Source organism: Porphyromonas vaginalis, assembly GCF_958301595.1.
Taxonomy (GTDB): Bacteria; Bacteroidota; Bacteroidia; order Bacteroidales; family Porphyromonadaceae; genus Porphyromonas; species Porphyromonas vaginalis.
Genome location: NZ_CATQJU010000001.1, coordinates 1 through 230686 on the forward strand (window position 1 = coordinate 1; position 230686 = coordinate 230686).

The window sequence follows — 230686 nt, forward strand, 5'->3', positions numbered from 1 at the left end:
ATGACTGACAGAGAAGCAGCCCTGCGGGCGTGGTCTGAGTGTACAGTCCTCCTCCAAGCGATGATCCAACCAGAGGTCTACAACGCTTGGTTTCCACACATCAAGCCAGTCTCACTCATCGGAGTGGAGATGACGCTCGGTGTGCCTAGTCAGTTCTTCTGTGAGTACATCGAGACACACTTCATCAATGAACTCAAGCAGGTACTACAGCGCATCGTCGGTCCCAACGTAGTCCTCAAGTACAAAGCACTTGTCGACAGCGCAGCCTCGCATCGCAAGAACTCGTCCGTCACGCTACCCACACAGAGCTATGCGAGCAATGCTTATGGTGCTGCCAGCACCTATACGATCAATGCCAATGGAGCTGCAGCCGCGCTTAAGACAGAGCCACGCCAGCTGCCAGACTTTGACTCGCAGCTCAAACCTCAGCTGAGCTTTGACACCTACTATCAGGGAGAGTCCAATCGTACCGCCAGCTCCATCGCACGCTCTATCGCTGAGAAGCCTGGACAAGGTGCCCTCAACCCTTGCTTTATCTATGGTCCTTCGGGAGTCGGTAAGACGCACCTATGCCATGCCATCGGACTACGGATCAGAGAGCTTTACCCTGAGTTCAAGGTGCTCTACGTCTCCTCTCACATGTTTGAGATGCAGTACGTCGCTGCTACAAGAGCCAATACGACCAACGACTTTATCAACTTCTACCAGCAGATAGACGTTCTCCTCATCGATGACATACAGGGGCTGATCGCCAAAAAGAAGACGCAGCTCACCTTCTTCCAAGTCTTCAACCACCTCTACATGCTAGGCAAGCAGATCGTCCTGACGAGTGATACGGCACCGGTCAACCTCGCTGGGCTTGAGGAGCGCCTCATCTCGCGCATCGCAGGTAGCCTGACGATAGAGGTAGAGCGTCCAGACTACGACCTCCGCAGGGAGTACCTCCGCCACAAGAGCGAGGAGAGCGGGAGCATACTGCCCCGAGAGATGATCGACTACATAGCCCGCACGGTCACCAGTAGCATCCGCGGCTTGCAGGGAGTCTTTTTTTCGCTCATCACTCGTGCAGCTGTCGAGGGCTGCGACATCACCTCCTCTTTTGTCAAGAAGATCGTCAGCCAGACGGTCAAGCAGGAGAAGAAAGAGATCACGGTCTCTATGATTGAGAAAATAGTGTGCGAATACTTTCACGTGCCGATAGAGCTGGTGCGCAGTCGCTCGAGAAAGGCTGACGTAGCTCAGGCACGGCAGATGATTATGTACTTTGCGAAGCGCTACACAGATCAGTCGCTCAGTGCTATCGGCGAACTGCTCGGCGGTCGCTCGCACGCTACTGTGCTGCACAGTTGCAAGGTGGTAGAGGATCAAGCAGAGGTCTCCACGGCTTTTCGATCAGACCTCAACGCTATCGAGTCGCTGATCAAGTAATTGCCAAGCCTTATGCCCCACCCCTCCCGAGCTACCGAGACTGGCTACATAGACCCCACGACGATCATTGACGAGGGGGCGCACATTGGTGCTGGCACAACTATCTGGCACTTCTGCCACATCATGCACGATGCCGTCATCGGGGAGCAGTGCCATCTAGGACAAAACGTAGTCGTCCAGCCACATGTCCATCTAGGCGACCGCTGCCGTGTCCTGAACAATGTCACGCTCTTCACAGGAGTTTACTGCGAAGAGGAGGTTTTCTTAGGACCTTCGTGCGTTTTCACCAACGTGATCAACCCGCGTGCAGCAGTCTCACGGAAGGAGGAGTTTCGTCCCACACATATAGGCCGAGGCGCCTCTATCGGAGCCAATGCGACGATCCTCTGTGGCGTCAAGATTGGCGCTTATGCGATGATTGGCGCCGGTACGGTCGTGATCCGCGATGTGGCTCCCTACGCTCTGGTCGTAGGCAACCCAGCTCGACAGATCGGCTGGGTAAGCCAAGAGGGACACAAGCTAGACTTTTCCGAAGGTCCTTCCTGCTACGTGGCGGAGGAGCAGCGCACCTACCACCTAAGCCCCGACGGCAACACGATAACTTGTGACAACCAATAATCGATATATGAATATGGAAAGCAAACCAACCACTCTAACCAAGCAATACACCATCGAGCCTAAGCATAGTGCCGCAGAGATGGGCTCAGGCGATATGCCTGTCCTCGCCACACCTGCACTGATCGCTTTTATGGAGAATGCAGCTATGCTCCTCGCCCGCAACTATACCGAGGAGGGCTCGACGACCGTCGGCACGATGATCACCACCGACCACCAGCATGCGACACCCATCGGAGAGACGATCACAGTCACAGCACAGCTCTCCTCGATAGAGGGGCGCAAGCTCACCTTTGCCATTGAGGCCACTGACCAAGCTGGCGTCGTGGCTCAAGCTACGCATGAGCGTTTCATCGTATCGCGTCAACGATTCCTGGAGCGTTTGGGCATCAAGGAGTGATTGTCTGGCTAAATTCTATCTCGAGGTGCTGGGAGCAGATCACTCTAGGGATAGGATGTCTTAGTCAAACGCGATAAAACTCAATATCCACGTGGAGATTTACGAATCCCCGCGTGGCTATTTTTTTGTTCTCCACGTAGACGAGAAACATTTCCTCCGAAGTTTCATTTGATTCTTCCGAAATTTTATTTCATTCCTCCGAAGAATTTTTCCACACCCACATGGAGGTTTGAGATTTCCTACGTAGAGATCAGTTTTTTTTATGCAGCAAAAGCGTATCAAGCTCCCAGAGATCCTATTTTACAATGTAGCTGCTATAAATTTCCCAGCACCTCAAAAATAGAAATTAGCCTGAGATTTCAGTACCTTTGTACCAAATATCACGACAGACTATAAGCAATGCAAGACGATTCTATCACTTCTCAGATAACTAGTGTCTACGATCCTGCGGGTGTCGAGACTAAGTGGTACCAGTATTGGCTAGACCACAAGCTCTTTGAGGCACATGTGGATCACAGCAAGAAGCCCTACACGATCATCATGCCCCCGCCCAATGTGACAGGCGTACTGCACATGGGGCACATGCTCAATAACACGATCCAGGACATACTCATCCGTCGTGCTCGCATATCGGGTTACAACGCTTGCTGGGTGCCAGGCACCGATCACGCCTCAATTGCTACGGAGGCTAAGGTGGTAGAGCAGCTTGCCAAGCAAGGGATTCAGAAGAATCAGCTCACACGAGAGGACTTCCTCAAGCATGCTTGGGAGTGGACCGACAAGTATGGCGGCATCATCCTCAGCCAGCTACGCAGACTAGGCGTATCGTGCGACTGGAGTCGTACAGCCTTTACCCTAGATGAGGAGCGCTCGGAGTCGGTCATCAATGTCTTCTGCAAGCTCTACGAGGAGGGACTCATCTACCGTGGGGTACGCGTGGTCAACTGGGATCCCAAGGCACAGACGGCACTCTCGGACGAGGAGGTTATCTTCAAGGAGCATCAGGGCAAGCTCTACTATCTCCGCTACTTCATCGAGGGTACTGAGGATTACATCATCGTAGCGACGACGCGTCCCGAGACAATCATGGGCGATACGGCCGTCTGCATCAATCCGACAGATCCTCGCTACCATCATCTGCGTGGTAAGCGGGTCATCGTCCCGCTCGTGGGTCGCTCTGTCCCGATCATCGAGGATGAATACGTAGACCTAGAGTTCGGTACTGGCTGCCTGAAGGTCACCCCTGCCCACGATATCAATGACTACCAGCTCGGCATCACGCACCAGCTGGAGACGATAGACATCTTCAACAACGACGGCACACTCAACGAGCACGGCGGTAAATATGCGAGCAAAGATCGCTTCGTAGTCCGCAAGGAGATCGTCGCAGACCTCAAAGAGGCTGGTTTGCTTGATCACGAGGAGGACTACACCAACCGCGTCGGCTACAGCGAGCGCACCGATGTAGCTATCGAGCCAAAGCTGTCGATGCAGTGGTTCCTAAAGATGTCTGAACTGGCCAAGCCCGCTCTACAGGCAGTCCTTGAGGATACCGTACAGCTTGTACCCAAGAAGTTTGTCAACACCTACCGCTATTGGCTGGAGAACATCAAGGACTGGTGCATCAGCCGTCAGCTCTGGTGGGGACATCGCATACCAGCCTACTACCTATCCAACGGACAGTTTGTCGTAGCCGCTACCGCTGAGGAGGCTTTGGCAAAAGCAAAGCAAGAGACAGGCGACAACAGCCTAACCCTCGAACAGCTCAACCAAGAGTCAGACTGTCTCGACACATGGTTCTCCTCCTGGCTATGGCCTATCAGCCTCTTTGGCAAGATTGACGGCTCCGAGCCTACAGAAGACCTCAAATACTTCTACCCCACCTCCGTCCTAGTCACGGGACCTGACATTCTCTTCTTCTGGGTAGCCCGTATGATCATGGCGGGGTACCACTTTATGGGGGATCGACCCTTTGACAAGGTCTACCTAACCGGTATCGTCCGTGACGACAAGGGGCGCAAGATGTCTAAGTCACTCGGCAACTCGCCCGACCCCATCGACCTCATGGATAAGTACGGTGCCGATGGCGTGCGCCTAGGGCTTATGATGGCGACCTCTGCCGGCAATGACCTCCTCTACGATGAGAGCCTTGTGGAGCAGGGACGCAACTTCTGCAATAAGATCTGGAATAGCTACCGCTTCCTCAAGACGCAGAGTGTCTCCGACGAAGTCGAGCCAGACGCAGCTAGCCTGATAGCTATGGAGTGGTTTGAGTCACTACTCGCCTCGACAATGAGCGAGCTGGACGACCTCTTCGACAAGTACCGCATCAGCGATGCCGTCACGCTCCTCTACAAGCTTGTCAGAGACGACTTCTCCGGCCTTTATCTAGAGGCTATCAAGCCCGCCTACGGCACCAGCATGAGTCGTGACGTCTACGAGCGAACGATCCACTACTTCGAGCAGATCTTCATCTTGCTACACCCCTTCATGCCGTTCATCACGGAGGAGCTTTGGCAAGATGTAGCACCTCGCCAGGAGGGTGACTCCATCATGTACGCACATCTAGACGATACGCTACAGGCTGACAAGCAGCTCCTCGCCGACATGGAGCATGCCGTGGAGCTGATTACCAAGATACGTAGTATACGCAGTGCGCATCAGATAGCAACGAAGCAGTCGCTCGCGCTCACCACCAGTGGCAAGCACCCCGAGCGTATGAGCGAGCTAGTCATCAAGTTGGCCAACCTCTCTGCCCTCACGAAGTCGGAGACGCATCAGTCGGAAGAGCATACGGCCGAGCACTTCATCATCGGCACAGTCCCCTACTCCGTCGAGCTGGCGGGTGCCATCGATGTGGAGAAGACCGTAGAGCGTCTGCGTGGCGAGCTAGAGCATCAGGAGAAGTTCCTCGCAGGAGTTCGCAAGAAGCTCTCCAACGAGAAGTTTGTCGCCAACGCCAAGCCCGAAGTTGTCGCCCTCGAGCGCAAGAAAGAGAGCGATGCTCTGCTACGCATTGATGAGGTCCAGCAGCAGCTCAAGCAGCTCGGTGCCACCCTCTAAGTGACACTTTGGTCAACCTAGTAACCTGTGGAAATCCCTCTCAGGCACTTCGAAGAGTATATCGACGAACCCATCTTAAAGCGAGGACTCTCGTACTTTAAGAAAGGGTTCGTTCACGAGCCTGCAGAGATTCGCCCAGGCGATTACGAAGCAGTCGTAGAGGGATCTGAAGAGTACACCGTAAAGCTCTCCATCAGAAATGGTGTTATCACAGAGCATTCGTGCGACTGCCCTTACGACATGGGGGCCGTCTGCAAGCATGTCGCTGCGGTAATCTTTTATCTAGAGCAAGAGAAGCTAGGACTTACTCAGAGCACAAAAAAGGGAAGCTCTAAAAAGGCGAAGGCCTCATCTTCTAAGCCCTCCAAGCGCAAGACTATCGCTCAGCAAGTTGACAATCTGCTCGACAAAGTGACTCATGACGAGCTGACCCTATTCGTCCGCGAGCATGCCGCCAAGAATGCTCAATTTAGAGACTTACTGCTTGCCTCCTTTGCTCAGTACAACCCCGACGAGTCAAAGGCGCTATACGCCAAGCAGGTCAAGGCACTGATCAAGATCGCCCGCGGTAAATACGGACTTATAGATTCGTCTGGATCTAAGTATATCAGCAAAGAGATAAGCCCTATGCTAAGCTTGGCTGAGCGTTATCTAAGCCAGGGCAACCACAAGAGTGCCTTCTTCATTTGCACCGCCATAATGGATGAATTGATCTCAGCCTTGCTATGTGCGGACGACAGAGAGGGCATCCTAGGAAATACTATTTACGCAGCCTACAACACACTCTCCGCTATTGCATCTGAAGAGCCATCTGAAGATATAAGGAAACTAATCATCAAGTATTGCTTTACCTCTTTTGACAAGCGTACCTTCGCGGGATGGGATTGGCATATTGGGCTCTTACAGCTTGCGGCTTGCATCCTAGATACAGAGGGCGAAGTGGAGGAGATCTTTAAGCGAATAAATAGCATACCTGAGTCCGATGAATATGAGATAAAGGAGGTTCAAAAGATCAAGTACTGCATCCTATTAGAGAAGAAGGGAACTGAAGTCGCTCAGAAGTACCTCGAGCAAAACCTAGACAACCCAAGCTTCAGAGCGCAAGCTATCCAAGACGCTTTGGATCAAAAAGATTACGAGAAGGCTACCGCCTTAGCCAATGAAGGCATAGATCAGAGCTCTGGGTACCCTGGACTAATTATCGACTGGTATGACTGGCTCTTGAAGATTGCCGAAAGCCAAAACGACACCGAGCGAATTATACTTTATGCTCGAGACCTCTTACTGGAAAGCCTCAACCCCAAGCGAGACTACTATCAGATACTCAAAGAGATAGTACCGCCCGAAGAGTGGACCGGGTTCGTTGAGACAATCGTCCAAGAGGCTATGGAGCGAAAGCCATACTATGGTGTAAACTTCGTAGCCGCCATTTTCGTGCGAGAGGAGTGGTGGAGCAGGCTCTTTGAATTAGTAAAGACAGAGTGCTCCTTAGACCAGCTAGCGAAGTACGAAAAGCTCCTCGCACAGCATTTCCCCAGCGAGCTAGCAGATCTCTACGCAGAGCGCATCATAGAGTACGTTGAGGATCGAGTAGGGCGAGACTACTATCGCACAGCTTGCAGATATATCCGTAGGATGATCAAGCTCGGAGCTAGAGATAAGGCCGATGAAGTGATTAGTCAGCTGAGACAGACTCACTATAGGAAGAAAGCTCTCATGGAGGAGCTAGACAACGTGTAAGTCTGAGCAGACAAACCCGTCGGGCTACGCTTATCAAGGAGCCTCATACCCTCTCACAAGACTAAACTTCTACATAAAAGGGAGTAGCCCCCAAACGGCTAACAGACCGCTGTCCATAACAAGAGGCCTCAATCGCTGCGCAAAAGCGGTTGAGTCCTCTTCTTTTTGAGTCCAGCTCTTCGCAGTCAAATGAGTTGCATAGAGGCTAGCGGGCGGTACGGTAGGAGTCGCGGAGCTTTTGCTCGTACATACGGAGTAGCGTGGCGTCTGTGATCTCTGTGCGAATGGCACCGACGAGGGAGGCGTCGCCTGTGAGCGTTATCTCGGCAAGTAGCCACGCTATCGCCATCTGGACGTAGTACGCATCATCGTGTTGCAATGGGGCGATATGGTCTAGTGCTGCTCTAGGGGTGCCTAGGTCGTGACGTATGAGGTCGAGCCACGCGACGATGGTGAGCCGACGTGCGTAGGGATTGGCGTCGTGAGCATGCGCAGCCACCGAGCGGAGGACTATCTGTCGCTCCGCCTCTCCCCTACTGGCCCAGCTTGCGAGGAGTTCTTTGTAGTAGTCAGGCACCGCCCAGCCGTCACAAAGTGGATAGAGGAGGGGCAGCCCTTCACTAGCGGAGGCTAGACGAGCGATGACACCTCCGAAGATGATTTTGTACTCATACCATGCGACTGCTCTCTCGTGGAGCAGGTTGACGGCTTCATCTAGTGTAAGCAAGCGACTGAGCTGCTTTACGGCATATCGTAGCCACTTCATGCGAATGCCGAGGACGCTCTCGGGTCGTGAGGAGACTTTGGTGCGTAGTGCCATAAAGGCGGCATAGTCAGGCTCACGACGCTGCTCTAGCTGTGCGAGCAGTGCGGAGGCTTCTTCAAGAGGAGACTGTTGCATAAAGGCGAATCGCTGTGTTGCTTTCGGGACTCGGCTTCGGTCACATACGGAGGTATGCTCCCTTCAGACCTCACCCTCAGCGCCTTGCGCTTCATCCTTTCTGCAAAGTCTAGACAATCTTGCAAGCAAGATTGTGAGACTGTTGACTTTTGCAACAGTCTCAAGAGGTGTGGGTGTCATAAGGCGGGTGTGTAGCAAGTTTCTCCAAATAGCACAGTCCCCCATATACGATCCGTGTATATGGGGGACTGATTACATGATGCCACCGTGAGCATGTGGAGAGCCTCCACAGTCACTTAGTGATATGTGCTTGAGACTACTTCTCGTCCTCTTCTGGAGTGTAGAGAGGGTCGCCAGCGAGAGCCTTCTCCATGTGGCTTACCCAGACGTTGACGATAGCGGGATAGTCAGCTAGTCCGTTCATCGTGCAGCCATCAAGGGTGCACTTATAGCCAGCCTTGTTCATCTCATAGCGCCAGCTTCCCTCCTCAGGATTCTGCGGATCGACACCACCCTTGAGGTCGTTGTTAGCGTGATCACCAGCGATAGACATGAGCGGGTGTAGGAGCATCGTGCCTTCGGTCTTGCCAGCCTTCTTAGCGCGAGCGATCAGGTCATCTACAAGGTTGCCCTCCATATCGACAGTAGCAACGAAGTAGTTGGGGCTGAGCTTCTGGAGCTCCTCCTCAATCTTGAGGTAGCGAGCATTACCGCGTCCGTAGTTCATGTTCTCAGGATTACCGTGTCCCATGAAGCTGACGAGCTTGTTTTCAGCAACAGCCGTGCCATAGATCTTGTGAAGCTCAGCAGCAACGGCCTTGCAGTCATCATCGCTCTCTAGTAGTGGACCAGCAAGGTAGACGGTTGTCTTAGCGAACTCGGGGTGATCACCATCGTTGCGGAAGTCCTTGATGCAGTTCTGGATACGTAGGAACTCCTCACCAGGTACGATGTGTAGAGACTGAACTGCTATGTCCTTGTATCCAGCAACTCCAAGAGCCTCTAGATAGAATTTGGGTGCGTAGTAGTTCCACCCCTTCTGAGCGCAACGTGTCATGCAGATCTCAGAGGTAAAGGCGAAGTAGAGGTCTCTGTCGGGGAACTTCTTCTTGAAGGCCTCCTGTACCTTCTTAAAGGTCTGCTGAGGCTTATCCCAGGTACTACCGAAAGAGACGAGGAGTAGAGCCTTGTCTGTGGTCTTCTTTGCCTTCACCTCCTGGGTTACAGCCTGCAGCTTCTTGTCGTGATTTGAGAGAGCTAGGTTGTTGTCCTCCGTGCAGCCTACGCATGTTAGGAGTGTCAGTCCTAGAGCGCAGAGTGATAAGATTGTCAATAGCTTCTTCATTGTTGATAGGGGTTATAAGTTATTTTATATTTGTTTGTGTGTGTGTTGGCTTGATAAAGTGTAGTGCGTTAGGGGGGAAACGATGATTTGACTAATCCTCCTCATCCTCCTGAGCGTGCCGAGAGGTGCGCTTAGTCGGCGTGATCTGCTTGGCTCGCCCGAAGTGTACGCTCAGCGTCATGTAGAGCGTACGTCCCGGTGTCGATGTGCCGTAGTGCAGACCGTGTGGTGTGGTCTCGTAGTAGTTGAGCAGGTTATCGACACCGACATTCAGGTCGATAGACCAGTTTTCATTAGGTATGATCGTCTGCTGCGTATTGAGACGCCATAGATGGTAGGGTTTGCCATTGCCATCATCCTGATAGTAGCGGGTACTCTGCATACGTCCGTAGAGGCCCACGGCGAGCTTGTAGCGCTGCTGGTGGAAGGCTTCGCTCCACGATAGTCCTACGGTAGCACGGTGATGCGCCATACCGTCGATCGTGACCTGACGCATCTCGCCCTTCTCGTCATCGTAGAGGAGTGCATCCGTGTCGAGGTAGCTATAGCTGGTCATCAGCGTCCACTGCTTGTAGATGCGCCACTTGGCAGTGACATCAGCACCAAACGTCTTCGCCGTATCCATATTCTTGTATTGGCGAATGCGGTTAGGATTGTACGACACGAGGAGGTCACTAGGTGCCTCCGAGCGTGGTATCGTCACCAGCGTGATCATGTTGTTGAGGAAGTTGGCGTACCCCGTGACACTCACATTGACAATAGGACTATGGTACTCGACGCTACCCGAGATGTAACGGCTCGTCTCTGCCTTCAGATGCGGATTGCCTAGATGAAGCACGATCATCGCCATCTGGCGAATGTATCGGTAGTGGAGCTCCTTGATCGTTGGGGTCTTAAAGCCCTCGGAGTAGGTAGCCCGCAGATTGACAGGGCCTAGCTTGTAGAGGAGAGAGACCTTGGGAGTAAACTTTGCCCCAAAAGCTGGGTGATAGGTTAGTCTAGCACCCGCTGTCAGGTTAAAGCTCCGCGTAGGTGTCCACTCATCCTGTAGGTATAGCCCCGCACGGAAGTCATCGACACGATTCTCATCTAGTCGATGCGGTGCTATGAGCCAGTTGTGATGCAGGTCTACACCCGCACTGAGCCGCTGATCAAAGGGCAGTGCGAAGACTCCCTTGAGCTGTGTCGTGATGCGCTGCTGATTGCTCTGCAGTCCCACATCTCCAGGGAAGTATGGGAAGCTTAGCTCCTTGCCTCCAGGCAGGAACTCCTTCGCCCAGGTCTCACCTGTGTAGACGTAGTAGTAAGCGTGCATGTAGTACTGCATCTGAGCCGTCAAGACTGCTCCCTGTGGGGTCTGCCAGCGCATACCAGCACCTGCCGAGGTGTTGTGATAGCGGAAGTCGTAGGTCTTGTAGTCAGGCACACCCATTGGGCGGTGGATATCCTTGCGATAGTAGTTACCCTCGACATAAGCCGAGAGCGGCTCGCCCTGTCGCCAGTAGAGATGCTGCCCTATCTGCCAGTCTAGGAAGGGGTTGGAGGTGTTATTGACCGAGTTCGTGATAGGATACTCGTATCGATTTGGATCCTCGCAGGTAGTGTTTTGCCAGCCGTCCGAGTGCTTTAGATTAAAGTCGGTCAGCGTCGTCCAGTCGCCCACCTTGTACTGAAAAGCGTTGGACTGATTGACCACACCATAAGAGGCTACGCGCGTACTATTGTCTATGGATAGATTGTCACGACTCTTCTTGGTAATGATGTTGATAACACCTGCGATAGCGTCACTACCATAGAGTGCTGAGGCTGCTCCCTTAACCACTTCGATGCGCTCGATACGGGTCGGGTCGATCATGTCGAGATTCGTCTGCCCACCCAGATCACTCATAAGTCGCTTACCATCCACGAGAATGAGGATGTACTGGCTCCCTAGACCGCCCAACTGCATAGCGGTACCCATATCGCTATGGCTGAAGTCTATCGATGGGATCAGACCCGAGAGTATCTCCGTGAGCGTCGCAGATCCGTAGCTCTCTAGCGTCTTGGCATTGATGATCTCGGTCTGTACGGGCGCATTCTTGAGGAGGTAGTTCGTACCGGTACCCGTCACGACCACCTCGTCTAGATTAAGGACTGAGAGCGAGTCTACCGCTGCCCATGCGAGCGAATCTGTCGGCGTCGATGCGCTGGTCTGCGCCATCAGCGTAGCTGGGAGTAGCAGAGCTAAGAGCTGTACAACGATTGCAGGATATCTATTCATACACCAATAGGGGAAAATCAATAGAAGCAGGCAACCTAACCTCAACCCCAACAGATTCGGTTAGAGTAGCTTTTATACACCACAAAGGTAGTAAAAAAAAAGCATTGCCGAGCAACGGATTGCGCTAGCTAGATCTGAAGAAAATCTCACGAACAACGATGTGTAAGGACACACAGTTGGTATCTAGCGAAAGTGCGTCCGTTGTGGCTGTTAGCTGTTAGCCGTTAGCGATTGGCTGGTGTTACTGAGTCCTGTAGGGACGCACGATCTGTGCGTCCGTTGTAGAACGGCAAGACAAGTATTGATACCGTCTCCTTTAACGGGGACGGACGCACAGATCGTGCGTCCCTACAGGGTATCGTCACGGCTAGTGGTGTCCGTTAGCTGTTAGCTGTTGGCTGGGAAAAGTTGATGTTGGCTCGCTACAATAATTTAGAACTGACTACATATCAAAACGGTGCCGTGTCGGTGAAAAGTGATTTCCACGTGGATATTTCGAAATCTCCACGTGGAGAATAAAAAATTCTTCGGAGGAATCAAATGAAACTTCGGAGGAATGAAATGAAACTTCGGAGGAATCAAAACGCCCCCACGTGGAAAATAAAAGATATCCACGTGGAGATTTGAGATTCCCCACGTGGATATTCGAGAAAGGAGGGAATCGGACGAATTTTCCCGTAAAGATATGTAAATAGAGACTAGAGGTTAGAGGGCTAGTGGCACTCGTGCTCCTAGTAGGCCTAGTGCTTCTGGAGCCTGCAGAAGGGTTACTCGTAAGAGCTGCGGTATCGCAAGAAGTGACTTAGTGAGAGCTGCTTCGGTGGGGACGTATGATGATGAGCGAGAAGTAAGGGATAGGCTGACGAGCGAGGAGCGCCTCTCGATCACTGGTGAGTAGCTCTAGAGCTGGATTGCCGAGATGCTCGGCATAGATGAAGCCGTTGTGGTCCTCGGCGATCACCTCACGAACGATGTCGGCACAGCGCGAGAGCTTCATCACTACCACCGTATGTCCCTGCGCCAGTGCTTCGCGAAGCTGAGACTCACTGTCGACTTTGCTCAGCACGAGGAGCGAGTCATCTTGGCGCACCAGTCCCTCGCCGACGGCTGCCGCTGCGGCTATATAATAAGGTATCCCTGGCACAACCTCCATCTCGGCACCAGCCTGACGTAAGAGGTCTGCGAGATACTGCACCGTGGCATAGGTGCCGGCATCGCCGATGGTGACGACGCTGCAGGCGAGTCCCCTACCCTGCTGATCTAGCAGTCGAGTGGCCAGCTGCTCGTAGTAGCGGATCGCCTCTGTGCGGTCACTGCTCATCGGTATCTCTAGGATTTGACACCGCTGAGCGAGGGCGGTACCTTCGGGTAGCGCAGCGACAATTCGGTGAGCTGCCTCGCCTAGGCAATAGATCTCGTCTGCCGTCTGGAGCTTGCCATAGGCCCGCATGGAGATATCTTCAGGCGTGGCAGCACCGAGAGAGACAATCGCTATCGGGTGTGGCGCTTTCATCGACGGAAGAGGTGCTTGAAGTTGTCATTGTAGAGCTTAGAGAGTCCTGCACGGTTGTCGATGGCATCCCCGACGACCATCAGCGTGGTAAGCGTGAGGTGGTGCTCACGAACTATCTGCGCCAGCTCGGAGAGTTGACCGCGGTAGATGCGTTGCTCAGGCCAAGTGAGCTTGTAGCAGACCGCCACGGGTGTCGTGGGTGGGTAGTGAACGAGTAGCTCCCGCTGCACCTCCTCGGCGAGGGTGGCACTGAGGTAGATGCACATCGTGCTCTGCGAGGCAGCTAGCTTGTGCAGTTGCTCTCGCTCGGGCATTGGCGTACGACCGCCGCCTCGGGTTAGGATGATGGTCTGCACACGCTCGGGGATGGTAAACTGAGACCTAAGCTCTGCGGCGGCTGCTAGGAAGGAGGAGATGCCGGGCGTGATGTGGTAACTCATACCCGCCTCATCAAAGAGTGCCATCTGCTCCTGTATGGCACCAAAGATGGCGGGGTCTCCCGTGTGTAGCCGCACGATAAGCGCATGCTTGTCGTAAAACTCCCGCATCAAGGCAAACTGCTCCTCGAGATTCATATCGGCAGAACTTCTCACCATGGCACCCTCCTTAGCATAGTAGGTTAGTTCGATAGGGACTAAGCTACCAGCATAGAGGATTAGGTCGGCACGCTCGAGGAAGTGCTTACCACGCACAGAGATTAGCTCAGGGTCTCCTGGCCCCGCCCCGACAATCTCTATATGTCCGTGGGGCAACCCCTCGGGAGCTACGGCAAGACTATAGGTGAAGTCGCTCTGCGGCGTGAGACAACCCTTTTGCTTCTCTATAATAAGTAGTCCGCCCTGACTGGCTGCGAGGGCGGAGGCTTCGCTGACGCTCGTCGAGCCCGTGGCTGTGGCGACACGCTCTGAGGGGTTGGGTACCTCGATGCCCGCTAGCTCGTCGCTACTGTAGAAGTGGCAAGGCTTGCCTAAGTGCTGGGAGAGTTCGTCGAGGATTGGTTCGCCACGCTTGAGCTCGATGCTATTGATCGTGGCGATGGCACTAGGGGCGTACCCTTTGGCACGAATGTCGGAGAGGATATGCGCCACGACGCCTTCGGGATTTGCCTGATGGCGACACCCCACGCCAAGGTGCAGGAGTGGCGGACGGAAGTAGAGACAAGGGATGGTCAAGCCCTCCAATAGGCGATAGCTCACCGCTATGAGCAGGTCGTAGCGGCTCTGGTCGACATCCTCGTAGCGGTAGTAGAGATCCACATGCTCTGGGCGGGTGCGCTCTAGGTAAGCGGTACCCTCGGTGCGCATCTCTAGGAGCAGAGCTACGGGGCGTTTATTGACAAAGGTGGTGATGGCGGCGTTCATACTACAGCCTGCGGTCTCGCGACTCCACCCGATCTCTGCGCCCAAGGTGTCTAGCGCCCACAGCCCCTGCCGGTCGCTCTGAGTGGTGATGACCGGCTCGGCACCTAGTATGTGTGCGATGCGCTCGGTCCACTCGTTGGCGCCGCCGATGTGTCCCGAAGCGACGGAGATGACATACCGCCCCGTGGTGTCTACGCAGAGGACCGCAGGATCGTGATGCTTGTCTCTGAGCAGTGGGGCAATGGTGCGAACGCAGATCCCCATAGCGGAGACAAAGAGTAAGACATCGCTCTCGGCAAAGAGGCACTTAGCCCCCTCGGCAAGGCTGGGTAGCAGGGTGAATGAGTCGCTTGCCTTCTCCTGGTGTGTCGTATAGAGCTTTACGTCGGGCAGTTGGCTTGCTATCTGTAGTGCGATCTTTTGACCATCAGGAGAGATGGCTAGGATCGCTATGCGTGGTTTTGAGTTCATACAAATTAGTGTGTGCTTTTGGTCGCTTGTAAGACAGCTATCGGGTTGTAGTCATCGATCTGCATACGGGTCGTGGAGGCGATGGAACCACCGACGGCAGCAATGGCTCGTCTGAAGGCCTCCTGGCTCTCGCTCGAGACGGAGTTAAAGACGATACGCCCGCCTATGGCGAGACGACGCCACGCCTCCTCGACGATCTCCTGCAGGTGCCCGCCATGCCCTCCGATGAAGACTGCATCGGGCTGAGGAAGTGGGTCGAGGTCGGCGCAGAGGAAGTCGCCCCCGCAGAAGGTGATGCCCGGGGTGTGATGACGACGCGCATTGGCGTCGAGAAGCTCGGCGCCCTCGGGACGTATCTCGAAGGCAACCACCTGCAGGCTCGGCTGCTGTAGACGCGCCTCGATAGAGACGGAACCAGTGCAGGAGCCGATGTCCCACAGGACATGCGTCTGGTGCAGGTCTAGCTGCGAGAGAGTCTCGAGACGTATCGCCCGCTTGGTAATCATCCGCTCACGTCCATTGAGCGGGATGAAGTCCGCATCGGGGATGCCAAAAGGACGAGGCAAGGGCTTCGTCTGAATGAGGATTAAGTTGTTGGGATAGGCGAAGGTGCGCTCAGCCATTTCCGCAAGAGAGAGGCGAGAGAGCTGCTGTCGCTCCCTATTACCCAGATGCTCCCCGACGAGGGCTCGGTAGTTATCGTAGCCGTAGTCGATCATGCGCTGGGCGATGCGCTGAGGGGTGTGCTCCTTGCGGTCGGTCAGGATGCCGATCATGCGCTCGCCAGAGATTAGTGCTGCGTCAAAGGCTTGCCACGGTCTCCCCGTGAGTGACACGACGTGCATATCTTGGTAAGGTAGCAGAGCCGCATGGGCGAGGAGCTGCAGGGAGTGGAAGTAAGGGTGCAGCTCGATCTCCGCCTCGGGGAGAAGCTGCATGATACGCTGCCCGATGCCGTTGAAGATGGGGTCGCACGAGGCAAAGACAACGACTGTGTCGTACGCCTTGTACTGCTCGATCACATCGTCTATCGGTGGGGTTATGTCTATCCAGTGGTACTCCGTCGGCAAGATCTCACGAACTATCTCGTGGTGCCGTGCGCCACCTGAGAAGATGCGCTCACCAGCGAGTCGCTCCAGTAGCTCTGGGTTCCACCGCTGCTCTCGGTCATCGCTGATTCCTATGAGGATGATTTTCATAAGTCACGACCAGGCTTGAGCGTCTCGGCATCGCCATAGCTAAGGGTCGCGTTGACCAGCGTTGCCGCAAGATTGCTGCCTCCTTTGCGTCCCTCGATGATGAGCTTAGGGATGTCGTGAAAGGGCTTGACCATGTGCTTTGACTCGCACACATGGACGAAGCCTACGGGTGCTGCGACAATTCCAGCGGGGTGAGCCTTGCCCTGGCGAATGAGGTGCGCCAGCTCCATGAGAGCCGTCGGAGCGTTGCCAAAAGCGTAGAGCGCATCGGGATGCTCCTCGACGGCGAGCCGTATGCCCGCCTGCGTACGGGTAATGTCCAGACGCTCTGCCATCTCAGCCACACGTGGGTCGTGCAGGTAGCAGAGCACCTCGATACCGTAGCGTGCCAAGGCACCTTTGCGGATGCCCGAAGCGACCATCGTCACGTCGGTCACGATGGTGCGTATCTTGCCATCGACATAGCCTTGGTAAATGCGAGAGACTGCATTGGGATCGCTGTAGAGTAGCTCCTCCATCTCAAAGTCCGCCGTCGTATGGACAGCGTGTAGCATCGCCCATAGATGGTCGAGCGGATAGCTCTCGGGATGCTTGAGTAGCGAGAGGATCGTGCGAAAGCTTTCGCTCATGATGCGCTGCCCCACCTTCTCTTCGTCACTACCTTTGTCACGATAGTAACCTCGTGGTGTGACGATCTTGCCCTTTGAGAGGAAGCTCTGACTATTGCCGATGATGAGGACGGTAAACATATCGACATCTTGCGTATCCAGCTCTCGTAGGGTCGTCGTCCAGACACGCTGGTCGGGACGCCCCGCCTGTTGCACTAGTCCTACGGGCGTATCGGGTGAGCGGTGCTTGAGAAACAGCTCGCGCACACGCTCCAACTGCCAGTACCGCTTGATGCTCTTAGGGTTGTATAGTGCCGTGACGAAGTCAGCCTCCGCAGCCGCTATGGCGCGTCGCTCGATGATTGCCCACGGAGTCATCAGATCACTCAGCGAGATGATGCAGAGGTCATGACCAATGGGTGCCCCGAGGAGGGCAGCTGCTTTCTGAAAGGCGGAGATCCCAGGTAGGACCTCTAGCTCTACATCACTGCCCCGCTCATCGCACATCTCATAGAGGAGCGGAGCCATCCCATAGATGCCCGCATCGCCAGAGCTAATGACACAGACGGTCTGCCCAGCCTCAGCTCGCTCGATAGCTAGCCTGGCTCGCTCACGCTCTTGGCGCATACCAGTGTCAATGCACTCAGCACCCTCGTGTAGGTACTCTTGGATAAACTGAAAGTAGTAAGCATACCCGACCACCACATCAGCCTCTCTGAGGGCTTGATGCACAGCGGGCGTTATATCTTCAGGACTGCCGGGACCGATGCCGGCGATATAAATCTTTTTCATAGTCTCTCTTTGCTATTGTTGGACGGGCTTGGCACACCTCTTATTTGTTGCGGCGAGACTTAGCCCGATGAATTACTCTGCGAAGATAACGAAAACCGAGTATTACACCACTCACCGAAACGACCAAACCACCTAGCACCAGCACCAACATACAGATGACGCGTAGCGTGGGATGCTCTGCAAAGAAGCCGATGCGGAGGTTGTGACAGAAGGGGTAAAGCCACTTCTTGACCCGCCCATTGAGACTGTAATAGCGTGTCTCCCCTGTCGTCGGACTGATGTAGAGACGACTCGACTCCTTGTCCTGTGCCGAGATGCGGTAGATCGGTAGCTCGTAGAGGTTGTTTAGACTGACATAGTAGTTGTCGTAGCTTTCCATCAGCTCAATCTGCATGTCGGAGGTTCCCAGCACAGGCGTGAGCTTAGCTTTGATATCCTCTTCGGTCAGACGCAACGGCTGTGGAGCTTCGCCCAGCGCATCCCAGCTCTCTAGCTGTCCGTGGCGCTGCACCTCGTAGTAAGGGTGTCCGCCATAGCTGCGCCAAGTGATCTGCTGCACGCCGCCTAGGTCGAGCAGCAGGCGGTAGTCATAAATGTCCGAGCGGCCCAGCTGGGGAGCCTCTACGACCTGCACCTCCTTGCGCTTCGCCTTCGTGTCGTGCTGAGGCACGATCCACGACGGCAAGTCGTAGAGCGACATGACCCCGCTGAGGGCGAAGAGCGTCAGCGAGAGTCCGAAGATGACGCCCCCGACGAGGTGCCAGTGCAAAACTTTATTGCGCTTGTAGGGACTGCGCAACCGCTTCGTCCGTCTCCACATACGGACGTAGAGACGTATCCCGAGGTAAAGGCCGGTAAATGCAGCAATGACAGCGAGCGAGGCGAAGATTGAGATGACCCAGAGCCAGGCGGTGCGGTTTTGCCTTAGCCACCAATAGTAAAACATGTGGGGAATCGTACCACACGACGCCCCGATACGCTCAGAGCGGGTGCATAGCTGGACCGCCTCGCCCGTTTGACTAGAGAGATAAAGGTAAGTTCCCTCTGAATCGTCAAAGCGGTATCGGTAGAGAGGCAGATCCTTCTTGATCCTCGGGTAAGGTGTCCACGTGTCTATGTGCCGTATCGTATCAACCGCCACGATGGGTGCAGAGCTAAAGCGCATTGCATACTGCTCGTACCAAGAGTCAGGCACCGACTCCTCTGCTGTCGTCAGGAGCGAGTCCGCATGCCACAGATACCCCCCCTCGCTTGTCTCCACACGCCACACCGGCTTGCCACAATGCGTAGTGAGTGCGAGTGCCGTCAGCTCTTCGCCAGGCTGTAGCTTCGCCTGCAGTGTAGCCTCCGAGGGAAGAGTCGCAGAGGATGCAAGGGTGTCTTGTAGTGGTAAGTCCTTGTCCCCTAAGCGGGGGAAGGAGCAGAAGATCATCACCCCTCCAGAGATCAACCATAAGAGGAAGAGCGGAGCACAGATGGTGCCTAGTACTTTGTGAAGCCAGCGCATAGTTGGTATGTAATAGGATTATAGGGTTGTCATTGTTTATAAGAGAGGTCTCCTAAGCTGTGAAGTCTCCCATAAGAAGCAACGGTGCGACCGCTAGCAAACGCAGCAGCCGCACCGTGTGGTGAGTCTCTCACGAAAGAGAGCTCCGTATTAGTAGCTCAGCCACTAGTGTAGCCGTACTAGAGGTTTACTCCTTGACGATTGGAGTGATGCGATCTATCTCGAAGCCGTCAGCCAGCGTAGCGCCCTTAGTCACCTTGCGGGTGTTGACGTTGTACTGGTAGATGGTCGTAGGAGCGCCCTCCACATTGGCACCGATGCTAACCAAGTCACCATTGCGTACGACCAACTGACCGAAGTTGCCATTGCTGAATGGGATATCCTTGATATGCTCGACCTGCTGCGTCTTCATGTTGCAGCGTAGCCAGTAGTAGATATAGCGGTTCTTCTTGCTGCTCCATTCGGTATTACCCTTCTCCTTGAAGTCAGGGTCCTGCATATAGAGGAGTACCTCGTCATCATTGAGCGGGAAGACCGTGATGATCTTACCACGAGGCTGTGCATAGCCGTCGAAGCTCTTGTCCGTCTCCATAGAGCCAGCATTGACACGGAAGAGGAAGCTGCGTTGCTTCGTACCGCTCTTTTTCTTAGCATTCTCGGGGATATTGCAGGTAGCTGCAGCGAAGTAGAAGTTGCCCTTGGAGTCAAAGAAAGTCTTCTGACTGCGTGTCTCTCCAAAAGAGGTAGAGCTTAGGTGCTCGCAGCGTGTGTCCTTGTCGATCTTCTTCACCTGCATCGTACTCGCATCGATGAAGGCGATGTAGATCTCATTACGCTTGGGAGGTAGTGCCATAGAGGTCTTCTTAGACTTCTCCATATAAACGTGTGGGTAGATAAGCATATTGTCAGCCTTGCGGTAACCAAGCAGACCGCTAGAGTTGAAGATTTCACCCTCTGCGGGCTTAGGTAGGTCAAGCTTGCCCTCAGCAGTGATGACCATCTTGTTGACATCGACCTTGACCCAAGAAACCTCTTGCTTGTCACCTACGGAGCTAACCATGACGAGTGTGTTGTCGTCTAGCCAAGCGTGTGAGAAGCGACGGTCAAGGATCTGTGGCATAGGAAACTCCTTGATTGTCTCGACGCCCGTGTTGGAGACGCGGAACCTGCCGAAGCGACCTTCACGAGAGACACTGTAGTAGTAGCCCTGGTGATATAATACGTTAGGCGTTATGGTAGATGCTGAAGTCTCTACACCCTGTCCCTTGATACTCAGGACACCCGTGGTCAGGTCAGCGACACGTGCGATGATGTGCGGGTCAGTGTTAGCGGTTGACTGACCAGTGGCTCCATCTATAGGTACCCATAGGTCATAGCCCATGGTTATCTCCTTCTCAGGATTGGGCGTATCTGATTCACACGACGTGAACGAGAGTGTGACGAGGGCGACTACGAGAGCCGCCAGCAAGCGATAAGCTTTAGTCATAGTTATCTTAGTTTGTATTATTAGTATATAAGTATGTCTCTAGTTCAGAAATATGCGGAGCTTGCAGTAGAAGGCGCGTCCGGGCTTCTGTAACATATAGTTGTCGTAGAGCGGACGGTCTAGCAGGTTGCTACTCTGCAGTGATATGGAGTAGCGGTCGTGAGCAAAGCTCCAGGTGACACCAGCCGAGAGATCGTAGCTGGTCGGTATGATAGCCTTAGTGTCCTTGCGACCGAAGGCTGCCCAGGTGAGGTAAAACCAGTGGATATAGCCCAGTCCAGCGTTGAAGTGTATAGCACTCGCCTGTATGCCAAACGGCTTGCGCCAGTTAGCCCCTAGGAGCAGGTTGCCGTAGAGAAAGGGGTCGTTCGGGATCCGATAGCCATAGGTCGGATTCGGCTTACCATAGATGTTGATGCGCGTGCGGTCCCGCTCATCGGTGTAAGTGCCATTGAGCGTAAGGTCTAGGAGGTTGGCGTAGTTGTACTTGACCTCCATCTCGCCACCGAGGACGAGCGATGAGCCGACATTATCGTACTGGCTCTCGACATCACCCATCACCACACGGTGGATGTAGTTAGAGACGTCTCGGTAGAAGGCGGTCGCCTCGTAGTTGAGGAAGTGTAGGTCGCCCCACTGCGCCTGACCATAGAGCGTCAAGTTCAGGTTGTAAGCTTGCTCAGGGTGGAGCTTGAAGTTGGGGTAGATGTTGGCACCATTACCCATCAGCTCGCGAGCTGTCGGCAAACGGGTGGCTCGCTCGAAGGAACCTTTGATGGCTAGCTCGTCAACAATCGTATAGCGCAGCCCAAGGCCGTAGCCTAGCTCGTTCTTCGTCTGCTGCGCTGGCACCTTGTCAGAGCCTGTCAACCAATACATATCAGCCTGCTCGATGGCAACGTGGTAGAGATAGTCCTTGACAAAGAGCATCCCACGCAAGCGACCGTTGAGAAGCGACGTCCCATAGGACAGTCCCAAGATGTGCCTTCCCATACGATCCCTTGAGGCCTCAAAGTTCGGATCGTAGGTATCGTACCGCTCATTGGCGACGGCGGTCATCTGATAGTTAAGGTTGAGATGTCCGCCCCGTGGTAGCACGTAGGCAAGGTTAGCCCGAGCCGTCCAGGTAGGGCGCACCGTGTGGCGTATCATACGTGTGCGACGCATCACCTCGCTATAGTGAGTCTCTACGAAGGTCCCGTCCCAGCTGTACTTGCGGTAGGCGGTATCTGTGATGATAATATGGTTGCGAGCGAATGATGCATCTACCGTAGCCGATAGTCCGGGGGTGAATAGATTGCGCTTGGCGTAGTGTGCCGAGAAGCTCAAGTCGTCACGGTCCCGCATCGCCTCGCCGATGACTAGCGACTGGCGAAAGCCGGTCTGTATCTCGCTCGCGCTCTTCGTATAGCCCACTCCGAACAGGGCTGCGTCGGCCCATGGCTTCTTAGTCACGCCCAGCTGCAGACGGCCCAGGAGCGACTGGTAACCATCGTGAAAGCGTCTGAAGTCTCGCTGCTCGTACTCTTGGGACTCAGCATTCCACACCTCCACACCGCGCATGATGTAGTCGTTCTTCGAGTATTGATAGCGTAGCGTAGGACGCACTGTAAAGCCGCTCCGCTGCTCTCTATACTGCCCCGTCAGGTCTAAGGCAAAGGTGTGAAAGGAGCCACCTCGCAGCGAACAGTCCAGATAGCTCTCCCCACGCGTGTTCGTTACTATGTTGACCGCTCCTCCGAGAGCGTCCATCCCTAGCTCAGGAGGTACCACCCCTTTGTAGATTTCGACGCGGTCGATGAGGTTCACCGGTAGCGTAGCAAGCGAAGCCCCCTCACCCATCGAGGAGAGCGGCACACCATTGATAAAGTAGCGGACAGCATGCCCCGACATACCATTGATCGATAGCTCATTGCTCGAGCCTACGCCACCAGACTCTCTGAGCCGTACGCCCGAACTCTGAGCGACCAACTCGTTGAGACTACCCATAGAGGCGATGAGCGGCTTGACGTCTAGGCTGATCGCCGAGAGCGCCTGCTGCTGCATAATACGTCTATGAGTAGGAGCCACTACGACCACTTCGCCGAGACGCTTGTAGTCTATTGTGTCGCGATGATTCCTGAGCGTATCCCGCTGCGCTGCGAGCGGGAGGACACAGCTAGCTAGTAGCAGGAATAGGTAAAAGTAGCTACGTCTCATCGAATTACCGAGCTATGGAGTCGGACTTGTGCAACTTCTCGCCTGTTTCCTCGTAGATTGCCTTCTTGTCCATGATGGAGAGGCGATGATGTGTCATGAAGAAGTCGACCTTTCTCAAGATCATCTCCTGTATCTCAGGTAGCTCGCCCAAGCCACGCACCACGCTCTCGACCTCATATCCGAGAGCCTCTAGCTGGGGTTGCCACTCTTGGAGCATATCCTCCTTAGCGTGCTCGCCTGCTACGATCATCAGCGGCTGTAGACAGACTCGCTTGAGGCCCGTAGCGCGCAGACGCTCCAGAGCCTCCTCGTAGTAAGGGTAGCCCTCCACGCAGCCCACAATCACTTGACCATAGCCGTGACGCTGCAGATAGTGATCCAGCATCGCATACTGAGCCGTAGCACTGTCGTAAGTGCCATGCCCCACCCAGATGTAAGCCACCTCTGGATCGAGGTGAGCCGTCATGATGGCGGTCAAATCCTTGTAATCACTCTCGTAGAAGAGGAGTGGCGTCACCAGTCTGATCTTCTTAAAGAGGCTCTGCTGATGCGCCACCTCATAGGATAGCGACTCCATCTCTACCCCATCGACGATGGTCGTCGAGACAACCAGCAGATGGGTAAAGCCCTCACGGGCTAGCTCTTTGAGCGCTTCGCCTGGCGTGGGGATCTCTATGCCACGCGCAGCTAGACGCTTGCGTACGATACGCGAACTATAAGCTTGACGAACCTCTAATTCAGGATGGGCGGTAGCTATGCGCTCATTGATCGCATCGAGCGTGACCCGACGGGTGTCGTCATGCGTTGTGCCAAAGTGAACCACGAGGATAGCTCCTTTGTCATTAGGTCCCATACCTGCAAAGAGCGAGTCAGTCTCAAAGATCTTATTGCCCGCCTGTAGCGATAGCCCACCGAGGAGTAGTGTCATATATAATAATAGGAGTCGTTGCATCATACGATTGTTGCTTTTATCTGCTAGGTCAAGTCGATCAACCACCAGCGTAGCATAGCTTGAGGCATAGCGCAGCTATAGCCCCACGCCCATAGGCGCAGCACCTCTTGAGAGATATGCTTCTGATCGACTGACATAGCATTAAGGTACACTTGCCACCGAGCGTACACAATTATATACTAAGTTGCGAGTAGTGGCAGGTCTCCTGACTTACCCCAGCCTATCAGCGCCTTCCCATCTGACCTCAGTCAGACAGTGGCTTGTATTCATCTTGTGATAGGCTCTGTGAAATAGGGGGGATCACAGTAGCGGGCACTGTACCAGATTCTCACTGGACTTCCCTCTTGCATCACTCGCCTCACGAGCAGATGCACCACCACTCAAGGATGTTGTTCCACAAAGGTACGAAAAAAGTTAAGGAGCAAAGGAATGTAGAGGTTAGCGTAGATTCAACTATCAAATGCATCAGTCCTGACAGGGCGAATCCAACGCTGACTCGCCACAAAAATTTAGAGTCGATTACACATCGATACGACGCCGTGTCGGGGAAAACGGATTTCCACGTGGATATTTCGAAATCTCCACGTGGAGAATAAAAAATTCTTCGGAGGAATGAAATGAAACTTCGGAAGAATCAAATGAAACTTCGGAAGAAATGAATCACGCCCACGTGGAGAATAAAAAATATCCACGTGGAGATTTGAGATTCCCCACGTGGATATTCAATAAAGGAGGGAATCGAACGAATTTCCCTGTAAAGATATGTAATTAGAGGTTCGAAGGCAGGACTGACACATTGTATATAATACCTCAGCCCTGTTGGAAGCTCGCTTCTAATAGCTCCAAGGTCAGGTGCTACTTTGGGAGTGCTAGGGAAAATCTCGGGGTGGGCATTCTAATCAAATGAGCATACAAAACGATAGGCACGTGGAGATTAGTCTTTTCTGAAGCAACAATGCCACGAGGATTCAATGACTCCATATTATGGTGTAATGCTCGAACCTCCTTCCCCACTTCACTCAAGTAGAAATTCTCCAGTCCATGCAACTGAAATCACCTCTTGTTTTTTCATTTTAGATTAGCTATCTTTGTAATCGTAACCTAGCAGAAAAATAGATATTAATTATGAAACGACTGCTTCTCTCTCTTTTTCTCCTCTTAGGAGGAGTAGCTATTAGTACAGCTCAGACATTTTATGACATAGCCACTGGCGGTCTCTTTTACAAGATAATCAACGAAGAGTCGCGAGAAGTAGAGGTGTGTCGTGAGCTTGAGGAGCCTAAGACGGAAAATGGGCCTCTGTACGAGCACATCCCTGAGGGGGATATCCATATCCCAGCAGAGATCACTGCCGATGGTGAGACCTATCGCGTTGTACGTATTGGCGACAGTGCTTTTGGAGCTTGCTTCAAAATCACTTCGCTGTCGATACCAGCGTCTGTCCGTGAGATGGGCGAGTTGCCTTTTTTGTCTCTATCGGGGCTCAAGAGTTTTGTCGTAGATAAGGCAAATCCTCTTTATTGCTCAGTGGATGGTGTACTCTATAGTAAGGATCAGAAGACATTGCTGTGCTATCCCAATGCTCATGGCAAGACTTTTAGTGTGCCTGAAGGTACTCAAAAGATCTTGTCTGGAGCGTTCTTTAACTGCTTCGAGCTAGAGTCTATCACTCTGCCCGAGTCTCTGGACTCAATAGGATTCATCGCCTTCACCTCTTGTATCAATCTCCGAGAGGTGACGATCCCCCAGGGCGTTAGAGATCTACAAATCTACGCTTTTGCGAAGTGTGCTTCACTACAAAAAGTGGACTTTAAGGCACCATTAGAGAAGCTCCCGATGTACACCTTCGATAGTTGCTCAGCACTATCTGACATCTCCCTCCCTGAGGGAATGAAGAGCCTTGGAGACTGGGCTTTTGGATACTGTACCTCTCTAGAGCAGATCAAATTGCCGAGTACCCTAGAGGCTATTGAGGGTGCTGTGTTTAGTAATTGCTCGAAGCTTGCTGCAATAGAACTCCCTCAGGGGTTAAAACGGCTTGGCAATTTCGCCTTTGGAGATGACACCGCACTCAAGACGGTCAAGTGCCAGATGGTCGACCCTATAGAAGGTGAAGCTATGGGAGAGTCTGTTTTTTCAAATGTTTGGGTTGACAAGTGTAAGCTGATTGTTCCCGAGGGAAGCAAGGAGCGCTATGCTAAGGCTTCTCAATGGCAAGAATTCCTACAGATTGAAGAGACCACGGGCCTAGACGATATAACAAGAGACCTCTCAAAGGGTCGCAAACCAGCAATATTTACCATCCAGGGTGAGCAACTAGTCAATAGAGAGGATCTCCCCGCTGGCATCTATATCATTGACGGCGTCAAGACCCTGCTTCGATAACACCTTCGAGCGACTTGGCTAAAGCATCAAAACTAAATCATCATCACATATCAAACAAATACTTATGCAGAAAAAACTACTCGTTTATGCGTTCATCGTAACGCTCTTGTCTAGCTACACACTCTTTGGGCAAGATAAGAATCAGCTCACTATCATCACCGACAGGGTGGAGTGTGTCGTAGGGCATCAATACAAGATGCTTATGACCAACTACTCTGACAAGGTCTACGAATACCTCAAGGATCACCCTCGTATTGTCGTAGACTACAAGCCTGCAGACCCCTCACTAATCCAAAATGGTGGTACTTGGTTCAAAGCCATCAAGGAGGGAGAGACAGACGTGACCCTTATGATTTATGGGGAGGAAGATGGCGTCTTAGGGGCTCCAGACTACAACAACCTATTGGATAAGGCGACCTTTCATGTGGTCAACAAGTCGGCTGTCGACCTCCAAATACCAGAGTGGTACACAACCTGGGGTACCAAGCGCCAAGAGGTAGACAAAGAGCTGGTGAATAAGCTCCACTACACCAATATAACTGAGCGTTATACAGAGATGACACCTTCACTGACTCCAGAGTTGATGAAGCCTATAGAGGTCTACAAGAATGGCTCCTTTGAGACCCCATTTGTCTTAAACTACTACAATGACAATGACGAGCTATATGGCTCAGCTCTAGTCCTCATCAACTTCAGTCGAGTTATCCCCGCTGACAAATCCCCCATCCGAGCTATGCTAGAGTCTAAAGGCTTCGTGCAGACAGGAACGGATGAAGCCGGTTGCTTTGAAATGCTAAACGAGCAGACCAAAACACAAGTCACCTGTGAGTTCTTCTCACTACAAGGTGTCCATGTGATGGCTGTGACACAGATGAATCGAAACTATATGCCCAATAGTGTGGCAGATGTAACTCGTGCTGAGCAGAGCTTAAGAGCCTACTATCAGGGGAATACACTATATATAGAGACTGAGCAAGCATCTGGAGAGCAAATCTCCATCTACTCCATAGGAGGTTCACTCCTATTCCAAAAGGCCCTCGTCAGAGGTGTACAAACGATCGAGATGCCAACAGCCATCCCTGTAATCGTACGAGCTGGTGAGGCACCTGCTGTCAAGGTTTTGCCCTAGCACCGGCACATGAATCATATCAGCATACAACACTATCACTAAACAATAACAGCTATGAAACAATTCTACTTCTTACTATGCTTGCTAGGATTGCTGTCTCTATCGACACAGCTACAAGCAGACACCTGGACCTACGACTTCGAGGACTTTGCAAAGCAAAGCAAAGGAGATGGAGCAACAACGCAGATGAACATGACCCTCAATGGTCTGGACTGGCACATGTGTGGCGTCACCAACTCAGGAGGGCACTGGAGTGACTGGAAGAATGGCGAGTCTTCGCTCAAAGTGTTCGGCCAGGTCTATAGCTCTGCCAAAGAGATGACCAACATCACACTAGTCACCAAGCGCGACCTCGGGACCTTAAAGTTTTGGATCCGCAGCAATGAGCGCTGGTTTGGAGACGGACGTCAAGTCTCATGGATCATCCAGTGGAGTGCAGATGGTGAGACTTGGGTCACGGTCGGTGATCCATTTGTCCCTGCAGATGAGCCCTCAGAGGTAGTTCGAGAGATCAACCAAAGGAATGCTCAGCTACGCATCGTGCGAGAGGACTACCAGACATTTGACTATACGAAGCCGACGGAGCCCTTTGCCAACGTCTTTCACCTAGATGATATGACCATCACTGACATGGGCGGAGCTACGCCAGCTCCGACGCTCACGACGTCGATAGGCTCTGAAATTGACTTCGGAGAGATCACGCTAGGAGCGTCTGTCGAGAAGCGCTTTACCATCTCCTACGCAGGACTGCCAGTAAAGCCTACGTTGACCCTAACGGGAGATCAAGCAACCTCGTTTACGATTGCTCAGCAAGAGACAAAGGCTGAAGGCGAGGACGAAGTGAAGATCGTATGCAAAGCAATGCAACGTGGTAATCTGAATGCTGCTGTCGAGATTACATATGGATCTCTAAAGATCTCTGTCCAGCTCAAAGCTGTAGGGAAGAAAGAGAATACGGGCAAACTATATAGTGGTGGAAATGGTACAGAGCAAGATCCTTATCTCATATCGAGTGTAGAGGATCTCTTCGAGTTGTCTAATGAAGTCGAAATGAACCAAAATGCTTATGAAGGAACATACTTCAAGATGACAGCAGATATTAGCTTAGCAGACGCCAAGAGCTATCGCCCTATCGGTAACGATTGGGGACGAGATAAAGATGATCCTACTCGTATTAGACCATTCTCAGGAGTCTTCGATGGCAATGGTCATACGATTACTGATCTCAATGTCGAGTGGGCAGACAAGATGTTTAGCGGACTATTTGGGATCGTCAAGAATGCTACAATCAGAAATCTTACACTCTCTAAAAGTAAGATCTATGGATCTGCATGCTTAGGAGGTCTCGTCGGAGTCGTTACGGGATCCATATCAATGACAAACTGCCATACGACTTCAGACGTTACCATATGGACGAATAAGTTTTACGCTGGAGGTCTAATCGGAGGATTACTTTTCCCAGATAATACCAAGACAAGTCACATCTTCTTTTGCACTAACTCAGCTACCGTCAAGGGCGAATTAGGAGGCATCGGAGGGCTCATCGGGTCTGCAAGTCTGAACAATCTACTCATAACGCGTTGTGGCAACTATGGTAATATATCAGATAGAAACTCCTCTGTAGGAGGGATCGTGGCACAGGTTACAAAGGGAACTACCATCATAGACTGCTTTAATGTCGGCTCTATAGAAGCTCTTGATGCTCAGAACGCAGAGAATACACACTCAGGTGGTATTATTGGTACTGCAAAGCTAGATGAGGGGCGTATCACTATATCGAATTGTTATAGTATAGGGACATCTAATAAACGGAGTCCTATATTTCATCCTATATTTGATATGAGATCTCTCTTCGGACAGGTTGAGATGGTCAACAACTACTACGCGAGTGAAGTTTATGGCGAGACATATGATCAGGATCTCACAGGAGATAATGCTAAGTATGCGGCTATCGATGTCTCTCTAGAGGAAATGAAGACCGAGGCTTTTCTCAAAAAGTTGAATGCAGGTCGAGACGCTTGGTGCTTCATGTCAGGTGTAAATAATGGCTATCCAGTACCTAATGATAGTCATGCAGAGGCCGTTGATGATCCCTCAAAGGCTCTTAGCAATCTTACAGTTAAGATTGTAGATGGTTATCTAGTCGTAGAGGGTGACTATAATGACATCGACCTGTACAACATCCATGGTGTACAGCTAGATCCAACGGCTCTCCTAGAGCGTGGTGTCTATGTAGTCAGAGTCACCGTCGATGGTCAGAGTGCCGCCTACAAGCTGGTATATTGATAGCACCTGTGCTACCATCAATATGAATAGATGATATAGTGTCCCGAAGGAGCGACTCTTGTCTTCTCTCTTCGGGACACTTTCTTTTTGCTTAGCAATACTAGGAGTACTCCTTGCTTGCTTATCTCCAAAACAAACTAATTATGAACTCATACAAGACCTTCTCCCCCTACTTGAGGAATTGTCTACTCTTCGCTCTACTGCTACTCTCAGGAGTAATCCAAGTAGTGCTACCAGCACCTCGCACAGAGCAAGTCGCTAGGCAGATTGCTGAGAGTTTTTTTGCTACATCGACCCAACCCTTGAGGAGCTGGAGCTCCCCTCAAATGATAAGCTTAGAGCTTGCGGAGCTACGTGTAGCCACCCACGGGAGAGCCAGTTACAGTACGACAGATCTAGTCTCTAGTCATTACTATTATATTTACAACAGAGGAGTGCAAGGAGGATTTGTCATCGTCTCTGGTGATGATCGCTATCCTGAACTCATAGGGTATGCCTACGAGGGGCATATCAATGGAGAGAATATGCCCGAGAGCTTGCGCAGCTTCCTAAGAGCTTGTCAAGAGACGATGGATGCAGCTGATGCTGATCCATCGCTAGCCAAAGAGCTACGAGCCGAGGTAACAACCCTTAGGGAGGCTAAGAGTGAGGTGGCACCCCTCTTAGGAGATATCTGCTGGGATCAAGGAGCTCCTTGGAATGATCAGACTCCGCGACATCAAGGGTCTACGACTGCTGTAGGGTGTGTGGCGACGGCTTACACTCAGGTGATGAGATACTGGAAGTGGCCCGACAGAGGCGTGGGGACACACACCTACACTTATGGCTACGACTACGAAGACAATGAGGGCAATTCGCGTGTTGCCTATAACACCCTGACGGCAAACTTTGACAAGGAGTATCGCTGGGATTTGATGCCCGCTAGAGCCTCCGTGTATGCTTCGACTGAAGAGCGCAACGCTTTGAGCACGCTAGCCTCGGATGCTGGCATCGCAGTGGATATGATGTATGGTGATGAGAGTGGTACGCATACCCCCCTTGTGATACGAGCTTTGCGAGATCACTTTCGCTACAAGCGAGATCTATACATGCCTAAGCGGAGAGACTATACGGCTCAAGACTGGAGCGACCTCCTCAAGGTAGAGCTCTCACAGGGTAGACCCATCGTTTATGAGGGAGGAGGCTTTGGCGGTCTTCATTGCTTCGTCTGTGATGGATATGATACGAGAGGATTCTTTCACTTCAACTGGGGATGGTCTGGACGTGGCAACGGATACTTCAACTTGAACTACCTTACCCCCAATACCACTGGTATCGGAGGTGGTGCCGGTGGTGGGTATAGTCAGGGACAAGGTGCTATAATCGGTATAGAGCCAGATCGTGAGGGTACGTCGACACCCGTTTATAATGCGTGGCTCGGTACGGTCGTATTTGAGGCAGAGGTCTCTGGGGGTAAGAGCATCACACTAGAGAGTGCCTCCTTTACCTCTCGTCTCGAAGATGCCCCTGCTTACCAGGGTCGAGTAGCTATAGGCATTGTTTCCTTACAGACACAGGAGATCATTCCAATAGTAGAGCAGGTGGAGCCATTTAATGCTGACCTCTACCTGATGGAGGCAAAGTTTACCCTAACCAAGCCTCTAGACCTAACAAAATACATCTCCGAGGGTGACTACATACTCTGCCCCATACATGAGGTACAAGACGGCAAGGGAGGCACTTACTGGAGAGCTAACTCCATACTCTATGAAGGCGATCAAAACCGTTTTGCCATCTATCACATATCACACGCTACTGATGGCAACTACATAGTAGCTCGTGACTACCTACGCGCTCTCTGGGAGCTAGAGCTGCTGCCCGATGACCTCAAGCTCATAGCCTCTAATAATACGCAAGCAACTGTCACACTGCAGCTACACAATCGCGGATCAAAGGAGTACACCAATAGGCTCTTCGTGCGTGGTAGACCTAAGGGCTCTCAGGAGGAGACTGCCTGGCGACAGCTGAGTGATGATATGACCACGGTAGAGACGGGCAAGACTGGTAACTACACCTTCAAGCTAAAAGATAAGAAAGGTCTCTTCTCAGCAAAGGAGATCGAGTTACAAGTCGCTTACTATGACATACATGGCTCTCTAGACTACCTTCAGACTGACACATACCTTGTTCCTGTCAGAGCCGACTACCAAGCTGGTGCAGACATGCCCCCAGTGCTGGTACCCACCACTCCTAGATATGATGTACTTGTAGCTAAGATAGGATCAGGCATGGTCAAGGTCTCTAACGCAGATAGCTCTGATGCCGTAGACCTCTCGAAAGTTCCTGAGGGTACGACGCTGCTTGTCGAGGCTACACCTAGTGATGGTTCCTCTCTCACGGCACTTACAGTAGATGGTGTAGACATACTTAAGGAAAAGCGTTTTACCGTGCGTCAGAATAGTCTGATTGTGGCGACCTTTGGCACCTCCTCTCCCAAGCCTCTTTACAAAGTGTCTGTACGCTGTACACCTGCAGAGGGTGGTACGGTACAGCTCTTAGGGGCTAAGGATCTGGAGAAAGTCCCAGAGGGGACAACGCTACAAGTAGTAGTTACTCCCGCAGAGCACTTTGAGCTAGACGCTCTTACTGCAAATGAGGACGACATCCTCACCTCCAAGCAGTTTGTTGTCATGAGCGATACAGAGGTGCACGCTTCCTTTGTAGACCATACGGGAGTAGCAGGTATTGACTCTAAACAGCAGAGCATTTACCCCAATCCTGCGACAGATCACATTACGATTCGTACGGCTGAGAGGGCTGTTATCGAGCTTTTCGCCAGTGATGGACTACTCGTAGCTACTACTCAGGCTACTCGACATGAGACCACCATCAATGTCGCACAGCTCCCCGCAGGACGCTATATAGTACGCATCACGCCACTGGAGGGTAGTCCTAGCTTCCATCCACTTATCATACAGTAACCCTGTCTTGTGAGTCGCTAAGCTCTCTTATTGCGACTCGCTGGTACGAAGCAAGCGAATAAGCAAACCGTCGGGACGAATCTCGTGTTTGTCTCGACGGTTTACACATAAGGAGGCTGTTGCAAAAATCAACAGTCTCACAATCTTGCTAGCAAGATTGTCCAGACTTTGCAGAAAGGATGAAGCGCAAGGCGCTGAGGGTAAGGTCTGAAGGGAGCATACCTACGTATGTGACCGAAGCCGAATCCCGAAAGCAACACAGCGATTCGCCTTTATGCAACAGTCTCATAAGACGTAGTCACTGGACGTCATAGACATACCAGCGACTACAAGTTGTGTTTATTGCTATGCTCACTCTAACTTTTATCGGACAGCAATAATAATGTAACGCTCTGACCTGCTCCCCCACTCCACCCAAATAGGAAACTAGCTAAGGGCTAACAGCCAACAGCTACAGTAGCTGGGCCAAGAGCTCTTCGGTAAGGGCTAAGTGCGTATAGGTGGCGTAGCAGCGGCTCGTCTGCCACAGTGCGGTCGCTACGGGGTCGCCCCACGCATTGTACTGCTGCGCTGTCGAGGGTAGCGGATCGATGATACGGGAGTAGTGAAACTCGTGTCCACGCACTGCCACACCCGCTATCTCGAGCTGTCGGTAGCCGAGCGCTAGCCCGCGCTGCTGCATCGTGGCGGTCTGCTGTAGCGCACCCACGAGCGGATAGCTGGTTCCCTTCTCATCGACAATCGCCTCGCAGAGGAGGAGCATGCCCCCGCCCTCGGCAAGCATCGCACCGCCCCCACGGATGTAGTCGCGGAGGCTGTCGAGCATTGACTTATTGGCTGAAAGTTGCTCCAGATGTAGCTCGGGATAGCCCCCTGGGAGATAGACGAAGTCACTCGGTGGTAGTGAGCTATCGGAGAGCGGGCTGAAGTAGGTTATCTCGCCCCACTGCTCTAGCTGGCGCACATTCTCCTGATAGAGGAAGTTGAAAGCGTCGTCACGAGCCACCGCTATGCGACGAGGAGCTGACGAAGAGTGCTTTTGCAGAAAAGATGTCTCGTGAGGCAGCTTCTTTCGCTCAGATGAGATGGCTAGGAGGCGATCAATGTCTAGATGTTGCTCTAAGAGGTCGGCCACCTGATCGGCATAGCGGTCTATCTGCGCCAAGTCGTCGACGTCCAGCCCTAGATAGCGACTGGGGATGGCGATGTCATCGACACGAGGTAGCGAGCCCAGCACTGGCACGCCCGCATCTGCGGCAGCTTGCGTGAGATAGGTCAGGTGACGCTCCGAGGAGACTTTGTTAAAGATGACACCCGCTATTCGAACCCTTGGGTCAAAGCGCTGCAATCCGTAGAGTAGCGGAGCCACCGTGTAAGCCATCGAGCGCGGGGTCACGACCAGCACGATGGGCAGGTCTAGGAGGCGAGCAATGTCGGCTGCGGAACCTTTGTCCCGATCGTAACCGTCGAAGAGACCCATCACCCCCTCCACGATGACTGCCTGAGCGTCCTGACTATAATGGCCATAGAGCGCCTGCACCCGCTCGGCTCCGTACATGAAGAGGTCCAGATTGACCGCTGGGCGACCCGTTGCCACGCTGTGCAGCTTAGGATCTACGTAGTCGGGTCCACACTTGAAAGCTTGGGTGGCCAGACCACGACGTGTGTAAGCACGGAGGAGGCCCATGGTGAGCGTGCTTTTGCCACTCTCAGAGAGGGGCGCAGCGATGAGGAGGGAGGGAAGAGTTGACATAAGGGGTTGACTAAAGTTGTGAGTCAGGGATGAGGAGTACCTCGAGCTGAGCTGAGGGAACGAGGGGTTTGCAGACTTGATAGCAATGATCGACGATGCTCTGGTAGAGCGGGTGTGTGCCATCGGGGAAGATCTGCCATAGTTCGCGGGCTAGGGTCATCTCGCGGATCTGCTTCTTCTGCGCTTCACTCGCACCAGAGGCAGATGCGAGAGCAGTGATGAAAGCTTTGTCCATCACCACCTTCTTGCTATGTGTGTCCAGTTCGCCAGCTGCCAGCTTGACCGCCTTACCGATCATGATGCCGAGGGTGATCTGCGGGAAACCCAGTTCGTTGGCGAGGCTGAGCGTCTCCCCGATGAAGTTGCCATACTGAACGAAAGCATTGGCGGGAAGGTCAGGGAAGCGCCCCTTGAGGTACCGCTCGCTGCGTCCGCCAGAGTTAAGCACGAGCTGCTTGCCGTAGACCGATTTGCTCACCTCCAGCTCACGACGTATCGACTCAACAAAAGCTTCACTCGAGTAGGGTCGCACGACGCCTGTGGTGCCGAGGATAGAAATGCCGTCTAGGATGCCGAGCCGTGGATTGAAGGTGCTGTGGGCGAGCCGTCGTCCCTCGGGCACGGAGATGGTTAGGTCGATGCCCACTTGTGAAAGGTCGACCAAGGCACCGAGTGCTTGGCGCATCATCTGACGCGGTACAGGGTTGACGGCAGGCTCTCCGACCTCTAGTCCGATGCCTGGGAGGGTAACACGACCTATCCCTTCGCCCTGTAGGAAGGCGACCCCACTATGAGCCTGCGTGAGTGATAGGTCAGCAACGATCTCTGCGCCGTCGGTTACGTCGGGATCGCTACCGGCATCCTTGATAGCGACCGCTCGAGCGCCTTGCGCCGTAAGCTCCGTATGCTGGATCGGAAAAGGAACCCGTTCGCCCTGAGGAAGGGTTACGGTCACCTCGCTATAAGACTCCTCGTTGAGCAGTGTGAGCAGGGCTGCCGTAGCAGCAGCTGTGGCGGTGGTGCCTGTCGTCAAGCCGATGCGCTGCGGAAAGAAGTTGTCTCCCAATAGTTTCTCGATGGAGCGGCGAAGACCTACGGGTCCCTCAACGGTGACGGTAGCGGGATAAGGGATCTGAGGCCTTCGGATGACCAGCACGGTGATGCCGAGTGCGAGTGCCTCCTCCACTTTTGCCGCAAAGCCACTCGTGTCGCCACTCTCCTTGAGTAGGATCATGTCTGGTCGTAGCGTGGCGAAGAGCTCTCGGTCACACTGCTCCTTGTCATAGTAAACCACCCGCTCTGGCGGAAAGTCGCTCTGCCGTAATCGCTCCTCAGTCTCTGCGATGGGCATCACCCGCAGATAGGTCTCGTGCTGGGTCCAGTAGGCTCTCAGTCGCTCAATCGAGTTGACGCCCGTCAGAGCGAGCAGTCGCCGAGGTTGATGCTTGAGGAGATAGGTCAATGCAGCGTCAAAGGAGTCCAGCGACACGACCGAGGCGGGCAAAGCGGGGAAGGTGCGCTCGTAGCGTATCACGGGGAGCTGCAGGCGGGATACGCAGTCGGCAACGCTCTGATGAACGCCCATAGCGAAGGGGTGCGCCGCATCTACGATGAGGGCTATCGCTCGCTCTGTGCAGAAATGCGCCATCTCCTCGCCATTCATTCCGCCCTCTAGACGGATCCCGTGGTGCATCGTGAGCTCTTGCGAAGCGCCTCGTGTGGAGTAGTAAAAGGGTTTGCCCGCTTCCTCACACACCTCGAGTGCTTTACGTCCTTCTGTGGTTCCTCCGATGATTAAGATCATACCTTTGAGGTGTGGATGGAGAAGTGTAATGTGTCGGGGTCGAAGTCGATCCCTTTTGCCGCAAAGTAGCTCGGCAAGGTGCCGTCACTGGCGAGCGTCCTCGGCGGACCCATGTGTAGCACGTGATCATCATCGAGGAGCCACACCTGATCAGCTATCTGGAGAGCCAGCTCTAGGTCGTGCGTGGAGAGGAAGATCGTCTTGTGCGTCTCACGAGACAAGCGAAGAAGGAGCTGTAGCATATCAACCTTCGAGGGGAAGTCTAGGAAGGCGGTTGGCTCGTCTAGTAATATGATAGGTGTCTCCTGAGCCAGAGCCTTGGCAATCATCACCTTCTGACGCTCGCCGTCACTGAGTGAGTCGATCATCCGTTTGGTTAGAGGTTGGATGCCGACCAACTCTATCGCCTCGTTGACCGCCTGCCGGTTGCTCTCGTCCATCTGCCCCCAGAAGCCTGTGTAGAGGCTCCGCCCAATGGCGATCATCTCGTAGGCAGTCGTATTGCTCATGATGAGCCGCTCCGTTAGCACGACGCTGATACGACGCGCCAGCTCTTTGGCACTGTATTGCTGTATCTCCTTACCCTCGACTAGGAGCGCCCCTCCGAGCTTCGGCTGGAAGGCGGCGATGGTCCTGAGCAGTGTCGACTTGCCCACACCATTTGACCCGATGAGGCAGGTGAGCTGTCCCGACCAGATGGTAGCGTTGAGCTGGCTCGCTACAACGCGCGTGCGCTTCATCTGGTGATACCCTATTGATAGGTCACAAAGCTCTATCGTTGCGTGGCTAGTCATACGATTATAGTTCCTCTCTACGTCGTTTGTCAAATAGTACCCAGATCACAATCGGAGCACCGATGAGCGCCGTCACCGAGTTGATCGGTAGTGCCCCCTCCATGCCTGGCATGCGGGCGATTAGGTTACAGCAGAGTGCTAGGAGCGCCCCAACGAGCGTCACGGCGGGCATCAGCGTCAGATGATTGGAGGTGGCAAAGATGGTGCGACAGAGATGCGGCACCGCCAGTCCGATGAAGACGATGGGGCCGCAGTATGCGGTCACGATAGCGGTCAGCAGACAGGCCGAGAAGATGACCAGATGGCGCGCCCGTCCGTAGTTTAGCCCGAGGCTGCGGGCGTAGTTCTCCCCGAGGAGCATCAGGTTCAGCGCCTTGATCAGCAAGAAGGAGAGCGGTATCAGCACCAGCATGATGATGACAAAGGTGGTCACCTGGTCGCCACTCACCTTGGCAAAGCTTCCCAAGCCCCAGATGACATAGCTCCGCACATCCTCATCATTGCTAAAGAACTTCAGCACACCGATGATCGCATTCGCTATGTAGCCGATCATCACACCCATGATCAGTAGCACCACATTGCCACGGACGCGCTGCGCCATCGTCATAATGATCGACATCACCAGCATCGCCCCGATGAGTGCTGCCACCGAGACCGCCATCTCCCCCACGAAGCCCATTCGCACGAGGGCTCGCTGGCTAATGCTACCCGAGAGGAGGATAAAGGTCGCCACGCCTAGGCTAGCTCCCGAGCTAATACCCAACTCCGAAGGCCCCGCAAGTGGATTGCGAAAGACCGTCTGCATCTGCAGACCGCTGATCGAGAGGCCCGCACCCGCTACCAGTGCCGTAATCGTCTGCGGGTAGCGACTCTTCCAGATGATATTTCGCCAGATCTCATCGCCACTAGCATCTGCCCCAAAGAGTATGCGCACCACCTCATCAAAGGGGATAGCGATCGTCCCCAGCGACAGGTTGAGGACGAAGAACACTATAATAAGGAGTGCTATAAGTGTAAAGGCTATAACTGGACGTCGCATAGCTTTTCCCCCTTACTAGGTTAATATCGAGTAAAAGACCGGCTCATGGTCAGGCAGTAGCTGCGGGTGAAAGGCGTGGATCAAGTCCGCCAAGACCACCTCCGGCTCCACGGGCGAAAGCTCATAGAAAGGCCTCTCCCGCAGATTGCAGTACAGTACCTGCTTATCCCGATAAGCTTTGAAGTCTCGGTAGCGTGCATCCGTCTTGCCCAGCACATCGTAAGAGAAAGCACCGTCGTAGCTATTCGCAATGCGCCAGTAGTCCGCATCGGCAGCCTGAGCATAGACCGTCTCGAAGTCTACATAGAAGCCACCCGACTCCTTATCGTCTGCCATAAAGTAGTCCGCACCTGCATCCTCAAAGAGGTGTGCCAAGTAGCTCGCACCACCTACCACATACCAGTTGCCGCCATGCAGTTCACCGCTAAGCACCTTCGGACGGGGCAAGTCATCGGTGATCAATGCTTGTAGCTCGTGGTAGCGCTGCTCTATCGTGGTGAAGATTGTCTCCGCACGCTCCTCCATACCCAGCAGGAGCGCCGTAAACTTAAGCCACTCAGCCTGCCCCAGTGGCGAAGTCTCCTTGTAGCCTAGGAAGGTAATCAGCGGTATGTCTAGCTGCTTGATCACATCATAGCCACCCCGCTTGAAGGGGCTTACTAATATAATGTCTGGTTGCAGCGCCATGATCAGCTCGCTGTCGAAGTTACCCTCGATGCCGATCCGCTTAGCTGCGCCCGAAGCCAGCCGTGACTGCATCTCCTCGTTGAAGAGGAAGCGCGTACTCGGCATACCCACGATCCGATCCACCGCATCAAGCTTAATAAAGTTAGAGAGTTGTAGCGTCGTCATCACGATGACACGACGCACTGGCGTCTCTATTTTGGTGTAGCCCTCTGGCACCTCAGCAGCCAGCTCCTGCGCCTGCTCACGAGGCACCAAAGCGTAGCGATACACCTCGTTACTGTCATGCGTCGGGTCTGATATGGTGACCAGCGTCACCGCGCCCGCATGCTCTATCTGTAGCCCCTCGGCATAGCGTATCGTAGCAGTGCTATCGACCTCTGCGCCCCCCGTAGAGCCCTCGTCAGAGTGCCCCTTGCCACACGAGATCAGCAGCAGGGAGAGGACCCAGCAGCTCAGCAAATATCTCACACAGCGTAATCTATCCATCTTGTTATCGATCTGTTGCACTGCAAAGATACAGAAACGATTCGTCTCGGCATCACACCTCAGAGAGAAAGAAACTGCTCAACCGTTCGTCCTAACGCTACAGCCCATTAGCAGCAATCACTCTACGACCATTTCTCGGGCATTGAGTTAAAAAAGGATTACCATCCGACTTGCTATGAACTTTTTGCCTATATTTGCGGATACGTTGATACCAGTCGCACTTGACACCAGCATGTGCACTAGCCAGTAACACTCAAGACACTAATCAATAATACAATATCATCTATGAGAAGACTTTCCGTCATCCTATCCAGCCTCTTACTACTCGTAGGGCTTGGATCTTGTCAGCGAGAGTGCTCTGAGGTAGTCCCCGAGGCTACCGACTTGACACTATCTCCCAAGACAGTCACACTGCAGGTCGGAGGCACCCAGCAGCTTACCGCTACCGTCCTGCCAGCAGACCAAACCTTTACCGTCACCTTTACCAGTGACAAGCCTGATGTAGCCACGGTCGATGCCAAGGGACTCATCACAGCGGTCGCTGAGGGCACAGCTCACATCACCGCTCAGGTAGGCAAACTCACACGGCAGTGCATCGTCACCGTCTCTAAGCAAGCTCCCGCAGTGAAGCTAGTGGTCGAGACCACCGCCCTATCTATCAAGAAGGGTGACAACGCTCAGATCAAGTATACAGTTACACCTACCGACACGCCCGTCACCTTCACAAGCGACAAGACCGATATAGCTACTGTCGATGCGCAGGGACTCGTCACAGCAGTCGCTGCTGGTAGTGCGACCGTGACAGTCGCTGCTGCTGGTCAGCAGGCTCTAGTCGCTGTCACCGTCACCGAGGACAATGGCGGCGGTAATACGACTGTCGATAACGAGCTTCCGCTACTCAAATTTGTCATAGAGCAAGACTCTAAGGGTGTCCCAGTCGATGCGGAGGTCATCAAGCATGAGCAGGCCGTGGGGCGCACGATGAAGCCTATCAACATCGGCAAGGGTCCCGATGGCGGTGATCTTATTTTCCCAGGCTTTAGCAATCCCGCTCTGACCATTACGGCTGCCGTCTATAGTCTCAAAACTCAGGCTCGCGAAAATGTGATCATAGCCTTCAGCAAGGAGAGCCTTGCTGAGTGTCCTAGGACGCAAGCTATGCTTACTGACTATGGCTTTGAGAGTCTAAAGAAAGGCCAGCTCGCCAATGGCACCCCCTGCATGGTCGGCACTCTGAGTGATAACTCCAACATCCAAGTAACGATCTATGACAAGCCAAACAGAGACCTGCAGTCTACCCTTCTCATCGAGTTCCTTGAGAAGAGAGAGCTACCCACAGCGCATCCTATCCTCCCGAAGGTCAAGGACTTCCCCGACTATGCTACATTCATAACAGGCGATGTGGCCAAGATCAAGGAGTATGAGAGCACTCTCGGCTTCCGCAACTTTGACACCCAAAAGTCCAATATGGATTATAAGAACCTATACTTCGAGACAAAGCAGGAGTCTATCCCAGAGTCAAACTTCCAGTTCGTATATTATGTCTCCACAAACGATAAGGGGATTAAGTTCATAAACGGCGTCGTAAACGTCATCAAGGGGCCAAAAGACCTAGCGGACCCCAAGCTCAAGGAGTGGTTTACGACGAACGGGTACAGCAAGGACTTTGAGTCACATGCCGACAAAGGCTTTGCCCGTGGTTGGGATGCCTCAGGCAAGATCGTCTGTCAGATCTTTATCAGAGAGGGTATCACATTCCTCCAGATCTTTGAGAAGCAGAAGTCCACGTCAGCTAGCCAGATGCGTCGTCTAGCCTTCGAGCAGTACAAGGCGACATTGGCTCATCCCAAGACAACTCAGTACTACAGGTCCCAGCGCAGTCGCTAAGCTATGGCAGTATATGCCTCATAAGATGACATAGCTGCGATGTCGGGGCTCTTCGTCTGAGCGACCCCACCCGCAGACTAGACGTCTAACAAGCGTTGCAAATCTCCACTGAGGGAATTTCCTCGGTGGAGATTTTTTATGCTCCACATAGGCGCGAATTATTCTTCCGAAGTTTCATTTCATTCTTCCGAAGAGTTTTTCTACACCCACGTGGCTATTTCGAGATTCCTACGTGGGGAGTTGCGATTTTCTACATAGGAATCGAAAAGTTCCTTCCTTGGAACTAAAAAGTTCCAAGAGGGGAACTATTATTGGAACTCGTATCTATACCAAATACAGGACGATACAGCCAGCTCCTCTGTGACGGGTCGTTTCCTCAGAGTACAGAAACAGCACGAGGGTGCGTCAGCTCTCTGACACACCCTCGCGTGAGTCTGCCGTATCTCTATCAGCAGTCTACTCTGTTACGTCTCTATCGCTGAGTTTCTAGGACTGATTGGAAGGTCTGATAGAGTCCCTTCTGCTTGGTCAGTATGCGCTGATTCAAGATCTTGCGGATATCCTGTGAGACAGACTCTCTGAAAGCCTTGCGAGCAGTAGCCGTCTTTAAAGCATGGGTAGCATCTACGATCTGCATCCAGCAGAAAGTCCCATCATAGTCTGTCGGCTGAGCATAGATGAAGCACTGATCGCCATTAGCATTAAAGGCCTCAACGCCCTTATGCTCTGCCACATATCCCTTGTAGTCGGTGAAGCCGTTGGCTGCAAGCCAGTTCTTGACCGCCTCGGAGCGGATCTCTAGCTCGTTGGGGATAGCAAAAACCTGACAGTTGATGTACTGTAGGTCGCCCTGCGAACTGGATTTGCGGATGTAGAAGACCCACTGTAGGTTGGTCTTAGCTATCTGCTCGGGAGTCGTGTCGTAGCTACGGTTGTCGTCAGAAGACTGCTCCCCGTTGAACTTACGGAATCCAAGCTTGTCCTCAAAGGCCTGCAGCGCATCATTGTCTGCCCCCTTGAAGAAGTCTAGCGTCGGGAAGTCCTTAGCCGTCTCGACGACCGGGTGCTCAGTCTTGAACTCTGGGTATCTCTTTTGGTTGATCTGGATGTACATCTTGGTACCTAGATCCTCGTTGACCTCATTGTACATAAAGACTGTCACATCAGGATCGTCCTCCTTGTGGCTCTTGAGGATAATCTTCTCAGCTCCATCACCAGCGACCTCTTTTTCCTCTGTAAAGGGTACAAAGCCCAGCTTGTGAAACATCTCCTTCGTACGATCACACTGCTCCACCGTCTCCTTGCCATAGGCTAGGATGAAGTACTCCTTAGCAGACTGGATACCATAGATGACGCCAGGGATCGTAGGTAGAGCCTTATTGACAAACCCTAGATAGTAGAGGCCCTCAGAGTAGCAGATGTTGCGTGCGACACGACCCAGAGCGTGCTCGTATTGCAAGACCTCCTCATCAATCAGATTGCGAGCCATATCGTATTTGGGATTAAATGCCAACATCGGTAGCTCCTGCTCTGTATTGATCTTTGCTTTTTCTACGGTAACGAGCACAGAGGCCTGCATACCTCCTCCGTGTACCGTTATCTTGGTCGTGCCCTCATGGATAGCTCGCACGAGTCCCTTTGCATTGACAGTGGCGATCTCGGGGTTATCGTTTGAGTAGACGAAGTCTACCTTGAGCTCTTTAGGCTCTTGTAGCACCTCTAGCTGGTAAGTCTGTCCCTCAGCCACAGTGATAGTCTCTGAGGCAAAGGAAAGCTTCGTGAGCTGCCCTCCTGAGACTGGGTCGTCGTCACAAGAGGTCAGGGCAAATAGGGCAATGCCTATTAGCAGGGATAGTAAAGTAGTACGTGACATAGAAACTATTGTATTAAAGGTTGATGTAAATATTCAGACCATCGTAAATACTTGCGCACTGCTAAGGTAGCAAGAATAATCGAAAAGTAGTTTATCTGACAGAAATCTGATGAAAGAGCAGTAGACGGCAATGATTTTGTATCTTTGTGGCGTAATGATTTATAAGAGACTATAGTCGAAGCTATGAACTATGGATATGTCAAGGTAGCGGCCGCTGTGCCCTACGTCAGAGTGGCTGACTGCTACTACAATACAAGCCGCATCAAGGAGATGATCTTCCAAGCGGAGGAGCTGGGCGTAGAGATACTTACGACGCCCGAGCTCTCTATCACGGGGTATACCTGTGGGGATCTCTTTCACCAGTCGTTCCTCCTAGATCAAGCTCAGAAGGCTCTATGCCAGCTAGTCGAGGAGACGGCCGAGACTGACGTGATGGTCATCGTCGGGATGCCGGTCAAGGTGGAGGAGAAGCTCTTCAATGGAGCGGTCGCCTTCCAGCATGGTAAGATCCTCGGAGCGATTCCTAAGACTTATCTACCAAACTATCGAGAGTTTCAAGAGAAGCGCTGGTTCTCTCCCAGTGATTCGCTACAATATAAGACGGTCCAGATGGGTCCCCACACGGTACCCATCGGGCGCAACATCATCTTCAAGTGTGGACAGGTGGGCATCGGTATCGAGATCTGTGAGGATATGTGGACGCCCTTTACGCCTGGCACACGCCTCAGCCTCTATGGAGCACATATCATCTTCAACCTCTCTGCGAGCAATGAGAATGCGGGCAAGCATGACTACCTCCGCTCGCTGATCAGTGGTGCCACGTCGCAGTCTATCTGTGGATACGTCTACGCCTCTAGTGGCTATGGCGAGAGCTCTACCGATCTAGTCTATACGGGCAAGGCGTTTATCGCTGAGGTGGGCAAGATCGTTAAGGAGATGCGTCGCTTTGAGTACAAGGAGCGTATGATCGTGAGCGACATCGACGTGTCTCGTATCCACGGCGAGCGACTGATCAATAGTAGCTTCAAGAGTGCGGTGAATCACTTTACCGATGAGGAGGAGCTGGAGAGTATCCCCTTCACGCTACGCTCTGAGGAGGAGTCACAGCCTATGGATCGCGTCATCGAGCGCAATCCCTTTATGCCTGAGGGGGCAAACCCTGAGGAGCGTTGTCACGAGATGTTTCAGATACAGGTGTGTGGCCTCATACAGCGTCTCAAGCACATGCGTGCGGAGCATGCGGTGATCGGTATCTCGGGCGGACTAGACTCGGCACTAGCTCTACTGGTGACGGCAGAGGCTTTTGACCTCTTGGGCTTGGATCGCAAGCAGATCATTGCAGTGACAATGCCCGGCTTTGGCACCTCTGAGCGCACCTATCGCAACGGTTACACGATGATGCAGGAGCTAGGTGTGACAATCCGTGAGATCGATATCAAGGAGGCGACGGAGCAGCATCTCTCGGCCATCGACTATAAGGGTAATCGGGAGGATGCGACCTTTGAGAATGCTCAGGCACGTGAGCGGACGCAGATATTGATGGATCTGGCCAATATGTACCACGCGCCCGTCATCGGGACGGGAGATCTGTCTGAGATTGCCTTGGGGTGGTGTACATTCAACGGGGACCACATGTCTATGTATGCGGTGAATAGTGGTATCACGAAGACGAGCGTACAGCTGATCGTCGGGTGGTATGCTACGCACAAGGCTGGTGACACGCCACTGGCCACGACGCTACACGACATCGTCGCTACGCCGATTAGCCCAGAGCTACTACCGATCAAGGACACGAAGGCTGGCAGTGAGCAGCAGACGCAGAATCTCGTGGGGCCGTATGAACTACACGACTTCTTTATCTATCACTTCCTACTTGATGGCTTCGAGCCGAAGAAGATCTTTTACCTGGCTAAGGTTGCTTTCGAGGGAGCTTACACACCCCAAGAGATCAAGCACTGGATGGGCGTCTTCTTCAAGCGATTCTTCTCTCAGCAGTTCAAGCGCAATGCGATGCCCGATGGCCCTAAGGTGCAGAGCGTCTCGCTCTCCTCACGTGGCGAGTGGCGCATGCCGAGCGATGCGGTGAGCAGTATGTGGCTCCAGGAGGTGGAGAGCCTAGAAGTATAGAGACGAGAGCGATGATGAGTCAAGAGGAGCGTGCGCAACTGTTGGTGCCGATAGCGGACTTTCTCAAGGAGTTCGAGCAGGCTTTCAAGCGGTCACTACAGAGTGATGCGCCTGTACTATCGCACGCTTTGGAACACTTACAGCACTCCTCGGGCAAGCATATTCGTCCGATCATCGTAGGGCTATGCGCTCAGCTATGCGCAGGACAGACCAGTGCACAGACGATCTCGGCAGCACTGGTCATAGAGCTACTACACACCGCCTCGCTAATTCACGACGATGTCATCGACTGGTCGGACACACGGCGCGGACAGCCTACGCTCAACGCGCTTTACAGCAATCATCAGGCCGTCCTGATGGGAGACTATGTACTCTCGACCGCCTTTCTGGAGATAGTCTCTCGGGAGCACAACCCTGAGATGCTGTGCGTCGTCGCCCAGGCTGGACGCAATCTCTCTATCGGAGAGCTGATGCAGCTATCCCTCTCGAAGGCACACACCTATCGCGAGGAGGACTACTATGCGGTAGTGGATCGTAAGACGGGAGCACTCTTTGAGGCGAGTGCCAAGCTGGGAGCTCTGAGCGTAGATGCGACCGAGGAGCAGGTGAAGCACTGTGCCCGTCTGGGACAATTGATGGGGCGCGCCTTCCAGCTACAGGATGATCTCTTTGATTATGACAAACTCCAAGATGTGGGCAAGCCTACGGGTCACGATTTGATCGAGGGCAAAGTCTCTCTCCCCCTACTCTATGTCCTAAACCATGCGACTCCTACGGAGCGCGACGAGATCATCTCATATCTACAACAACCTATCGAGGCAGACTCTATAGACTACCTCCTCCGCATAGCTCACGAGCGTGGTGGCATCGACTACACAGAGAGGCAGATACAGCAGATTCACCAGGAGGCGATCGACCTGCTCAGGAGCTTCGCGCCAAGTAGTACCAGAGAGACGCTGGAGCGCTTCATCACATTACTAGGAGAGAGACAGAAGTAGCGAACGAGGACTATGGGAGGAGATACGCTCAATTGGATTGACTATATGCTCTTGGGCTGCACAGCGTGGGCACTCTTCAAGGGATTCAAGCAAGGTGTCGTGTCGGCACTGATTGGCGTGCTGGGTATCGCTGTCGGCTATGTGATGGTGCGCTGGATAGGTGTACCCGTAGCACTATGGATCTCTCGCACCTTCGGACTACCCCACGGGGTGGCGGTAATAGGTGCTTATGTAGCGACCTTCTCACTTTCATGCTGGGGCATCGCCTTCCTAGCGCGACCTACGATGAGAGCCATTAAGCGTTCATCGCTCTCAGTTGTCAATAAACTTATGGGAGCGCTCTTTGCGGGAGCCTTCGTCATCATATTCTTTAGCCTTATATTTAATCTAACCGACTTCATACTGCCTCGAGGGGTGCTAGCAGAGCTGCCCGACATCACGACAGAAGCGGGCGAGCCGGCTGAACCTCGACAAGATCAGCGTGACAAGTCTAGACTATACGACCCAGTACGTGGCTTGATCTCATGGGCTGCGCTGGGCGACCTGACCTCTTGGCAGGATAAACAATTAAAGCAACAATCAAGTGAATAGCGAATATAATCCTAAGCAAACGATCCCCACAGCTGCCGAACCAGAGGTGCGTGCGGTGACGCCGACGGGGGAAGATATCCTCGACGACATCACCCAGGGGGACTACAAGTATGGCTTCGTGACCGACGTCCATACGGAAACCATCCCCAAGGGACTCAACGAAGAGGTGGTACGTCTCATCTCGGAGAAGAAAGAAGAGCCCGAATGGCTCCTTGAGTTCCGTCTCAAGGCTTACCATCACTGGCTCACACTCGAGCGACCCGACTGGGCGCACCTCTCGATCCCTGAGATAGACTATCAAGACATTATATACTATGCGGCTCCTCGTCACAAGACTCCCGGAGACGGCACCATAGACCCTGAGATCGAGAAGACCTTTGACAAGCTCGGCATACCGCTCCACGAGCGAGCTATGCTCTCGGGCAATATGGCGGTCGATGCGGTCATGGATAGTGTCTCGGTGAAGACCACCTTCCGCACCAAGCTCAAGGAGCTGGGTATCATCTTCTGCTCTTTCAATGAAGCGGTACGTGAGCACCCGGACCTAGTGCGTAAGTACCTGGGCAAAGTGGTCTCGTCACACGACAACTACTTCGCAGCCCTGAACTCGGCGGTCTTCAGTGATGGCTCTTTTGTCTATATTCCTAAGGGCGTGCGCTGTCCGATGGAGTTGTCGACCTACTTCCGCATCAACGCGGCCAATACGGGACAGTTTGAGCGTACGCTCATCGTGGCAGACGAAGGGGCTTATGTGAGTTACCTAGAGGGTTGCACGGCTCCGATGCGTGACGAGAACCAGCTTCACGCTGCAATCGTCGAGATCATCGCTGAGACCGACGCCGAGGTTAAGTACTCGACAGTTCAGAACTGGTACCCAGGCGACAAGGACGGTCGAGGCGGTATCTACAACTTCGTCACCAAGCGTGGACTGTGCCGTGGCGACCGTAGCAAGATATCTTGGACACAGGTCGAGACAGGATCGGCTATCACCTGGAAGTATCCCAGTTGCATCCTGCGGGGTGACGACTCGGTGGGAGAGTTTTACTCTGTCGCTGTGACCAACAACTACCAGCAGGCAGACACCGGCACGAAGATGATTCATCTCGGACGCAACACCCGCAGCACCATCGTCTCCAAGGGTATCTCCGCCGGTAGTAGCCAAAATAGCTACCGTGGATTGGTCTCCATCGCTGCCTCTGCAGAGAATGCGCGCAACCACTCTCAGTGCGACAGCCTGCTCCTGAGCGACCACTGCGGGGCGCACACCTATCCTTACGCAGATATACGCAATGACTCTGCCGTCGTGGAGCATGAGGCGACCACCTCTAAGATCAATGAGGATCAGCTCTTCTACTGCAACCAGCGTGGCATCACTACCGAGGAGGCGGTCGGTCTGATCGTCAACGGCTATGCCCGTGAGGTGATGAGCAAGCTCCCGATGGAGTTTGCCGTTGAGGCGCAAAAGCTCCTCTCCGTAACCCTCGAGGGAAGCGTCGGCTAGCACGACCCCGCTACACATTATATAGATACAGATTACACACTACTATGAGCAACGTAATACTCGACATAAAGAATCTTCACGCCAACATAGGCGACAAAGAAATACTCAAAGGGATCAACCTCACTATCCGTGAGGGTGAGACACACGCTATCATGGGCCCCAACGGAAGTGGCAAGAGTACCCTCTCCTCTGTCCTCGTAGGGCACCCCGCCTTTACCGTAACCTCTGGCGAAGTCACTTATCTCGGTCAGGACTTGCTGGCCATGGACGCAGTCGAGCGAGCACACGCTGGACTCTTCCTCAGCTTCCAGTACCCCGTAGAGATACCGGGAGTGAGCATGGTCAACTTCATGCGCTCAGCACTCAACGAGCGTCGTAAGACTCAAGGCGAAAAGCCAATGCCCGCCGGCGAGTTCCTCAAGATGCTAAAAGAAAAGCGCGAGGTGGTCGGTCTTGACGACCGTCTCCTCAAGCGTTCAGTCAATGAGGGCTTCTCTGGTGGCGAGAAGAAGCGCAACGAGATCTTTCAGATGGCAGTCCTCGAGCCACGTCTCTCGATACTCGATGAGACCGACAGCGGACTAGACATTGACGCTCTGCGAGCCGTCGCACACGGAGTCAACACGCTCCAGCGTCCAGACAGTGCTTGCGTCGTCATCACCCACTACCAGCGACTGCTAGACTACATCAAGCCTCAGTTTGTCCACATTCTGTACAAGGGTCGGATCGTCACATCGGGCGGACCTGAGCTAGCCCTCAGACTAGAGGACGAGGGGTACGACTGGATCAAAGAAGAGGTAGCTAAAGAGGAGAAGCAATGAGTCCACGTAAGCAACCACCCACCGCACACCTGCAGTATCTAGACCTTTATCAGTCTCAGCAGGCATACATTGCGCAGCACAGCCTTCCTGTGCTACAAGCGCAGCGTGCCACCGCTCAGGAGGCTCTGAGCGAGTACGCCCTACCCCAGCTCGGCATGGAGGATTGGCAGCGCACGGATGTCGAGGCACTCTATGCTCCCGACTACGGGATCAACCTTCAGGAGCTAGACCTAGCTCCCGCAGGGCATAAGCAGCTCCCGCAGTATAGCTGTGACCTTTCGGTCAATGAGCTCACCATCAAGGCGAGTGCACTCAACAGCAACTACCTCTACACCCACTACGCCAACCAAAAGCGCAAGCTCCCCGAAGGGATCTTCGTCGGCTCTATCAAGGAGTTCGTCAAGGAGCACCCCGACCTAGCGGAGCGTTACTACGGGCAGATAGCCGAGGTAGACACCGACGGCACCATCGCACTCAACACGCTCTTCGTGCAGGACGCCTTCGTCCTCTACGTACCCGACGGCATGCAGCTCGAGCAGCCCGTGCAGCTCGTCCAGCTACTCCACGCCCAGGAGCCACTCCTCTGCATTCGTCGCTGGCTCATCATCATCGAGGAGCGTGCCAAAGCATCTGTCCTTGTCTGCGACCACACGATAGATCGTACTAACTTCCTCGTCAACCAAGTGGCTGAGATCTTCGTCGGTGATGGCGCTCAGCTCAAGCTCTTCGACATGGAGGAGAATAGCCACCAGACGCACCGCACCTGCGCCTACTTCCTGCGCCAGGGAGCAGAGAGCCAAGTGACCCTCGCCGCCTATACGCTCAATAATGGTGTAACGCGCAATAGCTTCCGGACACGCTTCCTCGGGGAGCATGCCGAGCAGATACTAGGCGGAGTCGCTGTGACCAATGGCACACAGCATGTCGACACATTCACACGTGTCGAACATATCAAGCCCAAGTGTCATAGCACGCAGCTCTTTAAGAACCTCCTCGAGGAGCAATCCACGGGAGCCTTCTCAGGGCGCATCTTCGTGGCGCAGTCGGCACAGCAGACCGAAGCTTACCAGAGCAACCGCAACATGCTCCTCTCGCCCGGGGCTCGCATGTACAGCAAGCCTCAGCTAGAGATCTATGCCGACGACGTCCAGTGTTCGCACGGTATGGCTACGGGACACCTCGACGAGCAGGCACTCTTTTACATGATGCAGCGAGGCATCCCCGAGCATGAGGCACGGGTCATGCTGAGCGTTGCTTTCGTCAGAGATGTCATAGACCTCATGCCCCTAGAGGATTTACAGGACCGCGTCGAGAGCATCGTACGCAATCGTCTCCTCGGCAAAGAGCCGACACACTGCAGCCAGTGTGGCAAGCTGATCTTCTAACACGCGCTATACTATCGTAATGAGATCTCGCTGGAGACTACACCTCGTGATGCTTTGCGTCACCATTATCTTTGGAATAAATGGGCCCTTCACCAAGGCACTCCTTGGTGGGGGGCTCACTCCATATACACACATGTTCTGTCGCTTCCTAGGTGCCACGATACTCTTTTGGATCGCTTCGATCTGGGCGCCACGAGAGCGCATCGATCGCAAGGATTGGGGTAAAATGACCTTAGCCTCGCTGACCGGTATCTTCTTCAACCAAGGGCTCTTTGCCATAGGCATGTCAATGACCTCGCCTGTCAATCAGTCACTCGTTGCCACATTAGGGCCCATCGTCACCATGCTCCTCGCAGCTGTCGTACTCAAGGAACCGATCACACGGCTCAAGGGGATCGGCGTACTCATCGGGGCCTCAGGAGCCCTGCTCCTCATATCTACCAACGGCTCCTCCACCGTAGGCTCTACGCTAGGCGACTTGATCTGCGCCACAGCAACCGTCTCCTACGCCATCTACCTAACTTCCTTCAAGACACTCATACAAAAGTACCACCCGGTTACCTTGATGAAGTGGCTCTTTGTCATCTCCCTCCTCGGATCCGCTCCGATGGGCGTACGTGACATGATACGCACCGAGTGGAGCACCTTCGATGCGACCTTCTACGGGCAGCTAGCCTTCGTCGTCGTGGGCGCCACCTTTGTCGCCTACCTTTTACTGCTCTTCGCACAGCGAGGCTTGCGCCCTACCGTCGTCAGCATCTACAACTACGGCATCCCCGTCATCGCCTCGATGCTGGCCGTCATGATGGGTCAAGACCAACTCACACTCACCAAAGTAGCCTCCGCTATCCTCATCCTGCTCGGGGTCTTTATGGTAACCCGCAGCAAAAGCCGCCAGCAACTCCTCCGCGAGCAGCTCAGCAACGAGTAGCCCCCTTCGAGGCTCTCGCAAGAAAACACGCGATCCGATATAACCGCCACGTAGGAAATCCAAATTCCTATGTGGCGATTCTGTTTTTATTGCTGTCCGATTACTCGATTTCGACCAATCTACAGTTTCCTTCGTATGAAACTCTAGTTTCTCACCTATAAAACTTTAGTTTCACGCTGACGAACAAACAGTTAGCTTACTTCTGCAGGGCAACTTACTCGATTTCCCCTCAAAAAACTTTCGGACAGCAATATTTATAGTCTCAGTTGGCAGGGCTGACGCATTATAATCGCCTTTTCAGACGAAACTCATTAGCGACAAGCGAGAGGATAGATGAGGTTACCATATATAATGTGTCACCTCTGCCATCTAATCTCTTCGATCTCTAATCTCTAACTTCTAACCTCTAATCTCTATTTACATATCTTTACGGGGAGATTCGTCCGATCCCATCCTTTCTTGAATATCCACGTGGACATTTTTTATTTTCCACGTGGGCGTCAAAAAATTCCTCCGAAGTTTCATTTGATTCCTCCGAAGTTTCATTTGATTCTTCCGAAGTTTTATTTCGCGCCCACGTGAAGAATTTTCCTTTTCCACGTGGGTATTTCAAAATCCCCACGTGGAAATCAGTTTTCCTCGACACAGTGTCGTTTCTATATGTAGCCAGCTCTAAATTATCGTAACCAACCGACGTCAAATTTGCCCAGCCCGTGTCGACGCCTCATAATCGCTCCGTCAGGAGCTACACATGAACGACAAGCGAGGCATATAGCGGTAGATGAACTCATCGTATATAATGCGTCAGCCCTGAAGGAGAAGTGGAGGGGCAGTGGCTGATCGTGTGATTTCATTACCTTTGTATCGGTGTGGCTGTCACTGATGAGTCGCACTCTACTGCTCAGCAGATCCTATGGCACAAGATCTACACGACAAGACTACCGATGGGCACATGCCGTCGTCTCGCTCACAGCGTATCGCTCGCAATACGCTCTTTCTCTTTGTGCGCATGGCGGTGGTCACCCTTCTCTCCCTCTACATCTCCCGTGTACTCCTGGCTGCACTCGGCGTGGAGGACTTCGGCATCTACCAGGTGGTGGGGAGCTTGGTGACGGCCTTTGGCTTTATCAATGGAGCGATGGTCTCCGCGACACAGCGCTTCTACTCCTACGAGCTGGGTCGAAGCAACTACCCAGGCGTAGGGCGCATCTACAGTGTCTCGATCGTGGTCCAGTTACTGTTGGTCTTGCTCGTATGCGCTATCGCCATCCCCTTCGGTCTATGGTACGTACCCAACAACCTCGTGGCACCGCCCGAACGTATGACGGTGGCACTGTGGATCTATTTTATATCCTTGGGGACCTTTGTGGTCAATATGCTGCTCACTCCGTTCCAAAGCCTCATCGTCTCACACGAGCGGATGAATCTCTTTGCTCTGCTCAGCATCGTAGACATCGCTCTGCGGCTTGGTGCCGTGCTGCTCCTCAAGAGCTATGCTGGCGACCAACTCCTCCTCTACCCGATCCTACTTCTTGCCGTCAGCGGCGTGATGGCACTCTGCTATGTGGGGAGCACGAGACGACTCTTTCGTCAGGTACACTTCCGCTGGGTACGAGACCGGTCTGCCTATCGCGAGATACTTGCCTACTCGGGGTGGAATCTCTTTGGCAATCTAGCTGCTGTGGCGCAGACGCAGGGTATCAACATCGTCTACAACTACTTCTTCGGACCACTGCTGAACGCTGCTTTTGGCATTGTCAACTCGGTACGCAGTGCGCTGATTAGCTTTTCTAATAACTACCAGATGGCGGCTAATCCGCAGATCATCAAGTCGTACGCGGCTGCCGAGTATGGCTACCTCCACAAGCTCATTTGCGCCAGTGCTAAGATTTCCTACCTGCTGATGCTTTGCGTGGTAATACCCTTTGCGCTAGACCTCGATTTACTGCTGCGCTTATGGTTGGTCAAGCCGCCTGAGTATGCTTCGCTACTGCTCCAGCTGACGCTCATCGTAATGCTCATAGAGAGCCTCTCGGGAGCGCTGATGACAGGCATCCAAGCGACAGGACGTGTGCGCACTTACCAAGTGTTGGTCGGGGGGATGATCATCATGATCCTACCGCTCTCTATGCTCGCCTTTTGGCTGGGTGCCCCTCCTGAGTACTCGGTATACATTAATATAGTAGTCTCTATATCGTGCCTGGCGGTGCGACTGGCACTCTCCTATAAGTATCACGCGCTAGGCGTCGGCTACTACCTCAAGCGTGTGGTGCTACCCATCTTACCACCGACCATCGTCATGCTACTAGGTGCTTACCTCTATCGGCGCCTACTCCCATACGTTGGCTCTATCTGGGGACTCTTGGTAGCCTCGATCTTACTCGGCGGGCTGTGTGTCGTGGTGATCCTAACACTCTCGCTGACAGCCGAAGAGAGACAACTCGTCAAGGGCTATCTGCATCTCTCCAAAAGGCGACAGGCCCCAAACGACTGACTAGACTAAGCAAAATGACGACAAAACGGATCCATATACTGACGCACCCCCTAGGGGCCAACTATGGCGGTATCATGCAGGCGTATGCGTTGCAACAGGCCTTGCGTAAGATGGGTTATGAGCCTGTAACGCTAGACATCCCCTTCGACCGACGCTCTCCGCTAAGGCGATGGGCTAAGTCACGACTCCTAGCACTAACGCATATACCCTACGACCAGTCTAAGCGATCGGAGCGTACTGTACTGCAGCACACAGCACGCTTCGTAGAGCAGCACATCACGCTCTCGCCACCACTCCGCAGTGACACAGAGCTACGGGAGTACTACCGCCAGCAGCCCGCCCATGCTTATATCGTGGGGAGTGATCAGGTGTGGCGACAGGAGTTCGTTCCGATGCTCGACGACTACTTCTTTCGCTTCATTCCCGAGACAGACGATGTGCGACGGATCGCCTACGCCGCCTCCTTTGGCGTGGATCCGATCGACATTGCTCCCGAGCGAACGGCTCTTTACAGCGATCTCTTGAGCCACTTTGTGGCGATCTCCGTGCGTGAGCACTCTGCTGTGCCGATTTTGGAGCAGCGGTTTGGTGCTTCAGCGCAGTGGGTGCTAGACCCGACGATGCTCCTCACGAGGGATGAGTATATCGACCTATTAGGATTGCGGGTGGAGCCTTCGAGCGAGGTCTTTGCCTATATGCTTACCGACACACCTCACAAGGAGGCGCTTGCCCAGCAGGTAGCAGAGGCGCAGCATACCACCTACCGCCTCTTCTCGCCGTGGCGGCACTGGAGCGCACGAGGCGGGAGTCTAGAGGCGTGCATCTTACCTCCCGTAGAGGCCTGGCTCGAGGGGATCCTCAACGCTCGGTGTGTGGTGACAGACTCCTTTCATGGGGTGGCCTTCTCGCTCATCTTTGGCAAGCCTTTTGTCGCTATCGTCAATAACCGTGGCGGCTGCAGTCGCTTTGACTCGCTTATCAAGGTTTTCGGCTTGGAGAGCCATCAGGAGGGAGCGTACGAACTAGTCAGCTCGCCTCAGCTCTACGATGTAAAAGCTATAGCGCAGACGATGGCGCAACATCGTGCAGACTCTACGGACTTCCTACAGACCGCCTTAAAGTAAAGGAGTGCCTTATTTGTCACGAGAAGAGTCTCTTGAACCACTATTTATACGTATCTTTGCCCTTGCTAAAATAGATAATATAGTAACCAACTGAAGGGAAAAGCTTTCGAAGTGAGAGAAAAGAGCTTTGCCCTGTCTCTTTTGGAATCCCCCCCCTAAGCAAATCATACAACGCATCTACTTAAAAATGAAGTTTTCAGCTCAAACCCATATAGGAACTCTTCTAGTAGTGGCACTCTGCCTTATAACGACTTCATGCGCGTCACGCAAAGATGTCGTCTACCTGCAAGATGCCTCCATAGGCTCTCAGAGCCAGTACAGTGTACCCGTCTTGCGTATTGCCAAGGGCGATATGCTCGGCATCACGGTCAACTCCAAGAATCGAGAGCTCTCTGACCCCTTTAACCTTCCAATGGTCGGATACTACAATGCGTTCGGCATCTCAGCGTCTAATACCCAGCAAGGCTACATGGTGGACGATGAGGGTTACATTGCTTTTCCAGCACTAGGACGTGTCCATGTGGAGGGACTAACCCGCAATGAACTCAACACGAAGATCGCCACAGCACTCCGCGACAAAGGCTTCCTCAACGATGCGACCGTCACAGTCTCTCTGCTCAATGCTCAGATCTCTGTACTGGGCGAGGTGGCTCGTCCGGGTCGCTTCCCTATGGTAAGTGATCAGGTCTCCCTCCTAGACGCTATCGCTATGGCGGGCGACCTAACCATACAGGGGCGCAGAGACAACGTACTAGTCATACGAGAGATAGACGGAGAGCGATACATCGTAGCTCACGACTTGCGCAGCAACAAGATATTTGAGTCTCCATGCTACTTCCTCCGTCAGGGAGACATCGTATATGTGGAGCCAAACGATGCCAAAGCACAAACAGCTAGTATCAATCCTAACAATAACGTGGGGACTTGGCTCAGCGTGGTCAGTACAGCGACCTCTCTGACCACCTTCGTCTTCACGATTATAGCTAGCCAGAAGAGATAAGCACCTCTGGCTCTAACTACTACTCAGCACGGTTTATTAGCATGGAATACCCCACAACTTCTAACCAGCAGGAGCCTATACACTCCTCTGAGGAGGTCAGCACATTCTCCCTACGAGATATTCTGGTGATCCTTCAGGGCAACTGGCTCTTCATACTGTTATCATTCCTCGTTTGCCTGGCACTAGGATTTCTCTATATCAAGTCCTCATCCCATCAATACAGTCGCTCTGCGAGTCTCTTGATCAAGAGTGAGACCTCGATCAACTCTGCCATAGCGCAGCTAGCGCAGTTTACGGGAGACAAGCACTCCTACAGCGATGATGTCTCTAATCAGATCATTATCTTAGGCACCGAGCGTGTCGTCAGCGAGACCGTACGTCGCCTCGGACTAGATGTGCAGTACCATTACGATGCAGGGCTACGAGAGAGAGACCTCTACAAGCAGTCGCCCGTATACATTCGCTTTGTCGATGCTGATCCAGACGAAAAGGTCAGCCTCCGTGTCAAGCTGGACAAAGATGATGCAGACAACCAAGTGATCCTCTACGACATCAAAAGTTCACTGACCGGCAAGGTGCAAGAGCCTATCGTCGCAATGCTAGGCGATACCATCGCTACGCCCGTTGGCAAGATAGTCGTAGAGAGCACACCATACTACAGCAACTTCTCAAACTACGAAGTAGTGAAGGTGCAAAAAGACAACTTCAATGCGGTCGTGCGTAGCTATATGAAGGCGCTCCAAGTATCTCTCCAGCAGAAGGACGCCTCCGTCATCAAGCTCACCATACAGTCGGGCAATCCACAGCTGGCTGAGGACTTTCTCTCCACACTCATCCTCGTCTACACAGAGCTAGAGCGCTCGGACAAGGTCAAGATAGCCGAGAGTACGCAGCGCTTTGTCGATGATCGCCTAGCTATCATTAGCTCCGAACTGGGGCAAGTCGATGCGGAGATCGAAGGCTTCAAGCAGTCGCAGCAGATCGCCGACATACAGGCCGAAGCGCAAGAGTACATCAAGGGCAGCTCGGAAGTCAAGACGCGGCTTGTCGAGCTAAACAATAGTATCTCCATCGCTCAGTTTGTCCGAGGGCACCTTAAGGACAAGAATCAGATGGAGTCTCTCATTCCAGCCAATGTGGGTATTGCCTCTCCGGCTATCGAAGCGGCTATCGCTAAGTACAACGAACTACTGCTCAAGCGTGACCAGCTACAAACTAACTCTAGTAGCCAGAACCCGCTCGTTCAGGAGCTCAACACCCAGCTCGCAGCTCAGAGACTCTCTATCATCACATCCATAGACAACCTCATATCGACACTCGAGGTGGAGCGTCAAGGCATTCTCTCCGAGCAGTCTAGCTACAAGGGGCGTATCACCTCTGTGCCTATGCAGGAGCGCATCGTGGGGAGCATCTACCGACAGCAGAAGATCAAGGAGGAGCTCTACCTCTTCCTCCTCAACGTACGGGAGCAAAACGCACTCTCTATCGAAGCTGCCGAGTCTAACGCTCGTCTCATCCAGGCTCCCACAGGTCCTGCCGAGCCAGTCAGTCCTCGTGTACCGATCATCATGCTCGCTGCTGGTCTGCTCGGTCTACTGATCCCAGCTGCCGTACTATATATACGAGGCATCGCCAATAATAGGATACGAGGTAAGGCAGACATAGAGCTCTACACCACCATCCCCGTGCTAGGCGAGATACCTCACTACAAGGCATCCAAGAAGCATATCAAGCAGATAGAGGAGCAGATCAAAGATAAACTTGTAGGACTAAGCAGTAAGGAGCGAAACGAGATCATAGACCAAGCAGCTCGTATGTTCATCGTCGGGCATCACAGACGTAGTCTCGTCTCCGAGGCTTTCACCGTCGTACGCTCCAATATCTCTTTCCTCACACCCGACCACGATGCACCTAACAAGCGCATCCTAGTCACCTCTGCTATACCAGGCTCGGGCAAGACCTTTACTTCGTCCAACCTTGCACTGAGCTTAGCACAAGCTGGCAACCGTGTATTGCTGATAGACTGTGACATTCGTAAGAATACGCTCTCGAAGGCCATCGGCATGCACCAAGCTGGACAGTTAGGACTCACATCTTTCCTCTCCGACAGCAAGATAAGCCCAGAGCAGATCATCTCTCCGACCTCTGTGTCTGACTTGCTCTGTGTCGTACCTAGTGGTCCCATACCGCCCAATCCTACAGAGCTACTCATGTCGCCACGGTTTGAGGAGCTACTGCGTTATTCCGATGAGACCTTTGACTATGTCGTACTAGACACGATCCCTGTCCTCAACCTCGCTGACACCCGTGTCATCAGTCATCTGACGGACATCACCATCATGGTCGTTCGTGAGAATCACTTACCACGTCGTCTCCTGCCTGAGTTGGAGAAGCTCTATCGTGAGAAGCGACTCAAGGGACTCAGCATTGTGCTTAACGACGCTGGTGTAGGAGCCTCCTCCTATGGCTATAGTTACGGAAGCTATGGAAGCTACGGAAGCTACGGTAATGAAAAGGAGGATTAAAACGAATCCATTGCTACGGTAGATCTCTAGACACTATGTGGTGGCTGACAAGGCATAAGAAGGTAGACATCGTCGCTGCTGGCTGGCTCGAGGGGATGACAGACATACACTGTCACCTCGTCCCTGCGGTCGATGACGGCAGCCGCTCGCTAGACGAGACCCGCCAGCTCATCGAGGCAATGCGCTCGGTCGGCATCCAGCGCATCATCACCACGCCACACATCTATAGGCGCTATCCGCACAACGACAGCGACACCCTAAGGCAAGAGCTAGAGCGACTGCTCCCTGACCTGTCAGATCTAGATATGCCGCTCACGCTCGGAGCTGAGCACATGCTAGACGAAGGCTTTGAGGCGCACCTCGCCAAGCCTCTGCTCACACTAGGCGACAGCAAGTACCTCCTCGTGGAGACCTCGTTCGTAGGTGCTCCCCTAGACCTTTACCGGCTCATCCAGAGTGTCCTATCGGCAGGTGCCATCCCGATGTTGGCTCATCCTGAGCGATACCTCTATATGGACAATGAGGAGTATAGTCGCCTACGAGGTGCAGGGTGCGCCTTCCAGCTCAACCTCTTCAGCCTCACAGGCATGTATGGAGAGCGTGTTGAGAAGCGCGCACAGCAGCTCCTCGAGCGAGGTCTCTATAGCTTTGTAGGCACAGACACCCATCGCATAGAACGCTTCCGTAAGACGATCGCATCTGCCAAGACTTACGCTCGCTACGAAGAGTCTATACGCGTTCTCATGAGCAATAACCAAACACTCGTGTCTCCACACGAATAATGCACATCTAGAGCATCTCATGTAGTAAAGTTAGAGAGAATAAACCGCCAGCTTATGAACGTCTGCCAGCCCCCCCGCAAAACTAATCGAAGCATGGTTACAGTAAAAACAAAAGAGTTCCTACGCAAATGCTTAGGTAGTCGATATGTCAACTACCGCATTATTGCGCTCATTGACTTACTCTTGAGCATCATAGCCTCGCTGTCTGCTGTCTTTATAGCTAGCTACACGCTTCTTACGCTCACTGGGATTTACTTCCATGAGACTATCATAGAGTACACAGGACTGACACACCCTACCCTTTCTTTTTTGGGGCTTTCGGGAGTGGTTTCGCTGATTGTACTGCTCATCTTTCCCGTTTACAAGGGGATAATCCGCATTCGGACCTTCTCTAATGGCTTTAACTACCTGTGGTTATCACTGAGCAAAGCATTCGTACTGGGGCTGACCTTGGGCATTCTGTCTAGGGGATGGTTCTTTGGCGTGCTACACTTCGCATTAGACACGTTCTTCACGCTTTTCTTCTTGACGGGCTTCAGGATCGTCGTGCAGTTTATCTGGAGCTTTGTCAATGGAGCTCCCACGACGATAAGTCGCACCCCTGCACTCATCTTTGGCGTCAACAATAGATCCTCACAGCTTGCTGACAAACTCGCCAACTCTTATCAGGACAAGGGGCTCTATGTCATAGGGTTCGTCGAGACAGAGCAGCCTACTCAAAGCATGACCGTCGGTGGCAAACCCATCTTCTATACACCAGACACCACCAGCTTCTCCGCACTACTAGACAAGCATCACGTTTCCGTCCTCCTCTTCTCTGGTTACGATGTGCTGCACGAGAATGCCCCCTTTGCATCGATCTGCATAGACCGCAAGATACGCCTCCTCGTCGATCAGGAGCCACGACGCATACTCAACGTAGATAGCCGTCCCCCCATCGAGGAGATACAGATCGAAGACATACTGGGTCGTGAGGCCATCTTCCTCAACATGAAGCCTATCTCGGAGGCACTACACGACAAGACGATTCTCGTCACGGGAGCCACAGGCTCTATCGGTAGTGAGATAGTCCGTCAGCTCGCCCGCCTAGAGCCTCAGCTCATCGTGCTCTTTGACATCGCAGAGACTCCGATGCACGAATTGCGCCTAGAGCTACAGAGATGCTATCCTGACGGACACTTCGCCTATGTCATGGGAGACATACGCAACCCTCAGCGACTAGACTTTGTCATGCGGCGGTTCCACCCCGACAAAGTCTTTCACGCAGCTGCCTACAAGCACGTACCGCTCATGGAGGAAAACCCTTGTGAAGCTGTCTCTACCAATATCGTCGGCACCTTCAACATAGCGAGCAAATGTCTCGAGTATGGCGTCGATCAGATGGTCATGCTATCGACAGACAAAGCGGTCAATCCGAGTAGCGTCATGGGAGCTACCAAGCGCTTCTGTGAGATGATCGTCCAGAGCTTAGACCTAGCGATCAAACGAGGAGAGGTCCAAGCGACTGTGCCGACACGCTTTGCGACAACCCGCTTCGGCAATGTGCTTAACTCGGCCGGCTCCGTCATCCCCACCTTCAAGCGTCAGCTACAGCGTGGCGGTCCTCTCACGGTCACCGATCCACGCATCGAGCGTTACTTCATGACCATCCCCGAGGCTAGCCAGCTAGTCCTAGAGGCTAGTATGCTCTCACATGGAGGCGAGGTCTTCGTCTTTGATATGGGTGATCTAGTCAAGATCGCCGATCTCGCTAAGCGCATGATACGCCTAGCAGGCTACGAACCAGACAAAGACATCAAGATCGTCTACACGGGGCTACGACCTGGTGAGAAGCTCTACGAGGAGACTATCCACGACAAGGAGAAAGACCTCCCCACGGCACACAATAAGATTCACATCGTACAGACCCGTGAGGAGTCGTTCGAGCGCATCCACCTGATGGTGTTGCTCTTCCGGCAGTTGGCACGTCAAGGAGATGTAGATGGTGTCGTCTACCTGCTCAAGCAGGCAATCCCAGAGTATAAGAGTCTCAATAGCGAGCTTTTTGCCTCCTTCGAGCGTGGCGAGCATATCCCCTTCGATCTCGAGGAGGAGCTAAGCAAGGTCGCCGCAGATCAGTCGCAACATAAGATAATGTAGTACAGACCGCCACGCGGACAGCCCCACCAGTTCGCCCATTTATCGTCATGAGACAATCTAGTAGGAGGTAAGCACCTAGACGCTTGCCTCCTATTTTTTGTATTTATCCCCCTCAACTATCAGCAGGGCTACATGAGAGCGGAAAGGCTCTCGATAAACTGCTTATTTGCTCTGTATCAAGTGGTAAGTAGTGCCTACTCCTTGCTAGTCTATTTGGGGTAACTTGTCATCCGAATCGGTCAGTTCGCTCATTTTGTGAAGATTTTTGCCAAGAGCACTTGTCAATTGGAGAAGTTTGCGTACCTTTGTCGTACCAAGATATAGGTATCTAGTCCAAGCATCAAGATAAAGTAGTGGAGGCACTCTATAGAACACACGACTACCTGCTGCGCAACCTGAGCAATCCGATACAGCGCAGCCTCTTTGGCGAGATTGATTTCTCCGCCCCGCTCATCGGCATCTATGGCTGTCGTGGTGTGGGCAAGACAACCTTCCTGCTAGACTACGCTGCGAGGACTTTTGGGTCGCTCAATAGAAAGTGTCTCTATGTCAATCTCAACAACTTCCTCTTTACGAGTGAGACGCTTGTAGACTTTGCTAAGACCTTTTACGACCATGGCGGGCGGCATCTGCTGCTAGACCAGATCTATAAGTACCCCTCGTGGCACGAAGATCTGCTAGCGTGCATGCGCTTGATGCCGGATCTGCAGATTATCTACACCACCTCGATCGTACAATACGACTCGGCACTCCCCATCGAGGAGCAGCTGCCAGGAGCTGTCTACCGACTAGACGGCTTCTCGCTCCGTGAGTTCATACAGCTCAAGACGGGGCTTAACCTCCCGCAGGTCACGCTCGAGGAGATACTGAAGGATCACGAGACCATCTCTCGCGAGATCATGGGGATGGTCAATCCGCTCAACTACTTGGCGGACTACACGCACCACGGCTACTACCCCTTCTTCCTCGAGGATCGCAACTACTCGGAGAATCTACTGAAGAATATCAACATGATGCTGGAGGTCGATGTGAGCTTCCTACGCAACCTCGACCAGCGTCTCCTACCCAAGCTACGCAGGCTACTCTACGAGCTGGGGCGCACGGCACCTACCTCGCCCAATATCTCGCAACTCTCGCAGATGATCAGTGCCTCACGCGCTACCATCTCCAACTATATGCACATCCTCTCCGACGCAGGTCTCGTCACGCAGCTATACCGTGTAGGCTCTGAGGCGACCACCCGTAAGCCGGCTATGTGCTATCTGCAAAACACCAATATAGGCTACGCCCTCGTCCCCGAGCCAGTGACCAGTCCTGAGCTTTACTCCACCTTCTTCCTGACGCACCTACATCATGCACACCAAGTCAATGCAGGGGGGCGGGCACAGGTACACTTCGTACTGGACGAGACTTATGAATTTCGCATTGATAAGGAGCTGGGCGGGCGCTATCGTCCCGACCGCTACTACGCAGTGCAAGGCATCCCCATGGGGCATGACAATGTCATCCCGCTATGGCTCTTCGGCTTTATCTACTAAAGCAACATACTAACAACAACACACAAGGAATATCAATACATAGAAATGGCTAATCCAACTAAAAAGACAATGACCTGTGACGGCAACCAAGCGGCCGCACATGTCGCCTACATGTTTAGCGAGGTAGCTGCTATCTACCCTATCACCCCCTCCTCCACGATGGCGGAGTATGTCGATGAGTGGGCAGCTGCAAAGCGTAAGAACATCTTCGGAGAGATCGTCGAGGTACAGGAGATGCAGAGCGAGGCTGGTGCTGCTGGCGCTATGCACGGTGCTCTACAGGCTGGTGCTCTCGGTGTCACCTTTACCGCTTCTCAGGGACTACTCCTGATGCTTCCTAATATGTACAAAGTGGCTGGTGAGCTACTCCCAGGCGTCTACCACGTCGCTGCTCGTACGATTGCATCGCAAGCACTCTCTATCTTCGGTGATCACCAGGACGTGATGAGTGCTCGTATGACGGGTCTCGCACAGCTCTGCACGGGCTCTGTACAGGAGGTCATGGACCTCGCTGCTGTAGCCCACCTCACAGCTATCAAGAGCCGCATACCTTTCATACACTTCTTCGATGGCTTCCGCACATCACACGAGATCCAGAAGATCGAGTACCTCTCTAACGAGGACCTCGAGCCACTCATCGACCAGAAGGCTCTGCGTCAGTTCCGTGAGCGTGCACTCAGTGCGCATGCTCCAGTAGTACGTGGTACTGCTCAGAACGGCGACATCTTCTTCCAGGCTCGTGAGGCTTCCAACCCCTTCTACGATGCAGTCCCCGCTATCGTACAGGACTATATGGATCAGCTAGCTAAGATCACGGGACGTCACTACCACCTCTTCGACTACTACGGAGATCCCGAGGCTGAGCATGTTGTTATCGCTATGGGCTCTGCCACAGAGGCCATCCGCGAGTCTATCGACTACCTACGCGCTCAGGGCAAGAAGGTAGGACTGGTAGCCGTACACCTCTATCGTCCATTTAGCGTAGAGCACTTCCTCGGTGCACTGCCTAAGAGCGTCAAGCGTATCGCTGTCCTCGACCGCACTAAGGAGCCAGGAGCTGCTGGCGATCCGCTTTACCTCGATGTCAAGAACGCTCTCTACACACAGCCCAATGCTCCGCTCGTCGTAGGCGGTCGCTACGGTCTATCGAGCAAGGACACGACACCCGCTCAGATCATCGCCGTCTTTGACAATCTAGCGATGAACGAGCCAAAGGATCAGTTTACCGTTGGCATCGTCGACGACGTCACCTTCAAGTCTCTACCACTAGGCAAGGAGGTCGAGCTCGAGAGCGATGCTTACGAGGCTAAGTTCTTCGGACTAGGTGCTGATGGTACGGTCGGTGCTAACAAGAACTCCGTCAAGATCATTGGCGACAACACCAACAAGTACTGCCAGGCTTACTTCGCATACGACTCTAAGAAGAGCGGTGGCTTTACCGCCTCTCACCTACGCTTTGGCGATCAGCCCATCCGTAGTACCTATCTAGTCGTACGCCCCAACTTCGTCGCTTGCCACGTACCTGCTTACCTACGCATGTACGACGTCCTCGCTGGTCTTCGCAAGGGTGGTACGTTCCTCCTAAACTCTGTCTGGGATCTAGACAGCATCGAGGAGCACCTACCTAACCACATCAAGCGTTACCTCGCTGAGAATGAGATCTCCTTCTACATGATCAATGCTACCGAGATTGCTCAGCGCATTGGTCTAGGCAACCGCACGAACACGATCCTGCAGAGCGCCTTCTTCAAGATCTCTGGCGTCATCCCTTACGATCTAGCCGTAGAGCAGATGAAGAAGTTCATCGTCAAGTCTTACTCTCGCAAGGGTGAGGAGATTGTCAATAAGAACTTCGCAGCCGTCGACGAGGGAGCCAACGTCATCCAGGTTCCCGTCAAGGCTGAGTGGGCTAACCTACCCGACGAGCCTGCTGTCAAGCATACTGGCGACACCGACTTCGTACAGAACGTAGTACGTGTCATCAACGCGCAGAAGGGTGATACACTCCCCGTCTCTGCCTTCGCAGGTCGCGAGGATGGTACCTGGGACTCTGGTACGGCTGACTCGGAGAAGCGTGGTGTCTCTGACCTCGTACCGGTATGGATCGAGGACAACTGTATCCAGTGCAACCAGTGCGCCTTCGTCTGTCCTCACGCTACGATCCGTCCATTCCTACTCAACGAGCAGGAGGCTCAGGGTACCGATGTAGCGCTACTTGATGCTACGGGCAAGGGCTTCAAGGAGGCTGGCCTCAAGTTCCGCATTCAGGTCAACTACCTCGACTGTCTCGGTTGCGCCAACTGCGTCAACACCTGTCCAGGCAATAAGCAGGGCAAGGCGCTCAAGATGGTGCACCTCAACGAGGTTCGCGACAAGCAGTGCGACTGGGACTACATGCGTCATCAGGTGACCAACAAGTCTTACATGGTCGACGTACAGTCCAACGTCAAGAACTCACAGTTTGCACAGCCACTCTTTGAGTACTCTGGAGCTTGCTCTGGTTGTGGTGAGACTCCTTATGTCAAGCTACTAACGCAGCTCTTCGGCACTCGCCAGGTAGTGGCAAACGCTACCGGATGCTCCTCTATCTACTCAGCTTCAGCCCCTTCTACTCCCTACACGACCAATGACCGTGGCGAGGGTCCCGCATGGGCTAACTCTCTCTTTGAGGACAATGCTGAGTTTGGTATGGGTATGTACATCGCCTCTAGCTCGAACCGCAACCGCCTCGTACACCTCGTCAAGGAGGTTCTAGAGGAGGGTAAGGAGCCTATTAGCGATGAGCTACGCCAGCTACTCAGCGAGTGGGTCGAGCAGCGCTTCGATGGCGATGCTTCACAGCAGCTCAGCTACAAGATCCTACCTCTGCTCGATGCTGAGGCTAAGGGTCACATGCACTACATCTACAACCTGCGTCACTACTTCGTCAAGCCCTCACAGTGGATCATCGGTGGTGACGGATGGGCATACGATATCGGCTTCGGAGGTCTCGACCACGTACTCGCTTCGGGCAAGAACGTCAACGTCCTCGTACTCGATACGGAGGTCTACTCTAATACGGGTGGACAATCCTCTAAGAGTACACCTCTGGGCGCTATCGCTAAGTTTGCCGCATCAGGTAAGCGTGTCCGCAAGAAGGATCTAGGTCTCATCGCAACCACCTACGGTTACGTCTATGTAGCTCAGATCGCTATGGGCGCCAACCCCGCTCAGACGCTCAAGGTACTCCGCGAGGCTGAGGCTTACGAGGGTCCATCACTCGTGATCGCTTACTCACCCTGTATCTCACACGGACTCAAGGGTGGTATGGGCAATGCACAGAACGAGCAGAAGCGCGCCGTAGAGTGTGGTTACTGGCACCTCTGGCATCACGACCCACGTCTTGAGCAGGAGGGCAAGAACCCCTTCGTACTCGACAGCAAGGAGCCAGACTTCTCAAAGTTCAAGGACTTCCTCAAGGGCGAGGTACGCTACGCTTCACTCTTCAAGATGTACCCAGAGATTGCTGAGGAGCTAGCCAACGAGTCACTCCGCTCCGCTTACAAGCGCTACAGCACCTACGTACGTATCTCATCTACCGAGTGGGAAAACAACTACGGTCCTCTCGCTGACATCCTCGATGCCAAGCCCGAGCCCACCACGCCTGAGGAGGTACATGCCGTAGACCTCACCTAGTCAATCTGACTATCCCGAGCCTGCGGCGTAAGCTCAGCAGGCTCCCCAACATAGCAAAGCCGTGTAGCCATCCGAGCTACACGGCTTTTGTTGTGCTTACGCTCCGCATCTCTTCCACCCTCTTCCGCCCCCTCCCGCACAAACGGTTTGTAGCCAGCTCCCAAAGGCATGGGAGCAAATCGTTCCACCACGCATGGAATAAAAAATTATTGCTGTCCGATAAAAGTTTTTCAGAGAAAGAAAAGCTTCCTATTTCATCGGACAGCCGAGTTCCCAGCTTGTCAGATCTCTGATGATAGCAGAGAGTCCATCAAATATCTATTATAAAGGATTTCTCCCTAATATAGAGCTAATCAGACGGTGAAAAGGATGTCTATCTTTATCGGACAGCCGATTTACTCGCTGAAAGACATTTGCTTAGGAGGCGACACTGTTGAAAAACTAGTGATATTTGGAGTTCAAGAAGGTGTTTTACTCAAAAGGGGGCTTGGAAATCAAAAATAGAAAGCTCAACCGCTTCAATTCTACAGTTGAGCCCCCTCGAGATGTCCTTTCTGACTTCGCAAATTCCACCGTAAGAAGTGATATTTTCGGTTTTAATTGCTACCTTTGTTATGTCGAATTTTTGCTTACTTGTTATGTTTGCAGCACCAAGATAGGTGAGATTTCTGACATATCCAAGTGTTTTGAGAACTTTGTTTCTTAGGCACTTGTAGTTCTCACAAGAATTTATGTTGCGGAATTAAGGGAATTAAACTATTATCGTTATGTGGCCTTTTGATTATTTCAAAAAGAAGCGTGAAAAGGAAGAACAAGAACGCCGTCGCGCTGAAGAACAAGCTCGCCAGCAAAAGCTGGAGGAAGAGCGAATTGCACGTGAAAGAGAACGTAGGTTGGAAGAGAACCGTCGTAAAGAACTTGAACGTCAAGCCAAACTGAAAGCAGAACGTGAGCAGAAAGAGTCTATACAGCCTTTCACATTCCGTTCCAATTGCCATCAGCGTTATGAAAATGACAATCCTGTAATGGGTTTACAGGAGTGTATTCGTACTGTCAGTTTGGTAAAGAATACTGATGGTTGCCCTGGTTACAAACTAGAACCAGGCGTTGGTTATATCGTAAAGATATACAATGATGACCTTGGTAAGCCGAATATGTCAGACAAACCAATGAAGGTCGTAACAAAATCGGCAGACATGGTAGAATTGCGAGGTTTTCCTATCGAGGCACGTTCTCCTTTTGGTTGGCAAGAAGTAGATTACAGCGACTATGGTTTTGTAGTTTATTATAAAAACGGACAGGTTGAAAAATGTGTTCTGCATATGTATGACAGAAACATTAGATTGGAGTATATGACAAAATCTGAATCCGCTTCAACAACTAAGACTAATTCGTCTATTGCAAATGCTTCAGAGTCTTATAAACTTACAGAAACTGAAACACTTGTTAAAGAAGCTTTGTCCAATCTTAGGGCAGGAAGGGATGGTGACGATACCTATCATCCTTTATTTAAGGCTTGGCGTTCCTTCCAACGTGACCCCGAACAATTGCAAAGAATCCAAGATGAAGGCTCTTTCGGTATGGCTTTCATGATTTTTTTGTCGTTCGGAACAGTTTCTGATATAGATGACAAGCAGCAACTTGCAAGCATTGCATATCTTTTCCTTAGCAAGGCTATTGAAAAGAATAGTAATGATGTCAACCTCTATAAGAACCGCATATTGCTGATGATGTTGAATAACGAAGCATTTGGCTATACGGTTTCATCTGCAATTAACCCAGGTGGAGGTTTCGATATTTTCAGTATGAATCTACACCCATTCGAGTCAAGAGACGCTATGTATAAAATGGAATATGCGGATCTTATGAAGAGCCCTCAGCTTCTAAGTGTAGACATATTAAGCCAAAGATACTCAGATTTGAAGTACAAAATTGCCAATGGTTTCTTTGGTCAAAACCAAACAAGCCAAACAATTATAGAAAAGGGGCGCGAATTACATAAAAAGGTACTGGATTACATTAGCAAGAAAGTATTGACAGAAGAAGATATTGATTTTTAGTAATATGGCATCTTGGGAACATACAGACATAATCGTTGATGGGCAGCCTGTGAAAGCGCAGGCTCCCATCATCGTTTCGGCAAGTAGAAGTACGGATATTCCTGCATTCTATGCCGATTGTTTTTTTGACCGCTTAAAGAAAGGTTACTCAGCTGAAATAATGAGAACAAAAGTAATACCCTGATGCTTCTGCTCACGGCAGTCATCGCAAACGGACAGACAAAGATGGAAAGGAAAGAAATCAAGCAGACCGCAGGACGTACCGCCCTCGGAGAGTTCGCACCAGAATTTGCCCATCTCAACGATGACATTCTTTTCGGTGAAGTGTGGAACCGTCAGGAAGAGATGAGCCTGCATGACCGCTCGCTTACCACAATTCTCTCACTCGTGGCGCAAGGCATCACCGACTCATCGCTCAAATATCACCTGAATACGGCCAAAGCCAATGGCGTGACCCGACAGGAATTTTCGGAGATGATCACTCACGCCGCTTTCTATGTAGGCTGGCCTAAGGCATGGGCGGTGTTCAACATGGCCAAGGAGGTGTGGACTTCAGACATACAGACCAAAGAAGAATTTCAGGCAAGCACACCCTATCCCATTGGCGAGCCTAACACGGGCTATGCCAAATACTTCATAGGGCTGAGTTATCTCGCTCCGATGGAGGCTGACAAGGGGGCGTGGTAAATGTAACGTTTGAACCCCGTTGCCGCAACCACTGGCACATTCATCACAAAGCCGTTCAGGTGCTCATCTGCGTTGCCGGCCGTGGCTGGTACCAAGAGTGGGGCAAGACACCTGTAGAGCTTTGCCCCGGTGTTGTCATTGCCATCCCTGCCGAAACCAAACACTGGCACGGAGCCGCCAGAGACAGTTGGATGCAGCACCTGACTTACAATACTCACGTTGAGGATAGCTCATCGAACGAATGGTTGGAACCTGTCACTGATGACATCTACGACAAACTCAAATAAGGCATTGCTTTCCTTATAGAAAGTTTATTTCGCGAGTTATTAGCCTACAATCATGCATTTTGAACTAACTAATGTAGAATGTAGTCAAGAAGTAGTGATTTCTATCCGCTGCCTCTGACTACATCCTAATTCTTTCTCTTTCACCGTATTACCCCTTGTTGAAGTAATGTAGTAGGATAATATCGGTGAAAGAAAAAGATAGGAATAAATCAATGGTGTGTACCTCCAAACAGGAATATCGGTGTTATAGAAGTTGCGGGTTGCTGTACCTTATGGCAGACATACTTTCTGAACAAGTGAGCTTCCATGCTGTCCAGCAGAAAGGCGAGGGCGATGATTGCCGAGAGAGGATAAAGCGGTGCATAACCTGTCAATTCATTATCTCTGACCATTGCCTTCTCACCTGCACACATTTCATCAAGGTGCAGGTTGGAAGATTTCTGTATCACTTGTAGCGTGCCGAACGGATGTCTTGCACAGTGCCAAGTCAACGGAGTACGGATGCCACATGCCAACCCCGAGCCCGAGCCCACTACGCCTGAGGAGGTACATGCCGTAGACCTCACCTAGTCTGTCTGACTATCCCGAGCCTGCGGCGTAAGCCCAGCAGGCTCCATCCTTACGGAGGCTCACTCTACTAACGAGCCTCTCCAACATAGCAAAGCCGTGTAGCCATCCGAGCTACACGGCTTTTGTTGAGCTTTATTGCTGTCCGATAAAAGTCCGACCTCCCACGAGGGGAGGTCGTTATGCGGGGTGTACCCATCGGCGCCCCCAGTCGTTCGGGCTACGCCCTCCGACTGGGGTCTAGGATCCGTCCGACCGCGCTGCGGTCGTTCCTCCCTAAGCCTGAGAGCGAAACGTCATTGTCATCTGTTGTGACCTCCACAGGAGGTGATACGAAGGATCCATATTGCGGATACACATCGTTTGTGACCTCCGCAGGAGGTCAGACGAATCATAGCCCCCAGTCGGAGGGCGTAGCCCGAACGACTGGGGGAACAAGACGTCGCCCATTGATCGACCCCTTGTGGGTCGGACTAGGAACAGCAAACACATTTGACTCGATCGAGGGGTCAATAAACTGGCGCATTGCTGTCCGATAAAGATAGACATCCTTTTCACCGTCTGATTAGCTCTATATTAGGGAGAAATCCTTTATAACAGACATTTGATGGACTCTCTGCTATCATCAGAAATCTGACAAGCAGGGAACTCGGCGATCCGATGAAATAGGAAGCTTTTCTTTCGCCGAAAAACTTTTATCGGACAGCAATAGTTGTGCTTACGCTCCGCATCTCTTCCACCCTCTTCCACCCCCTCCCGCACAAACGGCTTGTCGCCAGCTCCCAAAGGCATGGAAGCAAATCGTCCCTCCACGCATGGGATAAAAAAATCCCGCCGTGGGGAGCAAATCGTCCCTCCGTGGGGATCAAATCGTCCCTCCCGAGGGATTTCTTCGTCCCGCCCTAGGGATCGAAAAATTCCTACCTAGGAAAAATAGATTTCCAACGCTGGAAATTTTATTTTCCACCGTTGGAAACTGACCGTTCCTCCGCTGGAACTGAAAAGTTCCTCCCTTGGAACTAAAAAGTTCCAAAGGAGGAACAACTTTTGGAACTCGTCTCTACTACGATACCAGCACGATACGAGCAGGCAAAGATAGAGCGACGTAGTCGTCTAGTCGAACGGTAGGAGACGCACCACGTCGCCCAGTATCGGATAGAAGATGAGTTGATCGAGGACCCTCTGGCCATACGCTTCGATGGCGCGCTGGTAACAGTCGAGCTGTCCCTTATAGCGACCAGCGTAGTGCGGGTTCGTGGGGTCTAGTAGCTGCTGCGTCGTACCCGAGTAGGTCTTGAAGTCTATCAAGACACCCCCCTCGGCCGTCTTCCCATAGCATATCGTGATGGGCAGACCAGTCAATATATACATGTCCACTGTACTCTGGACTAAAGTAAATCTTCATATCTCGTATCTCAAACTATTAGACTTCTCTGATATCACTGCCTTAGGAAGAGGTCGTAGTGCGTCCCATATAGCTGCGCCCGACATATACGGTGTGAGCGAAGCATCAGTTTGGTATCCATACTCTTCTGGACCAAGTAATCGTAGTGCTGAGCATACAGCTCGTGTAGCCGACAGCGGGTATCGATAAAGTCGTTGAACGCTCGAACCGACTCAGCAAAGTTATCAAAAGGGATAGACAAACTGTGCCACTCACAAACGTGGCAAAAGCTCTCCAGACTCCTACAGATCACGCGCTCGCCAGCTTGTCTATAAAGGCTCCCCTTAGAATCGAAACGACTCCTTACCGCCTCGCTACCTAGCGTCTGAAAGCAGGTGAGCGTCATACTTCTAGGCGAGTCTCCCAGCGGAGCAAGCTCCACTAGGAGAAAACGATCTAGATCGACACTCTGCCAGATAAAGCCCACATCGTCTGGCCCCACGTTGTAAACCAGGCCGAGTGTCTCCTTAGCCCTCGTGTGCTGCTCTAGGACTGCGTAAGCGTACTGTTCGCTGCGCAAGAAGGCTGCCAACTGATCACCACCACTCGTCAGCTCTTGCGAGTCGGACGGCTCTACAACAGAGTTATCTGTCGTAACCAGCGCAAAGGTCCTCACACGGCTCTCAGTGCCTAGGAGGAGTTGCGCTAAGGCGGTTAACTTATGATCCATTATATCGCTCATCTTATTTCGATCCATAGCTAATAGCGGAGCGTAGTAAAGAAGGCCGCTATCCGTGGCAGTATGGGCGACCCCTTAGCTACCTTGAACTTATCTATATCTGTGACCACCGTGATGTTTAGGTCATACTTCTCATTTAGCTCATTCATCTTATTGGTAAAGAGCTCCCCATGCTGCGGTTGACCATTGTGAAAGTAGTTGCGCTCCACATAGTAGTGTATCATCTCATGCACGAGTACGCTACGTAGCTGCTCTTCCGTCCAGTCATAGTAGCAAGAGATCAGGATCTTCACATACTTGATCTTACGTCTACTTGGTATCTCAATGAAGCGAAACATACCCAGCTTGGAGTATGACTTCAGCAGAAAAAAGTCTGGCGTAGGTAGCTCATCATCAAAGTACAGCTTGTTGTACTCCTCAAAGCGCTCTGCAAGTATATCTGTCGTTATAATCATAGCTTTAGTAGTTATTAGTTGTGTCACTTTCCACCTTATCCTTGTTCTCGACATAGGCGCATATATCCTGGATGCTTATCACCCCGCGACCACGAAGTCGCTCATTGGCTTTGTAGCCGAAGACCCTCAACTGCTCCTCCAGCTGATAAATCTGCTCTCTCACAGTCTTGAGAGCATCTTGATAGCTACGAGGCGCGAGCTGACCGCTCTTGAACTGCCTCTTCAAGCTCTGCTTCTGAGACCTCAGCTCCTCGATCTGAGGCACCACTCGCTGCTCTAGAGCCTTATAGTCAGCATAGATCTGGCGCACCTCATCGTCATGAAGTCGCATCATCGCACTAGCCCACATATTTTGCCAGCTACTAAGCTCGTTGCGCAGATTCGTTATGTAGGCATTCTGCTGTGCTATACGATGTTCTAGGAAGTGCTCTCTCACATTGCTCGTAAAGTCCTTCTCCCCGCCATCCTCCTCATGCAGGATGTCCAGTAGCTCTTGGAGCGTATAGGCTTGGTAGATCTCCTTAGCTTCGTTGTAGCGCATATTGATCTCCATCAGTGAATCCCAGTAGCGGGCAAAGTAGTAAAGATGTATAGGCTCTGTCTCACCATCCTCGTACAGCTGTCTACAGATAGCAAATTTTGAGTGCGGACTCCCCGTGAGCTCATAGATGAGACTCAGACGGCCACTATCAGAGATCACCATAGAGCCTAAGCAACTACTCCACCACTCTAGATAGACACCAATCGTCGGGGCATCCATGCCTGGAGACTCCGTGTAGGCCAACTTATTCTGGACACTTACAGGCGTGAGAAACATACGACTATCCTGCAGTATGCGCTCTCGATGCGCTAGCAGATAGAAGGCATTGTCGATAAAGAGCTGACGAAGCACCTCCTTCGCTTCAGGCTTCGGAGCTATCCTCCTCCGCCCCATGCCGAAGTGTCGTTCCATCGTCTCTAGCGGTAGCTCATCAGCAACCACCTCCTCAGTTTGTTGCATCTCCTCCTCAGGCTGAGACTCATTAGACGGTTGTTCCTCCCGCTCAGGCTTCGGATAGCACGTCAGGATCGTGCCATCCATCAGTCGGATAGCACCCTCTGGGTGTCTCTCCTCCACAGACTCCTCACGAGATGATGGTTCATAAGATTGTTGTACTGTCATAATTTGGTTTTTAACTAGTTGGTTTATAGGTTAAACGTCTAATTCGCATCCATTCCTCCCACCGTGACCATTATGCGGGGCTCGGTTGGGGCGGTCCGTAGACCGGCTCTTGATGCTAATTGTTCTTGTATTGCAATAAGAAAAAGTCTAGCGTAGGTAGATCATCCTCAAAGTACAGCCGGTTATGCTCCTTCTTAGAGATCCAATCTTACATACTCCTCCCCATCGACACTCCTTGCCTGTCCATTGTTCTGGACATAGAAACGTATATCATACAGTTCTATCCCCTCATCACTAAATCGCTCTTTGACATTGTATTCGAAGCCATACAACTGACTCTTTAGCTGATCGATTTGCTTGTTTAGAGGCTTGAGGGCAAACTGATAGCTACGAGGCGTCAGCTGCTCGCTCCGGAGCTGCCGCTTCAAGCTCTGCTTCTGTCGCCTCAGCTCCTCGATCTGCGCCTTCACCCGCTGCTCTAGATCCTCATAGTCGGCATAGATCTGGCGCACCTCACTGTCATGCAGCCGTAGCACCGCATGCTCATATTTATATCTCCATCTCCGCTCCTCCCTGTAGTGATGCTCCACCCGCTCGGTCAGTTGCTCTATACGATGATGTAGAAATAGCTCTCTCACATTGCTCGTAAAGTCCTTCTCACCGCCATCCTCCTCATGCAGGATGTCCAGTAGCTCTTGGAGCGTATAGGCTTGGTAGATCTGCTTAGCTTCATCATAGCGCGTATTGATCTGCATCAGCGACTGCCAGTATTTGGAAAAGCTAGAGAGCCGTATAGGAGCCGACTCACCACGCTCATAGAGTTGACCACAGCTATTAGACCCCGTGAGCGGACTCCCCGCAATCTGATAAACGAGACTCATACGGCCACCATCAGAGATCACCATAGTGCCTAGGCAATGACTCCACCACTCTAGGTAGATGCCGATAGTCGGATGGTGAAAACCTGACGTGCCCGTGTAGGCCAAGCCATTGTGCGCCACGATGGGTGTGAGAAACATACGACTATCCTGCAGTATGCGCTCTCGATGCGCTAGCAGATAGAAGGCATTGTCCTTAAAGAGCTGACGAAGCTCCTCTTGCTCTTCCTGCACCACAGGCTTCGGAGCTATCCTCCTCCGCCCTATGCTGAAGTATTCCCCCGTCCTGTCTAGCTGTAGCTCATCAGCTACCACCTCCTGTGACATCTCCTCCTCGGGCTTCGGATAGCACGTCAGGATCGTGCCATCCATCAGGCGAATAGCACCCTCTGGATGCGTCTCCTCCTCAGACTCGTCAGTAGCAGATGGTACCCTCGTCTCACTCTGTGGCTCAGATGAGGACATAGCAATAGCGTGAGAAGTTACCTCTGGCAACTCCTCACGAGACGATGGTTCATAAGATTGTTGTGCTGTCATAATTTGGTTTTTAACTAGTTGGTTTATAGGTTAAACGTCTAATTCGCATCCATTCTTCCCACCGTGACCATTATGCAAGGCTCGGTTGGGGCGGTCCGTAGACCGGCTCTTAATGCTAAACTAATCGCAACTCAGCTATCGATGGTGTCACGCACGAGTAGAAGTTTACCGCGATACAACTACAAAGTAGTAGCGATACGACCACAAACTAATCGTGAATCGACCTCTCCGATCTTGAATTGCAGTGCAAACATACGTATAATTTTCGAGATATGCAAGTTTTTCGTGTTAAGGAACGCTACGAAATCCGTTAAGAAGTCTGAATGTCGGAAGTTATCTCGGACTCAAATATCATCCTCCGCACAGAAAGAAGCACCCCTCCGACGAGGAAATATCATTTGCCACGTGAGCTATTTGAAAATTCCTACCTCTATATAATGTGTCAGCTCTGCCCTCTAATCTCTAACCTCTAATCTCTATTTACATATCTTTACGGGGAAATTTGTCCGATCCCCGCCTTTCTCGAATATCCACGTGGGGAATCTCAAATCTCCACGTGGAAGTTTTTTATTTTCCACGTGGGCGTGAAATAAAACTTCGGAGGAATCAAATGAAACTTCGGAGGAAACGAATGAAACTTCGGAGGAATTTTTTCTTTCTCACGTGGGGATTTCAAAATATCCACGTGGAAATCACTTTTCCCCGACACAGCTCCGTTTTGATATGTAGTCGGCTCTAAATTATTGTTATGAGTCGACGTTGAATTTGCCCAGCCTGGGCTGACACATCATAATCGTTTTTTTCAGGAGCTACAGATCAGCGACAAACGAAAAGTCGAGAGGTAAATGAGCTCATTGTATATAATGCGTCGACCCTGACAGCCTCCTCTCAGCAACCGTTTTTTCAATACCTTTGATCCATATAAGACTGTTGCAAAAGTCAACAGTCTCCGTATACAGATTGTTGGCACCGTCCACAATCCCCAACTCACTAAGTAACACAGCAAAGATCAAAGCGTATGACGACAGAGAACTTAACAGCTAAGAGGCAAGAACTAAAGGCCCTGAAGGATCAACTGAACCACATCTGGGAGGAGTACAAAAAAGCACGAGAGGAGCTGATACCCCAGGTCACCACACTCCTCGCAGACTATCTCGAGAGTCATCAGCTGGAAGAGCTGACATGGGATCTCCCCACCTCCCCCTATGACCACGACGAAGAGCAAACGATCCTGCGCGCCTTTGACCTACACCCGGATGGGTATAGCGTACATAATCTATATCCTGTCGCTGGAGTGAAGCGTAGCGAGACGGGCGTCAACCTCATCCTCTGTCGTAATTGGCGCCTGACCGAACGCTTTGAGTACCCTCTCTCCACTCAAAACTTCATTAGAGATCCTCAAGACTCATCTGTTTTCGTCGGGATCAACTTTTGCAATCACGACTTCATCACGGCCTTGCTCAAGAAAGCCCTCGACAAAGAGACCCTAGAGCGACAGAGCGACATCCTCAGCCTCACGACAAAGATGTCCGAATGGTATCAAGAGCTCATGGACCTTCGCAAATCATTTGTCTCCGTCCTCAACCGCCTTTTTCTGGACCTACTAGGCGAGGAGGGCGAGGTCTCGTGGAGCGAAGAGGAGATAGCCCCAGAGCTCAAGTCTAGCCTGACCCTCTATCAGGATCGGTATGACTGGAGCTATCGCGAAGAGTACCCCATAGTGGGCGTTCACACGTATGATGGAGAAGCTTACCTCGACATAGACGATGGCTGGGAGGGGTACGAACTCACTTTCGGACCCGAGATCAGCGACGAGCCTGAAGAGATGTACTACCTTCACTACAACGATTATCTCTGCCTGCCAGACATCTACGAGTCGCTCATCACGGCCGTCGAGCAAGCCCTCGCCAGAAACGCGTAAACACGGGATAGAGGCGTAGAATTACCCTTTCGGGTATTGTACGGAGCGTAAAGGCTGACTACCTTTGCGGGTGTGTAAAGGAGGGGTCTTTGGGGAGAGGTTCTTTTCGTAAGGGCTACACCCAAACACCCTCATATCTCTATCAAGACAACAAGAAGCGATGACCGAAAGCCACCTCCCTGCGAAGGATCGTAAAGCGATGACCGAAAGCTCTTTCCCTGTGATGGATCGTAAGACGACGTTCGTGAGACTCATACTTTCACTTCTCCTCGTGGTGTCCTCGACCGTGGCATCGATCGCACAAGAGCGCATCGGCACCGTGACTGGGGAGGTGACCACGACAACGGGCGAGGCTCTGGTCAATGCTGTGGTTCTCTTCACCAGTAGTCAGGACTCCACGCACTGCTTCCCCGCTGTCTGTGATGGGAATGGGCACTTTTACCAAGAGCTACCCCTCGGAGCTTATTCGTATAGAGTCTCTTACCTCGGCGCCAATTATACCCCTGAGCGAAATCAAGTAGAGGTGAGCAAGGAGCCTACAAACCCTCTGAGCATCGTCATAGCGCCTGCCGCTCAAGCACTCGATGAGGTGGTCGTAGTTGCCAAGCGTCCATTTGTCTCATATAGTGGCGGTGTGGCTCGCTATAACCTTTTGGCTAATCCAGCAGCCATCGGCGGGAATCTTTTGGACGGGCTCAAGCTAATCCCTGGAGTACAAGTGGAGGAGCGTGGAGGGCTCTCTGTCTATGGCTTCTACACACTCACGGTAGCTGTCAATGGTCGTATACTACGACTCTCCCCTGAGGAGGTCCAAGCTTACCTCAGCTCTCTGAGCGTGGAGGATGCCGAGCGGATCGAGCTCATTCGCCATCCAGGACCCGAGTATGGTGTGCAGAGCGGTGCCATCCTCAACGTCATCACAAAGGGAAACCCTCGAGAGGGGCTCAATGCTTTTATCTCGGCCGACGCAAGCTATCGGAGGAAGGTGTCGGAGGGCGGTCGGCTCAAGCTCAACTATAATAAGGATAACAAGCGAAGCTACGTAGCGTACCAAGTCTTTGACAATCGTCGTCTAGAGTCCCTCACGACTACGTTAGGTGCTGACACAACGAGCACATCGCCTCATCGTGGACAGGCTATGCAGGCGGGCTTTGAGTGGCAGATCTCTCCACAGCAGCTCTTTGACATACGGCTGCACGGATCGCTCTCTGATGAGCATATAGACTATAGTCGGGGGTATCACACCGATATGAGACGTATGGTCGGGGCCGTCAATCTCTATCACTCCCTCTCTGCAGATAGTTGGGTCTGGAAGAGCTACGCCGACTACACCTCCAGTAGCAATCATCGCACCTACTCTCACAGTGACAGCGAGCTACAAGATCGGTATCACTACCTTCGTCTATCAACGAACTATACCTACCGCTTTACCCCTTCACTAGTCGGACTCCTCGGGGTAACGCAAAACAATATCTGGTTTGCGACACAAGCCCCCACAGCTCCCAACAAAGTCAATGAGCGATACTATGAGAGCAACAGCTCTGCTTATGTCACGCTGCGCTACCACAAAGGAGCACTCGACAGCTACGGTGGAGTACAGCTCAACTACGACCACCGTACGAGCCAAGCTCAGGGGACTCGCCTACTATCTGACCAAGCGGTGCGCTGGCAACCCTACCTCAATGTTGCCTACGAAATAGCGCGCAACCATCGTCTAGCACTCTCCTTGCAAACTTACTACCAGCGTCCTGCGCTAAGAGATTTGATGCCGTATACCTCCTATGCGGGATTTCTCTATCGTGTCGGCAATGATCGTCTGCAAAGTAGTATGCGCCACAACCTTGCGCTCAACTACAGCTACCGACGGGCTGCGATGCTAGAGGTAAACCTCTCCAACGAGCAGCGCCCCATCGTCGAGTATTTGACGCCATATCAAGGAGGCTATGCCATTACCAAAGGGAATCTAGATTATAGTCGCTACCTGCGTATCGTAGCGGGGGCACCCATACCTATCATCTACCGAGACAACGGCTTGCAGTGGATGGCCACCACTTATCTAGCTTGGCACTTGCAGCGTGACAAGGGGACTATAGACGGGAGCGAGTGCGACCGCACCTTTCACGCATACTATCTCCAGCACAAGCAGTCGCTCAACTTCCCTGCTCAGTGGTACCTTGACGCTCAGATCACCTACTACAGTCCGCTATTTGTCGGAGTCTACAAGACTCAGAGCCAGTGGTGGATCAATCTATCTATTAGCAAGCGCATCGCCTCTTGGAAGCTCTCCCTCTCGTGCTACGACCTGCTGAATAGCAATGTGGCACGGGGCGAAATCATGGGGCTCTCCCAGCCGATAGCCTTCGTCCAGAACTGGTACAGTCCGAAAGTCACGCTTAGCATCAGTTGTACGCTAGGCAATAAGCGCCTCAAGAGCTCTAGCCGTCAGACAGTCAATAGCGAGTCTCGTCTCACCGACTCGGCCAACGAGGGGCTCTCATTTAGCAAGCCTTAAATAGCCATTTAGAAGGCTCTACGGGCGTAGAGCTTCCCTCTCCGTACGGGCGCAATCTATGTCCATACGGGTGGCAATTTATTTTTCATCCAGAGGAAACTCCAGTTTCATACGGAGGAAACTACTCGCCTTAGGGGAGAATACCTTGTTCTAGGTATGCGGTTTGCTTTTTATTTTGGGTGCTTACCCCTATCTTTGCTGGTGTTGGTGGGGATGTCCTACCGACGATCAACCAATCTTTATCTAAAACTTAAATGCAAATGACTATGCAACCTATTATCAATAGCAACTTACCTGAGTTCAAAGTACCCGCATATACCAAGTCCAAGGGCTTCCACGAGGTCTCTAACGAGGACCTCAAGGGGCGCTGGAGCGTACTCTTCTTCTATCCTGGCGACTTCACCTTCGTATGTCCTACGGAGCTAGCTGACCTCGCCGACAACTATGCTGAGTTTCAGCAGATCGGCGTGGACATCTACTCTGTGAGCACTGACTCGCACTTCGTTCACAAGGCTTGGCAGGATGCCAGCGAGGCGGTCAAGAAGGTTCAGTACACGATGCTCGCTGATATGCGCTTCGAGCTGGCTCGCGCCTTCGGCGTGATGATCGAGGAGGCTGGACAGGCTTACCGTGGCACTTTCCTCATTGATCCAGACGGCAAGGTGCGTGTGGCTGAGATCCATGACAACGGCATAGGCCGTGACGCTCAGGAGCTACTGCGCAAGGTGCGCGCGGCTCAGTTTATCTATGAGCACCCAGGCGAGGTGTGCCCCGCTAAGTGGAGACAAGGCGATGCCACTCTCAAGCCTAGCATAGACCTAGTTGGTAAGATCTAACACCTAGATCCACAAGAGACTGTTGCATAAAGGCGAATCGCTGTGTTGCTTTCGGGATTCGGCTTCGGTCACATACGTAGGTATGCTCCCTTCAGACCTCACCCTCAGCGCCTTGCGCTTCATCCTTTCTGCAAAGTCTAGACAATCTTGCAAGCAAGATTGTGAGACTGTAGACTTTTGCATCAGTCTCACATATCAAGACGAGAGGGTTGTGTCGTATACTCACACGAGCGGCACAGCCCTCTACTCTTTCTAAAAAAAACAGCACAATCATGAGACTAGACCAAGATACCTTACAGCAACTGCAAAGCATCTTTGCCTCGCTAAAGCACCGATACACGCTCAGAGCGAAGGCTCCCGAGGGTGATCACTACGGAGAGCTAGAGCAGCTCCTCGGCGACTTTGCCTCAACCTCTCCGCAGCTATCGCTAGAGATGAGCGTGGGCGACAAGCTGAGCGTGGAGATACTGCGTGACGACCAGCCCACGGGGATAACCTTTAGGGCGATCCCCTCGGGGCATGAGTTTAGCAGTCTGATACTAGCCATATACAATGCGGATGGTCAGGGGAAGAACCTCCCCGATGCGGCTATCTGCGACAAGATCCGTTCGCTACGCAAGCCTATTCATCTGCGTAGCTACATTTCGCTCAGCTGTACCAACTGCCCCGACGTGGTGCAGAGCCTTAACCTAATCACGCTCATAGCGGGTGAGGGGGTGACCCATGAGATGGTCGACGGAGCTCTCTACACAGAGGAGGCTAAGGAGCTAAACATATCGGCCGTACCGACGGTCTACCTGGGAGATCAGGTGCTACATATAGGCAAGAGTTCGCTGGGTGAACTACTCGGCAAGCTAGCCGACGCTGTCGGTGTGGAGCCATCGTCCGCCACGGCAGCGCGCAAGGAGTACGACCAGATCGTCATCGGTGGAGGCCCGGCTGGCGCAGCTGCTGCGCTATACTCGGCTCGCAAGGGACTGCACGTGGCACTTGTGGCGGACCGCATGGGTGGTCAGGTGAATGAGACGACGGCTATCGAAAACGTCCCCTCCGTGCTTCACACGACAGGTACGCAGCTCGCCGAAGATCTGCGCCAGCATGTGCTACACTACCACGTAGAGATACTAGAGCAGAGACATGTCGAGCAGATCAAGCTGGTCGATACCCAAAAGGAGGTAGTCACCTCACTCGGTGAGACGCTCGTAGCACCGCAAGTGATCATTGCCACTGGAGCCTCCTGGCGCAAGCTGGGTGTACCAGGCGAGGCGGAGCATATTGGTCGCGGGGTGGCCTTCTGCCCGCACTGCGACGGACCATTCTTCAAGGGCCAAGATATAGCGGTCGTGGGCGGTGGTAACTCAGGCATTGAGGCAGCTATCGACTTAGCGGGCATTTGCAAGCATGTGACTGTCTTGGAGTTTATGGAGAGCCTCAAGGCAGACACCGTACTGCAGGAGCAGCTGGCCAAGCTACCGAACGTGACCGTCCACACGAACGTGGCAACGGAAGAGGTCATCGGTGACGGTAGCAAGGTGTCCGCACTGCGCATAGCTCCTCGTGACGGGAGTGCTCCCTTCGAGCTCGCTGTAGCTGGGGTCTTTGTGCAGATCGGACTCAAAGCGAATACGGATGTCTTCGACGGGCTGGTCGAGCGCAACCGTATGGGCGAGATCGTCATCGACGACCACTGCCGTAGCTCAGTGCCTGGCATCTACGCCGCAGGCGACTGTGCCAACATCCCCTACAAGCAGGTGGTGATCGCTATGGGCGAGGGTGCCAAGGCTGCTCTATCCGCCTTCGATGATCGCATTCGCACGAAAGGGTAAAGTTGGCTGTTGGCTGTTAGCTGTTAGCCGACGCACGCAAGGGTTAGGGCCACACACCTACACAAAGAAGAGACTCCCCCGTAGCTGGACACGATCCAACTGGAGGGGAGTCTCACACATGAATCCTAAAATGCCACAAATCATAACTCGACTTGCGGAATCTAGATCCTAACTATCGCCCACTAACCTACTCAGCGACCACCTGAGATCGCTCTCAGATCTCAAGCAGCCGAGGAGCATTGAGCGAGCGATTGCTTTCGTTCATCATGGCGCCGTTCGAATAGATCGTCTCACCTCTTTTCAGCACGCCATACTGCTGATGGATATGCCCGAAGAGGTGCAGGCGGGGCTTGATATCATGCACTCGACGCAGGAGTGTGGCAGAGCCGTAGTTGGTCTGGTCGGCATAGTCCAAAATGCCATAGGGCGGACGATGCGTGACCAAGACATCTGTGTCTAGCGGTATATCCGCCTCGTATTGCTCCTGGCGGCCATCGGCACAGTCTGGCACAAACAGCGGGACTCCGTAAAACTTCACCCCTTCGATCTCTACCCCAGAGTTGTAGAGCAGGTGTACCGTGTCACTGAGTCCGCTCACAGTAGCCCTGTACATACAGAAGTCGTGATTGCCGCAGGTGAAGAGCTTGTACCGGTAGTCCAAGTCGCACAGCCAGTTGATAAAGTCCTCTGCTTCGTCTGCACTACCATGCATAGTAAAGTCTCCAGAGTGCACTACGACGTCTGCCGCTGGCAAATCCCGCAGCCGCCTGTGATAGCCATGCGTATCAGATAGATGTAGTATCCTCATAGTCATTATAAATGCGTGAGAGTTACTTCAAGAGTCCCTTTTATCTTGTCTGAACTATGTAAAGCTAGGCGATAAGTTAGTCTCAGAGTCATTAAGAGTCGGTAAGGGGACTGCTATTCGATAAAATCCGAGCAAGAGCCTGTCTTCATCCTCCGCCAAGAGCTCTTCCAGGCTCTTATCTTTGAAAGGATTCTGCACTTCTCCTTCCTTAGGATAGATAACAATTATTGCTGTCCGATAAAAGTTTTTCGGCTAAAGAAAAGCTTCCTATTTCATCGGACAGCTGAGTTCCCAGCTTGTCAGATCTCTGATGATAGCAGAGAGTCCATCAAATGTCTATTATAAAGGATTTCTCCCTAATATAGAGCTAATCAGACGGTGAAAAGGATGTCTATCTTTATCGGACAGCCGATTTACTCATTGAAGGACACTTGTTTGAAAAACGGAACTCTTGAAAAACCAGTGATATTTGAAGGTCAAGAAGGCGTTTTGCTCAAAAGGGGGGCTTGGAAATCAAAAATAGAAAGTCCAACCGCTTCAATTCTACCGTTGAGCCCCCTCGGTATGCCCTTTCTGACTTTTATCGGACAGCAATAGATAACAATACAAGGGATTACCTCACTGGCTGGAAGCCGAAAAAGCTTTCGATCTCGAGCATATCCAGCTAATTGCCTTGCAATCGCTATGTCAATACCACCTTGCTGAAAGCGTGGTATATACTTAGTATCCATAACGAGTTTGGGATCATAACAGATAAAGTCCGGATAGCCCGTATAGCCCTTGGCTTGATACTTGATCTTCTCCCCATAGGCCTCTCGTAATAGTCCTAACACGTAATGCTCATACAGCAACGACATATCTAGCCAAAAGACAGGGCAAGGGCTCTCCGCAGCAGGACGGATGCTCGTGATACTATAGTCACACCATCTCAAGATCATCTGAGCAATCTGCACAGCCTCTTCATACCCTCGGAAGAGTTTGTGACGCTTCATGCTTTTGATCTCCCACACCTCTATCTGGTCACTGACATCACAAAAGGCTGAGACACATTGATTGATCGCATGATGTAGAGCGTGCAGGCTTTTGTTTTCTTGTGCGATCTGAGCTATGATCTGACGAGAGAAGAGCAGAGCTTTCTTGATCAAGCGATTCTCTGGCGTATCTGCAGAGTATTCTTGGTATTTGCAATACACCCTCTCACAACGCTTACGCATCACGTTGTAATGCTCGTTTTGGGAGATAGCGATGCGTCCCCTCACCTTCTTTAGATTGCTCTCTCGTGACACATAGCTCTTTTTCAGTCCACGCTTGATGATCTCCCGCACCAGAGATATGAAGTGAACTATAATCAACGGACTCAGCACAGAGTTGAGTTCGGGAGCTTCAATCCGGGGCTGCTCTAGATCGACACCATAAATCTTAGATAGCTCCTTCGACTCTATGCCACTGTTGAGGCATGTAGCAAGCATCTTGAGGTAGTCTATCTTGTCACACCCACCCTTGGGTGTAATAACTAGAGGAGTCGAGTCGATCCATTGAGCCCCTATCACATAAGAGGCATAATAGCCCACCCCAGAATACTCTTCACTAGAAGAGGCTAGTGGTGAAGCAGCACCCCACTGCCAGCGAAAGAACCACCTATCTAAGCCTTCCGACTGTGCAGGTAGCCGCATGCCCTCTTGCCAAACAGGCAGAGAGATCTCTAGGGGGATTAGCTCATGCTCCTGTACTTGTATTAGCTTTGGCATTACTCTACTAAGTCCTCACTATCTTCTGACAGCTTAGGCAGATAGCACTTCGCATCCATCCAACTGTCGAAGTAGTGCTCATCGTCTTTCTTGCCTCTCAAGATACCATCCTTGATGTATTCCTTGATCAGAGGCACCACTTCATAGCGCATCTTGAGCCGGAGCGACTCGATATCATCTGCCATAAAGTAGCTGTGTCCTATCATCAAGTCTTCAAGCTCAAAGTCGCCACTCTTGTGTTGATAAATAAATGAATTCTGATCATCTCTAGACTTGCCATTTATCTCCTCAAAGAGAGCTGTAGCGAGGTCACGCACAGACTCATCAACGTGCGTCCTGATAACCTCAGCACTAGCCTCCAACGTGACGAAGGAAAAACGACGACGTACGGCGTAATCAATACTACCCGTAGAGCGGTCCGTCGTATTCATCGTGCCAATGATGTAGAGATTGGCAGGGACAGCGAAGGACTCCTTAGAGTATGGTAGCGTCAAGCGGATGTGATGATCACCGCCTCCGCAACGCTTATCAGCCTCTAGCAAGGTAATCAGCTCTCCAAATATCTTAGACACATTACCTCGATTGATCTCATCGATAATAAGAACGTATGGCTTACTAGATATTTGATTCTCTAGCTGATACTCTCTCTTTACAGCATTGATAAAAGCGGCCGCATAGCTTGGCCAGTTGTTTTCTCTTCCTTCACCGATCGCTTGCAGCTTGACCTTTTCAATATTGAGCGGAGAGGGCGAATAGTCCTCCTCTTTTTCACTCTGTGAGAATGCACTGCGCGAACTAATTGTTTTATTACCCTCTTTCCACCAGACGTTCAGTTGTGACTTGCCCGTGAGCGTTGGGATCGTTTTTCGATTCTCATATCCCTTCATTGACTTCAGATAAGTATCTATACAAGAGATGATATCAGCACCTTCTTTCATTTGAGCCCTTTGGCAAAGACTCTTGAAGAGCCCATCCTCCACTTCGTACGTGATGCCACCCCCATCTTCACTGACTATAGGTTTAAGCCCCTCGACAAAGTCTTCATAATCCATCGACTGGTGAAAGGTGCAAAAAGCTATCCGCCCCTCGTTCTGTAGTCTTTCATACTCCGCCATCACCTTGCTATGGTCTGAGAAGTCGGTAAAATCTTTATTGCACAAGCGCACAGCGATAGAGGCTGTCGTATAGGTCTTGCCAGTCCCTGGTGCTCCCTGCAAAATGATGTTTTTCTTTAGCTCTAGGAGCCGAGCATAGTTGTCTATCTCTTCTTTCATCTCCAGCTTTGAAATGATTTTGTCAATATACTTCCACTGATCAGTCCAGGGACCACATGGGCTTAGTACCTTTTGAGAAAATAACTGGCTAGGGGGTTGATCCTCTTCTGATATATAGCTTAGTACCTTTACATTACGATAGTTGATATGGTAGTATTTCTCTTCCAGTTCTGAACTCCTATAGCTCTCGCTCAAAATTTTGCAAAGAGCAATCGCTCTGTTACCCCTTCTTACCAATACAATAGTTCCTATTGGAAGGTTTTTGAAGTTTTCGCACCCCTTGCCGTTCCATTCACCTGTGCCGATGACAGGCTGTGGCAAAGACAGCATTTCTTCTGAATCAACCTCGGGACTGAGATTAGGATAGTCTGGAGCATGCATTTGGATATGCCAATGATTGTCTGAGTAGTAGTTCATATATTGTTTTAGTTTTGATTAGTTGTCAAAGCTACTGTCTTGTAGCTCACGTAGATAGAGGCGGGCGCACATCTCGGCGTCGTCGCCTGCGCGGTGGTGCGTCCCCTCGGGGATGGATAGTTGCTCGCAGAGGTAAGCGAGCGTATGGCAGCCGTAGTCGTAGATCTGACGCGCACGGCGTAGCGAGCAGTCCCACTGCAACTCGGGGAGTGTGAGTTCGTAGAGCTGTGCCGCCTGCTCCAGGCAACTTCGATCAAACGGGACATTGTGCGCTACCAGCAGGTCTCCATCGCCTAAGTATTGCGCAGCTATCTCTTGCCAAACCTCGGCAAACGATGGTGCCATCTCCGTATCCTCCGGACGGATGCCATGGCACTGCATGTTCCAGTAGCTGTATCGGTTGCCCTCAGGTTGTACCAGCCAGGAGCGTGTCTCAACGATCTCGCCGTTGCGGACCACACAGATTCCCACCTCACAGATGGAGGTGCGCTGTCCCGTGGCGGTTTCAAAGTCTATCGCTATAAAGTCTAAGGTATTCATCACGCTTCAGTTGTTGGCTCGTAGTATGCCATAAGATTCTTGGCAAAGTTATACATCTCCTCTCGTACGGACTGAGGCTCCAGCACCTCAATCTGATCGCCCATTGCTAATAGAGCTTGATAAAGATCATAGGTTGGACAGACCTCCAGCTCAAAGCAAGCCACACCCTCCACCTCTGAGGGTAGCTCTCTCTGCGACTCATGTATCGGTAGCGTGCGGAGGTAATCCGCCCCCTGACCATAGGCATTGACTAGCAGACGCACAGGCTCCTCCTCAGAGTGAATCACCCCACAACAGCCTCGGTAGTAAGCCTCTATGTCAAAAGACTCATCCATCTCAAAGCTCTCCTCAAGCGGTTCGCACGCTAAGATGCGATCCAGAGCATAGACTAGATAGACATCCTTGGGGCGCGAGCCCCCGTCCTCAGCATTGAGCTCCTCATTGCGAGCTGAGTAGTAAGGACTGCGAGCCAGGAGATACCATCTACGATTCGCCACTTTGAGATAGTAAGGCTCCGCCTCGAAGCTGTAAGCCTCGGGTCTGCCAAACGCCTGGTAAGTCATCTGGATAACCTTGCCGTGACGCATCGCCTCGGCAATCACGTTGAGCCACTTACGGCCAGAGGGGACATGCTCGAAGAGTATCCGTCCCTGGAGCTTGCTGTCGGCTTGTATCTGATTCATCGCCGTGTAGGAGTCTATGAGCCAGCTACGCAGGTTGTCCTGCTCCAGCTCCTCAGGATTGTCAATGTAGTAGCGGTAACCATCTTGGGGGTCACATAAGATATCCACCTGAAAGATATCGAGGATCGCTGCCCGATGATTGTGAAAGGTGCGCTTCGGCAGAGGCTCCTCGTAGCTCAACCCGCTATCCACCCAGTGGCGACTAATCTCCTCAAAGGTCAGTCGTCCGTACTGGCGAAATTGCTCGATCAGCCAGACATATCGTCCGAATTTGTTTGCCATACAACTATTAGTCTCTTTCTCTAAGGGCAAAGATACAACATTAGCTCTGCCAAACCATGGCACAGTGCATCGCTTTTCAGTCTAAAACTGCAATGGCTTTCACATAGAACCCTTTGGTTGCTATATGAAAGCGCACACTATTGCTTATTGCATAGAGGCTAACGCTCTAGCCTCTAACTTCTAAACTCTAATTCTCTAGCGAGCTACACCTCTCCGCAGGCGATCTGGCGACGTAGTGCTTTCCTGCGCTGCTCTTTGATGGCGTACCATAGCTGAGACTCTTCCAGCGCATCTGCGGGGATTCGGCTAGCGTAGCGCTCTAGGAATTCATAGCTGTACAGATGCGATGCTCCAAGGTCTTTATCCCTCCAGCTACTGTGATCTATCAGCCCGGCCCAGTCCCACTTGTCGATGAAGCGATCTATCGTATCATAGTCCAGTGGTAGGGAGTCGTTTCCGGATAATTTATTCCAGTCCCAGTAGTCTGCAAACCGCTCCAAGCATGCTACTGTTAGAATGGTGTCGCACTCTGTCTGAGAGAGCTTCGTCCAGGTTATCCAATTCTTGAACTCCTCGAGCATCTCGGGCGTCCATAGGATCTCGGTGTTGTTAGAGACGATATCCCAGTCTAGCTTCTTACCATACTTCCTGAGGGTCTCTAATGTCCAGGGGAACTCATCTGTGATTTCTCTCCAAGCAGCTTCGTCCAGCTGCCTCTTTAGTAAGTCATTTGTATCCATAGTTCTTTATCTGATTTGTTGAACACAGTGCAAAGATACACCGCAGGGTGTGCCATATTGAAGCACAGGTCTGAAGAATCTCTCGACTTCCTCAAAAGTCCCGACAGTTTCATAGGTAAGAAACTCCAGTGCCATACGGGTGAAATTCTAGTTTCATCGGGAGAGCTGATTCCCAGGGTTGAAGCACTATACATAATGAGTTCATCCAAGCCTCGCTTGTCGCTATGTGTAGCTCTTGGCAGAACGATTATAATGAGACAGTTGCATAAAGGCGAATCGCTGTATTGCTTTCGGGATTCGGCTTCGGTCACATACGGAGGTATACTTCCTTCAGGCCTTGCGCGTCATCCTCTCTGCAAAGTCAGTACAATCTTAGATTGTGAGACTGTTGACTTTTGCAACAGTCTCCTCATTGATTTGCAGAGTCTGTCTGGACAAATTAGACGCAGGCTCGTTACAATAATTTAGAGTCGACTATATATCAAAACGGAGCTGTGTCGGGGAAAAGTGATTTCCACGTGGATATTTCAAAATCTCCACGTGGAGAATAAAAAATTCTTCGGAGGAATGAAATGAAACTTCGGAAGAATCAAATGAAACTTCGGAAGAAATGAATCGCGCCTACGTGGAGAATAAAAAACAGCCACGTGGAGATTCGAGATTCCCCACGTGGATATTCGAGAAAGGAGAGAATAGGACGAATCCCCCCGTAAAGAAGTGTAAACAGAGATTAGAGGTTAGAAGTTAGAGATTAGAGGTTAGAGATCCGATCACTCTGATAGCTCCGATGGTTCCGATAGCTAACAGCCAATAGCTAACAGCCAACAGCTAATCCATGGCGGATACACTATATAATGAGCTCATCTATTCCTCCCTTGTCGCTAATCTGTAGCTTCTGACATAGCGATTATAATGCGTCAGTCCTGGGCTGATTCCTGCGTTGAGGAGTTGGGAGAGATTTTAGGCTGGTGTACTTTACGAGACTGAGACAACGGCTGGCTGCGCTTACGAAAAAAGAGGGGGCGGATACGACCGTATCCACTCCCTCTTTTTATCTTTGAGCTAGACTGATGTCTGGGCATCAGTCTCTATGTGAAGAGTAGTCTCTACCTCTTGATGATGCGCTGACTCTCTGTGCCTACTCGGAGGATATAGGTACCGGCTGTGAGTGCGGTCATATCAATCGTAGCCTCTCCCGTAGCAGTAGCTTGTGTCTGGTGTAGTAGCTGTCCGTCGATCGTGTATAGAGATACAAGAGTCTCAGCGACAGCACCCATGACGTAAACGTGATCTGCTGTAGGATTGGGGTAGATGTTTAGGTGGCTAGAGATAACGCCCTCGATAGCTACATCGCTACCTAGGAATGGGCGCCCCTCTCGTCCGAACTCTTCATTACCGAAGTCTGTGACTTGCCAGTTCTTGTCAAGGAACTTATCTACGGTACTCTTCAGGCATACGTTCTTATCCTTAGGCGAGCACTTGGTGTCTATGAGCATGATTACAGCTTGCTCTTCGCTCTCTGTCATGTCTGGCAGAGCCTTGGCAAGCTTCTGGAAGGCATCGTCACTAATATTATTCCTCATGCAGTCCACATAGGTGATCTTGGGGCAGTTAGTCAGGTTGATGCTCTGTAGATTATTGCCCCAGAGAGATAGACTCTGGAGTTTACTACAGTCAGAGACAGAGACTTCAGATAGCTTGTTCTCGCTCAGGATGAGTCTCTTGATGTTGCTGTGGTTAGCTATTGTGAAGCTTGTTAGCTCATTTTTGTATGCGTGGAGATACTCTAGATCTGGGTTCTTAGAGATATCGATCTTTTGGATCTTTTGGCCACCACATACGAGTACCTTGACAGCACCCTGGATTGTAATCTTTGTATCCTTGATCGTGTACTCCTTGTAAAACTCCTCAAAAGGCTCTAGGACACCCGTTATGAGCACCTTGTCCGTACCGCTGATCTCTAGAGCTATCTTATCACCCACCGCTAGTCCGGTCTCGAGCGTGATGACGTCGTCTGTCATCGCAGTCGTGGAGATGGGCACTGCAGCACCAGCAGCCCAGTCGTATACCTCCCAGTTCTTACTACGAGCCAGCTCGACTGTCTCCTTAGTGATTTGATTGAACTCTTTGAGCCGACTATTCTTGGTGTCGACGACGATCAGGACGCCTGGAGTGCTTTCATCACACGTGCGGAGTGCCTTGATGAAGGCATCCATAGACTCCTCAGAGATGCTGTTGAGATAGATATCGCAGCGAGCGAGCTGAGCGTTGTCTTGAGCTGTGAGCTGAGTGATCTTATTGTTAGAGCAGTTAAAGTCTGCCAAGTTGGGTAGGTTGTTTAGGCTCAGCTGAGTGATCTGGTTGTTGAGACAGTAGAGCTTCTTGAGCTTAGGCGTATTAGATAGGTCTAGCGCTGTAAGGCTATTGTAGCTACAGTCGAGGTTGGTGAGCGAAGTAGCCTGTGAGAGGTCTAGCTTGGTCAGACCGAGGATAGAGCAAGTCAGGTCAGTGACCTCTCCATGTATGGTGACCTCTTGCTGTGTGAAGGTGTAGCTCGAGCGGTTAGGATCATACTGCTCCGCTACGCCATCGATGGTGATATCACCGCCCCCCTTGATGGTTAAGGACTTGTTTTGCCCTACGAGGTCGCTACCTATGGTCATTGATATCTGCTGAGCGGGTACCTCGGGGTCATCTTCGCCCTCATATTGAGTTACTCTACCATTAATAAGGGCATTGCATAGATACCCTTTAGCCCTGAGGGCAGCTACGTCTGACTTGTAGACTTTGTTTTGCTCCGTAGTCCTATCCTTGTTGACTAGTAGTATCGTCCCATACTCAGATGCGTTGTTGACATCTGGGAGCGACTTTACCATAGCCTTCATAGCAGCACCTTGGATCTGATTATCTCGGCAGAGTATCTCTGTAAGCTCTGTAGCCCCTGAGGGGAATGTGAGTGACTTGAGCTGGTTGTCCGAGACGTTGACAAATTTAAGAGCATTACACCCCTCTATATTGACCGTCTCTAGAGCATTCCTATCAGCATAGAGTGTCTCTAGCTTGGGGCAGTTAGATAGATTGATGTGCGAGAGGATGTTTTTAGTCACGACAAAGGCTTTGAGCTCTGGAGCTCCAGAGAGATCGATAGAGCCTGTTATCTTGTTGAAGTTACCCCACACCTCACGTATCGTGCTGTGCTTAGGGGAGAAGGAGACCTCCTTGATACCACAGTTTACGAAGCGTATCGTCGTGACGTCACCGATGATGGAGAAGGTACGTTCAGCAACCTTGTAACCACCACTAGGATCCTCCTCGAGACCCTTAAACTGTAGAGAGGCTCCAGGTACAGACTTGATCTCTAGTCTGATCGACTCTCCGATCAGCTTGTCGGTTTTCATCGTGATTTTGTTCTGCCCATGTAGCGGGATACACATTCCACAGCATAGCAGGAGCAGTGTCATGAGTAAAGAAGTAGTTCTTTGCACCATAGTTTTTTTCTAGTTGAGTTGGTATGATTTGTTAGTTAAGTGACTTGTTAGGGTAGTACGAGCTTGTGGTAGCAGCTATCGCCTGCACTGGTCGTAATGGAGAGTATATAAAGCCCCTGAGGCAGAGCCTCTGCGATGAGCTGGTGTCGTCCCTCTGGCATGAGTCCCTCTGCTTGCAATACGCCTGAAGGTGTGTACAGTCGCCACTCGATAGGAGTAGCCGTCTCTACATAGGGGACACCATCTAGGAGCATGACACGACAATCGTATGTAGAGGGTGAGTCAGTAGCGTTATGCTCTGCCGTCTCAATGGTGAGATCGTCGATCAATAAGCCCGTAGCAAAAGAAGTCTGGTGAGCTAGTATGAGCTGTATCTCTTGTCCTCGTAGGGAGGAGAGGTCGCACTCTATCTTTTGCCAATTGTATGAGATAGGGGCCTTCTTCAGCAGAGGCTTAACCCCCGACTCCCATGCCTTAGGATCTATTGGAGCTACGACTGATAGGATCGTCAGTGAGTCTAGTCTCTTAAACTGCTTGCTAAACGAGCGTGCATATAGCGTGAGCTTTGTATCTAACGTCTCAGCTTCAGGCACCTTGATGACTGGCGATATAAGCCAGTTGTTACTCTGCAGTGCATACCCTCTCAAGTCGGTATACCTCTTAAATATAGTCGGGTAAAAAGACCACGACAGGAGACAGTCCTCACCAGAGCGAGACATCGTCTTTGCTGACAGCTCGGTTGCAGGGACATTGAGACGCTTGAGTTCTGTAGCTAGCGAAGTCCATCCAATATGATCGCCATCTACATCGGCATGACTCCAACCTAGTAGACCGTCAGCCTCAAAGGACTCTTGGAGCGGGAGCTGTATAGCCCCCTGATGTGCAGCTCTCACCTGTATTCGCTGTGATAGCGGAGCACTGGCACCATTTCGATTGACCGCTATCAGTGAGAGCTCTACCTCGCCAGCCGTTGCCCAGGTCAAGGCGAGACGAGGTTCGTGAGTCGTTGCATAGTCAGTACCATTGACCTGCCAGCGATACTCCGTGACAGGAGGTACAGAGCCCACGTATGCTTGTATCTCTGAGGGCGTGTCTGCTGTGATCCCCCAGTTAGGTGTATAGAGATCACGTACTACGGGTGCATCTTGTGACGAGAGACACTCTTTGCTCTTGTTGTATACCCCCTCTTCGCTGATATAGAGTATCTCCTGCACCTCTGTGTAGGTACCAGCTGCTGAGAGGAGTACAACTTTCGGGACAGTTGTTATGGGGATGCCTAGCGCATCAGCCATATAAGCATCAGACACTATAGGATAAGGTACCGTACCACCATTGGTCCAGTCCCCTTGCGTTCCGCTTCCTCGGCCCTCTATCTTATCTCGCGAAGCTCCAGTCGCCTCGACCCAGATGAAGTATAGCTCGTTGCTACCATCGGGACCATACTTCTGCCAGAGTTTCTCTGCAGTGCCTCGCTTGTGTATCGCCCAGCAGGGGCCACAGTACGTACCCGAGAAGTCTATGACCACTTTCTTCCCTGCTCTAATGAGAGAGTCTATGCTGATCCGCTCTCCGTTGATGGTCTCGGCGGTGTAGACAAGACTCTTGAGGGGCATCCACCCATCACCTATTCCTTGCCCTCTGGCAGGTAGTGCAGTGGTTAAGTAGAGCGAGCTTAGTAAGAGTCCTAAGATAAGATGTAGCGTATTTGTCTTTTTCATATAGCCTGTAATTGCAATGTGTACGTATGTAAGAAGGATCAAAAGGGGGGGGTGAGCAGAGTGCTCTTCCTATATCAGAGCATCGTGACACAGTGCTACTGTGAGATCGTCTCACCCACGTCCTTGATCTTATATTTTGTCTAGCTTGATATTCCTAAGAGGAATTGCGCTAGCAAAGGTAGGTTTTATTTCTAAATCCTACAACAGTCTGTAAAAGCTTCTATAAAAAAACAAGCATAGCTCTAACCTCTAACTTCTAATCTCTAATTCAGTACCTTTGTAGCGTTTAACGGCGGGAGTGGGGCGTGAACTGACAGTCGCTGACTACGCTTTAAACTCTCATTTAGCAACGTATAGCAACCTTCTTATGACCTATTTACGTCGATATGACTTTACCGTGGGGCTACTGGCTCTCCTACTGATGATGCTCGCCACGCCACTGAGCGGGCAAGCACACAAGCAAGCACCTCGACAAGCGCAGAGCAAGTTCACGATCAATGGCTTCGTGCATGATGCGCAGAGTGGCGAGACGCTGATCGCTGCTAATGTGATGGAGCTCAACAGCCGCTCAGGTGCCGTGACCAATGAGTTCGGCCACTACTCGCTGACGCTCCCTGCGGGGGAGGTGCTCCTGCAGTTTTCCTACGTAGGCTATCAGAGCGATACGATACGTCTGCAGCTCTCGTCGGATACGACGCTCTCGGCTTCTCTCATCGAGGGTCAACTCCTCGGCGAGGTGGTCGTGGTGGGTAGTCCGAACCCCTCGGGCGTCGAGACAGCCACAATCGGCGCGCAGCACATATCGGCGAGCGAGATCAAGCGACTGCCCGCTTTCTTTGGCGAGCAGGATGTGATCAAGGCGCTGCAGCTACTACCTGGCGTGCAGAGCGGTTCGGAGGGTTCGTCGGGACTCTTCGTGCGTGGTGGCGATCCGGACCAGAACTTGATCCTTATGGACGGCATCTCGCTCTACAATCCGAATCACATGCTGGGAGCTTTCTCGACCTTCAACCCTGATGCGGTGAAGTCGGTGACGCTGTACAAAGGCACCTTCCCCGCTCGTTACGGGGGCCGTCTCTCGTCGGTCGTGGACGTGCGTCTCAAGGATGGCGACATGCAAGAGTACCACGGCAATGTGAGCGTGGGGCTGATCTCCTCGAAGATCAATGTGGAGGGACCGATCATCAAGGATCGCACCACCTTCAACTTCTCGGCACGGCGCACCTACCTAGACCTGCTGGCTGCGATGGCTTTTGCTATACGTAATCGCCAGGAGGGTGAGGATGGCGAAAAGATGAAGGGTGGATATAACTTCCACGACCTGAACCTGAAGGTGACGCACCGCTTCTCAGATAGAGACCAGCTGTACCTCTTCGGCTATTACGGCAACGACCGTGTCTGGACACGCTATACTAATAGAGATGACAAGCAGCAGATGTCTTGGTTGTGGGGCAATGCGATGGGTTCGCTGCGGTGGAACCATGTCATCAACGGACAGCTCTTTCTCAACACCACAGCCTCCTATACGCAGTACCGCTCTAGGCTACGCATGAAGATGCAGGAAGACAAAGATCAGCCACCCGTAGCGATGAACTACGACTCGGGCATCCGTGACTGGCTCCTGACGAGCGAACTGCACTACTCGCCAGTCGAGCAGCACCAGTTGCTCTTCGGTGCGAACTACACCTTCCACACCTTTCGCCCTGAGATGACTTCGATCAAGGTAAACGGCAAGGATCTCTCGGACTTCACTGGGACGGACTTTGATGTCTTCGGAAACAATCCCAATATCTATGCTCATGAGGCTTCGCTCTATGCTGAGGATGAGATCAAGCTGGGGGATAAGTGGACCTTTAATGCGGGACTGCGCTACAGCTTCTACCATGTGCGGGGCAAGGGGTACCATAATGTGGAGCCTCGTGTGAGTGCTGCTTGGCGCATCACACCTACCCTAACGGCCAAGGTGGGCTACGCCCTGATGACGCAGCATGTGCACCTCCTAACGAACAATAGTCTGAGCCTGCCTACGGATCTGTGGGTGCCCTCGACGGACCGCATCAAGCCGATGCACGTGCACCACTTTACGGCGGGGCTATTCCTCCATGTGCCACAGTGGGGCGACTTCTCGGTAGAGGGCTACTACAAGCCTCTGAGCAATGTACTGGAGTACAAGGAGGGTTCTTTCTTCTATGGTGTCTCAACAAACTGGGAGCAGATGGTTGCCATGGGTCGTGGCACGGCTTACGGCCTAGAGCTGCTCTGGCAGCGTAAGGTGGGCAAGCTGACGGGCTGGGTAAGCTACGCCTGGGCTCGCACATGGCGCACCTTCGACCAGCCGGGTGAGGAGCTCAACTTCGGGCGTACCTTCCCCGCTAAGTATGACCGCATCCACGACTTTAAGATTACTGCGATGTATCAGCTGGGCAAGAGCTGGGACTTTGCCGCGACCTGGGTCTTTGCCTCGGGCCAGACGGGCACCATTGCAACGCACGAGTACGATGGCATGAGAGACCCACTGGCTCCATCGATGTATGGCGCCGCGGGGTCGCTCAAGCATGTGTCTGAGCGCAATAATTACCGCTTCAAGCCTTACCACCGACTGGATCTCAGCGTCACCTACACGAAGCATCATAAGCGGGGCAAGAGTTTGTGGAACCTAAGCGTCTACAACGTCTACAACAATATGAACCCCTTCATTGTTACGCCTGTGAGCCAGAAGACGGACGAACACACTTACCGTACCGTACTGCAGCAGGTGACAATCTTCCCGATCCTGCCAAACATCAGTTACACCTACTCCTTCTAACCTAAGACCACTATGAGACCTATACAATATATACAGTTGGCCAGCAGTGCACTACTCATCACGCTCCTCGCAGGCTGTCAGACGCTCATACCCCTCGACCTAGGCGACAACACGCCTCGCATCGTCATCAACGCGGTCGCCACAGAGCAACAAGGCATCGACATTTCGCTCTCCGAGAGCAAGCCGACGGGGGTTGCCTCGTCCAGTACGAATGTTTACTATCCCTACGACCACCCCGACTGCCCCTATCGTATGACACTTAGGGTCAACGATCAGCTCGTACCGCTCAGCGAGGTGGCGCAATACAAGCCCCAGACGGGCGACCGCATAGCGATCTCGGTGGAGAAGCCGGGACTCAAGGCAGCTTCAGCCGTTACCACCGTACCCGCACAGCCTCAGCTCGGCACCGTAGAGGTCAAAACGCTGGACAAGAATCGTCGCACCTCGAGGGTGAGCAACGCTTCAGACGTAAATCTTCAGAAAGGGCAGTACCTAGAGGTTCAAAACTACGAACTATCCATCCCGCTCCAAGGCATCACGAAGGACAGCTACTACCGTATCATCGTAGAGCGGCAAGCAGTAATGCGAGGAGAGGGCATCCAGCCAGAGGGCTACAGATGGTATCAGGAGCAGCTGCAGGACCCAAGCCTAGCACAGTTTAACAGTAGTGACCTGATATTCGAGTCGGCCAAAGCCTATCCGATGAATCTGCTGGCTGGCTCTAACGTCTCGACAAGCGACTACACGCTCAGGACGTCGCTCGCCTTTGCCACACGGGTCTGCAATGCCGATGGCTCTACAGATGAGGCGCAGACTAAGAACGCTGTCTCGGACTATGTCGCTCTGCGTGTCACCGTTTATGCGATCACGGGCGACCTCTATCACTACTGGCAGACGGTTACCTCAGACCGCTACAACAGTGTGAGTGAGACGGGCCTCACGGAGCCTATCCTCATCTACAACAACATCCACGATGGTCTCGGCATACTGGGCAGCATGGCTGCGACCCAGCGACAAGACTTTAAGATCGTGACACACTAAGGCAGTGAGAGACCCATGACACAAGAGACTATACAGATGCTCCCCGAGTGGGTGCCACAAGATGCTATCCTCCTCGCCTGGCCACACAGCCAGAGCGACTGGGCTCCGATCCTACACGAGGTACAGCGCACCTACTGCAACATTATCGAGCAGGTGACACGCTTCGAGCCTGTCGTGCTAATTGTACCTGAGGATCCAGCGGAGTATGCCTCTCTGCCGTCGGAGCTACGCTCGCGCTGTCTACTCGTCCCCTGCCCTACCAATGATACGTGGTGCCGTGACTACGGTCCTTTGGCTCTCCAGAGTCCTAGTGGCGCACGCGTCCTCGTTGACTTCACCTTCAACGCATGGGGCGGTAAGTTTGTCTCAGCACTTGACAATCTAGTGGTACGTCGCCTCATGATGAAGGATCTCTTTGCGCTGGATGTCGCTTACTTTGAGGCGTCAAGCTTAACCTTCGAAGGGGGAGCTTTGGAGTGCAATGGCGAGGGCCTTCTCTTGACCACCAAGTCCTGCGTAGAGGACCCGCTCCGCAATCCACATCTCTGCGAGACTCCTTATATATATGAGGCACTGCTACAATGTCTCGGCCTGACCGACTACTGCTCACTAGAGGTCGCTCCCCTACCAGGCGACGACACCGATGGGCATATAGACACGATCGCCCGCTTCGTCGACCCAGACACCATTATATATATCTCCCCGAGCGACCCTACGGCGCAGAGCTTCGCTGCTTTGGCAGAGCTAGAGCGTCAGCTTCAAGAGCTGTCTCGTCTGCGTCCCAACTTGCGACTGATCGCTCTGCCCGACGTGGGCGACTACCCCTCACGCTATGAGACCGACTGCCTCATACCAGCCACCTATGCGAACTTCCTCCTCGTCAACGGCGCACTCCTGCTCCCGATATACGGGCGTAGCACCGACAGCGAGGCGCAACGCATCCTCCAGCAAGCACTGCCTCACCTCGAGATTGTGCCGATCGACTGCTCCATACTGGTCGAGCAGCACGGCAGCCTACACTGCATCTCCATGCAGATACCGCAAGGCTTCCTCAACCCTTCACTTCTAGACACCATAACAAGATGAAAGTAGGAATCATACAGCAGCACAACGGTGCTGACCATGTAGACAATATCCATCGCCTCCAAGAGCGCATCCGCCAGCTAGCCCACGAAGGGGCCGAGCTAATCGTGCTACAGGAGCTACACAACGGACTATACTTCTGCCAGACAGAAGATGTCGCACTCTTTGACCAAGCGGAGACAATACCTGGCCCCTCGACCGAAAGCTTCGGCGCCTTAGCGCGTGATCTGGGCGTGGTAATCGTCCTCTCACTCTTTGAGAAGCGCGCCACGGGCCTCTACCACAACACCGCCGTAGTGCTAGAGCGTGACGGCTCCATAGCGGGTCGCTATCGCAAGATGCACATACCGGACGACCCCGCCTACTACGAGAAGTTTTACTTCACCCCAGGCGACCTAGGCTTCGAGCCGATCGACACCTCCGTGGGTCGCCTCGGCATCCTCATCTGCTGGGATCAGTGGTACCCCGAGGCTGCACGGCTTATGGCGCTCAAGGGTGCCGAGCTACTCATCTACCCAACCGCCATCGGCACCGCCGCCTACGACACGCCCGAAGAGCAGCAGCGACAGATCGATGCGTGGCAACTGGTGCAGCGTGGTCATGCTGTCGCCAACAACCTCCCCGTCATTGCGGTGAATCGTGTCGGCTACGAGCCCGACCCGTCAGGCGTCACCGAGGGGATACAGTTTTGGGGTCATAGCTTCGTCACAGGTCAGCAGGGCGAGATGCTTTGCGATCTAAGCCAGACAGAGGAGGCTGGCGCCGTCGTGGAGCTCGATCTCGAGCGCACTGAGCTAGTCCGACGCTGGTGGCCTTACCTGCGTGATCGGCGCATAGACAGCTACGGAGAGATCACTCGTCGCTACATCGATTGAGCCTTTTGTGAAGGTCAAAAAGGCAAAAAGGTGATTTATTCCTCCGAAACTGCTAACTTTGCAGGCAATAGTTCATTCCACAGATAACTACATAAAACGAATTGATATAGTATGGCATTAAAAGAATCCGGGTCACAAGGCTCTCACCGCTCAGAGGAGATCGTGTCTCGTAGCGAGCAATTCATTGAGAAGTACAGCAAGACCATCATCTGGTGCGTGCTGGGCGTCATCGTGCTAGGTGTGGGCATCTGGCTCTACATAGACAAGGTAGTCAAGCCCCGTGGCGACAAGGCAGCAGCACAGCTATACCTTGCAGAGGAGCAGTTTATGGCAGGTGCTGATAGTGCTGCGCTCAACGCTCCCGCAGCTGGAGCTATGGGACTTCTAGAGATTGCAGACAAGTACAGCAACACTGACGCTGGCAAGCTGGCTCACGCTTACGCTGGTATCATCTACTACGACGAGGGCAAGTACGAGGAGGCTATCCGCGAGCTCAAAGAGTTCAAGGCTAAGGAGAAGATGGTCGCACCCTCTATCACCCGTCTCATCGGCGACTGCTACGTAGAGCTAGGTCAGTATGACAAGGCTGCTAAGTACTTTATGGACGCTGCCAAGGCTGCCGACAACCCCGTCATCTCTCCGAGCTGTCTCATCAAGGCAGGCCATGTCTACGAGGAGCTAGGCAAGTATGACGAGGCGCTCAAGGCTTACAAAGAGATCCAGGAGAAGTACTACACAGCGCCTGAGTCTGAGAGCATCGAGGCTTCGATCATCCGCGTAGAGGCTCAGCTTAAGAAGTAGATTTTTAGAGTTTAGAAGTTAGAGATTAGAGGTTAGAGATAACTAGTGGCTCTAGTGCTTCTAGTGGCTCTAGGGTCTAATCTCTAACTTTTAACCTCTAAAGTCTAACCTCTAATCTCTAACATCTAAAGTCTAATCCCCATGTCCTCACAACTCCATAGCCAGCAGACACCGGCTCACTACACGCTCCAGCACAGACGCACCGCAGACGTACATCGCATCGCTGTCGTTTACTCGGAGTGGAATGCTGAGATCACCCACGCCCTCCGCGACGGAGCTGTCACGACACTCTTAGAGTGCGGACTAGAGCGTCAGCAGATCGAGACCTTCTCCGTGCCAGGTGCCTTCGAGCTCACCTATACGGCGACCCTACTCAGTGAGGCGACTCAGCCCTACGATGCTATCATCATCATCGGCTGCGTCATACGTGGCGAGACCTCGCACTACGACCTCATCTGCAACAGCGTCACCGAGGGAGCTACCGAGCTCAACCTACGTGGCAAGGCACCCGTCATCTTCGGGCTCGTCACCGTTGAGAACATCGAGCAGGCTCGTGCCCGCTCTGGTGGAGCCGTAGGCAACAAAGGCTCCGAGTGCGCCATCGCTGCGCTCCAGATGATCGACATCAGAGCTGCAATACAAGGGTAACGCCCCAACACATATCATGACAAGTCCCTAGTGCTATCTCTAGCGCTAGGGACTTTTTCATTTTAGAGCACATAGAGACTCGCTCGTATCACGCTGTATCCATAGCACATACGAGTTCCAAAACTAGTTCCCCTCTTGGAACTTTTTAGTTCCAAGGGAGGAACTTTTTAGTTCCAGTGTTGGAACTTTTCGGTTCCTACGTAGGAACAAGCCACAAACTCTGGTCCCAATCTCCAACTTCTAAACTCTAATCTCTAACATCTAACCTCTAATCTCAACCCTCTCACCTCTAATCTCTAACTTCTAAACTCTAACCTCTATCTCTCCCCGTCGTTTTTCGTACCTTTGCACCAACTAATAAGGACACGACTCCACACACATGCAAGAATTACGAAACATCGCTATCATCGCCCACGTCGACCACGGTAAGACGACCCTTGTCGACAAAATGCTCCTCGCAGCTAAGCTCTTTCGAGAGGACAAGGCTGCAGAGGTCGACACCTTTCTAGACAATAACGACCTAGAGCGAGAGCGAGGCATCACGATCGTTTCGAAGAATGTCAGCATAACTTACAAAGGGGTCAAGATCAACGTCATCGACACCCCAGGACACGCCGACTTCGGCGGTGAGGTGGAGCGCGTGCTCAACATGGCCGACGGTTGCCTACTACTGGTAGATGCCTTCGAGGGGCCAATGCCTCAGACCCGCTTCGTACTGCAGAAAGCCCTCGCCATAGGGCTCAAGCCGATCGTCGTCATCAACAAGGTAGACAAGCCCAACTGCCGCCCCATGGAGGTGCAGGACATGGTCTTTGACCTGATGGCTTCGCTAGAGGCTACCGATGATCAGCTCGACTTCGTCACCCTTTTCGGTAGTGCCAAGCAGGGCTGGATGAGCCGTGACGTGGAGAAGCCAACGGAAGACATCACCCCCCTACTTGATGCGATCATCTCTGAGATCCCCGCACCACAACAGCTAGACGGTCCTCTGCAGATGCTCATCACCTCGCTGGACTACAGCTCCTACGTAGGACGTATTGCCGTGGGACGCGTGCATCGTGGCACCATACACAACGGCGACACCGTGCTCCTCTGCCACAAAGATCGTGAGCCACATCGAGAGAAGGTCAAGGAGCTCTACACCTTCGAGGGCATTGGCAAGGCAAAAGCAGACTCCGTGTCTAGTGGCGACATTTGCGCCATCGTAGGCTTTGACCACTTTGAGATTGGAGACACCATCGCTGACCCAGAGCATGCCGAGGCGCTAGACACGATCTCCGTCGATGAGCCGACCATGTCGATGCTCTTTACGATCAATAACTCCCCCTTCTACGGCCGAGAGGGCAAGTTTGTCACCTCCCGCCACATCCATGAGCGCCTGATGCGTGAGCTGGACAAAAACCTCGCTCTGCGTGTCGAGACGACCGACCAAGCAGACTCGTGGAACGTCTTCGGCCGTGGCGTGCTGCACCTCTCCGTGCTGATCGAGACGATGCGCCGTGAGGGTTACGAGCTACAGGTGGGTCAGCCCCAAGTCATTATCAAAGAGATCGACGGCGTACAGTGCGAGCCTATCGAAGAGCTCACGATCAATCTCCCCGACGAGACCAGTAGCCGTATCATCGATATGGTCATACAACGCAAGGGCGAGATGACCGCCATGGAGAGTAAGAACGGTCGTACACACCTCGTCTTCACAATCCCTTCGCGTGGTATCATCGGACTCAACAATAGTGTCCTAACCGCTTCGGCTGGTGAGGCTGTTATGGCACACCGCTTCCTGGAGTTTGGTCCTTGGCGTGGCGACATCGAGCGACGCAACAATGGTAGCATCATAGCGGGTGAGAGCGGTACCGCCTTTGCCTATGCGCTCAACAACCTCCAGAGCCGCGGACGCTTCTTCATCGCTCCCCAAGAGGAGGTCTACGCTGGTCAGGTAATCGGCGAGCATACGAAGGACAACGACCTGACGGTCAACGTCTGCAAGAGCAAGAAGCTCACCAACATGCGTGCTGCCGGTAGTGATGACAAGGTAGCTCTCGCACCGCCCGTCATCTTCAGCCTAGAGGATGCGCTGGAGTATATCAAGGCAGACGAGTATGTGGAGGTCACGCCTAAGTCTATGCGCCTGCGCAAGATCCTGCTCAACGAGCTAGACCGCAAGCGCGCCAACAAAGCATAATCAATCCAATCACTTCATAAACACAACAAACTATGAAAAGAATCGCACTACTCATCATCGCCATGCTCACGCTTGGCTTTGCAGCTCAGGCTCAGTCCACTTTTAGCAAGGGGACGACGACCGCCAACCTCGGGCTCGGTATCGGAGGAACCCTCTTCAACGACACCTATAGTGTCCTCCTACCTCCAGTCTCTCTAGGAATTGACCACAGCGTAGTCAGTGGTCTTTTTGACGGCAACGGCTCTATCGGTGTAGGTGGTTACATAGGCTCTGAGGTCTATCGCTACAAAGGCTTCGACAAGTCTGTATGGAGCCAGACACTCATCGGACCACGTGGCTCTCTGCACTATCAGTTTGTAGACAAGCTCGACACCTACTTTAGCTTGATGCTCGGTGTAGATATCATCAGCTGGAACTATAATATGAAGGTGGCTGATATGGCAATCAAGGACAAGGACACTTCAGTTGGCTTTGGTTGGGGCGCACACTTTGGCGCTCGCTATTATCTCTCCGACCGCTGGGCTCTTATGGGTGAGTTGGGTTATGGACTAACCTTCCTCACACTCGGCGCTACCTATCGCTTCTAAGTCTTAGCGAAGCGCTATAACACAATCAAAGCAGGAGACGGTTCACGAGCTGTCTCCTGCTTTTGCATTTAAAACTGTGTAGGGTCACTCGGTATCGTGCGGTGTAGGGTGCTGCTGATTGCGAGGATGGTAGCGCAAGACGTCGGCACGGAGTGCGGTGCGATCGACGTGGGTGTAGACCTCTGTCGTCGCTATACTCTCGTGTCCCATCATCAGCTGGATAGCGTGCAGGTCGGCACCGCCCTCGAGTAGGTGTGTGGCAAAGCTATGTCGCAGCGTGTGCGGACTAATCTCCTTCTGTATGCCCGCCAGCTCAGCAAGCGTGCGGATCAGACAGAAGACCGTGATACGAGAGATCGGTTGACCACGACGTGAGATGAAGATATACTGATCATACTCCGGCTTCGCATTATAGCGACAGGGATCATTGAGATAGCGCTGCACGTCAGAGACTGCCTTCGGACTCATCGGCACCAGTCGCTCTTTGCGTCCCTTGCCCCAGACGTGCAGATAGCCTTCGTCGAGGAAAACATCCGAATAGGTCAGCCCGCAAAGCTCCGACACACGTAGCCCGCAGCTGTAGAGGACCTCTATGATCGCCGTGTCTCGTGAAGCCTCGATACGATCCTCGTCGATAGCTCCGAGGAGGCTGTCTATCTCTGCGAGCGTGAGCACCTCAGGGAGCTTCTTATGTATGGGCGGGGTCTGTAGCATATCTGTCGGGTCATGCTCTATCTCCTCCTCTAGCGTTAGGAAGCGAAAGAAACTCTTAACCCCGCTCAGCACACGCGCCAGCGAACGCATCGAGATACCTAAGTCTAGCAAATGCGCCGCAAAGTTGTTGAGATGTTGCAGCGTTACCTCCCGCAGACTCAGCCCCATATCGTCTATGTAGGTGTAGAGCTTGTCCACGTCGTAGAGGTAGGAGTCGATGCTATTGTCCGAGAGGTGCTGCTCCAGCCTCAGATAAGTTTTGTAGCGCTGTATCAGTTGCTGTCTTGGTTCTAGACTCATTGCAAGGGAGTTTCTTACTATCTTTGCGCTACGAAGTTAGCCATTTGCATCTTAACCGACAAGTTCACTAAATGGCATTCGACTTCTGCACATTCTAGTATCAAGAAAAATACCTTTCAAACACTACAGCACAATGGAAACAATAATCACTACGCCAGAACTCATCACTGATATGAAAAAGAAGATGCAAGGGATACTACAAGCGATTTCGTGGAGAGACTTTGCAAACACATACTTCCACCGATCTTCATCGTGGTTCTACCACAAGATGGACGGCATTGACGGAAACGGCAATCAAGGGGGCTTCAATCAAGAAGAAGCCTCACAGATGCGAGATGCGCTCCTCGACCTAAGCGAACGTATTAGACAAGCAGCCGAAAGTATATAGGCGGGACCTCATCGTACCCTTATTGACAAAAGTCGCTCTAGCCTATAGAGCGCACACCAGCCCCCACTAGCCGACTAGCCCGTGGGGGCTATTTGTATAGCCAAAATCACTACCTTTGCGAACAGAGTGAGCGACACCCAAGGTCCCTAGTTTGTACGCTTTTGATGCTCACTTGTTGCTCACTAAAGAGCATCTTAACCGACAAGTTCACTATGTCTACAAATAGTTTGATCGAACCTCTCTCTACCCCGACCTCGGGCAAGCCAGCCATACTCATCCTCAATGGTCCTAACCTGGTCAACGTGGGTCAGCGCGAAGCTGAGATCTACGGATCGACGCCGTTAGTCCCCTACTTGGAGCAACTCGCCCACGACACCACCGAGGCGACAGTTGCCATCCGCTACTCACACTACGAGGGCGCACTCATCGAGTACCTCTACATGGCTCAGGAGCTAGGCTATCAGGCGATCATACTCAATGCGGGGGGCTACACGCACACCTCCGTAGCTATCGCAGACGCGATACGCGCCATCGCACTACCAGTCATCGAAGTGCATATCTCCCAGCCACTAGCCCGTGAGTCTTACCGCCACACCTCGCTCATAGCACCCTACTGCCGTGGTAGCATCGCCGGCTTTGGCGTAGCCAGTTACGACTTAGCCGTACGGGCTGCCATTCTGCTGAGCCGTTGACACCTTATACTATATAGACTATGGACGCAGAGCTAGAGCTTTATGCCCAGCAGCACAGCTCCTTCGGGCATCCCCTACTAGACGAATTGCTACGCACTGCTTATGTGCGACTCTTACAGCCGAGGATGGTGTGTGGTGCTACACAGGCGGGACTACTCTCGATGCTCATTAAGCTCAGTGGTGCCCAGCGTGTCCTAGAGCTGGGAGCTTATAGTGGCTACTCAACGATCGCCATGGCGATGGCACTAGAGCCGGTGGCGGGTGAGATCGACTCCATCGAGTGCGATGCCGAGATGATCCACTTCCTCTCCCCCTTTGTAGCACGTAGCGGCTGTGCCGAGCGCATTCATGTGCACCATGGTCAGGCTCTAGAGCTGATGCCCGCACTACTCGCGCAGCACGATTACGACCTCGTCTACATCGATGCCAACAAACGTCAGTACCCCGACTACTACCAGCTACTGCGCAAGCAACTACGCCCCGGAGCGATTATCCTTGCGGACAATACCCTCTGGGACGGTAAAGTAACCGCCCCAACGACCCACCACGACCTGCAGCTCGAGGGGATCCAGCACTTCAACGAACTAGTCGCTCAGGACAGCGGCGTGGAGCAGCTCCTCCTACCGCTCCGCGATGGGCTGACGATCATTCGCATCCTACCAGCTTAGTCAGGCTGAGCCGGAGCGATAGGCTTTGCCTCTTGTGCAGCAGACTCTGCTGGTGCAGGCATCGCCTTAGGCGCATCAGCCGTTGTAGGCTGAGCGTTGCCACTCTTTGCTTGCATCTTATGCGAGGTCACCTCGTTGCGAAGCTTGATCAACTCCTCACGCTGCTCAGCCGTGAGCTTGTTGAGCTTGAGCCACTCTAGGAGGGCACGCACCGCAAGTCCGATCGTGATGACCGTAACCGCACCGATAGCACCCGACCAAGAGACCGTGACAAAAGGCAGATCCTGCGTAGGCGTACGCCACCCGAAGAGCGCCTTGCAGAGGATCGGCATAAAGAGCGCGACCACCGCCACGATCACCACAAAAGCGATATAGCCACCGAAGTGACGACGACGCATCATGTGCCCAGCCACATAGTAGTAGTTGAGATAGAAGATCGCAATCAGAAAGATGTCGAGTAGCCACGTAGAGAGATAGTGTGATGGAGCCTGGAAGAAGGACTTAGCCATCGTGCTACTCTGCCCGATCAGTATGGACTGTATCAGCACGATGACGAGCCATGCCGCCAGATAGATAAGCCAAGTATAACTCTTCGTCGAGTTTTGCTTTGCAGCAGTAGCGTCTTGTTTCATAGTATAGGTAGACTTATAGTTATTACACCACAAAGATACAACAGGATAATGAAAGAAGCCTATGTGTCCACTCTCATAAATGAACTATATTTGTAGCATCAACAACAATCAATCAAATCTATGAAGCGATTAGGAATCGGTCTAGTGATCTTGCTAGGTCTAGTGATGATCAGCTTAGGTCTAGTGAGGGCCAGCACGCGAAGCCAGAGCAAAGGACTTCTCACGCCCCAAGATAGCATCTTAACTCTTGCGCCCACTCCCGCTAAGGCATATCACCAAGCCGCAGAGGATCTTCGTATGGGTGGAGACTGGGATGAGGCGATGGACCTTGCTATAGAGGGGTTAAGCCGATATGGTGACGATAAGGATCACACGCTCTATCACTATCTATGTTTTTTGTTGACTCGTTCTGACTATGACGCAAGATTGATCTCTAAGCTCCAAGAGAAGATACACAAGCAGCCCAAACGCCCCGAGTGGGTGCTCCTGCTCGCGACCCTATACGATAGCTCGTGTCATGCCGATTGTGAGCAAGCTGTTCACTACTTTCAGAAAGCTCTAAAAGCGGTGCCCCAAGGTGGTTTCTTTTACCTATCTACTATTGAGCAGATGGCAATATGCTACGTAGAGTTGGGAAGTCTAGACTCCGCTCTATTGTACACAGATATGGCGATCGAGACAGACCCTTCCTTCGCGGGCTATCACTACAACAAGGCGCTGATGCTCCACGCTTTTGGAGATACAAGAGCTGCCATCACAGAGCTCAATAACTACTTCGCACATCCCAATAGAAACAAGGACGACGCTCATGCTTACTACAAGCGAGCTTACTACAAGAGTGAGATCAAAGACCTCTCTGGCGCACTCGCTGATGTAGAGCGAGCAATGGCTAAAGACTCCCATCCCGACCCCTCAGCCTACCTCCTCCGTGGAGACATCTATGCTGCTCAAGGTAAGAGCACGCAGGCCAAAGCTGACTACAAGACCGTACTGGAAAACACATCTAGTGGTGATCCCCGTACACGCATCTTTGCTCTCGTAGGTTTGGGAAATAAGAAACAAGCGATGCAAATCCTAACCGATCAAGTCAACTTCTATAAAGAATACGATGACTTAAACGATAGCAACTTCTATCTCCTGCTTCGTTCGCTCATAAAGTATAGGCAGGTAGAGCTAGCACGCTACTTCTGGGAGATCTCTACGGAGTGGGGTTATCCCTATCCTTGCATCGGTGAAAACATACAAGTTGTGAAAAACAATCCAAAGTACAAGGAGCTACAAAAGAGAGGGGTCAACATCCTGTAGTCCTACTGCTGGTTATGGTCCAGCCAGAAAGGGCTGACGCATTATGATTGCTCTCTCGGGAGCTACACATAGCAACAAGCCAGAGAATAGATGAGGGTACTATATATATTATAATGTGTCACCCCTGGATTGGCTGTTAGCTGTTAGCTATTGGCTGTTAGCTATCGGAACCTTCGGAGCTATCAGAGTGATCGGATCTCTAATCTCTAGCTTCTAATTTCTAATCTCTAACCTCTAATCTCTAATTACATATCTTTACAGGGAAATTTGTCCGATTCCCTCCTTTATCGAATATCCACGTAGGAAATCTCAAATCTCCACGTGGATATTTTTTCTTCCCCACGTGGGGGCGTTTTGATTCTTCCGAAGTTTCATTTCATTCTTCCGAAGTTTCATTTGATTCCTCCGAAGAATTTTTTATTCTCCACGTGGAGATTTTGAAATATCCACGTGGAAATCAGTTTTTCCCGACACAGCGTCGTATCAATATGTAGTCAGCTATAAATTATTGTAACGATCCGGAGTTAAATTTGCCAGCCAGGGTTAACCAATCTACAACGATTTGAAAACTATTCGCTACCTTTGACTTTACAAGCAAGTATAACCTATCAAATATGAGTACCCTTATGAACAACTTACTCAGAAAAGCCTTCGCGCTCTGCGCCCTCATCCTCGCTACGGGATACTGTCTCTCAGCACAAGTAGTCGTCGTACAGGGCGAGCCAGAGGCTCCACTGCCACAGACGCTCAACGAGGTGCGCCTCAACCTCTTAGCACCCGTAGCCTTCAAGGCTATATCATTGGAGTACGAGCGCTCCACGGCGAAGATGAAAGACCTAGGCTTCGGAGCTGCCATCAGCGCCTGCTTTGCCCATACGGGAGACTTTGGCACTACGATCTTTCCCACTTTTGGGGTGATGCCATACGCACGTTGGTACTTCGGCGGCAAGAAGCTCGCAGCCACAAGACTGAACTCAGGCTTCTTTATCGAGGCAAATACTGCGATCAACTACTATCAGTTTACTAGAGAGAGCACCAAAGATTACAGCGGTACGCAGATGACCGAGACAAAGCAAGGTGTCTCTTGGGGCATCGGCCTCGGCGGTGGCTGGAAGCTAGTCTCTCGCAGCAATTGGAGTGGCGAGATCAGTCTGCGTGTAGGTCGCAACCTCGTGAAAGGCGATGATGCTGACGACATGTACGTCTACCCCGCTATCTCTGTGGGCTACCGCTTCTAGTCATCCACCCACTAACTTTTTTAGAGAGGGCATCTAGAAAAGATGTCCTCTCTCCTTTTTTCTACGCATATCGTATTCCGAAGTTTCTCACCCTCTGCGGTATTTGTAAAAAGTGAGTATCTTTGCATTTGGGTGTGTGGGCTAGGTCTAAATAAAGATCTCTTGCAACATATACGAGGCAGCCTCGTCTACATAGTAAAGGCGTGTGTGTCTGGTATTACACCTACGCTCTTTGAACAGACAACTAGAAATACATCAATAACTTTTAGACAACTAGATATGAATCTAAAGCGAATGCTGTCTATGACTGTGGTCCTCCTGACCCTGTTGCTACCTCGTGTAGCCTTTGCTCAGGATATGAGTCAACCACTACCCATAGACCCACAAGTCCGTACGGGCAAGCTCGACAACGGGCTGACTTACTTCATCCGTCACAATGAGCAACCAAAGAATCGTGCTGAGTTTTACATCGCACAGCGTGTCGGCTCTATCCTCGAGGAGGAGAACCAGCGCGGTCTAGCACACTTCCTAGAGCACATGTGCTTCAACGGAACAAAGAACTTCCCCGACAAGACACTCATCAGCTACCTCGAGTCAAATGGTATGCGTTTCGGCTACAACCTCAACGCCTATACCGGTATCGATGAGACGGTCTACACCCTCATGGAGGCTCCCACAGAGCGTCAGGGCTTCATCGACAGCTGCCTACTCATCCTACACGACTGGAGTGGCTTCGTCACACTAGCCGACGATGAGATAGACAAGGAGCGTGGCGTCATCACCGAGGAGTGGCGCTCGCGTGACAATGCTCAGATGCGTATGCTCAATACGGCACTCCCCAAGATCTACCCCAACAACCGCTATGGTGTACGTATGCCTATCGGTCTGATGAGCGTAGTCAACGGCTTTAAGTACAACGAGCTACGCGACTACTACCACAAGTGGTATCGCCCCGACCTACAGGCTATCATCGTGGTCGGTGATGTCGATGTAGACTATGTGGAGAAGAAGATCAAGGAGATGTTTGCCGACATACCTGCACCAGTCAATGCCGCAGAGCGTGTCTACTTCCCCGTAGAGGACAATGATGAGCCACTCGTAGCTATCGAAAAGGACAAGGAGGCTACCAGCACCGATCTGATGGTTATGTTCAAGACAGATGCTATGCCTGTCGAGATGACCCGCACCATAGCTGGCGTCATGAAGGACTACCTATATGGCATCACAAACCGCATCCTCGGTGAGCGCTTTACAGATCTCATGCACAAGCCTAACCCCGCCTTTACCAGTGTGAGTGGCTATCTGAGCAACTACTTCCTCTCTCAAACCAAGGATGCTCTAACCTTTAATGCTACGGCACGTGAGGGCGAGCTAGACGCAGCACTCAAGGCACTGATGGCAGAGATTGAGCGTGTACGCCAGTACGGCTTTACGCAGGGTGAGTATGATCGTGCTCGCACGGATCTACTCAAGGGCTATGAGAATAGCTATAACGAGCGTGAGACTCGCAAGAATAGCTCTTACGCTAACGAGTACAAGGACTACTTCACCACGGGTGGATACATCCCTGGCATCGAGATGGAGAAGGCTATGATGGAGCAGGTCGCTGCTAACATACCTCTAGAGGTAGTCAACCAGATGGTACAGTCTATCATCGGTGACAAGAACATGGTACTTATGCTCATGGCTCCCGACAAGGCAGGGCTCGTACTACCTACCGAGGCTGAGCTAGTCGCTAAGGTCAATGAGTACCGCAAGCTACCCGTAGAGCCTATCAAGGACGCTGTCTCTGATATGAAGCTGATGGAGAAGGCTCCCAAGGCTGGCAAGGTTACCAAGCGTGAGGACAACCTCAAGTTTGGCACCACTCGCCTCACACTGAGCAATGGTATGGTAGTCTATCTCAAGACGACCGACTACAAGAAGAATCAGCTCTCACTCACAGCTGTCGCTCCTGGTGGCACCAACGCTTACCTCAAGAACGCTAAGGATCTACCCAACATCAAGAACCTCAGCAGCGTCATCTCGCTAGGTGGTGTAGGCAAGTTTGACAATCCCACCCTCTCTAAGGCACTGACAGGTCGTAGCGTCTCAGCTTCTGGCTCTATGCGTGGCACACGCACCTTCTTTAGCGGTTTGTCTACGCTTGAGGATATGGAGACTTTCTTCCAGCTTCTCTACCTAAACATGACGCAGCCTAGACAGGATGCTGATGCTTTTGCCAACTGGCGCACCAACATGATCGAGCAGATCAAGAACATGGAGTCCAATCCATTGGTTTCATTCCAGGACTCTCTCCTCTATGCGCTCTACAACAACGATCCTCAGATGCGACGCGCTACTATTGCTGAGATCGAGGCTGTCAACTACGATCGCGTGATGCAGATCTGGAAAGAGCGCATCGCTGATCTAGGAGACCTACAGCTCTACTTCATCGGTAATGTAACTCCTGAGCAGTTGATTCCTTACCTAGAGAAGTATGTAGCCTCTGTACCTACCAAGGGGCGCAAGCACGACATGCACAAGGAGCTAGTACCCGCAGTACGTATGGCTTCGATGCACATTGACTTCAAGAAGGAGCTAGCTACTCCTATGGCTATGGTCATAGCAGCCTACACAGGCAAGCTTCCCTACACACTCCACAACAATCTAGCCATGGAGGTGCTTGGTGCTGTCATGGATCAGGTCTACACGGCTACGGTACGTGAGGACGAGGGTGGCACCTATGGTGTTAGCTCGGGAGGCTCTATCAGCGACAATCCAGAGGGCGAGACTGTCTTCCAGATCTTCTACCAGACAGATCCTGAGAAGGTAGACAAGCTCAACAAGATCATCTACGCTGAGCTCGACAAGGTGGCTAAGAATGGTCCCGAGAAGGAGATGTTTGACAAGACTATCCTCAACATGAAGAAGGACTATGCTGAGAACCTTAAGAAGAACGGCTACTGGCTCAACTACATGATCGACTTCTTCTTCGATGGTCGTGACTTCCAGACCGACTACGAGAAGACGCTCAACGGCATCACGCCTGCAGACGTACAGAAGATCGCTCAGGAGCTCCTCAAGCAGGACAACCACATCGAGGTGATCATACGTCACGCTGAGGGCGCTAAGTAAATAATCCTAGCAGCTATACAGGACCTATCGCATGTGCGACATGGCTCTGTAAGCAGCTAACAGACTAACTGCGAGAGCGAGTAACTCTAGAGGTGATCCTCTGAGTTGCTCGCTCTCACTATGCTTGGCAAGCTCTAGATAGACTGGTATAACAAAATTGTTTCGTCTCGATTACGATAGAGTATTGCATATATGAAGAATAAGTCTTACCTTTGCATCGTGTTTTTCATGGTGTTAGATTTTAAGGTTAATGAGAAGGGGCTGTCGTACTGACAGCCCCTTTTTTATGGTCACTGACATCATCGATTCTAGTCCTTCTTACGAAGGGGGCTGCTGGCTATGCGCGTGAAGTCGTGGCAGTCTCATCTTTTTGTATTACATTTGCTGTAGTATCAAAGTGATCACACTATGAAAAGAGTTTATCTATCCGTACGCTCGCTCCTATCCGCTGGAGCTTCTCTCCTACTTGGATGGCTGGGATTCGCTAGCTGTGATGATGTCGGTATGGCTGAGTACGGCACGCCTACGGTCGATTATGAGTTTAAGGTGCATGTCACCGACCAAGACGCTAAGCCTGTCGAGGGACTTCAAGTAGACCTACGCAACAGCCATGGAGTCGAAAAGGAACTCACCGATGCTCAGGGCAATGCTGAGCTAGATGGGAGCTACACAGGCTTTCACAGAGATCATCAGGTAGTCCTAGAGGTGAAGGACATCGATGGCGAGAAGAATGGCGTCGTTGCAGACAAGCAGGTCACCGTAGAGGTCAAGGAGAGCGACTTCGTCAGCAAAGGCTCTAAAAGGTGGAACAATGGTAAGGTCAAGAAGGAGATAGAGATCCAAGTGGAGCGTAAGTAGTCGGGACAGACCACTTACCTGTCACTCCTATTATAATATGAAGCGAACTCTCTCAAATATCTTTTCGAACCTAATCGTTGGCACGCTACTCGCACTGATCGGTTGCTTAGGCTTCTCCAGCTGTAAGACGCGCACAACGCATAGGACGAGCGAAGGCGACAAGGCGGAGCAGCCCGACACGACTACGCTCGTCAAGCCCAGGCCTAGACCAGACGGCATGGGCATGGTGATGTATGGCACGCCTACGACAACTTTCGAGCCCAAGCAGATAGTGATCCCTGAGGAGCAGGAGTAAGTCATACCTTGTGATCCCGTCAATGAAACTGAGCAAGCATAAGTCCGTCGGGCAGACGCTCTTACGTCCAGCATTCAAGCAGCGCATCGCACTAGACCTGCATCGTATCTTGCAGGCGGAGAATGTGCGCCGGCATCCGATGACGACGCTCTTCTGGGAGTGCACGCTGCGCTGCAACCTGCACTGCGGGCACTGCGGCAGCGACTGCCGTGTGGAGAGTGGTGTCGACGAACTATCGGTCGCTGACTTCATACAGATCATTGATGGGCTGACACCTCACGTCGATCCCAACAAGCTACTAGTCATCTTCACGGGTGGCGAGGCACTCGTGCGGAAAGACATCGAGGAGGCGGGGCTAGCGCTCTACCGTCGTGGCTACCCTTGGGGCATCGTGACCAATGGGATGCTACTCGACGCACAGCGCTTGGATAGCTTGCGCCGTGCCGGACTACACACAGCGACGGTGAGCCTCGATGGCTTTGCCGAGGCACACAACGCTCTGCGTGGACATCCGCTCAGCTACGAGCGAGCTTGGCGGGCGATACAACTACTCACACAGGCCGAAGACTTGGTCTGGGACGTGGTGACCTGTGTCAATCCGATGAACTTTGACACGCTCCCCGCCTTTCGTCAGCAACTGGTCGATGCGGGTGTGAAGCGATGGCGACTCTTCTCGATCTTCCCCGTGGGGCGTGCTGCGGAGAATAAGCAGCTCCAGCTCTCCGACAGTCAGTACTACCAGATGATGCAGTTCATCATCGAGACGAACGAGGCGGGAGAGATCGAGGCGCAGTATGGTTGCGAGGGCTATCTAGGCGCCTTCGAGGGGCGTACGCGTCAGCAGTTTTACCAATGTCGTGCAGGCGTAAACATAGCCTCTATCCTATGCGACGGCTCTATCAGCGCCTGCCCGAGTATTCGCTTTGACCACAAGCAGGGCAACGTGCATCACGACGACCTGTGGCAGGTGTGGGAGGAGCGCTTCGAGAGTTATCGTGATCGCTCGTGGGCTAAGACAGGTCCCTGTGCCGACTGCAAGAGCTGGAAGTACTGTCTGGGCAATGGTATGCACCTACGAGACGATGAGGGCAAGCTCCTCGTCTGCCACCTCCAGCGTCTTGAAGCCGGGGCCGAGGCACTACATGCCTCTAGAGCAAGATGACCCATCAGTCGCTGTCGCCTACGGAGCTGATCGTGCACTATGCACACGATGAGCTACGCTTGAGTGCCGTAGGCTTAGCCCCAGCTGGGGCCGTTCCATCAGAGGTGTGGCAGGCTTACCAGCAGACCATCACGGGAGAAGCTTACGCTGGCCTAGACTACCTACAGCGTTACGATGATGTGCGGTCGGATCCACGCAAATTACTCCCCGAAGCTAAGTCGATCATCGTCGTGGCGCAGAGCTATTACCCGCCTGTCAAGCAGCCACTATCGGCACCCCAAGTAGCTTACTACGCTTACGGACGCGACTACCACAAGGTGGTGCGCAAAAAGCTCGAGCGTCTCCTCGCATTCATCCAGTCAGAGGTGGACTCAAGTGCCACGGGGCGTGTCTGCTGCGACACGGCTCCGCTACTGGAGCGTTACTGGATCATGCAGAGCGGACTAGCCTATCAGGGCCGCTCGAAGATGATGATCATACCTCGTCTAGGCACATTCTTTATCTATGGCTTCCTCGTTGTATCCCTACCGCTAGAGTACGGCGCAGCGATAGATCGTAGCTACTGTGGTCGCTGTCGGAGATGTATCGACCATTGTCCTGGAGGAGCTTTGCAGGTCGACGGCACTTTCCTCGCCGATCGCTGCCTGAGCTACCTAACGATCGAGCATCGGGGGGCGTGGCCCGAAGGCGTTGCTGAGCGTCTAGGTAATAGACTCTTCGGCTGTGACGTCTGCCAAACGGTCTGTCCGCACAATGCGCACTGCGCACCACACGACGAACCAGACTTTATGATCCGCCCCGCCATTGCCCAGCTAACTTATGAGCAGCTGGCAAACTTTACACCACAGCTCTACGAAACCTTAACGATAGGCTCCTCGATGCGACGATGCGCCTACGAAGACCTCCTCCGCAATGCCCAGGCGGTCTTAGCCAACCATACCACTTCCCTATGACAAGACACTATAATATAGCAGACCTACGAGGACGCTTCATGCGCCGACTGAAAGACTACGGTCTCCCCCTCTCCATACTCATCGGCATCGTTGGCTATCGCCCGCTCTCCACGCTGAGTCCCGCCATCCCCTATATGCTGATGCTGATGCTCTTCTTTAGCTTTCTCAAGCTCACCCCTAGAGACCTGCGCATACGACCCATCCACTTCCTCCTACAGCTCATACAGATCGTGCTAGCTGTGGGCGGCTACCTACTGGTGCGCTACTCGGGCATCTCCGAGAGCACGCTCCTCGCCGAGGGACTCATGATCTGCTTCTTCTGCCCCGCAGCCTCCGCGTCACCCGTGGTCATCGGCTTCCTCGGGGGCAATGTAGCCCTAGGCACCACCTACGTCCTGCTCACCAGTGTGGGGGTCATCGCCTTAGCGCCGCTCCTGCTAGGCTTCTTCGGCAGTAGTGCGATGGACTACGGAGCCACCTTTGTGCAGATCTTCTACCGCGTGCTACCCGTCATCACGCTGCCCCTACTCGTCGCTTGGGCCGTCCGCTACGGCGTCAAACCCGTCTATCGGGTACTCACGAAGATCCCCTCAGCCAGCTTTTGGGTCTGGCTCCTCTGCCTCTCACTCATCATGGCCAATACGGTGCACTTCATTGCTGAGGAGCCACGAGAGATGATCCCTACGATGATCCTGCTAGGCGTCATGGGGCTGATCGCCTGCATCGTTCAGTTTGCCCTCGGCAAGTGGCTCAGCAAGCGAATCCTCGGCGAGAGCATCACCCTCGGGCAGAGCTTAGGACAGAAAAACTCAACCATCGCCATCTGGCTAGCGCAGAGCTACCTCAACCCGCTCTCCTCCGTCGCTATGGCCGCCTACTCCATCTGGCAAAACCTCCTCAACGCCTACCAGATACACCGCGCCACGCAGCGCTCCAACCAAAAGCCCTCCCATAAGCGAAAGTCTAAACAAAACGATTAGAGGCCCCTCCTTATGACTAGACGAAAGAAGACGGTGCTACTGGTCATCGGGGCTATGGCTCTGGTGATGCTGCTCTGCGGACTATGGCTATGGCGCTCTATGCGCACGAGCAATCCGTGGGGCGCTCAGACTATTGGCGACATAGCCACCCCCGCAGGCTACAGCCGTGTGGAGGCTCCCGCAGGGAGCTACACGGCTTATCTACGCGCTCTACCCTTGAAGCCTTGGGGTGCTAGGGTGCAGCTATACACGGGAGGCGATGCACGCTTGCAGTTTCTCTCCACAGCGGTGATCGACCAGGACATACTCAGCAATGATGAGCAGTGTGCCGATGTGACTATGCGTCTGCGGGCTGAGTACCTTTGGCAGAAGGGACGCTACCGAGAGATCAGCTTTCGCAATGTCCATGGCAAGACGATGCGCTACTCTGGCGGAGCGTCTCGTAGTGCCTTCGAGCGGTATATGCGAGGCGTCTATGGCGCTTGCAGTACCTTCTCGCTCTATCAGGAGACCAAGCCCCGTGCTATACAAGATGTGATGCCAGGCGATGTGCTCGTCTACCCGGCACGGCCAGGGCGCAAGTACGGTCATGCCGTTATGGTGGTCGATGTGGCACGGAGCAGATCGGGCAAAGTGGCGATCATGTGCATAGAGGGCAATACCCCCGCTCGTGAGAAGCACCTCGTGCGCAATCCCAACCCACTGCATAACCCGTGGTTTATACTCAATGAGGGAGACGAAGCGATACAGATCTCAGTCTTCCGCTTTAACAAATACGAGCTCAGACATTACTAACTCCATAATAATATGAGACGAGCCCTCTTACTCCTCACCCTACTCCTCAGCAGCCTCCTCACCCTCTCAGCTCAAACCTATATTTATAGCGGAGATAAGCGGTACGACTACGACTCACAGGTCATCGCCACGTGGGACGGCACCTGCCTCTACAGCGGAGACAAGCGATACGATTACAATTCACGAGTCATCGCCACGTGGGACGGAACCCGACTCTACAGCGGGGATAAGCGATACGACTACGACTCACGGGTCATCGCCACGTGGGACGGAACCCGACTCTACAGCGGGGACAAGCGATACGACTACAATTCACGAGTCATCGCCACCTGGGACGGCACCCGCATCTACAGTGGCGACAAGCGATACGACTACGACTCACGAGTCATCGCCACCTGGGACGGTCCCCGCATCTACAGCGGCGACAAGCGGTACGACTACGACTCCCGAGTCCGCTACACCATCGAGGGGCACCTCCCCGTTGCCGTTGCCATCTACCTCATCTTGTGATCCTTTTGGAGAGAGCAACATAAACATTGCCATAGCCCCACACCACATACCTTATGCTACTCATATCTCTACTCCTCTGTAGCCTCTCAGCCCTCTACCCGTGCTATAGAGCCTGGGAGCGACTGAAGCACTCCTTTAGCGAGCCTGCCTTGGCGCTCTTTATGGCGATGGCGCTCTATGCGCTCTTTCTCCTGTATGGCACCGTGTTGCGGGTCTTTGGTGGCAGTACTGTCAACGCAACGTATAGTGATATGGTTGCCAAGACGGGGATTGGGTTTGACCTTTTCATCTTGCTACTCACTGGGGTCACCGCAGGGCTGATTCCCGTCAATCTCCTCATGGGGCGCATCATCAGGAGGTACCGACGGGCGGGCATCATCATCGTAGGGGGTATCATCCTCCTTTTGGCCATCCTGAGCATCCCAGTCAGTATGATGATAGGCGATCTAGGGCAGCTAGCCCCTGAGATGGACTCGTTCGGCAGTAGCTTGGTGGGGTGCTTCTTCCTTGAGTGCTGTGGGGTGATGGCTTACTTTGCTTGGTTGCTCGGCTTGACCTATCAGGAGTTTTGCGTCATCGGCAATATCTACATGCAGGGCGCCATCTGCCTACTCGCAGCTCTAGCGCCGCTCCTCCTCTGTATACGTACGAAGCAAGCCCCGTGGAAGTGGCTCCTCAGCGGGGGCAATGCGCTCCTACACCTCGTCATCATCTCACTCTTTTTCGGCCACTACTGGATGCCCTTGGAGAGCGCTTTCGACCTCTGTGTCCAAGACCTCAACCACATCGGCGCCCTCTTTGGTAGCTCCTATGTGATGGTCAATATCATAATCTTCGTCATACTCTTTGTGGTCGACCTCGCTCTCAACGCCCTACTCTACCTACTCCTAGCAGGCAAGCTTACCGCTACACAAGCTGGCGAAAAGAGTTCGCAGCAGGACCACAGGACAAGCTCTCAAGACAATTGCTAAGCCCCTTTCATCAGATACATCCCTATGAAAAAGAAGATCCTCACGGCCCTGCTCCTCTTACTCCTCGTCCTGTCAGCAACTTGGTTCTACAAGCTACTCTTCCTATGGCTCGCCCTACTCCTCTGGCGCAAAGAGCTCCTGAGCAAGATCCCCTACCGTCATGCTAACCGCATCATGATCGCGCTAATGGTGGTCACACTCTTTATCGCTATGCCCCGCTACCGCACGAACTCCTCCGATCGTATCCAGCTCATCTACCAAGACAGCGAGGGGCATGCTACCACGCCACCACTCTACCAGTACCTAGCCAATACGATCGTCCCCGAGGAGGAGGCTATGAGCTGGGGACTACGCGTAGCAGCCATCTTACCGCGGGAGGCTATGTCGTCGCTCTCCAAGAGCCTCATCAATCAGTACAAAGATGAGTACCGTTCCTGTGGCAATCGTTGCTTTACACGTCCCATAAGGAGCTTGAGATGGTCCACCTCCAACCCCATGTCGGGTGTCTGCTCCCAGTTTTTCAATAGCTTTGCAGCCCCTCATCAGGCGGTCTATCTGATTCGTCCTAAGCAGTATCAACGCGACAAGAGCTATCCGCTCGTTGTCTTTTGCCATGGAGGGCTGGGCAACTGGAAGCTCTACACCAGCATACTCAGTCAGCTGGACAACTGCGTCGTCCTAGCCATCCCCTCGCACGACCTCACGGGCTTCTTCAGTCCGAGCGACATCGCTGGGATCTTTGACCGTCAGATCCCCTTCCTCGAGGAGCGGGGCTACCATATAGACCGCAGCCAGTTGCACCTCATGGGACTCTCCAACGGCTTCACCGCCAGCGACATCGCCTATCGCAACTACGGTAAGCGCTTCAAGAGCATCACCTACATCTCCTGTCAGCCTAGTCAGACGAAGCGCATCGGTGCCAAGATCATACTAATCGGTGGGGGCAAAGATGAGACCGCTGCCAACCAGCCCGCTCTAGCTAAGCGAATGCGTGCCAATGGCATGCAGACGGCACTCTACTGGGACGCTGCAGACACGCACTACACGCTCCTGCACAACCGCAAGGCGATCGTTGCCTTACTCAACAAAGAGCTAGAGCTATCCTAGCTGCCAGAGCTTATCCTCTCAAAAGAAATAGCTACATTTGTAACAACAAACCAGCAACTTACTCAATACGATGAAGCGAATCATGGCTCTACTGCTAAGCCTTGTCTGCTTAGCCACTATGCTGTCCGCTCAGGAGCAGGACACGACAGCTCTCTCTGCACAAGACTTGCCCACCTTGGAGCGAACCTTTGACACATTCTCACCCGACCTCCAGGATACCCTAGGGATCATCATGTCTGAACCTGAGGATCAGGCAGCGTTCCTCGAGCACGTCCAGAAAGCACTCCAGAGCGAGCCAAACAATGGTGTCGCTTGGGCTTACGTCGCCACCATTTACCGTATGCAGCGCAAGCCCGAGCAAGCTCTAGAGGCTGCCACCAAGGCGATCACACTCCTACAGGCGAAGCCCGCACGTAGAGCTATGGTCTACAGCCTCCGCTCAGACATCTACTCCGACCTTGATGATGGTGTCAAGGCACTTATGGACCTGCACTCAGCTATCAAGGATGCTCCCGACACGCCTGATCTATACTTAAAGCGTGGAAATCTCTATGGCGCTATGGAGCAGTACGACCTCGCAGAGGTGGATATGCGTAAGGTCGCTTCACTCGATCCTAAGAACCCAACGGGCTATATCGGATTGGCCGTGATTGCGATGCTACAAGAGAGGCTGGAGGATGCCATACAGAACCTGAACGAAGCTATCAAGGTTGCCCCAGACGAAAGCATTCTCTACTATCTGAGAGCTAATGTATACATCAAACTAGAGCACTACAATGAGGCGATGGATGACATTATCTATACCATTGCAAACAGCCTTGCAAACGAAGACACCTATACCCTCCTCAATATCATCGCAGCTCAGGCAATGCCTACTCTCGAAGCTAAGCTCAAGGCTGTAGAGTCCGTGAGCAAAACGGGAGAGTACCTCTTCCTTATCGGTTTGGCACATCAAAACATCGGAGATGACAAAGGTGCGCTGGAGTACTACCTGCAAGTCACAGAGAGACAAGAACTAACCGATTTCGTAGCCAGCCACATAGCGACTGCCTATCAGATGATAGGCGACTACAGCTCGGCACTCAAGTATATCGACGAAGCTATCTCGCTAGACCCTACGGACCAAACCTACATTTACAGCAAGGCTCAGATGCTCTTTGAGGATGGCAATTTCCGAAGAGCTCTCGCAGAGTCGAATAAATATGTCTCCCTTGTACCTGACGACCTTGATGGCTACTATCAGCGTGCTCAGATCAAGAGTAAGCTCCAGGACCTCCAGGGGGCCATCGATGACTACTCCAAGGCGATCGAGCTAAGCGACACATTCTTATGGGCTTACCTCAAGCGAGCAGATCGCTACACAGCATTGGGACACAAGGACACCGCCACGGCCGACTATCGCAAGGTGATAGATATCCTACAGGAGCACGATGCGACAGACATAACTATGGCTTACGCTTACCAGTCTCTAGGCGAGCAGGAGCAGGCCATCGCGGCCATCGCTAAGTGTATTGAGGAGGACCCAGACGATGCCGACCTCTACTACAGCATCTCAGGGGTCTATGGTCGAATGGGCAATACAGAGCAAGCACTGGACAACCTACGCATCGCCTTCGAAAAGGGATACAACAGCTTTTCATTCATCGAGCAGGACGACGACCTTGCCGCCCTACGAGACACCCCGCAGTACAAAGCACTCGTGCAGCAGTACAAGGAGAAGCTCGGCTACAAGATGCCCCAATAAGCTTCCCATATACGCACCCGATCCCTACAAAGGGTTACTCGTATCATCGTTACACGTCATCGGTTACACGTATCGCTTTGACACAACGGACGCCGTGACGTGTAATGATTTGTAGGGACGCTCGATCTGAGCGTCCGTCCCCGTTAAAACCACGATGCTGTAACTTTTGACACAACGGACGCACAGATCGTGCGTCCCTACAGGACGATGTGGGGATGACGAGGACGAAAACAGGACGACGTGGGGATGGAGGGAGAGGGACGCACTATGACACGATACTAACCGTGACTGAATCCTGTAGGGAGGGTATCCTCCGATCTCTAACCTCTAACCTCTAATCTCTAATAACATATCTTTACAGGGAAATTCGTCCGATTTCCCACTTTCTCGAATATCCACGTGGGAAATCTCAAATCTCCACGTGGATATTTTTCTTTTTCCACGTGGGCGCGATTCATTGTCCTCTCCTGAAATAGTACACAGTTGGGAAGCCAACCCCAACAACTATGAAAGAAGAAAAAAGTAACCGAGGACGAAAGGGATATCCCCTAGATTTCAAGTGGAGAGTCATTGATGACCTCCTAGCCACTGGCGAGAGCATCGCCACGACCAGCCAGCGCTACGGCATTACCACACGCACCATTCGAAATTGGTTGCGTACCTTTGGAGTAGAGTTACCCAACCAAAGCAGCAGTAGCACTATGAGCAAGACAAACAAGAACAAAGACGTAGATCCAGAGTACGCAGAACTCAAGCGCGAAAACGCTCGCCTCAAAGCAGCCCTCTTCCAGGCTGAGAGCAAGGCATTAGTCAACAAGACACTACTCGAAGTGGTCTTGAATCGCTACCACATTGATCTAAAAAAAAAGACCGATTTGCAGCCGTGAGACAGCTTGAACACGCCAAAGTGAGAGATCAAAAGCTCTCCATAACCTACCTTTGTCAGCTACTAGAAGTCAGCCGCAAAGGCTACTACAAGCACACCTTCACCGAGCAAGACGAAGATGTCAAAGTAGCCTCCGTCCTACACTATTGCCAGTATGTGCGAAGTAAGCTCCACAGGGCAGGCGTAGACACCCTTCAGCAGTGTGCCAACGAATACTTCGAAGGAACCTTCCAAGTAGGTCGCGACTGGCTGTACAAAGTCTTAGGAGCCAACGATATGCTGCTGAGAAGTCGCAAGCGCAAGCGTCCACCCCAGACGACCAAAGGCGTGGTCAATCACGGCTTCCAAGATCACCTGAACACCACCCCTAAATACATTGCCACTGACCATTGCCGGCTCACCGTCTCAGACATAACCTACGTCAAATGTTTAGGGGGCTTCGCATATCTCTCCCTGACGATGGACGCTTATAGCCGCATCATCACCGGCTTTGACCTGCAGCCCACGCTCTCCACAGAGGGCCCCTACAACGCACTAAGACAGACCGTTGACTTCTACCAGAAGCATGGCTTTGACCTCAAAGGGCTCATCTTCCATAGCGACCGAGGCTGTCAATATGTCTCCAAGCAGATGACCGACTACGAGGCCAGCCTAGGCATCGTAACCAGTGTCACCCAGACAGGCAACCCTCTCCACAACGCTATGGCAGAGCGACTTAACGGGATCATCAAGAACGACTGGCTCTACAACTTCGAGGATAAGCCCATAGATCAAGTTCGAGAGATCCTCTCGCAAACGATTGCTCTCTATAACACAGCGCGTCCTCATCGAGCCATCAACAAGAAGACTCCGATGCAGATGCTCATACCAGATTACCCCAACCCTATAACCACACAACCCTCTAAGAAACAGACATCTAAGAACAATTCACCAAAAGCTCCGAGCCTCAAATCTCCGAGCTCATGCCGCTTAACTCCACACAAAGACCTATCTTTGTGTACCTCCGCAGTAAAAACGACCACAAGTCGTGTACCCTAGCAGGAGCAAAACTAACAAATGAGTACACTCACAGGACTAACAAAAATGACCCGAGTACCATCTCAGTAATACCTTCCCAACTGTGTACTTTTTTCAGGAAGAGGACACATTTCTTCCGAAGTTTCATTTCATTCCTCCGAAGTTTCATTTGATTCCTCCGAAGAATTTTTTATTCTCCACGTGGGAATTTCGAAATATCCACGTGGAAATCACTTTTCCCCGACACGGCACCGTTTCGATATGTAGTCAGTTCTAAATTATTGTAGCAATCCAGCGTCAAATTTGCCCAGCCAAGAGCACTAGCACTACTAGCTAACAGCTAACAGCCAATAGCTAACAGCTACACATTAGCGACAAACGAGGAGTAGAGAGGTCGATGAGCTCATTATATATAATGCGTCAGCCCTGTCAAAGAGTCTAGTGAGGCGTTGTGGCTTCGCTAGAGTTTTGTATCTTTGGAGATATGAAGGAGATGAGACGGCTCTTCGGGGAGTTCTTTTCTCCAGCTATTCCGCACTGTGGGATAGCTTTCGTTGATAACTAGACAAACAGAGATCGTATGAAACAGAGACAGAGACAGATATTGGGACTTTTGCTCTTCGTACTCCTCTTGGGAGCGGGAAGTAGCTGGGCACAGACGGCAGACCAACAGCAGGTCTACGAGGCGTATGTAAAGCGTGACATCAACAGCTGGAAGCGGGTCGTAGACCGTATGCACGCTGAGCCTAACAAGAGCTATGCGCGTATTGCCGAGCTGGTCGAGTATGAGTACGGCTACATCGCTGAGTGCATGCTGCGCGACAGGAACAATGAGGCGGAGCAGTACCTCAAGCGCTACAAAGCACACGTGGACTACCTCCTAGAGTGTGACTATAAGACCGCCGAAATGACCGCCTACCTATCGGCTTACTACACTTACCGCATCGGCATATCGTGGCTACGTGCTCCGCTGGTGGGCAATAAGAGCATTAGTCTGATGAATCGCTCGATCAAGATGGACCAGCAAAACGCTATCGGCCTGATCCAGCGAGGCAATGCACAGTACTTCGCACCAGCTTTCTTCAAGGGAGATGCTAAGCGTGGAGCTATCGACTACTTTCTTCGTGCTGAGCGTGCGATGGTTTCGCAGGGCAAGAGCAAGGGGTCGTGGCTTTACTTGAGTCTCCTGATCCAGATTGCCGAGTGCTACGTAGGTGTCGGGGAGCAGACGCAGGCTGAGACGTGGTATCGCAAGGTTATCGCACTAGAGCCTCGGCTCACCTGGGCACTCGATAGTAAGTACCTAGAGAACAAGCAGAAGCGCGGACAGCATTAGAGTCGAGTAGGTGCCATGTCCTTCCAACTGACCTCAAAGTATAAGCCGACGGGCGACCAGCCAGAGGCTATTGCTCAGCTCTCGCAGGGAGTGCGTGATGGGTTGCCTCATCAGACGCTCCTCGGTGTGACGGGCTCGGGCAAGACCTTTACGATCGCCAATGTGATCCAGCAGGTAGACCGCCCGACTCTGGTCATTAGCCACAACAAGACGCTGGCAGCGCAGCTGTACAGCGAGTTTAAGGCTTTCTTCCCCAACAATGCGGTAGAGTACTTCGTCTCCTACTACGACTACTACCAGCCCGAAGCTTATCTGATCAATACGGATACCTATATAGAGAAGGACATGGCGATCAATGCGGAGCTGGACAAGCTACGACTACGTGCTACCGCCTCGCTCCTCTCGGGTCGTCGCGATGTGATTGTGGTCGCCTCGGTCTCCTGCATCTATGGTATGGCCAATCCGAATGACTTTGAGAATAAGATCATCAAGCTGGAGGTGGGCATGCAGATCGAGCGGGACGTGCTGATGCGACGCCTCGCGGAGTCTTACTATGTCAATAACAAGGCGGACTTCGTGAGTGGTTCCTTTCGGGTGAAGGGAGATACGATCGATATCTTTCCCGCCATCGAGTCCTTCGAGGGGGTTGCTTACCGCATCGAGCTATGGGATGACGAGATAGATCGGATCACCATCATCGACCCGGTCTCGGCGGAAAGCCAGGGAACGCTGGATAACCTACGCATCTACCCGGCCAACCTCTTTGTAACAACGGAGGAGCAGACGCAGCGTGCTATCGTGGAGATCAAAAAGGATCTGGCCGACCGCACAGCAGAGCTGGAGCGCGAGGGGCATCTCTTTGAGGCGAAGCGACTCTACGAGCGGGTCTCCTACGATCTGGAGATGATCAAGGCAGTGGGCTACTGCTCGGGCATTGAAAACTATTCGCGTTACTTCGATGGTCGCAAGCCGGGCGAGCGACCCTTCTGCTTGATGGACTACTTCCCCGATGACTACCTCCTAGTCATTGACGAGAGCCACGTATCGATACCGCAGATACGCGCCATGTATGGCGGAGACAAGGCGCGCAAGACCACCTTGGTGGAGTATGGCTTTCGTCTACCAGCGGCTTTGGACAATAGGCCCCTGGAGTTTGAGGAGTTTGTCAATCTGACCAACCAAGTGATCTACGTCAGTGCCACGCCAGCTGACTACGAGCTCAACATGAGCGAGGGCGTGGTGGTCGAGCAGGTGATACGCCCTACGGGACTGCTAGACCCGCCCATCGAGATCCGCCCCACGGAGCATCAGGTGGACGACCTGATGGAGGAGATCGTCATACGCACGGAGCGCAACGAGCGGACGCTCGTCACGACCCTGACGAAGCGCATGGCGGAGGAGCTGAGCGACTACCTCATACGAGCGGGCATCAAGTGCGCCTACATACACAGCGACGTGGACACGCTAGAGCGTATCCAGATTATGGACAGCCTGCGAGAGGGAGCTTACGATGTCTTGGTCGGGGTCAACTTGCTTCGTGAGGGGTTGGACTTCCCCGAGGTGTCGCTCGTAGCAATCCTTGATGCGGACAAGGAGGGCTTCCTCCGCTCGCATCGATCGCTCACCCAGACGGCTGGACGTGCCGCCCGCAACGTGCATGGGCTGGTTATCTTCTATGCAGATAGTATCACCGACAGCATGCAGGCGACCATCGACGAGACCAACCGCCGCCGTGCTAAGCAGATAGCTTACAATGAGGCGCACAATATCACCCCTACGCAGGTGGTGAGCAAGCGAACGAATGCGCTCTCGCAAGAGGGCTATGTAACAACAAAATCCTCGGCACAAGCCGAAGCTTATGTCGAGGAAGAGATAGCTGTCGCCTCACCTGTCGCTGAGTACCTCACGCAGGACAAGCTCCCAGACCTGATCGAGCAGGTTCGCAAGCAGATGTATGCGGCTGCCAAGGAGCTCAACTTCGTCGAGGCTGCACGTCTACGCGACGAGATGTACGCACTGCAGAGTCGACTAGAGGATCAAAAGAAGTAGCCCGTTACTTGTCGTTGTCACGACTAGTGGCGAGCGTGACGCTGGCAGCTTCGATGACACCAGCGATGGGCGGGATAGCCTTTTGGATCGTTATCTCACAGCTGTCGACCAACTGGTATTTGTCTAGTATCTCTGTAAGTATCTGCCCAGCGACATACTCGAGGAGGTTATCCCGCGAGTGACCTACCTTGTCCGCTATCACATCGTAGAGATCAGCGTAGCTCACCGCATCAGCGACATCATCGCTCGCGACCGCCTTGGTCGCATCATAAGTAGCCGTGAGGTTGACGATGTATCTATTGCCCAGCACCTGCTCCTCGGGGAGAGCTCCTATATAGGAGTAGAAGTGCGCATTGACTATCCGAATGGTTGCTTTCATGGGAATGGAGTATTGACTTTTAGTTAGAGCCTTTTGGCTATTCGTGATCTGTATTTATCATAGCGATCGGCTCCACATGGACTATTACGTGGGTTCGCTCGCCGTAGTGCTCCTTGAGCTTGTTCTCTATGTGGGTGGCCCGCTCGTGAGCGAGGATGACCGGCGTCTCGTCAGGCAGATAGATGTCCACCTCGATAGCGATGGCAGAGCCTAAGCTACGGGTATTGAGATTGTGCGGATGATGCCCCGGGTACTCAGCCTCGATGATCTCTAGGATCGTCTGCTGCTCCTCCTCTGAGAGACTATGCTCGGTGAGCTCCCGCCACGGGGTCGAGATAAGCTGTGCACCCGCCCAGACGATGAAGAGACTGACGCCGGCACAGGCCACTTGGTCGAGGATCGCCCACTGATTGCCCAGCAAGGCTGCCCCCAAGACGCCCACGAGGACAGCAATAGAGGAGTAAGCGTCCGTGCGATGGTGCCACGCATTGGCCAGTACCGTGTTACTATGCACCCGCTCAGCGACACTCTTGGTGTAGCGAAAGAGCCACTCCTTAGACAGAACAGAGATAAAAGCTATCACAGCCGCCCAGAGCGAGGGTTTCTTGGGGACCACCCCAGAGGCAAAAAAGAGATAGATCGCCTCTCCACTCTTGAGCAACATAGAGATGCCGATGCCCATCAGCACGGTCGCTATGATCAGCGTAGCTATCGACTCATACTTGCCATATCCGTAGCGATACTTAGTATCTCTCGGCTTGCCAGCGATGCCCACAAAGAGCGTCACGATGATGTCGGTACAGAAGTCCGAGAGTGAGTGTACCGCATCCGCAATCAAAGCAACACTATGCCCCACGAAGCCCACGACGAGCTTGAGGAGCGTGAGTGCTACGTTGACCAAAGCACCCACCAACGTGACCCGATAGATACTGCGGGTACGCTGGTCAGCATGCTTCTGTTTATTCATCAGATCGGCGTGTGAGCCAGCTTAGTCCTCGATGAGGATCTTGCCACCATACTTCTCGTGGAGGATGGCGAGGCCACCTTCAGCCGTCTCTTTGTAGAGGCTCGGCAGATCCTTGCCCGTCTGGTGCATCGCTGCGACCACCTGATCAAAGCTCACACGATGGCGACCATCGGTGAAGTTGGCATAGGTATTCGCATCCAGCGCACGGCTAGCGGCAAAGGCATTGCGCTCGATACAGGGGATCTGTACCAGTCCGCAGACTGGATCGCAGGTAAGCCCGAGGTGGTGCTCCAAGCCCATCTCGGCCGCATACTCGATCTGGTGCAGCGTACCGCCGAAGAGCTGACTAGCGGCCGCAGCAGCCATCGCGCAAGCGACACCCACCTCGCCCTGACAGCCCACCTCAGCACCACTGATGGAGGCGTTGGTACGCACCACATTGGCAAAGAGTCCAGCCGTAGCTAAGGCGCGTAGGATACGCTCATCACGGAAGCTACGCGTCTCCTGTAGATATAGGAGTACCGCAGGCATCACACCGCACGAACCGCAGGTAGGAGCCGTGACGACGCGTCCACCGGCAGCATTCTGCTCGCTGACGGCCAGAGCGTATGAGTAGACCATACCACGAGTCCGGACACTGTCCTTGTAGCTCAGAGACTTGACCAGTGTGTCGGCCGCTTTGCGACGCAGGCGCAGACCACCCGGCAGTACACCTTCGGCAGCCAAGCCCTCATGCACACTCTGCTTCATCACCTCCCATACCTTAGCGAGGTAGTCCCAGATGTCGGGACCCTCACAGCGCTCCACGTACTCCCAGTAGGAGAGCCCGCGCTTGTCGAGGTGATCCATGATGTCGGCCATCGTGGAGAGTTCGTAGACAGGCGTGGTGACCTGCTCGTTGAAGGTTTCGTTGGCGAGCGTTCCGCCACCGATGCTGTAGACTTTGAATTCTTTGATCTCCTGCCCCTCCTTATCAAAAGCGACAAACTTCATCCCATTGGGGTGAAACGTGAGTTCCACACGAGGCTCCCAGAGGATGGTCGTGGGATAAACGGGATTGAGTACGGAGAGTATGGCTTGGTCGGTCATGTGCCCCTTGCCAGTAGCCGCGAGGCTACCATAGAGCGTGCCCTCGATACGATCCACGGGCAACTCCTTGATTTGAGAGAGAAACATCTCGGAGGCTCGCATAGGAGCTATAGTGTGACTACTGCTCGGCCCGTGACCGATCTTGTAGATTTGCTTGATAGAGTCCATCATAGTTGTTAGGCGTGTAGTCTAATTGACAGGTCAAAGGTACGAAAAAAGGGGGCATCAGCCCCCTTGCTCGGTCCTCCTCGGCACAAGCAGAGGATTAAGACAAGCTCTTTTGCTATCGCTATGCTTTGATACTGGCGAGGTACTGGCCGTAGGTGCTACCTCGCTGCTGATCAGCAGCCTCTTGTAGTTGCTCCATCGTGATCCAGCCCTGACGTAGAGCGATCTCCTCAAGGCAAGCAATCACCAGTCCCTGACGCTTCTGGATGACGCTGACATAGTTGGTCGCCTCCATGAGCGCCTCATGAGTGCCCGTATCGAGCCAGGCGAAGCCACGTCCGAGCGAGATGACGGAGAGCTGTTGCTGCTGCAGGTAGTAGTCATTGACCGCTGTGATCTCTAGCTCCCCACGCTCTGAGGGGGTGATGCTTTGCGCCACTTGGACCACATCATTCGGGTAGAAGTAGAGACCCACGACCGCTAGATTGCTCTTGGGATGCTTGGGTTTCTCCTCTATATCGGTAGGTTTGCCCGCAGCATCTAGGCAAACGACCCCATAGCGTGTCGGGTCGGAGACAGGATAACCGAAGATCGTGGCAAGGCGATGCTGGGTGACGTTGTCGCGTGCAGCCGCCAGCTGTGTAGCAAAGCTAGAGCCGTGAAAGAGGTTGTCGCCGAGTACCATACAGACATCGTCTGAGCCGATGAACTCACGGCCTATGATGAAGGCTTGCGCCAAGCCCTCAGGACGAGGCTGCTCGGCATAAGTCAGCTCGATACCATAAGCGGAGCCATCGCCTAGGAGTCGCTCGAAGCTCGGCAAGTCTTGCGGTGTGCTGATGATCAAGATCTCGCGAATGCCAGCTAGCATGAGCGTAGAGAGCGGATAGTAGATCATCGGCTTGTCATAGACAGGCAGTAGTTGCTTGCTGACAGACTTGGTCAAGGGGTAGAGCCTGCTGCCCGTACCGCCGGCGAGTATGATACCCTTCATTGCGTAATAGGTTAAAGTGTAGAAACGTAGCGTCTGACCTCAGCAAGCGAAGTATCTCGCTGCAGCACGACACCATCAGGCGAAATGACGTATATGACCGGAGTGACAGCTAGATCATAGAGCGACTCATCGAGGAGACGCAGATCGCCATTGAAGGCAGGTGTACCAAAGGTTGGGAGATCCGCAAGTCCTCTCTCCCACTCGCTACGCTCATAGACGAGCGAGACGTAGAGGATCTCTGCCTTACCTCTCTCGGTGGCGCGCTGCAAGATCTGATCGTGAGAGACTTCCTCTAGCAGATGCGTACAGCGGTCACACCCTGGGGTGTAGAAGATAACCACCTTGGGCTTGTCCCGTAGTGCGTAGAGCGTTGTATCGGCAAAGGTATACCCCTCTGCTGCGGGTTGCGCTAGGGTGATGGCGAAGTCTGAGGCGGGCGTGCCGACTTGATTTTGCGACACGAGTGACAGCATATCCTTGTAGACCACTTGGTCCACATACTCTACCTGTGGTGCTGCGATAGCCCACTGGAGAGCTTGGATATAGAGCGTATGATTCTTCAGCGGCGAGGCGCTCTCGTAGAGATACTTGGTGTAGAGCCGTAGAGCCTCACTCAGAGCTTTGCCACGCATCACCTTGAGCGGGCGCAATAGATCCTCCTGCGAGACACTCCCGGCGGGCATACTACCATAGATAGCGAGGTAGTCTACCAGTCCCTGCTCCATAACTGCTGGATCAACGCGCTGATCCAGCGTCTCTGCAGGCCAACGATCGAAGAAGTGCTCTAGCGCATACTTTGCCCGCTGTAGAGGCTCCTGTATGTTCGCTGGGATCTCTACCATCGGATAGGGTTCAGCAGTTGTACCCTCGCTCAGGCGAGTCGTGTCTACCACCTCAAAAGAGGCCTCTACAGACGAAGGTGCCTGTGAGCGTTGCCCAGCGGCTGCACTGCATGAGAGCAGCGCCAAAGAGATCATAAGGGCCGTCGAAACTAGTTGTAGGAAGTGAGGCATATAGCTCTTGCTGTGAATGATACTGAGAGAATAAAAAAAGAAACGCACCACGCTCTGACTCATGCAGTACGTGATGCGTTTGGGGGAGTGAGACTACTTCAGCGTACCAGCCTTAGCCTCTTCGATCATCTTCTGGCTAGGTAGGATGAAGACCTCTACACGACGGTTCTTACGCTTACCCTCAGCCGTTGCGTTCGTATCGACTGGCTCGTGGCTACCACGGCCCTCGTACTTCATACGTGTAGAAGAGACACCTTGTCCCTCGAGGAAGTCACGGACGCTCTTAGCGCGATTCATTGAGAGTGGATCGTTGATACGATCATTGCCCGAACTATCGGTGTGACCGATGATCTCTAGGACCGTGTCGTCGTTCTTGTTAAGGTTGTCAGCAAACTTGCGGAGATCGTTGCGAGAAGAAGAGCTCAGCGTGCTAGAGCTTGTGTTAAAGAGTAGACCGCTGTCGAAGACGACCTTGATAGCCTGTCCCTCATTGACTGACTCGACCTGCGTACCCTCAGGTAGCTGCTGCTCGAGCTCCTTCTTTTGCTTCTCCATACGATTGCCGATGAGTGCACCAGCAGCACCGCCTACGACGGCGCCGATAGCTGCGCCAGCACCCGTATTGCCTGCGACCTTACCGATACCAGCACCGAGGCCAGCACCTACGGCTGTACCAGCACCTGCACCGAGTAGTGTCTCATTTATCGCACCACAACCCGATAGGGATAGGGCTACGGCTACGATGCCTGCTGTGATAGATAGTCTGTTCATAGTTTCTGTGATATTTGAGTTAGTAAATATGTCATTAGTATGTGTTTAGGCTTTGGTCTACGCTTTACTGCTGAAGTAACGCATAAACTGCGAGCGCATATAGAGCTCCTGGTCGGACTGCTTAGAGGCGTTGAGACTGCCTCTAAACTCCTCTATGGATCGATAGCCATGCTGAGTCATCCACTGCGTGAGCTCCTCCAGCATCTTCGTCAAGTAGGGTACTCCGTGCTGATATAGTGCGGAGGCGACCTGTACGGAGCTAGCCCCGACGAGGAGGCTCTTGACGATGCCAGCGTAGTCCATCACGCCACCCGAAGCGGAGACGGCGAGCTGTGGTAGCTTGCCCGTGAGGAGTCCCGTATACTTCAGCGTGTTGTATAGCTCCTGGCCTGTCGAGATGACAGGCCCCTGGACGATCTCTAGGGTCTCTATATTAATGTCTGTCTGCCAGCTCTTGTTAAAGCAGGTCAAGCCCTTGACACCGCTCTTGACCAGCTCCTGAGCTAGGTAAAGGATGTTGGTAAAGCGATCAGAGATCTTGAAGACGACTGGTATCTGCACCGTACGAGTGATCGAGATAGCTAGATCTACCAGCTCCTTCTCTAGATCACTACCACGCTGTGCGGGATCTGTCTCGATGCGCATCACATTGAGCTCGAGTGCATCTGCTCCCGCCTCCTGTATGCTCTTGGCAAAAGTCTCCCACTCGCCACCTCGATAACAGTTGATGCTGGCGATGACAGGTATGTCGACTGCGCTCTTAGCCTCACGAATCAGGTCTAGGTACTTCTCGACCTCATGCTGGCGCGTGTAGTGCAGCATATAGTCAAGCCCCTCAGGATAAGAGGTCTCCACCTCAGCCTGTGCTTGCAATGCCGTCGCCTCTATCTGCTCCTCAAAGAGTGACTTCAAGATGATTGCGCCAGCACCTGCCTGTGCTATGGCCGTAAGTTGCTGGAGTGAGGCCGTAAGACCAGAGCTACCAGCTATGATTGGATTGCGGAGGGCGATCCCTCCGTAGTGTGATGTCAAGTCCACCATGCTATTTGTGCTATGTTACTACTCGCAAAGATACAAAATAACATCGACTGCACTACTGTTTGGTCAATTCAAAAAGTTGTTGTACCTTTGCATCACCAAAACGCAAGAAGAATGGTACCATAGCTCAGTTGGTAGAGCAAAGGACTGAAAATCCTTGTGTCCCCGGTTCGATTCCTGGTGGTACCACTTCAATAACAATTTGAGACCTCGCAATAAAGCATTGCGGGGTCTCTTTTTTTCATGCTTATTGACCGACATGGCTACCACGCGACGTGAGGCTTAGTGAGTTAGACCACTGGACGACAGCCTTAACGAAAGCTTTATAGGCGATGCCTTGGGTAATCCGACATTTATCAGTACTTTTGTGAAAGCGTAGTCTAACACTAATATCAAAAACGATAAACTTATGACACTTAGCACTCAACATAGTAGATGGGGCTGGCTGATCGCCCTACTTGCGCTCTCCTTTGGGATCATATCTGCACAGCAGAGTACTACACCACAGCGGGTGACGGTCGCATTCTATAACTTGGAGAACCTCTTCGACACGATCGATCAGGAAAACAATGACGAGGAGTTTCTCCCCGAGGGAGCCAATCGCTGGACGCCCGAGCGGTATCAGCACAAGCTCCGCAACATGTCACACGTCATCTCGCTCATCGGAGGCGACGGCCCCGCCATCATCGGAGTCGCTGAGATAGAGAATCGCGGTGTCCTCGAGGACCTCATCGCTGAGGAGTCACTACGAGACAAGCACTACGATATCGTACACTACGACTCTCCCGACCGTCGTGGCATAGACTGTGCTATACTTTACCAGCCAGAGGTTTATAAAGTCTTCGCATCAGGTGCTAGAGCCGTGGAGATACCTAACGAGCCGTGGATCAAGACAAGAGACGTGGTCTATGCCTCGGGGCTCCTCGATGGCGAGATCGTACATGTCCTCGTGGGTCACTGGCCCTCACGTAGTGGTGGCGAGGCGGTCTCACTGCACCGTCGTATGGCAGCCGCTCAGACGATGCGTAGCGTTGCGGACTCGCTCTATACACTCTTCCCTGGCAGCAAAGTGATCATGATGGGAGACTTCAACGATGACCCCATCAGCCCCAGCGTGCGTGAAGGCCTCGGCACACAGACTAGTCCTGATGGACTAAAGGCTTCGGACTACTACACCCCGATGCTACAACTATACAATAAAGGTATGGGCACGCTCGCCTATCGTGACGTGTGGAACCTCTTTGACATCATCGCTGTCAACGGAGAGCTCATCGGTAGCAATCCGACCACGTGGCAACTATACCGTGATCCCGAGACGACCGATATGGGCTTTATCTTCAAGCAGCCCTTTATGATCCAGCAGAGTGGGCAGTACAAGGGATACACGCTCCGCACCTTCGTCGGCGGGCAGTGGCAGGGAGGCTACTCAGACCACTTCCCCGTATATGTCTATCTAGTCAAAGGTGCGACAAAACGACCGTAGACACCCCTTCTTCTAGCTATAGCTACACCACCATAGTGTCCACTTAGCATGACCGAAGATGAACTGCAGGAGCAGATTATGAACTCCAAGACCCGCGCGGCCGCTTTTACAGAGGCTGTGCGGATGTACCAGGAGAAGCTCTACTGGTTGATCCGTCGTATCGTCAGGCAGCATGACGATGCGGATGACGTGCTACAGGAGACCTTTCTGAAGGCATGGCAAAACCTGGGTTCCTTCAGAGGAGAGGCGAAGTTCTACACCTGGATCTATCGCATCGCCCTCTTTGAGGCGATCAACTATAACAAAAAGAAAACGCGCATCGCAGACAACGAGTACGCAGTCAGCGAAGAGACCAGCTACCTCCTCGAGAGTGCCGTGGCAGATCCTTACTTCGACGGAGACAAGGGTGAGCTGATCTTACAGCAAGCTCTCGACAAGCTCCCGCCCAAGCAGCGACAGGTCTTTGAGATGCGCTACTTCGACGAGATGCCCTACCGAGATATTGCAACCATCACAGATACCTCAGAGGGAGCACTCAAAGCATCTTATCACCACGCTGTCAAGAAGATTCAGCAGTATGTCTCTAATTTGAATTAAACTTACCAGACCTACCTGCATCCAATAGGGTATAAGCAGAGGCCTCCCCACGAGGTCGCACTTATACCCTATATAGTTACGTTTTATGCCTACACCTTCAGAAGACTTGATCCGTCAGATACCCTCGCTCTCGGAGCGGTTGGAGCATTACCATGTTCCTCCAGGGTACTTTGATGACCTATCCACTCGCATCCTAGCGCAGATACCGCTCGACGAGCAGGTACCTGCGACAGACGCCGTGGAGGTACCTAGGGCTCATCGTAGAGCTAAGCTATGGGTGAGACTACGTCCGTGGACGGCTATCGCTGCTGCACTCATAGCCGTGGTAGCTCTCTGGGGTGTATGGCAAGTATCTACACAGGAGCCACTGCGCTCTAGTGATGAGGTCGCTAGCTCGGTCTATGATCTCAGCGTCACACCGCTCACAGATGCCGAGTATGCAGACTACCTGTACGAGACCTGCGTAGACATCCTCATCGATGACTACGCCATAGGAGAGACTCTGGAGGGCCTCTCTAGCGAGGAGATCTAATTGATGACAACGTCTAGACACGATATGACACGAAGCAAGCTTTACCACATACTATTTATACTTCTGCCCCTACTACTCCTGCCCAATGTAGCTACCGCACAGCAGACCCGCAGCGAGACAGATGGTCGCAGTAGAGAGGAGCTGGTCAAGCTACGCAAAGAGTTTTTCGCTCAGGAGCTGGAGCTGACAGCAGAAGAGGCCACCTATCTAGACCGCACCCTGCGAGAGGCCGACAAAAAGCGCATACCTCTGTGGCGCGAGCTACGCAAGCAGTACGAAGCTACGAAGAGCGGCTCCCTATCTGAGGCGCAAGCAGCCAAGTGCCTCGAGCGCGAGCAGCAGCTCAAGTCTCAGCTAGCAGAGATAGACGAAGAGACTATGACTGAGCTACGCAAGCAGATACCCGCACGCAAGCTGGTCAACTACCAGCAGGTACAGCGCGAGTTTGCTAGGAAGTACATAAAGCGTAGTCAACTCAATCGTTCGAATAGAAGGTAGCCAACCTCAAGAGCTACTCCACAAGACATCAGAAGCTCCGTCGCAAAATCTGCGACGGAGCTTCTTCTTTTATCAATTTCTCAAGCTTCACGGGTAGCAATCTGTAAGGACGCACGGCTCGTGTCTAGCCGGAAGGCATCAGTCCCCGTTAAAACCATGATGCTGTCACCTTTGATACAACGGACGCCCATCCACTAGCCACACCCGTGCTTCCCTACAGATCGGGGTTACAGCGTTTGATGAGTGGAATTGTCGTGCTGACGTAGCTTGTGTAGGGGGCTGTGTCAATAGTCCATTTGTCGTTTGAGAGAGGGGGGAGGCTGGGAATTTTGTTAAGCAGCGATGCTGAAGACGTTTTTCGACAAGTAGGGCTTGAAGTGTGTAAAAGTGATCGTCTCGGAGCGCTCAACGCCCTCTTTGCCTCTCGAAGTGGCGTCTTGAGAGGGTAAAGGGTCATTTTCTTGCGTTTTCTTGAGTTGGGCAGCCACTTTTTTGAGATTGAAGGCTATGGCGAAAAAGGCAAAGTCCATCAGAACTTTGTCTTGACCGAAGTGACGGAAGCGCCGATAGTGCATGTTGTTTTTCATCTGTCCAAAGACTGACTCGGGTTCCACAGATCGTCGCTTTCGATGCTTGATGCCTTTATCTGAGGTGAGCAGTGTACGAGCTTTTTGCTTGTAGCTGTTAAGGCGATGGTTCACGCTGATCTTGCGCCTATCTTCTTTTCCTTTGTAGCATTGACTTCGTAATGGGCAACCTCTACAGTTTTTTGCTTCGTAGATAGAGCTCTCTGAAGTATAGCCCGTGCTGGTCTTTGTGGTCGTAGTCTCACGGAACTCTAGATGCTGTCCCATCGGGCAGACGTAATAGTTTTCCTGAGCGTTGTAGTATAAATGCTCTGGGAGAAAGGGGTTGTTTTTGTAGCGTGGACGCTGCTCTTGATGAAAGTAATTGTACTTGACGTAAGCATCCATTTCAGACTCGTCCATAAAGCGGTAGTTCTCCTCTGAACCATAGCCTGCATCAGCTACAACCGTGGTCGGCAGATGATCGTAACGCTCTTGAAAGCTTTCTACAAATGGTATGAGAGTACAGGTGTCCGAGGGGTTGGGAAAGAGAGCATAGTCTGTGATAATTTGGTTTTCTGTAGCAATCTGTAGGTTGTACCCAGGCTTAGCGAGACCTTTACCTTTGGCGTCTTCTTTCATACGCATAAAAGTCGCATCGGGGTCAGTCTTAGACATAGAGTTGCGCTTGCCTAGTTGGTCGAGACGTTGGTCGTACTCAGCTAGCTTGTCTCGGTGCTCCTCTAAGGTTTTAATCTGCTTTTTGCGCTTTCTATGTTCGGCTTTCGCCTCTTTGGTTTCAGGAGCGGGTTCCTTGTCAAGAGCTTCCTTGAGCTCCTCCACGATAGAGGTCAGCTCAGTCGGAGTAAACTCTACGACCTCTGGCTTGGCTTGCTGATCCTGGATGATGACATCATCGACTTGTTGCAGTAGGACACGCAACTTCTCCATCAGGTTTGACCGATAGCGCTCTACGTTCTTTCGCCAAACGAAGGTGTATTTGTTTGCCTTAGACTCGATCTTTGTCCCATCGATATACTCAACATCTAAAGAGATCAGACCTCTCTCTGCTAGTAGGAGTACCAGTTGTGTAAAGATCTCATTGATCTCTCGCTTGACACGATTGCGAAAGCGATTGATCGTGACGAAGTCAGGCTTCTCACCACCAGCGAGCCAGATGAAATGCGTATCTCTGAGGAGGCGCTTTTCCATCTCACGGCAGGAGTATACATTGTTCATATAGGCGTAGATGATCACCTTGAGCATCATCTTAGGGTGATAGGGGCTGCGACCCATCGTGTAGTAAAGTTTTTTGAATGGCTCTAAATCCAAACCATCCACAATAGCACTGATGAAACGCACAGGATCATCCTCGGCAATGTCCTTGTCGACTCTTTCTGGGAAAAGGACTATCTGATTCTGTATATAGGGTCGGAAGTGTCGTTTTTCCATTAGTTAGGAACCTCTCGTTTATTCTGCTAAGTTACTAAAAACTAACTAGATAAGCAAGTGTTTAGCTCTAAAATAAACACCGAAAGATGCAAGATCCTCTGTCTTTTACTTTCTGCTGGGGGAGAGACTTTTGACACAGCCCCGCAGAATAGACTGCGCTCAGGTGAGGACGGGGCTGTGTCAATAGTCCATTTGTCGTTTGAGAGAGGGGGGAGGCTGGGAATTTTGTTAAGCAGCGATGCTGAAGACGTTTTTCGACAAGTAGGGCTTGAAGTGTGTAAAAGTGATCGTCTCGGAGCGCTCAACGCCCTCTTTGCCTCTCGAAGTGGCGTCTTGAGAGGGTAAAGGGTCATTTTCTTGCGTTTTCTTGAGTTGGGCAGCCACTTTTTTGAGATTGAAGGCTATGGCGAAAAAGGCAAAGTCCATCAGAACTTTGTCTTGACCGAAGTGACGGAAGCGCCGATAGTGCATGTTGTTTTTCATCTGTCCAAAGACTGACTCGGGTTCCACAGATCGTCGCTTTCGATGCTTGATGCCTTTATCTGAGGTGAGCAGTGTACGAGCTTTTTGCTTGTAGCTGTTAAGGCGATGGTTCACGCTGATCTTGCGCCTATCTTCTTTTCCTTTGTAGCATTGACTTCGTAATGGGCAACCTCTACAGTTTTTTGCTTCGTAGATAGAGCTCTCTGAAGTATAGCCCGTGCTGGTCTTTGTGGTCGTAGTCTCACGGAACTCTAGATGCTGTCCCATCGGGCAGACGTAATAGTTTTCCTGAGCGTTGTAGTATAAATGCTCTGGGAGAAAGGGGTTGTTTTTGTAGCGTGGACGCTGCTCTTGATGAAAGTAATTGTACTTGACGTAAGCATCCATTTCAGACTCGTCCATAAAGCGGTAGTTCTCCTCTGAACCATAGCCTGCATCAGCTACAACCGTGGTCGGCAGATGATCGTAACGCTCTTGAAAGCTTTCTACAAATGGTATGAGAGTACAGGTGTCCGAGGGGTTGGGAAAGAGAGCATAGTCTGTGATAATTTGGTTTTCTGTAGCAATCTGTAGGTTGTACCCAGGCTTAGCGAGACCTTTACCTTTGGCGTCTTCTTTCATACGCATAAAAGTCGCATCGGGGTCAGTCTTAGACATAGAGTTGCGCTTGCCTAGTTGGTCGAGACGTTGGTCGTACTCAGCTAGCTTGTCTCGGTGCTCCTCTAAGGTTTTAATCTGCTTTTTGCGCTTTCTATGTTCGGCTTTCGCCTCTTTGGTTTCAGGAGCGGGTTCCTTGTCAAGAGCTTCCTTGAGCTCCTCCACGATAGAGGTCAGCTCAGTCGGAGTAAACTCTACGACCTCTGGCTTGGCTTGCTGATCCTGGATGATGACATCATCGACTTGTTGCAGTAGGACACGCAACTTCTCCATCAGGTTTGACCGATAGCGCTCTACGTTCTTTCGCCAAACGAAGGTGTATTTGTTTGCCTTAGACTCGATCTTTGTCCCATCGATATACTCAACATCTAAAGAGATCAGACCTCTCTCTGCTAGTAGGAGTACCAGTTGTGTAAAGATCTCATTGATCTCTCGCTTGACACGATTGCGAAAGCGATTGATCGTGACGAAGTCAGGCTTCTCACCACCAGCGAGCCAGATGAAATGCGTATCTCTGAGGAGGCGCTTTTCCATCTCACGGCAGGAGTATACATTGTTCATATAGGCGTAGATGATCACCTTGAGCATCATCTTAGGGTGATAGGGGCTGCGACCCATCGTGTAGTAAAGTTTTTTGAATGGCTCTAAATCCAAACCATCCACAATAGCACTGATGAAACGCACAGGATCATCCTCGGCAATGTCCTTGTCGACTCTTTCTGGGAAAAGGACTATCTGATTCTGTATATAGGGTCGGAAGTGTCGTTTTTCCATTAGTTAGGAACCTCTCGTTTATTCTGCTAAGTTACTAAAAACTAACTAGATAAGCAAGTGTTTAGCTCTAAAATAAACACCGAAAGATGCAAGATCCTCTGTCTTTTACTTTCTGCTGGGGGAGAGACTTTTGACACAGCCCCCTACGGTGGGAGCTTCCACCCCGCCGAGCGGTTCACCCGAAGAGAAATCGACCGAGCTTCCGAAACGAGAAAAAACTTCGCATTTTTACTTGCACATGAACTTAGAAAGCAAATCGTTACTCGTATCGCTTTGATACTATACACGCAAGAGCCCTACGTATCGGTCTGATACGTAGGGCTCTTCTCTTGTTTGTTGCTCCTAGACGACTGGAGCCAGCGTGTATGCTAGCGCACAGCCTCTAGAGCTGAGCGAATAGGCTCGCAGGGGATTACATCATCCCGCCCATGCCAGCGGCACCTGCCATAGCTGCAGGATCGGGCTTGTCCTCCTTGATGTCGGCGATGACGCACTCAGTCGTGAGGAACATGCCAGCGATAGAAGCTGCATTCTCCAGAGCTACACGCGTTACCTTAGCTGGGTCGATGACACCATGCTTCATCAGATCCTCAAAGCTGTCGGTACGTGCATTGTATCCGAAGGCACCCTTGCCGTCACGGACGCGCTGTACGACTACAGCACCCTCCTTAGCAGCGTTAGATACGATCTGACGGAGTGGCTCCTCGATAGCACGCTTGACGATCTCGATACCTGTGCGCTCATCGTCGGTCTCGCCCTTAAGCTTCTCGACAGAAGAGATAGCGCGGATGTAAGCGGTACCACCACCTGGTACGGTACCCTCCTCGATCGCTGCACGTGTAGCGCTGAGGGCATCCTCGACACGATCCTTCTTCTCCTTCATCTCGACCTCGCTGCCAGCACCTACATAGAGGACGGCAACACCGCCTGAGAGCTTAGCGAGACGCTCCTGGAGCTTCTCACGATCGTAGTCGCTCTTCGTATTCTCGATCTGATGACGGATCTGGTTAGCACGCTCTGCTATATCCTCCTTGCAGCCGTCGCCATTGACGATAGTGGTCTTGTTCTTGACAACGGTAACCGTCTCTGCGCTACCGAGCATATCTAGTGAAGTGTTTTCCAGAGTCAAGCCCGTGTCCTCGCTAATGACAGTACCACCCGTGAGTATAGCCATATCACGCATGATCTCCTTGCGGCGATCACCAAAGCCTGGAGCCTTGACACCACAGATCTTAAGACCAGCACGTAGTCTGTTGAGGACGAGCGTCGTAAGTGCCTCACTCTCGATATCCTCAGCAATGATCAGTAGCGAGCGACCCTGCTGGAGTACCTTCTCTAGTAGCGGTAGCAGATCCTTGATGGTCGAGAGTTTCTTCTCGTAGAAGAGGATGTAAGGCTTCTCCATACGGCACTCCATCTTCTCAGGATCAGTGACGAAGTAGGGAGAGATATAGCCGTTGTCAAACTGCATACCCTCGACAATGTCTACCGTCGTATCGATACCCTTGGCCTCCTCGACAGTGATGACACCCTCCTTCTTGACCTTCTCCATAGCCTGAGCGATCAGTTGACCGATCTCCTCATCGCCATTAGCCGAGATGGTAGCCACATGAGCGATCTGCTCTAGGTCGTCACCCACCTCCTTAGCTTGCTTGCGGATGCTCTCAACGACAGCCTTGACAGCCTTGTCGATACCACGCTTTACCTCCATAGGGTTAGCACCAGAGGTAATGTTCTTGAGACCTACATTGATGATGCTCTGAGCGAGTACCGTAGCGGTAGTCGTACCATCGCCAGCATCCTCATTGGTCTTAGATGCCACCTCACGTACGAGCTGGGCACCCATATTCTCAAATTCGTTCTCTAGCTCGATCTCCTTAGCTACCGTCACACCATCCTTGGTAATGTGTGGAGCACCATAGCTGCGAGAGAGGATCACGTTACGACCCTTCGGGCCAAGTGTCACCTTTACAGCGTCTGATAGCTGGTCTACGCCACGCTTGAGGAGGTCACGAGCCTCTATATCAAACTTAATTTCCTTTGCCATAATTGTATCTGTCTATTTACTTGATTCTTGATTAGGATAAGACTGAGTGGACTAGAGCGTAGCGAGTACGTCGCTCTGCTTCATGATCATGAGCTTCTCGCCCTCGATCTCTATCTCCGTGCCGGCATACTTGCCGTATAGCACCTTGTCCCCCACCTTGAGGACCATCTCCTCATCTTTCGTACCCTTGCCCACAGCGAGTACCTCGCCCTTGAGGGGCTTCTCCTTTGCTGAGTCTGGGATGATGATACCACCTTGTGTCTTCTCCTCTGCAGTAGCGGGCTTGATCAGCACGCGATCTGCCAATGGTTTGATTGTCATAGTTTATCTTGGTTATATATTAATGTCTCACTTGCCGTGCCCCCCGCCATGCAGGAGGCACGCATTAGGACTAAAGCAAATAATGTGCCAAAAGAGAGAAAGCCCCTCTTGACAAAAGTATCGTGACAGAATAGCACGCCACACATTCCCAAGCACTCCGACACCTCCGACTACTTCGATCACCTCTGACAGCTCCGATCATCTCTAACCTCTAACCTCTAATTTCTAAATCCCCCCCCACGTGGAAAATAAAAATAGCCACGTGGATCTCCACGTGGCTATCGTACCAAAGTCGATTATTGACTATTTATGCCGTCCGGTAAAAGTCGGAGAGATTATAGCGAGAGTTTGAGTGAGGCTGAGTTGCCCTGAGCATTGACTGCTAGGACGATGTAATCGCCCTGTGGCAACGTGTGACGTAGAGGAGCCATGTCTAGCTGCGTGGTCTGTGCACTCTGATAGAGTAGCTCTCCCTGTGCATTGAAGAGGTAGATGCAACTAGGCTCAGCGACGTGGAGTAGCTCTCCGTCAAATCTCAAGCCCTGCTTCATGGCACCGCATACGGGTGCGATGGGTAGGATGCTCTGCCCAAAGCGGAAGTAGCTGTTGCGATAAGTCTTGGAGGCTTCGTTTGGATGGCCTAAGAGCGTTACCGTCTTGCCGTCTAAGCTCACCTCAGGCCAACCTGTATGGATGGTAGACTCGCCCGATACGGGATCTGGCATGGAGTAGAAGGTGGAGAAGTCTTGCTGCGTCTCCCTCTTGACCCACTCTACGAGTGAGAGCGTCTTCTGGTCATGAGTGTAGACGAAAGCATCCCAGTAACGGCCACTGACAGGAGACGCATAGAGAAGCTCACGCTGCTCTCCTAAGAGGTCGCGAGGATTGACCTCTTCGGAGGTCCCTTCGGGATAATTGACCAGCTCAGCTTTGCCTCTCGTCAGGTCTACAGAGAGATACTTGACCGCCTTAGTAAAGCGGAAGCCCTCATCGTCCACGCCATTCTCAACGACTGTCACCAAAGCATAGCGACCCTTGCCACCTACTGCGAGGGAGTGCTGCTTGAGCGCTAGATTACGAGAGAAGAGGTCGAAGAGTCGGTAGTACTCGTCACACGCTTTGTTGTAAGCGTCCTCCTGCTCTTTAAGCTTTTGCTCATCGTAATTAGGATCGTCTGGATCGGAGGTCGCAGTCACATAGTCGTCATACTCAGGGAATGGAGGCACTGTGATGCTGTGGTCAAAGAGCACGTCATCTGCGGGGAACTGTATACCATAGGTACCATCAGCCTTTCTTTGATAGGTCATGACAGTCGCCAGGTTACCACTCTCCTCCACTAGAAAGCCTACTAGTGTAGCACCATCCTCGCTTACATACATCAGTCTAAACTGCTGAGGGGTAGTGCCTAGTGGGTCTTTGTCAGGGACGGGTAGCGTGCTTACCTTATAGCTCTTGCCATCAGCACTACGCTCTCCGATGACTGGTATAGACTCCCAGCCTGAGTCGAGGATCGTACCGCAAAAGTACTTAGCATCGCTGGTCAGGTGCCAGAGTGTGAAGTAAGGGTGATCGGGGTCGGGTGATGTGACGAATATGCTATGCTCCCCATTGGTGGAGTCTAGAGGTACTAGTACAACCCCATTAGATAGTCCAGACTGCTCGCCAGCCGATGCTGTCTGCAGGAGAGACCAGCCGTCAGAAGATATGCCGACAACCTCGCAAGTGGTCGTCTCGTCGCCATAGATGGCGTACTTGTTTGTCTTCGTATCGAGAGCGAAGCCACGACCACGCAGAGCACCATAGAGGTAGCGACCATTGCCACTAGAGCCTAGGAGTGCCATGCTGGATAGTTCGTCGGGCAGGTCTGTCGGATTAGTCTCGATAGTCAGGCTCTGCGCATTTGTTAAGGTCACACAAGATAGCCATGTGAGGACCAAAAAGAGTAGCTGTGTTTGTTTCATAGTAAGTCTTATTGTTAGATGTGAATACTCTACAGCAAAGATAGTCTATGAATTTGAGATATGCAACGAGAGGCTATTACTTAGACTCCGCAAAGTTGACGATCGACGCTAGATGCCGGGCCAGAGGGAGAGATCGTCTGTGGGGTGTGCGGCCTCGACACGGGTCTCGATATTGTCGGGGAGGTTGTGAAAGAAGTCTAGCCCTGTGCGCTCCTCTAGCTTGTCGATAGAGATAGCGACCGTGCGAGGACGGTCCACCTGAGCTGGACGGGTGTGCTCCACCCAGAAGGCAATCGCCTGATAGTGGTCGCCACGCTGCGCCAGGATAGCCATCCAGTAGTAGCGCGGCACGGTGATGCCACCCACGGTGACGCCTAGGGTCTCCCCATCTCGCAGGGTACCCCCCTTGACCACATAAAGCTTGTCACGCAGATGACTATTGCGCGCCCACTTCTGTACCAGTTGCTCGAGCTGTAGCCACACGCCTATATTAAGATTGCGTCGCTGCGGACTCATATTGGTATAGTAAAAGGTCTGCTCGTTTGCCTCCTTGGAGTAAAGGCGATCGGCCGATGCGACGATATGTCCGCGGTCATACCCCTTGAAAGCGCTCTGCGTCACCTCGTACTGGCTAGGCACAAAGGGATCCCAGCTCCAAGCGTCACTGCTGCGCTTGGTGTGTCGCTGACAAGTGTACTCATCGGCACTGTAGCAGACCCAGATAGGATGGTGGTAGACGACGTCATACTCGACAGAGAAGTTGACACGCTGTCCCTGCTCTACTCGGTGGGTGATGTAGTAAGCGGAGCTACGCCCCGAGAGCTTGGGAGCCTCTAGGAGAGAGACGTCGCCCAGGATCGTTTCGCTACCATACTCGCCACTGCCACCCGTATGCCCAGCTGCTTGCTGCTGAGTGATGGCGTAAGTGACGCTTTTGCCATTGGCTGAGAGTGTCAGCTGAGCTTTGCGCTCTCCACCCTCGTTGGCAGAGATCGAGACGATCACCTCCTGCTTGCCCGCATGGCCCTCGCTGGGGGATACGGAGAGCCACATCTCGGGCGATGCGGAGAGCGTCCAGCGAGTCGGAGCCTCTACTGTCACAAAGAAGTCTAACGGCTCAGCACTCACGACCCGCATCGAAGCTCCTGTACGATCGTAGAGGGCTAGCTCTGTGGGTAGCTCGGGCTGTGACGTGCCTTGTGGCTTACAACCAACGAGTAGGAGTGCCATCCAGCCCACGAGCAGGAGCATCAGGAGACTGTTGCATAAAGGCGAATCGCTGTGTTGCTTTCGGGATTCGGCTTCGGTCACATACGGAGGTATGCTTCCTTCAGACCTCACCCTCAGCGCCTTGCGCTTCATCCTTTCTGCAAAGTCTGGACAATCTTGCAAGCACGATTGTGAGACTGTTGCTTTTTGCAACAGTCTCCTCTGGCGAGATGAAGCTCTATTATATAGGAGTGAGGACATAGCTCTTTGGAGTAAAGGGGGGCTTTGGAGTAAAGTGGATAACAAAAGGCGAAGCCTCTGAGACTACCCTTCCGAGAGACCTACCCGCTCGGGGGAAGAGGCTCTCAAGGTTAAGCTCAGAGGCTCCGCTTGGTTAGGAAAGCTACCTGAGATAGCTATAGAAGAAGGCTACTTGACCGTAAGTGCCTCCACTTGGTACGTACCCGTACGCTCAGAAACTTTAGCCGCATAGAGGACAGCAATATAGCCCGCATCGGCAGAGCCTGAGATCGTGTAGCTCTTCTTGTAGTGCTGGTTGCCGTAACCGCTAGGACTGCTTTGGTCGTTGATCACTTCTAGTGTCTTCACCAGCTTGCCGTCCTTGTCTAGCTGCTGTATAGTAAGCGTAGCACCCTTGGTGTGGCCTGTGCTATAAGTCAACTCAACGGTGTAGCTACTCCCGGCCTTCATCTGTAGGCGTGGCGTGACGAGGACACACTTATTCTCAGGATCAGGCGACTTATAGTCACTTGCCTGCGCATAGTGCACACCGCCATATGATTTCTTCTGGAACTTACGTTTACCCACTAAGTCTTTGTTGAGCCAGCCAGGTAGCTTGAAGTCTGTATTATCCTCACCTCCCTTAGAGAAGTCATCTGCAAAGGGTATCGTACGAGCCGTCTGCGAGAGATCGACACCATAGATATTCCCCTGCGGGTTAGGATTGGGATTGGGATTGGGATTAGGATTCGGGTTGGGCTGATTGCCACCACCCACGTCGAAGCGTGGCTGGTCCAGCTTGATGTCGCTACGTAGCGTGGGGCGGAGATTGAAGAAGGTCTTATTGACCGTCACGATTGCCGTGATGCTACCGCTACCAGAGGGTACCTTCTCATCACGGAAGGTAGCTGTCTTCCACACCTCTAGATTGGTCTTCTTACCACTCTTATCAACAATCTGATGGCGTGTTGAGGAGTAGGTGCTAGCTGGGTCAAAGAAGGGTACGTCTGGCTTGACAAACTGAACCTCCTTGACACGCACGTACTGGTTCGGGTGCTTACCTGCGACGACCTCAGCGAGCGTTGTCTCGATCGGCTCGATCGGCTTGTTGGGCACGATAGACATCTGTGCGTGTGAGACCTGTAGCTGTACCGTTCCGTTGTAGTTAGAGATCTTAGCACCCTTGAGCTTAGCGGTCACTTCGTCGCCAAACTGCAAGGCATCCTCGCCCTTGGGCACCGTCAAGACGAGCGCATTGCCCTCAGCGTCCTGTATGTAGTGGAAGCCAGCAAAGGGGAACTGCTTCGTCTCGGCATGAGTCGTGACCGTAGCGCGAATGCGCAGGTCTTGGTCGATGGTCTTGCCGTTTTGGTCTAGCCCCTCACCTAGCTTAGCGATTTCAGCGAGCGAGGTGTAGGTGATTCCCTTGCCGGTACTGCCAAGCTGCATGATCAGGTAGACGTGCTGCGTCGTAGAGGTCTTGATGATCATCTGAGCCTCACGAGCATCTTCGCTTCTGTTGGGGAGAGCCGTGATGGTGATCTGGTGCGTTCCCTCGGTCGCCTCCATAGGCGTAGCCGAAACCCACTCGGCACCCTCGCCGAAGGTGATCGAAAAGCGTCTATTGGTCTCGATGGTCAGCTGCTGCGTACCACCATCCTGCTTGAAGGGGATCGTATTGTCGGTGAAGTTTGGTGAGAGCGTCACGTAGGGCTTCTCATAGTAGTCCATCTCATCCTTACAGCTGGTCACAGCAAGCAGCGGAGCGATGGTGAGGATAGCGAGGAGTAGTCGTCTCGTCGCAAGTTTATTGAGTGTCTTCATATCTGGATCTAACTCTGTTTCTTAAATTCTTGAGCGAAGCTCCGTGGAGCCTCCGTTACTTAGTCGTCTGAAATCGTGGGCTGGTGAAGTTAATGTCACTCTCTAGGCTAATGAGGAGCTGAGGCTTCCCATTGAAGTAGCCGAGGATGGCGGTGATATTGCCAGAACCCTCGGGGATCTGTCTGCCAGCAAAGAGCGCGTAGCTACTCGAGCGTAGCACGACACGGTTGCCCTGCTGGTCTTCGATCTGACGCTCCATAGCGGGGACGCTCGTCTTATTGTCCGCATCGGCATAAGTCTGACCTAGCTCGCTATCAACGAACTGTACGCCCTCAAGACGTATCAGCGTATTGGTATACTCAGGTGAAAGCGTCGGGATGGTGAGCGTGCGGTAGACGAGTGGCTGACGCATGTTGTCACAACGCAGCAGACGTGGAGTCATCTGCTCGGGGAGGTAGGCATTCTCGTACTTTGGCTCCGTAGAGCTCTTGCCCAGCGTGACGACACCGCCATACTTACCGAGCGTCAGCCCGTGACAGCGGATCGCTATCTTAGAGCCACGCTTGTAGAGGAGGTTGGAGTTGACCAGCCCCGCCTTGAACTCGATGCCGCCTGTCTCGTCCTGTAGGTAGATAGACTTGTAGATGTTGCCCTCGCTATCGTCCGAGATGACCTGTCCGACGATTACCGCATCGGGTACGACCTGTACAGGCTTCGACTGGTAGAGTGCTTTGAGCTCTTGAATCGTCATCGTACGCTCCCAGAGGGGGCGTGGAGTTCGCTCCTGTGGCGGGTCAATCTTGTTGTACTGACAGCTCGTCAGCAAGGCGAGCATGCCGACCACTACGATGAGTCTATTATATATATGTGTCATACTATTCATCCGTTTTAAGGTGGTTAGAATTGTAGTGCAGCGTTGAAGAAGAAGGTCGTGCCGTACATGTAGAAGTAGCGACTATCGAAAGGTCTCATCATCTTGCCATCCTTGGTGTAGCGCACACGGAGCTGCTCGTAACCACCGCTGCGGAGGGTCTTCGTGTTGAGCAGGTTAGAGGCCGAGAGGTTGAGACGTAGGTAGACGCCCGACTTGATGCGCCACGAGTAGCCCACGTTGGCATCAAGCGTGAAGCCGCCGGGGAAGACCTCCTGACGAACGTAGTCGTAGTCAAGACTAGCGCGAGCCTTGTCTGTGCGACGGATCGGGTTCAAGCTGATGAAGCTACGCCCGAAGTAGTTGAGATCAAGTCCCGCCCACATATAGAAGGGGAACTGATATGAGACGCTCAGGTTTGCCGCCGTCTGAGGCGTACCCGATACGTGGAAGCCCTTCCAATAGACACGATCCTGCTCGAGGAGCTTCTGACTGTTGTCGACCGTCTGAACGTAGTCAGGGTTGTTGGCATAGCGATACTGTCCGTAGCTTACCACAGCGATAGCGGTCAAAGCCGGCGTGATCTTGAACTCCATACCAGCCTCGACACCCATGTGGGTCGACTCGATATTTGTCAAGACATAGTTAGAGAAAGCCCTGTAGCCGTCATCGTAGAAGCTCATATTCTTCGTCTTGTCGTAGAAGTGCGTGTAGAAGCCTGTGATACGCCCCTTGACAAAAGGCGAGCGCAGCACGTAGCTCACATCGCCCGACAGGATGCGCTCAGGACGAGGATCAGTCACATACTGATTACGCGTACGAGGTGACACGAAGATGTCGGAGAAGTAGGGTGCACGCTGCGTCCACGCGGCGTTTGCCACGAGGTAGTGACGTCCCGAGATCTTGTAGGTGATGCCTCCCTTGACACCATAGTTGAGGAAGTTCAGATGCTTCGAGTCTCCGAAGGAGTTCTCTGGGAAAAGCCCTCTACGCTGCAATCCCTCGCGGTGCATACCCGTCCATCCAGCGGTAAAAGCTAGGTAGCCGTCCACATGACGAGACTGTCCCCAGAGGTTGCCCCACAGCTCAGCCTCCTGAATGTGCGCTAGGTAGTTGTGACCATACTTGTCCCCTACCCCGACCACTCGGTTGGGATGATCAAGGTCTACCTGAGACTTAGAGGGATCCTGAGCGAAGTCTCGCTCGGAGTACTTGTCGATGTCTAGCCAGTAGTCTCCGCCGAGGAGGTCGGCGATGACGTTAAAGTTTGCCGTGCGGTTCAGGCGGTAGTTAGCACCTAGGTCAAAGCGGAGATGCTTATTGATGAGTGCATTCCAAGTAGTAGCAAAGTTAAACTGACGCTGATCCGACCGTCTATCCTCTACGACGTAGATACTCCGATTACCCTCGGCGATCTGACGTCCCTTCTCATCGAAAAGTACTTGATAGTTATTCCTATTAATATTGTATAGTCGATCCCAGTCAATGTAACGCATGTTGCAGTCCGAGTGCCACAGCTCCTCATAGTAAGCCGCCATGTCAGGATCTTGCGTCTCGCTCATGTAGCCGTAGTAGCTAGGCAAGTTGCGATAATAGTCAGGACGTGGATCAGGACCATTGCCCCAGTTGAGTGCCGAGTAAGCATTCCAGCCGAAGCGGTAGCCTACACCGGTGGTCAACTTGTTCTTCTCATTAATCTGCCAGTAGTGCTGCAGCTGTATGATCGGCTCATGATTAGAGCGGACACGTGCATTGCGCAGTTTGCCACCCTGGAAGCCTACGTTCGGGTTGAAGTAGTTCGACCCGACCAGGTTATACACCTCCTGGGTCGTACCCGAAGCGACACCACGCTCCGTAGGAGCAGCTAGGACCACCAGGCCCAAAGAGTGCTGCGGGGTAAACTGCTTCTCGAGCGAGAGGAAGTAGCCCCACGCATCGTAAAACTGTCCCTGCACATAGGAGTGATTACCCCAGCGACGCGAAGCACTCGCCGTGATCGCCCACCCCTCGGGCATCATACCCGTGGCGTGCGTTATCATCGTGCGGTAGTTGTAGGTGCGGTTACTCCCTGAGCAGGTAAGCGTCGTACCAGGACGATAGCCCGAGGCACGCGTCAGGATATTCATCGTTCCGCCGATGTTACCAAAAGAGTAGTCGATCGGCTGCAAGCCATCCTCATTGTTTTGCACACGGGTCACATTGTTCAGCCCATTCCATAGGGAGTAAGAGGAGTAGCCGTTGTTCATATTATTCATCTGCATACCATTGAGGTACTGCGACTGGTAATATGAATCGTAGCCACGCACCCTAAAGCGCATCGGGCTAAACTGGAAGCCAGCCTTATTCGTATAGGGGTCTCTCGAAGCGGTCAGCAGCGGAGAAATATCTCCAGCTGTCACGCCATCATCACCCATCACGAAGTCTGTTGTCATGAGGTCTGCCATATCAGCAGCCGTCAGCGTCGGTGTGAGCGTGACACGCTCTAGGCGGTTAGCCTCACGAGGCCACTGCAGCTCGAGCACCTCAGCACGGTAGCCCGACTTATTGAAGATGACCGTGAGGCGGCCCGTGCCACTATAAGATATCGTATAAACTCCCGAGGCGTCGGTTCGCACCTGCGAGGTGATTCCCTCAGCAGTCCAGGTAACATCGACAGCGGGTATGGGCGTACCCGTCTGCTCCTCATAGACTGTCCCTCGTGCTTTGTCTATCTGCTGTGCCTGAGCTCCGTAGAGAGCTACTAGCATCAAGCATATAACTTGTAGTATTCGTCGCATTTGCTATCTCTATAACGTATTCAACACTTGCTTTGCTGGGCGGATAGGTCATATCCACCCCTCGCAATGCAAAGATATAGATATTCTTCCGACCAAACGACCTATTGCCGACATCTTATCTGTTAATTCACCTCAATGTCACCCCTTCTAAACGTCAAAATGGGGACTACCGCAACATAGCGATAGTCCCCGTTGGTACGAAAAACTAAAACAACAAACTTAGTTCCTGTGAGTCTTGGCGGATTCGAACCGCCGACCCCCACCCTGTCAAGGTGATGCTCTAAACCAGCTGAGCTAAAGACTCGACATCTACCCATCAAACAGCTCCTCAGTCGGAGTCCGTTTTTTATTTGGTACCGCAAAGTTACAACAAAATTTCGACCCCACCAACTATCCGTCTTCCCTCCCTCAGGACTGACGCATTATGAGACTGTTGCAAAAGTCAATAGTCTCATTATAATCGCTCTCTCAGGAGCCACACATAAGGACAAGCGAGGCATAGATGAGTGCTCTATATATAATGTGTCAGCCCGGGATTGGCTGTTGGCTGTTGGCTGGAGTGATCGGAGCCATCAGAGCTATCGGAGCCATCGGGACTCCGATCTCTAACCTCTAACTTCTAATCTCTAATCCACCCTTCGATCCGCCCTGATGGATAGGACCTCGCAAGAGGTCCGACGAATCATAACCGTGGGTCGGAGGGGCAAAGCCCCAAACGACCCACGGGGACAAGACGATAGCAACTTATCGACCCCTTGTGGGTCGGACTAGACGCAGCTTATAGTTACAGCTCCAGTCCGACCTCCCACAATGGGGAGGTCGCTTACTTCACATGGCACTCCTACCCCCCAGTCGTTCGGGGCGTAGCCCCTCCGACTGGGGGCTATGATTCGTCCGACCGCAAGCGGTCGTATCGCTCCGATCCCTCCGATTGTTCCGATTCACTCCGATACCTCTAATCTCTAACCTCTAACCTCCAATCTCTATTTACATATCTTTACGGAGAAATTCGTCCGATTCCCTCCTTTATCGAATATCCACGTGGGGAATCTCAAATCTCCACGTGGATATTTTTTATTTTCCACGTGGGCGTGATTCATTTCTTCCGAAGTTTCATTTGATTCTTCCGAAGTTTCATTTCATTCCTCCGAAGAATTTTTTATTCCCCCCGTGGGGATTTCGAAATATCCACGTGGAAATCACTTTTCCCCGACACTGCGCCGTACCGATATGTAACCAACTCTAAATTATTGCAACAATCCAAGGTTGGATTTGCCCAGCCCGTGCTGACGCATCATACTATATTGCTGTCCAGTGAAAGCTTTTTGAGGGAGCATCGAGTAGATCGTTCTGCAGAAATGAGCTAACTATCAGTACTACTTAGGTGAGAAACTAAAGTTTCATAGCATTGCTGTCCGATAAAAGTTTTTCGGTTCATCGGACAGCCGAGTTTCCAGCTTGTCAGATCTCTGATGATAGCAGAGAGTCCATCAAATGTCTATTATAAAGGATTTCTCCTTACTATAGAGCTAATCAGACGGTGAAAAGGATGTCTATCTTTATCGGACAGCCGATTTACTCGCTGAAAGACATTTTGCTTAGGAGGCGACACTGTTGAAAAACTAGTAATATTTGAAGGTCAAGAAGACGTTTTGCTCAAAAGGGGGGGGGTTGGAAAGCAAAATCAGAAAGCTCAACCGCTTCAATTCAGCGATTGAGCCCCCTCGGTATGCCCTTTCTGACTTTTATCGGACAGCAATAGTTTCATAGGTGAGAAACTAGAGTTTCATAGGTGAGAAACTAGAGTTTCATAGGTGAGAAACTGGAGTTTCATACGAAGGAAACTGTAGATTGGTCGAAGTCGAGTAGTCAGACAGCCATAATATATAATGAACTCATCCAAGCCTCGCTTGTCGCTCATGTGTAGCTTCTGAAAAAGCGATTATAATGCGTCAGCCCTGCCAGTTTATTGCCCCCTTGATCGAGTCAAATGTGTTTGCGGTTCCTAGTCCGACCCACAAGGGGTCGATCAATGGGCGACGTCTTGTCCCCCCAGTCGTTCGGGCTACGCCCTCCGACTGGGGGCTATGATTCGTCTGACCTCCTGCAGAGGTCACAAACGATGTGTATCCGCGATATGGATCCTTCGTATCAGCTCCTCTGCGGAGGTCACAAACGACGTATATTCGCAATATGGGTCCTTCGTATCACCTCCTGCGGAGGTCACAACAGATGACAATGACGTTTCACTCTCAGGCTTAGGGAGGAACGACCGCAGCGCGGTCGGACGGATCCTAGCCCCCAGTCGGAGGGCGTAGCCCGAACGACTGGGGGAGCCGATGGGTACACCCCGCATAACGACCTCCCCTCGTGGGAGGTCGGACTTACGAGTGTGACTCGTCTTGAACTGCACCTAATCCAAATATACTCCCCAAACTACCAGAGTCAACTAAAATCAGTATCTTTGAAAAGTCAAGACAACTCATTCTAGTTTGACGACAAAAACGATGTCAACCGACATCCGTTTCAGCAAAAAAATAAGTCAACCATTTTCAAGGAACCACAGTATTTATAGAAAAACGAAATGCTAAAATGAATCCGAAAATATACAAACCCGAAGAAAGAGTATCTCAAGAAGTCATGGACAAATTGAGGGAAGATGAGGAGTATTTCGAGCAAATATTCCCGAATGGAGCTGAAGGCTTTATTGGAGATATCGCAATAATAGCTCATCCAGACTATGAGTATGGCTATTCCTACCTTATGGATAGGTATGGCAACAAGCTGTTATTGGATTTCGGAGATTTCAAATACGACCAAACGTGGCACAAGAAAATCTTTTTGACTGGCAAAACTCATCCAGACGGAAAAGATTGTTTCAATGGGCCTTATTTCAAAAGACTCTCATTCCAGGGTAACCCCACCGAAAAAGTCTTATATTATGGATTTTGGGATGATAGTGGGAGTGGGTATGCTATTGACAATGATATGGTAAAGAATGTTCATCCATTCGATAGAATCTATATTGGAGGCATTATTGATTACACGTGCCATTTCCTTGGAGTGGCTGACTACGAAGGTTTTGAAGAATTTATTACTCACGATTTAATTCTAACCCACAAATTCAATCCTCAGTCTGAATACAATAACATCTGGTATGGAGATTGGGTCGATGACGATTGCCTACCCTGTCACGAATGGGAGAAAGACCCATGGATTGAAGCTGATAGCAAAGGGATCTATAGTGTCAAGCAAAGACGGCAGATCATCGCCAATAATGTAGATAGAATCGAAGTTAAGGGTTCGGAGATATTCTTCTATGCGCATAAGGATGCACAACCTCAAAAGTATTTCGCACGTCATCCTAAAGACAAGGTTAACTTCTTTAATGAGGGGTATGATAGAATGCCATATACAATTGAAGCTTGGCGTCCACCACTTATAAAGAGTCCGGATTATTTTGAAGAAGAACATGGAATAATCAGTACAGGCTTTTACGCTGGTAACGACATTTGCACACTCATGTCGGACAATCGGCAGCTCCTTCTCAAATTATGCCGCCGGAATTTTTTCCATCTTGCATCCGAAGTTATTGAGCAATGGGAGGAAGAATACGAAGACATTGTAGCCAAATCATTCTTTGACAAACTCTGGATTGCGAACGACGCACACCATATCTATAGGGATATTACCTCAGTAGATGGACAACTCAATATTTGGGGTTCCTCTGTACATGTGCTTTACAAAAGCCCGGACTGGTGGCCTGAATATGTAGAACTTCTTGGCATTCATAAGCATCCCGAAACAACTATTAAAGAACTCTTTAAACAGGATTTCTCTTATATAGAAGGCCTAATTAGATTGAAGCGAGTTCGTGTATCTTCAGATGTTCTAATTGCGCTGAAAGACGTACCTAAATCTTCATACACCAATCGTTTGGATACTCTTATTCAGTACGTTGAAGAGTGGGAAAATGAAATTAAGGAGTGGGAAAATGAAGAAAGGGAACGTCAATATTCAGAATATCTAGCCTGGCAAGAAGAGGAAGAACGAAGATATTATGAAAACGAAGGATACCGTGATGCTTTTGACGGGAATCCTGACGCGTACTGGAACATTGATTGATATGTGTAGGATTATAGTCGTCATATTGTTCGGAGTGTTCATACCCATATACATTTGCCGGTTATGATGGAAGATTGGCAGATAACCCTTATCGTACGTCTCCAACATGGCTATATCTTTTGCTGGCAGTAGGCTTATTTGCGCTCATTGGTAAATGAGCTAAAGCGGGAATCCACAAGAAAAATCATCGTAGTCCAATAGTGTCCTAAACGTTTTTGGCGAGCGAAGGGTGTAAGACAGCTGTCAAGCGGGTCAATCGCCCCTTGACATTTGCGGCAAAAACGGGGGTACCCCCCCTATGCTATTTCGGGCTCGTCTGGAGGCGGTGAAAACGGCTCATTTATCCATTGAAAAGGGCGGTTTGTGACAGCTTTCACTAGCTGTGCTTTGTTTCAATTACAAACCTACCCTTTTCTCTTTATCCTGCAAACGTTTAGGACACTATAGCATCATAATCGCTCTGTCAGAAGCTGCACATGAGCGACCAGCGAGGAGTAGATGGGCTCATTCTATATATAGTGTGTCAGCCCTGCGCAATCGAGACATCGCAACCGCCGTTTATTATTAAAGTCGTACCTTTGTGGTACTGATTGTCTCTATACTGATAATGCAATGAACGAACTACCCTACTTAGTATTTGCTGGCTCAGCCTCTCAGAACCTCGCTGAGAAAATCTGTGACTCACTGGGCTGCCCCTTGGGCAAAATGCGTACCGAGCACTTTGCCGATGGCGAATTTGCCGTATTCTACGAAGAGAGCATCCGTGGCAAGGACATCTTCCTCGTACAGTCGACCTACCCCAATGCCGACAACATCATGGAGCTACTACTCATGATCGACGCGGCAAAGCGCGCCTCAGCACACTACATCACAGCGGTCATCCCCTACTTCGGATGGGCTAGACAGGATCGCAAGGACAAGCCCCGCGTCTCCATCGGTGCTAAGCTGATTGCTGACCTACTCTCGGTAGCTGGCATCACCCGCCTCATCACGATGGATCTACATGCAGACCAGATACAAGGCTTCTTCAACGTACCTGTAGACCACCTATACGGCTCTACGGTCTTCACAGAGTATATCGAGCACAACATACCCGTGGAGAACCTCTGCATCGCTACTCCAGACGTGGGTGGTACGAAGCGTGCAAACAGCTACGCACGTCACTTTGGCGTACCCATGGTCATCTGCCACAAGCGTCGCGCTAAGGCAAACGAGGTGGCCGAGATGACAATCATCGGTGAAGTCGCTGGCAAGGATGTAATCCTCGTCGATGATATCGTCGATACAGCAGGCACGATGACCAAGGCTGCAGACCTCATGCTAGAGCATGGTGCTAAGTCTGTCAGAGCCTTTGCGACACATGCTGTCATGAGCGACCCCGCCACCAAGCGCATCGATCAGTCTGGCCTGACGGAGATGATCTTCACCGACTCAATCCCCTACTCTAAGAAGAGCGAGAAGGTACGCATCATCAGCGTCGCCGAGCTCTTTGCCGAGTCTATCCGCCGCGTCTGCAGCCACGAGTCTATCAGCTCGCTCTACTCCTTCTAGACGCAGACCATCTATACCTGAATACCCTAGCCGACTCACATGAGACGGCTAGGGTATCTTCTCTTTTCCATAAACGGGGACTCTCGATTTCACAAGTCTCAAGTACGTTTAGGCATTTCGCTTTTCCGCACCCCAGCGATCACTGCATTCGCACAGCTCAAAGTCGGAGGACTAGGCTTGTCTCAGCAAGGCGAGCGCATACCCGCCACAAGACAAGTCTCCACCGGACGATTGCCCCTACCTTTGCGTCAACCACTGGGGAACAAGTCTCTCCAATGCCACAAGCCCCCCCCTCACCTAAGTGCCTCTGTACACTCCAGGTGGGGGGGTATATATTAGGGAGTCTTCTCCCCCTTGTAGCTCTATGTGAAGCTGGATATATGAGTCGGCAAATCTGACACAAGACTCATGTTATCACGCAAAAAGCCTAGCTAAGGCTTGACAACTTTATAGGAGGTGTTATTGATAGTTAGTAGATAAACTCCACTAGGAAGGGCATAAGCCTCTACAGCGTCACTCTCTCCTTCAGCAATCAAGTCTCCAGAAATACTATGTAGCTGCCAAATGCTCTTGCCGAAGGGGATAATCCACACCTGTCCTACAGGATGATAGCATGGCGAGAACTTGTTATCGATAGAGATGGTCGGGATAGCATCAGCCTTGACAAATTGCACTGACACGTTAATATCCGCATTGAGGGTGACTCTGTAGACGGGGTTCTTGTCGTTTACTATCTCCCCATTATAAGTCCATTTTTCAATTGTGTATCCTTCATCTTCAAATGGGTGTGCCTCAAAAGTAATCTCTGTACCCTCTAGTAGAGAAGCTCCTGAAGATACAACAAGTCCATTGGCTAGAGCAGTGACCATACCACCTTCTCCATTAAACTGAAATGAGACTTTGTGTTTCTTTACTTCCTTGACTAGGAGTTCTACATTGACGGATTCATTGGGCATTGTGAGTTTTAGTGTTGGACTTCCCATAGCATTTGTTGAGCCATTTACCTTCCAATGGTCGACGATGTAGTTGTCGTTGTCCTGTAGTGAGAATAAGACCTCATCCCCCTCGTGTAGTAGTACTCCAGAAGTTATTGTTTTACCCCCGCATGTGGCTGTAACTAGAGTGTCTACACTCTTAGGCCAGCTGAAGGATAGCGTGTATGTGGGAGGGGTGATGGGCTTAAATGCTGCCGAGATCTCTACATCTTCTGAAAGGCGATGATGGTAGAGGCTTCCTCCTTCAGTTGATGCTGTAAGGCTAGAGGCTGGGATGAAGAGGGTGTTGATACGTATTCCCTCAATGGTATAGCCATCTTGCGGAGTCACGACGATGGTAATCTGATCTCCAATAGGCAGAGTGCTGGGCATATTTAATTCGGTCCCTGATGAAGAGAGGACTTTTAGCGTACCTTCAGTTGCTGGGGGAGTAATCCAAGATATGGATGCTTTTTGCTCTTTAGCTTTATAGGTTGCAGCAATAGAGATGTCGCTCTGCACTGTGTACTGAATACCTTCGGTAGCATGATCAGAGATGTTGAGTTCGTCGCGAGAAAACTGTTTTTCTCCTATCTGCAGAGATTCGATCTCGAAGCCTTCGTATTCGAAAGCTGTTACTTCGATAATTGTCTCTGGCTGCACTTTAGCTTTGTCTTGAATTTCTTCTTTAGTATAGAAGTCCACAACGGATATCCGCCCGTGATTCTCATCTGGCGCTGTAATCGTCACCTCACATTCTTGGGCAGTGGGCTTGTAAGTCGCAACTATAGAGATGTCGCTCTGCACAGTGTACTGAATACCTTCGGTAGCATGATCAGAGATGTTGAGCTCGTCACGAGAGAGCTGTTTCTCTCCTATCTGTAGAGATTCGATTTCGAATCCTTCGTACTCGAAAGCTGTTACTTCGATGATTGTCTCTGGTTGCACTTTGGCTTTGTCTTGAATCTCCTCTTTAGTATAGAAGTCCACAACGGCTATCCGCCCATACGCGCTATTGGGCTCAGCAATAGTTATGGTGAAGTCTTTCGGCTGAGGTGTCTCTACCTTATCTAGATATACAGTATATGAGAGCATATAGCCAGTGGCGGTATGCTTGATTGTGGCTCGCCCTTCACTATCGAGGAGGGGAGTCAGGGTGTCGTTTTTGTATTTGACACCATCAAGCCAAATAAAGTCAATCTTGTATCCTGCATTAGGGGTTGCTGTGATGGTTAGCAGGGTTCCTTGGGGAACTTTATCCCAGCTATCGTAAGAGTGGCCCTGCTCATCGGTGCAGGTTATGGTCGCTGAGCCTTTTGGCTCTACCTCGAGACCTAGAGACACCTTTCCCTGAGCATACACGATGGTGCTGCTGGTCAGGAGGAGTAGTGTACATAGGATGTGATGAAGGTTGATATAACGCATTGTAGTATTTGGTCTAAATATAGTTTGTCTTGTTGTAAAAGTAGGGGGAGGGACTTTAGGAGATTATGATTTTCTGTGCGTAATCTCCGCATATAATGATGTAGGTGCCTGGAGAAAGCTGTAGGTGAACTTGAGTATTTGGCTCTACTCTTGTAACCTCAGTTCCTCGACTGTCATATAGAAAAGCAGTGTTAGTTCTGCTTCTCTCATCTCTTAGGTCGATAGTCAAGGTGTGACCACTTGTCTTGATGATAGGATTGCTTACGAACTTCTCTTGGCTAGGTCGGGAGATAGCATTCCATTGATCATTGCCTATAACGACCCTCTCTCTTACTAGGCGACCATCATTGTATAGTAATCCTGACGCAGAGGGGTCAAAGGTTACACCTTGAGGCTCCAGAATAGATACCCCATACAACTGCATCGATTGGAATCCGATGAGAGAGGCACCATCATTGGGGCGCGTACAGTTCATTTCAACGTAAGCGTCTTCGATGGTTAGGTGAGCACTGTTTTCTTTTAGTCCTCCTATGGCATAGTATCCAGAAGCGTAGACATTTGTCTTTTTGATGGTTAGGGACTGCCGATCATCTATGGTTATGGCAGATGCTCCCAGCTTTAAATCTTTCGTCTCGACAAAGAGTTTCCCAGGACCAGTGATAATTAGGGGCCCTCGACTGTAGATGCTAGCATATACGCTCCAAGCTTGACAGACCCCATACACTTCAATCGTCAAGGGCGGGTCAGTCTCGTCATGAAAGTTCTCAATATTGGGAACATTCATATTGTAGTACTCTAGATTGCATATCTTAAGAAGATTGATGTTTGGATTGTAGTACGCATAGCTTCCTGGTATTACAGAGTTTGGGAAGATATTGGATGCATTTTGTGTCGTGATATCAATGTCGTTGATACGCAGTGGATACTTGTTGTTCCGTTTTAGCTGGAAGAGACCCGAATTCGCATTGCCGTCTTTCCCAATTATTGCGGAGAAGGAAGGGCCATCCTCTGGAGTCTTAATGCCTACTCGTCCACCTTGAGGCTGCATGATATCCGTCCTCTTGATACTGATGCGATTCATTGCCCCAACAAGACCAGTGCTAGTCCAATTTACATGATCGAAGACCAGCAACCCGTGTCCACGAGATAATGAAGCAACAGCAAAAGCTCCATCTACACCTACAACGTCGACAGTGCACTCCTTGAATCGAAGGATAGCCTCAGGGCTATTCATCGCAAAAGCTCCAGAAGAGGGCTTTGGGCAAGATACTTTGAGTTTTCCACTGCCTATTACTGTCACATATCCCTCGGTATATAATCCGAATTTATCAGCGTTGACTGAGCACTCTCCATCGACTCGGACGATGACCTCATCTAGGGCTTTGGTAACCTTTATTCCATAGTCTAGGGAGGCGTCTCGCAGAGAGAGCGTACGAGTCCTAGAGTCATACGAGATGCACCCATCCTTGCCTGCTCCAAGTCCAGCCAGTACGTTTGACGCATTATCTGGCGTAATGAGGACGTTGTCTACGGTGATTGTTTGAGCAGGCAAGATGGTAGGAGATAGTATTAAGATGAAAAAAACGAGTGTCGTATAAACGACGGAGGCGTATCGAGGCATAATGATTATTTATTGGATGAGAGTTGTCAATCTTACATTAAGGGATTAGAATCGTCTGATGGTATAGACCTAACTCTAGGATATAAACACCAGAGAGTAGAGGAATGGTGACTTGTCTTGTCAGTAGTTGCTCATAGATGAGCTCTCCTAATAGTGTGTACACCTTGATAGTCATCGGGGAGGCGGGCTGTCCTATCGACAGCTGTCCTAGTGACGTTGATATACTGGGTGTAGAGGGGCGTGTGTGTTGTACCGAATTCGCTCGAGCTATCTGTATAGGCTCTTTGCATAGTGTAACTCCATCGGTAGTCGCCCCACATAGGTTAGCGTCAAAGCGAACCCCCTGAGGATTAATAAAGGAAACTCGTTGTAAGACGAGAGCGTCAAAGCCCTCAATAGTCGCTCCTCTTGTCTTATTGGTGCAGGTGAGCTCGAGGGTCGCATTATCGATCAGTAGGCGACTTTGTAGACGAATCCCTCCTAGGGCAAAAGGACCACTAGCAAAGAGATGACAGTCTCGTACTGTGAGCGTGTCTTTGTCTGCGATGAGGATGCCTCCATAGTCTTGGCTGCCATCATCGGCATATACTTTGATTGATCCAGAACCTTGTATACAGGTATTGCCAAAGAGGAGCATCCCCGAGAGCTTGCTGTGTAGTTCTACATTGCCTTCCAGATCAATGGTTAGGGTCTTGTCGATGGGAGCAAAGCGAGAGAATATCCCATTCTCTAGGTTGGTGTCGAGGACTAGATTTTTGAGGTATAGTGTGTTGCTCTTGGGGTCATAACTGGCAGAGCCGGAAGTGCCAGTGGAGGCAAGGATGTCGGATGCATTATCACGGGTCACTTGAGTCTGTCCGATGGCAATGGGATAGCTTTGATCAGGTGCGATCTGTAGTAGACCATAGTTGAGCTTATCATCGGAAATTGTAGCTATGACGGCACATGTATAGCCCCAGTTATCATTGAGCTGTCCGAGATATACTTGATCCTTATTGACTATATCGCACCCCTGTAGGTATAGCTCCTTCATTCCAGCTACAAGTCCAATGCTAGAGAAGTGAGCATCCTCGATTATGACATATCCCTCTCTCTTTACAGGGGAAAAGAGAGCCTCGCCATCATTGCTGTCATTTACAGCTTCGACGCGCACCGTAGTCTTGCTTATTTTAAGGTAAAGCTCATCTTGCATCCCGCTGATAGAAAAGCCTCGGGCATATCTTCCCGAGCTACGAATGTATAAGCTCCCAGAGCCTTGTATGAGTACAGGAGAAAAGATTTGAAAAGCCCAGTTCTTGGTGATTATTTCATTCTTTCCTTCGAGTTGTACCGTGATAAGCTGGTCTGGACGCTCTCCCGTTATTTTGATGCTATTGGTCAATTTCGCTCCTCGGAGTGTTAGAGTATAAGTCTTGTAATCAAAGCTAACACAGCCATCTCTGCCCTCTCCTTGCCCCTTGAGGACATTTGCTGCATTGCTCTCTGAGACTTCGACATTATCTACATAAAGCTGTAACGGTGTAGCCACTAGAGATGACGGTATGAGTCCTCCTAAAATGAGAAGTATGCAAAAGATATATGCTTTCATATGCGCTAGCGTTTGTTGATGTGTGGTAATCGAAGGATTGCTCTAAAAAAGGCTGTTTCCATGACGGCACAAAGGTATCGCTGCTTGATTGATAACACAATACCCACTGTGAGGTATATTTACTTGCAGTCTGTATCTCGCTCCGCAGTACCCAGTAGCACATACAATTTTTGAATCTAGGTGTTTGCAGTTTTTCGGCGACCTTTCCTCCTATCTATGCATCCGTCAATAATAGTTTCGGCTGTCCGATAGAATCCGAGATTCCGCAACTCTCACGAGTAGCGATTTGTAGGAAGTCGACGGTTTGTGCATCAGCATCCGTTAAATACTACATTATGAACTTCTTGACTTTAAAGCTCATCTCGCTTTGACACAAGAGACGCACAGACCATAGACTCCCCACAATTCGCTACACCTCAGCGTGTTAATCCTACTCGTAATGAAAGCTGCAGAATCTTACGGGGGAGTACGAGCGATCTCGTTCTAATCTCTTTTTTTGTACCTTTGCGTGCAATGGTATCCTGTAGGTATTAAGTATGACAAGACAAACGCTCATCAGCCTCTTCGCTCTCAGCTGGCTCCTACTCACGAGTAGTTGTGCTGAGTATATGCGCATACAGAAGTCTAAAGACCCCACGCTCCGCTACTCTTATGCCAAGAAGTACTACAACGAGGGTAAGTATGGCCGCGTGGCTGAGCTTATGGTCGATGTCTTACCTCACTACGAAGGCACGCAGGAGGGTGCACAGGCTCTCTACATCATGGCCGACGCACTCCTACAAAACAAGCAGGAGTCTAGTGCAGCAGAGTACTTTCGCAGGCTGTACAGCAAGTACCCACAGGATCCACGAGCCGCAGAGGCTCACTACAAGACGGGACTAGCACTATACCGTATAGCTCCCGATCCACGACTAGATCAGTCTGTCACCTACAGTGCGCTCAAGGAGCTCCAGAGCTACCTAGAGGCTTATCCTCAGAGTGAGCATCGTAAGGAGGTCGAGCAGATGCTCTTTGACCTGCAGGACAACCTAGCCAAGAAAGAGCTAATCACCGCAGACCTATACTACAACCTGGGTACCTACCTAGGTAACAACTACATATCGGCCATCATCACGGCCCGCAATGCGCTCAAAGCCTATCCCTACACCAAGCATCGTGAGGATCTACTCTTTATCATTGTAGAGGCCTCCTACCAGCAGGCGATGAATAGCGTAGAGAGCAAGAAGCAGGGACGTCTACGCGAGGTCATAGACGCTTACTATAACTATGAGAACGCCTTCCCCGAGGGGAAGCACATCAAGCGTGCTAAGACACTGCGTGACCGCGCACAGCGCATGATAGTCAGCTAAACAAAAGCAGAGATACTTCCTCTGGCACTACACTCACATACTAAGACTCCAATTTCGCATTATGACAACAACAAATAAGAAGCAATCCGTACCACAGACTACGATCACCCGCTCCCTGCCTGAGCTCTGGGAGCAGACGGGAAATATCTACGAGACCGTACGTATCATCTCCAAGCGTGCTAATCAAATCTCCGTAGAGATGCGTGACGAGATACGCGAGAAGATACAAGAGGTGGCCAACTATCAGGAGGCTCTCGATGAGACACCCACAGAAAATAGTGAGCAGATTGAGATCTCTAAGTACTACGAGCAGCTACCCAAGCCTACGCTCGTGGCTACCACCGAGTTTCTCAATGGCGAGGTGTACTTCCGTCTACCAAACGAGGAGTCACAGGACTAAGTAGAGCAAATCTCTAGATCGTACCCGCACTATGTGGCAACGCATTCAGACTCTATACCTATTCCTCAGTGGGGTGACAGCAACCCTACTACTGCTCCTGACGCTCTTTACCGTCGTGCCTTCGGGTGCGGATATGAGCTACTCAGCCAACTTTACGGGTCTCGTAGCAAGGGGATGGACTAGCATTAAGTACTTTAATCTAGTCTCTTTCGTACTCACCTCACTGGTGACGATCCTCTCCTTTGCGACGATCTTCCTCTACAAGCGACGCAAGCTACAGATACGCTTGACGATCATCGGACTCCTCCTGATGGTCGCTGCTATCGTTGCTTTCGGCTATATGCTCTGGCGACAGGCTGATCTCCTGCAGGCGACGACCCAGATATGCTTTTGGATCGTACTGCCGATCATCAATCTACTGTGCCAGTACCTGGCTATGCGCAATATCATCAAGGACGACATACTCGTCCGTGCCTCCAATAGACTACGCTAGTACAGACTCCTACGCTAGACAGTACCCGTAAGAGCCTACCTCATTCACCCACCACTATTCATTCGCTTTCCTATGGCAATCATCTTCCCTGACACGTCTCACACCTTTGGCGAGTATCTGCTCATCCCAGGACTGACAACGCCCGAGTGCACTGTGGACAAGATCTCCCTACGCACTCCTCTAGCTAAGTATCGTCCTAGTGAGGGTGAGTCACGCATCAATCTCAACATCCCCTTCGTATCGGCTATCATGCAGAGCGTCAGCAATGACACGATGGCGATAGCACTAGCACGAAACGGGGGACTATCCTTCATCTTCGGGTCACAGCCCATCGAGGAGGAAGCCGAGATGGTGGCTCGTGTCAAGAAGTTTAAGGCAGGCTTCGTGCGTAGCGATGCCAATGTTAGCCCTAAAGATACGCTCGCTGATGTGCTAGCTATCACGCAGCGTACGGGACACTCGACCATCGGAGTGACGGATGATGGCACCCCCGACGGCGTCCTATGTGGCATCGTCACCAGTAGAGACTATCGACTATCGACCGACTCGCTGGATCGCAAGGTGGCTGACTTTATGACTCCCTTCGAGCGCCTGACCACAGGACGCAAAGGGATCTCGCTCAGTGAGGCTAACGACATCATCTGGGCGCACAAACTAAATGCGCTCCCGATCATTGATGAGGAGCAGCGACTCTGCTACTTCGTATTCCGTAAGGACTATGATAGCCACAAGGAGAACCCGCTCGAGCTACAGAATCCACACAATAAGACGCTCATGGTCGGTGCTGGTATCAACACCCGCGACTACAAGGAGCGCGTGCCTGCACTGGTAGAGGCTGGAGCTGACGTGCTCTGTATTGACTCGTCTGATGGCTTCTCGGTATGGCAGAAGGAGACCATCACTTGGATACGCGAGCAGTATGGCGACAGCGTCATCGTAGGTGCCGGCAATGTGGTCGACCAGGACGGCTTCCGCTACCTCGTAGAGGCTGGCGCAGACTTTGTCAAAGTCGGCATCGGTGGTGGCTCTATCTGTATCACACGCGAGCAAAAAGGCATCGGCCGTGGTCAAGCCACGGCGGTCATCGACGTAGCTCAGGCACGTGACGACTACTACCGTGAGACAGGCATCTATGTGCCTATCTGTAGCGATGGTGGTATCGTACAGGACTACCACATGACGCTCGCACTGGCTATGGGTGCCGACTTCCTTATGATGGGTCGCTACTTCGCGCGCTTCGACGAGTCACCCACGGAGAAGCTCCGCATCGGCAATAACATTGTCAAGGAGTACTGGGGCGAGGGGTCAAACCGTGCGCACAACTGGCAGCGCTATGACGGCGGAGGAGCCTCCACGACGATGAAGTTTGAGGAAGGCGTCGACAGCTACGTCCCCTACGCTGGTCCTATGAAGGACACACTCGATCAGACGCTCAGCAAGATCAAAGCAACGATGAGTAGCTGTGGCACGGTCGACCTGAAGTCTCTCCGTGAGCATGCTAAGCTAACACTCGTCTCCTCTACCTCTATCATCGAGGGCGGCGCACACGATGTCATTCGCAAGGATCGCACTTAGTGCACAGGCTCTTTAATCAGTCACGCCTATGCGCTTTGAACTATATTGCGCAGGCTATTTAATCACGCAGGCTCTTTGATCGGTAGGGCATTATGCTCTCTGAGCAGTAGATAGTATCTCCTCGCTGAAGTATCGTATTTAGTGTACTACCCCGAGTTACTCACAGTCGTAGGTCCGACCGCTTGCGGTAAGACCGCCTTGGGTGTGGCTCTGGCTGAGGAGCTGCATGGCGCCATACTGAGTGGCGACAGCAGGCAGGTCTTCGTCGGCATGGACATAGGCACTGGCAAGGATCTAGACTCCTATACTACGGAGCGTGGCTCCATACCTCATTACCTTATAGATGTTGTCCCAGCTGGACAGCCGTTCAACCTCTTTGAGTATGTGCGGCTCTTTGACGAGGCGTATCACGAGGTTGTCTCGCAGCAGCTCAAGCCGATCTTTGTCGGGGGATCAGGGCTCTATGTCGAGCAGGTGCTGCAGACGAAGCCTATGCACCAAGTGCCACCCGACGCTGCACTGCGACAGGAGCTAGAGCAGCTCAGCCTAGCCGACCTGCGAGCCATACTCAGTCGCTACCCACACGTAGAGCGTGTAGACCCAAGCTCGGCACGCAAGTGCATCCGAGCCATTGAGAAAGCACGACACTATGCGCAGTACCCAGATCAGTATCAAGCCTATCGTGAGGCTCTTCGTAAAGCCAAGCAGCAGAAGCCCCCACTCATCATCGGGCTACGCTTAGCTCGTCAGGAGATCATACGACGCATAGACCAGCGTCTGCAGAGCAGACTGGAGGAGGGGATGGTCGCTGAGGTGGAGCGACTACTCGACGAGCAAGTCCCCGCCGACACGCTCATTGCGTATGGTCTGGAGTACCGCTTTATTACCTTATACTTACAGGGTCAGCTGAGCTACGCCGAGATGGAGGAGCAGTTAGCAACCGCTATTCATCAGTTTGCCAAGCGACAGATGACTTGGTTCCGAGGCATGACCCGCCGCGGACTACCTATACACTGGATCGACGGTCATCAGCCGGTCACCTACCAGTGCGACCGTGTGTTACGACTGCTGAAAGATTAGTAGGTGGGGAAGCGTGCTAGAGCAAGCCGTTTCTCCAAAGGTAGATAATGCGCTCTGTGACCGCATCATCCTCAACATGCTCTGGATCAAACTTCACATCTAGATTGCCCCCGTACAGCTTCGCAAAGGCGTTGTACCAGGTAGCGGTGAACCCGCCATAGATCGACTTAACGATCTCATACCCCGTCGAGCCAGTCTCTCTATTGACCAGCTTGATGAGGAGCAGTCCCTGTCCGAGGGTCAGATTCTTCATACGTGGTGTATATTCCTTGACCAGCTCTTTCTTGACTCGCGCCAAGTGTGCCCGTCGCTCACGCTCCGTCGGGAAGGTCTCCACATATTCGTACGTCTCAATAATCATACGACTCAGCTCCTCTGCGATAGGTAGCACCTTCTTGACATCTCGCACACGACGCCAGTAGGCGTAGCGCTCAGTCTTAGTGAGCGGTCTGTGAGGAGTCCCATAGACTCGTACTTCAGGCAGCTGTATACTGGCGATATCCTCATCAGATAGTGTGTCAGGGACCTGTACAAAAAGCTCATCCATGTCGCTACAGTTCGGTGACATGTTGGCACCCTTTAGCCCTTTAGCAGAGAGCAGTATGAGGGGCAGCAGTGAGCAGATAAAGAGCTTAGACAAATATTTCATAGTTACAAATGCCGTGTCTTATGAGAGAATTTGTTACCTTTGACGATCAATAGGAAGTACCTGACAAAGATACAACTAATTGAAGAACCTCATACCAACCTATTGACCAGTCAAGTCATGTCTTATAAGTCTATACTAACCTCCTCCATACTCCTCCTTGTCGTCCTGTGTGGGTGCTGCACCTCTAGCTGCGTCTACAAGAAAGGATCTAAAGCAATGACACAACAAGAGGTCAACTTCAGAGACTTCACTGCGATCAATGCCAATCGTGGTGTGGACCTCGAGATCACACAAGGTGCTGAGTACTCGGTGTCTATCTCTGCTCCCGAGAAGTATAAGGACGATGTCAAGATCGAGCAGAAGGGTGAGACCCTCTACATCAGCTTGCAGCAAGATGTCAAGTACCCCTTTGACTCTGACGACATCACCATCCATATCACGATGCCCCACATCACCAAGATAGATCTGGCGGGAGCTGCGGATGCTTGTTTCATTGGGCAGTTTGAGGCACCACAGTTCACAGCTCATCTGTCAGGCTCCTCAGAGATAGAGGATCTCGCTATCGTAGCTGACGAGGTGAGCATCGAAGCTTCTGGAGCTAGCGAACTATCTGGCACTATACAGGCCAAGCGAGCTATGGCAAACCTAACAGGAGCCTCCAAACTCGATCTGATCGTTAATCAGCTAAGCCAGCTGACCATGCAGCTCTCAGGCAGCTCAAGCAGTGAGCTAAAAGGCGCTATCACCAACCTGCAGGCTACACTCTCAGGTGCCTCTGAGATTGATGGCGAGGAGCTAGCCGTCTCAGACCTTGACCTCTCTCTCTCTGGAGCCTCCTCCGCAGATATTCGCAATAGCGGCACCCTACGCTATAAGCTGTCGGGAGCCTCTGAGCTCACCATCTATGGCTCTCCTAGAGTCCTCGACTCGCAGAGTGATCGCTCTTCATCCATTGAGATGCGCTAGCCGGGAGCCCGCACACGTCACATCGTTCATCTCTTATCAGTAGCTATGTCCTCTATCAAAGAGTCTATAAGTCGTATCAAAGGTCGTATCAAGCGCCTGAGTGCTGAGCACCCCAAGCGGGCGCAAGCTTTCCTGTGTGGCTTGATCGTCTTGGGGATGGGTATCTACACCTTTGTCTTCAGCGACTCCAACCTCGGCAAGCAGCTCCGCTACTCGCATCGCATCCAGGCACTCACTGACGAGTGCAAGCGACTCGATGAGGCTTATCGTAGCGACAGCCTGAAGATAGACAGCTATAAGCAGGACAAAGCTTCGCTAGAGCGCATCGCTCGCGAAGAGTATCGTATGCAGCGCCCTGATGAAGTCGTCTTTCTCATCAAAGATAGACCCGACTCCGAGGGAGAAACAAGCGAATAGCCCCTCCTCCGACTAGACGCGCATCTCTAAGTTTACACGAACCACAATCTATGTCTCAACCGAAGTTCAACCGACAACGCCTCCTAGATCTGTTCTATCGAATAGGTTTGATACTGATGTTCGTAAGTCTAGCTCTACCGCTCTTCTACGAGGGCCAGGCTACGGGCTACATACTGCTGGTCGGATCGCTACTCTACACGCTGAGTCAAGCTTTGAGCGATAGGACTGGCATAGACCTCCGCACGAAGCGACTACGAGGCATAGCACTCCTAGCAGGAGCCCTCTTTGTCGCAGGCTCCTACCTCTTTATCGTAGAGCAGTCATACTGGAGACTCGTACTCATGATCGCGTCACTCCTGCTACTCTACTCCAACGTAGTACTCCTATACCACACTCCTCGCTCCAAAGAAGAGCCACCAGCCGAAGAGTAAGTTACCAAGCACAGCATGCCAACGAATAGTATTAGAAAAGCTCCGCAACGTGAGCGCATCTACACCTTTACAGCAAAGGAGTCGGGTGCACTCCTCGAGATACTCTTCGCGCTACTTCCAGAGTTAAGTCGCACTACTGTCAAGCAGTATCTACGCAATCGATGTGTCGTGCTGAGAGGAGAGACGACCACGCAGTTTGACGCACCCGTCGCCACGGGAGACTCCATAGAGATCTACAACGTAGGAGCTGCCGAAACACTACAGCACCCGCTCATTGAGGAGTTGTACCGCGACGAGCAGTTCATCGTTTTACACAAGCGTCCTGGCATCCCCACTATCTCTGTCGGAGGAGCCAGCAAGAGCAGTCTCTTTCAGGTCGTAACGCATCATCTCAAGAAGGTCGATCCGAACGAAAAGATCTTCTTGCTCAATCGTCTCGACCGAGACACCGAGGGTATCATCATCGTAGCGCGTGACAGACAGCTACAGCAAGACTTGCTCGCCGAGTGGCGCAGCTTCATCCTGTCGAATAGCTTTGAGGCAGTCGTACTAGGCTCTCTCGAAGCTAGCAGTGGTGAGTTGACGACCCGTCCGACCAAGGATAAGAAGAGGGGTGCCGACAAGCGACGCTCTGCCACCTCGTCCACCAGAGACAAGAAGCCAGCCTCCTTTAGAGCTAGCTACGAGGTCCTCTCTACAGGCCCTTATATCACGAGAGTAAGTCTCTCACTACTCACACGCAATAATAGCATCCGCTCCACGCTCGCTAGCATAGGTCACCCGCTCCTTGGGGATCGTCGTGCCAGTGAGTCCATCGCGCCAGCGCTCAGCAAGTACCTAGCACTGCGCACCACCGAGCTAACCATCTTCCACCCCATCAGGAGAGAGAAGATGCAGTTCACCCTAGACACACCACTTGTCAACCTAGACAAGATCTCTCAAGCACGTCTCACCGCAGCCCAAAAGGAAGCACTGCTCGTAGAGACGACAGCATCTGATCAACGCAAGAAACGAAATCAATAACCAAATAAATTATAAGCTTAACCAGATGATTATGAAGCAACGCTCGAAGTACTTACTACTTCTCATTACACTTTTATTCATCGGAGTCCCCAAACTAGCCGCACAGGCTGGTGGCATGATCGACCCCGTCAAGTTTTCACAGCAGATAACTGACGATGGCAAGAAGACAGTCACCGTATCTATCACAGCTCGCGTCATTGACGGCTGGCACCTCTACGATCAGAACCTACCATCAGGAGGCCCCGTCTCACTCGTGTTTCACACCGACAAGCTCAAAGGAGCTAAGGCGCTAGGGGGCTTCAAGGCAAACAAAGCTCCTCATCGCTACACCGATGATATCTTCGGTATAGAGGTACGAGAGTTTGCGGGGACAGTCACCTTCTCCCAGAAACTAGAGATTACAGACCCGAAGGCTTTCGTCTATGAAGGTCAGCTCAAGGGTCAGGCCTGCCAAGACAACTGCGTACTCGTAGACTACGACTTCAACTTCAGCTCCAAGCAGCTCTCCAAGGCTATGCTAGCCGTAGCTGCCAGCGAGCCCGCAGAGACGACTGACGAGGAGGCCACGCCGGGGGCTGAGGCAGACAGCACCGAGACAGCTCTTGGTGCCAGTGATAGCCTCTCCGTCGGTGCTAACTCAGCGAGCTTCTCAGAGGCTAACTACTGGGCACCCGTCATAGATCAACTCAAGGAGTATGGCGACCGCAACCAGAAGCAGTCTACCGCTGGTCTTCTGTACATCTTTATCTACGGCTTCCTCGGTGGTCTCATCGCTCTGATTACTCCATGCGTATGGCCTATGATCCCGATGACCGTGAGCTTCTTCCTCAAGCGCACCAAGTCTCGCAAGGCTGCCATACGTGATGCAATGATCTACGGACTCTCTATCATAGTCATCTATGTAGCCCTAGGACTTATCATCACCGCTATCTTTGGTGCTAGTGCCTTGAACAACCTAGCAACCAATGCGGTCTTTAACATCATCTTCTTCCTCATACTAGTTCTCTTTGCCGTCTCCTTCTTTGGAGCCTTCGAACTAGTTCTGCCAGCTAAGTGGACCAACAAGATGGACTCTAAGGCAGACAGCACCACGGGTCTACTCTCCATCTTCTTTATGGCGTTTACCCTCGTACTCGTCTCCTTCTCTTGTACAGGTCCTATCATCGGTACCCTCCTCGTACAGGCTGGTACCTCAGGCGAGATCGTCGCTCCAGCCATCGGTATGATCGGCTTTGCACTAGCACTAGCACTACCCTTCTCGCTCTTCGCCATCTTCCCCAACATGTTGCAAAACATGCCAAAGAGTGGCGGTTGGCTCAACTCTGTCAAGGTGGTCCTCGGATTCCTCGAGCTAGCACTCTCGCTCAAGTTCCTCTCCGTTGCCGACCTCGCTTACGGCTGGGGTATCCTCGATCGTGAGACCTTCCTAGCACTCTGGATCATCATCTTCGCACTGCTAGGCTTCTACCTACTCGGCAAGATCCGTCTACCGCACGACACGCCACTGGAGAAGATCAGCGTCTCTCGCCTCTTTATGGCGATCATCTCCCTAGCCTTCTCCGTCTATATGATCCCAGGTCTGTGGGGTGCTCCGCTCAAGTCTATCACCGCCTTTGCACCGCCACTCTACACGCAAGACTTCAACCTATACGACGGTGAGGTACACGCTAAGTTTGACGACTTTGACGCTGGTATGCGCTATGCTCAAGAGACGGGCAAGCCGGTCCTACTAGACTTCTCAGGCTTCGGCTGTGTCAACTGCCGTGAGATGGAAAACTCCGTCTGGATCGACCCGACCGTCAAGGGGCTCCTCGAGGATGACTACATCCTCATCACCCTCATGGTCGATGACAAGACCGCTCTGCCAGAGATCATTGAGGTAGAGGAAAACGGCTCTGTCAAGAAGCTCCGCACCATCGGTGACAAGTGGAGCTACCTGCAGCGTAGTAAGTTTGCCGCCAATGCGCAGCCTTACTACATCGCCATCGATCCTGCGGGCAACCCGCTGAGTGCATCGTATGCCCATGACACCGATATCAGCAAGTATATCGACTTCCTCAAGGGCGGCCTCAAGGAGTACGAAGTACGTAAGAAGGAGCTGGCAAAGTAACCCGCCCTCCTACTAACTAAAGCGAGAGCCTCTATCGCAGCAGCGGTAGAGGCTCTCTTTTTGACTTGTCTTTCGCATGATACACTCTTAGGGCAAACGATTGTCGTGTCTCTGCGAATCCCTAGTGCCATCCGTATGGCACTGCAGTTTCTTACCTAGGAAACTAGAGTTTCTTCCGTATGAAACTGGAGAGCCAACGGGGAGACTGTTGCAAAAGTCAACAGTCTCACAATCTTGCAAGCAAGATTGTCCAGACTTTGCAGAAAGGATGAAACGCAAGGCACTGAGGGTGAGGTCTGAAGGGAGCATGCATCCGTATGTGACCGAAGCCGAATCCCGAAAGCAACACAGCGATTCGCCTTTATGCAACAGTCTCAACGGGGGGCACTGAGTCGGGCCTAGGAGCGTTTGCGCGGGAGGGGGGTAATTATAGATACGATGAGAGGAGCTATCCGTCTAGGCGGGTAGCTCCTCTCGTGCGTTGCGGGTGACGCTATATTACGTCACACCTGTTGTGTTATTTGACCAGAGCGACGAACTCAGGTGTCTGGCTGAAGGCTGCAAACTCGAGGTCACGCTGTGCACGCAGTGCATAGCTGCTATCCTGTGCGATAGCTGAGCGGAGGTTGCTGATGAGTCCCTGCAGATCGTTGGTACGAGCTGCGACCACTGCCTTGAGATATGCGGTCTCGCCATTAGGCTGTGCGACAGCAGCGAGGGTGCGTGTAGCATCTGCGTACTGCCCCTGCATGATCTGAGCGATGGCTAGCGTGTTCGATGGCGTATTGCCAAAGGAGCGGATAGCGTCGGCATACTTGCCCTCGTGCATCTGGAGGAGTCCGATGCCCTGACCAGCCTCGGGTACCTCTACGGCACTACCCATGAGGCGCTGAGCTGCTGCTAGGTCGCCACGGTCGAGAGCGAGGAGTGCTTCGTTCATATTAGAAGCAGCGTTGGGCTGGATCTTCTGAGCCTTTGCGAAGTAGCTTGCAGCCTGCTCGTAGTTGCCCTGAGCGAGGTAGAGCGTACCGATGTTGTTGTACGCACGATAGTCGTTGGGATAGAGCTGCGTAGCCTGCTGGTAAGCGTTCATCTGGTCCTTAGCATTGTCATAGAGCGTAGCGGTGTAGAGGATCTCCTCGATGGTGAGACGACCTGGGCGCTGTGCCATAAACATCTTGAGCTCGTCATCGCTCTTGCCGATGATGCGTACATTGGCATTGAGACGTGAGCGGCGTAGCTCGGGGAGAATCTCGTCAGCAAGCTGTGTGAAGACGTGCGAGAGGTTGCGTATCTCACGCTCACGATCCTCAGGATCGGGATACATAGAGAGGACACGTAGGACTAGCTCCTTGTCCTGTATGTTGCTCGCCTCAAGAAGCTTCTGGAAGCCGTCCCAGTCCTCAGCGGTGTAGTGTGCGTTGACCTCGATCTTCTTATTGCCCAGCTTACGAGCTATGACACTAGAAGTGTTGCGCTCACGCTGTGCCGAGAGACGCTCGTTAAGGTCCTGAGCACCATCGGGAGAGGCGTAGGCCTGGATCTCGATGTCTACCTCCTGGTTGGGCACCTGATAAGCGTTGTCGACGACATCTTGCCAGTCCTTGACCTCACGCTTGTTGAGCTCAGCAGCACGTACCTCAGCACGGTTGATGAGGAACTTGAGGTCGGCCGTGTACTGCTCCTTGATGACTCTCTGGAAAGCGTCACGAGCCAGAGCTGGCGTGACATCGCTAATGCTAGCTAGACCAGCAGTCATGATGGTACCACGAGCCACCTTGATAGCGGGGAGGTTGACCTTCTTGCCCTTGACCGTAGCGGTAAAGGTGAGGTAAAGGTCGCTCTGCTCCATACCAGGCTTGTACTCAAAAGCAAAAGGTACGATGACGCTACCACCACGCTCGTAAGAGATAGTCTGGTAGTTGTCACGGACGTTCTCGCCCTGTATGGTGACAGTCTGACCTGTCACGCTAGTACCCGCGTAGCGTAGCTGGGGGGTGATGTTGACGATAGCACGCTTGTGGCACCACTTAGCAGGTAGCGTCAGACGGACCTGCCCAGGGATCTGCGTACCCACCAGTGTCAGGGGGTTAGGATCTACCTGAGCTGCAGAGCCATTGAGGGGCTTGAGCCTGCAAGCACACGAAGAGACCAAGACCGCTAGTAGTAGAGCGGTGGTGATCTTTAGTAAGTTTCGATAAGTCATAGTTTGATCTATATATAAAGGTAATTAGTTCGTTTGTGAGTCTGTGGGAGCTTTCTTTTCTTTGCCCCATAGTCTGATGCGCCACACGATAGAGCCGATGAGTGCAAGGAGGATTAGGGCCAAAGCCGTAAACGCTATGCTCTCGGTCACGGTTATGGAGCGTGGCGCAAAGGTAAGTGCGAGCTGGTAGTTGCCAGCGGGCAGTGAGACGGCTCGAAGCACGTAGTTAGCTCGTGCTATCGGTATCTCCTTGCCATCGATGGTGGCGTGCCAGCCGTGCGGATAGTAGATGTCAGAGAGGATCGCTATGCCAGGCGTCTCGGCCGATACGTCGTAGACCACCTGTCGCGGCGTGTACTTGGTGACGGTGATGCTACGCTGAGCCGTGCTGTCGGGTAGCATCAGGGGCTGCGGTAGCTCCTCGCCAAAGCGGAGATCGACGATACCGACGTGACGCAGGTCTGCCGTAGAGAGTGCCTCCATCTCCTCATTGGCATTAGCCACCCAGCGAAGGCTATCGACAAACCACGCTGCCCCGAAGGCGTTCGGGTTTGGCACCGCCATCGGAGCTCGGGTCTCTGGATTGGGCACTATGAAGTACTTCGTATTGAGCATATCATAGACCTGCATGTTGCCCGTAGAGAGCTGGTAGGTGATCAGGTCTTGATAGCGTTGCAGCTTGGCAGCGTGGTAACCGCCCACGCTGTGATGCCAGCGAGAGGTGGTGGCATCGTTAAAGCTATTGACCGTCTGGTTGAAGACGCGATAGCCCAGGCTCTTGTCCTGAAGTATCGTCTGGTCCGCCTCCGTCATAGGAGCCGCCTGTTGCTGCACGAGATGCGAGGCGATGAAGTCGTCATCAGATAGGTAGCGCTTGTCCACCTGCCACAGGTCTATGAGCGTCAGCCCGACGAGGATACAGCAGAGCCACTGCGCCTTGAGATAGCCCTTGGCAAAGAGCCATAGCGGCACCACACTCAGCACGATAAAGAGCAAGCTACGCCACACGTCCGCCCGGAAGATGCCCATACGTATCGCCTTGAGTTGATCTAGTAGAGGAGCTTGTGCGGCATTCCCGGCTAAGGAGGCCTTCTCCTGCTGAGATAGGAAGCTGAAGAAGAGGTCTGGCAGCAGAGCAAAGAGGAGCAACAGCAGCACGGGTACCCCGCCTGCTATCCAGACGCTCTTGCTGCGTAGGAGCTGCGGCTCCTTGATGAGCTGCACGAGTGCTAGCACAGCTAGCGCAGGGATCGTTAGCTCGGCGATGACCAGAATCGAAGAGACCGCTCGGAACTTGTCGTACATCGGCATCCAGTCGATGAAGAGATCCGTCAGCGGCATGAAGTTCTTGCCCCATGCGAGCATTATCGAGAGAATCGTAGCGATGAGCAGTCCCCACTTGATCGGCCCCTTGACGATGACACAGCCGATGATGAAGAGGATGCAGACAAATGCACCCACATAGACAGGACCCGAGGTAAAGGGCTGGTCACCCCAGTAAGCATTCGCCTGCGCCAGAAGCTGCTGAGACTGGTAGGGAGCCTTGGCGAGCTGCTCGGCGTGTTTCTTATATAGGTAATCGGTTTCTCCGCCCTTCGCATTGGGTATGAGGAGCGTCCAGGTCTCGCCGATTCCGTAGCTCCACTGCGTGATGTACTCTTTGGAGAGTCCCTTACTATTGACCTCTGCACCCGTTTGTTCGGGAGCATGTGGCGGTGCGATCGTCAGCTCACTGCCGCCACGCATCGTCTCCTGAGCATACTGGTAAGTGTGGTAGAGGTTGGTCCCATTGACCGCAATGGCGAGTAGCCCAGCCAGGATGAGTACGCCGGTAGACTTAAGGAAGCCCACAACCTGCCGCTCTCTAATGGCCTGCACCAAGAAAGTAACGACCAGGACCGCCATCAAGAGCGCAAAGTAGTAGGTCATCTGCACATGGTTTGCCAAGAGCTGTAGCGCCATAAAGAAGGCAAAGAGCGCACCACCCCAGAGCCGCTCGCCACGGTAGCACCAGATGAGTCCAGCGATCGTGGGAGGAACGAAGCAGAGTGCGGTCAACTTCCAGATGTGTCCTGCCTGTATGAGGATGATGAAGTAGCTAGACAAGGCCCACATGACCGCTCCCAGCACGGAGGGCAGAGGGTCCACCTTGAGCGAACGCATGAAGATGTAGAAGCCCACAAGCAGCGCAAAGATCAGCCACGGATAGGTACCCAGTATGCTCAGCGGCTTGCGGAGCGTCAGCACATCTTGCAGGTATTGCAGCGGCTTGGTCGAGGGATAAGAGGGACTGATCTGATACATCGGCATACCGCCAAAGAGCGAGTTCGTCCAGTAGGAGGTCTCGCCGCTAGCCTGTACGTCGGAGCCATTGCCCGAGACGCCAGCTACGTCCGCTTGAAAGAGCGTCCGCCCCTCAAAGTGTGCCGGCGTAAAGTAGCCAATGGCGACGATGAGGAAGAAGCCAAAGATAAGCAAGATGCGCTGCCAGGGAATCTGTTTCATAATATAACTCAGAGATAGAGTTTGAGGATTAAGCTTTGCACCGTTTGACGCGCTGACTGAGGTAGCCGATGCCATAGCCCGAGAGCTGGACAAAAGAGGCCACGACAGCTCGCCAAGCGACCGCCACCGAATGCGTGCGGTAGAGAGCGTCTGCAAAGATAGAGACAATAAAGAGCAAATGGTAGAGCCAGAACCAGGGGCACCACAAGGCAAGCAGTGTGACCAGTAGCGTCGTCACCACAAAGAGCGTGGGGAGCAGGTAAGTCAAGCGCATCGACCCTGGATGTCTCCGCGAGAGCTCTACACGAGCCGTACCTGAGTGCCACACCTGTCGGTAAAACTTACGCAAGTCCACGCGTCGCTTGTGATAAAGGACCGCCTCCGGAAGAAGCGCGACACGACTACCCGCCTCGTAGAGACGCATGCTAAAGTCGATATCCTCGCCATAGCGCATCGTCTCATCAAAGCCCCCGAGAGACTCAAAGAGAGCCTTGCGACAGCCCAGATTGAAGGTGCGTGGGTAGAACCGCTTCGTCAGCCGCTTGCTACCACCACGTATGCCACCCGTTGTGAGGGGCGAGGTCATCGCATAGTTGATCGCACGCTGCCACATGCCGAAGGAGCCATCCTGTAGCGACGGAGCCGCATCAGGACCACCCCACGCATCGCACCCGTCCGCAGCGATCGCCTGCGATACATTATATAGGTAGTCAGGCGGTAGCACCACGTCCGAGTCGAGGATGATGATCCAGTCGCCCGTAGCGTGGCGCGCCCCTATGTTGCGCGCCCGAGAGGGGCCCCCGTTAGGCACCACCTCATACTGTATGCTCATCAGATCACGATAGCGATCCACGACCGCAGCGCAGGGCACCGTACTCCCATCCTCTACGATGACAACTTCGTAGGACGGGGGCGTCTGCTGCTGAGCGAGCGAGTGCAGTAGCTCCTCGACCTCGTCAGGGCGGTTGTAGACAGGGATAATGAGTGAGAGCATTAGAGACTAATCAGGGGTAAAGCGTCTTACAGGACCTTCCACTCGGCACCGCTCTTGGTATCTTGTATCTCAAAGCCTAGAGCGGTCAGTTTGTCGCGTATCAGGTCACTCGTCTCCCAATCCTTGCTCGCCTTAGCCTTGGCACGAATCTCTAGGAGCAAGTCCATCGCTCCGGCGAAAGCCTCCTGCTGACTACCGCTCAGATCGGCGGTCTCCGTAGCCGACTGCATACCAAGTATGTCGTGCAGGTAGAGGTCGTAGGCACTGCGTAGCTCCTCCAGCTGCTCGCTCGTGATCTGCTCGTGTCCGTCGTGGATCGAGTTGATGAGACGAGCCGCATCAAAGAGCGCAGCGATCACCATCGGCGTATTGATGTCGTCATTCATCGCCTCTTCGCAACGCTCCGCTAGATCGATCTTTTCGATCGTTGAGGTAGCCGAGGGCTTGAGCGACTGAAGCTTAGCATCAGCATCCATAAGACGCTGGTACCCCTTCTCAGCAGCTTGCAAGGCACTATTGCTAAAGTCCACCGTGCCACGGTAATGTGCACTCAAGACGAAGAAGCGAATAGTCATCGGGGCGTAAGCCTGCTCCAGTGCGGGGTGATCGCCCGTAAAGAACTCCTCGAGCGTGATGAAGTTGCCGGCACTCTTCGCCATCTTCTTGCCGTCTACCGTGATCATGTTGTTGTGCATCCAGTACTTGACCATCGGCTCGCCTTGCGAAGCGACCGCCTGTGCTATCTCGCACTCGTGATGCGGGAAGGTCAAGTCTAGCCCACCGCCATGGATGTCAAAGTGTGCGCCTAGATACTTACGTCCCATAGCGGTACACTCGCAGTGCCACCCAGGGAAGCCCTCACTCCAAGGCGAAGGCCACCGCATGATATGGTTAGGCTGCGCCTTCTTCCAGAGAGCGAAGTCCAGCGGATTGTGCTTCTCGTCTTGGCCGTCCAGCTCGCGCGTGTTGGAGATCATATCCTCCACATTGCGTCCGCTCAGGATGCCGTAGGGGTGATCAGCATGATACTTGAGCACATCAAAGTAAACACTCCCCTGGCTCACATAGGCGTAGCCCGCATCGAGGATCTGCTGCACTAGCTGGATCTGCTCGATGATATGCCCTGAGGCAAGCGGCTCGATAGAGGGCGGCAACACATTGAGCAGGCGCAGGCTATCGTGATAGCGTGTGAGGTAGTAGTAAGCCACCTCCATCGGCTCCAGTTGCTCTAGCTTAGCCTTCTTAGCTATCTTGTCCTCGCCATCATCTGCGTCATGCTCTAGATGCCCCACATCGGTCACATTGCGCACGTAGCGGACCTTGTAGCCGAGATGCTTGAGGTAGCGGAAGAGTATGTCAAACGTAATTGCCGAGCGAGCATGCCCTAGATGCGGATCCCCGTAGACGGTCGGTCCGCAGACGTAGAGACCCACATGCGGTGGTGCAATAGGCTCGAAGGGCACTTTAGCCCGCTCCAGAGTGTTGTAGATGTATAGTTGGCTCATAATTCTTTTTATAGTCCAGAGGTCATAGTATAGTGCATATACACCAATGCTTTCGCAAAGATAAGGATTTTAGCGATACCCTCGTTAGACGCACGACCACGTACACTCCACCCACCAATGCTCTTTTTACTCAAATGTGGCGAGCGTTTTACTCAAATCTCTCTGCAGATTTACTCAATTCTATTGGGGAAACTACTCAAATCTGACGAGAAAACTACTCGATTCTCTCAATTTTTCTCGCAATCGAAGAGATAAATTATTCAACGTCGGTTCGTTACAATAATTTAGAGCCGACTACATATCGAAACGGCGCGATGCCAGAAAAAAGTGTTTTCCACGTGGATATTTCGAAATCCCCACGTGGGGAATAAAAAATTCTTCGGAGGAATGAAATGAAACTTCGGAAGAATCAAATGAAACTTCGGAGGAATCAAAACGCCCCCACGTGGAAAAAGAAAAATATCCACGTGGAGATTTGAGATTCCCCACGTGGATATTCGAGAAAGGAGGGGATCGGACGAATTTCCCCGTAAAGATATGTAAATAGAGATTAGAGGTATCGGAGTGAATCGGAACAATCGGAGGGATCGGAGCGATACGACCGCTTGCGGTCGGACGAATCATAGCCCCCAGTCGGAGGGGCTACGCCCCGAACGACTGGGGGTAGGAGTGCCATGTGAAGTAAGCGACCTCCCCATTGTGGGAGGTCGGACTGGAGCTGTAACTATAAGCTGCGTCTAGTCCGACCCACAAGGGGTCGATAAGTTGCTATCGTCTTGTTCCCGTGGGGCGTTCGGGGCTTTGCCCCTCCGACCCACGGCTATGATTCGTCGGACCTCTTGCGAGGTCCTATCCATCGGAGTTGCATTAGAGATTAGAGGTTAGAAGTTAGAGGTTAGAGCTTAGAGGTTAGAGGTTAGAAGTTAGAGGTTAGAGGTTAGAGATCGGAGTCCCGATAGTTCTGATGGCTCCGATGGCTCCGATAGCTCTGATAGCTCTGATAGCTCCAACAGCTCTGATGGCTCTGATGGCTCCGATAGCCCCAGCCAACAGCTTTCTAACCTCTAATTTCTAATCTCTAACCTCTAAATTCGTACCTTTGTCCTCGTACTGAAGCTAGATAAGCCTCAGCCTACTCCACCCGATCCCGTCAGATGAACCAAACGCCCCTTCCCGCACCGAAAAACCTCCTCCAGAGACTATGCGCTATGGTCAGAGGGAATAGACTAGTCCTAGAGAACTTCCTCTCTCTCGGACTGATCAACGTGCTGAACTCCTCCTTTCATCTGATCATCTACCCGATCCTGATTCATCGTGTCGGGGCCGAGGCGTACGGAGCCTATGTCTACGCATTTTCGATCATCACCTACTTCACCACGCTGGTAACCTACGGACTAGACATGATCGGCACCCGCTACCTAGCGCGCTACGACAAGGAGCACGACCTGGCGGGCAAGTCCGACATCACCTCACTGATCCTCTCTAGTCGCCTCTACCTGCTCTTGCTCTCCTTCCTGCTCTTTCTGCCTATCGTGCTGTGGGTCGGAGCCTTGGCCTCTTACCGCACACTCCTCTGGGCGAGCTTTCTCTCGGTCGTGGCTTGTGTCATCATGCCCAACTGGTACTTCATCGGCATCCAGCGCACACGCATCTACCTATACATACAGATCGCCACCAAGGTGCTCCTAGCCGTCGCCATCATCCTCTGGGTACTCACGCCCCACGACATGGCGCGCTACACCTTACTCGCCTCAGCGAGCAATATACTCTCGGCGGGAATCGCCTTCGGCTATATCCTATGGCGCGAAAAGCTCTCGCTCCGCCTCGCCTCACTGCGCAAAAGCTTCGCCCTCCTGCGAGAGGCTACGCCACTCTTCCTCTCCTATCTGGTGATGACGGTCAAGTCGGCCGGTCTCAACCTCGTCATCGGCTCGCTCTTTGGCATGACCTCCCTGACAGGCTACGACTTCTCGATGAAGATCGTCAGCGTCGTCATGTATATCACCAAGCAGCTCAATGTGGCACTCTTTCCCTCGGTCAGCACCAGCTATACGACAGAGCGCATACACAAGATACTGCGTGGCGAACTGCTGATGGGTATCGCCTGCATGGGGGCACTGATGCTGGGCGCCAAGCCGATCATCTGGATCATGGGCAATGGACCGATAGAGGATCTCATCCTACCCGTCTTCCTACTGATGACGACACTGATCCCTATATGGCTCATCTCGGGCTTCTTCATCGAGCTGGTCCTCACGGCCAATGGGCGCAACCGTGAGGTTTTCGTCAACCAACTCCTCTCGCTTGCGGTCATCGCGCTTGGAGCCTTGGTCGCTGTGCTGCTGCAGGTGAAGCTGATCGCCTTCGTCGTCATCGTCATCCTGTCGGGGCTCATCGAGATCGCCTTCCTCTATGCCACCGGTCGTCGCCGCGCCCTCATCTAACCGCCCCTGCACGGGACGTATAACGGCTGGGACGTGTAACCCTTTGCTTTCTAAGTTCATGTGCAAGTAAAAAGCGAAGTTTTTTCTCGTTTCGCAAGCTCGGTCTACTTCTCTTCGGGGGACCGCTCGTCGGGGTGGGGGCTTCCACCCCTTGCCGCGGGGCGCTCCCGGAGCGGAGACTTTCCTTTCTGAACTTGACTCGGAGGACTCGCTTCTCTTCGGGTGAACCGCTCGGCGGGGTGGGGGCTCCCACCCCTTGCCGCGGGGGCGCTCCCCGAGCGGAGACTTTCCTTCCTTGGACTAGGCTCGAAGAGCTCTCTTCGCTTCGTGGTCCAGCTCGAAGTCGCAGTCGTGCAGAACTAAAGAGAAGAGAATGTGTACGAGCTTATTGTTGACATTGTTGAGGATGACCCCGTAGGGCTTGCCTTGGGCTTTCATGCGTAGGTAGTATTGTCTTAATGTTGGGTTATACGTTATGGCACTTCGGGCTGCTTGGGTCAAGATTCCTTTTAGCCGTCGGTTACTGTAGCCACTTGTGTTGGCTTTGTGAAAGACTGAGCTCCCAGAGCTCTCGTAGAAGGGTGCTATACCGCAGTAGCTAGCCATCTTCTTGGCATTCCAGCTCTTGAAGTTGTCGGTGTAGATGATCAGCATGACAGAGGTGATGAGGCCCACTCCTTTGCAGGAAATGAGGTGCAGGTAGTTGCGGTACATCTCCTCGTCTTCCTTGATGATTTCAAGCATTCGGCACTCGCACTTTTTGATGCTTTTGGTCAGGATGTCGATGCCCTTCTGAGCATCTCGGTAGATGAAGTTGTCGACTTTAGACTTGCTAGAGATGTGCTGTTTTTCCTTGGAACTAACCATCTTAGCCTGTCTCTCGGCAACTAGAGACTGCCTATAGAGAAAGAGGTCACGTAGGCTACGCATGTTCCCGTCCAGAGGTTTATAGAGAGTGGCTTGGGAGCGGAAGCGTAGGGCGTAGTAAGCGATCATCTCTGAGTCGGCTTTGTCGTCCTTGCCTTTGCGCAGACCCATGCTGCGCTTGATCTGCAGAGCACTTTCGCGCCAGATGTTTAGGCCGTTGCCGTAGAGCCAGTCGCAGAGTGCGCGATCGTATCCTCCTGTAGTCTCACAGCAGAAGAGCATGGTGTCGGTCTTGACTCTTCGACCAGCGTTCTTCTTACTCCAAGAGACGAGGCTCCGGAACCCCTTAGGGTTGTTTTCTACTGTAGTGTAGGCGAGCTGCTGCTCGCTGTCTGATTCAGATTCGTAGTGAATCATTGTGGCGTCTAGTTTCTCTTTGGATACATCGATGCCGATGAAAAAGTATTTCATAACTTTGTACTTGAATATTTGATAAGGCAGCTAGGCTACATTAGGCTATTACTTTAATTAGGCTCTGGGCCTCTCTTTCTAATAAGTCTCGAGTAGCTGAACTCCAGAGGGTCTCTAACAGAGCTTAGGCTCAAGGCCTCGTAGGGACGATAGATTACCCTCTGGTTGCTGTCCTTACCTTACTACAACAAAGGTAAAAACAACCCGTTCAACTGACCTATTCTCGGGTCGATTTCTTTTCACTCTGCAAACTTAAAGTAGGGACGCTCGGCTCGTGCGTCCGTCCCCGAACGATGGGACCGCGTCCGTTGCATCAAATGTTACAGCATAGTGGTTTTTAACGGGGACGGACGCGGTCCCGTTTTGATACAACGGACGCACGAGCCGTGCGTCCCTACAAATCGTTACACGTACCCCCCCCACAAAAAAAACATGAGGCTGTCACTCCACAAGGAGTAACAGCCTCACTAGCTCAACTAAGTAGTAGAGCCCCCCTCTAGAGCTACTTAGTTGGCCTTGACGATGACACGCTGTGTGTCAAAGAGATTCTCGACCGATACCACCTCAATGGTCTCGGAGCAGTCGCTCTTGTTCGAGAGGAAGGTGCACCTGAGTGTCCGGTCTGTCGGCAGCTTGGTGATGATGGTCGTGTAGCAGGGACGACCCACTGGATTTGCACCATCCTTGGCAAGGCCGAAGGAGAACTTGCCCATACTGACATCCTCCGTTGTTACATCTGGATAGAAGTGCTCCGTAAAGAAGCGCAGGCGCATCGGTAGCTGTTGAGCCTTAAAGTCTTCTGGTAGGGTTATAACGAAAGAGAGTGCACCCTTCTGCCCATGGACGTCAGCCGTAACCGCATTGCCAACCGCAGGCTGCCCATTCACCTGAAAGAGCTCATAGTTATAAGGTTTTCTCACCTCTACACGTACGATGCGCATCAAGTCGGGGTCACCCGTTACACCTACGATAATGTCGGAGATACGACTCGTTTCAATCAAAGCCGGTTGGAGCGTTGCTGTAATCTGTCCTGTGGTATTATCGATTGAGACATCACCCTTACCCTTTATGGCGTTGTAGTCAGTAGCATTGCGCACGGCAACGATCTGGAGCTTATCATTTTGAGCTGTGGCACTGCCCTCGGGGTAATAATTTGCCTTAAAGGTGAGCGTCTGCTCTCCATGCGTTATAATATAGTTGCTCGCCTCGACCTCTAGTCGTCCCTTACCATCGGAGTACGAGGGGTAGGCTTGCAGCTCCTCAGAGAGAGCGAGGTTATTGACCGCGGGCCCGGCGAGTGCCTCGTCTAGTGAGGGAGCTCCAATAGCTAGGGCATCATTGATGGTCACCTTGTACCAGTAGTTGCGGAGCAGGTCGTAACGCTCTAGACGATTAGCACTCTTGACGAAGTCGAGCTTGTAGTAAGAGTAGTCTGTAGCTCCATCATACTTAGCTCGTATGACGAGGCAGGAGATAGGCTTTGCCACCTTGTTCCTTCGCTCGAAGCCGTAGACAGGAGTACCACCCGTATACCAGCCGAGACCTGCATCCCCATTGGCCAGGAAGCTCTCTCTCGGGATAGTCGGCACACGATTGTCTACGCTAAATGCCTCGTCAAGATCTGGCAACGCCGCACGCTTGAAGGGAGCCACGGTGCCACAGTTGTAGCTATTGCACAGTGTGTAAGAGACATCGGCGAGCTTTCCAGTGTGGCTCTCTAGCGTAAACTTAGCCATAGAGCGTAAGAGCTTGATCTCGCCTAGGTTGCTATTCTCCTGCACCTCATTATACTTACAGCGAGCCCACATCGGGATGCTCATCTTCTGGCTGACCTCGGTCATAGTCACGAGGTCTGAGAGGAGCACATCGCTCTCCTTACGCCCTAGGTACTGCCTACCCGAGTCGCTACCACCATAGTTGCGGTTGGCCACAAAGTGAATGACGCAGGGTGAGCTCTGTGGCTTCAGTCGGGCGGTGAAGGTGTAATTGCCTTCGCCAGCCTTGGTTAGGTCGGTCGCAAGGGCGTAGTCTGCCATCAACCCCTCCTCGTTGAAGACGAGTAGCTCTAGCCGGTCGATCTTGTTTTCATCAATACCCTCTTGCATAGCGCGCATGGGGGCATAGTGTGGTACATCTACCGAGAGGGATACAGTGACCCGCTCTCCATCCTGATCTACAGGAGCTGTACGTTGCTCCTGCTGGCATGCCGGTAGCACCATAAAGGCTAACAGCAGGAGGAAGTATAGAAATATCTTCGTTCTAGTCATAACTCTCTATCGGTCTAATCTGTACGGTACATGTGACTGAATCGTCGGCTCCTTGACATCTCGCACACAACGGGTGTAAGCTTTAGTTGGGGAACCCTCGCTACCACCTTGCAACTCTATTGCTGCATCGCTCTTAGCACTCCAGTAGTATCTACCCGTCATAATGGATTTGACTGCACTATTGGGGTCGTTCTGTAGCTGGTCTATCAGTCTGATCTCAGCCTCTGTCGGTAGTCGCCAATCATCGAGGGGCACCTCCACGCCATTGACTATACGCGTCTCTGTATAGGTTGCACAGTTGCACAGAGCGGTCTCCTTATAGGCTCCTATCTTGCTAGTCTCACTCCACTTACCCCTGCTATAATACCAACCATACTCTAGGTAAGACCATCGCTCTGTGGCTCCAAGCTGAGAGGCAAGCTCAAAGCTGAGAGGCAAGCTCAAAGCTGGGAGAAACCATCTGAGCGGTCTCAGCATCACGCTTCGTTGTAAACTTAGAGATCTTCTCTCCATTGTTTAGCTCCCAACGCTCAACAATATTTCCCCAAAAACCTGTATTTTGTACGAACCAGGATCCTGGCCAGAAGTCTGTTGTCTCTCTCGGGGGGAAGCCCAGGATCATACCTGCGGGTGGATTCTGCACGGTGATACGGTAGATGGCTTTGTTGTTCAGACCACTATGAGCTAAAGTTCCGTCAGGTCTTCGTGAAGACTTCACACCAATCGTATTGACAACAAAGAGCGAGGGGTACTGGTACACCGTCACCTCCTTGTCTAGTCCTGCGATGCCATTGCTGACCTTAAAGCGGATCTTCTTAGGCACATTGTTGATTGGAATCCTTGACTCAATCTGAATCTGATTGCCCACTACGGTAACCGTCGGGTACTGATCACTAGAGGAGGAAATGTTGTCTGTTGTCGCCACTCCCGTAGCTCCATTGACATAGCTGAAGCTAACCTCCACGATCTGGGTCGTGACTGGCTTTTTAGAGGACTCATAAGATATGGTATGAGTCTCCACATTGTAGATATGAGCCTCTTTCTCTGACACCTCTAGATAGTTAGCTGCTGGGAGGTCATACTGATCATCGCAGAGTGTCCAGGGGAGGATAGAGAGCGTGCCCGTGATCTCCACAGGCTCTTCGGGAGTTGTGGAGCCCAGCTTATGGATGCCAAGCTTCAGGTCGTAGAGCTTATTGGCCGTAAAGTGCGGCTCCGCAGGCGTGAGCGCTACGCGATAGTAGTAATCTGCTGCGGTCGTTGCGCCCTCCTTCTTGAGGGGTACGGTGAGGAGGTAGTAAGGTGCCTCATCGTTGCTACTCCACTTATTATAATAGGAGTAGAAGAGTTGTGGCTCCTTGTTCGAAGTAGCTCGGTAGGCGTAGTCGATGGAGTTAGCTCCAGTAGCCACCTCTTCAGCTGTGAGGTAGCCTTGGCTGACGGCTCCAACGAACTTGACCTGTATCTCGCCACCTAGCTCATATCCTGTGATCTGCACGGTAGGCGTGATGCGTAGCTTGCTGGCTACACGACGTAGCTCAACGGCACCGAGCTGCTTGCCCTCAGGGGTCCCTAAGTTAATCTTCTTAGAGGTCTGACCTTGCATGACAAACTTAGCGTTAGGCAACTTAGCGACCGACTCGCTAACAGCGATCTTCGCTAGTTCGCTCTCTTGCTCTGGCGCCTTGAAGGCCATATTGGTCACGACGTAAACATTGTACGTAGAGTTACCATCGAAGCCCTTCTGCTGAGCCTCTGGGATGGGGATGCTGTAGTTGCCATCGGCAGCGGGTGCTGGTGAGACTGACCAGTAGAGCGTCCCTCCCTTGTAAAAGAGGATCTGAAGACGCTCGATCTTGTTCTCATTGAGTGCATCGTTCCCAGCCTCTGTAGCACGTAGTGAGCGGATCTCCTGCACGGCTAGTCGTAGGGATAGCTGCGCTGAGGAGGCGTCGTCATCAGGACATGCCACGGGTCTCTCCGCTATACATCCTGATACCATCAGCAGTATCAAGGCATACCCGACCAAACGGGTGGATATATCTATAAGTCTATTCATAATCTAGGATGCTTCTAATGGTTTGCTAAGCATGCTTCTGACAGATCTTGATACCCTTCTCAGGCATCTCTGCCCCTACTAGGTCTAGATACTCTGAGGTGAAGAGTAGCTGCGTGCAGCGCAGGTTAACGCCGGCGGGCTTCGTAGCGATTACCCGAACGGTGTACTCGGTAGTGCCATCGGCTAATCCCTCTCGTACGGCTCCCCCCGTGATGACAAACTGGAAGTCGAGCGCATTGGTCAGTGTGGCGCGCCACTTAGAGGGGTCGGTGCTGGAGCTTATCTTGACCTTGAACTCAGCAGCCTCCGTATCGGTCACGTAGTAAGTTGCTGTAGGATCGGGAGTAAGGCTCTCGATCTTAGGATTTTCGAGCTTCTTCTCACTCGTCTCTACATCCCAGGGCAAGACTTCCGTCTTCAGCAGTAATGCGTTGTGCACTCCGATCTTAGTGATCGTACCTGTCAGCTGGTAGTGGCAGTTGCGTTGCAGTGCGTAGTGATGATTCGCGTTACTCGTCTTATCATTGACATAGGCCGTATAAGTCGTAGGGACTCCATTGTATAGAGCCTCGATGGTCAGTATAGGCGCATGACCTGCTGTATCGCTATCGAGGCTCTCGTAGGTGTAGAGCGTCTTGTCGGGGATATAAGCGGTCGTTGCGTTGTTGGCTAGCGTAACCTTCTCGGCTTTGTTGTAAACCCAAGTCTCGCCCAGGTGATAAGAGGCGGGCGTCAAGAGCATACTGGCCTTAGGTAAGCGGCTGATCGACACGCTACGGATGATGATTTCGTCGTCGGTCGCCGTCTTTTGCTTCAAGTCAAGCGTGATCTTAGCTCTCGAGCGAACCAAGGCGATTGTCACCTCATTCTTCTGATCTTTCTTGAGGGTCGCTGTCCCCTGCCCTGTCATCAAGATGGGCTGAGGCTTTGTAGCATTGCTGGGGTCCGTCTCAGGGATAGCCATACGGAGTAGGTCTTGCTTGAAGACAATTTTGTTCAGAGCGTCGCTCATGGCTGGGCTCTCGTTGGCAATGACGTAGATATCCTTCTCACCTTCGTGAGCCTTCACGCGTAGCCAGTTGCTGAGGTCGGTTGGCGTGCTAAAGCTCTGCTGTGCATCTAGAGCTCCTCCAGCCTTATTGAAGACTAGGATACGGATCGTCTGCACGGGCAAGTCCTCTACGAGGAGTTCTCCCCCGCGCAGGGTCATCGTCGGAATAGAGAGCTGTACGGTGGCAGGCTCTAAAGTCTCTCTCAGCTCACTGCGCTTACACCCTGAGAGCACTGTCAAGAGGAGTGCCGATAGTGCGAGCAGCGTTGTAAGTATAGGTCTATATGGTTTCATAGGATTTCAAGCTTTGCATGTGAATGAGACTTTAGTAGATGACAAACTGATGTACGACATTCCACGGGGTCACAACGACCTGCACGGATATATCTCCAGATCGCATGTCGATGAGTACGTTGAGCATCTTGCCTATCTCAGGTAGTAGGAGCGTGCCTCGTGAGTCCTTGGTAAAGCTCTCTAAGCAGTTGTCGCCGACGTAGAAGTCTAGCTGGAATGGCTTGCTCTCGATAGGCGGGTAGACCCTAAAGGGTGCTATGTGATAGTCGCCCGTAGAGCTATCTAGAGAGCCCGTCAGACGGTAGGTCGTGGGGTTACCACCGTATGTGTCAGCTATAGCGTAGTTGTCTAGGGACTTGCCGAAGAGTATCCGTGCTGCAGCGTAGTCTGTCGGGTCAAAAGCTTGTCGCTTATATCCCTGGCGATCGAGCCACTGCTCATAGCCTAGAACTGTTACATTGACCTGACAGGTGCGCCGGCAGATGTCTATCGTAGCAGGCTTGCCTAGCTCGAGCTTGCCGTAGACTTGCTCTCGGTCTAGTCGACCGGAGAAGAGGTCTGTGGGGTACTGCCCAAAGCCATCTATACGCTGTAGTGGCATCTGTACATCCTCGATGCGCTGTACGGACTCTAGCCGTGCTATGTCTGCAGGAGCTACATTGCCCCAAGCGACGAAAGTGAGCGACTTAGGGCCGTAGTGCTCGATGTGGATAGGCTTGCGCGACTTGATCTCCTCGGCGTTGAGGAGGATTTTGTCCAGGCGCTTGCCGCTCTCGTCAAACGTGAAGAGTATCACGTTCTCTACATCCCCATCAGAGGTTATATCCTTGTTGGAGATATCTACAGCCCGTACGGTCAGCTCGAATGGTTGAGGACAATCCTCTAGATCCTCTGCGATACAGCCAGACAAGAGGGCTAGCATCGACACTATCCACGCCGTGGTCGCTGTCTTATTGATCCATCTCTGTATGATATTCATATTAGTGTCTCAATGGGGTGCTTAAAGTGATGAGGTAGAAGTGGAGAGCCTGCCGTCAAACATTTGGGATCGTATGTTGACTATGAAGGATGTATGATCTTGCGCTTGATGCAGACTCTCCGAGTGGTTAGAGACGGCTCTAGAGCCACCACACTAGTCGGTGGCTCTAAAGCTATCTGTGAGGGCGTGGTCTACCAGACTACGTTTTGCTTGACGATGACCCAAGGCGTGACAACGCACTTGACATCGAGGTTAGCCTTCTCCTGTGTTGGGTCCTCAGGAGAGTTCGTACCAGGACCAGTGATCGTGAGAGAGATCTCGTACTTGTTGTTGCGTACGATAGCGTTCTTAGCTGTATGACCGTCCGCGTAGGTATAGCCATCCTTTGCCCAGTTGACAAGGACTGGGTAGTAGGTTGAGTGATCTGTCGTAGATACAATCCAGCCAGCCTCTACAGCTTGCTGAGCTTGATCAGCCGTTAGGTCTGAGCCGTCAGCCTGTGTGAGCGTAGCCTTGAGGCAGAGGATGGTGGGGTGCTCTGCAGAGTTGTTCTCTAGGATATAGAAGCCCTTGCGTTCCTGTTCACCTGTCTCTTTGAGATCCATCTTGAGCTCGGCCATCTCAGTGTAGTTAGCCGCTGCTGGAGTGTACTTAGCGTCCGTCTTGCCAAAGAGCTTGACACCATAGAAGTAGTTAGCATCAGTGTTGGCGAGAGGCTTACCGAAGACATTGGACTGAGCCTTAGCGATGAGAGCTATCAGCTGACCCTCGTCAAACTTGACGTTGTAGAGTTTTGCGTAAGACTCTGCGAACTTTACAGTAAGGTTCGTTAGAGCCATACCAGCATGGATGTGCTGGAGCTCGATAGGCTTATCTATAGAAAGACGATTACCGTCACCATCTGCGTAGCCGTAGTAGTTGTTGCCCTTCTTGAGGGTGACAGATACAGGCTCTGCGGTGAGCATGAAGGTACCCTTGGTGGGGTCCTGGTCATCAGCAGAGAGTGTGTGCGTTAGAGCCTTAATTTTGTCGAGGGAGAGACCCTTGAGATTCTTGTTAGCATAGTTAGCTACGACTACGAGTGTCTTAGCACCAGCTGTGGTCTCGATATCCTTGACCTCGAGATCACCAGCCGTGGCAGCCTCCTTGTAGGCAACCTGTGCCTGACCCTGGTAAACCATGACGGCTAGCTTCTGGACCTTCTTGTCCTCATTGCCTGCGCCATCCTCATAAGCTCTGAGGTCGGCTGACTTGATAGCGACGCTGATGGTAGCGTCTGTCTCGGACTTGACGTCGTCCTTCTTGTTGCACGCCGTGAAGGCGAGTGTGAGAGCCACGAGGCTCAGTAGGAAAAGCTTACTTTTCATAATAGTTAATTTGATTAGTGGTGAATATATAGTTTGTATTGTTTGCTATCTGCTTAGAAGTTGTCCTGCATGTAGTGTAGGAACTCATCGAGGTTGTACTGAGCGTCGGGCAATCCGAGCTGTGCAGCCTTGGTTAGGTAGGTACGAGCGTCGTCGTACTGCCCATTGTAGGCATAGGCGATGCCCAGGATGGTATAGAGCTTCGTATTCTTCTTATAGCGCTCTAGTAACTTGACGGCCTGCGCATAGCGACCCGCCTCAAAGTCCATGATCGCCGCATTGGTAGCTGGCTCGACAGCATTGGGGAAAGCGTCTGCAGCGATCGCCCAGGTCTCGTACCGCTCGGCACTGCCGGCTGGGTAACTATTAGCCACCAAGTTGACCTCGGCTAGGCTGAGGTGTGTCGGGTGCTTCTTGATCACCTCCTTCGCCTCGGTTAGGTCAAAGCCCTTGACCACAAAGGAGAAGGTGATGACCGTGCGACGTAGGGGCGGGTAGTAAGTCTGTAGCAGGTGAGCGTAGGTCTGTCCCTGATCGATAGCACGTAGGGCTGCTGTACGCTCGCTGGCAGGCTCCTCCTCGATGATCCGTAGGATCTGCTCCTTGTGCTCTACGTTGCTCTCCTCGATGGCTGCCTTTAGTCCGTCCCAGTCGGCACCCATCGCGTGTGTGGTGTAGCGATCCTTGAAGCGGGGATAGGTGCGTACGAGGTAAGCAGCGATGCTCTCGACACGACCCTCAGAGAGTCTCTGGTTGAGGTCAGCACTACCCTCAGGAGAAGCGTAACCAGTCAGACTATCAGCAGCCTTACGCTCAGCCGCGGTAAACGTGACAGTCTCTCTCTGCTGACAAGATGAGGCGAGCAGACAGATAGCCACAATGAGAGAGGACAGTACGCCTAGAGGCACTCTTCTTATCTGCATACTATGTAGGAGGGGGGCATATAGTCTCATCTTGACAACTTATAAGTTCTATGATTAGTCTGAGGACCATCTGCATACAAAGGTAAACAAAAAGGCATATACAGAATCGCCCCACCCCATCCCCCAGAGCTGACGCATTACAAACTCTCTGTCAGAAGCGACAAACGAGGCATAGATGAACTCACTATATATAATAATCAGTCCTGCCTTCCAATCTCTCCCCCTCCGATCTCTCCAATCCCTAATTTCTAATCTCTAACTTCTAACCTCTAATCTCCATTTACATATCTTTACGGGGCAATTAGTCCGATCCCCTTCTTTCTCGAATATCCACGTGGGAAATCTCAAATCTCCACGTGGATGTTTTTTATTTTCCACGTGGGCGTGATTCATTTCTTCCGAAGTTTCATTTCATTCCTCCGAAGTTTCATTTCATTCCTCCGAAGAATTTTTTATTCTCCACGTGGGAATTTCGAAATATCCACGTGGAAATCACTTTTCCTCGACGCAGTGCCGTTTCGATGTGTAGCCGGATCTAAATTATTGTTTCGAACTGACGTTAGGGGTCATCAGTCAGGGCTGACGCATCATAGTTGCTCTGTCAGGAGCGACAAACGAGGGATAGAGAAGTTTATATAATGTGTCAGCCCTGACCATATTCCTAATCCACAGCCTATCACGAGTAGCAACGTGTAGGCTCGTTCCTCCCCTCCCCCAGCACCTCAAAAATGGGAGTGAGGTATGAGGAGTGAGCCCCAAGCATGAAGACAGCCTCCACAAGCATCTCTGCTCATGGGGGCTGTCATCGTGTTCGTGCCGATACCATATTGAGACTGTTGACTTTTGCAACAGTCTCGTATTCGTACTAAAATTATGTTCGCCCTAACATCGTATTCGTCCTAACATTCTATTAGTAGTGCCAGCAAATCACTCTCCAGAAGCACTACAGTCAGCACCTACACCGTCAATTCACGCACCCCGTGTGGGGTGCGACGTCTGACGCTAATCTCACAGTAAAACAGTATGTGGGTTTCAATTCACGCACCCCGTGTGGGGTGCGACTCCTTTGCCCCCCTCACCTCTTTTGAGGTGGGGGCGTTTCAATTCACGCACCCCGTGTGGGGTGCGACTCCTTTGCCCCCCTCACCTCTTTTGAGGTGGGGGCGTTTCAATTCACGCACCCCGTGTGGGGTGCGACTGGTTCGTCACGCTCACTCGTCCGACTGTGCCTGCGTTTCAATTCACGCACCCCGTGTGGGGTGCGACATGGGTCTTCCGTATCACGGTACATCTAATTTGCGTTTCAATTCACGCACCCCGTGTGGGGTGCGACATAAATAATGCTTGGTCTGATGCTCGTACAGAGGTTTCAATTCACGCACCCCGTGTGGGGTGCGACAGAGAGGTGGGGGGCAATAACGATGGATAGGTATTGGTTTCAATTCACGCACCCCGTGTGGGGTGCGACTCCGAAAGAAGTAGAAGAGCGTATAAAGGCAACAGGTTTCAATTCACGCACCCCGTGTGGGGTGCGACACAAGTATTGAACCCAAAGACGGGTAAATTTATGTTTCAATTCACGCACCCCGTGTGGGGTGCGACTTTCGGCTCTTGGTTATCAAGAGATAGAGGGTCGTGTTTCAATTCACGCACCCCGTGTGGGGTGCGACGGCTCTGTCTCTTGCTCTGACTACGAATAGTCAGTTTCAATTCACGCACCCCGTGTGGGGTGCGACAATATCGTATAATATCACGAGGCGTCTTTGCATCGTGTTTCAATTCACGCACCCCGTGTGGGGTGCGACCGCGATGCCCAAAGGTACGCATAAATAGAGGACTAGACGATGATGAACTGCGAATGGGAGACTACGAGTGGGTGTATTCGGTGCGTTGGCGGTGACTGCGAAACAGTATCTTCTTGGATCTCAACGTATGCGAATAGTCCGCCTTTTCACTGATCGCTTGGCATTCGCAGAGGAGTACAAGCAAGAGAAAACGAAGCTGAGTGCTATATGAGTAGCACGCCCTCGGGGTCTACGCCCTTTGTCTTGCCAATGGTGGTGATCTTAGACTGGTAGTTGGTGCCGAGGTGGTAGATGCGCAGGGAGTCGCTTGATAGGCTGATTGTATCCGTGAGCGCAGCCTCTAGTTCCACCCTTTGGGCAGGAGAGACGAGGCATTCGAAGACCGAGTTCTGGACACGCTGGCCGTAGTTTTGGCATATCTTCGCCACTTGGCGAAGGCGCCTAGCACCATCAGGCGAGGCGGTGTTTACGTCGTAGGTGACAAGTAGGTACATCAGCTTTGGATTAGGAAGACAGGGTAATCGTCGAGGTCTCCTCGGAGGCATCGGGCTAAGAGCAATGCCTGAGCATAGGGAAGCAGTCCTATCGGTATCCGCTCCTGAAGGAAAGGGTGCATAATCTCCTCTCGCTTGCGCTGCTGCCACGCGGCTAGGAGCTCTTTGCGGGGCTCGTCTCTGAGGATGTATCCGTTTTCGCCCTGGGTGATGAAGTCTGAGGGTGCGACCTGTCGCTTATTGATGACAGTCAGGACGAAGCGATCCACGAGGTAGGCGCGAAGCTCCTCCATAAGGTCTAGAGCTAGGCTTGCTCTGCCTGGTCTGTCCGTATGGAGGAAGCCCACGTATGGGTCCAGTCCAACGGTCTCCAGTGCTGCCGTGACCTCATGGGCGAGTAGGGTGTAGAAAAATGAGAGCAACGCATTGGTCTCATCGCGAGGCGGTCGTCGCGACCGTCCCTCGAAGATGAACTCCGGTCGCCTTATGAGGTGGTGAAAGAGGGCAAAGTATTGCTGCGCTGCTAAGCCCTCTACACCCATAACGGTCATACGGTCACGCTTGTAGGCTAAGCTCTTTTGCAAAGTCTTGAGTTGGCTGAGTGCCTCCTGAAAGGTTGTCTCCACGCTCTCTGTCGGGTGGTAGTCTCTCAAGTAGCGACCCAGCACTGATCGCTGGTTAGCTATCTTGGCCGAGATAAATAGAGCGGCGAAGTGCGCTGCAGCGGGTTCGTCGTCAGCGATGCGGTACTGCGTACGTCTCAGGAGGACATTGCCCCTCGTGGGTCCCTCTAGCGAACCTATATAGCGACCTGTGGGTGTGAGGAATGTGAGCTTGACACCCTCCTGCACGCAGAGCTGCATCAGCCCTGGCGAAGCACCCATATAGGAGAAGGTGATGATTCCCTCGAGGTTGTGTATCGGTATGCGAAAGGTCTCCTCGCCATCTACCCGCGCCACGACATTGGTGCCGTCCTTGAGCAAGTAGACATTGGGCGTAAGGATATAGAGGGTGTTGAGTAGCTTTCTCATGAGGTGAGTATGTCGTGATGCTTTAGGTAGCTCTTGGCCGAACGGTGTGATGCGATACGAGGCATGCACTCATCGAGGAGAGAGCAGGAGCGGCACTGACGGGTGTAGTGCGCTGGTATAGGCGTGCGCTGCGCAAAGGCCTCGTGCATCTTACGCGCCACCTCGTAGCACGTTGCCCGCAGAGTGTCGTCCATCTCGACCTGTAGGCGATGCCGTGTCTCTCCATAGTAAAGAGCTCCGTAGGGAATAGAGACTTGGTACATCTCCTCAAGAGCTATGACCTGAGCGCAGAGTTGCAACTTATCAGCGAGGTGAGTCTTAGGCTTGCCACGCTTATATTCGACAGGAGTCGCCTGCCATGACCCTGGGTACTTAGGGTGTCGGAAGGGGCTCAGGCATTGATTCCGAAGCGGGGTCAGCTCAACCGCATCGGACAGCCCGTATAGCCCCAAAGTGTAGGAGACGAGCGGCACCCGTCTCATCGTGATCGTGTCTCCCACGCGAGCACTCAGCTCAGGCTGGTCCACACGCTTGTGGAGGATCTGCCCTAGCGCTGTGAGGTGGTTGTCCTGCCATAGCTGCTCTAGGGTGATCAGTTGCCACTGACGTGGACAGAAGCAGTAGTGCTGTATCTCGGAGATTGTCAGAAGCTCCTCGTCGCTGTAGCGTCTCATGGGAAAGGTTGTTTTAGAGAAAAGCCCCTGCCGTAGTGGCGTGTGCTACGGAAGGGGCTTTCGTGTGAAAGGGGGCTAGACGAGCTCAATGACCTCGACACCCTGGAGTCCGTCGCGATCGATCTGGACGGTGTAGTCGGAGAAGTCGCGTGCGGGACCTGTGAGTCCCTCTCGCCGTGCTACGGTGACACGCTCGAAGAGCTTGTGCGCAGACGCATTGCCCAGAGGCGAGTCGTGCTTGAAGATGATCAACTTCTGCAGACTCATGAGTCCACGGGCTGCGGAGTGATCTAGGTCAAACATATTCTCGAGTGCCTTCCAGAAGAGCTGCAAGTCATCCTCCGTGAAGCCTGTGTCCTCGGCAAAGTGTGGCGTCACGAAGCCATACATCTTATAGAGTCCGTAGGGAACGGTGGCTTTGCGCCCCATGGTGCGGTTGCCTCCCTTGTCGTCAGCCTCTTCGTTGGCCTTCTGCTCGTTAGCGTCTGTAGCAGCCATCCGTGTGATGGTATGCTCGTGAGGAAAGATCGGATCAATGGAGCGCGCAAAGGTTAGCTGGATGGGACCACGCACCTGACCAGCGTTGTTGCCCGTGGAGAGGACAGCACCGAAAGCGCGTATGTCGTAGTACTTCTGGCACATGAGGGCACGAGCCTTGTCTCGGTCTGCAGCATTTTTCGTCTTAGCATCCTTGCCCGTAGCCTCTTCTACAGCCGCATTGATGGAGTCATTGAGGACGGAGTTCTCTCTGACGAAGACATCTTGGTCGGTCGCCATCTGTATGTAGTTGCGCACCTTGCGCTTGATGCATACATCGGTGACGAGTCCCTCGCCAGTCTCGGGGTCTACGCGGGGCAGGTTGCCACCATCAGGGTCGCCATTGGGGTTGCCATCCTTGACGTCAAAGAGCAGGATGAAGTCATATCTATTCTGTATCATAACTATATGGGTTATTGTTCTGTTTCTTCAGTTGGATTGTCTGTGTCCTCCTTCTTCTTATAGGAGTCAACTTTCTGATGATAGTAGCCTACAGCGAAGAGGCTCTGCTCATCTAGCGAGAAGGTCGCCGGGAATGTGGGGACCTCCGCAGGAATCAGTGAGAAGATCTCTCCGAGGAGCTTTTCGAATGTCACTGCTAGTCCAGGCTTCTCCTTACGTAGCTTGCTCAGGTGGTGGTTGGACAGTGCGATGAGTCGTCCCATCACCATGTTAGGGCGAGTGGAGGCGCTAGCGTAAAAGCGATCTCGGATGGTCGCATTGACGCCTTTGCCTAGTGAAGCCTGCTGGATCTGCTCGAGGACGGCAAAGAGGCGTCCGGCGAGGTAAGCGATGTTGTCGTTTTGCTTGTCTAAAGCCATATCTAGTGTGGTTATGTTATTGTATATTCTTGCTTTGCGATTGATGCATCCCTTGAGGATGGCTGCTCGTAGTTCGGTGACCGTGCGCTCCTGCGTGATACGGTTGATGCAAGCCTGCTGCAGAGTCATAGGGTAAAGTGTGCCATTGAGGATACTCTCGACGATGCTCTGCACAAGGTTCATGGCAAAGGTGCTAGACTTGGAGGGCGATGAGACACTCTTCACGATACCATAAAGAGAGCGTAAGGGCGGGTTCTCCTCGTCCACGTTGCCATCCCAGCGAATGATGTTCATATCAACGAGGTGCTGGTAGACTCTGTCGAAGATCTCCGACACCGTTCCCTGCTGCCAATACTTGACGGTGATGCGTCCGCCTGCTGTGAGTCCGAGTACGTAAAACTGTCGCTCATCCTCCCAATGCTGCCCTTGACCTCGATTGCCACGAATAGCTTTGAATTGCTCGAGTACTTTGTAGGTGCCCTGAGTGGGGTTCGAAGCTTTCTTTTTACTCTGGCCTTTTCGCTTAGGTTGCTCATCGTCTGTGTCGGACGGCTCCTGAGTATCGTCCTCCCTTACGCCTTCGAAGATTACGGTACGAAAGGTCTCGTTGATACTAGGATCGTCAAGATCCGAATTCCAAAAGACATAGCTGATGTCTCCGAGCGTATAGCGTGTCTGCTCATTGCGGAGCAAGTCGTTGAGAGCTGTGGTGTGGGCAAAGGAGGCGTACTTAGAGATCGGCGCATTCTCGCCCTGCTTCTTACCATAGGAAAGGTAGGCTGGGTCGTTGAAACTAGCTATCGTGGCTCCCGCCTGAGAGCCTGGAGCTACAATACGAGCGTGAAAGGCTGCTAGAGGCTTCTCCTCACCCGTTATGAGGCATCGCCCAAGGTTTTCCTCTGTATTGTAGGCTTGAGCAGCATAATCATGTGCATCCTCTTGTGTAGCTAAGAGCTCTGTATCACCTTGCAGCTGGAAGGTCATCCAGTCTGATGCTAAGATGCGCTCGGTATGAGCCTCCTCGGGTAGAGGCGTCTCGGCTCCGAGGTAATGGTCGTAGAAGAGACAGACCGCCTTAAAACTGGCGTTATCTGGGTACAGCTCTGCGATCTCAGCCATGACTCGCTTGAAGTCCGCTAGTCGATCCGTACAGGGTGACACCCCCTCGGCACTCTCTTCATACCCTAGGATGTACTTGCGATTGTCCCAAAAGGGTTGTGCGGGTGGACACTTACCGCTACGCTTTAGTCCAGCTGGCACTAGATAGTCCTGCCCCTTGCTCTTCTTGTCATTTGGATCTTTGAGGTCTTTTAGTCTGACGAAGGAGCCATCTTCGCGAATGACGATGACCCAGCGAATGGGTTTGACCTCTAGTCCAGGGGTCGCTATGCGATGTGCCTTACGCATCGCCTCGTAGTAGTTGTATAGTGCTTGTAGGATCATCTCAGTATCTCATTACTATCCATCGGGGGGACGAGGATGACGCCATCGGTCATCTGCGCATGATAAAACATGGCTGGGGGATTCTTCCTATCCCGATCGAAGTCCATATCGTAGAGCATGATGCTCAGGTCGCGACTCTCAGGAATAGGCTTGGGCTCTAGTGCTGTCTCCCCATGCTCTAGGTCCACATACTCAAAGGAGCAGGTGAACTCACGGCACCCTAGGTAAGGCATCATGAAGCACTGCCCAGCTTTGGCTCTGCGCTCGAATATCTCTTGGTACTTCCTTGGGTTCTCCGCTTTGCGCTCGGCTTCGCTGTACTCCTCGTTGTAGTGCTTCTGACAGCTAGCTGAGCGATCTCTAACAGGTATGTAGACCATCTTAGCATAGATCCGATAGTCTACATCACGTAAGAGGTAGGAGGCACGCTGTCTACGATCCTCTGAGATGTTTATGCCTGTGCTCCCTTTGCTCATAATAGAGGCCACCTCGTTTCGCTTGATGGTAAACCGCTTGATTGGGGCTAGTACCTCTATCTTCGTGATTTCCCAGCGTATGGCGGGCTTCCAGTAGATCGCCTGAAAGATGGCTCGCGCGGCACTAGGCGTGATCACGTCATAGCTAACACGCTCCACCTTCATCTCGGGGCGTGTGAAGCAGGCGAAGGGACCGCGCACACGCAGGCAGTACTCCTTGTCTATATACTCTTCCATATATCTATACTCCTATGAATATTAATGTCTGATCGATTATCTGTATCCCAGTCTCCGCACTGTAGAGCTTATCATCGGCTAGATAAGCGATGCCACACTCGCTAACTGAGATACTACTCCCCAAAGTTAAACAATCTTTTTGTTTTAGACCAACGGTAAGACGATTCATTTGTCGGTACTCCTGTCGTGTCAGCGGAAGGTTGCTTTGGAGCTTCTTGATGATCGCTTTCCCCGCTTTGTCGTAGGGGACAACGATAGAGGTGCTCTGATCCTCTATATACTTAAAGTTCTCACTCGCTGTCTCATAGTCGAAGCGTAGTTCCTCACATCGCTCGTCATCTACATCCCAAAGCAGAGGGGAGACCCTCTTATCTTTCTCCCGGGTCTTCTTGTTGTCGAAGCAGTCGACGTCATTATAGAATGCCTTGTAGTAACGCTCGATCTCCTCTCTCTGCGGAGCTCCCTGCTCAGCCAGCCGATCAAGGAGATCCTCCAGAGCACCTTGCGCCCAGCTCATTTCACCCAGGCTGACTGTTTCATCAAGGCGAAAGATGTAGACCTCGCCAGGCTCTGCCATACGCCCCTCACGGTTGCACCGCCCAGCGGCCTGCATGACCGAGTCTAGACCCGCCATCGCTCGGTAGACCACGGGGAAGTCTAGATCTACACCAGCCTCGACCAGCTGCGTGCTGACGACACGTACCGGCTCGCCAGCCTTCAGGCGACGGCGTATCTCCTCTATGCGCTCCTGAATGTGTGCCGAGCACATCCTGCGTGAGAGATGTATCAGCCCCTCACCCGACTTGTCTTGAGCTTTCAGAGCCGCATAGAGACGAGCCGCATCGTTGCGACTATTCACGATACAGAGGAAGTTCTCGTGCTGTGCCAATCGCCCGGCCAGCTCCTCCGTAGAGAGCTTGAGTAGGTCCCAATGGTAGCGAACCTTGTCAAAGGGCGCGAAAAGCTTGGCATCATAAGGTACAACCTCCTGAATGCGCTCCTCGAGGAAGAAGAACTCATGACCGAACCGCTTGCTGTCTGACAGGATGTCTTTGTCAAAGACTGGTAGCGTGGCAGTGCAGAAGAGAGGCTCCACACGAAAGGCGTAGTGCAGGCTCTCCACTACACGCAGGATCGGGTTGAGCAGCCGAGGGGGAAACATCTGTACCTCGTCAAAGACAACGACCGAGTTGCAAATGTTGTGTAGCTTGCGACAGCGACTCACACGGTGAGCATAGAGCGACTCGAAGAACTGTACGTTGGTCGTTACGATGAGTGGCACGTCCCAGTTTTCCGTCATGAGCTTGGTGTACTCCAGAGCTTCGTCAAGTCGCTCCTTGGCATCTACATCTGAGTGATGCTCCAGCACCTGGTCCGCCCCAAAGATGTCCCTAAAGGTTTGCGCTGTCTGGGTGATGATCGAGGTGTAGGGGATGACGTAGATGATGCGCTCACACCCCTGCGCTATGGCGTGCTCTAGAGCCCACATCATCGAGGAGACCGTCTTGCCAGCACCTGTGGGGAGCGAGAGCGAGTAAATCTTGCGCTTAGCCGTGCGCCCATGCTTGCGACATTGGTCGAGGAAGGTAGCTCGCGCCTCATTGATCCGTCCCTCACGGTTGAAGTGTGACACATACTCCTCTAGCTGAGTGCGCATCTGCTTTAGCGAAGCTTTGGCATTCTGGCGAACAAGGCTCTTGTCGGGAGACATAAACCGCTCCGTGTCGAGGAAGTCGGCGTCTACCAAACAGGAGAAAAGCATTCGAACCAGTAGCTGGTAGTCTTCCTCATCAATCTTGTTCCATGCCTTAGCGACCTTGTCTAGAGAGACTTTGAGAAGAAGCTCTTCAATTTGGCTCGCCTCAGGTTGGAGTCCCTTGACTAGGTCTGCCACGGCTCGCTCGGTGTCACTAGAACGAACAACTTGTCCTCGCCACTCGGAGTCATCGTAGAGCCCTCGGTGGTGCGCCCCGATGCAGAGCGAGAGGATCTTTAGAAGCTGCTGATTACCGCCCACCTGCTTTAAGTCGTAGGCGTAGCGTGCTCCTGCGGGACTGTGCGGGGTGCGCCACCCGCTGAGCGTAGGATCTAAACCTGACTGCTGACGTATGTAGCGCTGGAAGCCCTCCTGGTACTTGCCCAAGTCGTGCAGGAGTCCCAGCAGGTAACCGATCTCGCCAAGCTCTGGATAATCGGTGATGCGCTCAGCGTAGCTCTGCGCTAGCTCCGCCACGCCGTGTAGATGATCTAGTAGAGGCTGCGTCTCGTAGGAGCCATCCTCTAGAACCCTTACGTGGGCTATCTGCTCTCTGTCGTTCATAGGGTTGGTTGTTCTTTACTTGTATTGCCTTGATACAACGGACGCACAGACCGTAGCCCTACTACGAGGCGATACGTCTGTGCGTCCGTTCCTGCTGCAACACTTAATAGTCGTCAATCTTTATCTTTTGAGGCTCAGTCTTCTTGCTCGTAATAATACGAGTAGTCGATCCCCTTCATAAAAGTTTCTCTATCGTTTACCTTATCCGTAAGTGCAGCGTGTAGTAGACGTTTCAAGCTTGTGGCATCTGACCATCGGGAGTGAAGAGTTTCAACTGGTTAGTGGCACTAACCACTTCACTTTCCTCTCTCTTGAGTTTAGTCGTTAGATAAGTCGTATCGAGATCTTGCTCATACGCTTCGTGTGAGTTTGCTAGGCCTCTATGGCATACTGTACTGCGCCAAGGAGGAATTAGTGCTTGCCGACCTTGGTGAGGAGGTTGCCCACCTCGCTGGCAGAGACCTCCTTGATGCCACCGAGGGCGGAGAGGATGCCCGTTGCCTCATAGGGGAGGAAGAGCGTCTTATCGGAGCTGTTGCGACCAATCTTCTCGAGCGTGTCCAGATAGCGCATCGCTATGAGGTACTGCGTAGGATTGCTGCCCGTGCTGGCGACTGCGGAGGTGATGCGCTCGATGGCCTCTGCCTCAGCCTCTGCACGAAGGATGGTAGCGCGAGCGTCAGCCTCGGCAGCGAGGATCTGCGCTTTCTTCTCACCCTCGGCATGGTTGACTGACTCAGTCATACGACCCTCAGACTCACGGATCATAGCTTCCTTCTGGCCCTCAGCGGTGAGTACTTGCGCACGCTTATCACGCTCGGCACGCATCTGCTTTTCCATCGCATCGCGTATGTCTCGAGGCGGGTTGATGTCTTGTAGCTCCACGCGGTTTACCTTGACACCCCACTTATTGGTCGCTTCGTCTAGGATATCGCGCAGCTTGCTATTGATCGTGTCACGGCTGGTGAGCGTCTCGTCGAGATCCATCTCACCAATCACGTTACGTAGCGAGGTCTGCGTGAGCATCTCGATAGCTACGGGGAGATTGGAGATCTCGTAGACCGCTTTGAGTGGCTCGACGATTTGGAAGTAAAGAACTGCGTTAATCTCAGTAACGACATTGTCACGGGTGATAACGCTCTGACGGGCAAAGTCGTAGACATTCTCTCGTAGGTCTATGCGGTCGGTATTGATAAAGCGCACGAGCGTGCCACCCTTGCTGGATGAAGCTGTGATACGCCAAACCATAGGGCGTGGCTTATCGATGAAGGGAATGATCAGGTTGATACCCGAGGGGAGGGTCTTGAGATAGCGTCCGAGACGCTCCACGATCATCGTCTCAGACTGCTGGACGATGACTAGCCCCTTGGCGATGATGTAGATGACGAGCAGGACGAGTACGCCCAGTACGATGAGGGATGCTTCCATATATGTGTAGTGTTTTAGTTGTTATTCAGTTGTTTGTGTGATAGGCTCGACGATCATGACGATGCTGTCGTTGCTGACGATGCGCACCATCTCGCCACGGGGAATGACCATGTCGGGTGCTACCGTGCGGGCGCGCCAGTTATCTCCATCCACAGCGATGCGACCCGTTTCCCGACTAGCATCGATGCACTCGGTGACCCGAGCCGTGCGCCCGTAGAGCGCCTCGATGCCCGTGCGGGCGGTCTCCTTGTTGCGATTGAGGCGACGAACCATAGGGCGCAGGAGCAAAAGGGCGAGGATCGACCCGATACAAAAGGTAATCACCTGCCAAGTAATAGAGGCTCCAAGAGCTGCCGGCAGGATCGCCAGCAAAGCTCCTATGCCAAAGCAGGCGACGACGAAGCCGGGCGTGAGTAGTTCAACGAGTAGGAACAGTAGCCCAGCGATGAGCCAGAAGTAGATGGGAGAGTTAAACATAGCTGTAGCGGGAATTAAAGGAGAGCTTCAATATCCTTGGCTAAGTTCTTCGGGAGCTTAGCCGATCCGTAGCGGGTTATGTCTGTGCCGTCACGAGAGATGAGGAACTTGTTGAAGTTCCACTGTATCGGCTTGACCGGCAGGTCTGAGTCTTGGCTCGTCTCCTCCTTGAGGAACTTAAAGAGTGGGTGGGCGTGGGGTCCGTTGACCTCTACCTTCTGCATGATTTGGAAGGTGACGCCGTAGTTGACCTGACAGAAGTTGCGTATCTCCTCATCGGTGCCGGGGTCTTGTCCGCCAAACTGATTGCAGGGGAAGCCGAGCAGGACGAGTCCCTGGTCGTGGTACTGCTTGTGTAGCTCCTCGAGCCCAGCCAGCTGAGGTGTGTAGCCACACTTGCTAGCGGTATTGACGATGAGGATCACTTTGCCACGCAGGTCGGCTAAGTTTAGCTCCTTGCCCTGAGAGGTCAGGGCGGTGAAGTCGTATATCGTTGCCATAGTATTTAGAGTTCTGTTTACACTATGACAAAGATACACTTTAGCCGAGAGAATTGCAACAGTTTGCGCACATTCCAGTTTGTTCCTACGTTGGAACCGAAAAGTTCCTCCCTTGGAACTAAAAAGTTCCAAAAGGGGAACTATTTTTGGAACTCGTATGTGCTACGAATACAGCGCAATACGTCGGACGAGGATGGTGGGTTTTGCACCACGGACTCGGTAGCACTCGTCACTCGACCAGACGCAGAGTGCGGTAAGGTTGCTAACTTTGCACTCCGTAATGTCTTATCTACAGATTTATCTATGAATCCTTGGTTAACGGTCGCTCTGCTGGTGGTCTCCAACGTCTTTATGACCTTTGCATGGTACGGGCACATCAAGCTGGAGCAGATGCGAGTCATCACGGACCACACGCCTCTCTATCTGGTTATCTTGCTGAGCTGGTGCTTGGCACTCTTTGAGTACTCCTTTCAGATCCCGGCCAATCGCTACGGCTATGTCGGCAACGGCGGAGCCTTCAGCTTGATGCAGCTCAAGGTGATACAGGAGGTGGTGTCGATTACGGTCTTTACGCTCTTCTCGGTGATTTTCTTCCGTGGGGAGCCGTTGCAGTGGAACCACTTAGCCGCTTTCGCCTGCCTTGTCCTAGCGGTTTACTTTGTCTTCCTAAAGTAAGACTGTTGCAAAAGTCAACAGTCTCACAATCTTGCAAGCAAGATTGTCCAGACTTTGCAGAAAGGATGAAGCGCAAGGCGCTGAGGGTGAGGTCTGAAGGGAGCATACCTCCGTATGTGACCGAAGCCGAATCCCGAAAGCAACGCAACGATTCGCCTTTATGCAACAGTCTTAAAGTAGGAGGCTCACGAGGGGAGCTGGTCGTAGGTGCGCCGACGACGGAGGTGGTACTGCCAGAGGAGCGAGTAGCGCGCTATGGGCGGGGTCGCCGTGGGCTGGTACCAGGACTGATCGGCGGAGAGAGCAAGCTGGCGACGGGTGCGGTAGAAGTCGCGCACGGCTCGTAGCACGGCTGTGGCGTGTCGGGGCTGCCCCTTGAGGAGGAAGGTGAAGGCGGCGAGCAGGTCTAGCGGGAGGCGACAGAGGAGGATGCGCCTGCGGGCATGCCGTGTGGGGAGGTTCTTGTAGAGCATGCGGAGGTTGTTGCGAAAATTGAGGTAGCTCTTCCTCGGGCTCCCCATCTCGAGCGTAGCTCCTCCGAGATGGTAGACGATGCTGTCGGGGGTGTAAAGGATACGACCGCCCGCAAGCCAAAGGCGCCACGACAGATCGATCTCCTCCATGTGAGCGAAAAAGCTCTCGTCGAAGCCCCCTACCCTCCAGAACGCCTCGCTACTGACGAAGTAGCAGGCGCCTGTCGCCCAGAGAATCTCGCACTCATCGTCATACTGCCCGTGATCTAGCTCGACGGTGTCGAAGAGACGTCCCCGACAGAAGGGATAGCCCCAGCGATCTAGCTCACCACCAGCAGCACCAGCGTACTCAAACGCTTCGGGCTGGCGGTCGCTGCGTAGCTTGGGTTGTACGGCAGCGAGACCTTCCCTCAGCAAAGCTAGCGGACGGTCGCACCAGTGGGGCGAGACACGTACGTCGCTATTGAGGAGACAATAATAAGGGTAGTCGAGCTGGCGCAGCCCTCGGTTGTAGCCTCCTGCGAAGCCGTAGTTTTCGGATAGACGAACAAGCTTGACTTGCGGGAAAGCCTCCTGCAGGTAAGCGAGCGAGTCGTCTGTCGAGCCGTTGTCTATGACCACGAGGTCGGCCACCTCAGGCGGTGTGTGCGCCACGAGGGGCGGGATGTACTCCTCGAGGAGCTTGCGCCCGTTCCAGTTGAGGACGACGATGGCTAGGTCGGGACGGCTCATAGGTCGGCTTATGGCTTGGTGGTGAAGGTTTGTCGCCGCACGCTCCAGTGCGCTAGCTGTGCGGGGGTGATGGCTCCAACGAGCTCAGGGTTGTACGGCTGGGAGACGCGTATATAGTTGTCGGTGAAGCCCTCCATCATCTCGCTGTGGCGAGTCTCCTCCCAGAGAACGGGGCGGATGGAGCCAGCGAAGGGGGCGCAGAAAGCGTTGTGCCGTTCGCTGGAGAGAGCGAGGAGCTCTTTCGTGCGGAGCTTCTTTTCGGTTGCGGGTACAGCGGGCTTGATCTCTAGTGCTTTGGTGCCTTTGCGCTCGCTATAAGGGAAGACGTGTAGCTGGCTCCACGGTTGCGTTTTGAGGAAAGCCAAGGTCTCGGCATGATGCTCGGGAAGTTCACCTCGCATGCCCGCAATAACATCAATACCGACGAAAGCATCGGGGATCAGCTCGTAGATGAGCCTAAGTCGCTCGGCAAAGAGTGCCGTGTCGTAGTGTCGCTGCATTAGGCACAGCACGTGGTCAGAGCCGGACTGGAGGGGGATATGGAAGTGTGGCATGAACTGCGCTGTCTCAGCGACGAACTGGATGATCTCTGGGGTCAGCAGCTCTGGCTCAATGGAGCCGATGCGATAGCGGGCGATGCCTGCGACTTGCGTCAGTCGGTGGAGAAGCTCTAGGAGCGTTTCGCCGGTGGTTCGTCCGAAGTCTCCGATATTGACGCCTGTCAAGATGATTTCCCTGCCACCTAGCTCAGCGACACGCTCCGCCTGCGCCACCAGAGAGGCAATGGATCCGTTGCGACTGACGCCTCGTGCAGCGGGTATGGTGCAGTAGGTGCAGTAGTAGTTGCAGCCGTCCTGGACCTTGAGGAAGTGGCGCGTGCGGTCGTCCGAAGAGACGCTCGGCTCGAAGTGTTGGAGCTCTCGGCGGGCGGTGACGTGGGGCGTAGCTGCTTGGGGCTGGTTGCGTTTTTGGTAAAGCTCGGTGAGGAGCGAGACGATCTCGCTTTTGCGCCCTGACCCAACGACGAGGTCTACGCCAGGCATCTGAGCAATCTGGTCGCCTTGTAGCTGGGCATAGCAGCCGGTCACGACGATAAGTGCCTCTGGGTACTCACGGTGCAGACGGTTGATGAGACTGCGGCACTTCTTGTCCGCCGTGTCGGTCACCGAGCAACTGTTGACGATACAGATGTCAGGTACCACCTCCATCGTGTGGTGATGCTCGTCAGAGATGCGCTCCACGCCCACGGTAGCTAGCTGCCGTGCGATAGTCGAGGTCTCGGCATAGTTGAGTCGACAGCCCAGCGTGTAGAAGGCTGCTCGCTTGCCAACGAGAGGATGTAGTCGAGGGGTGATCATCATAGAGAGTAGAGCAAAACGCCTGCAATGCCCGCCAGGACAATGAGCAGGATGGGATGAACCCACTTCTTGTATAGGAGGAGTCCCGTCACGGCAAAGATGATGAAGCTACGGTAGTCGATGAAGTTCTCCGTGACGATGATATTATCCACCGTGATCGGCGTGCCAGCGGGGAGCGTGAGGAGCGTCCATAGCCCCGGCTGTATCATCAGCATCAGCGCAGCGGCCGCTATGAGGCCAACACTGGCGGGACGTATGCCGAGGAAGGCTGCATCGACATAGCGGTTATTCCTAAAAGCTTGGAAGCTACGAGAGATGATGAGGCAGAGTACGAAGGAGGGAAGCATCACGGCGGTCGTCGCTAGTAGCGAACCGAGGATATTACCGCCCGTGACGGTGTAACCGATGTAGGTAGCGCTGTTGATCCCAATGGGGCCTGGGGTTACTTGGCTGACAGCTACGATGTCGGTGAATTGCTGGTTGGTCAGCCAGCCGTACTTGTAGACCACTTCGTTTTGGATGAGCGAAAGCATCGCATAGCCCCCCCCGAAGCCGAAGAGACCAATCTGGATATAGACCCAAAAGAGCTGTAAGTAGATCATTGCCTTTTTCCTCTTAATCCCTTCTCATGACACTATAGATGATTCCTCCGAGGGCAGAGCCGAGGATAATCCAGACGGGAGAGACGCCCATAAGCCAGACCAGCAGAGCCGATAGGATCGGTATCCAGACCATCCGCCAGGTGCCTTTCATCGCACGCCACGTGGTGATGACGGGGATCGCAATCATCGCTACGACCGCAGGGCGTATGCCGTACATGACCCGCTGTACCCAGACGTTGTCATTGACCTCTTGGTAAAACATCGCCAAGAGCAGGATGATGATAAAGGAGGGCAAGGTCGCACCAATAGCACAAGTCACCGCTCCGAGATAGCCCTTCAGGCGATAGCCGATGAAGATAGACATATTGACCGCAAAGACCCCCGGCAGCGACTGCGACACGGCAAAGAGGTCGATGAACTCCTCGTTGGTCATCCAGTGGTTCTTCTCCACGACGTCATGCTGTATGAGCGAAAGCATAGCGTACCCCCCACCGAAGGTAAAGCCGCCGATGCGAACGAATGTGATGAAGAGTCTCCAGAGCATCTTACAGTCCCAGCTCGCTTATAGTCTGTTGCGCCGTGCGAAGTAGAGGACGAAGAGCAGGTTGAGCACGAGCAAGCCACCGCCTCCGAGGAGGACGTAAAGCTTAGCCCCCTCTGCGACGGATAGAGCTACAATCATCCCAACAATGACGAGGAGCATCAGGACGAAGAGTGTCTTATCGAGCCAGTTGAGCGGCTTCTTTTTATTGCGTGTCATAGAAATTAGCGATTAGAAGAGCGAGAGTTTGACATACTTCTTGGGGTTTGCCTTGATGTCTCGGATTAGCGCATCAAGGCTAGTCGTGACGCTGTCGATGCGATTGTAGAGTCCATCCTCGTTGAGGAGCCTGCCCACGGTACCGTTGGACTGGTTGAGTCGCTGAGTGAAGCTCTTGAGTTCACGAGAGGTACTCTCTAGATTGGCTATCGTCTCTTGTAACTGCAGCGAATCAAGCCTAGAGGCAAAGCTCTCCACATTTGCCGAGGTGTGATCGATGCGCCCCATAATGGTGGGGAGCGAGCTCAGCGACCGTTGTAGCTGCGCTGACGAAGCGTTGATATGCTGTGCCGACTGGCGCACATCGGCGAGCGTCGGCTCTATATTGGGGTTCGAGAGGATCGCATTAGCTTGTAGTAAGACGCTATCCATACGGCTGAGCGTGGTGGAGATACGCGGTACGAACTCATCTTGTAGTTGCTCCAAGCTCTTAGCAGATCGACGCGTGGACATAGGTATGGTGTCCTTGGCATTAAGATAGGCCCCCGTCTCGACCTCTGGGAGGATTAGATTGACTAGAGCACCACTAAAGAGCGTTTGGGCGACCTGCACCTGCGTACCTTGAGGCAGCTTGATGTCAGGGTCTAGCGTGAGCGTGAGGATCGTCTCGCCATTGCTGTGGTAGTCATACTTCATACCCCGCACAGAGCCCACCTTGTAGCCATTGACGAAGACGCGTGTAGCCACATTGATCCCCGTCACATCATTCATAGCGACATAGTAGGTCTTGGAGCGAGCGGATATAGAGAGCCCCTTGAGGTAAGTGATCCCTAAGTATAGGATACCGATCGCTAAGAGGGTGAAGAACCCTATCTTGACAGTCTGTCGTGTGAGTCTTTTCTGTGGCATGGTGCAGCTGTGTCTCTTAGTATATTTCTTTGTCTCTTACGCCCTTGCGGTAGCGCACGATGTAGCAGTCTGGGTAGCTCTTAGCAAGTCTCTGCTGCGCCTGGCGTGCCTCACTGAGCGTGCTACACTGCTCGGCCGTGTAGAGGTAGAGCTTGCCACGCTGCTCGCGCTGCACATCCTTTGCGTTGCGAAAGTAAGGGTCACTCGTCTCTATCGGTTGGCGTGAAGAGGCGATCTGTATACGGTAATACTCCTCACTCTCCGAGGAGGTCGTAGCACTACTTTGCTGCGATGTAGACTCTTCGTCAGATGTGGTCTCCTTTTGCCTCTTTTGCTGCTTGGAGCTAGTCGCACGTACATACTTCTTATAGTATCTAGAGAAGCCATCGGCGATACCTTGCGCCAGCTCCTTGCGACCACTCTCACTAGCGAGGTAGTCCGACTCCGCCTTGTTTGTGATGAAGCCTAGCTCTATGAGGATGCTCGGCATAGCCGTCTCTCGTATCACGAGGAAGGGTCCCTGGCGCACACTGCGATTGCCTCGTCCCAGCTTGACAAAGGACTTCTGCACCTCGCTCGCCACATTGATGCTGGCCGCGAGGTGGACGTTTTGCATAAACTCAAAGATGATGTAGCTCTCCGTGCTGTTTGGATCAAAGCCCTCGTAAGTCTCCTTGTAGTCCTTCTCGAGGAGGATTACCTGGTTCTCACGTTTCGACACCTCTAGATTGTCGTTGGCACGGCGCAAACCGAGTACATAGGTCTCCGTGCCTGAGGCTTTGGCGCTCGAGGCCGAGTTCGTATGGATGCTGATGAAGAGGTCGGCCTTCTTCTTATTGGCAAAGTTAGCTCGTTGCTGTAGCCCTACGAAGACATCAGTAGATCGGGTCATATAGACCTTGATCTCGGGGTGCGCCTGCTCAATGTACTTGCGCGTCAAGAGTGCTACCGCCAGATTGATATCCTTCTCCTTACGGCCGAAAGCACAGGCGCCGGCATCATGACCGCCGTGACCAGCATCGATCACGACTGTATACGTTTTTTGCTGCGCTAGCATGTCCAGCGGACAGGCTATCGCAGCTAGCAGTATAGTGAGGAAGACTTTGACTAGAGACTTCATAGGGTAGCTAATAGTACTGAGAGCAAAGGTAAGAAATATAGCGCAAAGCAGCAGAACAATCTCGCCCCCTAGCCCTAAAAACAAAAGAAGCCTCCCAGTAAGAGTTACCGAGAGACCAACTGAAGTGTTGTATCACTATAAAGCACTTGATAAAGTACTATAAAGTTCTTGGGGGGCATCCGTGAGCCGCATGGGGCTCGAACCCATGACCCCAACATTAAAAGTGTTGTGCTCTACCAGCTGAGCTAGCGGCTCGCCCTCATTTTAAGATCGTAGCGTATACGCTCGATCCCCCTTTGGGCTAGAAACGTGGTGCAAAGATACGAAAAATATAGATACTACAAATAATCCGCCTAACCACACTACGCCATAAAACAATCAGGTGATGACGAGTAGATCAGACTACTACGCCATCACCCAACGGTCTAACTATGTGACGCCGACTCGTGTTAATTAACTGGCGGCAACCTGTCTAGCACTCTGCTTGCGTCGCTGATAGCGCTCGCACTGCTGACAAGTGTCGTAGCCGAGCAGGGTGCCAAGGATAAAGTCTTCCTCAGGCGAGAGCATCGTCAAGGACCGCCCTCTCACCATCTCAGAGATAATGGCGATACATAGCTCCTTGCCAAAGAAGAGATTGACACGCGGTGACACACTAGAGATCTCCTCTAGATGGTAAGCTATGCCAGCACGCTCCAAGCGTCTCATCAGGAGAGGTGCTACCTCTCTGCTTACGGTACAGAGAAATAGAGGACGTATCCCTTTCTGAAACTCGTAAACCTTATCACTCAGCATCACCCACTCGGTCGACATACACACTTAACTAACAGAAAAAAAGAATTATGAAGGAGTTTCGCAGATATGCGTTATGCCTTTTTGATAGCTTGTACCCAAGTATCGAGACGATCATCCGTCTCGTCACTCTCGTTGTCTTCGTCTAGACAGCAGCCGACGAGCTGACCGTCCACCTCACAGCGTGTAGCATCGTAGCTATAGCCCTCTGCAGGGATCTGCCCGATGAGCGTAGCTCCAGCAGCAGTGACTTGCTCAGCAATCTCTGCCATAGCATCACAGAAAGTGTCTGAATAGCTGCTTGAGTCGCCACAACCGAAGACGGCAAACTGCTTGCCCGAGAGATCCTGCTTAGCAAGCTTGGGGAGGAAGCCCTCCCAGTCGTCCTGCAGGTCACCATAGCCCCAAGTAGAGGAGCCGAGGATGAGGAGGTCGTACTCCATAGCAGACTCTGGCGTAGCATTAGCTACGTTGTGCACGTCAGCTGCATCAATTCCTAGTAGCTGGGCAACCTTATCTGCGATGCCCTCGACATGGCCCGTAGAGGAGCCGAAATATAGTCCGGTTTTCTTCATTGCTTTGAAACATTATGTTGGTATTTCTGTTTGCAAAGGTAGACGCTATCTCTGCGCCCGTCAATACCTTAACCTAGGTAAAATGAACCTTTCACACGGCTCCCCTACTCCCCCACTCTAGCCACACGACACACCTATGAGCGAGCCATAGCGTGCTAGCAGAGTGCCGCACAGATGCGGTCACACCAAACCAAGCCTTCGTGGGTAAGACGCAAGTGATCATCGGCGGTGTGGGTGAGTAGTCCCTGCTTGATCCACGGGGTGGCACGCTCCATAAGCGAGGCTCCTTGCAGCACGGGCTGACGGAGGTCTATACCACAACTAGTGCGCAGCCCCAGCATGATGCACTCCTCGTATAGCTCAATCTGTGTGAGCCACTCCTCATCAGCTATGGGGAGTGTGTCCTGCTGCAGTCGCTCTATATATAGGTGTATGTCGGAGAGATTCCACCAGCGATGCCCCGCCATGTAGCTATGTGCGCTAGGGCCTAGCCCCAGATAGGGCGTACCGTCCCAATAAGCACTGTTGTGCTGAGAGGCAAAGCCAGGGAGGGCCCAGTTGGACAATTCGTAATGCGTAAAGCCTGCCTCCTGACAAGCTGCTACCAGTGTATAGTACTGCGTCACGTAGGTCTCCTCGCTCGAGGGGATCACCGCTCCGCGCTCCCGCATACGATCCAGCCGTGTGCCACGCTCGTAAGTCAAGCCATAAGCGGAGAGGTGCGTCACGGGCAGTGTCAACGCATGCGCCAAGCTCTCGGACCAGTGCTGCTCATAACCCTTAGGTAGTGCGAAGATCAGATCGATGCTCACATTGCTAATGCCCGCCTGTCGTATATAGCTGATCGCCAGCTCGGCTTGTGTAGCTGAGTGTCGGCGATGTAAGAAGCGTAGCGTCTCATCGCTCCAGCTCTGCACACCTAGGCTGATGCGGTTGAAGCCCAGCTGCGCTACGCCCCTAGCCCACTCAGGCGACACATCTTCGGGGTTTGCCTCGATGGTGATCTCGATCGTTCCATCTAGCGACCACAGCGAGCGGATATGCAGCATCAGTCGCTCTAAGAGCGGGAGCGGGAGGCTACTAGGCGTCCCTCCGCCCAGGTAGATGGTACGAGGAGCTGTAGCCCACTGCTCACGATCGTGGTAGATCGTCAGTTCACGGCAGAGAGCCTCCACGAAGGCACTCTGTAGCGACAAGTCGCTCTGCGAGTAAAAGTCGCAGTAGATGCACCGTGTGGGGCAAAACGGGATGTGCAGGTAGAGCCCCCACATACTACTTCTTTAGCTCATCGGAGTTGTAGTAGAGTGCGCCAGCAGAGAGCTGACCAGTATGTCCGCTGAAGACAGTCGGCTCTATAAAGAACTCGATCAAGACATCCTCTGGCAGGAAGTCTCGCGAGATGGTTGCCGAGCGACCTGAGAGGTTTTGTCCTAGTAGCACCAGTGGGCAGTCGAGATGCGACCCGTAGAGGCGATAGTAGAGATTGAAGGTGTGCCCCGTCGGCTCCTGAAGGTCATAGCCCCACGAGATAGTCAGCAGATCATCTTGATCTACGATCTCCTCAATCTGTGCCATACCAAAGGGGATGCGAGGCTCTGCTCCGAAGGCGGGACGACGTGTCGGCAAGAGGAGCTGATCCTGACGCTCTGCGGGTAGCTGATCGTACATCTGCAAGAACTGCTCAGCTCGGTAGTAGCTCACCCCTGAGAGACCATAATGAGCCACCGTGTCGAGCTGATTGTAGATGTCTTGTAGCTGCCAGCGCGAGTTGTCATAAAGCCGATAGACGCCTAGTCCAGCTACGACTGGTCCGTGAGGAGCGATGCGCTTAGCCCAGTCTGCTATGTAGTAGTTGAAGTGCCCATCCTTGTAATAAATCATCGGCACGATAAAGTCCACGATGCCTCGCTGAAACCATACGAGCGGATCTTGCGACACATCATTCTTGCAGAAGTAGCCCCCAGGAGCTGGCTTGGGTAGCTGCTCATACTTGCCGATGCAAGCTGTAGAGAGTGCCACCTCAGGAGCCACCTCTTGCAGCGTGCGGTGCAGCGTGTCTATCATGGCTGTCACATTCGCCTCGCGCCACTCCATACGGGGGAGTCGATTAGGGTTCATGCGCTGATAGCTCTTGAGGTCGTCAAACTTCTTGGGCCCATCAGGATATCGGATATAGTCTAGGTGTACGCCATCTACATCATAGCGCGTGACTAAATCGCGTACCAGTTGCGCCATGTGGGTACGTACGGCAGGCTGCGCGGGGTCCATAAACCAAGCGTTGCCCTGTCGGAGACACATCTCAGGATGCGCGGCGTAGAAGCCTTTACCCTGCTTAGCCAGCGAGCGCACATGATCATTCGTACCTAGCGGATAGACTACCATCCAGGCATGTACACTCATACCGCGATGATGACACGCATCGATAGCGTACCGAAGGGGATCGTAGCCACTGGGTAGCGCACCCGTCTTGCTGACCGTAGGCGAGAGTGGCTCGAGACTGCTCGGATAGAGCAGATCACCACGCAGACGCACCTGTAGGAAGACCGTATTGATCCCCGCCTGCACAAAAGCATCTAGCATCTTGTCGAGCGACTCCTGCTGCCGTACCATACCAGGGTAAGTATCGGCTGAGACCTTCGGCCAGTCTAGTCCAAAGATCGAGGTAAGCCACACAGCACGCATCTCAGCTCCAGGCAGCTGGGGCACCGAGTAAGCGTCATCACTGATACTGCACTCGGGTAGCTCGACATGCGGCCGCCGTGGTGTAGCCTTACGTGCTCCGCACTGGCTAAAGAGGAATAGCGTCAGCAACAGCAGTGCTGACCGACAAAGGGTGGAGATAAGTCTCTTAGGCATCGCTCTTATATAAATTGATAGACGCCACAAAGATACGAAATCGCAGCGTGAAGCTGACTGTCTCGGCTAGCCCGATGAGTAAGCCACCGTAGGGACACACGAGACGTGTCTAACGAGAGGGCGCTCCTACAAATCACTACTCGTCAAAATAGCTATACGTCTCTCCTCGGTAGGAAATCAAGAATATCCAAGGAGCAAACGAAAATTCTCCACGGAGAGGAGCAATGAAAACTTCGGAAGAATGAAATCAAAGTTCGGAAGAATTTTTTCGTTTCCTCCGTGGAGGATAAACAAACTCTACTGAGGCGTTTCGCATTTTCTCTTCACGCTGCCATAAACGTCCCGAAAAACGACATCCGCATCAAAGGTGGCCTACCCTAGCTTCTTGATTTTGTTTTAATATCGTTGCAATGGTGTCCAAACTCTTTTGGATAGTAGAGTCTTGATCTTTACCCTGTACTAGTCCTTTCCGAATAGCTATAACAGCATTTGTTAAGTCGTCCCGTACGACCAGGGAGCCAAAGAAATAGTCTTCAATCTTCAAGGTTTCATTTATAGAGTATACCTCACTGTGTGATCTGTAAGATCCTGTGAATTCTATTGGCATGCTACGATGACTATTCAGCCAGTCAATAAACTCAGTACTCTTTACCTCCTCTTTCGTCACATAGAATTGTACTACTCCATTATTGCCCCAATTGCTAGATAGCATAAAAAATTTATCCTCACCAGCACCAACCGTAAAGAACTTATCCTTAAGACCGACATAAACATCTCGTATGTACTGAACAAATAGAGAGTCTATAAACGCATCTGAAAACTTCAAATTCACATTACGCGCAGCCTCTTGACCCACATTTGAGACCTTCAGGACTATGTCCCCTTCTTTGTCTGCTAATGAAAAGACCAGTCTTGCCCTATGCTCTTCATTCCACTGTCTTTTCATTTCTGCTAGCTGTCTTTGATTTTGTCTAAGACTCTTCGCTGTATAAAAGATCATGACAAAAGAAGCTATAGTCCCCAAATAACTTGCCCCAAAATACAGCCAATCTACAGGCTTGCCAACAACAGGGTAAGAGCACCTTTCGAGTACTGGGATTGAAACTAAAACGTTAATAACAACAGGAATCAAAATGACCACTAAAACCATCAAACAAATCAACACGATTTTCTTCATAGTATATTTCATCATTTGCATTTTTCGCCTTATCACTCAACTTATTATATAGTACACAAAGATACGGCTTTAGCGTTACTATTGTGAGTGTTGGGGGAATACGTCCAGGGCTGACGCACTGTATATACTGTATATAATGCATTAGCGGGTGAAATGTACGTTGATCCCTGGGCTGACGCATTATAAACACTCTGCTAGGAGCGACACATGAGCGACAAGCAAGGCATAGATGAGGTCACTATATAGTGTGTCACCCCTGCCCTCTAACTTCTAATCTCTAACCTCCAACCCCTATTTACATATCTTTACATGGAAATTCGTCCGACACCCTCCTTTCTCGAATATCCACGTGGGGAATCTCAAATCTCCACGTGGATATTTTTTATTTTCCACGTGGGGGCGTTTTGATTCCTTGTGGTTCCCTGAAAATGGTTGACTTTTTTTTTGTTAAAACGGATGTCGGTTGACATCGTTTTCGTCGTCAAACTAGAATGAGTTGTCTCGACTTTTCAAAGATACTGATTTTAGTTGACTCTGGTAGTTTGGGGTAGTTTTTCGTGGTATACCCCGGGCTTGTTTTTTTTTTCTTATTCAAATCGGATAAACACCCCGTCGGTAATGCAACTGACTAAGCCAAATGCCTGTAGCAGAGCGGAGGGCGTTTGGTGTGTCAGGTGCATTGCCGCTCTTTGTGTTCCGATTGAAAATGAAAAATCCAGTCTCTTCTCTCTTTGCTGAAATAAGTTCTATTTAGTTGGTTACTAGCTCCTTTGACTCTTTGTCTTTTCGAGCTTTCTGAATTGCGTCTTCACGATAGCTGCGCCATCGTTTCTTCAGGGGACCCGTACATTCCCTAGCTTCTTGTGGGGTCATATAGTCGATGCTCATATGGGGGCGAATGGTGTTGTAAGTCTCTATAGCTTTGCTGATTGCGCGATTTGCCTCATCAATGTTACGGAACACTTTGCCCTTTAAGAATTCATTCTTAATGGTGCTGTTCACCCGCTCTGACTGGGAGTTCTCTTTGGGGTCTCCTGACTCCGTCATGCTGATTTGTATTCCTCTTTTATTGAGCATCTTAGTGTACTGCCGACTGGCATATTGAGTGCCTCTGTCGGAGTGGTGGATGAGATCGGAAGCGTCCTTTTGGGGGATCCGCTTGAGGGCTTGCTTTAGTGCCTCGCAGGGATATTCTGAGGCGAGACTGTCCCCTAGACTATAGCCCACAATCTCCTTCGTATAGTTATCCAAAATCAGGGATAAGAAGCAGAACTCAACCCTGTTGTCCCCTCGCTCCAAGGGGATGTAGGTGATGTCGCTGCTCCACACCTGATTTGGACCATCGGGGATAAGGTCCCGAACGAGGTTGGGGTAGGTGGGCTGGTCGTGGTTGGAGTCCGTGGTGCGGGGAGCTTTGTAGCGCCTCGGTATGCGGACGTAGAGCTTGTGCTTGCGTATGTAGCTCACAAACTTATCTCTGCCAACGGGATAGCGGGCTCCCCACTCCCTGCAATACTGCATCCAAAGCGATACGCCTCCAATACCTGGATTGCTTTTACGTGCTTCCACAATATAGCTTATCACTATAAACTCAAGCTCAGATTCTCTCAAGGGCGTGTCGGACTTGAGGTACTTGTAATAGGCTTGTGGACTCTTGTTCAGTGCCTTGCAGACCTGCTTGATTGGATGTTCATATTGATCTTTCACGGCTGTCACAACTAGTGGCCATTTTTTTTTTGCTCATCGATGCTGTACACCTCCAAGCAGGTCTTGAAGACATCTCGCTCTAAGCAGGCTTGGTCAAGAGCTTTTTCGAGCTCCATGATACGTGCTTTCAGAGCGACATAGTCGTCCTTGCTGAGTTCCTCAGAGGGGGTGCATCGTGGGGGTATTCTCTTTTTGTTCATAGCTTTAGCCACTTCAGGGTTTTCTTGCTCAAAGATACGAATCCAATTGCGAATCGTACATGATGTTACCTGATACTGGCTCGCTAGAATCTTGATTGAATAGCCATTTACGTAGTAGCGCTTGAGTGCCTCAAGCCGTTCGGCCGTTGTGGCATGTCCCTTGGTTCGGCGATTTGTTGATCCCTTCGTGGGCTTCGACTTCGTGTCTTTTGTCTGTTTCATTGTACTCATAGTTATATTACTTACGAGTCAACTTTTTTCAGGGTAAGACACCTCCGAAGTTTCATTTGATTCTTCCGAAGTTTCATTTCATTCCTCCGAGGAATTTTTTATTCTCCACGTGGGGATTTCGAAATATCCACGTGGAAATCAGTTTTTCCCGACACGGTGCCGTGTCGATATGTAGTCAGCTCTAAATTATTGTAACAAGCCGGTATCGAATTTACCCAGAGATGGCAGACGCATCATAATCGCTCTGTCAGGGGCTACACATCAGCGACAGACGAGAAGTAGAGAGGTCGATGAGCTCATTATATAGTACGTCAGTCCTAAAGTTGCTCCAAACCATGCTCGTACTTTGCCAAAGAAAACGTACCTTTGGTGGTCTAATCTTAGCGATATATATGTGAGCTTATGCAACGAGTCACACTACCTACTTTACAGAGACTACTTCTGCTCTCTACCATAGCCACCCTATGGGCCTCCCTCCCGCTCTCAGCACAGAGTGTCACAGCGGCTCGGATCAATGAGGTGATGATAGATAATGTAGATAACTACATAGACAGCTACGGGAAGCGTAGCCCGTGGATCGAAATCTACAACTCCTCTGCGGGGTCGATAGACCTAGCGGGCTGCTTCCTGACTGATGATCCGCAAAATCTCAAGAAGTATATGATCCCTAAAGGGGATGTGCTGACAGCTATTAAGCCACGACAGAGCGTTGTCTTCTTTGCTGATGAAATGCCACTGCGAGGCACCTTTCATCTGAACTTTACCCTAGCACCTAATGTCTCTCACTATCTAGCCTTGATTAGCAACGATGGGAGCACCATCATCGATGAGGTAGAGGTGCCAGCAGCGATCCCCGCCAACAACTCTTACGCTCGTATCGATGACGGGGTGCGTACAACTGTAGCTGCCGAGGCATGGCATATCACACAGCACACGACGCCTGGATCAAACAATGTGGTCAAGGACAAAAACGAGAAGATAGACCGCCTACAAGAGGCTGATCCCAACGGCTTTGTGATGACTGTCACCGCTATGCTGGTAGTCTTCTTAGGCTTACTGATCCTCTTCTTGGCCTATAAGCTAGTCGGAATCGTAGCCATGCGTATCGAAGCGCGTCAAGAGAGTCTACACAATCGACCACATCAAGAGCCTACGGTAGCAACTAGCACGACCGAAGATCCGCTCGTGGCTGTCGCTATCTCACTGGCTCTGACGAGCGAGCTCGAGATGGGCGGTGGCGAGGCTCCTGGACGGCTGACAATACGTCCCCGCACGCTGCCTTACACCCCGTGGAGTGATAAGACACAGATGATGAGGCCTACGGTGGACTGTAAGCGACTGAAAGCGTAACATTAGACCTAAGCGATTAACAAGATAGCCTTATGAACTTCTGGAACTTCCTTGTTGAAAATATAGAGATCTTCTCTACTTACACCGGCTTTGCCAATGTGACGACGGGTCACGTGATCATGATATTGGTCGGTGCTCTATTTATCTTCCTAGGCATACGCTTTAGGTTCGAGCCACTGCTCTTGATCCCCATTGGCTTTGGTATGCTGATCGGCAATATCCCCTTTAAGGATGCAGGCTTGCAGATCGGCATTTATGAGGAGGGCTCTGTCCTCAACATCCTCTACCAAGGGGTGAGACAGGGGTGGTACCCGCCACTGATCTTCCTCGGCATCGGGGCGATGACGGACTTCTCGGCGCTGATCTCTAATCCTAAACTGATGCTGGTCGGCGCAGCTGCGCAGTTTGGCATCTTTGGTGCCTATATGATCGCCTTGCAGCTGGGATTCGAGCCAAATGCTGCGGGTGCTATCGGTATCATCGGAGGTGCTGATGGCCCAACGGCTATCTTCCTCTCGTCGAAGCTAGCTCCCGATCTACTCGGCGCTATCGCAGTCTCGGCCTACTCCTACATGGCTCTGGTGCCGATCATACAGCCGCCCTTCATGCGTCTGCTGACTACTAATAAGGAGCGACGCATCAGAATGAAGGCGCCCCGCAAGGTGTCTCGTGTAGAGCGTATCCTCTTCCCTATCTTCGGACTTCTCTTGACGGGATTCCTCGTGCCCTCTGGTCTACCTCTACTGGGAATGCTTTTCTTCGGCAACATCCTCAAGGAGAGTGGCGTGTGCGACCGTCTAGCTCGTACAGCTCGTGAGCCGCTCATCGACATCGTCACGATCCTCCTCGGTGTGACGGTAGGAGCCTCGACGCAGGCCACGCACTTCCTTACGCTCGACTCGGTGAAGATCTTTATGCTCGGTGCGCTCTCCTTTATCATAGCCACCTGCTCGGGGGTACTCTTTGTCAAATTGATGAACCTCTTCCTCAAGGAGGGCAACAAGATCAATCCGCTGATCGGCAATGCGGGTGTATCGGCTGTTCCTGACTCGGCTCGTATCTCGCAGATCGAGGGCGTCAAGTACGACCGAACGAACTACCTGCTGATGCATGCGATGGGTCCTAACGTGGCAGGCGTCATCGGCTCAGCCGTAGCTGCGGGTGTCCTCCTCGGCTTCCTCTCCTAAAGCTCTAACAAGCACCCCGCTGAGACACAAAGTCTCTAGAGGGTTATTTTGTACCTTTGCGAGCAAAGGTGTGCCAATAGGTCTGCGAGGTAGATTGTGGTACGCTTTTTGAGAGATGAACTAGAAAGAACTCTATTGATGAATAAGCATATTAAAAACCCTCTGGGTACTCCCACACCTAACCCGCAGGGATCGGACCCACGACGTGGCAAGCGTCGCTTTAATCCGATGTGGCTCTACCTGTCGGCCATACTGATCTTGGGGATGCTCTTCTTCCTGCCGTCTGAGCAACCTACTAATAATAAGGAGGTAGACTGGACGGAGTTTCAGCAATTGCTCCGCAAGGAGGTCGCCACCAAGGTGGAGGTCAACCGCACCAAGGGTGTCGCTGTCGCTACGCTCAATCCTAAGAAGGTGAGCATGGTCTACAGCGAGCAGGAGCTACAGAATCTAGAGCAGCGGAGCTTCCCTTTTAGTATTACTAAAGCTCAGTATCAGGTCAAGTGTACCCTGCCGTCGGTAGATCGCTTTGACGAGTTTGTCCAAAGGGAGGAGGTCACCATAGATGTCAAGTATAAGACCGACGGCATGAACTTTTGGCTCATGCTAGCCAACTGGGCTCCGTTGATTCTGCTTCTTGTCTTCTGGATATGGATCTTCCGGCGTATGAGCGCTGGTCCTGATGGTAAGAATGGTGGCCCTGGCGGAGTCTTTAACGTGGGCAAGTCCAAGGCTAAGCTTTATGACAAGAATGAGTCGCACGTCACCTTTGACGATGTGGCAGGACTCCACGAAGCTAAGCAAGAGCTACAGGAGATTGTCGAGTTCCTCAAGAACCCAGACAAGTACACCAAGCTGGGCGGTAAAATTCCCAAGGGTGCACTCCTCGTGGGTCCTCCAGGCACTGGTAAGACGCTCTTTGCGAAGGCGGTCGCTGGCGAGGCACACGTGCCTTTCTTCTCGATCTCAGGATCAGACTTCGTGGAGATGTTCGTCGGTGTAGGAGCTTCACGCGTCCGTGACCTCTTCAAGCAAGCTAAGGAGAAGTCGCCCTGTATCATCTTCATCGACGAGATCGATGCTGTGGGGCGTGCACGAAGCAAGAACGCTGGCTTCAGCAGTAATGACGAGCGGGAGAACACGCTCAATCAGCTCCTCACCGAGATGGACGGCTTCGACGGCAATAGCGGCGTGATCATCCTCGCAGCGACTAACCGTGTGGACATCCTCGACAAGGCACTCCTACGTGCCGGTCGCTTCGACCGTCAGATCTACGTAGACCTACCCGACCTGAACGACCGCAAGGAGATCTTCCTCGTACACATGAAGGGGCTCAAACTAGGCCCAGACGTATCGGTGGATCAGCTGGCACGACAGACGCCAGGATTCTCGGGAGCAGACATAGCAAACGTCTGCAACGAGGCAGCACTCATAGCGGCCCGCCACGACAAGCAGGCGATCGAAAAGCAAGACTTCATGGATGCCGTGGATCGTATCATCGGAGGTCTGGAGAAGAAGAACAAGATCATCACCGAGGACGAGCGTCGCAGCATAGCCATCCACGAGGCGGGTCACGCCACCATCAGCTGGATGACGGAGTATGGCAACCCCCTAGTCAAGGTCACCATCGTGCCTCGTGGCAAGGCTCTTGGTGCCGCTTGGTATATGCCAGAGGAGCGACAGATCACCCACACGCAGGTACTCCTCGACGAGCTCTGCTCGCTGCTGGGCGGTCGTGCTGCTGAGGAGCTATTCCTCAATCGCATCTCAACAGGTGCCGCCAACGACCTAGAGCGTGTCACCAAGCTCGCTTACGCCATGATCACCTACTATGGTATGAGTGACAAGCTTCCCAACCTCAACTATGCTGACTCGCAGAGCGACGGCTATACCTTCCAAAAGCCGTACAGTGAGGAGACGGCAGTCATCATCGATCAGGAGGTTTCCAAGCTCATTGCCACACAGTATGCCCGTGCCAAGGAGATCCTGACACAGTATGCCGAGCAGCATCACCAGCTAGCGCAACTACTCCTAGAGCGTGAGGTAATCTACACGGAAGATGTGGAGACGATCCTCGGCAAGCGTCAGTGGATCTCTCGCTCGGATGAGCTGGATGCGCTCAACGAGGCTGCGCGCGCCAAGCGACTCGCTAGTGCCACTCCCCCGCCCTATATTAAAAAGGAGGAGGATCAGCCTACGCCCACATCCTCAGAAGAGAAAGAGGAGGAGGATCAGCCTACCCCCGCTCCCTCAGATGAAAAAAAGGATGAGGAGCCTACAGATCACGAATAGTCCTATCTAGAAGTCGGACAGAGATACTCACTCGCTGAGCATCTCTGTCCGACTAACTTATTAAGCTCTACCTAACACACGACAACCACTGAATACAACGCTACCATGTCGACCTTTACCACTCGCCTTATCTCGGGCACTGTCTACGTAGCACTCATCGTGCTAGTCCTATTACTCTCCATGGTGTGGGGATTGTGGCTCTTGCTCTCCGTCTTTGCCGTGGCAGGGATCATCGAGTTCAACAGACTCACCGGCGTCAACCGCCCCTACATCTTCCGCATCGTACTCGACTGCGCAGCCGCCGTCTGGCTCCTCTATGCCACGGCGCAGTATGGCATGGCAATCAGTCACGGCATAGGCATCTTCCTCCCTTACCTGCTCTACCTGCTCTATGTGGTCTGTCGCTCCACATTTCTTCCACATCAGGCTATGCTCCCGAGCCTCGGCAACAGTGTCATAGGCCAGCTCTACATAGCCGTCCCCCTTGCGCTGACCATCAGACTAACGCTTGTGGTCGACCCTTTCACCTCCATGACGCAGTACAACGGGCTGCTCCTCCTCGCCATCTTCATCTTTATATGGGTCAATGACACGGGCGCATACCTCGTCGGCTCACGTTGGGGCAAAAGGAGACTGGCTCCCAACATCTCACCAAAGAAAAGCGTCGAAGGCTCCATCGGAGGTCTCCTCCTCGTCCTCCTCTCAGCAGTCGTCTTGCGTCTGCTTTTATTCCCAGAGCTAAGCTGGCTGAGCATCTTGCTCATCGCTGCAGTGGTCGCCATCTTTGGTACCATTGGCGACCTCTTCGAGAGCAGTCTCAAGCGTCAGGCTGGCGTCAAGGATTCGGGCAAGCTCATCCCAGGTCACGGAGGCATACTCGACCGCATAGACAGCCTGCTCCTAGCGGTGCCAGCCGTCTACCTGCTCCTAGCCTTCCTCGATCTATACTAAAGCTGTGAAAGTGCCCCGATCACTACGCTCCATACTAGCCGACAGCGGTCTACTCCTCTCTGTCAGCGTCGGGGTACAGCTGATAGCCCTACTTCTCTTACCGTGGGTCAGTAGACTATACACACCAGACACGCTAGGCGACCTAGCACTCATCCTCTCCATCGCCACGCTACTCAGCATCGCCGTGGGGGGACGCTACGATCAGGCTATCGTCGTTTGCCAAGAGCCCTTAGAGCGAAGCCACTTGCTACGCCTCACCCTTTGGATTACAGCTCTAGTGACGCTCGCTCTACTCGCCCTCACCCTAGCCTTCGAGCCATGGATCGGCACCACCCGCTACGCTACCCTGCAGGGCAAGCTCTGGCTCATTCCACCCGTCGTCTGCACCTTGGGACTGTGCGCTACACTCAGCAACTACGCGCTAAGCCTAGGTCACTTCAAGCGCATCGCCACCAGCAAAGCAGTGCAGGGACTGGGCAATAATGGACTCAAAGTGGGCTTCGGACTCCTTTCTCCCTCCGTCTGGAGCTTGTGGGGCGCCCAAATAGCCTCGACATTGCTCGCGATCATTCCACTCCTGCGACCCCTCAAACACAGCAGACAAACCAAGACCCCAAGCAGTCATAGAGAGCTCGGGCAAGTGGCTCGAAAGTACAGAGCCTTCCCCCTCTTTAGCCTTCCTCAGGCAGCCATCACCACCCTCCTCGGGTCAATCCTGATCCTCATGCTACCGCTAGGCTACACCACCGTCGAGATAGGACTAGTCACTATGGCAACTATGCTGGCACGCCGTCCCATACAGCTCATCGCAGATAGCGTCAGTCAGGTCTACTTCAACCGTCTCTCCGTAGCACACCATGCGCAGGCACCCTGGCGACCGCTCGTCCGCCCGCTGCTCATGCTAACGCTCGTGGCAGGCATCCCCACGCTCCTACTCCTTTGGTGGGCTATGCCTTATCTAGTTCGCTGGTTTTTAGCTCCCGAGTACGCAGCCTGCACAGAGATCATACGCGCTATGCTCGTTTACCTGCTCGTCTTCTTCTTCACCTCCATCATCAACGTCATCCCCGACATCATCGGGCGGCAAAGAGCGCACCTACAGATCCAACTGCTCAACCTCTTCCTGCAGGTTGCCCTCCTGGTGCTACTTATCTACGTCTTGCGCGCACCCTTCGCCGAGACCGTCTCCACTTACTACCTAGTCATCGCACTCTACCACCTACTCTACGGGGGCTGGCTCCTCTACCTCTTGCGCCGACACGACCAGCAGCTGCAGCAGAGCAACGGCTAGCGAACGAAATCATAACCCAATACTCCTACTAAGGGCGGACAGATGTGTCCGCCCTTTTTCGTTAGTCGACCTATCGTCCGTACCAGTCGCAAATTCCCCCATATCTGCGAACGGCTCAATCTGCGTTTAAGCTTGGTTCCAACTGATGGAACTGTAGTGCCAACACCCGTTGGCACTGGAGTTTCTTACCTATGAAACTGGAGTTTCCTCCGAGGGAACCATTGATCACTAAGGAGAGTTCGCCTCTTTTAGCCTTCTTATTTTGACTTTATAGAGCGACTAAAGTGCGCTCGCCTTACTGCTTCGCTTTACTGCTAAGCACTTTTTGTCTATCTTTGTAGAGGATACAATGAGATAAGACCATTATGGCTCAATACAAACGAGTACTACTCAAGCTCAGCGGCGAGTCGCTCGCAGCGGGCTCTAAGCAAGGCATCGACACGACACGGCTCCACGACTACGCCTCGCAGATCATCGAGATCAGCGATATGGGCGTCGAGGTGGCTATCGTCGTGGGCGGTGGCAACATATTCCGAGGCATGGCAGGCTCTGCCGAAGGGCTGGACCGTGTATCGGGCGACCGTATGGGCATGCTCGCCACGGTCATCAATGCGCTCGCCATCAGTGCAGCGATCAATGCGCAGTGCCCCTCTATACAAGGCACCCCTCGGGCGGTCGTCATGACCAGTACACCGATGGAGCCTTACGCGCGCTACTACGATGCGCTCACGGCTCGCCAACTGCTGGCGCAGGGGCATATCGTCTTCATCGCTGGCGGCACGGGCAATCCGTTCTTTACCACAGACTCTGCCTCAGCACTCCGTGGCATAGAGCTACAAGCTGACATCATGCTCAAGGGCACCCGAGTCGACGGCATCTACACAGCCGATCCTGAGCGCGACCCCTCAGCGACCAAGCTCTCTCGTCTCACCTACCAAGAGGTATACGACCGTGGGCTCAGGATTATGGATCTGACTGCTATGACACTTTGTCAGGAGAACCACCTGCCAATCATCGTCTTTGACATGGATACGACGGGCAATCTGGCTCGTGTGATGCGTGGCGAGGAGATAGGGTCCATCGTTTCCTAATCAATAACCTAGAAACCAATCACAACGAAATATGAGTACAAGCCAATTTACCAAACCTGCTGAGCAGTCTATGCTCAAAGCTGTCGAATTTCTTCAGGACAAGCTAGACCGCATACGTGCGGGCAAGGCCAATCCTGTCCTACTAGACGACATTACCGTCGAGGCTTACGGGGCACCGATGCCTCTCAACCAGGTTGCGACAGTGACTGTACCCGATGCACGTACGCTCACTATCACACCGTGGGACAAGAAGCTCATCAAAGACATCGAGAAGGGTATCCTCGACTCCAACCTAGGTATCACACCGACGAACAATGGCGAGATGATCCGCATCGCTATGCCGCCCCTCACCGAGGAGCGTCGTAAGGAGCTGGTCAAGCAGTGCAAGGCTGAGAGCGAGGAGGCTAAGATCAGCATCCGCAACGCACGCCGTGACGCTATCGACGCTGCAAAGAAAGCGGTCAAAGCTGAGGACCTACCAGAGGATACGATCAAGCAAACGGAGAATGACGCTCAGAAGCTCCACGATAAGTACATCGGTCGCGTCGAGGAGGCTCTAGCAGCTAAGGAGAAAGAGATCATGACGATCTAACCTCCCTACCCCTCCCTATCACATTTCACCCTTATGCAAGTCACACCTACAGCCTGAGACGGCAGGCAGAGCGGAGAGACTAGTTTCCGCATCGGCTGCCCCCTTCCCCCTCTCAAGCTGTGGGCTGTGGCTTTGCTCACATTTTCCCCATTTCCCCCTACCCTATGCGAGGCAGAGTCATCAAGGTCATCGGCAATAACTGTGCAGTGCACGTGCCCGAAGAGGATCGGGTCTACGCCTGCCTGATCAAAGGGCGGGTGCGCATACAGGGCATTCGTAGCACCAACCCCGTAGTGGTCGGTGACTGGGTGCACTTCACGCCAGATCCACAGCAGGAGGTCTCCTATATAGAGTCTCTCGAGCCACGACGCAACTACATCATACGGCGCGCCACCAACCTCTCTAAAGAGTCGCACATCCTGGCGACAAACATTGACCTAGCCCTCCTGATGGTCACCATTGCTCGCCCTCGCACTTCCTACACATTCATCGATCGCTTCCTCGCCACGGCAGAGGCGTACCGCATCCCCACCGAGATCCTCATCAACAAGGTCGACGACCTCAAGCCCGACGAGGAGGAGGTGATGAGCGAATTGACCGAAATCTACACCCCGCTGGGCTATCCCTGCCACCCCATATCGGCACTGCAACATCAAGGCACCGACGCGCTCATGTCCCTGCTCGATGGCAAATGCACGCTCATCGCGGGGCACTCTGGAACGGGCAAGTCGACCCTACTCAACAGTTTGATCCCCGACCTAGACCTAGCCACGCAGGCTATCTCTTCGCTCTATGAGACGGGGCAGCACACGACTACTTACTCGGAGATGTATCAGCTACCGGCTCCGCACTCGGGCTGGATCATCGATACGCCCGGGATCAAAGCTTTTGGCACGCTAGAGATGAGCGAAGAGGACACGAGCCACTTCTTTCGTGAGTTCTTCGCCTATTCGAGCGACTGCCGCTTTGCCAATTGCACACACCTCCACGAGCCAGGCTGCGCTGTTCTCAAGGCGCTTGAAGAGGGACGCATTGCCCCCTCGCGCTACAAGAGCTATCTGAGCATCCTCCAGGACGAGCACAGCGGCCCCTACCGACCCGAGCAGTAAGCCCACAACGCATACACACATTAACCAAACGATTATGACAAAACCATCTAGAAAGAAAAACACACCCAAGAAGAACCCTACCAAACGCTCCGGCGCGAAGCGGCTTAACCTCGACGAACTAACACGAGCCGTCGTCAAGCTCTTTGCCAC

General features: G+C 52.4%; 173 protein-coding genes, 3 tRNA genes, 4 pseudogenes, 1 CRISPR repeat array and 3 riboswitches (1 of these 184 cut by a window edge). Of the genes and pseudogenes, 88 read left to right on the plus strand and 92 right to left on the minus strand.

From position 1 onward, the window contains the following. From dnaA to Q2J34_RS00025, 5 genes are all read left to right on the plus strand, one after another. Positions 1–1428, plus strand: a 1428-nt coding sequence (gene dnaA, locus Q2J34_RS00005) for a chromosomal replication initiator protein DnaA (RefSeq protein WP_298887569.1), incomplete at its 5' end; no start/stop codon positions are given. A gap of 12 nt (positions 1429–1440) precedes the next feature. Beyond that, positions 1441–2046 carry an acyltransferase gene (locus Q2J34_RS00010; RefSeq protein ID WP_300968929.1) on the plus strand — a complete coding sequence of 202 codons (606 nt, stop codon included), beginning with the start codon at positions 1441–1443 and terminating at the stop codon, positions 2044–2046. A gap of 13 nt (positions 2047–2059) precedes the next feature. Beyond that, the gene (locus Q2J34_RS00015) at positions 2060–2443 is read left to right on the plus strand and encodes a thioesterase family protein (protein ID WP_300968930.1); all 384 of its coding nucleotides are present in this window, start codon (positions 2060–2062) and stop codon (positions 2441–2443) included. Positions 2444–2842: 399 nt separating this feature from the next. Then, entirely contained in the window at positions 2843–5506 is a 2664-nt protein-coding gene (locus Q2J34_RS00020; protein WP_300968931.1) for a valine--tRNA ligase, read from the plus strand. Between the two features lie 27 nt (positions 5507–5533). Then, on the plus strand, positions 5534–7246 hold the full coding sequence (locus Q2J34_RS00025; RefSeq protein ID WP_300968932.1) for an SWIM zinc finger family protein: 1713 nt from the start codon (positions 5534–5536) through the stop codon (positions 7244–7246). Between the two features lie 205 nt (positions 7247–7451). Here Q2J34_RS00025 and Q2J34_RS00030 read toward each other — a convergent pair whose 3' ends face one another. From Q2J34_RS00030 to Q2J34_RS00080, 11 genes are all read right to left on the minus strand, one after another. Further along, on the minus strand, positions 7452–8147 hold the full coding sequence (locus tag Q2J34_RS00030) for a DNA alkylation repair protein (RefSeq protein WP_300968933.1): 696 nt from the start codon (positions 8145–8147) through the stop codon (positions 7452–7454). A 316-nt stretch (positions 8148–8463) separates the two neighbouring features. Further along, a complete protein-coding gene (locus tag Q2J34_RS00035; protein WP_300968934.1) occupies positions 8464–9492 on the minus strand; it encodes a sirohydrochlorin cobaltochelatase in 1029 nt (342 codons plus the stop codon). A gap of 91 nt (positions 9493–9583) precedes the next feature. After that, positions 9584–11752 carry a TonB-dependent receptor plug domain-containing protein gene (locus Q2J34_RS00040; protein WP_300968935.1) on the minus strand — a complete coding sequence of 723 codons (2169 nt, stop codon included), beginning with the start codon at positions 11750–11752 and terminating at the stop codon, positions 9584–9586. A gap of 802 nt (positions 11753–12554) precedes the next feature. Further along, positions 12555–13265, minus strand: coding sequence for a precorrin-2 C(20)-methyltransferase (locus Q2J34_RS00045; RefSeq protein WP_300968936.1), 711 nt, complete (start codon positions 13263–13265; stop codon positions 12555–12557). Further along, entirely contained in the window at positions 13262–15097 is a 1836-nt protein-coding gene (gene cobM, locus Q2J34_RS00050) for a precorrin-4 C(11)-methyltransferase (RefSeq protein WP_300968937.1), read from the minus strand. Before cobM ends, Q2J34_RS00045 begins: the two co-directional genes overlap by 4 nt. Before the next feature lie 5 nt (positions 15098–15102). Continuing rightward, entirely contained in the window at positions 15103–16296 is a 1194-nt protein-coding gene (gene cbiE, locus Q2J34_RS00055; protein WP_300968938.1) for a precorrin-6y C5,15-methyltransferase (decarboxylating) subunit CbiE, read from the minus strand. Beyond that, positions 16293–17696, minus strand: coding sequence for a precorrin-3B C(17)-methyltransferase (gene cobJ / locus Q2J34_RS00060; RefSeq protein WP_296953326.1), 1404 nt, complete (start codon positions 17694–17696; stop codon positions 16293–16295). The genes cbiE and cobJ overlap by 4 nt, the downstream gene beginning before the upstream one ends. A gap of 40 nt (positions 17697–17736) precedes the next feature. Next, positions 17737–19203 (minus strand): PepSY domain-containing protein, encoded by a 1467-nt coding sequence (locus Q2J34_RS00065; RefSeq protein ID WP_300968939.1) that lies wholly within the window; start codon positions 19201–19203, stop codon positions 17737–17739. 187 nt (positions 19204–19390) lie between these two features. Next, on the minus strand, positions 19391–20689 hold the full coding sequence (locus Q2J34_RS00070) for a hypothetical protein (RefSeq protein WP_298889016.1): 1299 nt from the start codon (positions 20687–20689) through the stop codon (positions 19391–19393). Positions 20690–20728: 39 nt separating this feature from the next. Continuing rightward, positions 20729–22888 (minus strand): TonB-dependent receptor plug domain-containing protein, encoded by a 2160-nt coding sequence (locus Q2J34_RS00075; protein WP_298889014.1) that lies wholly within the window; start codon positions 22886–22888, stop codon positions 20729–20731. Positions 22889–22892: 4 nt separating this feature from the next. After that, positions 22893–23843, minus strand: a complete 951-nt coding sequence (locus Q2J34_RS00080; RefSeq protein WP_300968940.1) for a sirohydrochlorin cobaltochelatase — start codon at positions 23841–23843, stop codon at positions 22893–22895. 175 nt (positions 23844–24018) lie between these two features. Beyond that, positions 24019–24233: riboswitch (cobalamin riboswitch) on the minus strand. A 732-nt stretch (positions 24234–24965) separates the two neighbouring features. Between Q2J34_RS00080 and Q2J34_RS00085 the strand changes: the two genes are divergently transcribed. From Q2J34_RS00085 to Q2J34_RS00100, 4 genes are all read left to right on the plus strand, one after another. Next, a complete protein-coding gene (locus Q2J34_RS00085) occupies positions 24966–26225 on the plus strand; it encodes a leucine-rich repeat domain-containing protein (RefSeq protein WP_298544088.1) in 1260 nt (419 codons plus the stop codon). Positions 26226–26289: 64 nt separating this feature from the next. Then, a complete protein-coding gene (locus Q2J34_RS00090; protein WP_298889010.1) occupies positions 26290–27354 on the plus strand; it encodes a hypothetical protein in 1065 nt (354 codons plus the stop codon). A 54-nt stretch (positions 27355–27408) separates the two neighbouring features. Beyond that, positions 27409–29640, plus strand: a complete 2232-nt coding sequence (locus Q2J34_RS00095) for a hypothetical protein (RefSeq protein WP_300968941.1) — start codon at positions 27409–27411, stop codon at positions 29638–29640. Positions 29641–29783: 143 nt separating this feature from the next. Continuing rightward, on the plus strand, positions 29784–32600 hold the full coding sequence (locus Q2J34_RS00100) for a C10 family peptidase (RefSeq protein WP_300968942.1): 2817 nt from the start codon (positions 29784–29786) through the stop codon (positions 32598–32600). Positions 32601–33051: 451 nt separating this feature from the next. Here Q2J34_RS00100 and Q2J34_RS00105 read toward each other — a convergent pair whose 3' ends face one another. Genes Q2J34_RS00105 through Q2J34_RS00125 form a run of 5 tightly spaced genes read right to left on the minus strand, consistent with a single transcriptional unit; the run spans position 33052 to position 39163 of the window. Further along, a complete protein-coding gene (locus Q2J34_RS00105) occupies positions 33052–34353 on the minus strand; it encodes a cobyrinic acid a,c-diamide synthase CobB (RefSeq protein ID WP_300968943.1) in 1302 nt (433 codons plus the stop codon). A gap of 10 nt (positions 34354–34363) precedes the next feature. Beyond that, the gene (gene cbiD, locus Q2J34_RS00110) at positions 34364–36157 is read right to left on the minus strand and encodes a cobalt-precorrin-5B (C(1))-methyltransferase CbiD (RefSeq protein ID WP_300968944.1); all 1794 of its coding nucleotides are present in this window, start codon (positions 36155–36157) and stop codon (positions 34364–34366) included. Then, complete coding sequence (locus tag Q2J34_RS00115; protein WP_300968945.1) at positions 36154–36951, minus strand: ABC transporter ATP-binding protein; 798 nt, start codon at positions 36949–36951, stop codon at positions 36154–36156. The genes cbiD and Q2J34_RS00115 overlap by 4 nt, the downstream gene beginning before the upstream one ends. Positions 36952–36955: 4 nt before the next feature. Then, on the minus strand, positions 36956–37990 hold the full coding sequence (locus Q2J34_RS00120; RefSeq protein WP_300968946.1) for an iron ABC transporter permease: 1035 nt from the start codon (positions 37988–37990) through the stop codon (positions 36956–36958). A gap of 15 nt (positions 37991–38005) precedes the next feature. Then, positions 38006–39163, minus strand: coding sequence for an ABC transporter substrate-binding protein (locus Q2J34_RS00125; RefSeq protein WP_300968947.1), 1158 nt, complete (start codon positions 39161–39163; stop codon positions 38006–38008). 285 nt (positions 39164–39448) lie between these two features. On the opposite strand from Q2J34_RS00125, the gene Q2J34_RS00130 reads away from it, so the two are divergent. After that, complete coding sequence (locus tag Q2J34_RS00130) at positions 39449–41050, plus strand: Ig-like domain-containing protein (protein ID WP_300968948.1); 1602 nt, start codon at positions 39449–39451, stop codon at positions 41048–41050. Between the two features lie 472 nt (positions 41051–41522). On the opposite strand, the gene Q2J34_RS00135 is transcribed toward Q2J34_RS00130, so the two are convergent. Continuing rightward, positions 41523–42923 (minus strand): Ig-like domain-containing protein, encoded by a 1401-nt coding sequence (locus Q2J34_RS00135; RefSeq protein WP_300968949.1) that lies wholly within the window; start codon positions 42921–42923, stop codon positions 41523–41525. Between the two features lie 183 nt (positions 42924–43106). On the opposite strand from Q2J34_RS00135, the gene Q2J34_RS00140 reads away from it, so the two are divergent. The 18 genes and pseudogenes from Q2J34_RS00140 (at position 43107) to Q2J34_RS00225 (ending at position 69588) form a co-directional block, all read left to right on the plus strand. After that, on the plus strand, positions 43107–45050 hold the full coding sequence (locus Q2J34_RS00140; RefSeq protein WP_300968950.1) for an NAD(+) synthase: 1944 nt from the start codon (positions 43107–43109) through the stop codon (positions 45048–45050). 11 nt (positions 45051–45061) lie between these two features. After that, positions 45062–46048 carry a polyprenyl synthetase family protein gene (locus Q2J34_RS00145; protein ID WP_298888990.1) on the plus strand — a complete coding sequence of 329 codons (987 nt, stop codon included), beginning with the start codon at positions 45062–45064 and terminating at the stop codon, positions 46046–46048. A gap of 12 nt (positions 46049–46060) precedes the next feature. Beyond that, positions 46061–46639 carry a CvpA family protein gene (locus tag Q2J34_RS00150; protein ID WP_298631151.1) on the plus strand — a complete coding sequence of 193 codons (579 nt, stop codon included), beginning with the start codon at positions 46061–46063 and terminating at the stop codon, positions 46637–46639. 46 nt (positions 46640–46685) lie between these two features. Next, positions 46686–48140 carry a Fe-S cluster assembly protein SufB gene (gene sufB / locus Q2J34_RS00155; protein ID WP_298889028.1) on the plus strand — a complete coding sequence of 485 codons (1455 nt, stop codon included), beginning with the start codon at positions 46686–46688 and terminating at the stop codon, positions 48138–48140. A 56-nt stretch (positions 48141–48196) separates the two neighbouring features. Then, positions 48197–48961, plus strand: a complete 765-nt coding sequence (gene sufC / locus Q2J34_RS00160) for a Fe-S cluster assembly ATPase SufC (RefSeq protein ID WP_027451393.1) — start codon at positions 48197–48199, stop codon at positions 48959–48961. Continuing rightward, positions 48958–50346 (plus strand): Fe-S cluster assembly protein SufD, encoded by a 1389-nt coding sequence (gene sufD / locus Q2J34_RS00165; RefSeq protein ID WP_298888987.1) that lies wholly within the window; start codon positions 48958–48960, stop codon positions 50344–50346. The genes sufC and sufD overlap by 4 nt, the downstream gene beginning before the upstream one ends. A 19-nt stretch (positions 50347–50365) precedes the next feature. After that, positions 50366–51277, plus strand: a complete 912-nt coding sequence (locus tag Q2J34_RS00170) for a DMT family transporter (protein WP_298888985.1) — start codon at positions 50366–50368, stop codon at positions 51275–51277. Positions 51278–52190: 913 nt separating this feature from the next. After that, positions 52191–53771, plus strand: a complete 1581-nt coding sequence (locus Q2J34_RS00175) for a lipopolysaccharide biosynthesis protein (RefSeq protein ID WP_300968951.1) — start codon at positions 52191–52193, stop codon at positions 53769–53771. 14 nt (positions 53772–53785) lie between these two features. Next, complete coding sequence (locus Q2J34_RS00180; RefSeq protein ID WP_300968952.1) at positions 53786–54895, plus strand: polysaccharide pyruvyl transferase family protein; 1110 nt, start codon at positions 53786–53788, stop codon at positions 54893–54895. 187 nt (positions 54896–55082) lie between these two features. Continuing rightward, a complete protein-coding gene (locus Q2J34_RS00185; protein ID WP_298888979.1) occupies positions 55083–55895 on the plus strand; it encodes a polysaccharide biosynthesis/export family protein in 813 nt (270 codons plus the stop codon). A gap of 41 nt (positions 55896–55936) precedes the next feature. Then, positions 55937–58420, plus strand: a complete 2484-nt coding sequence (locus tag Q2J34_RS00190) for a polysaccharide biosynthesis tyrosine autokinase (protein ID WP_300968953.1) — start codon at positions 55937–55939, stop codon at positions 58418–58420. Positions 58421–58455: 35 nt separating this feature from the next. Further along, a complete protein-coding gene (locus tag Q2J34_RS00195; protein ID WP_300968954.1) occupies positions 58456–59202 on the plus strand; it encodes a tyrosine-protein phosphatase in 747 nt (248 codons plus the stop codon). A 93-nt stretch (positions 59203–59295) separates the two neighbouring features. Next, the gene (locus Q2J34_RS00200) at positions 59296–61341 is read left to right on the plus strand and encodes a UDP-N-acetylglucosamine 4,6-dehydratase family protein (RefSeq protein ID WP_300968955.1); all 2046 of its coding nucleotides are present in this window, start codon (positions 59296–59298) and stop codon (positions 61339–61341) included. A gap of 353 nt (positions 61342–61694) precedes the next feature. Beyond that, positions 61695–62879 (plus strand): AAA family ATPase, encoded by a 1185-nt coding sequence (locus Q2J34_RS00205; protein ID WP_297163468.1) that lies wholly within the window; start codon positions 61695–61697, stop codon positions 62877–62879. A gap of 45 nt (positions 62880–62924) precedes the next feature. After that, positions 62925–66554, plus strand: a complete 3630-nt coding sequence (gene nifJ, locus Q2J34_RS00210) for a pyruvate:ferredoxin (flavodoxin) oxidoreductase (protein ID WP_300968956.1) — start codon at positions 62925–62927, stop codon at positions 66552–66554. A 767-nt stretch (positions 66555–67321) separates the two neighbouring features. After that, complete coding sequence (locus Q2J34_RS00215; protein WP_300968957.1) at positions 67322–68614, plus strand: hypothetical protein; 1293 nt, start codon at positions 67322–67324, stop codon at positions 68612–68614. Positions 68615–68618: 4 nt separating this feature from the next. Beyond that, a pseudogene (locus Q2J34_RS00220) lies at positions 68619–68768 on the plus strand (DUF1848 family protein); the annotation flags it as partial. Between the two features lie 29 nt (positions 68769–68797). Continuing rightward, positions 68798–69588, plus strand: a pseudogene (locus tag Q2J34_RS00225) (carboxymuconolactone decarboxylase family protein). Between the two features lie 209 nt (positions 69589–69797). Here Q2J34_RS00225 and Q2J34_RS00230 read toward each other — a convergent pair. From Q2J34_RS00230 to Q2J34_RS00255, 6 genes and pseudogenes are all read right to left on the minus strand, one after another. Further along, positions 69798–70049, minus strand: a pseudogene (locus Q2J34_RS00230) (hypothetical protein); the annotation flags it as partial. A 1219-nt stretch (positions 70050–71268) separates the two neighbouring features. After that, positions 71269–71526, minus strand: a complete 258-nt coding sequence (locus Q2J34_RS00235) for a hypothetical protein (RefSeq protein ID WP_300968958.1) — start codon at positions 71524–71526, stop codon at positions 71269–71271. Positions 71527–71594: 68 nt separating this feature from the next. Further along, complete coding sequence (locus Q2J34_RS00240; RefSeq protein WP_300968959.1) at positions 71595–72296, minus strand: hypothetical protein; 702 nt, start codon at positions 72294–72296, stop codon at positions 71595–71597. A gap of 2 nt (positions 72297–72298) precedes the next feature. After that, positions 72299–72733 (minus strand): SprT-like domain-containing protein, encoded by a 435-nt coding sequence (locus Q2J34_RS00245; protein WP_298889639.1) that lies wholly within the window; start codon positions 72731–72733, stop codon positions 72299–72301. A 4-nt stretch (positions 72734–72737) separates the two neighbouring features. Next, complete coding sequence (locus tag Q2J34_RS00250; protein ID WP_300968960.1) at positions 72738–73895, minus strand: hypothetical protein; 1158 nt, start codon at positions 73893–73895, stop codon at positions 72738–72740. Between the two features lie 16 nt (positions 73896–73911). Then, positions 73912–74016, minus strand: a riboswitch (SAM-I-IV-variant riboswitch). Positions 74017–74089: 73 nt separating this feature from the next. Further along, complete coding sequence (locus tag Q2J34_RS00255; protein WP_300968961.1) at positions 74090–75310, minus strand: hypothetical protein; 1221 nt, start codon at positions 75308–75310, stop codon at positions 74090–74092. Positions 75311–75326: 16 nt separating this feature from the next. After that, a riboswitch (SAM-I-IV-variant riboswitch) is annotated at positions 75327–75431 on the minus strand. An 897-nt stretch (positions 75432–76328) separates the two neighbouring features. On the opposite strand from Q2J34_RS00255, the gene Q2J34_RS00260 reads away from it, so the two are divergent. From Q2J34_RS00260 to ahpF, 4 genes are all read left to right on the plus strand, one after another. Then, entirely contained in the window at positions 76329–77231 is a 903-nt protein-coding gene (locus tag Q2J34_RS00260; protein ID WP_300968962.1) for a placenta-specific protein 9, read from the plus strand. A gap of 160 nt (positions 77232–77391) precedes the next feature. Next, positions 77392–79743: a TonB-dependent receptor gene (locus Q2J34_RS00265; protein WP_300968963.1), complete on the plus strand. Its 2352-nt coding sequence runs from the start codon at positions 77392–77394 to the stop codon at positions 79741–79743. 266 nt (positions 79744–80009) lie between these two features. Next, complete coding sequence (gene ahpC, locus Q2J34_RS00270; protein ID WP_025883180.1) at positions 80010–80579, plus strand: alkyl hydroperoxide reductase subunit C; 570 nt, start codon at positions 80010–80012, stop codon at positions 80577–80579. Between the two features lie 272 nt (positions 80580–80851). Next, positions 80852–82405 carry an alkyl hydroperoxide reductase subunit F gene (ahpF, locus tag Q2J34_RS00275; RefSeq protein WP_300968964.1) on the plus strand — a complete coding sequence of 518 codons (1554 nt, stop codon included), beginning with the start codon at positions 80852–80854 and terminating at the stop codon, positions 82403–82405. A gap of 214 nt (positions 82406–82619) precedes the next feature. On the opposite strand, the gene Q2J34_RS00280 is transcribed toward ahpF, so the two are convergent. From Q2J34_RS00280 to Q2J34_RS00315, 8 genes are all read right to left on the minus strand, one after another. Continuing rightward, entirely contained in the window at positions 82620–83213 is a 594-nt protein-coding gene (locus Q2J34_RS00280; protein ID WP_300968965.1) for a metallophosphoesterase family protein, read from the minus strand. Between the two features lie 476 nt (positions 83214–83689). Next, positions 83690–84961, minus strand: a complete 1272-nt coding sequence (locus Q2J34_RS00285; protein ID WP_300968966.1) for a 5-methylcytosine restriction system specificity protein McrC — start codon at positions 84959–84961, stop codon at positions 83690–83692. Further along, entirely contained in the window at positions 84961–86235 is a 1275-nt protein-coding gene (locus tag Q2J34_RS00290) for an McrB family protein (RefSeq protein ID WP_300968967.1), read from the minus strand. Before Q2J34_RS00290 ends, Q2J34_RS00285 begins: the two co-directional genes overlap by 1 nt. 435 nt (positions 86236–86670) lie before the next feature. Further along, the gene (locus Q2J34_RS00295; RefSeq protein ID WP_300968968.1) at positions 86671–87192 is read right to left on the minus strand and encodes a 3'-5' exonuclease; all 522 of its coding nucleotides are present in this window, start codon (positions 87190–87192) and stop codon (positions 86671–86673) included. Next, positions 87192–88157 (minus strand): helix-turn-helix transcriptional regulator, encoded by a 966-nt coding sequence (locus tag Q2J34_RS00300; protein WP_300968969.1) that lies wholly within the window; start codon positions 88155–88157, stop codon positions 87192–87194. The genes Q2J34_RS00295 and Q2J34_RS00300 overlap by 1 nt, the downstream gene beginning before the upstream one ends. Before the next feature lie 203 nt (positions 88158–88360). After that, entirely contained in the window at positions 88361–88897 is a 537-nt protein-coding gene (locus Q2J34_RS00305; protein WP_300968970.1) for a hypothetical protein, read from the minus strand. A gap of 1106 nt (positions 88898–90003) precedes the next feature. Continuing rightward, complete coding sequence (locus Q2J34_RS00310) at positions 90004–92385, minus strand: T9SS type A sorting domain-containing protein (protein ID WP_300968971.1); 2382 nt, start codon at positions 92383–92385, stop codon at positions 90004–90006. A 47-nt stretch (positions 92386–92432) separates the two neighbouring features. After that, the gene (locus tag Q2J34_RS00315) at positions 92433–94103 is read right to left on the minus strand and encodes a TlpA family protein disulfide reductase (RefSeq protein ID WP_300968972.1); all 1671 of its coding nucleotides are present in this window, start codon (positions 94101–94103) and stop codon (positions 92433–92435) included. 367 nt (positions 94104–94470) lie between these two features. Here Q2J34_RS00315 and Q2J34_RS00320 point away from each other — a divergent pair, with 367 nt between their 5' ends. The 8 genes from Q2J34_RS00320 to Q2J34_RS00355 all read left to right on the plus strand — a co-directional run bounded on the left by Q2J34_RS00320 (position 94471) and on the right by Q2J34_RS00355 (position 104126). Next, positions 94471–96909: a TonB-dependent receptor gene (locus Q2J34_RS00320; RefSeq protein WP_300968973.1), complete on the plus strand. Its 2439-nt coding sequence runs from the start codon at positions 94471–94473 to the stop codon at positions 96907–96909. Positions 96910–96921: 12 nt separating this feature from the next. Beyond that, the gene (locus Q2J34_RS00325; RefSeq protein WP_300968974.1) at positions 96922–97950 is read left to right on the plus strand and encodes a DUF4249 domain-containing protein; all 1029 of its coding nucleotides are present in this window, start codon (positions 96922–96924) and stop codon (positions 97948–97950) included. A 15-nt stretch (positions 97951–97965) separates the two neighbouring features. Then, positions 97966–99036, plus strand: coding sequence for an agmatine deiminase family protein (locus Q2J34_RS00330; protein WP_300968975.1), 1071 nt, complete (start codon positions 97966–97968; stop codon positions 99034–99036). After that, positions 99033–99908 carry a carbon-nitrogen hydrolase gene (locus Q2J34_RS00335; RefSeq protein WP_300968976.1) on the plus strand — a complete coding sequence of 292 codons (876 nt, stop codon included), beginning with the start codon at positions 99033–99035 and terminating at the stop codon, positions 99906–99908. Before Q2J34_RS00330 ends, Q2J34_RS00335 begins: the two co-directional genes overlap by 4 nt. Positions 99909–100019: 111 nt before the next feature. Continuing rightward, positions 100020–100709 (plus strand): tetratricopeptide repeat protein, encoded by a 690-nt coding sequence (locus Q2J34_RS00340; protein WP_300968977.1) that lies wholly within the window; start codon positions 100020–100022, stop codon positions 100707–100709. 141 nt (positions 100710–100850) lie between these two features. Then, a complete protein-coding gene (ribH, locus tag Q2J34_RS00345; RefSeq protein WP_297114775.1) occupies positions 100851–101357 on the plus strand; it encodes a 6,7-dimethyl-8-ribityllumazine synthase in 507 nt (168 codons plus the stop codon). 379 nt (positions 101358–101736) lie between these two features. Beyond that, the gene (typA, locus tag Q2J34_RS00350; RefSeq protein ID WP_300968978.1) at positions 101737–103539 is read left to right on the plus strand and encodes a translational GTPase TypA; all 1803 of its coding nucleotides are present in this window, start codon (positions 101737–101739) and stop codon (positions 103537–103539) included. A gap of 32 nt (positions 103540–103571) precedes the next feature. Then, positions 103572–104126: a porin family protein gene (locus Q2J34_RS00355; RefSeq protein ID WP_300968979.1), complete on the plus strand. Its 555-nt coding sequence runs from the start codon at positions 103572–103574 to the stop codon at positions 104124–104126. An 84-nt stretch (positions 104127–104210) separates the two neighbouring features. Here the strand turns inward: Q2J34_RS00355 and xerA are convergent, their stop codons facing one another. After that, the gene (xerA, locus tag Q2J34_RS00360; RefSeq protein ID WP_298888197.1) at positions 104211–105140 is read right to left on the minus strand and encodes a site-specific tyrosine recombinase/integron integrase; all 930 of its coding nucleotides are present in this window, start codon (positions 105138–105140) and stop codon (positions 104211–104213) included. Positions 105141–105273: 133 nt separating this feature from the next. Here xerA and Q2J34_RS00365 point away from each other — a divergent pair, with 133 nt between their 5' ends. The 3 genes from Q2J34_RS00365 to Q2J34_RS00375 all read left to right on the plus strand — a co-directional run bounded on the left by Q2J34_RS00365 (position 105274) and on the right by Q2J34_RS00375 (position 106888). Continuing rightward, positions 105274–105528, plus strand: coding sequence for a DUF5053 domain-containing protein (locus tag Q2J34_RS00365; protein ID WP_296953370.1), 255 nt, complete (start codon positions 105274–105276; stop codon positions 105526–105528). Between the two features lie 212 nt (positions 105529–105740). Further along, positions 105741–106220 carry a type II 3-dehydroquinate dehydratase gene (locus Q2J34_RS00370; protein ID WP_300968980.1) on the plus strand — a complete coding sequence of 160 codons (480 nt, stop codon included), beginning with the start codon at positions 105741–105743 and terminating at the stop codon, positions 106218–106220. Between the two features lie 20 nt (positions 106221–106240). Continuing rightward, positions 106241–106888 (plus strand): O-methyltransferase, encoded by a 648-nt coding sequence (locus Q2J34_RS00375; RefSeq protein WP_300968981.1) that lies wholly within the window; start codon positions 106241–106243, stop codon positions 106886–106888. Here the strand turns inward: Q2J34_RS00375 and Q2J34_RS00380 are convergent. Then, positions 106885–107520 carry a hypothetical protein gene (locus Q2J34_RS00380; RefSeq protein WP_300968982.1) on the minus strand — a complete coding sequence of 212 codons (636 nt, stop codon included), beginning with the start codon at positions 107518–107520 and terminating at the stop codon, positions 106885–106887. The two genes, Q2J34_RS00375 and Q2J34_RS00380, sit on opposite strands and share 4 nt — an antisense overlap. A gap of 120 nt (positions 107521–107640) precedes the next feature. On the opposite strand from Q2J34_RS00380, the gene Q2J34_RS00385 reads away from it, so the two are divergent. From Q2J34_RS00385 to uvrB, 17 genes are all read left to right on the plus strand, one after another. Further along, positions 107641–108825, plus strand: coding sequence for a tetratricopeptide repeat protein (locus Q2J34_RS00385; protein ID WP_300968983.1), 1185 nt, complete (start codon positions 107641–107643; stop codon positions 108823–108825). A gap of 626 nt (positions 108826–109451) precedes the next feature. Then, positions 109452–110063, plus strand: a complete 612-nt coding sequence (locus Q2J34_RS00390; RefSeq protein WP_300968984.1) for a DUF3575 domain-containing protein — start codon at positions 109452–109454, stop codon at positions 110061–110063. 279 nt (positions 110064–110342) lie between these two features. After that, the gene (locus Q2J34_RS00395; protein WP_300968985.1) at positions 110343–113180 is read left to right on the plus strand and encodes a M16 family metallopeptidase; all 2838 of its coding nucleotides are present in this window, start codon (positions 110343–110345) and stop codon (positions 113178–113180) included. A 408-nt stretch (positions 113181–113588) separates the two neighbouring features. Then, a complete protein-coding gene (locus Q2J34_RS00400) occupies positions 113589–114038 on the plus strand; it encodes a radical SAM-associated putative lipoprotein (RefSeq protein WP_300968986.1) in 450 nt (149 codons plus the stop codon). A gap of 37 nt (positions 114039–114075) precedes the next feature. Continuing rightward, positions 114076–114333, plus strand: a complete 258-nt coding sequence (locus tag Q2J34_RS00405) for a hypothetical protein (RefSeq protein WP_298888212.1) — start codon at positions 114076–114078, stop codon at positions 114331–114333. Between the two features lie 22 nt (positions 114334–114355). Further along, positions 114356–115495 (plus strand): TIGR04133 family radical SAM/SPASM protein, encoded by a 1140-nt coding sequence (locus Q2J34_RS00410; protein ID WP_300968987.1) that lies wholly within the window; start codon positions 114356–114358, stop codon positions 115493–115495. Then, the gene (queG, locus tag Q2J34_RS00415; protein WP_300968988.1) at positions 115492–116448 is read left to right on the plus strand and encodes a tRNA epoxyqueuosine(34) reductase QueG; all 957 of its coding nucleotides are present in this window, start codon (positions 115492–115494) and stop codon (positions 116446–116448) included. The genes Q2J34_RS00410 and queG overlap by 4 nt, the downstream gene beginning before the upstream one ends. After that, positions 116445–117428: a bile acid:sodium symporter family protein gene (locus Q2J34_RS00420; protein ID WP_300968989.1), complete on the plus strand. Its 984-nt coding sequence runs from the start codon at positions 116445–116447 to the stop codon at positions 117426–117428. The genes queG and Q2J34_RS00420 overlap by 4 nt, the downstream gene beginning before the upstream one ends. Positions 117429–117440: 12 nt before the next feature. Then, the gene (locus Q2J34_RS00425) at positions 117441–118223 is read left to right on the plus strand and encodes a DUF4846 domain-containing protein (RefSeq protein WP_300968990.1); all 783 of its coding nucleotides are present in this window, start codon (positions 117441–117443) and stop codon (positions 118221–118223) included. A 12-nt stretch (positions 118224–118235) separates the two neighbouring features. Further along, positions 118236–118733 (plus strand): hypothetical protein, encoded by a 498-nt coding sequence (locus Q2J34_RS00430; protein WP_300968991.1) that lies wholly within the window; start codon positions 118236–118238, stop codon positions 118731–118733. Between the two features lie 53 nt (positions 118734–118786). Then, positions 118787–119704 carry a hypothetical protein gene (locus tag Q2J34_RS00435; protein WP_300968992.1) on the plus strand — a complete coding sequence of 306 codons (918 nt, stop codon included), beginning with the start codon at positions 118787–118789 and terminating at the stop codon, positions 119702–119704. A gap of 24 nt (positions 119705–119728) precedes the next feature. Further along, complete coding sequence (locus Q2J34_RS00440) at positions 119729–120811, plus strand: alpha/beta hydrolase (protein ID WP_300968993.1); 1083 nt, start codon at positions 119729–119731, stop codon at positions 120809–120811. Positions 120812–120881: 70 nt separating this feature from the next. Next, the gene (locus Q2J34_RS00445) at positions 120882–122555 is read left to right on the plus strand and encodes a tetratricopeptide repeat protein (protein WP_300968994.1); all 1674 of its coding nucleotides are present in this window, start codon (positions 120882–120884) and stop codon (positions 122553–122555) included. A 506-nt stretch (positions 122556–123061) separates the two neighbouring features. Next, the gene (locus Q2J34_RS00450) at positions 123062–123442 is read left to right on the plus strand and encodes a transposase (RefSeq protein ID WP_300968995.1); all 381 of its coding nucleotides are present in this window, start codon (positions 123062–123064) and stop codon (positions 123440–123442) included. Then, positions 123439–124479 (plus strand): IS3 family transposase, encoded by a 1041-nt coding sequence (locus Q2J34_RS00455; RefSeq protein WP_300968996.1) that lies wholly within the window; start codon positions 123439–123441, stop codon positions 124477–124479. The genes Q2J34_RS00450 and Q2J34_RS00455 overlap by 4 nt, the downstream gene beginning before the upstream one ends. A gap of 559 nt (positions 124480–125038) precedes the next feature. Beyond that, entirely contained in the window at positions 125039–125794 is a 756-nt protein-coding gene (locus tag Q2J34_RS00460) for a hypothetical protein (protein WP_300968997.1), read from the plus strand. A gap of 15 nt (positions 125795–125809) precedes the next feature. Further along, on the plus strand, positions 125810–127843 hold the full coding sequence (gene uvrB, locus Q2J34_RS00465) for an excinuclease ABC subunit UvrB (protein WP_300968998.1): 2034 nt from the start codon (positions 125810–125812) through the stop codon (positions 127841–127843). 4 nt (positions 127844–127847) lie between these two features. Here uvrB and folB read toward each other — a convergent pair whose 3' ends face one another. From folB to Q2J34_RS00500, 7 genes are all read right to left on the minus strand, one after another. Next, positions 127848–128222 (minus strand): dihydroneopterin aldolase, encoded by a 375-nt coding sequence (gene folB, locus Q2J34_RS00470; RefSeq protein WP_298889583.1) that lies wholly within the window; start codon positions 128220–128222, stop codon positions 127848–127850. A 37-nt stretch (positions 128223–128259) separates the two neighbouring features. Continuing rightward, positions 128260–129189 carry a cation diffusion facilitator family transporter gene (locus Q2J34_RS00475; protein WP_300968999.1) on the minus strand — a complete coding sequence of 310 codons (930 nt, stop codon included), beginning with the start codon at positions 129187–129189 and terminating at the stop codon, positions 128260–128262. Between the two features lie 21 nt (positions 129190–129210). After that, on the minus strand, positions 129211–130446 hold the full coding sequence (locus Q2J34_RS00480; RefSeq protein WP_300970139.1) for an L-serine ammonia-lyase: 1236 nt from the start codon (positions 130444–130446) through the stop codon (positions 129211–129213). A gap of 121 nt (positions 130447–130567) precedes the next feature. Further along, positions 130568–131440, minus strand: coding sequence for a glucose-1-phosphate thymidylyltransferase RfbA (gene rfbA / locus Q2J34_RS00485; RefSeq protein WP_300969000.1), 873 nt, complete (start codon positions 131438–131440; stop codon positions 130568–130570). An 11-nt stretch (positions 131441–131451) separates the two neighbouring features. Further along, a complete protein-coding gene (locus Q2J34_RS00490) occupies positions 131452–132417 on the minus strand; it encodes a DUF5106 domain-containing protein (RefSeq protein WP_300969001.1) in 966 nt (321 codons plus the stop codon). A gap of 129 nt (positions 132418–132546) precedes the next feature. After that, complete coding sequence (locus tag Q2J34_RS00495; RefSeq protein ID WP_300969002.1) at positions 132547–133224, minus strand: YiaD family glycine zipper/OmpA-like lipoprotein; 678 nt, start codon at positions 133222–133224, stop codon at positions 132547–132549. Positions 133225–133281: 57 nt separating this feature from the next. Continuing rightward, complete coding sequence (locus Q2J34_RS00500; RefSeq protein ID WP_300969003.1) at positions 133282–134265, minus strand: dihydroorotate dehydrogenase-like protein; 984 nt, start codon at positions 134263–134265, stop codon at positions 133282–133284. 113 nt (positions 134266–134378) lie between these two features. Here Q2J34_RS00500 and Q2J34_RS00505 point away from each other — a divergent pair. From Q2J34_RS00505 to Q2J34_RS00525, 5 genes are all read left to right on the plus strand, one after another. Then, a tRNA-Phe gene (locus Q2J34_RS00505) sits at positions 134379–134451 on the plus strand. A gap of 220 nt (positions 134452–134671) precedes the next feature. Next, positions 134672–135745: an endonuclease/exonuclease/phosphatase family protein gene (locus tag Q2J34_RS00510; protein ID WP_300969004.1), complete on the plus strand. Its 1074-nt coding sequence runs from the start codon at positions 134672–134674 to the stop codon at positions 135743–135745. Positions 135746–135793: 48 nt separating this feature from the next. After that, on the plus strand, positions 135794–136342 hold the full coding sequence (locus Q2J34_RS00515; protein WP_298889601.1) for an RNA polymerase sigma factor: 549 nt from the start codon (positions 135794–135796) through the stop codon (positions 136340–136342). Positions 136343–136427: 85 nt separating this feature from the next. Beyond that, complete coding sequence (locus Q2J34_RS00520) at positions 136428–136874, plus strand: hypothetical protein (protein ID WP_300969005.1); 447 nt, start codon at positions 136428–136430, stop codon at positions 136872–136874. 24 nt (positions 136875–136898) lie between these two features. Next, positions 136899–137372, plus strand: coding sequence for a hypothetical protein (locus Q2J34_RS00525; RefSeq protein ID WP_298889605.1), 474 nt, complete (start codon positions 136899–136901; stop codon positions 137370–137372). 332 nt (positions 137373–137704) lie between these two features. On the opposite strand, the gene Q2J34_RS00530 is transcribed toward Q2J34_RS00525, so the two are convergent. The 10 genes from Q2J34_RS00530 to Q2J34_RS00575 form a co-directional block, all read right to left on the minus strand. Next, the gene (locus Q2J34_RS00530) at positions 137705–139390 is read right to left on the minus strand and encodes an IS1182 family transposase (RefSeq protein ID WP_300969006.1); all 1686 of its coding nucleotides are present in this window, start codon (positions 139388–139390) and stop codon (positions 137705–137707) included. Positions 139391–139618: 228 nt separating this feature from the next. Next, complete coding sequence (locus tag Q2J34_RS00535) at positions 139619–141304, minus strand: IS1182 family transposase (protein WP_300969006.1); 1686 nt, start codon at positions 141302–141304, stop codon at positions 139619–139621. A 412-nt stretch (positions 141305–141716) separates the two neighbouring features. Beyond that, entirely contained in the window at positions 141717–143351 is a 1635-nt protein-coding gene (gene groL / locus Q2J34_RS00540) for a chaperonin GroEL (RefSeq protein WP_297167019.1), read from the minus strand. Between the two features lie 51 nt (positions 143352–143402). Then, a complete protein-coding gene (locus tag Q2J34_RS00545) occupies positions 143403–143672 on the minus strand; it encodes a co-chaperone GroES (RefSeq protein WP_025882864.1) in 270 nt (89 codons plus the stop codon). 335 nt (positions 143673–144007) lie between these two features. Next, positions 144008–145633 (minus strand): hypothetical protein, encoded by a 1626-nt coding sequence (locus tag Q2J34_RS00550; RefSeq protein WP_298888253.1) that lies wholly within the window; start codon positions 145631–145633, stop codon positions 144008–144010. A 108-nt stretch (positions 145634–145741) separates the two neighbouring features. Beyond that, complete coding sequence (locus tag Q2J34_RS00555; protein ID WP_300969007.1) at positions 145742–146995, minus strand: DNA/RNA non-specific endonuclease; 1254 nt, start codon at positions 146993–146995, stop codon at positions 145742–145744. A gap of 276 nt (positions 146996–147271) precedes the next feature. After that, a complete protein-coding gene (locus tag Q2J34_RS00560; protein WP_298888257.1) occupies positions 147272–148906 on the minus strand; it encodes a DUF5689 domain-containing protein in 1635 nt (544 codons plus the stop codon). Positions 148907–148961: 55 nt separating this feature from the next. Further along, entirely contained in the window at positions 148962–149780 is an 819-nt protein-coding gene (locus Q2J34_RS00565) for a DUF5689 domain-containing protein (protein ID WP_300969008.1), read from the minus strand. 23 nt (positions 149781–149803) lie between these two features. After that, on the minus strand, positions 149804–152554 hold the full coding sequence (locus Q2J34_RS00570) for a carboxypeptidase regulatory-like domain-containing protein (protein ID WP_300969009.1): 2751 nt from the start codon (positions 152552–152554) through the stop codon (positions 149804–149806). 229 nt (positions 152555–152783) lie between these two features. Further along, positions 152784–152858 (minus strand) — tRNA-Val (locus Q2J34_RS00575). A gap of 2288 nt (positions 152859–155146) precedes the next feature. Between Q2J34_RS00575 and Q2J34_RS00580 the strand changes: the two genes are divergently transcribed. Together Q2J34_RS00580 and Q2J34_RS00585 are read left to right on the plus strand one after the other, a co-directional pair. After that, positions 155147–156679 carry a hypothetical protein gene (locus tag Q2J34_RS00580; protein ID WP_300969010.1) on the plus strand — a complete coding sequence of 511 codons (1533 nt, stop codon included), beginning with the start codon at positions 155147–155149 and terminating at the stop codon, positions 156677–156679. Between the two features lie 612 nt (positions 156680–157291). Beyond that, entirely contained in the window at positions 157292–158230 is a 939-nt protein-coding gene (locus tag Q2J34_RS00585) for a ribose-phosphate pyrophosphokinase (protein ID WP_300969011.1), read from the plus strand. A gap of 431 nt (positions 158231–158661) precedes the next feature. On the opposite strand, the gene Q2J34_RS00590 is transcribed toward Q2J34_RS00585, so the two are convergent. The 3 genes from Q2J34_RS00590 to Q2J34_RS00600 are packed head-to-tail and all read right to left on the minus strand — an operon-like array spanning position 158662 to position 163442. Then, entirely contained in the window at positions 158662–160629 is a 1968-nt protein-coding gene (locus tag Q2J34_RS00590) for an InlB B-repeat-containing protein (RefSeq protein WP_300969012.1), read from the minus strand. A 55-nt stretch (positions 160630–160684) separates the two neighbouring features. After that, a complete protein-coding gene (locus Q2J34_RS00595) occupies positions 160685–162250 on the minus strand; it encodes a hypothetical protein (protein ID WP_300969013.1) in 1566 nt (521 codons plus the stop codon). A gap of 37 nt (positions 162251–162287) precedes the next feature. Then, positions 162288–163442: a hypothetical protein gene (locus Q2J34_RS00600; protein ID WP_300969014.1), complete on the minus strand. Its 1155-nt coding sequence runs from the start codon at positions 163440–163442 to the stop codon at positions 162288–162290. 932 nt (positions 163443–164374) lie between these two features. On the opposite strand from Q2J34_RS00600, the gene Q2J34_RS00605 reads away from it, so the two are divergent. The 5 genes from Q2J34_RS00605 to miaA all read left to right on the plus strand — a co-directional run bounded on the left by Q2J34_RS00605 (position 164375) and on the right by miaA (position 168735). After that, entirely contained in the window at positions 164375–165187 is an 813-nt protein-coding gene (locus tag Q2J34_RS00605; protein WP_298888269.1) for an outer membrane protein assembly factor BamD, read from the plus strand. Positions 165188–165248: 61 nt separating this feature from the next. Further along, complete coding sequence (locus Q2J34_RS00610; protein WP_298888270.1) at positions 165249–165587, plus strand: DNA-directed RNA polymerase subunit omega; 339 nt, start codon at positions 165249–165251, stop codon at positions 165585–165587. A gap of 31 nt (positions 165588–165618) precedes the next feature. Next, complete coding sequence (locus Q2J34_RS00615) at positions 165619–166080, plus strand: DUF4293 domain-containing protein (RefSeq protein ID WP_298888271.1); 462 nt, start codon at positions 165619–165621, stop codon at positions 166078–166080. 72 nt (positions 166081–166152) lie between these two features. Further along, positions 166153–167655 (plus strand): IMP dehydrogenase, encoded by a 1503-nt coding sequence (locus Q2J34_RS00620; protein WP_300969015.1) that lies wholly within the window; start codon positions 166153–166155, stop codon positions 167653–167655. 141 nt (positions 167656–167796) lie between these two features. After that, positions 167797–168735, plus strand: a complete 939-nt coding sequence (miaA, locus tag Q2J34_RS00625) for a tRNA (adenosine(37)-N6)-dimethylallyltransferase MiaA (RefSeq protein ID WP_298887955.1) — start codon at positions 167797–167799, stop codon at positions 168733–168735. Between the two features lie 16 nt (positions 168736–168751). Here the strand turns inward: miaA and Q2J34_RS00630 are convergent, their stop codons facing one another. Next, complete coding sequence (locus Q2J34_RS00630) at positions 168752–169384, minus strand: DUF4294 domain-containing protein (protein WP_298887957.1); 633 nt, start codon at positions 169382–169384, stop codon at positions 168752–168754. A gap of 216 nt (positions 169385–169600) precedes the next feature. Between Q2J34_RS00630 and Q2J34_RS00635 the strand changes: the two genes are divergently transcribed. Genes Q2J34_RS00635 through Q2J34_RS00655 form a run of 5 tightly spaced genes read left to right on the plus strand, consistent with a single transcriptional unit; the run spans position 169601 to position 174331 of the window. After that, positions 169601–170350 carry a head GIN domain-containing protein gene (locus Q2J34_RS00635; protein ID WP_298887959.1) on the plus strand — a complete coding sequence of 250 codons (750 nt, stop codon included), beginning with the start codon at positions 169601–169603 and terminating at the stop codon, positions 170348–170350. Between the two features lie 45 nt (positions 170351–170395). Continuing rightward, on the plus strand, positions 170396–170767 hold the full coding sequence (locus Q2J34_RS00640; RefSeq protein WP_298887961.1) for an FtsB family cell division protein: 372 nt from the start codon (positions 170396–170398) through the stop codon (positions 170765–170767). 50 nt (positions 170768–170817) lie between these two features. Beyond that, positions 170818–171198 carry a hypothetical protein gene (locus tag Q2J34_RS00645; protein ID WP_298887963.1) on the plus strand — a complete coding sequence of 127 codons (381 nt, stop codon included), beginning with the start codon at positions 170818–170820 and terminating at the stop codon, positions 171196–171198. 15 nt (positions 171199–171213) lie between these two features. Next, positions 171214–172221, plus strand: a complete 1008-nt coding sequence (locus tag Q2J34_RS00650) for an RluA family pseudouridine synthase (protein WP_298887966.1) — start codon at positions 171214–171216, stop codon at positions 172219–172221. Positions 172222–172252: 31 nt separating this feature from the next. Continuing rightward, positions 172253–174331, plus strand: coding sequence for a protein-disulfide reductase DsbD family protein (locus Q2J34_RS00655; RefSeq protein WP_298887968.1), 2079 nt, complete (start codon positions 172253–172255; stop codon positions 174329–174331). A gap of 517 nt (positions 174332–174848) precedes the next feature. Here the strand turns inward: Q2J34_RS00655 and Q2J34_RS00660 are convergent. The 4 genes from Q2J34_RS00660 to cysS are packed head-to-tail and all read right to left on the minus strand — an operon-like array spanning position 174849 to position 181544. Beyond that, a complete protein-coding gene (locus Q2J34_RS00660) occupies positions 174849–176537 on the minus strand; it encodes a tetratricopeptide repeat protein (protein ID WP_298887970.1) in 1689 nt (562 codons plus the stop codon). Between the two features lie 24 nt (positions 176538–176561). Then, the gene (locus tag Q2J34_RS00665) at positions 176562–179042 is read right to left on the minus strand and encodes a YfhO family protein (protein ID WP_298887971.1); all 2481 of its coding nucleotides are present in this window, start codon (positions 179040–179042) and stop codon (positions 176562–176564) included. A 28-nt stretch (positions 179043–179070) separates the two neighbouring features. Next, positions 179071–180036: a glycosyltransferase gene (locus Q2J34_RS00670; RefSeq protein ID WP_298887972.1), complete on the minus strand. Its 966-nt coding sequence runs from the start codon at positions 180034–180036 to the stop codon at positions 179071–179073. A 26-nt stretch (positions 180037–180062) separates the two neighbouring features. Continuing rightward, positions 180063–181544 (minus strand): cysteine--tRNA ligase, encoded by a 1482-nt coding sequence (gene cysS / locus Q2J34_RS00675; protein WP_300970140.1) that lies wholly within the window; start codon positions 181542–181544, stop codon positions 180063–180065. 1151 nt (positions 181545–182695) lie between these two features. On the opposite strand from cysS, the gene Q2J34_RS00680 reads away from it, so the two are divergent. Then, positions 182696–183985 (plus strand): oligosaccharide flippase family protein, encoded by a 1290-nt coding sequence (locus Q2J34_RS00680; protein WP_300969016.1) that lies wholly within the window; start codon positions 182696–182698, stop codon positions 183983–183985. Between the two features lie 300 nt (positions 183986–184285). Here Q2J34_RS00680 and Q2J34_RS00685 read toward each other — a convergent pair whose 3' ends face one another. From Q2J34_RS00685 to Q2J34_RS00775, 19 genes and pseudogenes are all read right to left on the minus strand, one after another. Beyond that, entirely contained in the window at positions 184286–185323 is a 1038-nt protein-coding gene (locus tag Q2J34_RS00685) for an IS110 family transposase (protein WP_300969017.1), read from the minus strand. A 506-nt stretch (positions 185324–185829) separates the two neighbouring features. Then, positions 185830–187590: a fimbrial protein gene (locus tag Q2J34_RS00690; RefSeq protein ID WP_300969018.1), complete on the minus strand. Its 1761-nt coding sequence runs from the start codon at positions 187588–187590 to the stop codon at positions 185830–185832. Positions 187591–187596: 6 nt separating this feature from the next. Then, a complete protein-coding gene (locus Q2J34_RS00695; protein WP_300969019.1) occupies positions 187597–188034 on the minus strand; it encodes an Lcl C-terminal domain-containing protein in 438 nt (145 codons plus the stop codon). Next, positions 188012–189649, minus strand: coding sequence for a fimbrial tip adhesin FimD (gene fimD / locus Q2J34_RS00700; protein ID WP_300969020.1), 1638 nt, complete (start codon positions 189647–189649; stop codon positions 188012–188014). The genes Q2J34_RS00695 and fimD overlap by 23 nt, the downstream gene beginning before the upstream one ends. Positions 189650–189674: 25 nt before the next feature. Further along, positions 189675–190994, minus strand: a complete 1320-nt coding sequence (locus Q2J34_RS00705; RefSeq protein ID WP_300969021.1) for a fimbrial assembly protein — start codon at positions 190992–190994, stop codon at positions 189675–189677. Positions 190995–191025: 31 nt separating this feature from the next. After that, positions 191026–191973, minus strand: coding sequence for a FimB/Mfa2 family fimbrial subunit (locus tag Q2J34_RS00710; RefSeq protein ID WP_300969022.1), 948 nt, complete (start codon positions 191971–191973; stop codon positions 191026–191028). 191 nt (positions 191974–192164) lie between these two features. Beyond that, a complete protein-coding gene (locus Q2J34_RS00715; RefSeq protein ID WP_298889559.1) occupies positions 192165–193340 on the minus strand; it encodes a fimbrial protein in 1176 nt (391 codons plus the stop codon). A gap of 53 nt (positions 193341–193393) precedes the next feature. Next, the gene (locus Q2J34_RS00720) at positions 193394–194263 is read right to left on the minus strand and encodes a hypothetical protein (protein ID WP_300969023.1); all 870 of its coding nucleotides are present in this window, start codon (positions 194261–194263) and stop codon (positions 193394–193396) included. Between the two features lie 961 nt (positions 194264–195224). After that, positions 195225–196068: a CRISPR direct-repeat array (repeat unit 33 nt; unit sequence GTTTCAATTCACGCACCCCGTGTGGGGTGCGAC). Positions 196069–196271: 203 nt separating this feature from the next. Further along, positions 196272–196562, minus strand: a complete 291-nt coding sequence (gene cas2, locus Q2J34_RS00725; protein WP_298889390.1) for a CRISPR-associated endonuclease Cas2 — start codon at positions 196560–196562, stop codon at positions 196272–196274. Continuing rightward, complete coding sequence (cas1c, locus tag Q2J34_RS00730; protein WP_298889392.1) at positions 196562–197593, minus strand: type I-C CRISPR-associated endonuclease Cas1c; 1032 nt, start codon at positions 197591–197593, stop codon at positions 196562–196564. The genes cas2 and cas1c overlap by 1 nt, the downstream gene beginning before the upstream one ends. Next, entirely contained in the window at positions 197590–198267 is a 678-nt protein-coding gene (gene cas4 / locus Q2J34_RS00735) for a CRISPR-associated protein Cas4 (RefSeq protein WP_298889394.1), read from the minus strand. The genes cas1c and cas4 overlap by 4 nt, the downstream gene beginning before the upstream one ends. 75 nt (positions 198268–198342) lie before the next feature. After that, positions 198343–199206, minus strand: coding sequence for a type I-C CRISPR-associated protein Cas7/Csd2 (gene cas7c, locus Q2J34_RS00740; RefSeq protein WP_298889396.1), 864 nt, complete (start codon positions 199204–199206; stop codon positions 198343–198345). An 11-nt stretch (positions 199207–199217) separates the two neighbouring features. After that, a complete protein-coding gene (cas8c, locus tag Q2J34_RS00745; protein ID WP_298889398.1) occupies positions 199218–201068 on the minus strand; it encodes a type I-C CRISPR-associated protein Cas8c/Csd1 in 1851 nt (616 codons plus the stop codon). Further along, the gene (cas5c, locus tag Q2J34_RS00750) at positions 201065–201781 is read right to left on the minus strand and encodes a type I-C CRISPR-associated protein Cas5c (protein ID WP_298889400.1); all 717 of its coding nucleotides are present in this window, start codon (positions 201779–201781) and stop codon (positions 201065–201067) included. The genes cas8c and cas5c overlap by 4 nt, the downstream gene beginning before the upstream one ends. A gap of 4 nt (positions 201782–201785) precedes the next feature. Next, on the minus strand, positions 201786–204101 hold the full coding sequence (gene cas3 / locus Q2J34_RS00755; RefSeq protein WP_298889402.1) for a CRISPR-associated helicase Cas3': 2316 nt from the start codon (positions 204099–204101) through the stop codon (positions 201786–201788). A 134-nt stretch (positions 204102–204235) separates the two neighbouring features. Then, a pseudogene (locus Q2J34_RS00760) lies at positions 204236–204352 on the minus strand (cell filamentation protein Fic); the annotation flags it as partial. Positions 204353–204512: 160 nt separating this feature from the next. Further along, positions 204513–205529 carry an SPFH domain-containing protein gene (locus tag Q2J34_RS00765; RefSeq protein ID WP_007364817.1) on the minus strand — a complete coding sequence of 339 codons (1017 nt, stop codon included), beginning with the start codon at positions 205527–205529 and terminating at the stop codon, positions 204513–204515. Positions 205530–205550: 21 nt separating this feature from the next. Then, the gene (locus tag Q2J34_RS00770) at positions 205551–206006 is read right to left on the minus strand and encodes an NfeD family protein (protein ID WP_298889405.1); all 456 of its coding nucleotides are present in this window, start codon (positions 206004–206006) and stop codon (positions 205551–205553) included. A 14-nt stretch (positions 206007–206020) separates the two neighbouring features. After that, the gene (locus Q2J34_RS00775) at positions 206021–206506 is read right to left on the minus strand and encodes a glutathione peroxidase (RefSeq protein WP_298889407.1); all 486 of its coding nucleotides are present in this window, start codon (positions 206504–206506) and stop codon (positions 206021–206023) included. A gap of 303 nt (positions 206507–206809) precedes the next feature. On the opposite strand from Q2J34_RS00775, the gene Q2J34_RS00780 reads away from it, so the two are divergent. Next, complete coding sequence (locus Q2J34_RS00780) at positions 206810–207181, plus strand: DMT family protein (RefSeq protein WP_007364795.1); 372 nt, start codon at positions 206810–206812, stop codon at positions 207179–207181. A gap of 185 nt (positions 207182–207366) precedes the next feature. Here the strand turns inward: Q2J34_RS00780 and Q2J34_RS00785 are convergent, their stop codons facing one another. The 15 genes from Q2J34_RS00785 to Q2J34_RS00855 all read right to left on the minus strand — a co-directional run bounded on the left by Q2J34_RS00785 (position 207367) and on the right by Q2J34_RS00855 (position 220673). Next, positions 207367–208386: a glycosyltransferase family 2 protein gene (locus Q2J34_RS00785; protein ID WP_300969024.1), complete on the minus strand. Its 1020-nt coding sequence runs from the start codon at positions 208384–208386 to the stop codon at positions 207367–207369. 8 nt (positions 208387–208394) lie between these two features. Then, on the minus strand, positions 208395–209747 hold the full coding sequence (gene mtaB, locus Q2J34_RS00790; protein WP_300969025.1) for a tRNA (N(6)-L-threonylcarbamoyladenosine(37)-C(2))-methylthiotransferase MtaB: 1353 nt from the start codon (positions 209745–209747) through the stop codon (positions 208395–208397). Next, entirely contained in the window at positions 209744–210346 is a 603-nt protein-coding gene (locus Q2J34_RS00795) for a chromate transporter (protein WP_298889414.1), read from the minus strand. The genes mtaB and Q2J34_RS00795 overlap by 4 nt, the downstream gene beginning before the upstream one ends. 13 nt (positions 210347–210359) lie before the next feature. Further along, positions 210360–210890 (minus strand): chromate transporter, encoded by a 531-nt coding sequence (locus Q2J34_RS00800; RefSeq protein WP_298889416.1) that lies wholly within the window; start codon positions 210888–210890, stop codon positions 210360–210362. Positions 210891–210908: 18 nt separating this feature from the next. Next, entirely contained in the window at positions 210909–211106 is a 198-nt protein-coding gene (locus Q2J34_RS00805) for a hypothetical protein (protein ID WP_296953360.1), read from the minus strand. Positions 211107–211118: 12 nt separating this feature from the next. Next, complete coding sequence (locus Q2J34_RS00810) at positions 211119–212015, minus strand: MlaD family protein (RefSeq protein ID WP_300969026.1); 897 nt, start codon at positions 212013–212015, stop codon at positions 211119–211121. A gap of 16 nt (positions 212016–212031) precedes the next feature. Then, a complete protein-coding gene (locus tag Q2J34_RS00815) occupies positions 212032–213135 on the minus strand; it encodes an N-acetylmuramoyl-L-alanine amidase family protein (RefSeq protein WP_300969027.1) in 1104 nt (367 codons plus the stop codon). Between the two features lie 182 nt (positions 213136–213317). Then, positions 213318–213390 (minus strand) — tRNA-Lys (locus Q2J34_RS00820). Between the two features lie 198 nt (positions 213391–213588). Then, complete coding sequence (locus Q2J34_RS00825) at positions 213589–213948, minus strand: DUF2023 family protein (protein WP_298889422.1); 360 nt, start codon at positions 213946–213948, stop codon at positions 213589–213591. Positions 213949–214001: 53 nt separating this feature from the next. Then, on the minus strand, positions 214002–214502 hold the full coding sequence (locus Q2J34_RS00830) for a flavodoxin (protein WP_298889424.1): 501 nt from the start codon (positions 214500–214502) through the stop codon (positions 214002–214004). A gap of 155 nt (positions 214503–214657) precedes the next feature. Then, the gene (gene hemW, locus Q2J34_RS00835; RefSeq protein WP_300969028.1) at positions 214658–215773 is read right to left on the minus strand and encodes a radical SAM family heme chaperone HemW; all 1116 of its coding nucleotides are present in this window, start codon (positions 215771–215773) and stop codon (positions 214658–214660) included. 1 nt (position 215774) lies between these two features. Beyond that, positions 215775–217358, minus strand: a complete 1584-nt coding sequence (locus tag Q2J34_RS00840) for a glycoside hydrolase family 10-like protein (RefSeq protein WP_300969029.1) — start codon at positions 217356–217358, stop codon at positions 215775–215777. Between the two features lie 361 nt (positions 217359–217719). Continuing rightward, complete coding sequence (locus Q2J34_RS00845) at positions 217720–218535, minus strand: hypothetical protein (RefSeq protein WP_300969030.1); 816 nt, start codon at positions 218533–218535, stop codon at positions 217720–217722. 750 nt (positions 218536–219285) lie between these two features. Continuing rightward, entirely contained in the window at positions 219286–220251 is a 966-nt protein-coding gene (locus Q2J34_RS00850; protein ID WP_300969031.1) for an IS3 family transposase, read from the minus strand. Positions 220252–220253: 2 nt separating this feature from the next. After that, positions 220254–220673, minus strand: a complete 420-nt coding sequence (locus Q2J34_RS00855; RefSeq protein ID WP_300969032.1) for a helix-turn-helix domain-containing protein — start codon at positions 220671–220673, stop codon at positions 220254–220256. A gap of 402 nt (positions 220674–221075) precedes the next feature. Here Q2J34_RS00855 and Q2J34_RS00860 point away from each other — a divergent pair, with 402 nt between their 5' ends. The 9 genes from Q2J34_RS00860 to rnr form a co-directional block, all read left to right on the plus strand. Then, positions 221076–222023 carry an OadG family transporter subunit gene (locus Q2J34_RS00860; RefSeq protein ID WP_300969033.1) on the plus strand — a complete coding sequence of 316 codons (948 nt, stop codon included), beginning with the start codon at positions 221076–221078 and terminating at the stop codon, positions 222021–222023. A 32-nt stretch (positions 222024–222055) separates the two neighbouring features. Next, entirely contained in the window at positions 222056–223210 is a 1155-nt protein-coding gene (locus tag Q2J34_RS00865) for a sodium ion-translocating decarboxylase subunit beta (RefSeq protein ID WP_298889432.1), read from the plus strand. Positions 223211–223348: 138 nt separating this feature from the next. Continuing rightward, the gene (gene ftsH / locus Q2J34_RS00870; protein WP_298889434.1) at positions 223349–225502 is read left to right on the plus strand and encodes an ATP-dependent zinc metalloprotease FtsH; all 2154 of its coding nucleotides are present in this window, start codon (positions 223349–223351) and stop codon (positions 225500–225502) included. A gap of 105 nt (positions 225503–225607) precedes the next feature. Next, positions 225608–226453 carry a phosphatidate cytidylyltransferase gene (locus Q2J34_RS00875; protein ID WP_298889436.1) on the plus strand — a complete coding sequence of 282 codons (846 nt, stop codon included), beginning with the start codon at positions 225608–225610 and terminating at the stop codon, positions 226451–226453. 4 nt (positions 226454–226457) lie between these two features. Continuing rightward, complete coding sequence (locus Q2J34_RS00880) at positions 226458–227744, plus strand: lipopolysaccharide biosynthesis protein (RefSeq protein ID WP_300969034.1); 1287 nt, start codon at positions 226458–226460, stop codon at positions 227742–227744. 365 nt (positions 227745–228109) lie between these two features. After that, positions 228110–228835 carry a UMP kinase gene (pyrH, locus tag Q2J34_RS00885; RefSeq protein WP_298889441.1) on the plus strand — a complete coding sequence of 242 codons (726 nt, stop codon included), beginning with the start codon at positions 228110–228112 and terminating at the stop codon, positions 228833–228835. Positions 228836–228866: 31 nt separating this feature from the next. Then, positions 228867–229427: a ribosome recycling factor gene (frr, locus tag Q2J34_RS00890; protein WP_300969035.1), complete on the plus strand. Its 561-nt coding sequence runs from the start codon at positions 228867–228869 to the stop codon at positions 229425–229427. Between the two features lie 164 nt (positions 229428–229591). Continuing rightward, positions 229592–230536, plus strand: a complete 945-nt coding sequence (rsgA, locus tag Q2J34_RS00895) for a ribosome small subunit-dependent GTPase A (protein ID WP_300969036.1) — start codon at positions 229592–229594, stop codon at positions 230534–230536. 34 nt (positions 230537–230570) lie between these two features. Next, positions 230571–230686, plus strand: the 5' portion of a protein-coding gene (gene rnr / locus Q2J34_RS00900; RefSeq protein ID WP_300969037.1) for a ribonuclease R. It continues 2062 nt past the right edge of the window; 116 of the gene's 2178 nt are visible here — the first part of the coding sequence; the start codon lies at positions 230571–230573; the stop codon falls past the right edge of the window.

Excerpts from the sequence above, each read along its gene's own strand:
- Q2J34_RS00010 (WP_300968929.1), top strand. The coding sequence starts at position 1,441 with ATGCCCCACCCCTCCCGAGCTACCGAGACTGGCTACATAGACCCCACG.
- Q2J34_RS00015 (WP_300968930.1), top strand. The coding sequence starts at position 2,060 with ATGGAAAGCAAACCAACCACTCTAACCAAGCAATACACCATCGAGCCT.
- Q2J34_RS00020 (WP_300968931.1), top strand. The coding sequence starts at position 2,843 with ATGCAAGACGATTCTATCACTTCTCAGATAACTAGTGTCTACGATCCT.
- Q2J34_RS00030 (WP_300968933.1), bottom strand. The coding sequence starts at position 8,147 with ATGCAACAGTCTCCTCTTGAAGAAGCCTCCGCACTGCTCGCACAGCTA.
- Q2J34_RS00035 (WP_300968934.1), bottom strand. The coding sequence starts at position 9,492 with ATGAAGAAGCTATTGACAATCTTATCACTCTGCGCTCTAGGACTGACA.
- Q2J34_RS00040 (WP_300968935.1), bottom strand. The coding sequence starts at position 11,752 with ATGAATAGATATCCTGCAATCGTTGTACAGCTCTTAGCTCTGCTACTC.
- Q2J34_RS00045 (WP_300968936.1), bottom strand. The coding sequence starts at position 13,265 with ATGAAAGCGCCACACCCGATAGCGATTGTCTCTCTCGGTGCTGCCACG.
- cobM (WP_300968937.1), bottom strand. The coding sequence starts at position 15,097 with ATGAACTCAAAACCACGCATAGCGATCCTAGCCATCTCTCCTGATGGT.
- cbiE (WP_300968938.1), bottom strand. The coding sequence starts at position 16,296 with ATGAAAATCATCCTCATAGGAATCAGCGATGACCGAGAGCAGCGGTGG.
- cobJ (WP_296953326.1), bottom strand. The coding sequence starts at position 17,696 with ATGAAAAAGATTTATATCGCCGGCATCGGTCCCGGCAGTCCTGAAGAT.
- Q2J34_RS00065 (WP_300968939.1), bottom strand. The coding sequence starts at position 19,203 with ATGCGCTGGCTTCACAAAGTACTAGGCACCATCTGTGCTCCGCTCTTC.
- Q2J34_RS00070 (WP_298889016.1), bottom strand. The coding sequence starts at position 20,689 with ATGACTAAAGCTTATCGCTTGCTGGCGGCTCTCGTAGTCGCCCTCGTC.
- Q2J34_RS00075 (WP_298889014.1), bottom strand. The coding sequence starts at position 22,888 with ATGAGACGTAGCTACTTTTACCTATTCCTGCTACTAGCTAGCTGTGTC.
- Q2J34_RS00080 (WP_300968940.1), bottom strand. The coding sequence starts at position 23,843 with ATGATGCAACGACTCCTATTATTATATATGACACTACTCCTCGGTGGG.
- Q2J34_RS00085 (WP_298544088.1), top strand. The coding sequence starts at position 24,966 with ATGAAACGACTGCTTCTCTCTCTTTTTCTCCTCTTAGGAGGAGTAGCT.
- Q2J34_RS00090 (WP_298889010.1), top strand. The coding sequence starts at position 26,290 with ATGCAGAAAAAACTACTCGTTTATGCGTTCATCGTAACGCTCTTGTCT.
- Q2J34_RS00095 (WP_300968941.1), top strand. The coding sequence starts at position 27,409 with ATGAAACAATTCTACTTCTTACTATGCTTGCTAGGATTGCTGTCTCTA.
- Q2J34_RS00100 (WP_300968942.1), top strand. The coding sequence starts at position 29,784 with ATGAACTCATACAAGACCTTCTCCCCCTACTTGAGGAATTGTCTACTC.
- Q2J34_RS00105 (WP_300968943.1), bottom strand. The coding sequence starts at position 34,353 with ATGTCAACTCTTCCCTCCCTCCTCATCGCTGCGCCCCTCTCTGAGAGT.
- cbiD (WP_300968944.1), bottom strand. The coding sequence starts at position 36,157 with ATGATCTTAATCATCGGAGGAACCACAGAAGGACGTAAAGCACTCGAG.
- Q2J34_RS00115 (WP_300968945.1), bottom strand. The coding sequence starts at position 36,951 with ATGACTAGCCACGCAACGATAGAGCTTTGTGACCTATCAATAGGGTAT.
- Q2J34_RS00120 (WP_300968946.1), bottom strand. The coding sequence starts at position 37,990 with ATGCGACGTCCAGTTATAGCCTTTACACTTATAGCACTCCTTATTATA.
- Q2J34_RS00125 (WP_300968947.1), bottom strand. The coding sequence starts at position 39,163 with ATGGATAGATTACGCTGTGTGAGATATTTGCTGAGCTGCTGGGTCCTC.
- Q2J34_RS00130 (WP_300968948.1), top strand. The coding sequence starts at position 39,449 with ATGAGAAGACTTTCCGTCATCCTATCCAGCCTCTTACTACTCGTAGGG.
- Q2J34_RS00135 (WP_300968949.1), bottom strand. The coding sequence starts at position 42,923 with ATGTCACGTACTACTTTACTATCCCTGCTAATAGGCATTGCCCTATTT.
- Q2J34_RS00140 (WP_300968950.1), top strand. The coding sequence starts at position 43,107 with ATGAACTATGGATATGTCAAGGTAGCGGCCGCTGTGCCCTACGTCAGA.
- Q2J34_RS00145 (WP_298888990.1), top strand. The coding sequence starts at position 45,062 with ATGATGAGTCAAGAGGAGCGTGCGCAACTGTTGGTGCCGATAGCGGAC.
- Q2J34_RS00150 (WP_298631151.1), top strand. The coding sequence starts at position 46,061 with ATGGGAGGAGATACGCTCAATTGGATTGACTATATGCTCTTGGGCTGC.
- sufD (WP_298888987.1), top strand. The coding sequence starts at position 48,958 with ATGAGTCCACGTAAGCAACCACCCACCGCACACCTGCAGTATCTAGAC.
- Q2J34_RS00170 (WP_298888985.1), top strand. The coding sequence starts at position 50,366 with ATGAGATCTCGCTGGAGACTACACCTCGTGATGCTTTGCGTCACCATT.
- Q2J34_RS00175 (WP_300968951.1), top strand. The coding sequence starts at position 52,191 with ATGGCACAAGATCTACACGACAAGACTACCGATGGGCACATGCCGTCG.
- Q2J34_RS00180 (WP_300968952.1), top strand. The coding sequence starts at position 53,786 with ATGACGACAAAACGGATCCATATACTGACGCACCCCCTAGGGGCCAAC.
- Q2J34_RS00185 (WP_298888979.1), top strand. The coding sequence starts at position 55,083 with ATGAAGTTTTCAGCTCAAACCCATATAGGAACTCTTCTAGTAGTGGCA.
- Q2J34_RS00190 (WP_300968953.1), top strand. The coding sequence starts at position 55,937 with ATGGAATACCCCACAACTTCTAACCAGCAGGAGCCTATACACTCCTCT.
- Q2J34_RS00195 (WP_300968954.1), top strand. The coding sequence starts at position 58,456 with ATGTGGTGGCTGACAAGGCATAAGAAGGTAGACATCGTCGCTGCTGGC.
- Q2J34_RS00200 (WP_300968955.1), top strand. The coding sequence starts at position 59,296 with ATGGTTACAGTAAAAACAAAAGAGTTCCTACGCAAATGCTTAGGTAGT.
- nifJ (WP_300968956.1), top strand. The coding sequence starts at position 62,925 with ATGGCTAATCCAACTAAAAAGACAATGACCTGTGACGGCAACCAAGCG.
- Q2J34_RS00215 (WP_300968957.1), top strand. The coding sequence starts at position 67,322 with ATGTGGCCTTTTGATTATTTCAAAAAGAAGCGTGAAAAGGAAGAACAA.
- Q2J34_RS00235 (WP_300968958.1), bottom strand. The coding sequence starts at position 71,526 with ATGTATATATTGACTGGTCTGCCCATCACGATATGCTATGGGAAGACG.
- Q2J34_RS00240 (WP_300968959.1), bottom strand. The coding sequence starts at position 72,296 with ATGGATCGAAATAAGATGAGCGATATAATGGATCATAAGTTAACCGCC.
- Q2J34_RS00245 (WP_298889639.1), bottom strand. The coding sequence starts at position 72,733 with ATGATTATAACGACAGATATACTTGCAGAGCGCTTTGAGGAGTACAAC.
- Q2J34_RS00250 (WP_300968960.1), bottom strand. The coding sequence starts at position 73,895 with ATGACAGTACAACAATCTTATGAACCATCATCTCGTGAGGAGTCTGTG.
- Q2J34_RS00255 (WP_300968961.1), bottom strand. The coding sequence starts at position 75,310 with ATGACAGCACAACAATCTTATGAACCATCGTCTCGTGAGGAGTTGCCA.
- Q2J34_RS00260 (WP_300968962.1), top strand. The coding sequence starts at position 76,329 with ATGACGACAGAGAACTTAACAGCTAAGAGGCAAGAACTAAAGGCCCTG.
- Q2J34_RS00265 (WP_300968963.1), top strand. The coding sequence starts at position 77,392 with ATGACCGAAAGCCACCTCCCTGCGAAGGATCGTAAAGCGATGACCGAA.
- ahpC (WP_025883180.1), top strand. The coding sequence starts at position 80,010 with ATGCAACCTATTATCAATAGCAACTTACCTGAGTTCAAAGTACCCGCA.
- ahpF (WP_300968964.1), top strand. The coding sequence starts at position 80,852 with ATGAGACTAGACCAAGATACCTTACAGCAACTGCAAAGCATCTTTGCC.
- Q2J34_RS00280 (WP_300968965.1), bottom strand. The coding sequence starts at position 83,213 with ATGAGGATACTACATCTATCTGATACGCATGGCTATCACAGGCGGCTG.
- Q2J34_RS00285 (WP_300968966.1), bottom strand. The coding sequence starts at position 84,961 with ATGCCAAAGCTAATACAAGTACAGGAGCATGAGCTAATCCCCCTAGAG.
- Q2J34_RS00290 (WP_300968967.1), bottom strand. The coding sequence starts at position 86,235 with ATGAAAGAAGAGATAGACAACTATGCTCGGCTCCTAGAGCTAAAGAAA.
- Q2J34_RS00295 (WP_300968968.1), bottom strand. The coding sequence starts at position 87,192 with ATGAATACCTTAGACTTTATAGCGATAGACTTTGAAACCGCCACGGGA.
- Q2J34_RS00300 (WP_300968969.1), bottom strand. The coding sequence starts at position 88,157 with ATGGCAAACAAATTCGGACGATATGTCTGGCTGATCGAGCAATTTCGC.
- Q2J34_RS00305 (WP_300968970.1), bottom strand. The coding sequence starts at position 88,897 with ATGGATACAAATGACTTACTAAAGAGGCAGCTGGACGAAGCTGCTTGG.
- Q2J34_RS00310 (WP_300968971.1), bottom strand. The coding sequence starts at position 92,385 with ATGGTGCAAAGAACTACTTCTTTACTCATGACACTGCTCCTGCTATGC.
- Q2J34_RS00315 (WP_300968972.1), bottom strand. The coding sequence starts at position 94,103 with ATGAAAAAGACAAATACGCTACATCTTATCTTAGGACTCTTACTAAGC.
- Q2J34_RS00320 (WP_300968973.1), top strand. The coding sequence starts at position 94,471 with ATGACCTATTTACGTCGATATGACTTTACCGTGGGGCTACTGGCTCTC.
- Q2J34_RS00325 (WP_300968974.1), top strand. The coding sequence starts at position 96,922 with ATGAGACCTATACAATATATACAGTTGGCCAGCAGTGCACTACTCATC.
- Q2J34_RS00330 (WP_300968975.1), top strand. The coding sequence starts at position 97,966 with ATGACACAAGAGACTATACAGATGCTCCCCGAGTGGGTGCCACAAGAT.
- Q2J34_RS00335 (WP_300968976.1), top strand. The coding sequence starts at position 99,033 with ATGAAAGTAGGAATCATACAGCAGCACAACGGTGCTGACCATGTAGAC.
- Q2J34_RS00340 (WP_300968977.1), top strand. The coding sequence starts at position 100,020 with ATGGCATTAAAAGAATCCGGGTCACAAGGCTCTCACCGCTCAGAGGAG.
- ribH (WP_297114775.1), top strand. The coding sequence starts at position 100,851 with ATGTCCTCACAACTCCATAGCCAGCAGACACCGGCTCACTACACGCTC.
- typA (WP_300968978.1), top strand. The coding sequence starts at position 101,737 with ATGCAAGAATTACGAAACATCGCTATCATCGCCCACGTCGACCACGGT.
- Q2J34_RS00355 (WP_300968979.1), top strand. The coding sequence starts at position 103,572 with ATGAAAAGAATCGCACTACTCATCATCGCCATGCTCACGCTTGGCTTT.
- xerA (WP_298888197.1), bottom strand. The coding sequence starts at position 105,140 with ATGAGTCTAGAACCAAGACAGCAACTGATACAGCGCTACAAAACTTAT.
- Q2J34_RS00365 (WP_296953370.1), top strand. The coding sequence starts at position 105,274 with ATGGAAACAATAATCACTACGCCAGAACTCATCACTGATATGAAAAAG.
- Q2J34_RS00370 (WP_300968980.1), top strand. The coding sequence starts at position 105,741 with ATGTCTACAAATAGTTTGATCGAACCTCTCTCTACCCCGACCTCGGGC.
- Q2J34_RS00375 (WP_300968981.1), top strand. The coding sequence starts at position 106,241 with ATGGACGCAGAGCTAGAGCTTTATGCCCAGCAGCACAGCTCCTTCGGG.
- Q2J34_RS00380 (WP_300968982.1), bottom strand. The coding sequence starts at position 107,520 with ATGAAACAAGACGCTACTGCTGCAAAGCAAAACTCGACGAAGAGTTAT.
- Q2J34_RS00385 (WP_300968983.1), top strand. The coding sequence starts at position 107,641 with ATGAAGCGATTAGGAATCGGTCTAGTGATCTTGCTAGGTCTAGTGATG.
- Q2J34_RS00390 (WP_300968984.1), top strand. The coding sequence starts at position 109,452 with ATGAACAACTTACTCAGAAAAGCCTTCGCGCTCTGCGCCCTCATCCTC.
- Q2J34_RS00395 (WP_300968985.1), top strand. The coding sequence starts at position 110,343 with ATGAATCTAAAGCGAATGCTGTCTATGACTGTGGTCCTCCTGACCCTG.
- Q2J34_RS00400 (WP_300968986.1), top strand. The coding sequence starts at position 113,589 with ATGAAAAGAGTTTATCTATCCGTACGCTCGCTCCTATCCGCTGGAGCT.
- Q2J34_RS00405 (WP_298888212.1), top strand. The coding sequence starts at position 114,076 with ATGAAGCGAACTCTCTCAAATATCTTTTCGAACCTAATCGTTGGCACG.
- Q2J34_RS00410 (WP_300968987.1), top strand. The coding sequence starts at position 114,356 with ATGAAACTGAGCAAGCATAAGTCCGTCGGGCAGACGCTCTTACGTCCA.
- queG (WP_300968988.1), top strand. The coding sequence starts at position 115,492 with ATGACCCATCAGTCGCTGTCGCCTACGGAGCTGATCGTGCACTATGCA.
- Q2J34_RS00420 (WP_300968989.1), top strand. The coding sequence starts at position 116,445 with ATGACAAGACACTATAATATAGCAGACCTACGAGGACGCTTCATGCGC.
- Q2J34_RS00425 (WP_300968990.1), top strand. The coding sequence starts at position 117,441 with ATGACTAGACGAAAGAAGACGGTGCTACTGGTCATCGGGGCTATGGCT.
- Q2J34_RS00430 (WP_300968991.1), top strand. The coding sequence starts at position 118,236 with ATGAGACGAGCCCTCTTACTCCTCACCCTACTCCTCAGCAGCCTCCTC.
- Q2J34_RS00435 (WP_300968992.1), top strand. The coding sequence starts at position 118,787 with ATGCTACTCATATCTCTACTCCTCTGTAGCCTCTCAGCCCTCTACCCG.
- Q2J34_RS00440 (WP_300968993.1), top strand. The coding sequence starts at position 119,729 with ATGAAAAAGAAGATCCTCACGGCCCTGCTCCTCTTACTCCTCGTCCTG.
- Q2J34_RS00445 (WP_300968994.1), top strand. The coding sequence starts at position 120,882 with ATGAAGCGAATCATGGCTCTACTGCTAAGCCTTGTCTGCTTAGCCACT.
- Q2J34_RS00450 (WP_300968995.1), top strand. The coding sequence starts at position 123,062 with ATGAAAGAAGAAAAAAGTAACCGAGGACGAAAGGGATATCCCCTAGAT.
- Q2J34_RS00460 (WP_300968997.1), top strand. The coding sequence starts at position 125,039 with ATGAAACAGAGACAGAGACAGATATTGGGACTTTTGCTCTTCGTACTC.
- uvrB (WP_300968998.1), top strand. The coding sequence starts at position 125,810 with ATGTCCTTCCAACTGACCTCAAAGTATAAGCCGACGGGCGACCAGCCA.
- folB (WP_298889583.1), bottom strand. The coding sequence starts at position 128,222 with ATGAAAGCAACCATTCGGATAGTCAATGCGCACTTCTACTCCTATATA.
- Q2J34_RS00475 (WP_300968999.1), bottom strand. The coding sequence starts at position 129,189 with ATGAATAAACAGAAGCATGCTGACCAGCGTACCCGCAGTATCTATCGG.
- Q2J34_RS00480 (WP_300970139.1), bottom strand. The coding sequence starts at position 130,446 with ATGGACTCTATCAAGCAAATCTACAAGATCGGTCACGGGCCGAGCAGT.
- rfbA (WP_300969000.1), bottom strand. The coding sequence starts at position 131,440 with ATGAAGGGTATCATACTCGCCGGCGGTACGGGCAGCAGGCTCTACCCC.
- Q2J34_RS00490 (WP_300969001.1), bottom strand. The coding sequence starts at position 132,417 with ATGATCTCTTTGGCGCTGCTCTCATGCAGTGCAGCCGCTGGGCAACGC.
- Q2J34_RS00495 (WP_300969002.1), bottom strand. The coding sequence starts at position 133,224 with ATGAACAGACTATCTATCACAGCAGGCATCGTAGCCGTAGCCCTATCC.
- Q2J34_RS00500 (WP_300969003.1), bottom strand. The coding sequence starts at position 134,265 with ATGGTGGACTTGACATCACACTACGGAGGGATCGCCCTCCGCAATCCA.
- Q2J34_RS00510 (WP_300969004.1), top strand. The coding sequence starts at position 134,672 with ATGACACTTAGCACTCAACATAGTAGATGGGGCTGGCTGATCGCCCTA.
- Q2J34_RS00515 (WP_298889601.1), top strand. The coding sequence starts at position 135,794 with ATGACCGAAGATGAACTGCAGGAGCAGATTATGAACTCCAAGACCCGC.
- Q2J34_RS00520 (WP_300969005.1), top strand. The coding sequence starts at position 136,428 with ATGCCTACACCTTCAGAAGACTTGATCCGTCAGATACCCTCGCTCTCG.
- Q2J34_RS00525 (WP_298889605.1), top strand. The coding sequence starts at position 136,899 with ATGACACGAAGCAAGCTTTACCACATACTATTTATACTTCTGCCCCTA.
- Q2J34_RS00530 (WP_300969006.1), bottom strand. The coding sequence starts at position 139,390 with ATGGAAAAACGACACTTCCGACCCTATATACAGAATCAGATAGTCCTT.
- Q2J34_RS00535 (WP_300969006.1), bottom strand. The coding sequence starts at position 141,304 with ATGGAAAAACGACACTTCCGACCCTATATACAGAATCAGATAGTCCTT.
- groL (WP_297167019.1), bottom strand. The coding sequence starts at position 143,351 with ATGGCAAAGGAAATTAAGTTTGATATAGAGGCTCGTGACCTCCTCAAG.
- Q2J34_RS00545 (WP_025882864.1), bottom strand. The coding sequence starts at position 143,672 with ATGACAATCAAACCATTGGCAGATCGCGTGCTGATCAAGCCCGCTACT.
- Q2J34_RS00550 (WP_298888253.1), bottom strand. The coding sequence starts at position 145,633 with ATGAAACAAACACAGCTACTCTTTTTGGTCCTCACATGGCTATCTTGT.
- Q2J34_RS00555 (WP_300969007.1), bottom strand. The coding sequence starts at position 146,995 with ATGAAGCGCAAGGCGCTGAGGGTGAGGTCTGAAGGAAGCATACCTCCG.
- Q2J34_RS00560 (WP_298888257.1), bottom strand. The coding sequence starts at position 148,906 with ATGAAGACACTCAATAAACTTGCGACGAGACGACTACTCCTCGCTATC.
- Q2J34_RS00565 (WP_300969008.1), bottom strand. The coding sequence starts at position 149,780 with ATGACACATATATATAATAGACTCATCGTAGTGGTCGGCATGCTCGCC.
- Q2J34_RS00570 (WP_300969009.1), bottom strand. The coding sequence starts at position 152,554 with ATGCGACGAATACTACAAGTTATATGCTTGATGCTAGTAGCTCTCTAC.
- Q2J34_RS00580 (WP_300969010.1), top strand. The coding sequence starts at position 155,147 with ATGAATCCGAAAATATACAAACCCGAAGAAAGAGTATCTCAAGAAGTC.
- Q2J34_RS00585 (WP_300969011.1), top strand. The coding sequence starts at position 157,292 with ATGAACGAACTACCCTACTTAGTATTTGCTGGCTCAGCCTCTCAGAAC.
- Q2J34_RS00590 (WP_300969012.1), bottom strand. The coding sequence starts at position 160,629 with ATGCGTTATATCAACCTTCATCACATCCTATGTACACTACTCCTCCTG.
- Q2J34_RS00595 (WP_300969013.1), bottom strand. The coding sequence starts at position 162,250 with ATGCCTCGATACGCCTCCGTCGTTTATACGACACTCGTTTTTTTCATC.
- Q2J34_RS00600 (WP_300969014.1), bottom strand. The coding sequence starts at position 163,442 with ATGCAAGATGAGCTTTACCTTAAAATAAGCAAGACTACGGTGCGCGTC.
- Q2J34_RS00605 (WP_298888269.1), top strand. The coding sequence starts at position 164,375 with ATGACAAGACAAACGCTCATCAGCCTCTTCGCTCTCAGCTGGCTCCTA.
- Q2J34_RS00610 (WP_298888270.1), top strand. The coding sequence starts at position 165,249 with ATGACAACAACAAATAAGAAGCAATCCGTACCACAGACTACGATCACC.
- Q2J34_RS00615 (WP_298888271.1), top strand. The coding sequence starts at position 165,619 with ATGTGGCAACGCATTCAGACTCTATACCTATTCCTCAGTGGGGTGACA.
- Q2J34_RS00620 (WP_300969015.1), top strand. The coding sequence starts at position 166,153 with ATGGCAATCATCTTCCCTGACACGTCTCACACCTTTGGCGAGTATCTG.
- Q2J34_RS00630 (WP_298887957.1), bottom strand. The coding sequence starts at position 169,384 with ATGAAATATTTGTCTAAGCTCTTTATCTGCTCACTGCTGCCCCTCATA.
- Q2J34_RS00635 (WP_298887959.1), top strand. The coding sequence starts at position 169,601 with ATGACACAACAAGAGGTCAACTTCAGAGACTTCACTGCGATCAATGCC.
- Q2J34_RS00640 (WP_298887961.1), top strand. The coding sequence starts at position 170,396 with ATGTCCTCTATCAAAGAGTCTATAAGTCGTATCAAAGGTCGTATCAAG.
- Q2J34_RS00645 (WP_298887963.1), top strand. The coding sequence starts at position 170,818 with ATGTCTCAACCGAAGTTCAACCGACAACGCCTCCTAGATCTGTTCTAT.
- Q2J34_RS00650 (WP_298887966.1), top strand. The coding sequence starts at position 171,214 with ATGCCAACGAATAGTATTAGAAAAGCTCCGCAACGTGAGCGCATCTAC.
- Q2J34_RS00655 (WP_298887968.1), top strand. The coding sequence starts at position 172,253 with ATGAAGCAACGCTCGAAGTACTTACTACTTCTCATTACACTTTTATTC.
- Q2J34_RS00660 (WP_298887970.1), bottom strand. The coding sequence starts at position 176,537 with ATGACTTATCGAAACTTACTAAAGATCACCACCGCTCTACTACTAGCG.
- Q2J34_RS00665 (WP_298887971.1), bottom strand. The coding sequence starts at position 179,042 with ATGAAACAGATTCCCTGGCAGCGCATCTTGCTTATCTTTGGCTTCTTC.
- Q2J34_RS00670 (WP_298887972.1), bottom strand. The coding sequence starts at position 180,036 with ATGCTCTCACTCATTATCCCTGTCTACAACCGCCCTGACGAGGTCGAG.
- Q2J34_RS00680 (WP_300969016.1), top strand. The coding sequence starts at position 182,696 with ATGAACCAAACGCCCCTTCCCGCACCGAAAAACCTCCTCCAGAGACTA.
- Q2J34_RS00685 (WP_300969017.1), bottom strand. The coding sequence starts at position 185,323 with ATGAAATACTTTTTCATCGGCATCGATGTATCCAAAGAGAAACTAGAC.
- Q2J34_RS00690 (WP_300969018.1), bottom strand. The coding sequence starts at position 187,590 with ATGACTAGAACGAAGATATTTCTATACTTCCTCCTGCTGTTAGCCTTT.
- fimD (WP_300969020.1), bottom strand. The coding sequence starts at position 189,649 with ATGAATAGACTTATAGATATATCCACCCGTTTGGTCGGGTATGCCTTG.
- Q2J34_RS00705 (WP_300969021.1), bottom strand. The coding sequence starts at position 190,994 with ATGAAACCATATAGACCTATACTTACAACGCTGCTCGCACTATCGGCA.
- Q2J34_RS00710 (WP_300969022.1), bottom strand. The coding sequence starts at position 191,973 with ATGAATATCATACAGAGATGGATCAATAAGACAGCGACCACGGCGTGG.
- Q2J34_RS00715 (WP_298889559.1), bottom strand. The coding sequence starts at position 193,340 with ATGAAAAGTAAGCTTTTCCTACTGAGCCTCGTGGCTCTCACACTCGCC.
- Q2J34_RS00720 (WP_300969023.1), bottom strand. The coding sequence starts at position 194,263 with ATGCAGATAAGAAGAGTGCCTCTAGGCGTACTGTCCTCTCTCATTGTG.
- cas2 (WP_298889390.1), bottom strand. The coding sequence starts at position 196,562 with ATGTACCTACTTGTCACCTACGACGTAAACACCGCCTCGCCTGATGGT.
- cas1c (WP_298889392.1), bottom strand. The coding sequence starts at position 197,593 with ATGAGAAAGCTACTCAACACCCTCTATATCCTTACGCCCAATGTCTAC.
- cas4 (WP_298889394.1), bottom strand. The coding sequence starts at position 198,267 with ATGAGACGCTACAGCGACGAGGAGCTTCTGACAATCTCCGAGATACAG.
- cas7c (WP_298889396.1), bottom strand. The coding sequence starts at position 199,206 with ATGATACAGAATAGATATGACTTCATCCTGCTCTTTGACGTCAAGGAT.
- cas8c (WP_298889398.1), bottom strand. The coding sequence starts at position 201,068 with ATGATCCTACAAGCACTATACAACTACTACGAGGCGATGCGTAAGGCA.
- cas5c (WP_298889400.1), bottom strand. The coding sequence starts at position 201,781 with ATGGAAGAGTATATAGACAAGGAGTACTGCCTGCGTGTGCGCGGTCCC.
- cas3 (WP_298889402.1), bottom strand. The coding sequence starts at position 204,101 with ATGAACGACAGAGAGCAGATAGCCCACGTAAGGGTTCTAGAGGATGGC.
- Q2J34_RS00765 (WP_007364817.1), bottom strand. The coding sequence starts at position 205,529 with ATGGAAGCATCCCTCATCGTACTGGGCGTACTCGTCCTGCTCGTCATC.
- Q2J34_RS00770 (WP_298889405.1), bottom strand. The coding sequence starts at position 206,006 with ATGTTTAACTCTCCCATCTACTTCTGGCTCATCGCTGGGCTACTGTTC.
- Q2J34_RS00775 (WP_298889407.1), bottom strand. The coding sequence starts at position 206,506 with ATGGCAACGATATACGACTTCACCGCCCTGACCTCTCAGGGCAAGGAG.
- Q2J34_RS00780 (WP_007364795.1), top strand. The coding sequence starts at position 206,810 with ATGAATCCTTGGTTAACGGTCGCTCTGCTGGTGGTCTCCAACGTCTTT.
- Q2J34_RS00785 (WP_300969024.1), bottom strand. The coding sequence starts at position 208,386 with ATGAGCCGTCCCGACCTAGCCATCGTCGTCCTCAACTGGAACGGGCGC.
- mtaB (WP_300969025.1), bottom strand. The coding sequence starts at position 209,747 with ATGATGATCACCCCTCGACTACATCCTCTCGTTGGCAAGCGAGCAGCC.
- Q2J34_RS00795 (WP_298889414.1), bottom strand. The coding sequence starts at position 210,346 with ATGATCTACTTACAGCTCTTTTGGGTCTATATCCAGATTGGTCTCTTC.
- Q2J34_RS00800 (WP_298889416.1), bottom strand. The coding sequence starts at position 210,890 with ATGCTCTGGAGACTCTTCATCACATTCGTTCGCATCGGCGGCTTTACC.
- Q2J34_RS00805 (WP_296953360.1), bottom strand. The coding sequence starts at position 211,106 with ATGACACGCAATAAAAAGAAGCCGCTCAACTGGCTCGATAAGACACTC.
- Q2J34_RS00810 (WP_300969026.1), bottom strand. The coding sequence starts at position 212,015 with ATGCCACAGAAAAGACTCACACGACAGACTGTCAAGATAGGGTTCTTC.
- Q2J34_RS00815 (WP_300969027.1), bottom strand. The coding sequence starts at position 213,135 with ATGAAGTCTCTAGTCAAAGTCTTCCTCACTATACTGCTAGCTGCGATA.
- Q2J34_RS00825 (WP_298889422.1), bottom strand. The coding sequence starts at position 213,948 with ATGTCGACCGAGTGGGTGATGCTGAGTGATAAGGTTTACGAGTTTCAG.
- Q2J34_RS00830 (WP_298889424.1), bottom strand. The coding sequence starts at position 214,502 with ATGAAGAAAACCGGACTATATTTCGGCTCCTCTACGGGCCATGTCGAG.
- hemW (WP_300969028.1), bottom strand. The coding sequence starts at position 215,773 with ATGTGGGGGCTCTACCTGCACATCCCGTTTTGCCCCACACGGTGCATC.
- Q2J34_RS00840 (WP_300969029.1), bottom strand. The coding sequence starts at position 217,358 with ATGCCTAAGAGACTTATCTCCACCCTTTGTCGGTCAGCACTGCTGTTG.
- Q2J34_RS00845 (WP_300969030.1), bottom strand. The coding sequence starts at position 218,535 with ATGAAGAAAATCGTGTTGATTTGTTTGATGGTTTTAGTGGTCATTTTG.
- Q2J34_RS00855 (WP_300969032.1), bottom strand. The coding sequence starts at position 220,673 with ATGAGTACAATGAAACAGACAAAAGACACGAAGTCGAAGCCCACGAAG.
- Q2J34_RS00860 (WP_300969033.1), top strand. The coding sequence starts at position 221,076 with ATGCAACGAGTCACACTACCTACTTTACAGAGACTACTTCTGCTCTCT.
- Q2J34_RS00865 (WP_298889432.1), top strand. The coding sequence starts at position 222,056 with ATGAACTTCTGGAACTTCCTTGTTGAAAATATAGAGATCTTCTCTACT.
- ftsH (WP_298889434.1), top strand. The coding sequence starts at position 223,349 with ATGAATAAGCATATTAAAAACCCTCTGGGTACTCCCACACCTAACCCG.
- Q2J34_RS00875 (WP_298889436.1), top strand. The coding sequence starts at position 225,608 with ATGTCGACCTTTACCACTCGCCTTATCTCGGGCACTGTCTACGTAGCA.
- pyrH (WP_298889441.1), top strand. The coding sequence starts at position 228,110 with ATGGCTCAATACAAACGAGTACTACTCAAGCTCAGCGGCGAGTCGCTC.
- frr (WP_300969035.1), top strand. The coding sequence starts at position 228,867 with ATGAGTACAAGCCAATTTACCAAACCTGCTGAGCAGTCTATGCTCAAA.
- rsgA (WP_300969036.1), top strand. The coding sequence starts at position 229,592 with ATGCGAGGCAGAGTCATCAAGGTCATCGGCAATAACTGTGCAGTGCAC.